Here is a 193931-nt window from a genome sequence, read left to right as displayed (position 1 = left end):
CAAAAGTGATAGAACTAGATATAAATATGGGTATGATTGTTTTTTTGATGTTTGCGGCATTTGTGGCAGGATTTATTGATGCCATAGCTGGAGGTGGAGGTATGATAACAATTCCAGCCTTGCTGTTTGCGGGTGTTCCTCCTCTTCAAGCTCTTGGCACAAATAAACTTCAAAGCTGTTTTGGGAGTTTTGGAGCAAGTTTTCATTTTTATATGAAAGGTTATATTCGCTTAAGAGAGCATTTGCCTTTTGTGGTTGTAGTATTCATATCTTCTTTACTAGGAACATTGTGTGTGCAGATATTTGAAGCAGATTTTTTGCGCAAATGTATCCCTTTTTTACTTATTATTTTTGCCTTTTATTTTCTTTTTTCGCCCAAGATCACAGAGGAATCCTCTCGCGCAATTCTTGGCTTTGGGCCTTTGGGTTTTGTACTTGGGGGTATTGGATTTTATGATGGTTTTTTTGGTCCGGGCACAGGTTCGTTTTTAATGTTAGCACTGATTTGTTTAGGTGGTTTTGGTTTGCTTGATGCGCTTGCTCATACCAAGCTTTTTAACTTTGCAACCAATTTTGCCTCAATGTTGGTTTTTGCTTTAAGCGGGAAGATTCTATGGATTGTGGGATTATGTATGGCTTTAGGGCAATTTATGGGTGCAAGTTTGGGTTCGCGTATAGCTATTGGCTATGGTATAAAAATCATTAAGCCTCTCGTTGTGTGTGTATCTTTGATAGCTTGTATGTATTTGCTTTATAAAGAATATATTTGATTTTACTTTGGTTTCACCTTATTATTATAAACTTTCTTTAGTCTATACAGACAATTATCACAATAAGGAGTTTTTATGAAAAGTGTAAAGGTGTATGTATTGAGCAGTGTTTTAGGTATGTTGCTTTGTAGTAATCTTAATGCGGCAGATTTTAGTTCAAAAAGTGATGGGGAACTTATTAAGCTTTCTGGCATTGTGAAGGTAGAGGAGTTTGTAGATTATGAACTTGAAGTAGCAAAACGACTTAAGGCAAAAACAGAAAAAGAAGCAAAAGAATTCAAAAGCAAACTTAAAGAGCAATATGAAAAGGCTACCGAAAAGTTAAGTGTTAAACAATATAGGGAATACAAAAAAGCTACGCGTGAGGCGATGAAAAAGCATATTGAGAAAATGAGTAGCAAGGAGCGCAAAGAAAGTGGTCTAATGGCGTGCGGAGATGTTAAAGATTCCAAGTGTAAAAAGGCTTCGTGCCATTGTAAAGATAAAAAATAAAGTCAATACTCCCTATGAATAGGGGGTTAGAATGAAAGTGAAGAGAGAAATAAAATGTCCGCAAAAATTTTATTGCTTGAAGATGATTTTGTGCTTTCAGAGATTCTATTGGAATTTTTGCAAGAGCAAGGTTATAATGTGCGATTATGCGACAATGCTAAAGATGCGCTAGATTGCGCTTATGAGCAATATTTTGATTTGTGGATTTTAGATGTGAAAGTGCCTCAAGGCAATGGATTTGATGTGCTTAAACAATTGCGGGAGTGCGGAAAAGATACGCCTGCTATTTTTATCACTTCACTTGATAGAATAGATGATTTGCACAATGGATATAAGGTAGGTTGTGATGATTATATCAAAAAGCCATTTGAACTCTTAGAGCTTCAATGTCGTATCAATACGCTGCTCAAGCGTCCATTTTCACACACTCATAAGGATTTTATTCTTTTACCTAATGGCTTTAAGTTTGGGATACTCACTCAATTACTTTATGATGAAAATGGCGTAGTTATTCCTCTTACACAAAAAGAAAGCTTACTTTTATCGCTTTTGCTTCAGCATAAAGGAAGTTATGTCTCTCAAGAGATAATTTTTGATACACTTTGGGAATATGAACAAGAACCAAGCGAAATGAGTTTGCGTGTGTATGTTAAGAATCTACGCAAAATTTTGGGCAAAGATAGCATTTTAAATCAGCGTGGGCGAGGGTATTGCTACAATGTGTGATTGGGAGGAGTGATGTCAGATAATTCAAGACGTGCAATTATTAAGGTGTTATGTTTGTATCTTGGCACGACAGGAGTTTTTTTATGCGTATTTTTTTGGTTTTTTTACACAAAAGAAAAACGTCATCTTATTGTTCAGCAAGTGAGCGAATTACGCGAGATTAGCCTTGAAGTATATGAAATTTTACATACGCATAAAGATGATATACCCTCTGGATTAAAACAAATCAGTACAGATATTCATTATCCTTTGCGCATTTATAATCATAAAAACAAAATCATTTATGATACACTTTATGTTGCATTGAATGAGAGTGAAATTGAGCAGGGCATTGCAATTCGCGATGGCAAAATTATTATGGAGCCATCAATGCACGAGCGACTACCAAAGTCTCCACTTTTGACTTCATATCTGAATAAAACATCTCAATCTCACGGGCAAGAAACACAAAAAAGTAAAAAGAAAAGTCCGCTTTCTAAGTTCCGCGAGAATCCTAGGTATAAAATTTTTATTCAAGATAATGCACTAGATTCCCAAATATTGCTTTTGCAAATAAAGCTTATTTTTTATTTTATTCTCTCACTTTTTATCGTGGGTATCGTAGCATATTTTTTGGTGCGACTTTTTTTGAAGCCTATACAGGAAAAAATTAATTCTCTTAATAATTTTATTAAAGACACTACTCACGAGATTAATACACCTTTGAGTATTATTTTAATGAGCATTGAGACACTTCAAACACAAAATCTTACACCAGCACAGATGCAAAAAATTGAGCGCATTAAGCTTGCCTCAAAGAGTCTAAGCCATTTATATAAAGATTTAGTAGCCTATAATTTTCCGCATAGCATTAATAATAAGTGTGAGAATCTCGCCTTAGAGAATCTCCTCCAAGAGAGATTGGATTATTTCTCACCATTTTTTGAGCAAAAATCCCTCCAAGTGCAAACTCATATAGAGCCAAGTATGATTGTTGCAAGTGCAGAAAAAATGAGTTGTATAATTGATAATTTATTGAGTAATGCGATTAAATACAATAAAAAAGGCGGACATATCAATATAGTGTTGCAAAAAGGACTTTTATCTATTAGCGATAGTGGCTGTGGTATGTCTCAAACACAAATAGATAAAATCTTTGAGCGATATGTGCGTTGTAATGATTTTCAAGGTGGATTTGGCATAGGCTTAACGCTTATTAAACGCATTTGTGCTGAATATAATATAAACATACAAGCACAAAGTGAGCTGGGAGAGGGCAGCACATTTACACTTTTGTGGCAGGCATAAATAAGCATATTTATTTAATACAAATTACTCTTTAAATAAAAAAAAGGTAAGCTTATAAATCCAAAAATCTTTCAGTAATAGGAGTAAGTATGCCGCAACAAGAACATATCATTAATATTGAAAAAATTGTCCTCTCATCAATTTTTTTCTCACCTGAAAAGTTTGAGGAAATCTCCACCGAACTCCAAGCCGATGATTTTCTATATCCTGCGCACCGCGATATTTTTGATATGTGCTTGTATTTAAATAAATGTAATCTCCCCATTGATATGGAGCTTATTTTGAGTAAAAAGCCCCCACATAAGAAAATTTCACAAGAGGAGATTCTTGAAATTACCGCTCTTAATCCTATTGCTAATATTGAAGCGTATGTGAGTGAAATTAAAGAGGCAAGTATTAAACGCGAACTGCATTCTTTGGCAAATTTTTTGCGTGAAAAATCACTTGATAATCAAGAGAGTATAGAGGACATTGTTGATGTAGTAGAGCGCAGGCTCAATGATATTGCTCAAGGTAAGCCACAAAATAATGTTAAAAATGCGCACGAAATGGCAACAGAATTCTTGGAACATCTCAAAGAGCTTAAAAATCGTGGTAATCAAGTTGTAGTGGGGCTTGATACAGGATTTAAAAGGCTTAATTTGCTGACAACAGGATTCAATAATGGAGATTTCATTATCATTGGCGCACGCCCTTCTATGGGAAAAACATCATTTGTGCTCAACCTTGCTCAACATATTTTAGATTCTCAAAAAGGTGTAGCTTTTTTTAGCCTTGAAATGCCTTTTATTCAACTTGTTACGCGTATGATAAGTGCAAAGGCTTCGCTTCATTTACAGAATCTACGCATAGGCAATCTTACCAATAATGAGTTATCTAACTTGAGTGAAACCATTGATACATTTGCAAAGCAGCCTATATGGGTTGTTGATAATTCAAATTTGAGTCTTGCACAATTAAAAGGATGTTTGCGCCGATTAAAAAAACAGCACCCAGAAATTAGCGTGGCTATTATTGATTATTTGCAGCTGATGAATGGCGGAAAAAATGAGGCAAGCAAACAGGCAGAAGTCTCTGAAATCTCGCGTGGGCTTAAAATGTTGGCGCGTGAGCTTGATATGCCAATTATTGCGCTCTCTCAGCTCAATCGTTTTGTGGAATCTCGCGATGATAAACGACCTATTTTGTCAGATTTGCGAGATTCGGGTGCGATAGAGCAAGATGCTGATATTATTTTGTTTTTATATCGTGAAGATGTGTATAAAAAACGTGCGGATAATGACCGATATGCGCGATTAAAAAAAGAGGGAAAGGAGAAAGACTTTAAGCCAGAATATCAAAAACGAGAAATTGAGGAGGCTGAAATCATTATTGCTAAAAATCGTAATGGTGAAACCGGCATTGTGAAGATTCAGTTTGATACGCGATTTACTCGTTTTGAAGATAAGCCCGAAGAGTATGAACACGAGATGACACATACGCGCATTGACGGAGAGGAATTTATGACGCAAGTAGAAAATCTCCCTCCGCAAGTCCAAATACCAAATATTTGATAAACTAAAGTGAAAGATTCCTATAAAATTACACTCTCACCTTTTGAAGTTGAACTTTTTGACACAAAGAGACAATGGGCAGTGTTTATATGTGTGTGCGTATTGGTTTTTGCTTTGCATTTATATCAAGAATATATGCAATATAGCGCTTATACTGCGCCTACACATACTCAAGAGCTGTATGCACAAGTTATTGCTCAATATACAAAGAGTAAGCAAAGTAGCAATGGCGCAAAAAGCACCTATAAGGTTTTAAAGCTTAAAACAAGTAATGGGGCAGTATTTTATACCACAAGCAAGGAAGATATTAAAGATATTTCACATCGCTTTGTGAGAATCTATGGCAAAAGGCTTGAATGCTCTTTTGCGCAATATTTGAAAAGCTGTTTTTTTATCTCTTATCGCATTTCACTTTTGCCTGAATATGATTATCGTCAAGGCGTGAGGGAATGGATAGATTCACAACATCAAGAATCTTTAGTGGCGGCTTTGTATAAAACGCTTTTTATGGCGGATTTCTTGCCACATATTTGGCGTGATTTGAGTAATAAACTTGGCGTTGCTCATTTGATTGCTATTAGCGGATTTCATTTGGGGATTTTAAGTTTTGTGATAGGAGGGCTTTTAAGCCTTATATATGGGAGATTCCATAGATTTGTCAGCTATCGGAATAAATATTTTGATATTGGATTTTTAGTGCTTGTGTGCCTCTTTGGCTATCTTATTGTGCTTGATTTTTCACCTTCATTTTTACGCTCTTTTGTAATGGCAATGTGTGGATTCTTTGTCGTATATAGTGGTATCAGATTGATAAGCTTCAAATTGTTATTTGTCGTTGTATGCGTGTGTTTAGCGCTTTTTCCGCGTTTAATTTTTAGTATAGGCTTTGCGCTATCAATAAGCGGTGTGTTTTTTATTTATCTTTTTGTGCGTTATTTTCATTTTTCTGGTGGATTATGGCATAAAATAGTGTTTATGCCTCTAAGTTTTAATACATTGATTTTTATAGATATGTTACCGCTCGTGCATTGGTTTTTCCCTTATTTTACGCCTTTAAGCCTACTTGCAATTCCCATTAGTCTTATTTTTGTGATATTTTTTCCCTTAATGCTTGTAGCGCATATATTTGGTTTTGGTTGGATATGCGATGAATTTTTCTTGTGGATAAAAGATAAGCAAATAAATGCTATTACATTTTATACGCCATTGTGGTTTATATGTGGGTATGGCATTTTATGTATGTGGGCGATATATTCTAAAAGGGCATATTATGTAATTTATTGTATGAGTATTGCATTTTTTGCTTATCTTATTGTGCAATTTTATGAATCTGGATTAAGTTTGTGGTGAGTGAGTGTGTAATAAATATGTTCTTTTTTGCCTAGATGTTGGTGAGAGAGAGACAAGAATGTATCGTGCGCTACTGCTAAAAAAATGGCATCAAAATATTCAGTAGGAAGTGAGGGCAAAAGGGTAATATTATATTGTCTTTGAACTTCTGCTACATTAGCAAGGGGGTCATAAATACTCACTTGTGCGCCAAAATCCTCTAATTCTTTTTTGACAAGGGGTACTTTAGAGTTGCGTATATCAGGACAATTTTGTTTAAAAGTTATGCCCAAAATAAGAATTTGACTTGAAAGCACTTCTATATGTTGGGCAATCATTAATTTAATAATTTTTTGTGCGACAAAATGTGGCATCATATCATTAATAAGTCGCCCTGAACTAATGACTTGCGGGATATAACCAATGGCATTCATTTTGTGTGTGAGATAATATGGATCAATACTAATGCAATGTCCGCCGACTAAGCCGGGGCTAAATGGGAGAAAATTCCATTTTGTTTTTGCTGCTTCAAGCACTTCAAGTGCATCTATATCTAAATAATCACAAATAATACACATTTCATTGACAAAGGCGATATTAAGGTCGCGCTGGGCATTTTCAATAATTTTTACCATTTCGGCAGTTTTGATTGAAGAGACACAATGTGTTCCTGCAGTAATAATTGACGCATAGAGCGAATCCACAAACTTTGCTGCCTCTAATGTGCTGCCTGAAGTGATTTTGTGAATCTGCGTGAGCGTATGTGAGCTATCACTGGGATTTATGCGCTCTGGTGAATACCCAAGATAAAAGTCTTTATTGAGAGATAAATGAGAGGTGGATTCAAGCATATTTTTGCATTCTGTTTCTGTGCAGGTAGGATAAGTCGTAGATTCATAAATGACAAGATTGCCCTTTTGGAGCACTTTACCCACAAGTTCGCTCGCATTAAGGAGTGGAGAAAGGTCTGGAACTTTGTTTTTATCAATGGGAGTTGGCACACATATAATATAAATATTTGCTGATGCAATATGTGTGAGCTGGTCGCAAAAATATAATTGTGAAGCCTGAAGAATATCCTCCTTGCTTACTTCTTGTGTGCTGTCAATGCCAATTTGTAACTCCTCTATGCGTTTGGAATCAATATCAAAACCTATTGTAGGATAAGCTTTGCCAAAAGCTACGGCAAGAGGCAATCCGACATAGCCTAAACCAATGACTGCAATGCGTGCAGATTCTAAACTTGGCAAAGTGCAAGTAGGTGAGGGTGAATTATTTATCATTATAGATTCTCGCTTATTATTTCAATGTGGTTATTGTGTAGGCGATACATTGTGTCATCATAACTATCATAAGCTATCATTTTTTCGTTAAATATGAGCCTTTGCCCAGCTTTATCTACCCAAGCAATGTGGCGCGCAGGATTCCCAACATAGAGTGCAAAATTAGGAATATTTTGAGTAACTACGCTTCCAGCCCCAACAAAAGCGTATTCACCAATTTCTACGCCGCATATAATTGTCGCATTTGCGCCAATAGAAGCACCATTTTTAATAAGAGTAGGGCGAAATTCACTTTTTTGCGAAATAAATGCACGAGGATTAATTACATTCGTAAAAACAACACTAGGACCCAAAAATACATCATCACAGATTCTCACACCTTCATAAATACTGATATTATTTTGAGCTTTGAGGTTATTGCCAATGATTACATTTGGACCCACCATACAATTTTGTCCAAAAGAGCAGTTTGTGCCTATCACACTGCCACTAAGAATATGGCAAAAATGCCATATTTTACTGCCTTCTCCTATACTCACATTTTCATCAATAATGCTCGTAGGGTGGATAAAGTATGTCATATTTGCACCTTTGTATTTAGAGGGTGATATTCGCCCTTAATGCCAATGGGTGTGCTATGGCGGATATGGTGGATAAGCTCAATAGCTCCTCGTGATTGAGTGCATTCAAATCCATTGCCACAGAGAATCTCTGCATAGCTTTTTGTATGTAAATCATTAAAGCCTTCACTGAATATAAACTCCTCATTTTCCAACATAAGGGTGCGATACACTCTTTTTCCTTGTATTTTGCATTCATCAGGCAAAAGCGCCTCATCAATAGACAAAAACCAACGCACTTGCGCGTGTTCTAATGTAAGATAACCGCTTACACTTTTTTCATTACGAATATGCACAATACTTTGTTTGAGTGAGCCAAAAATCCATAGTAGCATATCAAAAAAATGCACACCGATATTCGTTGCTACACCACCACTTTTGCTTTCATCACCTTTCCAAGAGTGAAAATACCATTTGCCTCTTGCAGTAATATAACTTAAATCAATATTGAATATTCTGTGGGGATTCTGTGCTAATAGAGCTTGAATGCGATTTTTAAGTGCAACAATGCTTGGGTGAAGCCGAAGCTGAAAAATCGTGTAGATTTTTTGCTTACTTTCTTGTTGGGCTTGTATAAGCGCATCAAGATTCCAAGGATTAAGCACAATGGGTTTTTCACAAATTGCCGATGCACCATTGCGTAAGGCAAGACGAATATGTGTATCGTGGAGATGATTAGGTGAGCAAATACTGATATAATCAAGAGGTGTGCCATTACGAAAAAGTTTGTCAAGATAACGTTCAAAACGTTCAGATTCGGTAAAAAAATCAGCATTTGGAAAATAATTATCCAAAATACCAACCGAATCGTGCTTATCAACTGCACAGAGTAATTGGGCATTATTATCTTTAATGGCTTGGAGATGTCTAGGGGCGACAAAGCCACCTACACCAATCAATCCAAAAGTTTTATTCATTATGGCTACTATTTTACCTCAAAATGCACCGGGTTAGAGACAAGGGTTGTAAATTTGGGCAAATCACGTCCTGCATCAGTGCGCGAATGATAGGGACCGATGAGATATTTTGTTGTTGGTTGTCCATTTGATGTGCCTGCATAGACGCGATAGCTGTAATTACTGATTTTCTTAAGAAAATCCGCACTTGGTTTATTGGCAAATGAACCTACTTGCACATAGAATCCTTTTTCTGCAACTTGCCCATTTTTAGAAGTATCCATACGAGTTACAGAAACATCTTCAAAAACATTTGCCACATTTTTTGGAGCAGGAGTTTGTGGTTGATTTTGTGCTGTCACAGGTTTAGTAGGAGCTGGATTTTGTTCAGGTTTTGTGGGTTCTGGTTTGTTTGTTTGGGTGGGTTGTGCTAAAACAGGTTGCGTAGGTTTTGCCGGCTCTCTTGTGGTAGCAGTATTTGCAGGTTTTTTTGGAGAATCTGATATTTTTTGAGCTGGTTGGGTAGTGCTTTTAGGTGGAAGCACAGGTTGTGTAGGCTTTTCTACCTCTTTTGATGGAGCAGGAGTTTGTGGTTGATTTTGTGCCACCTGTGTTTGCGTATTTTGCTGCGTATTTGCATTTTTCGGGTCGCGACTGCGAATATCATTAAGAATTTGTTGAAATGGATCTTCACTTGATTCACTATTGGCAAGCGGAATATCAACAAAACTATCTTGAGGATTTGAATGTAATGTATCATTTTGAGAATCTATAGGGGTTAAACCGCTATTACTTGCAGTATGTCTTTCATCAAGCTCTTCTTCATCGCGTGTAAGGACAAAAATTACCGCAATTAAAATACTTAAAAAAACTAATGCTGTGGCAATCATCATCATAAGTTTTTTTGTGCGGTTTTGTTTTTGTAATTCATCATCATTGATTAAGATATCATTGAGTTCTCGTTTTGTTTCCATTGGTTACTCCTTAATAATTTAAACTTATATGAGCTGGACTACATATGTCTTGCCCAAGATGCCCCACGCTCTTTAGCATAGATATCATAGGGCAAGGCTAATATGTTAAAATTTGAAGGCATTTCATCACTGGGAAATACCCTCCATTCTTTAGGACAGCGTTGAGCTAATTTGATAGAAAGTGTTTTGCCCAAACGTTTTCCCTCATTGAACTCTGTATGTCCTTTATGTATATAAAGGTGCAAGTGCCCGGGTGTTTTAGAGCAAAATGCCGTGAAGTTTAAAAAGCCTTCTTCGCGCAAAAGCAGTTGTGCGCGATGATAGAATTTTTCGGGATTGCGTCCATTATAATCAAAAACAATATTTTCTACTTTTGTTCCTTTAGCGAGCAAAAGTGAATGTGCAATTATAATTTCTTTACGAAAATGTTTGTTAATAAGTATAGAAGTAAGCATTGCATCTACTCTCTCATATTTGTCATAGAGAATCCGTCCCATATGGCTCACTTTTGTTCCTAATCCACTGACACGTTTGTAATAATGCGATGTATCCATTTTAATTAACTTTAAATCCATTTCCGTCACGACTCACCCCCTAAAAAATTGGTCGATCATAGATTCTGAAATCCTGATTAAAGTTTTTGATTTGTGTTTTAATATGTGCTTGTAAATTGGTATTGTTAATATCATCAAGAATGTCGGCAATTTTTTCTCCAATCCATTCAAACTCTTTTTCTTTCATACCTCGCGCAGTTAGAGCTGGTGAGCCAATCCTAATGCCACTTGTAACAAATGGAGAGCGGATTTCTCCCGGAATAGTATTTTTATTCACTGTTATACCTGCATTGCCAAGTGCTAAATCTGCATCCTTACCACTAAATTCCTTATTAAGGAAGCTCATTAAAATAAGGTGATTATCACTACCGCCGCTTACAAGCTCGTAATTGCGATTAATGAGCACTTTTGCAAGAGCTTGAATATTTGCTTTTACTTGTTTAGCGTAAGTTTTCCATTCGGGTTTGAGATTCTCTTTAAAACCTACTGCTTTACCTGCAATCACGTGCATAAGGGGTCCGCCTTGGATACCCGGGAATACAGCCTTATTGATTTTGGCATAGAATTCTTCATCATTTGTAAGAATCATTCCGCCTCGTGGTCCTCGTAAGGTTTTATGTGTTGTGGTGGTAACGATATGACAATGTGGAAAAGGATTTGGATATTCTCCTGCAACGACAAGTCCTGCTATGTGAGCAATATCACCCATAAGGTAAGCTCCTACAGAATCTGCAATTTCGCGTAATCTTTTAAAGTCAAGCTCACGAGTATAAGCAGAAAATCCGCATACAAGCACATTTGGCTTTACTACTTGAGCTTGAAGCGCAAGTTTGTCATAATCAATGCGTCCATCAAGCTCTACGCCATAGAAGAAGCTTTGATAAAGCTGCCCCGAAGTGCTGACTTTAGCTCCGTGCGTGAGATGTCCTCCGTGACTTAAATCCATACCTAAAATTTTATCATAAGGTTTTAAAATTGCCGCATATACTGCTGCATTAGCCTGTGAGCCTGAATGCGGTTGCACATTTACAAACTCTGCACCAAAGAGTTTTTTTGCACGTTCAATAGCAATTTCTTCAATTTTATCAACAAACTCACAACCTCCATAATAACGTTTAAATGGGTATCCTTCAGCATATTTATTTGTTAAAACACTTCCCATAGCTTCCATAACGCTAGGAAATGTAAAATTTTCACTCGCAATCATTTCTAAATGCTCATTTTGTCGTCCAAGCTCTTTTTCTATGAGTTCAAAGACTTCAAAGTCTTGCTCTTTGATTGAATAGTTCATTCGTTCTCCTTCCTTACTTGAGCATTAGATAATGCGTTTTCAGAAAGTATTATATCAAAATTTGATTTAGTTGGCTTTAATGCAGGAAAGAAAATTACATCTTTAATTGTTTTTGCATTGCTTAAAAGCATTGCTAATCTATCAATCCCTATACCCTCTCCAGCAGTAGGTGGCATACCATATGCAAGCGCCCATACATAATCTTCGTCCATATATTGCGCCTCTTCATCTCCTGCATCTTTTGCTTTGACTTGCTCTTTAAATCTCTCAAATTGGTCAAGCGGGTCATTAAGCTCGCTGAAGCCATTAGCGATTTCTTTACCACCAATAAAAAGCTCAAATCTATCGGCAATATTGGGATTGTCATCATTGCGCCGAGCTAGAGGGCTAATTTCAATGGGATACTGCGTGATAAAAGTGGGATTGATAAGTTTATGCTCAACAAACTCATCAAAAGCTTCACCCAAAAGCTTACCATAAGACATACTCTTATCTACTTTAAGATGTTTGCTTGTAAGAAAACTAAGGAGCGTATCTTGATTCTCAATAATATGTTCATCTAAGCCACCAATTTCAATTAATGCGTCTTTATAACCTATAATGCGCCATTGTGAAAAATCAATTTCTACTTCATCGTGCATTAAAATATGGGGCAAGTTGAGTTTCTGAAATAAGAAAGCAAAAAGCTCTTGAGTAAGTGTAATGAGGTCTTCATAAGTTTTGTATGCCCAATAAAATTCAATCATACTAAATTCTGGATTGTGCGAATGGTCCATACCTTCGTTACGAAAGTTACGATTGAGCTCAAAAATAGCTTCAAATCCCCCAACAATAAGACGCTTAAGGTAAAGTTCGGGTGCGATACGCAAGTATCTCTCTACATCAAGTGCATTGTGATGAGTAATAAAAGGACGTGCATTTGCTCCGCCCGGAATAGAATGAAGCATAGGCGTTTCTACTTCTAAGAATCCTTTTTGCTCAAAAAATTGTCGTATGCACGAGATGATTTGGCTGCGCAGTTTAAAAACCTCTTTGACTTTGTCATTTACGATTAAATCTACATAACGTTGGCGATAACGCAATTCAATGTCGTTTAATCCGTGGAATTTTTCTGGGAGTGGGACAATACTTTTGGTGAGTATTTGCAATGTAAGTGTGTGGATACTCAGTTCGCCCGTTTTGGTTACAAAGGCATAACCGCTTACATTGATAATATCTCCAACTTCAAGCACTTTTTTAATCAATAAAAAGTCTTCCCCAATATCATTTTTTGATACATAGGCTTGAAGGATACCGCTTTCATCTTGAATCTTAATAAAGCACGCTTTCCCCATAAGGCGGATAAAACGCACACGTCCTACAATGCTTTCAGTCTTTTTATTTTGTGCGCAATCTTGCATATCATCTAAAGATTGTGTTTTAAGATAGTTGTATTTGTTTAAAAAATCGTGATTATTAAGAGTGCGAGTGGTTTTGTTTGCGTAAGGATTAAAGCCCTCTTGTCGCATAAGTTCCATTTTTTTAATACGTTGTTGGACATAAAAATTTGAAAACATAATTTACCTTTGTCGCCAACTACGAGTATCTTGTTTGGACGAGATGGGGAGTTTATTTTGAAGTTGTTTTGTTGTATCATCAAGTTTTTTTTCAATCTCTTGGGCATTAAAATTATTGAGATTCTCTTTAACCTCTTGTATTTGTTCAAGATTCATAATATGCACAGCAAGATTTTTCATCATTGGGAATAAAGAGCTACTTTGCTCAATATTTTGTGAAAAATTCTTGAGCCACCCAATTTGTGAAACACCAAACACGATTATAGAAATAAATAAAAATGCTTTACAGAATCCAAACATCAAACCAAAAGCGCCATCAAGCACAGCAAGAGGTGTGAATTTTATTGCCCGATAGAGAATCTCACCAAGAAGTAAAAAACTCGCCCAAATGAGTGTAATAATGATAAGAAAACCTACAAGCGCATTGAGGTCAGGGGAATTAAAATCATAAATGTTGCTGGCGAACCATTCACCTGCGTCATTATAGAATCTTGAGGCAAAGAATATTCCGAGCAATATGCCCAAAAAGCTAGCTAATCCGCGGATAATCCCCTGCCAAATGCCTTTTAGGGAGAGTAAAATAAGTAATACTAAAATCCCTATGTCAATGTAATTTAAGTTGTCCATACGCCCTGTCCTTTAAAATTTTATGTTTTGTTAAGAGAAATAACCCCACCTTTAGAATGCGATATATTAAACGATTTTGCCTTATTTTGCAAGAGTTTTAGCTTATTTTTTGGTAAGGTATTTTAAAATCTTACATTATTTTACCTTAGCAAAATAAAGAATAACCAAATCAAGGAATGGATAAGAATGAACTTATTTCAAGCATTAGGTAAGCAAATAAAGAATTTTAGCGACCTTGTTGCCTTTGAGCATACAATTTTTTCAAGTAGTTTTATCCTTATTGCAATGGTTGTAGCAAGTATGCAAATGTATGGGATTCCGTGGTGTGGTTGGGAAACTTTTATTCTCTGTATATTCGCTCTTGTGAGTGCGAGAAATTTTGCTATGGGCTTTAATCGTCTTAAAGATAGAGACATTGATGCCCTTAATTTTCGCACAAATAAGCGTCCAAGTGTTGATGGGCGCATTAGTCTTAGTGGGCTTGTAGCCTTTAATGTTATCAATGCTTTGATTTTTATATGTGTTTCTTATTGCATTAACACTCTCGCATTTTATCTTTGTGCCCCATTTTTGGTTATTTTGGCATTTTATTCTTATACCAAACGTTTTAGTGCCATAGCGCATTGGGTGCTTGGCGTATGTTTGGGATTAGCGCCTATTGCAGGAGTTATTGCTGTTATGGGTGAGATTCCTTTATGGAGTATATTTTTATCTGTGGGCGTGTTATTTTGGGTGGCAGGATTTGATTTGTTGTATTCTATCCAAGATATAGAGTTTGACAAAGATAATCATCTTCACTCTATTCCTGCATATTTTGGAGTGAAAGCTACATTATGGATTTCGCGTTTATGTCATATTCTCGCAATAGGATTTTGGGCGAGCTTTGTATATGAAGCACAGCTTGGTAAAATCGCAGAATTAGGTGTAGTTTTATCTGCTCTTATGCTTTGTTATGAACAATATTTAGTCAGTGTGCATTTAAAAAATATCCCTAAAGCTTTCTTTGTTACTAATGGTTATTTGGGTATGATATTCTTTATTTGTATTTTAATAGATTCTATAAAGGCTGTATATGGATATTAAAGGCATACTTGAGCAGTGCGGTATTTACACGCGTATAGTGCCTTGCGAACTTGAAGTGGCATTTTCAAAGTTAGATGAGGAGAATCAGATAGTTTTCAACAAGGAGTTTGTTACTCTCGCTCAACATCGTTATGGTTCTATTACACAATGGCTTAATAAGCTTAAATCCAAAAAAGCCACAGAGGATACAGATGAGGTTTTGCTTGAGTTGCTTGTAGAGCTTTATCAAAAGGTGGAGAATATTGAACAAATACTTTTAAACAAAAGCACACAATATACTCCTTTGGCATTTGAGGGAGTCGCTCATTTTGTAGGACATAGTGTGTTATGTATGCCTTCAAATGTATTTGAAGAGGGAAAAGAGTATTATTTGCGCATTTTTTTACCTATATTTCCACAAAGATATATTGGTATTTTTGCATCTGCCATTCATCAGCAAATCGTCAAATTTGAGCGTATTCATCACAAAGATGCAGGAGATTTTGATAGCTTTGTGGTTCAAATGGAACGTTTAGCAATTTTAGATTCTAAAAGATTACAACAGACGGAGGAATAAGTATGTTTGGTGTTTCAATGAGCAGCATCAGTATGATTTTTGGGCTTGTCTCAATCGGTATTGTATGTTTAGTTGCGTTTTTTAATTATAGCCGTAATTTTGATTTAAACAAACGACTAAGACGCTTTGAAAAAGGTATGGAAGATATTAATAATGAAATTTTTAAGATTCATAAATGGATTAAAGATAATGAACTTGAAAATCAATTAAGCTCTACTGCTTTAAATACCAAAATCAAAACAGAGAGCATTGATGCAGTCAATAATGCTCTAGTGAATGTATATCGCCAAATAGAGATTCTTGAAGCACAAGTCAATAAAGAACGCGATTATATTGAAGAGAAAATTGTGAGTATTGAAGAGAAAATCCGCGAGTTTGGCTATTTTCCAACCTCTAGCACAAATATTGATGAAAAGCGTATTATTGGTATGTTTCGCGATGGTTGGAGTATTGATGCGATTGCAAAAGAAATGCGCTTAAGCAAGGGAGAGATAGAATTTACACTTAAGCTTGCGGATATTAAAGAATAATCTAAGCACAAGGAGAAAAGATGAAAAATACAACTTATGCAAAACGTGTGGAGCTTTTAGAAGAATCTACTACAATCGCTATTAGCACACTTGCACGAGAATTAAAAGCTGCGGGGCAGGATATACTTAGTTTTTCAGCAGGAGAGCCTGATTTTGATACACCTGAAATCATTAAAAACGAGGCAATTAGGGCATTAAAGAGTGGTTTTATTAAATATACCGCAGTGGCGGGGATTCCAGAATTACTTGATGCGATTAAAGATAAGCTTTTGCGTGAAAATACTCTTGCTTATGAACGCAATGAAATACTTGTGAGCAATGGTGCAAAACATTCACTTTTTAATGTGTTTCAAGCTTTGATTAATGAAGGCGATGAGGTGATTATCCCCTCTCCTTATTGGGTTACTTATCCCGAGCTTGTAACTTTTAGCGGGGGCAAATCTGTTATTGTGCAAACGACACAGGCGAATAATTTTAAAATCACACCAAAACAACTCCGTGAAGCCCTCACACCTAAGACAAAGATATTTGTGCTTAATACTCCATCTAATCCCACAGGTATGGTTTATACCAAAGAGGAATTAGAATCTCTTGCTGAAGTTTTAAAAGATACAGGTGTGTGGGTTGTGAGTGATGAAATGTATGAAAAACTCGTGTATGGGGTTAAATTTTTCTCTGCGGCGGCTGTAAATGAGGATATGTTGCAGCGCACTATCACAATTAATGGATTAAGTAAATCTGTGGCAATGACAGGGTGGCGCATAGGTTATCTTGCTTGTAAGGATAAAAAGCTTGTGAAATTAATGGATAATCTCCAAAGTCAATGCACTTCTAATATTAATTCTATCACACAAAAAGCTGCCATAGTGGCACTTAGGGGAGAAGCAAATAACGATGTTGAAGATATGAGAAAGGCATTTGAAGAGCGTATGCGTTTTGCCTGCGATGCGATTAATAATATCCAAAACCTGAATGTGTGTGAGCCTCAAGGTGCATTTTATCTCTTTGTCAATATTTCTACATTACCGCGTTATGGTGCGGATTCTATGGGATTTTGTCAAGCGTTGCTTAAAGAGCAAGGTGTAGCACTTGTGCCCGGGGTTGCTTTTGGTATGGAGGGATTTGTGCGCCTTTCCTTTGCGTGTTCTTTGGAGCAGCTTAAAGAAGGCATTGCACGCATTTCACAATTTGTAAAAACACTTTTTTAAGTGAATCTAAGGTGCGAAATCTCCATTTCTTGAAGTATTTGAAGCATAGCATATTTGTATTTTTGCTTTGTTTATGTGCTTGGTGGGTTTTTATAAATGATAAGACACCTAAGAACACGCTTGATTTTTCACAACAAACTTTAGTCCTGCCAGAGCAAAATCCTTTATCGCCCAAGTCCAATACGCTCTCTCAAGCTATTACTTATTTTGATATTCCTAACTCTCAAGCCTCTGCTCACGCAAGTGCGATTGTCAATGTTTCAAATGTAAGCGATAAGGATTTTATGCTTTTGTATTTTGCAGGAAGTAGGGAAGGTGCGAGAGATGTAGGGATTTATCAGAGTTTTTTTACTTTTAATAAAAATAGGATAGATTCAGAGATTGGGCAATGGAGTAAGCCCACACTTCTTTTAGATGCCCCCACACTCTCTGCTTTAAGTGGAAAATTCATTAAAAAGCTTGGGAATCCTATCACTTTTGTGGATACACAGGGTAGGGTGCATTTATTTGTCGTGGGTGTGAGTATGGGCGGTTGGGCGACAAGTAAAATCTATTGGCTTTTATTAGAATCCCCCAAGCAAGAAAATAAAGATTCAAAAGAAAGCACAAATATATACAAGCAGAATCTGCACACTTTGCATTATGTGCAAGAGCTGCATTTAAGCCCTTTGCTTAATCTCTCTTTTCTTGTGCGCACGCCCGCGATGCTTAAAAGTGATGGTGGATTTATCTTGCCTATTTATCACGAGCTTGCGCGCAAATATCCGCTTTTGCTTGAGTTTAGCTCTTCCTTAGAGATTACTTCTATTATGCGCCCTACACGCCTTCACTCTCAATTACAACCAAGCTTTGTGCCGCGTTCATCGCATTCAAGCATAGGAGTTTATCGCAATCATAAGGCTTATGAGCATACACTTTATGTGAGTGAGTGTAGCATTTCTTGTGCCTTGCCAAAGCCGAGTAATCTTAAGAATTATGATGCGTCCTCTGTGCTTTTTAATGCTTTGGATTCTATATTTTTATTGCATAATCAAGCACATTCTCCTCAAGGAAACAAACGCGAGGAGTTATGGATTTATACATTGCTCCAATCTAGCCTTGAAGATTCTCAAGTGATCTTTGAACCTCTTTTACGGCTTGATAGATTGCTTGGTAATGAAGTTTCTTATCCAAGCGTAGCTATGAACGAATCTTTTGTGTTTATTGCCTATACGCACGGGCGTACACATATTAAAACCGCGCTTGTGCCAAAATCGCTTCTTAAAGAATCTTTGAAGCAAGATTTGCAATTCCAACAATAAAGGCAGGAGTATGAGCATAGCTGTATGTATAGCGATTAATCTTATTACTTTGTGTGCGCTTGTGTTTTGTTTGCAATGTATGCGAAACAAGTGCATAGCCATTGTAGCCATAGTGTGGCTCATAGGTTTTAATATACCCATATATGGCTGGAGTGCGTGTGAATATGTGTATGCGCTTTTTGATGTGCCAAGTTTAATGCTTTGTTTTTTAAGCCTTTGGTGGTTTATTGCATTTGTATTTGCGCGCATTGCCTCCCCCCAAAATACGATATTAGCGCACATATCACATTTTGTGCGCTCTCATCAGTTTTTTCCACCAAGCATACAATATCTATGGATTGGATTAGGCGCATTACTTTATTGTGGGTTTTTGGGCTATGGTTTTATTGATATTTACCATTTAGAGTTTAAAATTCAACTTTGTTTTCTTTGTATTGTATCTCTTTTTTCTTATAGTCTATGTCCTTTGGCAGGCTATGGGTTGCTTTTGTCTATTCTAGGGTATGAATTAGGGATTCTAGGACAGATGAGTATTATAAATTATTGTATTGACCCATTTTTGTGGGTATGTTGTATTATTTCTTTGATATGGCGAGTAGGCAGAGCATTAGTGAGATTATATTATTATGGAGGGAGAGATGGAAAGAAAGTGGTTTGAAAAGCTACTTGTTAAGTCAATTACTTTTGCTTTATTTTTATTTATATTATTTTTTGTGATAAAGCTTTGTTTTGTGCTTTATAGTGGAGTATATTATGATGCCATAGGAGAAGTAAAAAGTTTTGGCGAATATATAAATGCCTTTATCAATGGAATGCGGTATGATTCTAGACATATAGCCGTTTTAAGTATTGTGTATTTTCTCATTGGTTTATTATTTTTTTGGAGTGAGCTGCGTTGCGTTGTTTTATGGATTTATGCGTTTATTGTGGTGCTTGTGAGTTTATTTATAGGTATTGCAGAGATTGCATTTTATGAAATTTATAGTGATGTTTTTAATGCAAATTTACTTGGGCTTATTTTTGATGACCAACAGGCGATTTTTCATACAGGCATAAGCGGACATTATGGTATTACAACTTTTTTGTTTATGTATGGTATTACAACTTTTTTGTTTATGTATGCTTATAGCAAAATTTTTACCAAAATCAGGCGTGAATATGGCTATGACCCATTAAGTTCTATTCGCTCACGTTCCACAAGTAAAGAATCTCTGATTACTTCAGCTATTTTATTTGTAATTTTTGCGCTTCTGATGATGTTTTCTATTAATTCTGCCTTGAGTTTTAAGGGTGTGAGTTTAGACCAAGTTATTAAGCCTGTGGAAAATACTTTTTTACGCAAAGCTTCACCGGGTGCATTTAGAGATTTATATCTTGTATATCGTGGTTATATGAGGATTTCAAATTCTCATTTTAGTGATTATGCTTCACAAACGCCTCTTGAAGTGGTAGAGGAATATTTTGAGCTAGATTCTAAGCAGACACATTATAATCTCAAAGATTTACTAGCAAAAAAAGTTACTTATAGCGGTGGAGAGAAAATTAATTATATTTTTTATATTGTAGCAGAGAGTTTAAGTGAATGGCATTTTGACAAAGAATTTGATGAGATTAATTTAACTTCAGGACTTAAATCTTTGCTCAATGATGCGCACGGGGTAAAAATAGGTGTATTTTTACAAAATGCAGGTTCAACGATTAAAAGTATAGATGTGCAACTTACAGGATTGTTTCAGACAGAGATACCTATAAATTCTATCATAGGAACATTGCAGCCTTTTATCACTGCACCGGGCGTGATTATGAAAGATTTAGGATATAAAACAAACTTTTATTATGGTGGCAGTGGTATTTGGCAAAGACTTGACCAATATAGCGCATCACAAGGTTTTGAAAAGATATATTATAGCACCCATATTATTGAAAATGCCAAATTGAATGGCTATGCTTCTCCTTATGAGGGTTTATGGGGAGCATATGACCATTATCTTTTTACTCTTATCAAAGATAATGTTTTTAAATACAGAAATACACCAAGTTTTAATATGATACTTACTACTTCCAATCACCCGCCTTATGATGTACCTTTAGAGCAGTTTAATGTGCCACTTGAAGACATACAGAGATTTCTTGCAAATCATTCTGAATACAAAAGGAAAGATGAGCGATTTTTTGGACATATTTGGTATCAAGATAAAATGATAACGCGCTTTATCCAAGAGGTTTCGCGTGTGTTGCCCGATTCGCTTTTTGTCATTACAGGAGACCATTATGATAGGGAATATCCCCATACACAGCCTTCTTTGAAAACAACAAATACAATTCCATTGATTCTGTATTCGCCTACACTTGAGATGAAAAAAAATACCAATATCGGCTCACATATTGATATTACGCCAAGTATTGTAGAGCTTGTTGCACCTGCAGATTACACCTATCATAGTTTTGGCTCACCGCTTGTAAGCAATGATAATGCAGCATTATCTGGAGATAATAGCGCACTTGGTTATTTTTCTATTGCCACAGATAGATTTATTTATAACAAAGAAAATGAGCAAATAGAATATTTTCACAAAGCTATGGAACGATATAATGACAAAGAACTTGCCCAATCGCTTTATAAGAGATTGCAACAAGCTACTGCTTTGAGTTGGTGGATTCTCAAAAATGGCTATGAAGTAAGGAATGATGAGGCACATTAAGAGTGTGGAGCAAAAGTATAAAAGTTGGATAAGACAGAGTAGTGATGGAAGTTTGAGTGCGTATAATGAAGTTTATGATGAATGTTATCATAGCCTCAAAGATGGCGCATTAAGCGAGAGCCTCCATAAACACATCTATCCTTCTTTGGCACATTTGCAATCCTATGGAGACTTCCCAAGTGAGATTTATGTGCTTGATATATGTTTTGGGCTAGGATACAACACCTTTGCACTTTTGAGCACACTTGTCCAAAAAGGTTATCGCGGTAAAGTGCGTATCTACTCCCCCGAACAAGATGAACATATCTTTAGTGCATTGCGCAAATGGGTGTATCCTCTGTATATGAGCGAGTATATAGAAAATATTGATGAGATTCTCTGTTGGTTTGCTTCCGCACAAGCTAAAAAAATGACTATGCACAGCGGTGTGTTGGCACAAAGTATATCTTTTGAGATAAATATATATAAAGGTGATGCGATTGAAGCTTGCACACTTTTACCAAAGCATACATTTGATATTGTCTATCAAGACGCTTTTAGTCCAAAGAAAAATCCAACTTTATGGAGCACAGAGTATTTCTCACTTCTCACCTCTCTTTTGCGCCCACAAGGCATTATCACGACTTATTCTCAAAGTGCCACTATTCGTAAAAATGCACTTAACGCTGGGCTTAGGGTATATAATTATGAAAGCGGCGTAGTGCGCGGAGGCAGTCTAATGAGCAAAACAGCCCTTAGTCTTGAAGGATTGAGAGCTATTGAATCTTAGGTGTATTAATGAGATTTTTTGCGTAATTTGGCAAGGTAAATGTTTATCATTTCCACGCCCAAAGAAAATGCAATCGCAAAGTAGATATATCCTTTAGGAATATGAAAGTGCAGACTATCTGCAACAAGCGTTACGCCCACGAGTATCAAAAATGCAAGGGCTAGAATCTTAATGCTTGGATTGGATTCTATAAAATGCGAAATGCCCTTAGAAGCAAAAAGCATAACAAACACACTTACAACAATGGCAATAATCATCACAGACAAAATATCTACCATACCCACAGCGGTGATAACAGAATCAAGTGAAAATACAATATCAAGCACCATAATTTGGAATAGCACCAAGCCAAAGGTCGCATATTTTGGGGTAGGGGTGTGTTCTTCTTGGGTTTGTGTCATTTGGTGAATTTCGCTTGTAGCCTTATAAATCAAAAACAATCCTCCCAAAAGCAATACAATATCTCGCCCACTTACTGCCAAATCCATAATATAAAAAAGCGGCTTTGTGAGTTTGCTCACCCAAAAGAGTGAGATTAAAAGCGCAATGCGTGAGAGCATAGCAAGCATTAAGCCAAAAACACGCGCCTTATCGCGTTGAGATGCCTCAAGGCGTGAAATAATAATGGATAAAAAAATGAGATTATCAATGCCAAGCACGATTTCTAAAAACACAAGTGTAACAAGTGCCACCCACGCATTCAAATCCCCTATCCAAGAAAAATCCATTAAATCCAACCTTTTTTCTTAAAATAAATAATAGGAAAAATCGTAGAGAGAATCATAATCACAAGTGCCACAGGATAGGAAAAATCCCAATGCAATTCAGGCATATTATCAAAGTTCATACCATAGATTGTGCCAATAAGCGTTGGAGGCATCATCGCCACGGTTACAACCGTGAAGAGTTTAATAGTTTTGTTTTGCTCAATATTGATTTGGTTTGTCAGAATCGTTTGGATATTATCCAATGCGTGCATATTCACAGCTGTAAATTCAACAAGCGAATTTAAGTCTTTTAAAACAATGGTGATATTTTTTTTCACATCAGCATCTGCTTTATCGCTTTTGAGCACGGCGGTTATAGCTCGTCTTTTATCAAAAAGAGAATCTCGCACACTCATATTTAATTCTTGTAAAGAGGAGAGTTCTTCTAGCATTTCATCATAGTTGATAACTTGAGAGTTAAACACTCTTTTGCGCAATGCACGAGTATTCTTTGCTGCAGATTCTAGCAAATCCGCATCTTTTTCTACACGTATTTCAAAGATTTTGCCAATGAGGTCAAAGCCATCTTCAAAAACTTTTGGTGTAGCAAGGACAATTTGCTGAATCTCATCAAAAACACGAAACTCACTATATCGGATTGTAAAGAGGATATTTTTACGCAACAAAAAAGTGATTGTTTCATTATGGAGTTCGGATTCAGAAGAGCGCACAAGAAAATAAGTATTTATCGTAATGCTCCCGCTATCTTCCCAGTATCTAGCTGATTGTTCAATCTCTTCTCTTTCTTCTTTAGTGGGCACTTCAAGATGATAAGTTTGTGAAATATAATTTACTTCATCACTTGAGGGGCGAAACAAATCAATCCATAGAATCTTGTCTTCTTCGTGGAAAACTTTAATTTGCTCATCACTTGAATACAAGCTTTCACGCACAATAAGCCCTCCGCGTCTTACAAAAATATTAATCATCTCCTACCTCCTTAATAATAAATATCCTGCGTGATTGTAGCAAAAACTCGTATAACTTTTGATACTTTTGTGTTAAGTTAAATAATCCATTGTAGAATCTACTTTCATTTTTAATTTATAGAGGTATTTGAAGGAAGAAGAGTGAAGCATTTACCCAATTTTTTAAGTATTTCACGAATATTTTTAGCGGTTTTATTGCTTTTTATAGCATTGCATTATGAGGCAGTATTCCCTGATTATATTGATAGGAGCTGGGTAAATTACCTTACTTGCCTTATTTTTTGCATAGCCTCGCTCACAGATTTTTTTGATGGCTATATTGCGCGTGAATATTGTGTGCGTTCGCGCTTTGGGGAAGTATTTGACCCATTAGCAGATAAAATGCTTATTCTTTCTGCTTTTATTGCTCTTTTAATTTTGGATAGAGCGTCTCCTTGGGCAGTATTTTTAATTTTATCACGAGAATTTTTTATCACTGGATTGCGCGTAATGGTGGCAGGAAGTGGCGCAAGTGTGGCAGCAAGTAGAAGTGGCAAATACAAAACAGGTGCGCAAATTGCGGCAATCGCATTTTTATTAGCAGACTTTTTCCCCGGTGGTGAGATATTATTATGGATTGCAGTAGCACTTACCCTCTATTCTGGGGCAGATTACACTTTAAAATATGTAAAAAGTTTGAGCGTATGAATCTCATTGTTGCTTTTTTCATTTTATCTTTTTTGGTTTTTTTTCACGAATTGGGACATTGTATTGTTGCAAGAATCTGTGGCGTGCGCGTAGAAGTGTTTAGCGTAGGTTTTGGCAAAAAAATTGCAAGTATGCAAATAGGGCAAACTCAATATGCCCTTTCACTTATTCCGCTTGGCGGCTATGTGAAACTAAAAGGACAAGATGATAGTAATCCAAAAGTTCGCAATTATGAGGCAGATTCATATATGAGTAAATCCCCGCTCCAACGTATAGCTATTTTATTGGCGGGTCCGCTTTTTAATCTTATCCTTGCCTTTATCCTTTATGTGGCAGTGGGTATGGGTGGAAAATTAAGCTTATTGCCCGTAGTTGGGGAAGTTAGAGAGGGCTATCCTGCTTATCAAGCGGGTATCAAAGCAGGAGATAGAATCTTAAGTATGAATCATAAGGAAATTAAAACTTGGGAAGAGTTAGATTCTATCATTCTGCGCTCACAAGGAGAGCTAGAAATGACAATCCAAAGGGGTGAGGAGACATTAAGCTTGAAACTAACGCCCATAGAACAAGAAGCGCAAAATATCTTTAAAGAATCTATTATGCGCAAGATTATTGGTATAAGCAGCGGTGGAGTGATGGGCGAAGTGCGTTATAAGGGGTTGGATTCTCTTATTTATGGATTAGATGAAAGCATAAAAGCAAGCACACTTATTGTGCAAGGAATTGTAAAGCTTATAAGTGGTGTCGTGCCTAGCAGTGAGTTGGGCGGAGTTGTGAGTATCGTATCTGTGATAGGTTCAGCCTCGCAAGAGGGCTGGGTGATACTTTTTTGGCTTACTGCGCTTATTTCTGTGAATCTTGGGATTTTGAATCTCCTCCCTATACCTGCGCTTGATGGAGGGCATATTATGTTTAATTGCTATGAACTCATTATGAAAAAGCCCCCAAGTGAAAATATCGCCTATTACCTTACGCTATGCGGCTGGGGAATACTTTTGGCTTTAATGTTGCTTGGATTGTATAATGATATTTTTCGTTTATTGTCATAAGGAGAGAGAATGTTGGCTTTGAATCTTGAAAGGGTTTTGCGCCGCATTGAACGCGCCCGATTAGCCTATGATGCTCATCAAATCATTTCTCTTGTGGCAGTGAGTAAATACCAAAGTGAAGCACATATTCGTGCTCTTTATGAATATGGGCAAAGAGCGTTTGGTGAAAACAAAGTGCAGGATTTACGCACTAAGAGTGAATCTTTAAGTGATTTGCCCATAGAGTGGCATTTTATCGGCTCATTGCAAGAAAATAAAATCAATACACTTCTTAACCTGCAACCTAGTCTTTTACATAGCCTAGATTCCCTTAAGCTTGCTAATGCTGTGCAAAAGCGACTAGGAGAGCGAAAGATTCGCGCATTGCTTCAAGTGAATGCGGCAAATGAGGCAAGCAAAAGTGGTGTAAGCATAGAATCTGCCAAAGATATATATGAGCAAATTTGCGCTACTTGTCCAAATGTCAAACTTGAGGGTATAATGAGTATTGGAGCGCATAGCGATGATAGAGCACTGATAGAGCGTAGCTTCAAATTAACGCGCGATGTGTTTGATTCTCTTAAGCCAAATGGTGCGAAGATTCTCTCTATGGGTATGAGTGGGGATTTTGAAATAGCGATTGCTTATGGAGCAAATCTTGTGCGGATTGGTTCAAAACTATTTGAGGAGGTAAGATGAGGGCTTTGTGGTTTGTAGGATTATGTGTGTGCAGTCTTTTGGCACAAAATCAACAGCTCACACAAATTATGCGAGATATGGAATATGCAATGGATAGAATGGAGAGGGGATTTTTATATAACAGAAAAGAATGGATTAATGAGGGACTCAAAGACTTTAAGGCACTCAATAAGAAATTGCTACATATTGACCCTAATACTTATCTTGGAGCACAAAGACGTAGGGACATAAATGTCGTAACAAGCGTTTTAAATAGAAATGAGGAAAATATTGAGGCAATGGAGCGATTTTTAAAACGTGATGAATTTGTTGAGAGTGCAGGCGCGTATGGACGAATTTTAAGAGGCTGTATGAGTTGCCATATCGTTTCACGCGGTTGGTAGCTATTTGAACCCAAAGAGGATACTATGAGATTTTTGATTGTCGTGCAGATTGTTTTAGGGATTTTTTTGCATTTAGCTTTGGTAGGTTGTGGGGATTCAAAAGATTCTCAAAGCATAGAATCTACTCAAGTAGAGCAAGATAAGGAGTTGGCACAAAAGAGTGAGATGACACAAACTAAAGATTTTGCCTCTGTGCGAGAGTTGCTAGGATTACAAGCAAATAGCAGTGCTTTTTATGTGCTTAAGGGCAAAGTAGGCGATAAGGAGCAAGTGGCATATTTCTCTCTTTTACATAGAGAAAGTGATACGGGAGATGAAATTTTTGGCGGGCAAGATTCGCAAGAGTCGCCTTTATATGCTTTTATAGAATTACCAAATGTGTGGAATGAAGCATTGGGTGTTGATGAATATATTTCATTTGCGCTTAACTCACAAAAGATGACTTTGAGTAAAGATGAGAGAGGGCTTTTGCATATAAGTGGTGTGTGGCAAAGCGACTTTGGAGATAAAGCACAACAAAGTGAAGAAAAACAATGGGAGCAAAAAAGTTATTTTAAAGACATGACTTTTGAGTTCATACAAGATAGCTCTTTGCCTTTGAGTGAAGTGGTTTTCACACAAGGAAAATATAGTGAATCTCTCAAAAGAGCCGATGAGGAAATAGTTTCTTTTGAATCTAGCTATATTAAACCTATTGTGTTGCCCTTGCATACTAAGCTTGAGAGCAAAATTATAGAGCGGCTTAATGCGCAGTTTGCACAAGGGGCAAAAGATGTGCCAGAATTACAACAGAAGCTTAAAGATTTAGCCAAGCAGGATTTTAGAACATATAGCCAAGAAGAGGAAAAGTTTAATGCAGAGTATCAGCAAAGTTACAGCGTGAGTTTTATAGATTCTTATATTCTCACATTTAATACATTTTCTTATGTGTATGCAGGCGGAGCACACGGAGTGTGGGGCAATGAAATGGAAAGCTATTCCTTGCACAATGGTGAGAGACTTTCAAACAAGATTGAGGATATATTTACTCTCAATGAGCAGAATAAAAACGCACTTTTGCGCACACTCACGCAAAAATTAGATAGCCCAAAGTATAAAGAGAGGCTTTTTGAGGGGAGCTTACCACTTAAAGCATTACCGCAAACCTTTTTTATTACATCTCAAGGCATAAATTTCGTGTGGCATACTTATGAGATTGCTCCTTATGTCCAAGGAGAGATAAGTGTAAGCATTACATATGAGGATTTGAAACCTTTTGCCAATCCTGCCTCACCTTATGCGTATTTGTTTGGTTTATAGAAAATGTGGTTTGCAGAATAAAAGATGAGTATAAAAATTCTCTTTAGCCCAAGTGAGGGTAAAAATAATCCACAAAACATACTCAAGCATAAAGATTATATGCCCTTAGAATCTAAGCTAGATTCTAAAGCAGTGCGTGAATATGTAGCCTTTTTGCAAACTGCAAGCGAACAAGAAATAGCTACACTTTTTGGTAGCAAAACACTTCATATTGAGGAGCTAAGCTTGGCGCAAAATCTCTTCAATGTGCCGTGTATAGAATCTATTAGGCTTTATAACGGCGTGGGTTATAAGGCACTTGATTTTGAAAGTTTGCCTCATCAGGCACAAGTGTATTTGTATCAGAATCTTTATATTTTTAGCAATCTTTTTGGCGCAGTGAGAGCAGATGAGAGGATTCCTTATTATAATTTACATCAAGGCAAGGGTAAAGGTGCATTTGCACTCAAAAATCTCTATAAGCACTTAAAACCTGTGATTGATGAGGTTTTAAGTGGGCAAGAAGTGCTTGATTTACGCGCAGAAGCATATATGAAGGTTTATGAATGTAAATGTGCAAAACATTATGCTCAAATTGTATTTTTAAAAGATAGCAAGAAGGTAAGCCATTATGCGAAGTTTTATCGTGGCATTTATGCGCGTGCAGTGGCACAAAATGGAATTTCTCATCTTGATGAATTAGTGAGATTAGAAATTGAAAATTTACATTTATGTGAGTGCTCTCACACACAAAATGCTACAATATTGACTTATGAGGTATCCTCTTAGTATATTTTTAGCATTTATAATGCTAAATGCGATAAAATCTATAATAATGAACAATCCAATGAGAAGGTGAGATTATGATAAAAATCACAGAAAATAGTTTGCGAGATGGACATCAGTCGCTTTTGGCTACTCGTATGCGCACACAAGACTTGCTTGAGGCAGCAAAGATTTTTGATTCTATTGGCTTTCATAGCGTGGAAGTATGGGGTGGAGCGACTTATGATACTTGTTTGCGCTATCTCAAAGAAGACCCGTTTGAGCGATTGAATGAATTTAAAAAAGTTTTTGTTAAAACACCATTGCAAATGCTTTTACGAGGACAGAATCTTATAGGTTATCGGCATTATGCTGATGATGTAGTTGAGGAATTTGTGAGGCTTTCAAGCGAAGCAGGTATGGATATTTTTAGAATCTTTGATGCTTTTAATGATGCGCGTAATCTTAAAACTTCTATTGAAAGTGTCAAAAAATATGGCAAACACGCACAAGGAGCGATTTGCTATACAACTTCACCGGTGCATACGATTACAAGTTTTGTAGAATATGCAAAAGAGCTTGTTGCAATGGGTTGTGATTCTATTGCTATTAAAGATATGGCAGGCTTGCTTACACCCTTTGCAGCGTATGACTTGGTAAAAGCACTTAAAGAAGAACTAGGTGTATATTTATGTTTGCATACGCATTCAACTGCTGGTTTTGCATTTGGCGCGCATTTAAAGGCAGTTGAAGCGGGGGTTGATGTGTTGGATTTAGCAAATTCGGCTTTGAGTGAAGGCACGAGCCACCCTTGCACACAATCTATGGTTGCCACACTTAAAGGCACAGAGTGGGATAGTGGGCTTGATATTGCACCTATGGAGGCGGCTGCAGAAATCTTGCGTAAAAACCGCCGCAAATATAAAAAGTTTGAATCTCAATATAATCAAATTGATACGCGTGTGCTTGTCAATCAGATTCCCGGTGGTATGATTTCAAATATGGCAAATCAGCTCAAAGAGCAAAATGCTCTTGATAGAATGGACGAAGTGATGAATGAAATTCCAAATGTAAGGGCAGATTTTGGCTATGTGCCTTTAGTTACACCATCAAGTCAGATTGTCGGTACTCAAGCTGTGCTTAATGTGCTTATGGGAGAACGATACAAGACAATCACGACTGAAACGCGCAATGTTGTTAAAGGCTTATATGGACGCACACCCGCACCCTTAAGTGAAATATTGGTCAAAAAAGTTTTAAGCGAGGGTGAGGAGATTGTTCAGGTGCGTCCTGCAGATTTACTTTCTCCTGAACTTAAAAGAGCACAAGAAGAAAGCGCAGAATTTGCTAAAAGTGCGCAAGATGTTATATCTTATGCAATGTTTGGGGCTATTGCGCAAACATTTTTGCAAGAACGCAATGCAAATGCACTTAACCCTGAACCTTTAGAATCTTATGAAGAAAGATGTGATGATAAACTGCCTAAAGAATTTGAGATTGTTGTCAATGGGGAGCATTATGCTATTAAAATTGAGGGCAGTGGGGAAAAAACTGATGAGGTGCGTCCATTTTTTATACGCGTTGATGGAGAGCTTAAAGAGGTATTTGTGGAGAGTGTTTGCACCTCTTTGGAAGGCAAGATTATCAAAGAGCAAAAAGTTGGAGCTTTGCCTCAAGCAACTGCACCGGGACACGCTAAATCTCCAATGCCCGGCACACTCACAAAGATTAAAGTGCAAGTAGGTGATAAAGTTAGACAAGGCGATACACTAGCGATTGTGGAAGCTATGAAAATGGAAAATGAAGTGCTTTCTCCCATTGATGGCGTAGTAAAAGAAATTTATGCCACTCAAGGTATGCAAGTAGGCAGTGATGTAGCGATTATGTTGCTAGGATAAAGCAATCATTTTGCAATGATTTACCTTGACAATGCCGCTACCTCCTTTCCTAAACCATCAAGCGTGGTTGAGGCGGTAAATGCTTATCTCACACATATTGGAGGCTCTCCTGCTCGGAGCGCACATTCTCTCTCCATAGAATCTGGGCGGATTCTCTATGAAGCGCGGGTAGGTTTGGCAGAATTGCTAGAACAAAAAAGTGAGGAGCGTATCATATTTGGTGCGAATGCAACTTTTATGCTTAATAGCGCACTATATGGCTTGCTTAAAAAAGGCGATAGAGTGCTTACTACGACATTAGAGCATAATAGTGTCTTGCGTCCGCTTGAAAATTTAAGGCAAAAATATGGTATTACGCTTGAGTTTATTCAGTGCTCGCAGACTTGTGAGCTTGATTTACACGACATAGAATCCAAACTCAAAGGCGCAAGAGCTTTTATATGCGTGTATGCAAATAATGTAAGCGGTGCAGTGTTGCCTATTGAGGAAATTTATAAACTTTGTATGAAACATAAAGTGATATTTATCCTTGATGCTTCTCAGGCTGTGGGCTCTTTGCCCCTAAAGGCTACAAATGCAGATATTATTTGCGCTTCTTGTCATAAAGGTTTATATGCACCAAGTGCGCTTGGGTTTATGAGTTTGAATCCTCATTTTGATGAGGAACTTTTGGAGAGTTTTATACAAGGGGGAAGTGGCTCATTAAGTGAGGAAATTGTGCAGCCTTGTATGCTACCTGATAAATATGAGAGTGGCACGCCCAATATGTGTGCGATTGCTGGGCTTAGGGCTGGGCTTGAATGGATAAAAGAGCAAGGTATGGAGCAAATCTATGCCCACAAAATGAAATTGCGGCAATATCTCTATGAGGGGCTAAAATCTATTGAGGGTATAAAGGTGTATGAGATAGAAAGCAAGCAGTGTGTTGGGAATCTTGCCTTTAATATTGAGGGTATGTATCCTTCAGAAGTGGGGTTAAGGCTTGATAGGGAATTTGGGATTCTCACACGCGTGGGATTACATTGCTCACCGCTTACACATAAGAGTATAGGGAGCTTTGCTTGTGGAGGGAGTATTCGTTTGAGTGTTGGCGCGTTTAATACAACTCAAGAGATTGAGCGCACCTTAGAGGCGATTAAAAACATTGCTAAGACTTAGTGCAAATAATCTTGTAAAGCATATGCTTCATTCATATTGCTATTTTGTATTTCTTTGATAGCCTCAATGGCTACACGCGCTGCTGATAGTGTAGTAAAATAGGGAATAGAGTTTTTAATAATATGTGTGCGGATAAGATGCGTGTCTTCTTTATGGGAATGCTGATCGCTTGTGTTGATAGCAAGGCTAATTTGGTTATTCATCATACTATCAATGATATTTGGACGCCCTTCACTTACTTTAAGAATATGCGTAGATTCAATATTGTTTTCGCGCAAAATGCGATATGTTCCTTCCGTTGCACAAATTGAGAATCCAAGCTTAATAAATCCGCGTGCAAGCGCAATACCTTCCTTTTTGTCAATATTTGCAAGTGATAAGAAAATCTCCCCTTGAGTAGGCAGTGTATTTTTGCACGCTAATTGACTTTTTGCAAAACTCAAGCCAAAGCTTTTGCCAATCCCCATAACTTCCCCTGTGCTTTTCATCTCTGGTCCGAGCGAAAGTTCTGCACCCACAAGTTTATTAAATGGAAAAACAGATTCTTTAAGGCAAACATAATGCAGGGCTTTGGGCTTAAAGATATGAGATGTGAAATCAATTTTATTGTATTTGTCATAAAAGCATAAAGCTTCATAAAGAATACTTTGCTGTGTATTTTGAGCAAAGGTGCTTGAATCTTGTGTAGAATCTATATTGTGTGATGTGTGTTGCACAAAGTGATTCCACATAACTCGCGTAGCAACTTTTGCTAGAGGGATACCTGTTGCCTTGCTCACAAATGGAACGGTGCGACTTGCGCGTGGATTGACTTCAATGAGATAGAGATTTTCATTATAAATAGCATATTGCACATTCATAAGCCCCACTACACCAAGCTTGAGGGCTATTTTTGCTGTTGTTTGTTCAATCTCATCTAATAAAGTTTTGCTGATATTCATAGTTGGTAATGAGCTTGCGCTATCGCCACTATGAATCCCCGCTTCCTCAATATGTTCCATAATCCCGCCAATATAGACACTCTTTCCATCACTGATACAATCTACATCAAGCTCAATAGCGTATTCAAGGAATTTGTCAATAAGCACAGGCGAACTATCGCTCACTGCTATCACTTCGTCCATATAATGTTTAAGCTCATCATCATCATATACGATACGCATTGCTCTCCCGCCAAGTACATAGCTAGGACGCACGAGCACGGGAAAACCAATTGTGTGAGCAACTAAATAGGCTTGTTCTTTTTCAAAAGCAATGCCATTTTGAGGTTGCTTTAAACCTAAATCATTCACAAATTTGGCAAATTTTTCCCTATCTTCTGCTATATCAATGACTTTCGCACTTGTACCGATAATGTGAGCATTGATTTTGGTAAGAGAATGGGCAAGTTTAAGTGGCGTTTGTCCTCCTAAATGCACAATAATACCATCGGGTTTTTCTCGTTCAATGACTGCTCTTACGCGCTCAAAATCAATAGGCTCAAAATAAAGCACATCACTTGTGTCATAATCTGTGCTCACGGTTTCTGGATTGCAATTATACATAATACTTTGCACATTGAGGTCGGCTAAAGCAAAACTTGAATGCACACAGCAATAATCAAACTCAATGCCTTGTCCAATGCGGTTAGGTCCTCCGCCAATAATCATTACTTTTTGCAATTTAGCTTTTGGCGATAAATGCGGAGGCTGCGAAAACTCGCTACGAGCTGAATGTTCCACGATAGATTCAAAGTTGCCGATTGTGGAATACAAATAAGGCGTAAGGCTAGGGAACTCCGCAGCACAAGTATCTACTTCATTATAACGAGGTATAATGCCTAGTCGCTCTCTTGCTTGATAAACTTCAGATTCACTAAGTTCTACATTTTCATTGACTTTAAGCCAATGAGCTATCATCTTATCACTAAAACCATAGCTTTTAATCTGTTTCATAAGGGAATTATCATTGAGAATCTCTGCGCTGATAAGCTTTTCCATTGCGACAATTTCATAAATTTGATGCAAAAACCATTTATCAATTTTGCATAGCTCATACACTTCATCAATACTCATATCTTTTCTAAAGCCATCTGCAATATAAAGTAAGCGGTTGGCATTAGGGCGGCGGATTTCTTTTTTGATGAGTTCTATATCAGTGCAAATATGATTAAAACCAGAAATACCTGTTTCAAGACTGCACAATGCTTTTTGCAGAGATTCTTTAAAAGTGCCACCAATAGCCATAACTTCTCCGATAGACTTCATACTTGTGGTAAGTGTGGAATCTGCTTTGGGAAATTTCTCAAAGGTAAAGCGCGGAATCTTAGTAACGATGTAGTCAATACTTGGCTCAAAGCTCGCTGGTGTACCTGTAATATCATTTTTAATCTCATCAAGTGAGAATCCAACTGCAAGCATTGTGGCGACTTTGGCAATAGGGTAACCTGTGGCTTTACTTGCAAGGGCAGAGGAGCGCGATACGCGTGGATTCATCTCAATAACGGTCATTCTGCCATTTTGAGGATTTATAGCAAATTGTACATTGCTGCCACCTGTATCTACACCAATTTCTCGTAAAATCTTAAAACTTGCATCACGCATTCGTTGGTATTCTTTATCTGTAAGCGTGAGAGCTGGAGCAATTGTGATAGAATCTCCTGTATGAACGCCCATAGGGTCAAGATTCTCAATGCTACAAACAATAATACAATTATCATTTTTATCGCGTATGACTTCCATTTCATACTCTTTCCACCCAAGTAGAGATTCCTCAATTAAAATTTCATTAATCGGGCTTGTCTCTAAACCATTTTTTGCCACTACTTTAAATTCATCAATATTATATGCCACACCGCTTCCACCACCAGCAAGAGTGTAGCTTGCACGAATAATAAGGGGGAATCCAATCTCTTTTGCTGCTTCAAATGCTTCTTCTTCTGTATAAGCATAGCGAGATTTAGGCAAATCCATACCAATTTTTAGCATCGCTTCTTTGAAAGCTTGCCTATCTTCTCCTTTTTTTATTGCCTCTGGATTTGCTCCTAAGAATTTTATGCCATCTAACATACCTTTTTCAAACATTTTCATAGCGACATTAAGCGCAGTTTGTCCCCCCATTGTAGGCAATATCGCATCAACCTTTTCTTTAGCGATAATATTTGCAATGATTTCTTCTGTGATAGGTTCTATATAGGTGCGGTCTGCGAAATCAGGGTCAGTCATAATAGTGGCTGGATTAGAATTAATAAGCACCACACGATAACCCAAACTTTTAAGTGTTTTTACTGCCTGTGTGCCCGAATAGTCAAATTCACAAGCTTGTCCTATAACAATAGGTCCTGAACCAATAAGTAAAATTGTCCGAATATCAGTGCGTTTGGGCATAAAAATCCTTCGTTTGTGCTTTAATGCGTGGGATTATACCTAAAAAGTGCTTAAAATTACTCGTGGCTTTGTGGTAAATGTGTATGAAGATTAAAGGTGGAAAGATTCTATAAAATTTATAAAAGAAGCAGGGAGCAATGGAAAAATATGTGTTTTAATATATATGCCAAACTCATTCCAAAGGAGTGTGATGAGCCATATCCATAAGGCAAAGCTCAGAATCCAAGAAATACTCCAAGATATAAAAAATATTATGTGCGACAAACCTTTATAGAGGCTATCAATGATTTTTGTAAATAATGATTTATGCTTTGATTGTCTGCGTTTTGGTCTATTAAGCAGGGCTTTTTTACGCAAAATAAATCGTTCTTTGAGACTTAAGGGTTGATGCGATGAGTGGGAATGACTCTTTGTTTTTTTAGCAATTTTAGTAGGACGGGGCATAATGCTCTCACAAAATAGGTTTAACAAGCCACACATAAAGAGCAAATGCCGCTAAAAGTCGTAGTGGTAGGGCAAGGCGGAGTGTGTAAAAATGCCGAGCAAAAAGAGCGTTTGTATGCTTAGGAGGCTTCAACCCAAAAAAAAGATAAATAATCCATTGCAACGCATAAAAAATCCCAATACACACATCAATAAGAACTTCAATGTATGTGCCTGAATTGTTCATTATTATGCCTAAAATATAATTGTTTTGTTGCCATAGACGAAGATTCTATCTTCTAAGGCAAGTGTAAGGGCACGAGAGAGGACGATTTTTTCAATATCGCGTCCTGCTTTTTGCATATCCTGCCACGAATGGCTGTGATTGATATGAATAATATCTTGTGTGATAATAGGTCCCTCATCAAGATTCTCATTGACAAAATGTGCAGTTGCACCAATGAGTTTTACACCGCGTTCATAGGCTTGTTTGTATGGATTTGCTCCGATGAATGCAGGAAGAAAGCTGTGATGAATATTGATAATTTTATTTTCAAAATGTTGGGTAAAATCACTAGTGAGAATCCGCATATATTTAGCGAGCACAAGATAAGCACTATCAAAATGAGAAATGACCTTTAAAAGCTGTGATTCGTGAGCTTTGCGACTTTGATTTTCTGCTGGGATATGAAAAAAGGGTATATAGAACTTATCTGCAAGTGGCTTTAGGGTTTCATAATTGCTAATAATTGCTTGGATATGTGCATTCAGTTCGCCACTATCATACTTTAAGAGCAAATCGCCAACGCAATGATTTTCTTTTGTGCAGAGAATAATAATATTTTTTTTGCAAACAGGCTGAATCTTAAGGGTGCTATCAGAGGGCAAGATTGCTTGAAGTTTGGCATTGAGCATTGCATCATCTACCTCGCCACATATATGTGTGCGCATAAAAAAATGTTCGTTTTCCTTATCTACATATTCATCATTGCGTTCAATATTGAGCCCAAGTTCATAGAGCACCGATGAGATATGATAAATAAGACCTTTTTTATCAGGTGCGCTAATGAGGATAATGCGCTGCGTATGAGGGATATGGAGAGTGTTCATAAAGATGTTTTGAGTTTAGGTGCGCTCAATGAGAGAATCTTTGAGCTTGCAGAATCTAAAAATTTATCCATATAGGCTTCAAATTTATCTTTTTTGAGCCATATCACTTCCTTTACACCTGTGCGCTGTTGTAAGGCAGCGACTGCCTCTTGCATTGAGCCAATCTTGTCAATTAATCCAAGTTGCAAAGCTTTTTGCGCAGAGAATATCTTGCCTTCAGCAAATTCGTGGTAATCTGTGCTTGTAAGTTGTGATGAACGCGCTTTGATAACATCTTGATAAAATAAAGTATATTGCTCTTGAATCAGATTTTCAAGAAATTGTTTTTCCTCCGCATTCCATTGACGCATCATTGTACCTACTTCTTTGTATGTTCCTGCTTTAATACCTTGTTCTTTAATACCAATTTTTCCCATAAGATCCTCTATATTGAATCCGCTAAAGATAACGCCAATAGAGCCAAGTAATGCTCCACGATTGGCATAAATTTCATTTGCATACATACCTGCATAGTAGCTTCCACTTGCCATTGAGCCTTGCACATAGGCAATAAGGGGCATTTTTTGAGCTAATGCTTTTATCATATCAGCGATTTCAATACTCGCACCTACTGCTCCACCAGGCGAGTCAATAATAAGAAGTACTCCTTTGATATTTTTATTTTTTGTAATTTTTTCAATTTGTGCCGCAAAACTTTCACTCTCATAAATAGGCATAGTAAGATAAAGTTTAGCAAGATTGGGAGAGTGAGAAGTATCTTCATCATTGCTAGGTGCAATAATAAGAAGCACAATAAATATAAACACCAATGCTTTAAAATATTTATTGATAAAATCAAGTGGAGCTGTAAAAATACGAGCGATGTTTCGCAAATCATTCATTGTGAATCCTTAAAGATTAGAGTATGGCTATACATTCAATTTCCACAAGTGCATTTTTTGGAAGACTTTTAACAGCAATCGTGCTTCGTGCAGGTTTATGCGAGCCAAAATATTGAGCATAGACTTCATTGAGTGCATTGAAGTGATTCATATCACTTAGAAAAACACTTGTTTTGATGACTTTTTGTAAACTGCTTCCTGCAGATTCTAAAATGGCTTTGAGATTTTCAAGCACCTGTGTGCTTTGAGCAGTAATATCACCATTTACAAAATCACCTTGTGGGGTGAGAGCTATTTGCCCTGAAGTGTAAATAATGCCATTATAAATTTGTGCTTGAGAGTAAGGACCAATAGCTTGTGGAGCATTTGGTGTGCTAACTGATGAACTTGTTTGCATAAAAATCCTTTAAAGAGTAAAAATTAGGCTATAATTCTATCATTAAAGTCTAAATCATAGGGGGCAAAAATGCATATAAAGGGTATATTAATAGCTATGGTTACAAGTGTGGCAGTAATATGGGCGGATAATATGATTCTTGATTTTGAGACAATCTCACGCATAGAGTTAAACCTCAAATCTAATCAAACATTAATGATTGACCATAAGCGAGGCGTGTTGTTAGGTATTATGGAAATAAGTCCTAGCGGAGCAGTGAAGCAATTACCAATTCCACCTGAATTGCTCGGTAAAAGTGAGGCTGATATAATGGGTGATGCAAAACCAAAATATGATAAAACAACAAGTCATTTTGGTGGCTCACCTACGACTTTTTATCACAAAAATATCAAGGGTAAAGCAAAAATACCAAGTGGTAATGAAAAAGGTGTAGAAGATCTCAAAAAGGGCACAAAGAAACGTGAAGGCAATATGGAATGGGATAAAAGCAAGATTATTTACGAACAGCAAGAACAAATTCTTGATGTTTTGCGCTGAAATTGAGAAAAGAATTTGCAAAAAGGTATTGTTTTTGCTTAAAATGCCGATGTAAAGAGATGAAACTAAAAGTAAGGAACAAAGATGAGGGTTACATTTGGCACAAAATATAACCAAATGAATTATTATCAAGGCACGATGCAAAGTAAGCTTATGGATATGAATACTAAAATTGCTTCGGGGCTCAAGATTCAATATGGCTACCAAGATAGTAGCGTGTTTAATCAGAATCTAAAACTTGAATATGAAAAAGTCAATCTTGACCAAGGTATTGATGTAGGTAATGATGCCTATACTTCTACGCTTAATACTGATAAAGCCCTTTCCGAGCTTTCCCAAACTGCCGAGCAATTCAATACTAAGCTTATTCAGGCTGCAAATGATATACATTCTCCAACTTCTCGCGAGGCAATCGCTAGAGACTTAGAAAAGCTCAAAGAGCATATGATTAATATCGCTAATACTTCTATTGGAGGCGAATTTCTTTTTGCAGGAAGTAATGTAAAGATTCGTCCTTTTGACCCTGATGGCACATATAAGGGCAATAATGAAACATTAGAGGCTTTGGTAAGCAATAATAACCCTATACCTTACAATATCACTGGAGGAGAGTTGTTTTTTGGGCGAGATTCTGACCATCATAAGAGTATTACGACTAATATTCGTAAATTCAACCAAACCAAGCTCAATAATGATATTATGGATAGAATCAAAAGGGGCGATATTCCAGAGGAAGTATATATCAAAGCGGGGGATACTTTGCGAGATTTGCTTGGAGATAATGATGATGATACGAGCAATAATGGTAAGGAATACTTTTATTTGCGCGGTGTTCGTCCAGATGGCACAAGTTTTAAGAGCAAGTTTGATTTTGATGTGGGTTATAAAAATGTTAAAAACGCTACAAAAGTGCAAGATTTGCTTGATAAGATTGGCAAAGAATTTGGCAATACAAGCAAAAATAAAGTAGTTGATGTGAATTTAAATTTTTGGGGAGAAATTGAAATTAAAAATTTACAGCCGGGCAATGCAAATTTAGATTTTCACCTTATCTCAAGCGATACAGATGTAGAGAATCTTGATGATTTGCCCTCACTTGGAGCAAGAGTTACAAGTTATCAAAAAAGTCCTTTTATGGGGCAATTTTCCCAAAGCCATCTTAAAGCCATTAAAGATAATTACGACCATCGTGATTTGAAATTTCCCTCTACATTACTTACAAAAGATAACTTTCCAGCGACTCTTAGGACAAAACTTAAAGATGTGCTTGCTGAAGATGTTAAAACACTTGTGATTGGAGGCACGCGTCCAAATAACGATGATGGCACAATCAATGAAGAATCTATTGAAGATTTAAATGTGAATATTGATGATGATATAGAAGTGCAAGATTTGCTTGCAATGATTAAAAAGCATTTTGGTGGCAAAATTGAGGGTGAGATTGTACGTGGAGAACTCATATTGCGAGATATGAATGTAACCCACAAAGATAAAGATATGATGGATTTACCATTTAATGGACCAAGCGGTTTTAGTCTTTCGCTTACTACGCTTAATGATATGGGAGTAGAGACAAAAGGCATTAGACGTGATTATCGCACCGAATATGACCAAGTAAGTTTTGATAATCAAGGTTCTAAACTTATTTCTAATGTATCGCAGATTCTTGCAAATGGTATGGGTTATGCCAATGATGAAACAAAGCTTTCTGAAGTAGCAGGAGGTAGCCTTGATGGACAGACTTATAATTTAGTATTTGATGACCATAATGGGATTCCTGTGAATGCACGCATTGAATTAAGCAATAAGGGCTCATATCTAGTGCTTCCAAATGCAGATTTTAATATGAATGACCCTAAATCTCAACAAGAATTTTTTATTCCGCTGTATAATCCACACGATGAGCCACCAGCGGTTAGTGTTACCAAAGCTGATGATGTTACCTATCGTCAGATTCTTGATGTAATCAGTGTTGCGCTTAATTATAGTAATCAGCCTATGGAACACTATCAGGCTTTACAAACACAAAATGGCGTGCCAACCCAAGATGGAAAAAATGCTTATGAAGCACTTTTAAAACAAACAAAGGGCAATGTAAGTGCGTATTTGAGCTATGATGGACGCATTGAAATTAGTGATGAAATGCGTTCTGTTTCGCGTATGAAATTTATGATGTATGATGCCTCAAGTAGTGATTTTAGTGAGCAAAGTATTCATAATCATCGTGCTTCACTTACCTTTAATGCTAATAATGCTCTTGTGATTGATCAGCCAGATGTAGATTTTTTTCGCTCACTTGATGGCATTATTGAAGCAGTCCGCGCAGGAGTATATCGCCCTGACGCCTATGGAGAAGAATACACAAGTGAAATGCGCAATAAGGGAATCCAAAATGGCATTGAACTTTTTGGACATTTAAGCGACCATATTGAAAAAATGATAGCGCTTAATGGAGCACATAGTCGCAGTTTTGAAAATACAATTAGGCGCAATGAAGTCTTGCGTGTGCAAATAGAATCTATTAAGAGCGATGTAATCGGCACAGACATTGCTCAAACCTATAATCATTTCTCTAATCTAACTACAAATTATAATGCAGTGCTTGCTTCAACAAGTAGAATCAATCAAATGTCGTTGGTAAATTATCTATGATGTGTATTCCCATACTCCGATATACCCATATTCGTGATATGCACGATTCTTATAGTGTATCTTTGGAAACTTTTGAAAAGCAGATTCAATATTTACACAAAAAGTCTTTTAGTTTTTTAAGCCTTGATGATATTATTGCCTTTAAACAAGACAATAGTCTTATTCCACGCCGATGTGTATTATTAAGCTTTGATGGAGCGTGGCGCGATGTGTATGAAAATGCTTATAAAATTATGAAACATTATTGGGTTAAAGCTGGATTATTTGTGGTAACAGAATGGGTTGATGAGGCTTCAAAGCTAACAAGCGAATATGTTGCCTTGCCTCACGAACAATGTAAAAATGCTATGTTGGATAATGCACGCAGTGTGATGTGTAATTGGGAAGAAATCCGCACAATGCAAGATGTTTTTAGTATAGGTTCAATGACGCATACCTATCAATTTTCAAACATCATTTCGCTTTCTTGGCACGAGGATTTTGAATTATCAAAGCGATTGATTAAGGAACAACTTGGTGTGCAAACAAAGCATCTTGCGTGGCCTGATGGGAATTATAATCAGGGACTACTCCGCACAGCAAAGAGTATGGGTTATGAGGCATTTTATACAATGGAAGAAGGTTTGAATCTAACCACAGAAAATAATGATGCGCTCAAACGTTATAATGCTAAAGATAGTCTTTTTTGGCTAAAAAAGGTGTTATTTGCCACTTCAAATACAAGAAATTTTAGAATTGGCAAAATATTTTTATAATCTGTGCTATAATTCAAGCTAAATTTAAGTATTGAGAGGAAGAGAAAATGAGAATCTTAGTCATAGAAGATGATCCTACCTTATGTAAAAATATTGCAGAAATGCTTAATGAGCGTAGTTATCAGACTGATATCGCAGAGAATCTTAAGGATGGTGAATATTTTATTAGCATTAGAAATTATGATTTAGTATTGGCTGATTGGGATTTACCCGATGGTTGTGGGATTGAAATTATTGCACAAGTTAAAGAAAAATCTCCAAGAACACCAGTTATTATCATATCGGCTAAAACTTCAGCAGAAAATGAAATACGCGCATTTAAAGAGGGTGCAGATGATTTTGTGCCTAAACCTTTTAACCTTGAAGTGCTTTTAATTAGAATCCAAGCGCGGTTGCGTTTTTGGGGTTCAAGTGTGATTGAGATTGAAGATTTAGTCATTAATCCTGATGAAGAAAAAATTACTTACAGAGGGCAAGAAATTGAGGTTAAAGGTAAGCCTTTTGAAGTGCTTACACACCTTGCGCGCCATCGCGACCAAATTGTTTCTAAAGAGCAGCTGCTTGATGCGATTTGGGAAGAGCCAGAGCTTGTAACGCCCAATGTCATTGAAGTAGCGATAAATCAAATTCGTCAAAAAATGGATAAACCTCTTAATATTGGCACAATTGAGACGGTTCGCCGCAGAGGCTATCGTTTTTGCTATCCTAAAAAACCAAGTGAAAGCTAATTATTTCAATCACTTTTAAGTCCTCAAACGATATAATCTTATGCTTCCTTATAGACTTATGCAATAGGTTTATAAGACAACGCTTCAGGGTGGGAACACAGCAGAGCATCTTATGGATTTGTGTGCCATAAGCACCTGTAAGGGAGTTTAAGTCTTAAGACTTACTCATTCTTCTAAAGATTTATACTAAGGTTTTTGATTATGTGGATTACTCGTGGGCTTACGCCAAATTTCCGACAAGAATACATTGTTGATACGAAAATTTTAGATGCTCGTAGCACACACATTGTGGAGATTTTTAAAAGTGCAGATTTTGAAGAAGTAGCAATGATTGATGAAAAATATCTCTTGTTAAAAAAATATATTTTTATAGAATCTGAATTACTTGCTCATATTCCGCTTTGTTCTATTCCTTATCCAAAAAATGTTTTGCTTTTTCATAGTTTCAATCTTGAAATTGCTTATGAATGTTTCAAACATAATGTGAGCGTAGATTGTGTGCAGGGTGATAAAAAGAGCTTGGATTCTCTTATGAGTTTTTTACCTCATTTTCAAGAGGTGATACACCATAAACATTTTACACTCGTCTCTCAAGCAATGGAATTGGATATTAAAAAGTATGATGTCATTATCGCAGATTCTTTGCTTGATAAACATCAGCTTGATGGTTTATCGCGTATGCTCACAAATGAAGGTATATTGATTGCCCGCGCTCCACACCCACTGCTTGAAGAAGAGGCATTTACACAAAAATTAAGTGAATACACATCTTTTTTCCATATTATAATGCCTTTTTTCCCTCATTTAAGTATTTTGAGTGATAAGAGTTATATTTTTGCTTCTAAACATTTTCACCCTTGTGCAGATATGTTGCTTCAAAAGATTGATTTGCTTCCTCATTTGGAATATTATAATGCCAAGATTCACGAAAGTGCATTCGTATTGCCAAATTTTTTATTTGAGAAAATACAAGATATTGCAAAGTTTTGATGTATGAGTGCGCAATTAACATACGCAATCGCACTCACAGGCTCAATAGGCAGTGGAAAAAGCACACTTGTAAGCTTTCTTTCTCTCTATGGATTTCAAAGCATTTGTGCAGATTCTATTGCCCATAAGGTGCTTGATGAGCATAGTGCGGAAGTAGTTGCACATTTTGGCAAAGAGATTTTGCACCCTGATAACAAGATTAATCGTAAGGCACTTGGCAATATTATTTTTGCTTCCTCATCTCAACGCGAGCAATTACAAGCAATCCTCCACCCGCATATCAAAGAGGCGATTCTCTCTCAAGCACGAGAGCTTGAGGAAAAAAAAATGTGGTATTTTATAGATATTCCTTTGTTTTTTGAGGTCGGAGGCAAGGAGGTTTATCCTGTGGCACGCTCACTTGTGGTTTATGCTTCAGCAGAAAAAGCCATTGAGCGCATTATGAAACGCAATAATTTTACCCTGCAAGAAGCCAAAGCGCGTTTAGACGCTCAAATGCCCATAGAAGAAAAATGTCATCTTGCCGATGATGTGATTAATAATGATGGTGATTTGCGCACTTTACAACAATATGTAGAATCATATTTGCAATCTTTGCCTCTGCCAACTGATAAGTAATAAAAGGAGGATTCTATGCGTTTTGTCAAATATAGCAGCAATGGCAATGATTTTCTTATTTGCCACTCCCACTCTCATAATGATGGTTCGCGTCCTGCCCTTGCTAGAAGTGTTTGTGAGCGACATAATGGTATAGGTGCTGATGGTATGGTAGTGCTTATCCCTGCTCCAAGAGGTGCAGAATATGCTTATGAATGGGAATTTTATAATGCTGATGGTTCTAGCGCAAAAATGTGTGGTAATGCAAGTCGTAGTGTAGGGCATTATGCGTATATAGAGGGCATAGCTCAAAAGCGACATCAATTTTTAAGCGAAGTTGGACTTATTGGCATTGAATTAGATGAGAATGATATGACTTTAGTCCAAAGTGATTTGGGCAAGTGCAAAATACTCAAACAAAACATAAGTGAATCTAACCCTTATGGTGTGAAATCGTGGGATTTGCTAGATTCTGGAGTGCCACATTTAGTTGGTTTTGTCTCACAAGAGAGTGCTTTACCTGATAAAAAAGATACATTACTTGAACATTTAAGACACAAATATGATGCAAATATAAGTCTTGGTTTCATACAAAAAGACGCTATTAAGTATAGCACTTACGAACGCGGTGTTGAGGATATTACTCAAGCGTGTGGCACAGGTGCGATTGCAGTGTTTGCTATGGCTTTAAAGTTTGGATTATGTGAGAAATCTGCTATTTTGATTCCTCCAAGTAAGGATATTTTGCACCTGCGTATGAATGAGGATTCTCATATTCTTTTTAAGGGTGCAGTCAAACGCATTGCGGTGTGCGAGTGGCTTTTAGAATCTTAAGTATAATTTATTCAAAGATTTCTTTGCAATACTCACTGCTTTGAGATTTTGGAATCGTTTTTGTTGTGGGGATAGCCAAAACTTGATATATCTTAGTGTATTCAAGGTAATGAAGTCGTATAATATCGCCTACACGCACTTCTTTGCTTGATTTTGCAATGATATTATTGAGTGTTACTACACCATTTTCGCACATATCTTGTGCAATTTTGCGGCGTTTGAGGATATTTACACTGCTTAGAAACTTATCAATGCGCATTATCGCTTCCTTTTGATTGTGTGGTGATTAATTGTATATATTTTTGAGGGGGATTTTTGGCTAAAACCTCGTTTATCTAGCACGATGACATCACATTTTTGCCGCGCCCATATTTCATTAAAATCTTCTTTGGTTGGATTCGCAGAAGTGGAATACAGAGTTTTAAATTGCTCAAGAAAATGCGAATGCAGCCCCTCACGCACAAGCCTTATTGCTTTTTTATTAGGATAAATAAAGGTTGTATATTTGGCTTTTCGGATACGATTTTTATGCCCTTTTGGCACACGCACAAGCGTTTTAAGGATATGCAGTGAGCTGGATTCTATAAGGAGAGGTTGCTCTTTTGGACGCGATTTGCAGAGATTTAGAATCTCCGCGTTATGACTTAAAAATCCCGTAGTTGTATCACATTGGGCAAGATAAATAAGCGAGTGCGTGTTCTCTTTCATATTTTACCTTTTAGATTCTATATAAGATGAGCAATACTAACATAAAATACTTTTTAAAGCAAAGTAAAATTGCTTGGGCAAAAAATAATTTTTGAGTATTTGCATAAAACTTATTAAAATTGGAATATCTATTGCTTGTAAGTGCGTTATAAATATCGTAGATTCTATCAGAAAGGATGTAATATGTTAAGGTCTTTATGGTCAGGAGTTAGTGGTATGCAGGCGCATCAAATCGCGCTTGATGTGGAGAGCAACAATATTGCAAATGTCAATACCGTTGGTTTTAAATACTCAAGAGCATCTTTTGTGGATATGCTTTCACAAATTAAACTTATTGCAACTTCGCCTTATAAAAATGGATTAGGGGGGCAAAACGATTTTTCGGTAGGACTAGGTGTTGGGATTGATGCGACAACAAAAGTGTTTTCGCAAGGAAACACGCAAAATACTGATGTGAAAACAGATGTTGCCATTGAGGGCGATGGTTTTTTCATTATTTCTCCTGATAGAGGCACAACGCATAATTATACTCGTAATGGTGAATTTCTTTTTGATGCAAATGGGAATCTTGTAACCACAGGTGGATATGTCGTGCAAGGTTGGGTGCGTCCGCCACTAGAAGCAGCAGAATCTGGCACAATGAGTGATTTTGATTTTTTTAGAGTAGATAATACAGGACCTGTGCGTAATATTCAAATTGACCCCGGTATGGTTATGCCAGCACGCGCAACAAAAACTATTACTTTACGCGCTAATTTAAATGCAGGAAGACATATTGACCAAATGCAAGATGTAGCGGCTTTAGATTCCACAGCGCAAACTGCAGCAGATGGTGTAGTGGCTATATATGATTCGCGTGGAGTGCTTACACAAGTAGGCGAGGATTTGGGAGTGCTCTTTAATGATGATGGTGATGCCTTTGCGTTAAATGAGAATCAAGGTATTTGGTTGAGCTATAAAACTGCCGCCATTCGCCACGAGACCGTTGTAACGAATGAAGTAAGCTCAATAGGTATCAATGGCGAAAAAGTCAGTTTTTCAAATAATTCTGCAATGACAGGCGTAAGCTCAATCATAGCTGCACAAAATGCTATTAATTCATTGCGTGATAAAACAGGTGTAAATGCCTATGTAGATGCAGGACAGCTAAGAATTGAGAATCGTAACCAAATGGACGGCGGGGAAAAGGTAAAAAATATTCGTATTACTTCTGGTGGCACAGGTGTGTTGCAAAATTTTGTTGAAGGCGAGGAAGATATTACTGCCTTTAGATACCGCTATACCAAATCTGAAGATGCAGATTCTACCACAGGACAATTTAGGACGACAGAGGATTTGCGCGCCCTTATACAATATGATGCAAATATGATTAAAAATCCTGAAAAAACTTATTATGAAAGCACTGCCACGGTGGGAGTAACAATCAATCGTTGGGGTATGTTTGAAATTGCTAATCACGATGATGCCGATGATGAGCAACGCAATCTTAGCCTCTATGTTACAAGCCATTTTTCTGATAATGTAACAAATAATGTGCTTTTTAAAGAAACAATGAAAGCTTTAAATACAGCCTCTTTGATTGAAGGTGGTGCAGCAGTAAATACAGGTAAAATTGTCAAAGCTACCCACGCTACAAGTGTAGATATTGTAGATAGTTTGGGAAGTAAGCATAATATCCGCTTTGAGTTTTGGAAAACAGGCGATGCAGTATGGAGTTTTCGTGCGATTGTGCCTGAACCTGCGCAATTCATCGGTGGCTCTGTAACTAAACCAAATGTTTTTGAGGGCGGACGAGCGAGTTTTAATAGTGATGGTTCGCTTTCGGGTATGAATCCACCTGTTTTACAATTTGACCCCAAAAATGGCTCAAAAGGACCACAAAGATTGGAGCTTAAATTTGGTGCGAATGAAACCTTTGGTGGGCTTACAAGCGTAGATAAGATTTCAGAAACCTATTCAATTAACCAAAATGGCTACCAAGCGGGAGACTTAATGGATATTCGTTTTGACTCTAATGGTTCTTTGCTTGGTGCATTTAGTAATGGACGCTCTATTGCCCTTGCTCAAGTGGCTCTTGCAAACTTTGCAAATAATGCCGGTTTGCAAGCAGAGGGAGGAAATGTTTTTTCACAAACAGGAAACTCGGGAGAGCCAATGGTTGGTGCAGCGAATACAGGGCGTAGAGGCGGAGTGTCAGGTAGTAAGCTAGAGATGAGTAATGTGGATTTAAGTCGCTCTTTAACGCAGCTTATTGTTGTGCAAAGAGGATTCCAAGCAAACTCAAAAGCTGTAACAACTTCAGACCAGATTCTAAACACTCTCCTTAACCTCAAACAATAATACCTTAAAAGCTAGTAGGGAAGCCTATTAGCTTTTACTCACTTCTTTTTTATCCTTGTTGCTTTTTATTTTACACTCTTCATTAGGCTTGTTGCGTTTTTTTTTTTTTTTGATAGTATTCATATTTTGTTTTTATCAAATAAGAGGGGATACTTATGTATAAAAAGTTTATTTTCTTAGGGATTTGCTTGAATCTTGTCTTTTCCCAAGAGAATAAAAATGGTTTTCAAGGTTCAGTTATGCTTGGAGCAGGAGTGAGAATCATCAATAGTCATTTGTTCCCCCAACCTAAACATCATTTAAAGAGCCTTGAGGGCAAAGCAGATGATTATTATCAACCTATCCCTTTAATAGGCTTAGACATTTCTTATAATGGCATTTGGGGAGAGGATAAGATTTTTCTAAAAGGCTTTAGCGGCAGAGAATTAGGAGGGCTCAAGCTCGGATATAGCACTTTAATTAAAAAAAGACTAAGAAGTGAATTTGCGCTCATTAGCTCTATATATGAAAGAGCCTATGCAAATCCTTACATTGAGGGAGCACGTGAAGAAAGAAGTCTAAGCAAAGTTGGTTTTAGCACTACGCAATCTTATTTGTTCTCTCCTTATCATTATTTTTTTGTGAGTTATGTGCTGCAACATCACGATTATAAAGGTGAAAGCATACCCTATGAAGCTTTGAAGCGCAATAAATTTTTACATCAAGGTGAAATTGGCTATTCATTTATGATTCTTAAGATTTTGGCACATTATGACTATATAGTCGCAGATGGCGAAGCAGAGAGTTATTCAAATATTGGTGGCAAAATAGATATTACTATTCCCTTGATGAAAGGCACACTTGTATTTAAGCCAAGTTTTGGGTATTTTGAATACCAAAGCCAAGCTATCAATCCTATTTTTGATAAACTTCGGAGCGGTTTTGTAGCACAAGCAAGCCTTTCAATGTATAAACTCAACTTTTTTCACCCTCGCGTCTTATTTTTTGCAAGTTATAAAAAAGAAAAGCGCAAAAATAATATCAGCTTTTATGATGAAGATTATCAATATATAATGAGCGGTTTAGGCTATCGCTTTTAGTAAATCTCTTAAGATTCTTTAGATTTAAGCTTTAGAATGAGGGGCAATAGGAGTGCTTCCGATAAAGCCTCTCCACAACGCAGATACACTTAAACCTACAAGCAGAATCTTAAATACAAGCTCACTTTGCTTGTGCATAGAATCAAATTCAGGTGTGGCGATATTGCCCAAGTTTTGAGCTTCCATAATATAAGGCGTATAATAAAGCGTGAAAAGAAAAATCATAATAACATTAATCCCGCCAATAAGCGTCCAAAAACGTCTTTGATTGCTTAATTCAAAGAGTTGTGCGCTCCAAAATGTAAGCAATTCATAAATGATAATCACTCCTGCAAGTATATTAAAAAATACATTACATTTGGTAAAAATTGTCCCCATAAGCAAGCCACTATCGCTTATGGAAAGCTGTGGGAGGAAACCTTGAGCTTTAAAAATTGTAGCTGCAGCAAAAACACAGGCTATGATAACGCCCACACCACTACCGAGCAAGAGGATATAAATAGAATCAAACACGCGAAAGATTTTAGGGAGATTCATTCTTATTCCTTTATTTTTGATTTTCATTATCATAATTTAAAGATACTTAATTAAGCCTTATATTACAAAAACGCGTTAGAATCACGCATTGATTTTACAAATATAAAATAAATAAAAGGGCAAAAATGAGCGTGGATTTAGGAGAGTATGATATAGCGATTATTGGGCTAGGTGTTGCAGGGAGCAATCTCGCCGCACTTTTGCAGTCTCATCTTAAAGTCATCGCCATTGATAAAAAAGATGCACAAGGGCATTGCAATGATGAGTATTTTCATAAGCCTTGTGGTGGGTTACTCTCTGAAGGTGGGCAAAAGGCTTTTGCCAAGCAAGGTTTGAATCTCCCGCATACGATTTTAGTCAAAGAGCAAATTTTTGCTATCAATACGATTGATTGGCATTATCCCTATGCTTCATATATCCAAAAAGCCTATATCAATATGGAGCGACATCGTTTTGATTTGTGGCTTAAATCGCTTATCCCCCCTCATATTCATACTTTTCATAAAGCTTACTTTAAGCGTATAGAACAAACAAGTAGTGGAGATTATGGCATTTATTTTACCCAAAGCGTGGATTCTCAAAATACATCTTATCATTGTCGCGCACGCTTTGTTGTAGGTGCAGATGGTGCGAAAAGTCATATTCGCCGTTGGCTTTATCCACAGCTTAAAACACCCTCTCTTGTGTGTATCCAAGAATGGTTTAAAGAATCTAACCCACCAATGCTTTCTTGCATATTTGATAAAGAGCTAACCCCAAGTTATAGTTGGAGTATGTCCAAAGATGAGTATTTTATCTTTGGTGGAGCATATCCTCATCAGCAATGTCAAAGAGCATTTACATTGCAAAAGCAGCGATTGCAAAGTTTAGGATTTGTTTTTGGACAACCTCTTAAGCGCGAAGCCTGTCTTGTGCTGCAACCAACGAGGTGGCGTGATTTTGTGCGAGGTAAAAATGGAGTATTTCTCATCGGAGAGGCAGCAGGATTTGTCAATGCAAGCACTTTGGAGGGTATTAGCGGAGCGATGAATAGCTCACGAATCTTAAGTGAGATTCTCAATACTTTGCAAGTAAATGCAACAAGTGCAAATCCTACATCACTTCATCGCACTTATGCAAAGCGCACGCGATTGCTTGTGTGCAAAACGCTTTTTAGAGCTTATGTGCGCTATCCCTTTATGTTCGTGCCATTTTTGAGGCGCTTTATTTTGCGATTTGGCATATTGCGTGTGCGATGTGGGCTTAAAAATAAACATATTATTTAAATGAAACACTCTGCTTTCACTCCGCATTTGCCCACAGCAGTTTTACATATCCTTGAAACTTTACAGGGTGCAGGATATGAAGCTTATATCGTTGGTGGTTGTGTGCGCGATATGATTCTTGCTCAAAGTACTCACACGCCTTATGTTGCAAATGATTATGACATCACAACTTCGGCACTGCCACAAGAAATAATGAGGCTTTTTGCACATACGATTTCCACAGGGCTCAAATATGGCACTATAAGTGTTTTGATAGAATCTCAAAGCTATGAGGTTACAACCTTTCGTATTGATGGTGTATATAGCAATGCGCGTTCTCCCAAAAATGTTACTTTCACGCGTTCTCTTGTGCAAGATTTGCAAAGGAGAGATTTTACTATCAATGCTCTTGCATATGCGCCACAATGCGGACTTATTGATGAAGTGGGAGGCTTGAGAGATTTATATCATAAGCGTATCGTGTGCGTGGGGAATCCTTTGAGCCGATTGAGTGAAGATGCTTTGAGGATTTTGCGTGCTTTGCGCTTTAGTGCTACACTTGGCTTTGAGATAGAATCCAACACAAAAGCGGCGATTTTTTCGCTTTGTCCCAAAGTGCGTCTTATCGCCAAAGAGCGCATAAAAGTAGAATTGACAAAGCTTTTGTGCGGAGCGTGGGCAAAAGCAGTGCTTCAAGAGTTTAAATCTGTGATAGGTGAAATCTGCCCACAAATGCGCGAGATAATCACACATAACACTTTATGGCAGCGCACACTTTGTATCTTAGATAATCTTACTTCTCCAAATCCAACTCTTGCGTGGGGAGCATTTTTGTATTATACAGATGAATTACAAGTGCGAGATATATTGAAATCACTCAAATTTGATACGCACAGCAAAGAATACACTTATTCCTTGCTTGAGTGGGCTAAAAAGCCTCTAAAAAATAACCCTATCGCACTTAAGAGTATGCTTGTGGATATGGGAGGGCGTGAAAAGGGCGTAGTAATGTTTAAAGATGTGTTAAAACTTAAAACTGCGCTCATAAACGCACAAGATTCGGAAGATAAAGCGCAGGAAAACGAAATGCTTGAACGCATATCCTCTCTTGTAGCACATATTCTTGCTTCCTCCACACCTTTAGAACGCAAAGAATTATGTCTTAATGGCAGAGATTTAATCCATATTGGAGTGAGTGAGGGCAAGAGAGTAGGGGAGATTCTGCATTTGTTGCATCAAGAAGTATTGCACGAACGAGTGAGCAATACAAAACAAGCGCTCTTATCAAAAGCACAAGAGATTTTAGAATCTAAAAAGTGTGAGCTTGAGCCTAAAGATTAAGAGCATAAATGCGTTTATTGATTGCGAGATTCTTTTAAAGAATCTCCCCGCCAATAAGTTTATATCGCTCCCAATAATGCTCTACAAATGCCCTCACTTGCGAATTTATAGGATAATAGCCTTTGGTATCTACAAAATGTTTGAGCCATTGCTTTGCAGGGAGCTTTTGCAGATAATGCTGTGCAAGAGAGGCATAAGTGCGCTGATACCATTGCATTAATGCTTTGTATTGCGTTGTATCAATGTGTAGTTTAGGATTCGCAGATTGATTGAAACTAAGTACGCCGCTTTCAAACATACCGCTTAAGTGGATTAATCCCTCACAATAATATGCTCGCACCTCAATGCTCTCTCGCCACGCCATAAGCTTTACTGCACGAGTAATTGTATCATTCAGGAGTGCGCAGAGGATTTTTTCTTTCCCGCCAAGTTGAGATTCATAGAGGGCTATATCTTTGTGTGCTGTGTGAGCAATTTTGCCCTCATAATGCAAAAAATACGCTACAAGCCCACCACAAGTGGCTTTAAACTCTTCAATATTTTTAAACTCTCCATCAACATTCATACATATTTCGCTTTCGCGCTCAATCCACAAAATATGCCCAAATTCGTGCCCATTTGTGCTTATATCATAAATGTAATGCCATAAGGTTTGTTTATCAAATAACACATCGCGCATTTCTTGCAAAAATGCAGCAGGGAAAAACTCGGCATTGATTTTCATTTGTGGCTTGGCTTGTTCTTGTGCGATGATTCTATCAGGGAATGCAAAAATTTTCTTGCCTTTTAAACGCGAGATATATTCATCATTTGGGATTACTTGAGCGGAGAATAAGCCATTATTTTCAGCACCATAGACAAGCACAGGGAGGGCAGTATAAAGTGTAGTTTGCTTCAATGCACTTCGCACATTATCCTTTAATGCCCCACTTGCATTGAGTTGCTCACTCATCATTTCAAACATCGCTTTTATATTCGCCTTTGTGTGTGAAGGCAGTGTGTTTTGAGGACTTTGTAGGCGCAAATCCCATTCGGGCGCGACACTATGACGATAAATATCTTCATAATACTCAAAAGGGTGCGCAATTTGCAAAGGTGTATCAATATGTAACCATTGTGAATCCACCTCCTGCCACCGCTCTATGAGATGAGTGCTATCACACTCTGCCCACGCGGCATAAAGTGCTTTAAAATATGCAATATAAGCTTGCTTGCGATTGTATATATCATCTTGTAAGCCCTCTAGTCGTTCAATGCTTATTTGTAAAGCTTCAAGTATGTGTGCTACTTCTTGAGGAAAGGCTTTTGCATAAGCACAAGAGACAAAAGAGTGAGTATCAGGCAGAAATTGCGGTACAGAGTAGCACCGCCCAGCGATTTGTCCTTCTTTATCGCACTCCAAAGTATGTTCAAGCAGTGTGAGGGCTTCCTCAAAGCCATAAGTGTGCTCTAAATCACGATTTATCCCATCAATGAGCTGTTTTTGCCATATCTTAAAAAACTCATTCATCGCAAGTCCAATGCGATGTGTGCTTTTCAAAATCTCGCGGTAAAACGCATTTAAAAGCTTTTGCTTGCAAATAGATTCTATAAATTCACTCTGAATGCGCTCATAATACTCCATTACAAAATCAAGCAGCAGTGCTCTACACGAATTGACATATTGCTCTTGGCTTTGCTGTGTCTCCAAAGAGGGTGTAGTGTGAGATTCTTGAGACTTGGCTTGGTTTTTGAGAATCTGCACGATTTTATCTTCGCGCAAACTAATAATGCGTTCCGCCAAAGCCATAAGCGTAGGCATTGTAGGCTCAAGTGAGCATTGCTTGGCAAGAGTGCAAAGGAGCTGATATTTTTCTGCTATTGCGGGAGAATGTGCGCTTGAGTGGGGTTTATCTTGTGCTTGTATCGCTTCAAAAAATTCGTATAAACGCGCATTTATCTCCTTGCTCATTGTATATATACGCGCTACATCTTGTGTAACTTTTTCGGACATATCATTCCTTTTTTAAAAATTAGTAAAACTTTGCCATAATATTGCTTATTAAAGAGTAAGGAGAAGAGAATGAATCCGCATTTTGAACGCATTATCGCTCAAAATAAGCTTAAAACTTATGCGGTTTTGGCTGTGTATATTGCTATTTTTACGCTTATTGGTTTGCTTGCAGATATTATTCGCATTGACGCTTCAAGTTTGCAAGAGGGATTTATAATGCTTCTTAGTTTTTATGAATTTCCTGTGATTACCTTTGGTATGGCAGTTGTGGCGGTGGGCATTATTCTCTTTAGTGTGCAGCGCTTTTCGCACATTATGTTAAGTGGCAACGAATACAAACGCATTAATCCTAATAATGTCCTCTCGCGTCAGGAATCTCGCCTTTATGGTGTATTTCAAGATGTGCTTAGGAGGGCAAATTGCTCTTTTGAACCTGCACTTTATATTATGGAAGCACCTTATATGAATGCTTTTGCAAGTGGTTGGAATGAGAAAAATTCTATGATTGCAGTTACTTCGGCACTTTTAGAGCGATTAGATGAGAGTGAGCTCAAAGCAGTAGTGGCACACGAGCTAAGCCATATTCGGCACGGAGATGTGCGATTAACGATGTGTGTAGGGATTTTAAGCAATATTATGCTCTTAGGCGTGAATATTTTTGCATTCTATTTTAGCTCTGCTCAATCTCAAGGAGCAAGAGCGGCACGAAGTATTTTGCTTATCTTGCAATTTGTTCTCCCGCTTCTTACACTTGTGCTTAGTCTTTTTATCTCTCGCTCTCGTGAGTATATGGCGGATTCGGGCGCGGCGTATTTGATGAAAGGGAGTGAGCCAATGGTTCGCGCATTGCAAAAAATCAGTCAAGATTATGTGCAAAATAACTATCAAGAGCCAAATCCTACACGAGCAAATGCCTATCTTTTTGGCATAGGTGAGATTCTAAGCACCCACCCAAGTATCCAAAATCGCATAAAAGCTCTGCTCGGACAACATTTTTAAAATGAAATTTATTTATCGCAAAAAAAGGTTTATCCTCTCCCGTTCGCAGTCGTGCCGCTCACCCCTTAGCCCCGAAAAAGTCGCCGCTTTTTCGGCAATCAAGGGGAGAGCCTCGCTTATCCACTTTTAGCTTCGCATTGGCAGAGGCACTCCTGCCTCTTTTTTCCAATGCTACGCACCACGAAGTGGGCGAGATTTGTTATAAATATAATTAGCTGTGAGGTAATCCTCACAGCGATAAAATAAAATCGTGCATTGCACAAACCTTAAAGCGTTGTCGGGGGTGAGCGGTATATCTGCGAACGCCACGCAGTGGCAGGGAAGCATAGCGGGGATAGATAAGGGGGAGGGAGCGACTTCGTGCTCTTGCGAAGCACTAGCCCACACTTGCACATTCAAGCCCCTTCCCCTTATCAAAAAAAATACTCAAAATAAAAAACCATAAGCAAAAATATTATACAATGCGCCCATAACGCAAAGTAATGCACCACAAACGCAATGAATGCAATTTGAATGCGTAAATTTACAAAGTGAGAACAATATGCAAAAATCTAGCCACGATTCCCTTTCAAATCAGCACTCTACAATCTTAGAGCGAAATGCTCAAAGCTTTTTTGAATCTCTATGCCAAAGCGTAGGCGAAAATCCTACACGAGAGGGGCTACTGCGCACGCCACAGCGCATAAGCCACGCATTTTCAGATATGCTCAGTGGCTATAATAAAAGCCCAAAAGAGGCACTCGGCAGTATTTTTGAAGATGGTGTGTGTGATGAAATGATAGTACTCAAAAAGTTACATTTTTACTCTATGTGCGAACATCATCTTTTGCCATTTTTTGGGCATATTTCTATTGGATATATCCCTGATAAAAGGCTTGTAGGTATTAGTGCCTTAGCGCGATTGGTAGAGATATACACGCATAGATTACAGATTCAAGAATGTCTCACAGCACAGATTGCAGACGCACTTATTGCCGAGATTAAGCCCAAAGGAGCGATGATAGTATGTGAGGCACGACATCTTTGCCTTGAGATGAGGGGCAAAGAGAGAGAATCTTTTATCATCACTTCTGCTTTGCGCGGACTTTTTCAAAAAGATTCCCGAACAAGAGCCGAATTTATGCAGCTTATCAAAGATTAGTATTTTAAAACTTCTTTTTTTTATTGACAAAAGTGTTTTTTTTGGTAACAATGTGCCCCTAATCTGTTTAGCAGATAATTACTTTTTGGAGGTTTCTAATGAAAAAAATTGTTGTAAGCAGTGCTTTGTCAGCTCTTCTTGTGTTGCCAGCGGCAGCTTTTGAAGTCTATAATGCTGATGATAAAAAGCTTGATGTGTATGGCTCTATTCGTGGTTTTGTTGGTATGGGTGAAAATACTCATAAGGACACAAGTACTAGAAACGCTGCACCATTTTTATTTGGTGTGCAAAACAACTCAAACTTTGGTGTGAAATTTCACGCAGATAAATTTAGCGCACAAGTTGAAATAGGTGCGGTTGAATCAGACCCAAGCCTTACAACCGTATCTCCTTTGCGTTTGTTTTGGGGTTCGTATGATACAGGTATGGGGACTATCCTTATAGGGAAAGCACAAACTCCCACAGCAGATACAAGCTTCTCAAATGACTTGTGGAACAACGATATGGGTTCTTGGGGCTTTGGTGGTGTAGCGACATCAGATAGAAAACTTCAAGCACAATATAGTGTCGCAGGATTGAGCCTTGCGCTTGTGAATGATTACTTAGCTTCAGGTTATGGTGTAAGTAATGAAATGCCTCGTATTGCAGTGAGCTACTCTGTGGGTGATAAGGCAAATCCTGTGTTTAAAATCGCTGGAGCTTACAAACACTATAATCCAACAGCTATGACAAGAGGTAGTTTAAACGCAGGTAATTTGGATAATAATACAGGCTCTAATGATGCGTGGCATATTTTTGTGGGTGCGAAACCTACATTTGGCAGTTCTTGGCTCTCTCTCGTAGCTCACTATGGTAAAAACGCACATATCTATGGGAATCAAGGCACTGCTACCAATGTTGGAGGTTGGGCGCACTCAAGTGTTAGTGATGGATTGACAGCCTTAACTGAAGGTATAAGCATCAAACGTTCAGGGGGTAAGGTTGAATTTGGGACAGCCCTTTCTAAAGAATTGTCATTTATCGTAGGTGCAGGGTATCAAGAAACATTTGGTAATGGCACAGCTGGTAAATTTAAGGGCTATACTGCATTTGTGCAACTCCCCTATAAAGTCAGTGCAAATTTGACACTCTCTCCTCAAGTAGGCTGGTATCAACAAGATAATGTAGCCACAGCAAATAAACCATTGACTAGAGAGCCAATCGCAAGTGTTAATGGTGCAGTGCGCGTAAAATGGGATTTCTAAGCGAAGAGTGAGCAAAAGCTTTAAGGCGGCACTTGTCGCTAACTCCTTTGAAAATCTAAGGTGAGACAATCTTGCCAATTCCTTTATTGAATCCTTAAAGCCTAGGGTATAACGCTTTAGGCTTTGGGTTTTATTAATCCTCTTATCTTTTATATGTGAATTTGGAAAGTGTATGTTTTGTGTGTAAAATGAGCCAATGTCCTTAAACTATGAGCAAATTTTATTTTTTTCAAGCATTTTTAAAATCATTATTCTAGTTTTTTTAGTAGCGTTATCTAGCATTGTAACAATCATTATGACAGAAGCCAAAAGTGTTAAGGCAGCCAATATGCTAACACATATCCCAATCATTCTGACTCCTCAATTTTATTTAAATCTCCAATGATTCTTTTACTAAGAACATAAATTCTTGGTTGTTTTATTTGGATTCCATTGATTTTATTAAAAACAAAGTGCAAAAAATTATCGTGGCTAGACTAAAACCAACTAGGATTAATCCATTAATCATTCCATATCCTCCAATTCTTTTAATTTCTTATTGTGTGCCATTAATATAAGCACGAATACCGAAGCTAGTGATATTAAAATCACTATCCCAATAAACACTTTTGAAAGAGTGAGATTTTCTAAGTTTGCTACTGCATACCCCAATACACCGAATATTGATGTAAGAAATAATATAGCAAACACTCTTAATGTGCCTATTTGTTCTTTTATGCTGTATTTTCTACTCATAGTGCCATTATATCACAAAAGCTTGAGGATATACGCTTAATCGGTTAAAGTTTTACCCAAAAACCAAGTGCAAAAGGCTATGGCTAAAAGACTTAAGCCGATTTCTACGATTTTTGTTTGTCCTTTGGAGATTCACTGCTTTTTTTATCATCAAGAGCGACTTTAATCGCCATTATGGGTATGAAAAATAAACCTAGAGCTATGATAGCAAGTGTAACATTTTCAATCATTTATAAGTCCTCCAAATTGTTGATGTGTTTATTAATGCGCTTATTAAGCAAAAAACCAGCAATAAACAAGCCTATGAGAGACAAAGAACCGCAGACAAGAAGCAAAGATTCTGTTTTATGGATATTTGTAGCTAACCAGCCGCCAATAGCTAAAAATGTAGCTACCACTATGCCAAGCCAAAATTTTAAAATGCCTATTTTTTCTTTTTCTTTGTCTAATTTACTCATAATAAAATTGTATCATATTTATTCCGCTTCTTAAGCAAAAATCGCTATTTACATATAGCCCTGACAGCATACAAGCATAAAGCACAAAAAGTAAATATTGTAAAGATTGCTACGAATAAGCCAATCATTCTAATTCCTCCAATTCATCAAGTTTTTTGACAAGATAGCGTATGAGAAAGTAAAAGAATATTGCAATTACCACAGCTCCCATTATAGAAGCTATTACTTGAAATGTGTTAATTGTTTCAATATTGATGACTACAAAGGTAAAGATACCAAACAATGCAGTCAATAAGGCAAATATAAAACCTTTAACAAATTCAAGTGTGAATTTTATACGCTCTTTTTACTCATAGCACAATTATATCACAAAAGCTTAGAATCTAATATTTTGAGGTTGCTTTTGTCTGAAATACAGCGCAGAATCATAACCTACGCTTTTAGCTAAGGCGCATAAATCCGCATATCTAAATCCGATATGCGCCACACTATGTGCGTCTGAACCAAAAGTGATAGGAATGCCTTTCTTGTAGGCTTTGTGCAAAATAGCAGGACTTGGATAAGCTTCGTTAATGGGCTTTCGCCACCCTGCAGGATTAAGCTCTAGGGCGAGATGATTATCGGCAATAGATTCCAAAGCTAAGTCTAAATAAGGCTCACACGAGGGAGGAATGCTATGTCCAAAAAGTTTAAGCAAATCAAAATGTCCTACAATCTGAAATAAGCCACTTTGCGCCATACTCTCAATGGACTTAAGATATTGCTTCCAGCACTCACACATATCTACTTTGGCATATTCACCAATAAATGCGGGATTATCAAACCCCCAAGTGCCTAAAAAATGCACTGAACCAATGAGATAATCAAAGGGATATGCGAATACACAAGATTCTAATAAATCCTCTCTATGGAGGATATAATCCACCTCTAGGGCGCAGAGAATCTCAATGTTATCTTTAAATTCTTCTTGCAAGGCACGCACTTCTGCGCAGTATAAAGGCAGCTCTTGCACATTCATACGATAGGCTTCATCAAAAGCCATAGGGGAATGGCAAGAGAATCCAAACACATTGATATTATGCGCAAGTGCTTCTTGGATATATTCCCTCATCGTGCCTGTGGCGTGATGACAAAGGCTTGTGTGATTGTGTAAATCAATGCGCATTTGCTCTCCTTGTGTTTTATGATATGCGTTTGTTTGCATTGAGATTCTATAATGGCACGCTTATAAATGGCTTATAAATAATGCTGAATCAATATAAATGGGGCGAAAATGACATATAAATCTTTTATCAAAATAGGGTTAGCTGCGTTTGTGGCACTCAATATGAGTGGGTGTTTTGTGAATCTTATCAAGCAAGAATATAAAGATTCGCTTTTAGAAGATGAAAAGCAATGGTATGTGTATAAATTTACGCTTAAAGATGGGCGGGAGTTTGAACCTATTTGGAAAGAGGCTCAATCAACTATGAGCTTTGATACCGAAGAAAATCGTATTTTTGGCGTGAGTGTGTGCAATAACTATTTCGCTACCTTTGCATTAAAGGGCAAAAAACTTAAACTAAGTGCCACAGGTGCGTCTCGCCGACTTTGCCACCCAAGTGAGAGTAGCGGATATGAATTTTGGTTTGTGCGTTCTTTGGAGGGGGAATTTGTCGTAGAAAAAGAGGGCAAGGAAATGCGTTTAAAGGGTGAGCACGCTACTTATTATTTACGCAAATGAAAACGCTTGCTATACAAGATTCAAAACAAGTCCCACTGCAAATACAGGGCAGTTTTGAGAGTAAAGGCTCAAAGTTTCTAAGCTTTCTTTTTCCTTTTGTGCAATTTGATGAGGGCTTACTTTGTTTAAAAAAGCAGCACTCAAAGGCAGTGCATTTTGTGAGTGCGAGTAGGCATTATAATGAATATGGGCAGATTCTAGAATCTTTTGATGATGACAAAGAGCCAAGAGGAAGTAGCGGCACACCAAGCCTCAATGTCTTGCGTGGCGAGGAACTTATTGAGGTAGGCGTGGTGATAGTGCGATATTTTGGTGGCACATTATTAGGTGTGGGTGGTTTAGTGAGGGCTTATACAAATGCGGTGCAAGAAGCCATAGAATCTGCTAAAGCACAAGGATTGCTCATTGATTACATACACGCGGAGACTTTTAGCCTACATATTGCTTACTCTGCGCTTAGTGTATGCGAATACGAGGCAAAAAAGCTAGGATTAGACTTTAAAAAAGAGGCGTTTTTGCCCTTTGGCGTGCAAGTGAGAGTGCAAGGAGAAAAGAAATGCCTTGAAATGTTTAAAACAATGTATAATAACAACTTTGTTTTTCACACTCAATCCCAAATGAACTAAAGGAGCAGAGCAATGGAGTATTTGTATATTAAAGTGTTACATATTGTAGCGCTTATTTCGTGGATGGCAATGTTTTTTTATCTTCCACGATTATTCGTTTATCACGCGCAGTATGCAGATAAAGCGGAGTTTGTAGAGATTGTCAAACTCCAAGAAATGAGGCTGTATAAATATATCGGTTTGCCTGCATTAGTGCTTACGCTCCTTAGCGGAGGGGTGATGATAGCACTTAATCCTACATTATTTAAGGTGGCAGATTCTGGCTTATGGCTGCACATTAAGCTTATATTCGTGCTTTTATTTGTGATATATCATTGTGTGTGCGGATATTTTATTAAGGCTTTGGGTAAAGGCACTTGCACCAAAAGCCATAGATTTTTTAGAATCTTTAATGAGATTCCCACACTTTTAGTCATTGTGATTGTATTTCTGGCAGTGTGTAAGCCATTTTAGGAGAGGATATGGCAAAATTATGGGGAGGACGCTTTGAATTGGATTCAAGTGCGCTTTTAGAGGAATTTAACGCTTCTATTTTCTTTGATAAGCAGCTATGGCGTGAGGATATACAAGGCTCAAAGGCACACGCAAAAATGCTACACAAAATCGGCATTTTGAGTGAAAAAGAATTACAAGATATTGTAAATGGACTTGATTGTATTGCACAGCGCATTGAGCGTGGTGAGTTTGTCTTTAGCGCAAGTGATGAAGATATACATATGGCAATAGAATCTGCTTTGACTGCCCTTATTGGCGATGTGGGCAAGAAGCTTCATACTGCACGTAGTCGTAATGACCAAGTGGCAGTAGATTTTCGCCTGTATGTGTTAAGATATAATAAAGAAATTACGAAGCTGCTTTTAGAACTTATGGAATCTATCCTTGCAATAGCCAAAACGCACACTCACACCATTATGCCGGGTATGACGCATCTCCAACACGCACAACCAATTAATTTTGGCTTTGCCCTTGTAGCGTGGGCGTGTAATTTTAAACGCGATGTGGAGCGATTATTCAGTGATTATACGCGCAATAATAAATGTCCGCTGGGCAGCGGCGCATTAGCTGGCACACCTTACAATAATGATAGAATCTTTCTTGCCAAAGAGTTGGGATTTGATGAACCTACGCTTAATGCGATGGATTCGGTAAGTGATAGGGATTTTGCCCTTGATATGTTGTATTCTCTCTCTATGGTGATGATGCACATTTCTCGCGTGGCAGAGGAGCTTGTGCTATGGAGTAGCTCGGAGTTTAAATTTATCTCTTTAAGTGATGAATACGCCACAGGAAGCTCTATAATGCCACAGAAAAAAAATCCTGATGTGCCTGAACTTTTGCGCGGAAAGAGTGGGCGCGTGTATGGGGCGCTTATGGGGCTGCTTTGTGTAATGAAAGGATTGCCTTTTGCCTACAATAAAGATACGCAAGAAGACAAAGAGGGCGTATTTGATGCAATTAAAAATGTGGTGCTTTGCCTTAGAATCTGCAAAGAATGCCTCAAAACGATGAGTATCCACACTGAAAATATGTATAAAATGGCGAAAATTGGGCATTTGAGTGCTACCGATTTGGCGGATTTTTTAGTGCGTGAGTGTAATGTAGCATTTCGCGATGCGCATCATATCACAGGGCAAGTTGTAGCGTATGCAGAAAGTAAAGGCGTAGATATAAGTGATTTGTCTGAAGAGGAGATTATGAGTGTGGATTCTCGGATTAGGCAAGGTGTAAAATCTGTGCTATGTTTAGAATCTTCTATGAATGCGCGCAATAGCCTTGGTGGCACAGCGATAATGCAAACTTCTGCTCAAATTGAAACGCTTACATCTTTTGTGCGTGAGCAAATGGTGCATTTAACAGGGGATAAAGATGAGTGAAAAACAAGAGCAAATTGTAAATATGTTTAATGATATTGCTCCAAGCTATGATAGGGCAAATCGTGTGATGAGTTTAGGCATTGATGTGAGGTGGCGTAAAGAGGCGTGTAAGAAAGCGTATGAGGCTTTAGGCAAAGATGAAATCTCGTGTGTGCTTGATGTGGCGTGTGGCACAGGTGATATGTTGTTGCATTGGTATAATGAAGCTCAAAAGGCGCATAAACATATCGCACAAATGCGCGGGATTGACCCCTCTCTTGGTATGCTTGATGTGGCTAGAGGGAAACTTGCGCCATTTTTTGTATCCGATACTTTAAGCTTGGATATTGGTGAAGCAAAGGCATTATGTATAGAATCTCAAAGTGTGGATATTCTCTCAATCGCCTATGGATTGCGCAATGTCGTAGAGCTGGATAAGGCACTTGATGAATTTGCGCGTGTGCTTAAAAGCGGGGGTGTTCTTGTGATTTTAGAATTTATGAATAACAAGCCTAGAGGACTCCTTGATATATTTATGCGCTTTTATACGCGCAAGATTCTCCCTGTGGTAGGGGGGATTATCTCTCATAATTATGGAGCTTATAAGTATTTGCCACATTCTATTGAGGGCTTTGTAAGCAGTGAGCAGCTGACACAAAAGCTTTTAGAGAGGGGAATAAAAAGTTATTTTATTAAGGGATATAGTGCGAATATTTCTACACTTTATGTAGGTGTGAAAGCATAAATATCCAAAAGCGATATAAAAAATTTATTTTAGTAACAAAGTTATTCTTTTGCTTTACTTTTTAAGGGGTTATTTACAAAAATATCTTACCATAAGAAAGACTAAATGAGAGTAAAAAGCATAATTCCCAATAGCGCACAGAGCATATTTAAGGTTTTTGAAAGCCTAGCCCAAAGCGTGGGTGTTAGGAAGGAGTGAGGAAATGAGTGAGGGTTCTGAAGTAGTCCTAGTAGGTGGAGGTATAATGAGTTTGACTTTGGCGGCAATGCTAAAGGAACTGAAACCCTCGTTGCATATTAGCGTATATGAAATGTTTGAGGATTTGGCTACGGAGAGCAGCTCCGTATGGAATAATGCTGGAACAGGACATCAAGCACTTTGTGAGTTAAACTATACACCACAAAAAGAAGATGGAAGTATTGATACTTCAAAAGCATTGAAAATCAATCAACAATATGAATTAAGTAAAGAATTTTGGGCATATTGTATCAGAAAGCAGATTCTTAAAGGTGCTCATACTTTTTTAAATCCTGTGCCACATTTAAGTTTTGTGGTTGATGATATCGTGCCTTATTTGAAAAAACGTTATGAAACCCTTAAAACTTCGCCACTTTTTAAAAATATGATTTATACTGAAGATAGGGAGCAGATTAAAGAATGGGCGCCACTTTTGCTAGAGGGACGAAATGATACGCAAAAAATGGCAGTTACTTATATGGCAGAGGGAAGTGATGTTGATTTTGGCGAAATCGCGCGGCAGTTTGGAGAGAAATTAAGCCAAGAAGATGGCTTTAATGTATATGTTCATCATAAAGTGCGTGATTTGACTAAAGAGGGCAATGAATGGAAATTAGATATTGTTGATACAAAAAGTGGCGAAAATAAGCAAGTAAAGGCAAAATTTGTATTTTTAGGTGCGGGGGGTGGCTCTTTTCCACTTTTGCAAAAAAGCGGCATACCTGAAGGGCGAGGTTATGGTGGATTCCCTGTGGGCGGATTGTGGCTTATATGCAATAATCGTGATATTATTGAAAAACATAATGCAAAAATTTATGGTAAAGCTTCTATCGGCGACCCGCCTATGTCAGTGCCACATTTAGATACGCGTATTATTAGGGGTAAAAAAGAGTTACTTTTTGGACCTTATGCAGGTTTTAATACTAAATTCCTTAAAAAAGGGAGTTTTTTTGATTTTCCCTCATCAATCCGCCTCAATAATTGTATTCCTATGATTCAAGCGGGTATAGATAATGTGCCTTTGACAATTTATCTCATTAAGCAGATTCTTTCAACTGATAGAATGCGTATGCGTAAGCTTAATGTGTTTTTTCCTGCAGCAGAGTTTTCGGACTGGAATGCGCAATTTGCAGGACAGAGGGTGCAGGTGATTAAAAAAGATAAAAATGGGAGGGGAAGTTTGCAATTTGGCACAGAAGTGATTACTTCTAGCGATGGTTCTCTTGCAGCATTGCTGGGAGCTTCACCGGGAGCTTCAACGGCGGTAGATATTATGATAGAAGTGCTTCAACGTTGTTTTGGTGATGAAATGAAAACAAGTGCTTGGCAAGATAAACTCGCTGAAATGGTGCCCTCTTATAATCGTTCTCTTGAGGAAAACATTACTCATTTCAATGAATGTCGTTTTAAAACTGCTCAAACGCTTCATATACCCTTTTGTGAGATTTAAGCCCTTTGATGAGATTCTATAAAGTTTAGGCTTTTAGAATCTAAAGTGTGCTTAGGTTTATAGCCTGTTTGTTTAGAGTTAATGTATATAATTCTCATTTATTTTTGATTATGGGGAAAGTAATGAAATATCTTGATGTGCGTTTGCCAGAGTTTGCAAATGAATTTCAACAAGTCTTAGCGCGTGGAAAAATGGATATGAAAGAAGTTTCATCTCTCGTGCAAGAATTACTTGATGAGATTCGCACAGAGGGCTTAGACGCGTTAAAAAAGCATATTTCTCGTTTTGATAAATGGGAAGTAAAAAATTTTACAGATTTGCGTATTTCACCCAAAGAATGTCTCAATGCCTATAATCAGCTTTCTTGCGAACTCAAATCTGCACTTCATCTCGCCTATGACAGAATCTATGCTTTTCATCGCAAACAAAAAATGCAGAGTTGGATTGATTGTGAGGAAAATGGCAGCATACTTGGCTCAAAATTCACTCCAATGGAACGTGCAGGATTGTATATTCCCGGTGGCAAAGCAGCTTATCCAAGTTCGCTTTTAATGAATGCTATTCCTGCGATTGTTGCCGGGGTTAAAGAGATTGTGGTATGTTCTCCTACGCCCCATAATCAAGCTAATCCTCTTGTGCTTGCAGCATTACATTTGTGTGGCATTACTGAAGCATATAAAGTTGGCGGTGCAAGTGCCATAGGGCTTATGGCTTATGGTTGCAAAGAGATTCCCAAAGTTGATGTTATTACTGGTCCGGGCAATATTTTTGTTGCTTGTGCTAAAAAACTTGTTTTTGGCGAAGTGAATATTGATATGATTGCAGGTCCAAGCGAGATAGCAATTATTGCAGATTCTCAAGCAAATCCACTTTATATTGCCTATGATTTGCTTTCTCAAGCTGAACACGATGAAATGGCAAGTTCTATACTTATAAGCGATAGTGCTTCTCTTATAGAATCTGTGCAAAAGCATATTGAACAGATTATGCCTTCAATGCCTCGTGCAGAGATTGCAGGAGCAAGTATTAAAAATCGTGCCGTGATGATACATACGCGGAATCTACAAGAAAGCATAGAGATTGCCAATGCCATTGCTCCCGAGCATTTGGAAGTCCTTACAGCTGCTCCATTTGACGCACTTGCTCATATTAAACACGCAGGAGCAATTTTCTTAGGTGAGCATTCAAGTGAGCCTATCGGTGATTATCTTGCAGGTCCTAATCATACGCTTCCCACAGGTGGGAGTGCGCGTTTCTTTTCGCCGCTTGGAGTGGAGCATTTTATGAAAAAAAGCTCAATTATTGCCTTTTCAGCTACTGCATTAGAAGAAGTCGGAGAATCTTGCGCACTTTTAGCCCAAAGCGAATCTTTATCTGCTCACGCTCAAGCAGTTTTGACACGATTAGATTCTATCAAAGTAAAGAGAGGGTGATTTATGGACGCATTTTTTGAGGGCACACCATTGCAAAAATGGCAAGAAATTATTCTTAATGCTTCACCTACGCTAGTAGGATTAGAGCTTGAGGCATTATTAGAGCGTATAGCTGTGTATGAAGCACTTTTAGAACATCAAGGTGTAGATATAGAATCTGCATTTGCTCATTATCGTTTTGATGAAGCGCATAAGGAGGAATTACGCGTGGCAAAAGATAACCTTGCGATAGAATCAATGGCAAAAATATTGGGTAATTATGAATAAAATCTTTTTATGTTTTACCCCTTTCTTGCTTTCTTGCACGATGTATGCTTTAGCTCCTGTTTGGGCGTGGGAAAAAGACTTATCTCTTGAAAAAGAGCAAATATATAAAGCTAATTTTAACGTGGGCGCAGTGCAAAAAGAGCTTGAATTTCGTTGGACGCTGTATAAGAACTATGGGCTCATACTGCATATTCGCTATGATAAATTTAATCATCAAGTGCTTTTATATACAGATTATCAACGTAATGCATATAAAATATCACTTGGAAGAGGCAATAGTACGCAAAAAGATGATCCACATTTAATTATGTATTTTAAGGAATTTGCTGATAAAGATAAAAAAGCACATTTAAAGCTCTATATTGAGGGGCAGGGTGCAGCAGTGCTTGATGAGAGTATTTCTCCAAGTAAAAATAAAAAAGAAGATGAGGAGCAAGAAACAGAAGAAAATGAAAATACGACTCAAGGACAAGCATCGTGAATATACAATTTGCACTTGAGCGTATTAAGGCGTATATTCACGCTTATATTCAAGAATGCAAAAATGAAGAAGTGAATGTTTTATATGGACACTTGAGTTATGGCAAAATGCTTCGTAGCAAACTTTTGCTTTCTATTAGCGATATAAATGAAGATGTTTTGAGAGTGTGCGCGCTCATTGAAATGATACAGAGTGCCTCGCTTCTACACGATGATGTGATTGATGAATCTCTTACAAGACGTGGTATGCCTTCTATTAATGCTACTTTTGGCAATAAAAACGCGATAATGCTTGGTGATGTGCTATATTCTAAGGCATTTTATGAGTTAAGTTGTCTTGATGTCAGATTGGCTCAAAGCGTTTCTTCTGCAGTTGTACGGCTTTCTGTGGGTGAAATTGAAGATGTAAAACTTTCACTTTCTTTTCATACAGATAAAGAACGATATATTCGTATGTGTGCGGATAAAACAGCTGCACTTATTGTCGCTGCTGCTGAATGTGGAGCGATTTTAAAGGGCTTAAACAAAAATATTTATAGAATCTATGGTGAAAATTTAGGCATTGCTTTTCAAATTATTGATGATATTTTAGATATTACTCAAGATTCTCAAACACTTGGCAAGCCTTCAATGAGTGATTTTAAAGAGGGCAAAACAACTCTTCCTTATATGTATTTATATGAACATTTCAATGCAGATGAGCGTTCAAAATTACTTGAATGCTATGGTGTAAATCTCAATGAGGAAAAACAAGCGTGGATAAGAATGCAAATGCAAAAGCATAATAGTATTGCTCAAAGTATTGCAGATGCTCAATATTATGCAAATAAAGCTCTTCAAGCGATTGCAAATGAGGGCAATGAAAAACTTAAGGATATTGTTACACAAATGGTTGAGAGGACATTTTAGGGAGGAAAGAATGCAAGAAAAAATGGAAGTGCAATATATGGTGGTGAGTTTTTCACATAAAAATGTAGATATTACTACGCGCGAGAAACTTAGTTTTAGCCAAGAAGAGATTGTGCCATTTTTGCAAGAGATTAATGTATGTGATAGCATTAGAGAGAGTGTTTTGCTTTGCACTTGTAATCGTGTGGAACTCTATGTAAGTATGATTGATAAAAAACGAGCAAAGCAACACATCTATGAGTGTTTTGCCACGCATAAAAATATAGCACTAGAGGATATAGAAAATATTGCGCTTGTGCGTTTGAATCAATATGCGATTTATCATATTTTTAGCGTAGCTTCAAGCCTTGATAGTTTGGTTATAGGGGAGACACAGATTACAGGACAGCTCAAACTTGCTTATAAACTTGCCTTTGATAATGCACTTTGTGCTAAAGATATGACTCGTCTTATGCACTTTGCCTTTAAATGTGCCGCGAGTGTGCGAAAAGAAACAGATATTTCAGCCCATAGTGTATCAGTAGCTTCTACGGCAGTGCGTATGGCAGAGCAAAAACTTGCTTTATGCAATAAAACTTTAGAGAATCTACCTATTTTGGTTATCGGTAGTGGTGAAATGGGACGCCTTGCGTGCAAACATCTCCATAATGCCAACGCACAAATCACACTTGTAAGTCGCACAAAAGAAAACGCACATAAACTTGCCTTAGAGTTTGACTCTTGCATAAATATAGAATCTTGGGAACATTTAGAGCAGCTTTTGGGAGAGTATGAAGTGCTTTTTAGTGCTACGAGTGCTCCAAATTGTATCATTCAATCTCATATGGTGCAAGCAAGTCCAAAGCAAAGGTGGTGGTTTGACTTAGCTCTGCCACGTGATATAGAAAATATACAAATGGACAACTTAGATATTTTTTGTGTTGATGATTTGGAAGAAATCGTGCAAGAACATAAAAATGCGCGTGAAGAGAGTGCAAAAAAGGCACAAAAGATTCTTGAGCAGTATAGTGTAGAGTTTTTTAGATGGCTTCAGACTTTGGGAATTGACCCTGTTATTAAACATATTCGCTACCTTGCTAAAGCTTCTGCTCTTAAAGAGCTTGATAGGGCAGTAAAAAAAGGATTTTTACCAGCGGAATATCAGCAAAATGTAGAGAAGATTCTGCACGGAGCTTTTAATACTTTTTTACATCAGCCTACTATACGACTTAAACAGGCAAGTGAGAATCCTCAAGGCGACCCGATTATTGAGGCAATGAAAAATGTGTTTGACATTAGCGATGATGTTGTTATGCTTCATAGCTACAAATGCGAGAAAGACACTATTTTTTAAAGGAATGCTATGAGATTTTCACAACTTTTTGTCAATACTCTTAAAGAATCTCCCAAAGATGCGGTGCTTAAAAGTCATCAATATCTTGTGCGTGGGGGGTTTATACAGCAAGTTGGTAGTGGTATTTATAATTTTTTGCCGCTTGGAAAAAAACTCCTTGATAAAGTGCGCTTTATTGTCAAAGAAGAAATGGACAAGAGTGGTGCGCAAGAGATTCTTATGGGTTTTGTTACTCCTGCAGAGCTATGGAGAGAATCTGGACGATATGAACAATATGGCAGGGAGCTTTTGCGCTTTGTGGATAGGAAAGAGAATGAATTTGTGCTTGGACCTACACACGAAGAAGTCATAACGTACATTGCGAAAAATACGATTAAAAGCTATAAGCAGCTCCCACTTCATCTCTATCAGATTCAGAGTAAATTTCGCGATGAACTGCGTCCGCGATTTGGGCTTATGCGTGGGCGCGAGTTTATTATGAAAGATGGATATAGCTTTCATAGTAGTTATGCAGATTTGGATAGAGAATTTGATGTTATGGAAGCGACATATAAAAAGATTCTACAAAGAATGGGTGTAGAGTTTAAGGTTGTGGAAGCAGATTCTGGAGCGATTGGCGGAAGTGGAAGCAAAGAATTTATGGTATTAGCACCTTGTGGGGAAGATACCATTGTTGTATGCAAGGGCTGTGAATATGGTGCAAATATTGAAGCGAGCAAGAGAGCACCACGCACTGCGCCACGTCCAAATGAGCTAAAATATGATAGCAATGCACCTCAAGCCGCTTTTGCACGATTCTTTACCCCTGATGTAAAAGATATAGAATCTTTAAGTGCATTTTTTAAAGTTGATGCCTTTTGGATAATCAAAGCAATAGTAAAAAAAGCCCTCAAGGCTAATAATGAAAGTGAATTGGTGTATTTTTTTGTACGTGGCGATGATGAGGGCGAAGAGACAAAAATGCTCAATGCAATCAATAAGCATACAAATTGTTATATTGCTTTAGAAGATGCGAGTGTGGAGGAGATTCAAGAGGCTGGATTGGAAGTAGGATTTATCGGTGCTTATGGATTGCGTCATATTACCCAAGCTACACATATTTATTTTGATGAGAGTTTGAAAGAAGCCTCAAATCTTATCTGTGGCGCAAATGAAAAGGATTATCATTTTGTGGGTGTGGATTTAAGCACATTTGAGGGTTTGGAATATGCAGATATAGCCCAAAGCAAAGAGGGAGATTTGTGCCCCAAGTGCGGCAAAGAGCTTTATTATACTAAGGGCATAGAAGTTGGGCATATTTTTAAATTAGGCGATAAATATTCGCGTGCGATGAATGCGCAGTTTTTGGATAAAGATGGTAAAGCACAACCACTTATTATGGGTTGCTATGGCTTTGGAATCTCGCGTATTTTGCCCGCAATCTTAGAGCAAAAAAGTGATGATTTGGGCTGCGTATGGAGCAAAGAAGTGGGTATATTTGATATAGCTATTATTATTTCAAATACCAAAGATTCTATGCAAAATGATTTTGGCAGTGCTTTATACGAAAAATTGGGTGCGCGCGGCATTGATGTGTTATTAGATGAACGAGATGAGCGATTTGGCGTGAAAATGAAAGATTTTGAATTGCTTGGCTTTACTTTTGCTTTGGTTGTAGGTAAGGGTTTAAATGAGGGCAAAGTAGAGCTCATTAAACGTGAGGGTTTAAAAAAATATGAGCTTTGTGCCAATGATAAAGAGATACTGCTTGATGAGATACTTAAAATCATAGCATAAGGAGCGGATATGGCAGAGCAAAGCAGGGCAGATAGGGAGCTAGTTATCGGCTCACGCGGAAGTGTATTGGCTTTATGGCAAGCTGAATATATTAAATCTCGTCTTCAAGCAGAGTGCGGTTTGCAATCTCGCATACAAATCATCAAAACTCGCGGTGATAAAATCCTTGATGTACCTTTGGCAAAAATCGGTGGAAAGGGGCTTTTCACAAAAGAGCTAGAAGAAATGCTTTTGAGCAAGGATATTGATTTGGCTGTGCATAGCCTCAAAGATGTGCCTGTGGAGTTTGTGCCAGAGCTTAATTTAGCAGCTATTACTCAACGCGAGAGTGCAAATGATTGTTTTTTAAGTGTAAAATATCCTAATCTTGATGCTTTACCACAAGGAGCAAAAGTAGGGACAACTTCCTTGCGCCGCTCAATGCAGGTTAAGAAATATCGTCCTGATTTAGATACATTAAGTTTGCGTGGTAATGTGCAAACACGATTAGAAAAGCTCCATAATGGTGCGTTTGATGCAATTATCCTCGCTCAAGCAGGAGTGAATCGGCTTAACATCAATACACAAAATGTGCCTTATATCACACCTTTAGATTTTATGATACCTGCGATGGGGCAGGGTGCGCTTGGGATAGAAATGCGTAAAGATTCTATATTTTTTGATAGGATTGCTGCACTCAATGATGTGCAGAGTGCGCTTTGTGTAAGCGCAGAGAGAGCGTTTGTGCGCACATTAGAGGGGGGCTGTCAAGTGCCAATAGGCGTGTATGCACAATTTAGCCACAACAAACTCACACTTCAAGCCATAGTAGGGCTGCCCGATGGAAGCGAAGTGTTGCAAGATAGTATAGAGGATTCTATACATATAGAAGATAGAGCTGCAAGTGAGAATCTAGGCATAGCATTCGCACAAAAATTTATAGATAAAGGCGCAAAAGAGCTTCTTGAACGAGCAGCAAAAATGGCATTTATATAATAAGGAGTTCAGCGATATTAAATCAGCTGGTGCAAGTCTTAAAAAAACAGGGCTTGATGTGGCTTTGAATCTTGGTTTGCGTAGCGTGGTAGATTCTAAGCATAGCTTAGAAGCCATAGTCCGAGTGCCTTTTGTTCCTATGATATTATTTGACGGGGATATACAAGGTAATCAAGTAAAACTTACAGCTACTCGTAACTACAATATTGGTGCGCGCTATATTTTAAGCTTTTAAGAATGTAAAGAGTCTTCGGTATTATCAGGGGGGGGGCTTGCCTCCACTTTTAAATCACTCCTATCACACTTCTGTGGTGCTAATGCCATATTTTTCTTCAAGCGTTTTGCCAAAATTCGTGCCAAAGCCCTCACAAAAGCGCATTCCATAAAGCAGCACAAACCACGATACATAAATCCATAACATCATAAAAAGAAAAATAGCAATGGGTCCATACACACTTTTATAAGTTTGATTATAAAATACATAATACACAAAAGCCCATTTTGTCAGTAACCATACACTTGTCGTTAAAAGACTTGAGCTAAAGAGTGCGAGGAGCTTGAGAGGCTTGTTTGCCGAGAGTTTGAAGAGTAAGAAAAACATCGCCCAAGTGAGCAAATAAGGTATCAAATCAAATAAAAGACTTAAATTTGCTGTGCCTTTGAGTGTTTTTTGCACTTCGCCGCTAAAATAAATTGAGAAAGCAAGCACCACAGGGAAAAGTGTAATCATTGTCCAATACATCACAAGAGAATCAAAAAACTTGCGAGGCGTTGAATTAAACATTTTTGCCGCAATGTATTCATAATTGCGAAAAAACATTACAGAGGCTACAAGTGTGTAGCCAAGCCCCATCATACCTAGTGCCGAGCTATTTTTCATAAAAGTATCAAGATAACTAGAAATCACATCAGTATGCGTGGGGAGAATATTAGAGAGTATGAGTTCTCGGATTTGCTCAATTTGAGATTGAAAGTTAGGGAGATTCATTACGATAGAAAAAACAATCATTAAAAGTGGGATAATTGCAAAAACGGTGTAAAAACTAAGCGAAGCCGCATAAAAACTCAACTCTTTATCAGCGACAAAATCCCAAATGCTTTTTAATTTAATCCACAATATATCAAAGAGGCTACGCGATTTGAGCCAAATTTTAGCAATACATTGTTCTTTTTGCATAGGCAACATTTTATTTTCCTTAGTGGCAATTTGTCGCGGCGACATAGCCATAAGATTCTATCATTGCTACATCATCTTTGGGCGCTTTGCCATCAGTAGTGAGATAATCACCTAACACCACACCATTAATTCCTGCTTCAAAGAGTGGCTTTTGATTATCTCCAAAAACTGCCTCTCGCCCTCCTGCAATCATTAATCGCGTATTTGGGAGATATTCACGCGCAAGAGTTACACATTCTAGCGCTTCTTGTGTGCTTAGGGTTTGCATAGGGAGAGGCAAGGCTTCATTAGCAATGTAAAAATTAAGAGGAGTTGTATGAGGAGAGAGAATCTGCAAATGTTTGAGTAGCTCAATTCTATCACTCCAGCTTTCACCTAAGCCAAAAATACCTCCGGATAACAATCCTAATTCGGCTTTAAGAGTGTTTTCGCAGGTTTCAAATCGCTCTTTCCAAGTGTGTGTCGTGCAAATATGTGGAAAAAATTCTTTAGAAGTCTCCAAATTGTGATTATAGCTATCCACGCCATTGGCTTTAAGGTATTTAAGAGAATCTACATCAGCACTGCCACAACACGCAATAATGTGCAAACCTAAATCTGCTTTTTTGATTGCATTTGCAGCTTGAGCGATGTATTCGCATTTTTGGGATTCCAAACTGCGTCCTGCGGTTACAAGACAAAATCCTAATGCGCCATATTCGCGTAGTGTTTTTGCTTCTTGCAATATTTTATCAATGCTTTTATTTTTGTATTTTTGAATCTGTGTGCCATAATGCGCACTTTGAGTGCAATATTTGCAATCTTCCGGGCAGTTTCCAGAGCTGACATTACAAATACTGCATAAGAATATTTCATTATTTACTTTTTGCATCATTTACCTTCATTGTGTTGAGATAATGCTATTGTAGCAAAAAGTCTTTAAAAGTTCTAATGTGATAGAATGATTTCATTGTTTCAAGGAGATGAAGTGAGAGCCTTAGGAGTAAGTGAGATTAATGCACAGATTAAAAGTATTTTAGAATCTACTTTTATGGATATTTGTGTGCGTGGCGAGATAAGTAGTGTAACAATCCATACAAGCGGACATATTTATCTTACTCTTAAAGATGAAAACTCAAGTGTGCGCTGTGTGATGTTTAAAGGCAATGCGCGTAGTTTAAAAATTAAGCTTGAAGTAGGACAATGTGTGTTGATAATGGGCTCACTTAGTGTCTATGTGCCCAAAGGAGAATATCAGATTCTATGCAAAAGTATTACACTTGCTGGTTTAGGGGAACTCTCTCAAGCGTATGAAGCGCTCAAAACAAAGCTTAGCGCAAAGGGTTATTTTGAATCTGCTCATAAAAAGTCTCTGCCAAAATTCCCTAAACGCATTGCTTTGCTCACTTCTGCCACAGGTGCAGCAAAGGAAGATATGCTCAAAGTCGCACATAAGCGTTGGAATCTTGTGCATATCACACTTTTTAATACACTTGTGCAAGGTGAGGGAGCAAAAGATTCCATAGTAGAGAATCTCAAACGCGCTGATAGTTTTTTTGGCACATCTGAAGGCTTTGATGTTATCGTGTTGGGAAGAGGTGGAGGCAGTATGGAGGATATGTGGGCATTTAATGAAGAATGTGTAGCAGATGCTATTTATTCTGCCCAAACACCTATTATTTCTGCTGTGGGACACGAGATTGATGTATTTATCAGTGATTTTGTTGCTGATGTGCGAGCACCTACTCCTTCGGCAGCTATGGAGATGCTTTTGCCTGATAAAAATGAATATTTGCGCATACTTGATGAAATGATGAATACTTATTTTTATGCCCTCAAGCAGCAGCTTGTGTTTAAAAGTGATGCATTAGAGCGGGTGAGGGAATATTTTAAACTTTATAATTTTGAGCAACGCTATTATGCGAAGATTGAGCAAATTCATATTTTAAAGCAGATGATGCAAGATTCTATGAATGCAGTGCTTGAGGATAAAATAATCAAATATGAGCATATACTTTCATCTCTCAAAATGCGGCGTGAAGAGAAAATTCAGCAGTGCCAATATGAATATGAGCGTATGCTGGAAGTATTTAATGCTTTGAATCCGCGCTCGCTCTGCACGCGTGGATATGCGCAGATAAGCAAAGATGGGAAAGCTTGTAAAATAAGTGATATTCATATCAATGAGGAATTTTATCTCAGTGATATAACACATTCCATTCTAGCAAAGCGTTTGCAATGAACTAAAACCTGTTAATGCACACTTCCTACGGAAGTAAAACGTGTTTTGCTTAAAAAGGTTGGAAGTGAGTTCCAAATAAAAACAAGCAAAAGGCGCTGAACATCTTCAGTGCGCATAAATTTGTGTTTTTCTAATACTTGACAGGTGAGAAAATCAAAATATGTTTTGCCCACACCTTTATCGCCAAGGTATGCTTTTTCAAAATCTCCACCAAAATATCGTGCTACATTGCTCAGACTAATTTCTTTGCGTGCAAGGGTTTGTGTGAAATTATCAGGTGAGATATTGCTAGGAAAATTATTTATGCGTGAGGTAAGGAAAGTTAAAAGTTTATCTTCAATACTGCGCATAAATTCTAAAAATATGATACTTGCCTTATCGGTATGTTCTCTTAGGCGAATGGCTTTTTCAAGTGCATCTGTTTGAGAACCTTTAAGTAAAACCGAAGCGATTTGGGTAATTTTGGGTTCAGATAAAATATTAATCACACATTGTTTTTTGGCATATCCAGCTGTATAGGAGTGTTTGACATTATCAATAGCTTTGTCAATACTATCTTGTTCAAACATTGTATTAAACATTGTAAATTCTTCTTCAGAGAGTATTTTTTGTAAATCTTCTTTATAGTTTGAGTTTGCTACAAATCCCTTTTCTTTTAACATATAAAATTTACGCACTAAAGCATCTATAGTATTAAATTGCATATAATATCCTCCCAAAGTATTTGAGAATTTTAGTTTTTACAATCGGTGGAAATATATTTTTTTCAAATGGAAAATATTTATCCTAAAATAATAGATATTTTTGTTTTAGGTATGATTTCACCAATAATATTCGCGTGTATAATACCTGCTTTATGTAATTGCTCAACAAATGATTTTGCTTGATTACAAGGAAGAGCAAAAAGGAGACCACCGGAAGTTTGCGCATCATAATAAAAAATGTCATCTTTAAGTGTGCATTGTATTTGAACTTGAGATTGCAAAGCTTTTTTGTTTTCATATGATCCACCCGGAATGATACCCATTTGAGAAAATGATTCTATATTGTCAAAAAGAGGGATTTCTTTGGTGTAAAAAAGTATGCTTTTTTCATTTTGATTTTTTATATTTCCACACATTTCAAAAGCGTGTCCAATAAGCCCAAATCCTGTAATATCTGTGCAAGCGTGAATCTCATAATTTTGTGCGATACGAGCAGCATAGAGGTTGAGCATAGCCATTGTTTGTGTTACTTCAGTTATTTGGGAGAGCATTTGAGCTTTTATGGCAGTGGTAAGAATCCCACTGCCAAGAGGCTTTGTTAATACAAGTATATCGCCTATATGTCCAGTGTGATTGCGCCATAAACGATTCTTATGCACTATACCATTTACTGCCAAGCCATATTTTTGCTCCTTGTCTTTTATAGTATGTCCGCCAAGAAGCAATGCACCAGATTCTGTAATTTTATCTAGTCCGCCTTTTAAAATAGTATTTGCCACTGCATTATCAAAATGTATATTATCCCACATAAGCAGGTTAAGCGCACTTTTGACTTCACCTCCCATTGCAAAAACATCACTTAGAGCATTAGCCGCTGCGATTTGTCCATAAAGGTAAGGGTCATCAACCACAGGCGTAATAAAATCTACACTTGAAAGCATAGCGTATTCATCATTTGGCGCATAGAGCATTGCGCCGCAATCTTCATTGCTCTCAAATCCTGTAATAAGTAGAGGATTTGGCTTTTGGGTGATACCGCTAAAGATTTGTGATAAGTCTGCCAGACCCACTTTAGCTGCTCAACCCGCACATTGAATATGCTGTGTAAGCTGGTAATCTACCATATAATTATCCTAAAGTGAAATAAGACTATCGGCAAGAAGCATATTTTGCACACCCTGAATAGCATTGCCTATCATACCAACCTTAAGTCGTTCCGTAAGTGAAAAATAACTCAAGCACGAACCACACGAATAAACTTCAACACCTTGTTTTTCAAGCTCTTTAAGTGCTTCTACAATTTCAGTATTATCTACTTCTTTATTATCAGTAGTAAGCAAAACCCCGCGATTAACAAAGAAAATCTTTTGTGGCAATATATCGGTTTGCAGAAGAGATTTAATAAAACCATTAATGAGCATACCTCCAAGTTCTCCTTCACCTACGCGATCATTTTTAATAAGCATCATTTTGGGGATTATTTTATCTTTATGCGCACTTTGTTTGCTTTTTTTGCCTTTAAGAATAATCATAAATTGCTCATCGCGTCCAAAACCTACTTCAAACTCAAAACCTTCGGTATTTAAAAAACGCATAAGATTTTCTTTGGAAGAGGGTGAGTTACCGATTATTTCATAGCTATGAAGCTTGAGAGTATGTTCATTAATACCTAAAAGTGCTTTTTTTGCCTTTAAAACTGGCTCTGGACAGGGTAAATCTCGTACATCAATTTGTATAGTGTTGTTCATCAGTAAATCCTTTAGAGTAAGCCTTGGATAGAATCATTAATGAATAATATATTTTTACGAATTAAAATCCCTTTAAAAGCCTAAATTCGCTTATTGATAACATAATACTTTGAATCATAAAGTAGTGGCAAGCCCCGCCTTAGAGGGCGAAGTCTTGCATAAGGTGGAAGTTGAGATAAGTGTAGATATTGTTTTTCTTACTATCAATCTTTTTGGGAGCAATTTCAAGGTATTCCTGTGCGCTTGGAAGTCTTCCAAGCATTGCGCATACACCACCAAGTTCAGCACTTCCTAGATAAACTTGTGCTCCTTTGCCCATACGATTATCAAAATTACGTGTTGAAGTAGAAAAGACCACTGCATTATCACGCACACGCGCTTGATTTCCCATACATAGGCTACAACCGGGCGCTTCTAGTCTCGCACCTGCTGCACCAAAAAGTGAGAAATACCCTTCTTTGGTAAGTTGTTTTTCATCCATTTTTGTAGGAGGTGCTATCCAAATCTGTGTCTTGCTTTGCCCTTCATTTTTAACAATCTCGCCAAATGCCCTAAAGTGTCCAATATTTGTCATACAGCTTCCAATAAATACTTCATCAATATTTTTTGGACGTTTGGAATCAGCGTGAATCTCGCTCAAAGTTGCCACATCATCAGGGTCATTAGGACAAGCTAAAATCGGCTCTTTGATTTCAGCAAGGTCAATCTCAATAATGGCAGCATATTCAGCATCGCTGTCTGGTTCTAAAAGCACAGGGTTTGCAATCCATTCTTTCATTTTATCAGCTCTACGTTGTAATGTTTTTGCATCTTGGTAGCCTTGAGCAATCATAGATTCTATAAGTTTAATATTTGAGCTTAGATATTCAATAATGGGTTCTTTATTGAGGCGCACACTACAAGCGGCTGCACTTCTTTCGGCACTTGCATCACTAAGTTCAAAGGCTTGTTCAACCTTTAAATCTCCTAAACCTTCAATTTCAAGAATTCGCCCACTAAAGATATTCTTTTTACCTTTTTTCTCAACGGTTAAAAGTCCTTGCTTAATTGCATAATAAGGAATTGCATTCACCAAATCGCGTAAGGTTATGCCCGGATTAAGTTTGCCTTTGAATCTTACAAGCACAGATTCTGGCATATCAAGAGGCATAGAGCCAGTAACTGCTGCAAAAGCAATTAAGCCACTTCCTGCAGGGAAACTAATACCAATAGGGAATCTTGTATGAGAGTCGCCACCTGTGCCAACCGTATCAGGTAGGCACATACGATTAAGCCACGAATGAATGACGCCATCTTTTGGTCGTAGGGCTACACCACCACGTTCAGAAATAAAGTTTGGTAAAGTTGCGTGTAAGCTAACATCTGCTGGTTTTGGATATGCTGCAGTATGACAAAAGCTTTGTAGCACAAAATCTGCACCAAAACTTAATGCGGCAAGTTCTTTGATTTCATCACGTGTCATTGCACCTGTGGTATCTTGGCTACCAACGGTTGTTGTTTTTGGCTCACAATAGCTTCCCGGACGCACCCCTTCTACACCACAAGCGCGTCCTACCATTTTTTGTGCTAGAGTATAGCCTTTTGTGCTTGGAGTAGGTTGTTTAGCTTCTTTGAAAACATCACTTTTGCCAAGTTTAAGATATTCTCTTGCCTTAGCACTTAATCCTCTACCAATAATAAGGGGGATTCTACCGCCAGAGCGAATTTCATCGGTTAAGGTTATAGGATTTAAATTAAAAGTTGCTACGACTTTTCCATCTTTGATGATTTCTCCTTTGAGTGTATCAATTTCAATAATATCGCCATCTTTAAGTTCGCTTACATCGGCAACAATGGGAAGTGCGCCGCTATCTTCGCAAGTGTTAAAGAATATGGGAGCGATGACATTTCCTATAACAATACCACCACTTTTTTTATTGGGTACAAATGGAATCTCTTTACCAAAATGCCACATAATAGAGTTGCACGCAGATTTACGACTACTTCCTGTACCAACAACATCGCCCACATACGCTACAACAGCGTCATTTTGCGCAGCTTTATTCTTTGCAGATTCTATACGTTGCTCAAAGTTTTCAATTCGGCTCTTGAGCATAGCTTTAGCGTGTAGAGGAATATCGCTTCGTGTGAAAGCATCACCTGCTGGGCTTAAATCATCTGTATTTGTCTCACCATCAACTTTAAATACACATACTTTAATTTTTTCCTTTAAGCCTTCTTTGCTTTTAAACCATTCTGCTTCAGCCCAAGAGTGAATAATTTCTTGAGTAAGAGGTGTGTTAAGTGCAGCAATTTTTTCAAAATTATCATAGATTAAAAGTGTATGTTTGAGAGCATCAGCACAAGCTTTTGCAAGTGTATTATCATTAAGAGAAAGTCCCTCAATAAGTGGTGCTACATTATAACCTCCGAGCATTGTGCCTAGATAAGTTACAGCCTCATTTGGAGTAAATCCCCAATCTTGTTTGTTTTTTAGGAGTATTTCTCCCAAAAACGCCGCTTTTAGTTTTGCAGAAGCATCTACGCCCGGACTTACTCTATGGATAAGCAATTCTTTAGCAAATGCTTTTTGTTCAGAGCTTATACTTGTGTCCTTACACATATCAATAGCACTTTGTGTTTGCGATATATTAAGGGGTAAGGGTGGAATACCCTGCGCATTACGCTCACTTACGTGTGTTTTGTAGTCCTTAATGAATTGTTCAAACTCTTCCCTCATTGTGTTCTCCTTACTACTTAAATTTTGTTATAGAAACCAAAACCCTGTATAATGGTTTGCTCTTAAATATTGTATAATAAAAATCCTAAATAATAAGGAAAGTAAAGTGAAAGTTATCCAAAAGATTATCCCAAAACTTCCCATTTATATGTTTTTTTATTTTCAAACTTTTTTATATTTATGCTTGCAATGCTTTTATGACAATGTCTTTGCAAGTGTAGATAAGAGATTGCATTTGCTCTATACTTATATGCACAAAAAGATACATAAAGTAACAGCTTGTAGAAGTTCGCATAAAAATGCAAAAATACAATTTATACAATTTCTTTGAGAGGAAAAGCAATGGCTCTTTTGCACACGCATTCAAAGATTGCTAAACTTATTCATCATTTTTTTGCACCTTTGCTTGATAGCCGTTATGACAAACTTTCACAACTTCGTTCAAATACCATTTTAGATTCTAAACATTATTATTTTGATTTCACAGCCTCTGGATTGGCTTATAAAGCAATCAATAAGCGTATAGAATCTATTTTGCCCTATTATGCTAATACACATTCTCATATAGCTTCTAATGCTACCTTAATGAGCGAACTTTATGCAGAGGCAAAGGAAAGTATCGCTGATGCGCTTGGGTTGAGTAAGGATTTTGTGCTTATTGCTGGAGGAAGTGGAGCAAGTTTTGGGATTAAAAAATTTCAAGAAATTATGGGGATTTATGTGCCTCCACGCAGTTTGTCGCATTTGCAACATTTAAACACAAATCTTTTTTTACCAAAGCCTACTTTTCTTCAGCAACTTAAAGATTATGACAAGCATACACGCACTCTTTGTTTGCCTCAAGTGATTATTAGTGGGTTTGAGCATCATTCTAATGAAATGAGTTATCGTGAAGGGCTTTGCCATCTACACAAAATTACCTTTAATAAAGAGGGATTGCCTGATATAAAGCATTTAGAAAAGATTTTAAAAAATATCAAAAAAGAAAATACGCACAGCGAAATTATAGCTTCTTTGAGTGTGGCATCTAATGTTACAGGGATTCTCACACCGCTAGAATCTTGTATTGGGTTACTTAGAGATTATAGGGCTATTATCTCGCTTGATATGGCAAGTTCATCACCTTATATGCAGGTAGATTCCACAAATTTTGATGCAGCATTTCTATCACCCCACAAGCTTTTAGGAGGTGTGGGAGCGTGTGGAATTTTGGCAATAAGAAAGTCTTTGCTTAACACAGATCTTCCTCCAACTTTTGCAGGTGGGGGCGTGATTCAATATGCTAATGATACGACACATTGTTTTATTGATGATATAGCCTTGCGTGAAGAGGCAGGCACTCCACCTATTTTAGGCTTGCTCTATGGCGCATTAGCTTATAAATTGCGCAATGAAGTTGGGTTAGAATGGATTAGGTGTAGAGAGAAGATTCTCACCCAAGCCTTTTTATATGAGCTTGAAAAAATACCTGCCATAAGTATTTATGGGGATTTATCGGCAGAGAGATTAGGTATAGTGAGTTTTAATATCGGCTCAATTTCACCCCTTGATTTATGCGCGCTTTTGAGTAAGAAATTTGGCATACAAACAAGAGCAGGGTGTAGTTGTGCGGGTCCTTATGGGCATTATCTTATACCTGATGGTAGTTATGAAAAAAAACCAATGTGGCTGCGAGTAAGTATCCACTATACACATACTATAAGAGATATAGAATATCTCATTGATTCCATTAAAACTTGTGTGAAAATATTAAGAGGCTCATTTTAGATTCTATGAGTTAAGCCTCAAATTAAGGTTGTTTTAGTCTTGAAACAAATCTTATTTATTCCTTTACTTTCATTTGAGTAACCCTCTTGCCTTATATTGTATTAATGTTTTATGAATGAGTTTTTAAGCTCAAAGCCTTAGAGGCTTTGGAGTAAAAGGGCATTCAGTTGTGTATTGAAGTCTTTAGCATTGTTAAGTGTGCTACCTTCAAGGATAAGGGCAGCCCCAAAAAGCAGTAATGCACTTTGTTTGATTTTGTCTTCTTGCGCGTTTTTGAGTTTTTCAAAAAGAGGATGTGTGATATTAAGTTGGAGTGCGGGTTTAGTTTCTGGCACTTTTTGCCCCATTTGTGCCATAAGATTTGCCATCATTGGATTAGCATCTTCTTTGATGAGTGTAAGTGGTGCATCACCAAGGCTTGAGAGTTTTATTTCAGCGATTTGGTCTCCTAGAGCATCTTGAAAGCTTTTTATGAGTGGCTCGTAAGCTTTTTGCGTTGCTTCATCAATCGCCTCCTCTCCCAATTCTTCTAGTGCCTCTTTGGAATTAATACTTTTAAGTGGCACTTTGTCATATTCGCCCACCATTGGCATTACTACCGCGTCAATTTCATCGCTTAAAAGCAACACATCAAAACCTTTTTGTGCGAATTTTTCAAGTAAAGGTGCATTTTTAAGTGCGTCTTTGTTTTCACCAAGCATATAATAAATGCTTTTTTGCTCACTTCCCATAGATTCTTTATAAGTTTTAAGCGAGATATGCTCTGACTTAAAGCTATCAAATCGTAATAATTCCAAAATCTTTTCTTTATTTTCATAATCGCTATATAAGCCCTCTTTAAGCACTTTACCAAATTGTTCATAAAAGGCTTTATAGTCTTCCTCATTTTTAGCAATATTTGCAATTTCGCTTAGAATTTTCTTTGTTGAGGCAGATTTGATATTGGCGAGAATCTTATTTTGCTGGAGGATTTCGCGACTGACATTAAGCGGTAAATCCTCGCTATCAATGACACCTCGTATAAAGCGCAAATATGGAGGTAGAAGTTCTTTATCATCATCGGTAATGAATACGCGCTTGACATAGAGTTTCACGCCTGATTGATAATCTACGCGGAAAAGGTCAAATGGAGCTTTTTGAGGGATATAAAAGAGTGTGGTATATTCTAAATTACCTTCAACTTTGGTATGAATCCAACGCATAGGTTCATTATTATCGTGGGAGAGCGTAGTGTAAAATTCTTTATAATCTGTATCCTTTAGCTCTGCTTTGGGGATTTTCCATAGAGCTTTAGCTGTATTAACTTGAGATTGTTTATTTTCTTTTGTTTCTTTTTTATTTTCGCCCTCACCCTCAAATTTTGATTCTGTGAATGCAAGATAAATAGGAAATGCAATATGTTCAGAATATTTATGAATAATACTCTCAATCTCCCATCGTGAAGCAAAATGAGCATCTTCATCGCGTAGATAAAGTGTGATTTGTGTGCCTTGAGATTCTTTCACACATTCGCCTACTTCATATTCACCTTTGCCCTCGCTCACCCACGCATAAGCTTTTTCCTCTCCTGCTTTTTTACTTTGCACCACAACACGATGAGCAACCATAAAGGCTGAATAAAAGCCCACACCAAATTGCCCAATAAGTGCAGAATCTTTCTTTTTGTCTCCACTTAGCTGTGAGAGAAAGCTTTTTGTGCCAGATTTGGCAATAATACCAAGATGTTCTTTCATATCACTTTCATTCATACCTACCCCATTATCCTCTATGGTAATGGTTTTTTTTTCCTCATCAAAAGAAATATCAATACGGGGCTCAAAAGAAAGGGATTTCAGATTCTCTTGTGTAAGCGTGAGATATGAGAGTTTATCAAGTGCATCAGATGCGTTACTGATGAGTTCTCGTAAAAAAATTTCTTTGTGAGAATACAAAGAATGTATCATTAAGTCTAAAAGTTGCGTAATTTCGGTTTCAAACTGGTGTTTTGTTGCCATAATGTCTCCTTAAAAATAATAAATAGAAAAACAATCATAACAAAAAAAGATTAAAATTTTATAAAGTTGATATAAATGGAATAAACTTTAATGAGTGTATATATATAAAAAAAATTGTGGTTTTACCTATAATATTCTATTGAGTGAGTTGAATTGAGCCTATTCTTTATATGGAATAAGTGAGAAAATAATATAATGTTATTTTATGATAAAGGTATATTATTAATGAAGTTGTTTGAAAAAGTTTATATTGAGCTAAGTGATTATTGTGCTCTCTCGTGTGGATTCTGTCCGAGCCATACGCTTTCCAAGAGGCGTGGAATAATGGATTTGGCACTTTTTGAATCTATATGTGCGCAGATTGAAGGTAAAACGCGAAGAGTGTGTTTGCATTTACTCGGCGACCCTTTAAGTGTGCAACATTTTGAAATGTATGTCAAAATACTTAAAAACTATCATCTCAAGGTGGATTTGGTAACCACAGGGTTATTTTTGCGTAAAAAACATTTTGAGCTGCTTACACAAGAGCCATTTGTGCAGGTTTCATTTTCATTAAGTGCATTTTTAGCAAATCCTCATCAACTCAAAAAGGCACATTTAAGGCGTATTTTAGATTTTTGTGCCTTTAATATACATCTTCAATCGCCTATTTTTGTGAATTTGCGATTCCATAGTAATGACATTTCACATCAAGAAAAATATTTTGTGCAAATGCTTAGTGAGATTGGAGCATATTTTGACCTTTCTGATATTACCTTGGGGCAAGAGCGTGTAAAACTTGGCAAAAAAGTATTTTTGAATCCCACGCATTCTTTTGATTGGGAGATTCAAAAAGATACATTTGCGCCACTTGCCACACTAGATAATACAAGCAGCCAATACTCCGCAAAACCATTGTGTTATGGAGCGCAAAAGCAAATTGGCATTTTAAGCAATGGGGAACTTGTGCCTTGTTGCATAGATTATAATGCGCAGGCGAGTTTTGGGAATCTCAAAGAACAGAGTTTGGTAGATATATTGGATTCTCAAGCATTTGTAGAGTTTGCACTGAGTTTGCAAAAAGGGCATATACCTTGTGAGCTATGCCGAAAATGTGGATACAGATTAATTTTGCAATAAAATGGAATTATTTTTGCTAGAAGCCCTTGAAGTTAGATTCTAAAAGGAATTAGAAGAGGCACTAAAGGGATTTTATGAAAAAAATAATAGCGATTATTGCGTGTTTGCTTGCTTTAAGCGAAATTGCAAATGCAAATAATCTAGCACATTTACTTCTCACAGGACGTCCAAGCGGACATATGGGTTTGTATTATCAATATATGACAGGGGGAGCACCTAGTTTTATTGATGCAAATGTTTCGCTTGCTTATCAAACGCAACGTTTTCGGGGTATAGGATTTGGCGGTTCTATGTGGGCTACAACAAAGCTTTTTCAAGTGCATAATGGGGATTTTTCAAAAGTAAAAGAGAATTATGTTCTTACAGAAGCCTATGCAAGTTTTGTGAATCCAAATCGCATAAGTATGTATGCGGGACGATTTAAAACTGATAGTGAGTGGATTAAGCATTATACACAAGGCGCAGCAGTAACTTATGAAGATATAGAAAATGTAAAATTTGATTTTATTTGGGCTTGGAGAAATGCCTATGTTACAGACTATCGTATGGATAGATTCAGGAATCCTTTTGGTGATATGGGGGCAATGTATTTTGGGGCAACAATTACTTTGCCAGAATCTCCATTACAAATTACCCCCTATATATACACTGCGCCGGGTGATTTTACCTCATTTGCCTTAAAAGTGCTTGTTGCAGTGCCTGCTGGTAATGCTACGCTTTATGGAAAGATGCACTTTTTATCTTTTGTGAGCAAAGATAAAACTAGGGTTATTGATACTCAAACTGCAGATGGTGATGGTGGTTTTGTATGGTTAGAGGGGGGAGCAAAATGGCTTGGGCTAAACACAGGAGGAGGGGTGATTTCAGTACATCAAAATGGTGCAAGAGGGATAGATTCTTTTGGACAGAGTAGCTATTTTGAACGAAGAGAAGGATTGTTTTATAATAATGCGACAACTTTGTATGCATTCGCAGAATATGATTTTAAGCAATATATGCAGCTTGATGGAGCAATTCGCCATACAACTATTGGTTCTAAAAATATTTTTAATTGGGAAGTGGGTCTTACTTCTCAACCTCAAAATAACATCAAGTTAGGAGCTAAGATTATAGGTATGATAAATAATGCCGATTTTACGCTGGATAATTCAATTTTTGCCGCTGATGGCGAGAATTATCTGCTTACTCGCGTTTTTGCACGAGTAAGTTTTTAATCTATTTAAGGAGAAAATAATGAACAAATATTATATATCTTTTGCTGTGGTAACAGCTATGGCAATAAGTGCAAATGCAGTAGAAGTCAATCCCTTTGGGCATTTGGGTGCTTTTTATCATCAAGGATTCGGTGGTTTGGGCATACAAAACAAAGATGGAAAAGAAGTGCAAAGAGCTTATGCAAATATAAGTGCAAGAGCAGGACTTGATATTGGGCTTAGCTCAAGTTTAAGTATTGGAATTGGTGCTTGGGGTGGTTATCCGGCTTATAGTACAGGTGTTGATGGTGCAGTAGGTGATATTGCATTCCCCAAAAATGGTGATGTATCTGATGCGTATTTGCGTTATGATGGTGGAAGATTAAGTTTTGCACTTGGACGTTTTGATATGGGTGAATTTTATCTTGGTAAAGATGGTAAAAATTATACAGGTGTAGATTGGATTTATGGTAATGTGCAAGGTGCTGCACTTAATATTGATGGTGGTGCAGTAAGTTTGTGGGCATATTGGAGAAACTCTCAACTTGGTGCAGGACAAGCTTACAATAGAATGGGTTATGAGCTTTCAAGCTTTGATACTTATCAACATCAAAAAGCCAATATGGGCGAGCTTTTTAGTGGCGGAATAGATATTGATTTTGGTGCGCTCAAAGTTTCTCCTTTTGTTTCATATTTAACAGACGAAAATACAAAAGTAGCTCAAAGAGACATTTTAAATGCTGGTGGAAAAGCTCTGCTTGATGTTGGTAGTGGTGCTTTAAGGTCATTTACTACATTGCGCGCAGTGTGGGGCATTGATAATATTGCAGGTAGCGCTTCAAGTGCAAGCGGACTTACATTATGGGTTGATGAAGAAGTGAGAATCAGTGATATTTTCAAAATTGGTCTTGGCTATATTAATCAAGGCAAAAATAATAACCTTCTTAACTATGGAGATAGGGCGAGATTCTATGGTTATCGTGGTGGTATGAGTGGAGCAGGTGTAGGAAATTTCCTTGGCTATGGCGATACTTATTATGTATTTGGTGGAGTAGAGACTCGGCGTGCGGCTATTGATTTGCTCTATGCCGGTGGTGATTATGAGGAAATTTCTGCGATTGGTTCGGTTAAAATCTGGCAAGGAAACGATAAAATGCATCTTAGCCTTGGAGCTGGATATGTCGGCACAGGTAAAGTAGATGCTAATAGCACACTTGGCAATTTTATCGGCAATGTTACTAATGGCGATAAATGGCAGCATTCAGCCCTTGCGTTTGCAAAATTTGGATTCTAATCCCTGAGTATTGTATTTAAGAATCCATAGGGGGCATTTGCTCTTTATGGATTCTTTCTTCGCTTCAAATTTATTCATTAAAGCAGGAATTAAAGCAGAGTTTGATAGAATCGCATTTTTATGCGCAAAAAATCTTAGCTGAAAAGGACATTTTATGAAAAAAGGTATCCACCCTGAATATATACCCTGCAAAGTAACTTGTGTAACAAGCGGCAAACAACTTGAAGTTTTAAGCACTAAAAGTGAGCTTCGTATTGATATTTCAAGCTTTTGCCACCCTTTTTATACAGGAAGCGATAAAATCACAGATATTACCGGACGCGTTGAAAAATTCCGACAAAAATATAATATGAAATAATCCTGTGCTCATACTTGTGCCAACTCCCATAGGGAATCTTGAAGATATTACTCTACGGGCATTGGAGGCGTTTAAACAAGCCGATATTATTTTATGCGAAGATACACGAGTTGCAAAAAAACTCTTAGAACTCCTTATCTCTCGTTCCTTGCTTCAAATACCCACTGATAAGGATTGCTCATCTTTTATAGAATCTAAGCAATTTAAATCTTTTCACTCTCATAACCAAAATGAATTTATAGATTCTTTACAAAAAGAAATGTTTGAATCTTGTGTGCTTTATTTGAGTGATGCAGGCACACCTTGTATTAGCGACCCGGGCGCAAAGCTTGTCTCTTATGCAATTGCACATAATATTGATTTTGATGTGTTGCCCGGAGCTTGTGCGCTTAATGTGGCATTTTGTGGGAGTGGTATAGAATCCACGCCTTTTGTATTTGCAGGATTTTTGCCACATAAAAAGACACAGAGGCATTCCAAACTGATACAGCTCTCTCATTTAGATTTGGGAGATTCTTATAGTGTTATTTGCTATGAAAGCCCCCATAGAATCTTAGAGACATTGCACGATATTGCCTTGCTTCTACCTCATACGCGCATTGTTGTGCAAAAAGAACTTACCAAACTTCATCAACAGAGATATTATGGCAATGCACAAGAAGTAATTGCTATGCTTAAAGATGTTGCAATGCGGGGCGAATGGGTAATTATATTTGATTTTAGCCACCCTCATATAAAACAAGAAAAAACTTTGAGCTATGCAGATATTTTTACGCTTGATATTCCACCTAAAATAAAGGCTAAAATCTTAAGCAAAATAAGCGGGCAAAGTATCAAACAATGCTATGAAAATATTTTAAGGTGAGCAAGTGATTATTTATGGAAAACAACCGATTTTTTATGCTTTAAATACCTGTGCAGAGTGTATTGAGGAAATATATCTTGCTAAAGAATTACCAAAGGATAAGTTTAAGCAACTTGCACGATTGGATAAACCTATAAAACGCGTGGATATGAAAAAGGCACAATCTCTCGCACACGGCGGAAATCATCAAGGTATTTTAGCTTCTATCACGCCACCAAGTCCGCTGAGTTTCAATGAGCTCAAAAGCAAAGATTCTCTCCTTGTACTTTGTAATATCACTGATGTTGGGAATATCGGCTCAATTTTTCGCACTGCTTATGCTTTGGGTGTGGGAGGGGTGGTAATTTGTTTATCACATCTCAACCAAAAAGCCATAGAAAGCATAGCTCGCCTTTCAAGTGGTGCTTTTTTGCATATGCCCTATGGTGTTTTTCCACATATCTTTGATATAATAAACGAGTTAAAAAATGCAGATTTTATGCTCATAGGTGCAGATATGCAAGGGCAGGAGAGTTGCAGTGTGAAAAAGAAATGGGTTTTATTTTTAGGGAGTGAATCTGAAGGTTTATCAGCGCGATTGAAGCACAAACTTGATACAATCCTCTCTATAAAAATGGAGCATCATTTTGATTCTCTCAATGTGGCTGTGGCTGCAGGAATTTTAATAGATAGGATAAACAATGCAAGGGAATAATAATAATATAAATACCACATTTCTTGATGAGGAACTTGCCAAATTAAAGGCTATTGGATTAAAAGAAATTAGCAAAAATACGAAGCTTGCAAGCTCAAAAATTGAAGATGTGCTTGAAAAACGTTTTGATAAGATTGATAGAGTCCGAGCAAAAGGTTTCATTGCAATCTTAGAGCGTGAATATGGTGTGGATTTGCGAGATTGGGTTACTTTACAACAACAAACGCAAAAAGAAGATATTAAAAGTGTTTCACAAGTTATTAGTAAGCAAGATGAAGAGCAACGCACTCAAAAATTGCTAGATTTAGTTGAAAAAGAAAACAAAGAGGAAGAAGAGAAGAAGCAAGAACAAAAAAAATATGAAAATCGTGTGCTTGATTTAGCACTTAAAACTAAGCCTACTACTAAATCCGACAATGAATCTTATACTTGGCTTTATGTTATTTTAGTGCTCATACTTCTTGCATTTATGGGATATTTTGCATATAAAGCATTTATGCAAGATTATCAGAATATGCCTTCACAAGCAACATATTCTAGTTCTAGCAAAGATTCTCATTCTAGCAGTGAGGGTGATGGGGTCTATGATGGTATGTTTTTTGATACTACAAAACCTCTTGAACAAACAGAATCTGGCACACAACCCGCCCAGCAATCTTTGCAAGAAGAAGCTTCAAATAAACAAGATATGCACGAATTGCAATCTCAAGATGTAGTTCAGCCACAAGTAGAGCAAGATTCCAATCAAATACACGAACAAACGAGCGAAAATAATCACCCAGAGCAAAATTTCTTTTTTACTTCACAAAGCACACAGCAAAACATAACGCAACAAAATGCAGAAAATAACGAAAATAATGTAAGCACATCGGCACAATTTTCAAACAATGATAATATTTTGCATATTCGGGCTGATAACGATTTATGGTTAGGTATAATTAATCTTGAGACAGGGAGCAAAGAGCAATTTGCTTATAAAAAAGAATATGATATTAAACTTAATCATAAAATGCTTTTTGTTATGGGGCATAGTGGCTTTACGCTCACACTTAATGGCAAGGATATTTCTCACGGAGCTAAACACCCTGTGAGAATGTATTATGATGGTGCAAATTTGAATGATGTAGGTTATACACGCTTTAAACAACTCAATGGCGGTTTGGAATGGTAAGATGGTTATTCATCGTAAGTTTGGCTGTTTGTGCGTGGGCTGACGCATTTGATGAGAAAATACAAAACTTAATGGGTGAGCAAAATTATCAGCTCAATGCACATTTTATAAACAGAATCTTTGCAAACAAAAATATGTATTACACAAGCGGACGCCTTGATATTGCTAAGATTGTTTATGCGCTTAAGAATAATGGTTTGCTTTCTTCGCGTTTTGGACAGCCAAGTGAAGTGAGGCTCAATTTTAGTGCGCGTACCAGCCCTATTTTACTTACAAAAATTGGCAATAATATTCTTACAACAATGGGCTATTCATATTTTGTTATTAGCAAAGCCGAGTTGAGTAATGGATTATCAAGCATACAATTTTCTTTTAATACCGAACATAGCCCAGATATGGGAATTATTATTGATGAGTTGGGAAGACGCGGTTTTATTTGCCTTGATATTAATCGTGTAAATGCGCAAAGTTGGGAGTATGTGCTTGAGGTCAATGAGCCGCGATTGCCCAATACAAAATTCCTTGCAAAGTCTGCAACATTGAATTTGCGCGAAGCTTCTGGAGAGTATTGGCTAGATGTGAATACGGCAGGGGATTTATATATCCAAGCTATTGACTTTCCTAAATGGAATCCAAGAGTGGTGCTTTATGATAAGAATCTTGGCATAGTGGATATGGTGAGCAATGTAGGCTCAAATGCTTCACTTAAAGTGAAGATTCCTCAAGGCGTAAAGTTTGTGATGATTACGGATTATGATAGTTCAGAAAGTCTTAAAGGTGGCATTTCTGCGAATCTCCGATAGAATCAATATATGAAATAACACAGAGGAGAGAATATGTTTGATGAAATTGAATTTGATAAAATAAAACGTTTGCCAAAATATGTTTTTGCTGCTATTAACGAGATTAAATTAGAAATGCGGCGCAATAATGAAGATGTGATTGATTTTTCTATGGGCAATCCTGATGGAAAAACACCAGAGCATATTATTCAAAAGCTTTGTGAAGCAGCACAAAAAGGTAAAAACCAAGGATATTCTGTCAGTCGCGGCATTTATAAATTGCGTTTGGCAATTTGTAAATGGTATAAGCGTACATATGGAGCAGAGCTAGATCCAGAGACTGAAGCGTGTGTAACAATGGGGAGTAAAGAGGGCTATGTGCATCTTGTGCAAGCTATTGCAAATCCCGGAGATAATGCAATCGTAGCCGAACCAGCTTATCCTATACATTATTATGCTTTTATTCTTAATGGCGCAAATGTTTCAACTTTTGGCTTAAAGTGGAATGAGCAAATGGAACTTGATGTAGAGGATTTTTTTATAAACATCAAACGTGTATTGAGAGAAGTGATGCCGCGTCCGAAATTTGTCGTAGTCAATTTTCCGCACAATCCCACAACTATTGTTGTATATAGGGAGTTTTATGAGCGTTTAGTGGCTTTTGCTAAACAAGAGAGATTCTATATTATTTCTGATATTGCTTATGCAGAGTTATGTTTTGATGGCTTTAAAACGCCAAGTATTCTTGAAATAGAGGGCGCTAAAGATGTGGCGGTGGAAAGTTATACTTTGAGCAAAACTTACAATATGGCAGGTTGGCGTGTAGGCTTTGTGGTGGGAAATAAAAAAATTATCCAAGCGTTGCAAAAGATTAAAAGCTGGATTGATTATGGCATTTATACACCCTTGCAGATTGCTGCTACCATTGCGCTTGATGGTGATCAATCTTGCGTGGAAGAGATTAAATCTCAATATGAAAAGCGTATGGAAGTATTGATTAAAAGCTTTGGTGAGGCAGGTTGGGTAATGCAAAAGCCTAAGGCGAGTATGTTTATTTGGGCAAAGTTACCCTCTTGTGTGGGAGATATGGGAAGTTTGGAGTTTTCAAAGAGATTGCTCCAAGAAGCAAAAATCGCTGTAAGTCCGGGTGTAGGATTTGGTGAATATGGTGAGGGCTATGTAAGAATCGCATTGATTGAGAATGAAAAGCGCATTCGTCAAGCCGCACGGAATCTTAAAGCATTTTTGAAACAATTTCAATAAGAGGTTTGTATGTCAAAACTTGTGGTGGGTATGGTTGGCTTTGGTGTCGTAGGAAGCAGCGTTTTGAAGGCACTTTTGGCAAATAAAAATATTATTAGTGCAAGGGCTGGAAAAGAGATTGAGATTAAGCATATCATAGTGCGCGATGAGGTAAAGGCTCACTCAAAGTTAAAAGAGTTTAATGCCTCCGTAAAAGTAAGCACTGATGTCAATGATATTTTACAAGATGAAGAGATTGAAGTTATTGTTGAACTTATGGGTGGCGTGGAGATTGCCTATGAGATTGCTCAAAAAGCGTTAAAAGCAAAAAAAGCCTTTGTTACTGCAAATAAAGCAATGCTTGCCTATCATCGTTGTGATATAGCACCGCTTGCAAATGGTGTCCCTGTGGGTTTTGAGGCGAGTGTGTGTGGTGGCATACCTATTATTCGTGTTTTAAAAGAGGGTTTGAGTGCGAATCATATTCTTGCTATTCGCGGGATACTTAATGGCACGAGTAATTATATTCTTACCCAAATGCAGCAGTATAATCAAGATTTTCACGCTGCACTTACTCAAGCACAGAATCTCGGCTATGCAGAGGCTGACCCAACGCTTGATATAAGTGGTGGTGATGCGGGACATAAGTTACTTATTCTTGCTTCTTTGGCGTATGGGATTAATGCACTGCCAGAGGAGATTCTCATAGAGGGCATAGAGGGCATTATGCCTGATGATATAGAGTTTGCGAATGAATTTGGTTATGTGATTAAACTTCTTGGTATTGCCAAAAAGCAAGGCAATGAAGTAGAGTTGCGTGTGCATCCGAGTATGATTCCTAAAGGTGCAATGTTAAGCAAGGTAGATAATGTAATGAATGGCATTAGCGTGATTGGGGATTATGTAGGGGAGAGTATGTATTATGGAGCAGGAGCAGGAGGTGATGCGACTGCAAGCTCTGTGGTGAGCGATCTTATTGCCATTGCACGAGGGGAAAGTGCTGCAATGCTTGGATTTAGCCAGCAGCTTGAAGGTAATGAGCATTTAAAGCTTAAGAGCATTGATGAGATTTACTCGCATTATTACATAAGGCTATATGTGTGCGATAAGCCGGGCGTATTGGGGCAAGTATCGCAGATTCTAGGGCAGCATAATATTTCTATCGGTGCGTTTTTGCAAAAAGAGACAAATGATAAAAATATCGCCAAAATGCTACTTTCTACACATCATTGCTATGAGAGGGATATTAACGCCGCACTCTTAGAACTAGAGAGATTAGATTCTATCTCGCAAAAGCCCTATAAAATGCGTATTGAATCTTAAAGTAGGGTAAAGAATAAAGCAAATGAATAGCAGACATAAAGGCAAACAAGCGGAGGATTTTGCCTGTGTATTTTTGCGCAAATGTGGTTTTGAGATTGTAGAGCGTAATTTTTTTGCTCGTTATGGCGAGATTGACATTGTTGCTTCAAAAGATAATATCTTGCATTTTGTTGAAGTTAAAAGTGGCGAGGGCTTTGAGCCAATTTATAATATTACGCCAAGCAAGATAAAAAAGCTCACAAAAGCGATTGGATTCTATTTGCTCGCACATAAGATTACCCAAGCTTACTGCCTTGATGCGTTGATTATCAAAAATAATGAATGCGAACTTATTGAGAATATTACTTTATGTTGAGCGCGTGAGAGCTATTCATTTTCTTTAGGATACTTTGGATTTGTGATACTAAAATAAGACCTTGTCTTTGCTGTTTTTGTATTTCTCTTTTAAAATCTTGCGGATTTTTAAAAGCCTTCACACTGAGAACTTGCCTGACTCTCGTGGATTACTCCATAGATTGCTTTACTTGTATCTTTTGCTTCTGGTGGGATATAAGCTACTTTTAGCCATTTGCGATTGGTAGGGTCTTGCCCGAGAGATAATAATATTCCTTGATTTTTAAGCTCATTTCCTCGTGTATCACAATTATTTAACATCGTATCTTTTTGTATTGCTTGCAGTATCTTACCATTTGGAGATTGGCGTAGATTGATGTAGGGGTCGTTGGAGGCATACAACAAAATATTATCACTTAAACCTATAGATTCTATAAGTTCTCTTTTATTTGGATATTTGAAGATTATATTACCCAACAATGAAATATCCTCCACATTGCCAAAAAAGTTCCATTCATCGCCATCGTGAGTAGTGATATTCAACTCTTTAAGTATGCCATTTGCCCTAACTCCGATAATTGCTAAAGGTTTAGATTTTGATATATTAAATAATTTTTGCAATTCTTGGTTGTTAAACTTTGTTATATTTATGTAGGCACTTTCTGGTATAAGCGATTCTTGAGTAGAATACAGCTTATTTTTAGGAACAAGTCCAGATTTATAATATACTTTATCAAAAAACAAAACCCATTCTTTATGGATTCCGCTCCAATCTGTCCTTATGGAGTATTGCAAAATTCCATTGACTTCTAAATTGCCCTCAAAGCGGTTATGGGTATGTCCTTGTGGTGTTTCTTTGTTTTGCAAAAGTGCTTGTGTGTCTTTGGTATGTTTAAGTGGTGTAGCATTTTTTGGCAAAGGAGTGTTTTGCTGCAGCTCTTTGAAGTAAAGATTTTTGGCATTAATTTGTATTGTATTATGACCATAAATCAAAGGTTTTTCTTTCGTCTCATCTTCTGGAGTAATATTGAATGCGTGAGCATACGATAGTGATAACACTAAAAGATATATAATGCTCTTTTGCATATAAAGCTTATGGTGTGGCATTATAGTCCTATCCATTTGATATTCCTTCGCTCACAAGATTCTAGCTTTTTTGCTAGGCTTTTATCAAATCTTAATGGTATTTCTAAGGTGCTATCTTGTAGTTTTTGTATTTGTCTATCATATTCTACAAAACCTATTGTTCCTGTGCCTTGAAATCCATCACTACTAGAATCTTGCCAATCAAAAAATAATCTCACAAGGATTGTATGCTTATCCCAAGTATCAAATTCAAATGAGGTATGCTCCTTCACCCATTCTATACTTTTATCTCCACGCCAAGATTTAAAATTAAAATCACTGCTTTTGACAAGATTGACAAAAACCTTTACGCATTGCAAATTGGTAAGATTTTCGTCAAAATATACTTGTGTTGTTTTGGCTTCTTGCGTGTATCCTAGGCTTATGAATAAAACAAAAAATATAAATAGTTTTTCATTCGCTACCTCCTTTATTTGATAGGTGAGACTTTCACAACCTATTTACCCTTTCTAGAATCTTTTGCATTTTTGGCTGATTATTATATTTTTCTTGCAAGATTTTGTAAGTTTGCGGGAGTGGCTTACAATATTGCTCTATTTTTTTATCAAGCTCTTTTTCTCTCGCTTTGTCATATCCATATTCACCACGAAAATAATTGCACTCACAAGCATTTTGTATGTATGTTTGCATATCTTGTGGATAAAGCATTTTGGATTCTATAATGCCTTGCACATTTGTATCTATTTGTTTTAAAGATATATCATAACTTCCATAAGTGCAAATTTTCTCTCCATTTTCAAAAGCTTCTAGGCTGATTTTCACCTCTTTTGTATTTTCCCACTGCACCTTGAGAGTTTTATAACCATAGATTTCACTTTCCTCATCATTAAGTGTTTGTGTGATATTTTCCATAGTCTTAATACTTTGTGGAAGATAATAGCCCTCTGAAAAACCAATTTTCATTTGCCTATAAGCTTGCGTGATATTTATATCTGTAAAAGTCTTTTCTTCTTCTATTTGCGCAAATAGACTATAACAACAAAATAGAATAATGAATATGTAACGCATTGTCTCCCCTTTTATAGAATTGATTAAAATCCAGCCAAAGAGCGCAAGAAAGTCTCACGCAAAGCAATAAGAGAGGTAGATTCTATACTCTCAAAGCCATTTTGCTCTATATATTGGCATAGCCATTGTATAAATTTTTCCTCAAGCTCGTAATACACACTATCTCCGTGCCATTTTTTACCTTTGCTTTTAGGCAGTTCCCGAGTGCGCACACATTGTTCAATTATTTCACGCACAGCTTTCCAAGCACGATAATACGCCCCTTTATATTTAAACATAAATCCTGCATTATCCTCAAATACATAACCCTCAATAAAGCCATTTTCCCGCTTTCCTTGAGAAAATAGAGACAGGGTTTCATCTCTTTGGAGAAACTCACTCACTTCTTCCCAGCAATGAAGCGTAGCTTTATACTCTTTGCACACAAAGCCAAATTTTTCCCCGAGTGCGCAGAGTTCATCAAAAGGCAGTTTTGCATAATCAAGTGTGTTATAAATCGCATCAAGCAAAATGACTTGTGGCTTTTCATAAGCAATGATATGTGGGTCATCTTGTGGGTGTATTATTTCAAATATAAGGCTAAGATTGCGCGTTTTAAGCTCCTCATAAAGTTGAGATTCTCTCTCACACATAGAATCTTGCAAATCTTGTGCCTCGCCCTGCAAAGTTTGCTCAATAAGATTTCGTGCTATATCCGCAAAAGGGCTTGTAGGGTCGGATTTTGATGTGATAAAAAGTTTGGATTCTGGCTTTAGAGAATCATTGGCACTTTTAGCACTCACAATGCCTAAGAAACCATTTTCTTTGATAAATACATTCACAGGATATTGCAGGGTTGCCTTTAAGCCCTCATCATTATATGGCTCTCGCTCTTTATAATTAAAAAATTTATCATAGGCTCTTGCGCAAATACGAAAATTATATGTATCAATAAATAAACCTCTAGCCTTGCAAGTAAGGCTATTCCATTGTTTAGAGAAAAAAGCTTCTTTAGTGAAGTTAAAGCTTGAAATGTGCCCAAATGCCTTTTCTTTAATAAGCGCACTTGCACGAAGTTTTTGCAAAAGCGAAAAGATTGAGCGTGATTGGTGCAAAATATTTAGCTCTTGTGAGCAGTGTTTATTTTGCATATAGATTTGCGTAAAGTTATCTTTTGAGGTATGCATACCCATAAGCGAATTGCGCATATAAAGTTGAGAGTGAGTGCGCAGAGTTTTTATAGCATTAAAAGGAGGCAAGGAGGTTTTTGTCAATACCACTGCGCGCAATGCACCGCCAAATTCCACACCACCCTCAAGTGCAAAATTTCGCTCATATACGCGTATAGAGTGTTTTTCTCTGTTTCTGTGTCCAAAAACTTGGTAAGTATCTTTAGTCGTGCTAAGAGTAAAACTTTTTGCGCATCCTTGCATATCTTCATAACCGCCACTACCATAAATCAGTTGCTTTGTGCTTACAAGCAAGAGATTAGGTGGCAAGGTTGGAAGCCCTCCGTGTGTGCATAAGACTATCTTATTGTCATAAGTATATAAGCAACATTGACGCAGTTTGGAATAAAGTCTATGTGCATCTTTGCTTCCTATGCCGCCTTGTTCTAAATCTTTTTTGGTAAATGTGCTAAATTCATTTGTGCCCAGCTCCTCTTTTCCCCATTTATAGAGCCAACGCTCGTGATTACCCTCAAGCAGACATACATTTGGTAAATCCATAATGCCTAATAAAAATCGCACAACTTGTGCATTTTGCACACCTCTATCAATATAATCGCCTAAGAAAATATAATAGTTTTGGGGATTTAGGAATAAAGCACATATTTGAGGAGTAAATTGCGACTGCTCCAAGATGTGCAGTGCGTCTTGGAGTGAGTGTGGCAAAGAATGAATAGAGATAAGATAGTTTAAAAGTGCATCAAAGCAGCCGTGAATATCGCCTATATGATGGATTTGAGTATAGACATTGAGATTAATAGGATTAAAATGTAGCATACTTTGGCAAGTTTTATCTTGCGGAGGTGCAATTTCATCAGATTTAAGGACAAGATAACGTGAGGGTAGGGATTGAAGTAGAGAATCTTGCAGAGTGGCATACATAGATTCTAAAATATTGCTAGGCACAGATTTATAACCCCTATGAGCATTGCGTTGCAAAGCTACTTCTAAGGGAATATGGCTAAAATCTACCACTATTAAGCGATAGCGATAAGTATTGGCAAGTGCCTCATAAGCACGCAAAGCTTTATGGCTTGTATGAGTGGCATCAATAATCGTAAAATCCCCTTGTTTAAGGCGCATTTCAAGGAGAGTAAAAAGTATTTTCCACACTTGTTTATCATTTTGTTGGTTAATCCCTATCAATGTGAGAGAATCAAGTGTGTGTGATTGTGCAATATCTGTGGATTCTGAAAATAATATTTTGCTTTTGGGTAAAAGGACAGGCGAGCTTGCCATAAGGCGCAAAGAATCTGGACTTAATGTATATTGCTCTAAGCCCATATTTGCAATCCAAGTGCTTTTCCCACTCGCAGGAATACCTCTCATAAGAACCAAAATGCGCATTTATGCCCTTTATGAATAAGCCTAAGGCATTTGTCTCTGTATGCCTACTTTTTCTTGTAGCACCTTGATTTCTTTACTCATCGCTGCTGTGGCACTGATTTGATTAATCAATATGTAAATATTAATAAGACTTAAAAGCAAAGTGATAAATACACAGAGCAAAGCGATTTTTATAGCTCTTTTTGCGATTTTTTGCGATTCTTCTTCTCTCATAGAATCCTCCTTGTAATTTTGTTTATTATCACAGCAGCAAACATACCAAGTGCAAGAAGCACAACAATGCACGCTCCTATGCTTATATTGCACCAATAGGCAATAAAAAATCCAGCCCACATAAAAATGAGTGAAAGCAACCACGAGGTTATCATCATCATTTTAAGCGAATGGCAAAAGAGATTGGCAATGTATGCAGGAATTGAAAGAATAGCTAATACCAAAATCAGCCCTGCAACACTCATTGAAATGACAACTCCTAGAGCTATAAGCACAAATATGATACTTGTCCAAACTCGCACATTCATACCTCTAAGCGTGCAAAACTCACTATCATAAAATAAACTGAGAATCTCATAATAATAGAGTATAACAAATGCGATGATAATTATATCAAAAATTGCCATAGCGAGCATTTCTTTTTGGCTTACTGCAAGGAGTGAGCCAAAAAGATAGCTTGAAATATCATTATTGTATCCGGGCGTCAAATCAATAAGAATCACACCTATTGCCATACCAAATGCCCAGCTAGCACCCACATATGCATCAAGTCGTTGTCTTTGGTATAAAAACGCATAGGCAAGAAAAAGTGCCATAACTACGCTAAAGAGCATTGCGCCAAGCATTGTGCTAAATCCACAAAAAAGTGCCAATCCTACACCCCCAAAAGCACTATGAGCTACACCTCCAGCAACAAAGACATTTTTATTTGCCACAATCATTGAGCCAATGATACCGCTGCAAATACTGACTAAAAATGACACAAAAAGCGCAATCCATACGAATTGATATGAAAATAAATCATTCATTGTGTTTTCCTTGTGAAGAGTGGGCAAAATATGTAAGAATATCTACTTCGCAAATATGCTCTTTCAAATCAAAATTGAGTTTTGGAATCTGATGAGCTAGGGCATATTTATTGATATAAAGCACTTCTTTTGCATAGCCAAGTGTAACAGAAATATCGTGGCTTATTACAAGAATGCTTAGGCTTTTATTAAGTGTTGCAAGAAGTTGGTAAATATCCTCTTGCGCCTTGACATCAACATTTGCTGTTGGTTCATCAAGGATAAGGAGTTGAGGTTTATTTACAATGGCACGCGCAATCAAAACTTTTTGCCGCTCGCCACCAGAGAGGCTATGAAGAGGTTTTTTTGCAAGGTGGGCGATATGAAGTTTTTCCATTATATCGGCTATATCTTGTATTTTTTTTGGTTTAAATCCCCAGATTTTAGGTTGAAATAAGCCCATTGCAACGACATCATACACACAGATAGGAAAATCCATATTAAAATGCGTAATTTGTGGCACATATCCAATATGTTTTATACTCATATTGTGAGCAAATTGAATCTTGCCGCTTTGAGGCTTTAAAAGTCCAAGTATAAGCTTTATAAAAGTTGTTTTACCTCCACCATTTGGTCCAATAATTGCCCAAAAATCTTTCTCTTGCAGCTTAAAAGAAACATTTTCAAGCACATTATGCTCTCCATAAGCAAAATAGAGTTCCTTAATATCCACAAGTGGTGTCATAGATTAGTCTTTAAAATATTCTTGCATACAAGGTTTGACTTCTTGTATAGAAAGTGAAAATGCAATTTGACACGCACTCTCTTGCAAAGACAAAAGCCAATCTTTGCGTAAAGGATCAAGCTCAATGATGCGCAAACCTAGCTCTTTAGCAAACATTTCTACTCGTGATTTTGCAAATTGTGGTTGAATAAAAACAGCTTTGAGATTGTGTCCTTTAGCTTGCGTGATAAGCGCAACTAATTCTTTGCCTTTGAGTTCTTTGCCATTATGTTCTAAGCTTAGCTCTTGCACACCAAACTCTGCACTCCAATAGGCAAATGTAGGGTGATAGGTAATAAAACTTTTTTGAGCTTTAGGTGAAGCTAAAAGTGTGGCAGTGCGTTTTTGTATGTTTTTAAGTTTTGCTATAAGTTCTTGAGCATTTTTTTGAAAAATATGTGAATGCGATGTATCAATCTTGCCCAAAATATCTGCTATAAGCAAAATGCGAGGCTGCAAGGTTTGGAGAGAAAGCCAAATATGAGGATTATGTGTGTGGGCGTGATGAGTTTGGGAAGATTGTTCATCTATAAGGCTATGATAAATAAGCGAGGGATTAGTATTTTTAAATCGCTTCAGCCAAGCAGATTCAAAGGGCATTCCAACGCCAAAAAAGACTTGTGCATTTTGGATATGTCTCATTTGTGTGAAGCTTGGCTCATACATTTCAGGTGATTTGCCCACACTTACAAGCACTTCTACTTTGACATATTCACCACCGATATATTCAAGCATTTCTTTTTGTGGCAACACACTCACAAGCACTTTGATGGGCGAAATTTCCTTGCCAAATATAGTGATAATGCACAAGCATAGGGCTATGATAATTTTCATTGACGCCCTTTTATCTTTTCTGCAAGCTGTGAAAGGTCAGACATAGCTTGGATTCTATCAATGAGTAAATCAGATTGTGCAAAAAATCCATTATGTTCATCTCCTGCATACAAGGAAGTAATGACAACTCCACCAAGCATATTTTCATATCTTTTGCCTGTGGTTACGCTCCACGCGCTATGTGCGACAATGGCTTTACCTTGATATGTTCCAATATAGAGCATAATATGTCCTTGTAGCCAAAGAATGCTTTGATAAGGTGTGGCATTGGCAATAATAAAGGCTTCTTTCTCCTTGCGATTAAATTTGCTTAAATCAATTTGATTTTTACCATAATAGACTTGAGCTTTAGAATTTCGCGGGAGATGTAAGCCAAATCGCGCAAAAATATCGCGGATAAAGGCTGAACAATCACGACTTTCTAAGAATCCACCCCAACCATATTTTTGTCCCATCATTGCATTAATTGTTGAAGCAATAGCTTGAGAATCTAGTTTTCTTGGGAAAGATTTAGCCTTTTCGGGTGAGATAAAGCTTTGCTCTCTTTGAGCTTTGCCATTGGGTAAGCGCGCATATATTGCAATACCAACGCTTTGCTTAAGCTGTGTGCCATATACAGGAAAAATCTGTCCAATACGCGCTTGAGTGATGAAGTTTTGATGAGAATCAACCAAGGGAATCTTATCAATAGTAGGGCTTACATAATGTGTGTAGTCTTGTATTTCTTTTACTTGCTCTTGAGTGAGTGTGGCGAGATGTTGAGATTCTATCCAGCCATAAACAAAGCTAGATTGAATATGCACCCATTGTTTATCTTTGCTTGTATGTGTAATAAGCACAGGTGTGTTGGCAAAGATAAGGGAATTTTGCCACCTATCAAATGGATAGCCATTTGGCTTATTAAATAAAGGCTTGTTTGTAGGCACTGCACGCACTGAAGTTGTAGTGGTGATAATGGCTTTTTGATTTTGGTTTGGGTAAGTGCTAAGATTCATAGAATCTATGAGTTCTTTTGCTTCTTGCGCACTTATTTCTTGGAGATTCTCACCATAGCTTTTTATTTTGCCTTTGTCTGTGGCGATATTTTGGAGTGAGGGAAGAATCCAAAACACTTCGTTTTTCTTTGGATTTGGCTTTTGCTGCCAAGGGGAAAAATATTTTTGCAAATAATCTTTTTTAAAGGACAAAAGAGCCTTATCATCGTATTTAGATTTTATCTCTTTATCTGTGGGGAGATAAAAAAGTGCATCTTGGGGAAAGCTTTGCAAATCTTTGACTTGAGCACTTGGGATAATTTTATCCGCACAAGCATTTAAACCCAAAGCAAAAAGAACAGCAAATATGATATGGCAGGATTTCATTTACAGCTTCCTCTGCTGAAAAATATGAATGAGATTTAAGATAGCACTCTCATCGTAGCCAATAATGAGACTTTCATCACTTGTAATAATGGGACGTTTAAGGAGCATAGGCACAGCAAAGAGCGTATCAATTTGTATTTGAAGTGTAGAATCTAATATCGTATCAGCAATTTTTCCATCTTTTTTGAGATTTTTATAGGTTGTGCCTTTGGTATTAAGCACGATTTTTATGCCTTTTTGTTCAATCCATAGGGCGAGTTGTTCTCTACTTGGCGTGTGAGTTTTTAAGTCTATAAATGTAAAGGGGATTGAGTGTTTTTCAAGGAGTATGATTGCTTTTTTGACACTTCCGCAAGTTTTGATTCCATAGAGTGTGATTGTCATATTTATCCTTTTATTCTTTTGTGGAGGGAGTATTATAGGGAGATTCTATCACAGGATAGTGTATAGAGAGTAGATTATGCACACAAAGATATATCATTTGATATATGCGTTCAAAACCCTCCATATCTTTATAAGTATAGGGGTCAGGAATATCTGCTCCTTTTAATCCAAATTCACCAAGCTTTTTGACCTTTGCCTTATCAAAGCCAAGTGCGAGTAAATCAGCATAATTACTCTTATCAAGGGCAATAATCAAATCAAATGTATCATCAGCATACACACTGACGCGTCTGCCTCGTAAATCATCAATGCTAAATCCGTGCTTTTTAGCTATATAACGCGAACCAGCACAGGGTTCTTCATCAATATGCCACCCGCTAGTCCCTGCAGAATCTAGCTCTATATTGAGATGATGTTGTTGTGTGATATGTCGTGCTATGCCTTGAGCCAAAGGAGAGCGGCAAATATTGCCTAAACACACAAAAAGTATGCTTTGGAGAGGTTTGGGAGATTTCATAGCACTGCCTTTGCGTTGATATAAAGATGAGAGGGCGTTTTGGCGTGGAGAATAAACTGCAAAGGTGATTGATTAGGGCGAGATTGGTTAGGATAAAATAAAGGTTGGCTAAATTCAAAAATAGCAAAATCCACATTTTTACCCTCACTTAGTGTGCCATTATTGAGTCCCAAAGCCTTTGCTCCATAGAGTGTGGCACTTAAAAGTAATGATTTGGCAAGAGCAAGTATATCCTCTTGAGGATACGCATAGAGGCTGACGCGTAATTCATCAAGAAGATTGACATTATTATTTGAGCTTTTGCCATCTGTGCCAAGCGCAAGAGGGATTTGTTTATTATGTAAATGAGAGCGCGAAAAAAAGGCATTGTTTAAAAGGCGATTACTACGAGGGCAAGTGATGATAGAGGCTTGTAACGATTCTATGCTTTTTGCTTCTTCTTCTTTTATATGTAAGCAATGCGTAAGTGAAAGTGGCGTATCTCTAAGGGGAGAGAGCATATCTAAAAAACTTTGAGGCGAGTAAAAGCTTTGTGGATTCTCAATATGAAAGAATCTTTGAAAAAATGTTTTAAAATATCCGCTATTTTGGGTAAGCCATTCTCGCTCGTGTGCGGATTCTAAAAAATGTGTTGAAAGTGGTAGTTTGTCTTTGGCGGCTATGTCTATGAGTTTTTGTGCCATTATCGGGTGAAGTGAATAGGGTGAATGCAATGCAATAGCAGGGGTAAAAGTAGGAGAGCTAAGGTTTTTGGCATTATTTAATCGCTCTAGCATATTGGCATAGAGAAAATCAATAGCACTTGGATTGCTTCCTATGGCTTCATTAAAATATACCACACGCAAGGGGCTTAGAGCAAGTGCAGACATATCATAGCCATAGCTGCTCACTGCCCCCACACTTCCTACACCTGCGTTTATTTGCTCGTTTATGCCTTGTGTCAGTATAGATTCAAAATAAGTATTTTGAATATGTAAAACCTCATCACGTGAATCCATTAGGCTATCAAGCCAAGTGCCAAAATCTCCATAACAAAATTGTGCAAAATGTGCGCCAAATTCAAAATGTATATGAGCATTAATGAGTGCGGGAAGAAGAACACCTTGAGGAAAAAACTGCATTTTTGCATTAGGAAATTGTGAGCATAATGTATCGTATTCGCCCACAGCCAATATTTTATCTACATTTTCTTCAAAGGCAATCCCACCATTATGCACAATAGAAAAATGTTCATCACAGATAAATGCTTCTCTCGCCCCCCAAATATGCAACATTAGTTAGCCTTAGGGGCTTGTGAGATATTTATATCAAGTTTATTATAGGGAATCTCAATGCCATTCTTATCAAGGTTTGTTTTGATAGATTCTAATACCTTGCTTTGTGTATTAATGATGCCATATTCAAGTTTTACCCAAAAACGAAGCGTAAAATTTAAAGAGCTTGAAGCAAGTTCGGTTAAGCCAATAAAATATGGCTGCTCTAAATCCACTTCAGGAGTAGATTGGAGGACTTCAATGATGATATTTTTTACAGATTCTATATCACTTTCATATCCCACGCCAATGATAAGCTCAATGCGTCTTTGGTCATTGTAGGTTGTGTTAATAATATTTGCAGTTGCCATATTGCTATTGGGGATAATGGCGAATTTGCCGTCATTTAAGCGGAGATTGGTTGTAAAAAGATTGATAGCTTCAACATTACCGATTAAACCACTCACTTCAATTAAATCACCTCGTTTAAAAGGACGAAGAATAATAAGTACAATACCGCTTGCAACTGACGAGAGAGAATCTTTAAGCCCAAGTGCAATCGCTACGCCCGCAGTGCCTAACACAGCGATAATAGAGTTTGTTTGCACACCCATAGTGCCAAGCGCTGCGATAATCATCACCACGAGTGAGAGAATAAAAATGATTTGCGCAATGAAACGCGCAAGTATTTCATCTTTTTTTGCAATAGCTTTACGGACTTTATTTCCTATAAAACGCGAGGCATAATAGCCCACGATAAGGATAAGTGTAGCTTTTAAAAGTCCGATGCCAAATTGTTCAAGTTGTGGGAGAAAGTTTATAAGATAATCTTTAATTTCTTGCATTATGATTCCTTAGTATGTGGAGTATAAAGCGTTTCATTGCTTAAAAATGCTTCAATTTTACCATAAAGTTTATGCTGATGATATGGCGAGAAAGTGTCATTTAATGTAAAATGTGCGTGAGGATTGACAATAAAGAGTTCAGCGATTTTACCCTTTTGCAATGCACCTTTATTAAGGCTAAGAATCTGTGCAGGAGTGTAACTTGTAAGCTGTGAAATAAGCGGTAGTGAAATATCATAGCTTTTATGCAAATAAGTATAAAGCAGTGAAAAATACACTTCAAGCGCATCTACCCCGAAGCTCGCTAACTCAAAAACTTGGTCTTTTTTGGAGTTAAAATCTGCACATTGAAGACTTGTGAGCGTGTCAATATGTCCATTTTGTAGCATTTCAATGAGTTGAGATTGAGCATTTTTATCCACAAGTGGCGGATTGAGCTTGGCTGCTGTATTGTAGTTTTCACATAAACCCTCATCTAAAATAAGGTGATGAATGGAAGTTTGAGTGAAAAATTGTGGATTTTCTGTAAATTGCATAGAATCTTTGTTGTAAGTAGCTTTAAAGGATTGGAGTATTTCAAAACTACGCGGATAAACTAAAGTATCAAAAATAAGCTTAATTGGCACATTTTTAAACATTTCAGCAATCTTAGCAACTTCTTTGGTTTGGCTATATGCAGGGATAGAAGGAAGCCCAAGCGAAGCACTTAAAATTCCCTCATTCATCACGCCATCAGCCACAGATTTATCCTGACAAAAGCATATGAGCGGTATATGAAGCATTTGTGCATATTGAGCAATACTCATAAGATTGTGTGCATCAATATCGCTTCGTGTGAAAATCGCTTTTCCACCATTGTTATGTAATGTGCTAATATCGCTTAATTTACCTTGAGAATCAAGCGGATTAATAGCAGGCAATAAATGAATAGGGGATTCTTTATTGAGGCTTTTAATGAGTTCAATAGAGCCATTTTCACTACAAGAAGGACTTGTATGGGGGTAGAGCAAAATGCTACCTACTCCTCCCTTTAAAGCTTTTTGTGCAAGTGCGAGGAGATTCTTGCGTGAGAGAGAAAGGCTCTTTGGTGCAATATTAAGATCAATCATTGCGGGGAATAAAAGTTTATCCTCCACATCGTATATGTTTTCATCTTTTAGGGCTTGGAGTGAGCCAATATCTGTGATAAAGCCATTTTGTGTGCGCAAATCAGCTTTTTTTATGCCTTGATAATCGCAAAGTGTCGCATTTTTAAAAAGCATTTCAGCCTCCTTAAGAAAATAAAAAGAGCAAAAAATCGGTTTTTTGCACAATAATGAGCATACCAATGAGTATAAGCAATAGCCCCGAAATAATTTCTATCACTCTTAAAAAGGGAGTAAGTTTTTTCAGGAGATTTAATCCCGCATCAACAAAAACTGCTACAAGCAAAAATGCTAAACCCAATCCTGCAGAATAGCATATCATAAGCCAAAGTGCATATGAGGGATTAAGAAGTGAGAGAGTAAGGATTGAGGTGAGGATAGGACCAACACACGGACTCCAACCGATACTAAAACCAACTCCAAGTACAAAAGGAGAAAGAAATCCAAAACGTGCAAAGTTCAAATCATATTGAATGCTTTTGTATAAAAAATGAAGCCTAAAGGGAAATAAAAAATGTATCCCAAAAATAATGATAATTCCTCCTGCAATATAATGCATCCACGATGAAATAAGAAAAGTGCCAAATGCTGTTGAGGCGAAAATTCCTAATGTGATAAATACAAAAGAAAATCCAGCAATAAAAAGTAATGAAGTAAAAACAATATGAGATTTGTGTGCAGTATTTTTGCTATGTAAATCACGGATACTTACGCCAGAGATATAAGAAATATAAGGGGGGATAAGGGGTAAAATACAAGGGCTTAAAAAGGTGAGGATTCCAGCGAGGAAACTCGCTCCAAAAGGCATATTATTATAGAGTATCATTAGGGCATTTTCAAGATTCACCTTTATCCTTTATCCTTTGAATGTGGTGTATTATATCTAAGTGCAATAATATTTTTGTAAATTTCAATTTTAAAAGAGCAAAAATCTGTTATAATCGGGCTTTAAAATTCCAAATCAATAAAAATTGGGATACTTCACTTATGCAAGGCAAAATGAATGGATAACGATTCTCGCACGCAACAATCAGAAGAGTCCCCAAGTGCAGTAGCGAAACAAGGGTTAAAATTAAAACATAAACAAAATGAACAAAGTTTTGATACATTTGGGCTTAAAGATTTTGTATTAAAGGGTATTAAAGAAGCAGGATTTAGTACACCTAGTCCAGTGCAAGCTCAAAGCATACCCATTATTTTACAAGGCAAAGACCTCATTGCACAGGCTCAAACAGGTACGGGCAAAACAGCTGCGTTTGCTATACCTATTCTTAATGCCTTAAATCGCAATAAAGACATTGAAGCACTTATTATCACTCCTACAAGAGAACTTGCTATGCAAATTAGCGAAGAGATTCTTAAATTAGGGCGGTTTGGGCGAATTAGGACGATTTGTATGTATGGAGGACAGAGTATTAAACGGCAATGTGATTTACTTGAAAAAAAACCTAAAGCAATGGTGGCTACACCCGGGAGGTTACTTGATCACTTGCAAAATGGTAGAATCGCGCATTTTTCACCTCAAATTGTTGTGCTTGATGAGAGTGATGAAATGCTTGATATGGGCTTTTTAGATGATATTGAGGAAATTTTCAAATTTTTGCCCAATACGCGTCAGACTTTACTTTTTTCAGCTACTATGCCAGAGCCTATTAAAGCTTTAGCAATGAAAATACTTAATGAACCTGCTTTTGTAAAAATTACTCCCACAGATGTTACAAATCAAGATATTGAACAGCAGTATTATATTATCAATGAGGGTGAACGTGATGAAGCGATCGTGCGCTTAATTGAAACACAAAACCCTACAAAAAGCATTATTTTTACGCGTATGAAAAAAGAGGCTGATGCGTTAGCTATAAGACTTGCAAATCGTGGATTTAAAGCCATAGCCTTGCACGGAGATATGGAGCAGTGGGATAGACGAGAAGCGATTAAAGCTTTTAGAGAAAATAAAATTGAAATTCTTGTTGCCACCGATGTTGCATCTCGTGGATTAGACATAAGTGATGTAAGTCACGTGTTTAATTATCATATACCGCTCAATCCAGAGAGCTATGTGCATCGCATAGGACGCACAGGACGCGCAGGTAAAAAGGGGGTGGCAGTTACCCTTGCCACACCGCTTGAATATAAAGATTTAAGTAAGATTAAGCAAATTACTAAAGCTAAACTCAAACTTTGTGAAATAGCGCAAGAATATAGTGATGACGCATTTTCACAAGAACTTTCACACATAAAGATTAACGATAAATCGGTGGCTATTTATGAAAAACTCAAAGACAAAATAGATACTACGCAGCTTTGCCTTAAACTTATTTCACTGCATTTAGAAAAAAACAGCACATTTAAAATTGGTTTGAGTAAAGAACAAATAGCTAAGCTAGAAGAAAGCTATGAAAGTGAGCAACCTAAAAAATCTAATAAAAAATTTACAGGGAATACACGCAATGTTACTAAAAACAATGCGCGGGGTAGTAAAGGGAATAAAAGTAATAGGCGATATGATAATATTGATAAAAGTCAACCCTACACAGATAGCATTTGGGGGTAAATATTGAAATTATTACAGAATCTCATTATTCTAAATGTCATCAATTTGAGTTTGGTATGGGGTATTGATTTTACTCCAGCACCTGTTTCCTCTCATAGTTTTGGAAGTCTCAATATTGGTTGGTTGCATTCTACTATCACAGGTGTGCAAAGCAATGAAGTGTTACAAGATTATAAAAGCACTCGCAATGCAATGCTTTTTGGCTTAAAACGAGGCTTGATACTCACAGAGCAAAAAAACTTGCTTCTTAATGCGTGGATTGATGGGAGCGCAGGTCGTGAAAATAAAAATGGATTATATAATTTTTCTTTAGGTGGGCAAATTGGGTATAGATTCTTTGGTGGGCGAGTAATTGCGTTTGTTGGCGGAGGATTTGAAATGGGTAATCTTGCTATGGCAGATCCTAAAGAACAATACAATATTTATGGTGGTATTGCGCGTGCGGAGATGTTTGTTGATATAGCGCAAGGCTATGGTTTAAGTGTGGGTTATACGCGTGGATTTAATGAAAAAAGTAAGAAGTTGCTTGGAGAACATTTTGATACACAATCATTTTATGTGAGTATAAGCTATTATGATTTTAGTCTTTAAGTTTATTTATATATGAACTAAAAGCGCATTGCAAAAACAATCTGTGCCCCTCCTCTCATATCTTTTAATGGCATAATAAAACTTTGAGTTTCATTTTTGTTTTTTATTCCTATTGCTTTTGCTAATCCTAAATCTTTCAAAATAAATCCAACAGGGTCCATAAGAAGTAAAACGCTTTTGCCAAGAAAGCGTGAGCCAAGAATCGTGTCGTGATTATTATGAATATGCAGTGAGGTTTGGTAAAATAATTCACCAAACATTGAACCAATAGCGGGAGTAACAATTAAATCTTGCCACGATGGTATTTCGGCAAATGCTTCAACACCATATTCCCAAAAAAGAGCAGAGGCAAGAACACTATAAAGTGCAGATACATTCCAGCTATATCCTGCAACACGAGGCTGCATATAATATACTGCGCCCCAATAAGGGTGTGTAACCCAATTTAAAAACCAATCATCAGCATCCACCACTGGTCCTTGTGATATTTTCCTTGTCCAATTCTTGCCAAGATTGTTGATTTCATCTTTGTTCCAATTTGTTACACTCTCGGGCATAAGATAAAGCACACCAGCACTTATGAGTGTTCCACCAAGTATAATGCCCGAACTTGTAGCCAAATATGCAAATTTATTTTGTGGCTCATAATATTGATATTGTTGCGAATCTAATAAGGTATTAGATTCTGTATATGATTCTAGTTTATCGTATTCTAAAGGAGGGATTTGTGTGCTCCAAGAATTACAAACCAAACATATATTTAAAAGTATAAATTTAAAATTAGAACCAAATGTAAAATTCATCTCTCTATCTTTATCATTTTGAATATTGAAATAATATTATATCTTAAGATTTTAAAGCTATAATCTTTTTAGATATTTCTTGCCTATAAAATTATAAGGAGAATGGTATGAAAAAAATGTTTTTAATCATTGGTGCGCCCGGTTCGGGAAAGACCACAGATGCACAGATTATTGCAAGAGATAATGCAGATTCTATCGTGCATTATTCTACGGGAGATTTATTACGCGAAGAAGTCGCAAGCGGGAGTGAATATGGCAAAACTATTGATAGTTTTATCAGCAAAGGCAATCTTGTTCCGCTTGATATTGTAGTTGGCACGATTATTAATGCCATAGCAAATGCGCCCAAAGATATTATCATCATTGATGGCTATCCTCGCAGTGTAGAGCAAATGGAAGCTCTTGATGAGAAGCTTAAGGCACAAAATCAGGTGCAATTAGTGAGTGTAATAGAAGTTGAAGTAAGCGAATCTGTCGCAAGAGAGAGGGTGTTAGGACGAGCAAGAGGTGCAGATGATAATGTAGAGGTATTTAATAATCGTATGCAAGTATATCTTAGCCCACTTAAGGATATTGAGACATTTTATAGTAAGCAGGGAGTGCTTCATAAAATTAATGGTGAGCGTATGATTGAGGAAATTGTAAGTGAAATGGAAAGCTTTATTAAAGGAAAAATGTAATACCTAAAATAATGTTTTAAAATTATATTTTTCATTTTTATTTTGTTTGAAACTTAAAAGAGATAGAATCCACACTTTAATTCTAAATGAAAGTAGAGAATCATTATCTATGCAAAATATACGGAATATCGCAGTTATAGCGCACGTTGATCACGGCAAAACGACTTTAGTAGATGGGCTACTCACTCAATCTGGCACTTTTGGGGAGAGGGAACAAATTGATGAACGCGTTATGGATTCTAATGATTTAGAAAGAGAGCGAGGCATTACGATTCTTTCAAAAAATACTGCTATCAATTACAAAGGCACAAAAATAAATATCATTGACACGCCCGGACACGCAGATTTTGGTGGAGAGGTAGAGCGGGTGCTTAAAATGGTTGATGGCGTGCTCCTGCTTGTAGATGCACAAGAAGGTGTTATGCCTCAAACAAAATTTGTTGTGAAAAAAGCACTTGGTTTTGGAATCCGCCCCATTGTGGTAGTGAATAAAATTGATAAACCTGCCGCCGAACCTCATAGGGTGATTGATGAAGTGTTTGATTTGTTTGTAGCAATGGGTGCGAGCGATGAACAGCTAGATTTTCCTGTGATTTATGCTGCTGCGCGAGATGGTTATGCAATTAAAGAATTAGAAGATGAAAAGAAAAACCTTGAACCTCTTTTTGAGGCAATTTTAGAATATGTGCCATTGCCAAGCGGTGCAAAAGAGAATCCTTTGCAAATGCAAGTATTCACACTTGATTATGATAACTATGTGGGAAAAATTGGCATTGCTCGTGTATTTAATGGTTGCATAAAAAAGGGTGAGAATGTAATGCTCGCTAAAAGCGATGGTGAGAAAGAAACCGGACGCATAAGTAAGCTCATTGGATTTATGGGATTGGCACGCACAGAGATAGAATCTGCCCAAGCAGGAGATATTGTTGCTATTGCTGGTTTTAATGCAGTTGATGTTGGAGATTCTATCGTATGTCCTAGCAATCCTATGCCACTTGATCCTATGCACCTTGAAGAGCCCACAATGAGTGTGTATTTTGCAGTTAATGATAGTCCTTTAGCGGGGTTAGAGGGCAAACACGTAACAGCAAATAAAATTAAAGATAGGCTCTTAAAAGAAATGCAAACTAACATTGCTATGCGCTGTGAGGAAATGGGTGAGGGAAAATTCAAGGTGAGTGGGCGAGGAGAGTTGCAAATCACCATTTTGGCAGAGAATCTACGCCGCGAGGGCTTTGAGTTTAGTATTTCGCGTCCTGAAGTGATTATCAAAGAAGAAAATGGAGTGAAATGCGAACCTTTTGAGCATTTAGTCATTGATACGCCACAAGATTGTAGTGGAAGTATTATTGAAAAACTTGGCAAACGCAAAGCTGAAATGAAAGCTATGAATCCTATGGGCGATGGCTATACAAGATTAGAGTTTGAGATTCCAGCGCGTGGGCTTATTGGTTATCGTAGTGAGTTTTTGACAGATACAAAGGGTGAGGGGATTATGAATCATAGTTTTTTAGAATTTCGTCCCTTTAGCGGTAGTGTAGAATCTCGTAAAAATGGCGCACTTGTGAGTATGGAAAATGGAGAAGCAACAGGTTTTTCACTTTTTAATATCCAAGAGCGCGGAGTGCTTTTTGTAACGCCGCAAACTAAAGTATATGTAGGAATGGTTATTGGTGAGCATAGTAGGGATAATGATTTAGATGTCAATCCCATTAAGGCAAAACATTTAACAAATATGCGCAGTAGTGGGGCTGATGAAGCGATTAAGCTTGTGCCACCAAGAGATTTAACACTAGAGAGAGCATTAGAATGGATAGAAGATGATGAAATACTTGAAGTAACGCCGCAAACTATTAGAATCCGCAAAAAGATTCTAGAGCCAAATATGCGCAAAAGAGCAAAAGCGAAATAAGTTGGTTTATCAAGGGGTGCTTATCACCCTTTTATTAAGCCAATGGCTTAAAACAAAACAAATGAGGAAAAGCTATGAATCCTTTTTTAGAATCAATTTATTTCCGTCATTCTTGCAAGCTTTTTGATGAGAATAAAAAAATCCCAAAAGAAATCTTTGAGGAAATTTTAGAAGTAGGGCGACTTGCTCCTAGTTCATTTGGTATGGAGCCTACAAGGCTGTTAGTTTTGCGCAGCGATGAAGCAAAAAAAGCATTGCGTCCGCTATGTTGGGACCAACCACAAATTACAAGTGCAAGTGAAGTAGTAGTGTTTAAAAGCTTGCAAAGCGATTTAGTGCCACCAAGTGAATATACTAAAGCTAATACTTTTAGACGCAAAATGGATTTAAGTGGATATGAGACTTTTTGCAATCGGTTAGGGAACTATCTTGTAGCGCGTGGATTTACTGATGAGAAAATTGCATATTGGAGTGCTTTGCAAGCCTATATTATGGCAACTTATATGGTGAGTTATGCAAGTTATCTTAAAATTGATACTTGCTATATTGAGGGCTTTGAGAAACGCAAAGTAGAGGAGCTTTATGGATTAGATTCTTTCAAAGAGCAAGTGAGTTTGATTGTATGTTTTGGTTATCGTGGCAAAGCACAGCAGCCGCGTTATAGAATCACACTTGATGAATTGGTTGAATACAAATAAGGGGGATAAATGCTAGACACAATCACGGTTACAAAGAGAAATGGGCGCATTGAGCCGCTCAATATTGCAAAGATTCAAAAACATACACAAGCGGCAGTAGAGGGATTAGAGGGAGTGAGTCAAAGTGAGCTAGAGGTTGATGCAAAGATTTTATTTAAAGATAAAATCACCACCGAAGAAATCCAACAAACGCTCATCAAAACAGCAGTAGATAAGATTGATGTAGATACACCAAATTGGAGTTTTGTCGCAGCACGATTATTTCTATATGATTTATACCATAAAGTAACAGGTTGGACAGGCTATAAAAAGCTTGAAGAATATTTTGAACAGGGAGAAAAAGAGGGTAAGCTCATCTCTGGTATTAAAGAAAAATATGATTTGACATTCTTAGATTCTCATATTAAGCCTGAACGTGATTTGCAATTTAATTATTTGGGCATTAAGACGCTTTATGATAGGTATTTATTAAAAGATAGCAATAATCGTCCCATTGAATTGCCCCAACATATGTTTATGGCAATTGCTATGTTTTTAGCACAAAATGAAAAAGATTGTAATGCTTGGGCAGTAAAATTTTATGATATGATTTCTTCGTTTGAGGTTATTTGTGCAACACCTACCCTTGCAAATGCTCGGACTACGCGTCATCAATTAAGTTCTTGTTTTGTAGGAAGCACACCTGATAATATTGAGGGAATCTTTGACGCTTATAAGGAAATGGCACTTTTGAGTAAATATGGAGGCGGTATAGGTTGGGATTTTAGCAGAGTGCGTGGGCTTGGAAGTTTCATTGATGGGCATAAAAATGCTGCTGGTGGTGTCGTGCCATTTTTAAAAATTGCTAATGATGTAGCAATTGCTGTTGATCAATTAGGCACACGAAAAGGCGCAATAGCTACTTATTTGGAGATTTGGCATAATGATATTCACGATTTTATTGACTTACGCAAAAATAGCGGTGAGGAACGCAGACGCACGCACGATTTATTTCCAGCTATTTGGATTTGTGATTTATTTATGAAGCGAGTAGAATCAAATGATTTTTGGACACTTTTTGACCCTTATGAATGCCCTGAACTCACTGAACTTTATGGAGAAGCCTTTGAAGCAAAATATCTTGAATATGAGAGCTCTGATAAGGTGCTTAAATCTCGCATTTTAGCTAAAGATTTATGGAAAAAGATTCTCACAAATTATTTTGAATCAGGCTTACCTTTTTTATGCTTTAAAGACAATGCAAATCGTGTAAATCCTAATGCTCACGCGGGAATTATCAGAAGTTCAAATCTATGCACAGAGATTTTTCAAAATACTAATCCTAATCATTATGTGGTGGAAGTGGAATTTGAAGATGGTTCAAAAGTGTTGTATGAAGAAAAAGAAGTAGTAAAACTTGATAATGGTATGTGTAAGAGGGCAAATAAAATTACAAGTGTGGATTGCATAAAGGGCAAGAAAGTGTTTATTACCTCGCGTATAGCACAAGGGGGAGCAACAGCAGTATGCAATCTTGCAAGCGTGAATCTAAGCAAAATAAACACCAAAGAAGATATTGAACGCGTCTTGCCTATTGCTATTAGAATGCTTGATAATGTGATTGATTTAAATTTTTATCCTAATCGTAAGGTTAAAGTTACAAATATGCAAAATCGTGCTATCGGGCTTGGAGTTATGGGTGAAGCAGAAATGCTTGCGCGCTCTCATATTGAATGGGGGAGTGAAGAGCATCTGATAAAGATTGATGAGATTATGGAGCTTGTGAGTTTTTATGCGATTGAATCAAGTGCAAATCTTGCGCAAGAAAAGGGTAAATATCCCCAATTTGAGGGCAGTAATTGGAGTAAGGGTATATTTCCTATTGATATGGCAAACAAAGAAGCTCTTAAGATTGTTGATAGAGGGGGGCTTTTTTCACAGCAATGCGATTGGGAATCTTTGAGGACAAAAGTAAAAGCACAAGGTATGCGTAATGGCTATTTGATGGCGATTGCACCCACAAGCTCAATTAGTATTTTGGTGGGCACGACTCAAACGATTGAGCCTGTGTATAGAAAAAAATGGTATGAGGAGAATCTAAGTGGGCTTATTCCTGTGGTTGTGCCTCACTTGAACCTTGATACTTGGAATTATTATGTTTCAGCGTATGATATTGAGCAAACTCATATTATCAAAGCAGCGGCTGTAAGGCAAAAATGGATAGACCAAGGGCAAAGCACAAATATTTTTGTGCGCCTTGATAAAGCAAGTGGCAAAATGCTTAATGATATTTATACGCTTGCGTGGAAATTGGGATTAAAAAGCACATATTATTTACGCTCTCAAAGTCCAGAAGCACAAGAGCAGATTATGGATAGAAGCGTAGAATGCGTGAATTGCCAATGACTTAGAATAAAAAGTAAAAGTGGTCTTAAGGAAGAGGATTCTAAGTTGTTTTGGTAACAAGTAGTATTTTATTTACTTGTGCGTTTTTTGGTGAATGGGACAAAACTTTTTGAAGTTATGGATAGATAAGCAGAAAAAAGATATTGTTTCAGAATGCGCAGAGGTATTTGGACAATATTTACAAAAGTATTAGCGATTTGACGCACTTTTTGGGCTTTAATGTAACGTTTTTCTATGTTGTAGCGCCATTGCCCAAATCCTCTACGATACGCTTTTTCCAATGGCTGATTAAAGATATAAAGTAAAAATTTTTCAAGTTTTTCATCAAATAAATGTTGATGATTTGTGTCCAAAAACGCAGATTCGCTTAACATTGCCAAATAAGCCTCATCGTTAGTATCAAGATAAGTAATAACCTCCAAAACTTCTTTAAAATCTTTATACTGATGGATATTGATAAAAGATTTTGGATTTACCCCCCCCCCGCTACATCTAAAGGCAAACTTACGCGTTTATCACCCCAATAAATGGGAATCGTGTGTGCAGCAAAAGCTTGGATAAGCTTTTCTGTCGTGTAGCCATTTGTGCTTGAATTTTCAAAAGCAATATTGAATTTTCCCTCTTGCAAAAATGTGTGTTTGTCTGCCACAGGTGTGCCAATATTGTTTTTATATTGCCCCCCGCTATGTATATGTTTGTATTGATTGAGAAAATCAAAAAATTGTGTACGTGTTTCATCTGCTTTGCCATTGCTCACGACAAAAGTGCAAAAGCGTGTTTTGCTTCCAATCGTTTCTGGCGTGATATGCAAATGTTTATTCATAGCTTTTTGCATATCAGATTCATAGTGGAGATAAAGTGGATAGCGCAAATATCGGTCTTCAAAGTGGATATAATCATACCCAATAGCATAATCACAAAAATTAAAATCAGCCCTTACATTCTCACCTGTGGCAAAGATTCTCACTCCATCGTAATGAATATGCTCAAATCCCATACAAGAGTAAAAAATATAATCTGGGTTTTCATCGGTAAAAATAAGTTCATAATGTTGCTTTAATAAAGTAACAATTTTCCCTCTCACCGCTCCATCACAAAAATATACTTTTTTTGTGGGTTTGGGTGCTTTTGTGCAATTTTGGCTCATTGCTCTATATTCCCCATAGCTTCACTTTGAGCGTGGGCAATAAGAGGATTGATAAATTCATCAAGTAGCCCACCTAACATAATTTCTTCAAGGCTATAAAGTGTTAAACCTATGCGATGGTCTGTGAGACGATTTTGTGGATAGTTGTAAGTGCGGATTCTCTCGCTTCTATCACCACTTCCTACTTGAGTCTTGCGCGCTTCTTTGTTTTGTGTATTTTGGGCTTCCATCTCTGCCTCATAAAGTCTTGCTTTAAGTATCTTCAATGCTTTATCTTTATTTTTATGTTGAGATTTTTCATCTTGCATAGAAACGCTAATGCCTGTGGGAATATGCGTGATTCTCACTGCTGAATCTGTGGTATTTACGCTTTGTCCTCCGTGTCCGCTGCTACGAAAAACATCAATTTTTAAATCATTAGGATTGATATTAATTTCCACATCATCAACTTCAGGCATAATCGCCACCGTGATAGCTGAAGTATGAATGCGTCCTTGAGATTCTGTCTCTGGCACGCGTTGCACCCGATGAGTGCCACCTTCAAATTTAAGCTTGGAATACGCACCATTTCCTTTGACAAGCGCAATCACTTCCTTATAGCCACCGACATTATTTTCACTTGAGCTTATAATTTCAACTTTCCATTTTTGCAAATCTGCATAGCGACAATACGCCTTAAATAAATCTCCTACAAAAATCCCCGCCTCATCACCACCTGTCCCAGCGCGAATCTCAAGGTAAATATTTTTGCTATCATTTGGGTCTTTAGGAATAAGGAGGAGTTTGATTTCTTCTTCTAGTGTAGCTTTAGCAGATTCTAAATCTTTGAGTTCTTCTTTGGCAAGTTCGCCAAGCTCTTTATCTTCAAGCAAGGCTTTATTTTGTGTAATATTTTCAAGGAGGGAAAAATATGTTTTGGCATTTTGTGCGATAGATTCTATATCGCTTTGCTCTTTACTAAGCTGGGTAAGCTGTTTGATATTTGAAAGAACAGATTCTGAACTAAGGAGGCTTGAAATTTCATCATAACGCGCCACAATGGGTTTAAGTTTGTCAGTAAGCATTTCAGCCTCTTAAAGAAAATAATTTAAGCAGATTGAGCGATTTTTTTCACACTTGCATTAAGCCGCGATACTTTGCGCGCAGCAGTATTTTTTTTCAAAATCCCTTTACTGACATATTTATGGAGCTCTTTGTTGGCAATTTTAAGTGCTTCTTGTGCTTTTGCTACATCTTTACTTGAGACAGCCTCACGAATGTCTCGCACAATATTTTTAATACGCGTCTTGTAGTATCGGTTGCGTTCAGTTCTTGTTTTGGTTTGCCGAATGCGTTTTTGAGCAGATTTATGATTTGCCATTTTTATTAGTCCTTTTTTTAAAAAATTAGGGCAAGATTCTGCCAAAAGTTTAATTAAATGCAGTTTAAAAGTCTGTAAGGGGATTGATGATGAAAACAAAAGAAAAAGATATAAAGGTAAAACTATTTGGCACTGATGGTGTGCGAGGACGCGCAGGAGAGGTGATTACTCCCTCAAGTGTGATAGCATTAGGAACAAGCGCGGGGATACACTTTCGTCAGCATTCATTAACAAATAAGATTCTCGTAGGTAAAGATACGCGCCGTAGTGGCTATATGATAGAAAATGCTCTTGTTTCAGCTCTCACTTCTGTGGGTTATGATGTAATACAAATTGGTCCTATGCCTACTCCTGCAGTTGCTTTTTTGACAGAGGATATGCGTTGTGATGCGGGCATTATGATAAGCGCGAGTCATAATCCTTATGATGATAATGGCATAAAATTTTTTAATCATTTTGGCTATAAACTTGCTCAAGAGGAAGAAGAGAGTATAGAATCTTATTATCACAATCCTGCTTCACTCCAAAGCGCACTCAAAAGTGGGTTAGAAATTGGGAGTTCAAAACGCATTGATGATGTGGTGGGACGTTATATTGTGCATATTAAAAATTCCTTTCCTAAGAATCTGACTTTGCGTGGATTGCGCATTGTGTGTGATTGTGCCAATGGTGCGGCATATCGTGTTGCACCCATTGTTTTAAGGGAGTTAGGAGCTGATGTAATTGCTATCAATGATGAACCCAATGGTTATAATATCAACAAGCAATGTGGGGCTATGCACCCTGAAGGTTTGGCTCAAGAAGTGATGACTTATCGTGCTGATATAGGTTTTGCGCTTGATGGTGATGCAGATAGATTAGTAGTGGTGGATAATCAAGGAAATATTGTCAATGGTGATAAACTCATTGGCGCACTTGCGCTTTATCAAAAGCAAATCGGCGCACTTGAAAACAACGCTATTGTGGCAACCCTGATGAGTAATCTCGCACTTGAGGAATTTCTCAAATCTCATAAAATAGGGCTTCATCGTTGTAATGTGGGAGATAAATATGTATGGGATACAATGCGTGAGCATAATCTTAATTTTGGAGGAGAGAGTAGCGGGCATATTATTTTTAGTGATTATGCTAAAACAGGCGATGGCTTGGTAAGTGCATTGCAAGTTTTAGCACTTTTAATCCAAAGCGCTAAAAGTGCGAAGGAAATACTCAATCCATTTGAACTTTATCCAAGTGAATTATACAATCTTAAAGTTGCTCACAAAAAGCCCCTTGAAAGCATTAATGGTTTGCAAGAGAGGTTAGATTCTATTACCCAAAGTGGGAATCGCCATCTTGTGCGCTACTCTGGCACAGAAAATAAGCTTAGAATCTTGGTAGAAGGCAAAGATTCTAAGCTTGTGAGTGAGCAGGTGAAAATGCTCATTGATTTTTGTCAAAAGCAGCTTAATGCGTAATATTTTTTCATTCACGCATTTAAGGCAGATTACGACAAGGCAAATGTGCATTTTTATCGCACTTTTTGCTCTAAGCATTTTGCTTGACCAATGGGTAAAGCTTATTATGCTTGAGGGTTTTGTGTGGGAGAATGAGGCAATCACTATTGGCGGTAGGGCTCTTGTGTATAACAAAGGCGTGGCATTTTCAATGTTTAGCTTTTTAGAAGAGTATTTAAAATATATTCAGATTCTCTTTTTGTTTCTTTTGTTGCTTGGTGCGCTATGGAGTGATTTTTTTGTCAAACATTATGTGCCACTTGGGATACTCATTGGTGCTGGCTTATCAAATATCATTGATAGGTTTATGTATGGGGGAGTTGTAGATTATGTGTATTGGCATTATTGGTTTGATTTTGCGATTTTTAATCTTGCCGATGTGCTTATTGATATAAGTGTGGCATTGATGATACTTCAAATGCTACGCGAGAAAAAATTGTAAAAGTAAGAGAATCCTAAAAATAAAGTAAAATAAAGAAACGATATTGGAGCGAAATGATTGCAAAATGGTGGCCACGACTGGACTTGAACCAGCGACCACTACCATGTCAAGGTAGTGCTCTACCAACTGAGCTACGCGACCTTCAATTATAGAAACTTATACATAGAATCTAAAAGCTATTGCTAATGCAAGATATGCAGCTAAAAAGAGCGGATTCTATCTCAAGCTTGATTTAAACTTTCTTAAAATCATTTTTGATTTTTCTGTATAATGATTTTATTTTTTAAATAAGGAGACACAATGCAGATAAAACCCTCTCATATTTTGAATCAAATTGTATATTTTGCCCCCCCCCCACTGACTTAGAAAGCAATTCTTCTCACCCCTTATCTCACACCCAATGTCATTTTTCACAAGGAGAATCTTCCTTTCCCAAAGAAGGTATGGATATGTTGTATTTGGCTGAAAATAAGCATTTTTGGCATATTGCACGCCGCGAGTTTATTTTCCAAGAAGTTTCCAAAGCTCTTATGCGCTCTTTTGGATTGGAGGCGAAGATTCTTGATGTGGGTGCTGGGACAGGAAGCATTACGCGGCATTTTCTTCATTGTGGTTATAAAAATATGGCTGTGGGCGAAATACACCCTCAAGGCTTAGAATATGCCAAAAGCTATGGCATTACACAGCTTTATTGTATGGATTTGCTTGATGTGCCTTTTGAAGATGAGTTTGATTGTATTTTTGCTTTTGATGTGCTTGAGCATATTGATGATGATAAAAGCGCACTTTTGAATATGAAGCGTATGCTTAAAAATAATCCTGCCAGCTTGGTTTGTTTGAGTGTCCCTGCGCACCAGTGGCTATGGAATGCTCACGATGTGAGCGTGCATCATAAACGCCGCTATACCAAAGCCACGCTTACAAATCTTATGTGTGAGTGTGGATTCCATATAGAATCTGCACAATATTTTTTTATTGCACTCACGCCACTTTTGTTCGCACGCGCTTTGCTCAATCCTGCTTCAAAGGCAAAACAATTAGAATCCCAAGAATTGCGTGATGTCCCACCGCCTAAGATTCTCAATCGCGCACTGCTTAGTATGTGTCGCTTGGAAAATAAATGTATATCTTTTTTACCAAATTGCTTTGGAGGCTCATTGCTTGTGATTGCGCATAATTAATCATTAATTGAAAAAATCTTGCTATACTACGCATTTTATCGTGTCTTAAAGATTGAAGAGGCTTAAAGGATTGAATGTGAAAGAATATGTTGTGGGCGTAGTTGGCGCAAGTGGTGCTGTGGGGGAAGAGATTTTTAGAGTGCTAGAGGAGCATAAGTTTCCTGTATCAAGGGTTGTGCCATTAGCAAGTGAGCGCAGTGTAGGTAAGGAGATAGAATTTGATTCTCAAACTTATAAGATTTTAGAAACTACCGATGAAATTTTTGCAAAAGAAGGCATAGAAATTGCGTTTTTTTCTGCGGGTGGGGCAGTGAGCGAGCGATTTGCACTAAGTGCTGCTAAAGCCGGGGCAGTGGTGATTGATAACACAAGCTATTTTCGTATGGATAAAGATGTGCCTTTAGTCGTGCCTGATGTAAATCCACAAGATATAGCATTTTGGGATAAAAAGGGCATTATTGCCAATCCTAATTGCTCTACGATTCAAATGGTGCAGGTGCTAGCACCTTTGCATAAAGCTTTTGGTATCAAACGCGTAGATGTGAGCACCTATCAAGCCGCAAGTGGCGCAGGAAAACGCGGTATGGAGGAGCTTGTTATGCAAATGCAAGCGTTTTTTGCCTTTAAGCTTGATGAGGCGCAAACACAGGTATTCCCTCATCGCCTTGCTTTAAATGTGATTCCACATATTGATGTATTTATGCCTAATGATTACACAAAAGAAGAGATGAAAATGATTAATGAAACCCATAAAATTATGCACACAGATTTTCCTGTGAGTGCGACTTGTGTGCGCGTGCCTGTATTAAGAAGCCATAGTGAATCTATAAGCATTACTTTTGCATCTGAAGTGAGTGCAAAGCAAGTGCGTGAGATTCTCTTAGAATCTCCTTATCTTGTGCTGTGTGATAATCCACAAGAAAAACTCTATCCTATGCCTATCACAGCGACTGAAACTGACCAAACTTATGTAGGGCGAGTGCGTGAGGATAATTTTGATAAACATATTATTCATTTATGGTGTGTGGCTGACCAGATTCGTGTAGGTGCAGCCACAAATGCTGTGAGAATTGCGCAAAAGTGGATTGAAATGCAAAAGTAAAGAGGGAGGCACAAATGATTTTTATTGATGCGTGTTTGAGGAAACCCACGCCTTATACACCTATATGGATTATGCGCCAAGCTGGGCGATATTTGAGTGAATATAAAGAGAGCAGAGCTAAGGCTGGAAGTTTTTTACATTTGTGTAAGAATGTAGAGCTTGCCACTGAAGTAACATTGCAGCCTGTGGAGATTCTTGATGTTGATGCAGCTATTTTATTTAGCGACATTTTAGTTGTGCCTTTGGAAATGGGATTGCCCCTTGAATTTCTCGCAGGTGAAGGTCCTAAATTTAATCGCACAATCAGTAATATGAATGATATTGCAACTCTACAAAAGGGTGCGCATAAACGCCTTACTTATGTCTATGACACGCTAAGCTCTATCCGCACCAAACTGCCAAAAGACAAAGCTTTGATTGGATTTTGTGGTTCGCCTTGGACTTTGGCAACTTATATGATTGAGGGGCAAGGAAGCAAGAGCTATGCTAAAAGCAAAGCAATGCTGTATAGACAGCCACAGATTCTTAAAGCTTTGCTTGAATCTTTAAGTGAAGAATTAAAGCTCTATCTTGAGGAGCAAATCCGCGCAGGTGCAAATGCAGTGCAGATTTTTGATAGCTGGGCAAGTGCGCTTGAATGTGAGGCGTATTTGGAATTTAGTTGGCAGTATATGAAAGATATTGCTCAATATATCAAAGATAAATACCCACATATTCCTGTTATGCTTTTTCCTAAAGGAATTGCTGGATATTTGGATAGAATAGATGGGTATTTTGATGTTTTTGGTGTGGATTGGAGCACGCCTATGGCATTAGCAAAATCACATCTTGGCAAAAAATATGTTTTGCAAGGTAATCTTGAGCCTTCAAGGCTCTATGATAGAGAATCTATGGAACGTGGCATTGACGAGATTCTTAAAATTATGGGGAAAAAAGAGGGGCATATTTTTAATTTAGGACACGGAATGCTTCCAGATTTACCGCGCGAGAATGCTATTGCCCTTGTGCAAATGGTGAGAGAAAAATCAAAGCGATGATGTCATCTTTGGTGTGTAGGTAACTTTTAATTTTTTAATCCTCGCACCTTCCATTTCAAGCACTTCAAAAATACAATGTTCATCGGTAATTTTATCTTTCATCATAGGCAATCGCCCAAAAAGCCCAAATACATAACCCCCGATAGTGATATGGTCATTTGTATTTTTAAAAGTAATGCCGAGCATTTCTTCAATATCGCTTATTTCAAGTTTGCCATCAAATTCATAAGTTTGCGCGTCAATTTGCCTCATATCTTCAATTTTCAAATCGTGCTCATCAGAAATATCCCCCATAATTTCCTCAATAATATCTTCCATTGTTAAAAGCCCAGAAGTGCCACCATATTCATCAACAACAAGTGCGGTATGGACTTGCTGACGATTCATTGTATTTAAAATTTCAGAGATATGCGCACTTTCTGGCACGATAATCATATTGCGGACAAGCTTAGAGAGATTGCGTTCCTTGCCTTTTATCGCGTTTTCAAATAAATCGCGGATATGTATCATACCTAGGATATTGTCTTTAGAATCTTGATAGTAAGGATAACGCGTGTGATTTGTTTGCAAAATAATATCAATATTTTTTTCATATCCATCTTGCGCATTTAAACATATCATATCTTTTCTAGGTGTCATAATCTCCCGAGCAAGGGTATCAGAGAAATCAACTGCATTTTTGATGATTTCACCCTCTATGGAATCTATATAACCCTCTTTAAGACTTTCGCCTATAATGATTTTAAGTTCCTCATCAGAATGCGCGACTTCATTTTCCCGCGCAGGTGAGATGTTAATGAATTTAAGAAAAAATGCTGCAAGCAAATCAAAAAGCTTAATCAGTGGAGAAAAGATAATCCGAAATGTATAAAGCGGCTTGGCAATCAAAAGCACAATAGATTCTGTTTTGGCAATAGCAACTGACTTTGGCACGAGCTCTCCAAGCACAACGTGAAGAAGTGTTACAAAAACAAAAGCAATCACTGATGCAATAGAATGCACTAAAAAGGGTGAAGATTCTAAGAAGTATTCAAATGGGATACTCATAAGCTTAACAAAAGCATTTTCACTAATCCAACCTAATGCAAGAGAGGCTAGGGTGATACCAAGCTGTGTTGCGCTCAAATATGTATCAAGCGAATGAGTAATTTTCAAAGCCAAAGAAGCATTTTTGACATCATTTTTCACAAGCTCCTCTAGCTTTGATTTTCGTATCTTAACAATAGCAAATTCTGAAAGCACAAAAAAAGCATTGAGAAACACTAAAAGCAATGCCAAAATAAGCATCAAAATGGACGAATATGGGTCCAAAAAGTCTCCTTCTCAAAATAAAGTTTTAATTGTAATCAATCAAATCTTTTAAAAAACTAAATGCTAAAGCCAAGACTTGTGATTACATAATAAGTAGCACCACCAAGCACAGCAGATACGGGTACTGTGATAAGCCACGAGGCAACAATTTTATTGATTGCACTACGTTTTACAAGCTCTTGTTTGTAGGCTTTTTTAAGCGATTTGCGTTCTTTCCTGTCAAAATATGGTATATCTTTAAGCTGTCTATTATTCTTAATAGATTCCAACATTAAACCTTTTTTCTTGATGCTTGCTTTATTGAAACGTTCTAAAAATGCTTCCACTTCTTGTGCGTCCTTACCTTTATGAGCTTTTATGATAATTTGTTGCATTTCATAATAGCGCTTTTTGAGATACTCACGCAAGAAACCCACACCAAATATCGCTCCAATAGCAATATGGGTTGAGCTTACAGGCAATCCTAGTTGAGAGGCTAAAAGGACGGTTAGAGCTGCACTCATAGCGATACAAAATGCCCTCATTTTATCTAATTCAGTGATTTCACTCCCCACCGTGCGAATAAGACGCGGTCCATAGAGTGCAAGTCCCAAAGAAATACCCAAGCCCCCTACAAGCATAATCCATAGTGGCACATTTGCTTTACCTGTGGGGAGAGATTGGCTAAGATTTTCAAGTGCTTCACTAATCGCTGCGAGTGGTCCAATGGCATTTGCCACATCATTTGCTCCGTGGGCAAAGCTCAAAAGTGCTGCTGAAAAAACAAGTGGAATAGTAAAGAGTGAATTAATATCTTCTTTAGTATTAAGAAGAGAATCTGCCTTCTTGGCTATGATAGGACGCACTATAAAATAAACGCCAACAGCAATAATAAGGCTAATACACACGGATATGCCTAAATTAAGCGATGGCAATATTTTTCTTAATCCTTTGAGTATGAGATAAAGACTAAAAGCCCAAGTCATTACAAAAACAAGAATAGGCACTACTTTTTTGGCTGCCTCACGCTTATCTTCTTTATAGGTAATGCTTTTTTTAATGATGATAAGAAAAATGACTGCGATTAAGCCACCAAGCACAGGTGAGATAATCCAACTTGATACAATGCGTAAGCATTCTCCCCAATTTACAATATCAAAGCCTACTGCAACAATTCCAGCACCTAATATTCCGCCTACAAGTGAGTGTGTCGTTGAAACAGGAGCTCCAATAGCCGTGGCAAGATGTAACCACACTGCACCTGAAGCGAGAGCTGCAAGCATAAGAGCAATAAATACACTTGGGTCAGTAATGTTTTGAGAATCTATAATACCAGATTTAATTGTTTCTACAACCTCTCCACCAGCTATAACTGCCCCCATAGCTTCACAAATTGCAGCAATTATAATTGCTCCTACAAGGGTAATCGCGTGAGAACCAACAGCAGGACCAACATTGTTTGCCACATCATTTGCCCCAATACTCATTGCCATATAACCACCAATGATAGTCGCAAAAACAAGCAAAAGCGTGTTATGACCTGTATGAATGAAAATCGCTAGCAGTGAAATCACTAAGAAAAAGATAAGCACAATAAAAAGCTTTATGCCATCTTTTTGGCTAAAACTCTGCGCCTTTTCAATTTGTTTGATATTTTTAAACTCCATAAATCCTCCTTTTTAATTGAGTTTATTTGGTAACCAAAGTGAAATATCAGGAATATAAGTTATCAACAATAAACCCAATAACATTATTCCAAGCCAAGGAAGCACTGAAGCCGTTACATCTTTAAGACTAAGTCCTGTGAGCGAACTTGCTACAAAAAGATTCAATCCCACAGGTGGTGTAAGCATACCGAGTTCCATATTTACAACCATCACGACACCAAAATGTATAGGATCTATACCAAGAGCTAATGCAATGGGTAAAAGCAGTGGTGTCATTATCATAATAACAGAGCTAGGTTCCATAAATTGCCCCATAATAAAGAGCATAATATTTACAAGGATAAGAAATACCCACCAGCTCATTTGCTGCGCGACAAGAAATTCTGCTATGAGGTGGGGGATTCTTTCATTGGTTAAAAAATGTGCAAACACGACTGCAAAACCTATAATAAAAAATATCATAGCTGTGGTGATAGCCGCGTCTAAAAATACTGAATGGAGGTCTTTGAGCTTAATATCTTTATAAACAAACACAGAGATAATAAATGCATATACTGCACTAATGCCAGCCGCTTCTGTGGCAGTAAATATACCCCCATAAATCCCACCAATAATAACAAAGATAATGAGTAACGCCCAAAATGCTTCACGAAATTTTTGAAAGCGCACTTTGAAACTTTCAGGCTTTGTAGCTTTAAAGCCCAGCCGTTTTGCCCCCACATACGCATAAAGCATCATCATAATACCAATCATTAAGCCCGGAATCACTCCTGCCATAAAGAGTTTTTCAATAGAAACTTCAGCAGTTACACCATAAACAATCATTACAACCGAAGGAGGAATAAGTATCCCTAGACTTCCAGCTGATGTAATAGCACCTACTGCATAACTTTTGGGGTAACCAGCACTTTTAATGGCTAAAAACATTACTGAACCAACAGCAACAACAGTGGCAGGAGAACTACCACTTACTGCAGCGAAAATGATACAAGCTAGAATTGCACTTATGGGTAATCCACCCGGTAAATGCCCTACAAGGGAGGTTGCGAAATTAATAATGCGTTTGGCTGAACTCCCCTTGCTCATAAGAGAACCTGCAAGGATAAACATAGGAATCGCCATAAGAGCAGGCTTTAAGCCATTAAACATAATTTCAGCTGAACCAATAATATTATATGAAGTAAAAAAATAAAGTGTGCTAATTGCACTTATACCCAAAGCAATAGAAACAGGAACACCTAAAAGCAATAAGCCAAATAAAGTAATCATTAGATATGCAACACTCATTAATACTCCATTAATCTTTCGTTACACTATCGTGTATCATTTCATTTTCTGCATTTTTAATGACCTTGTCTGCTTCCATCCAAGAAACTTCATAGATTTTTTCAATGGAGCGATAAGTCGCACCAAAAAATGCTAAAGGCAAACAAAGCAAAAAAATCCACAAAGGGACATTATGCAATGCTTCACTCATATAACCAAGAATATAGTTATCATAACATACCATAACTCCAGCATATGTCATAAAAGCAAGAAAAATTGCATTAAGTGTATGTATGCCAAGCACACAAGCTTTAGCATATGGGGGAGGGAAACGTTCAAGTAGCATAGTAACGCTAATATGCACACCTTTTCTGAATCCATACGCCGCTCCAAAAAGAGCTGACCACAAAAAACAATATCGTGCTATTTCTTCCGCCCAAGTAAGTGAGAGGTGGATAAAATCTGGAAATAATCCAGTAAGATAACGACAAAATACATTTAAAGCAGTGATAAGCACACCTACCCCTAAGCCAATTACAGCAATATTTTTATTAATGGAAGCAATAATTTTATCTAAAATGGCAAAAATCTTAAGAATGCGTGGGTTATGATGTGCCCACACAAATGGTTTAGTAATCCAAGAAAACATCAAATTTTCTCCGCAAATTATTGCACTTGTATAACTTTTTCAATTAAATCCTGCCCCACTATATTATAAAATTTAGGATAGATAGCTCGCATAGTATCTTCCCACAATGCTTTTTGTTCATCATTTATTGTGATGATTTGTGTTTTTGTTGTGTCATCTTTCTCAAGTTTTTTGAGGAATACTTTTTCTTCTTTGGCGCTTTCTTCGCGTTCAAACTCTGTGGCTTCGTGTAGAGCCTGTTTAAAGATTTCCCTTAAGTCATCAGGAAGCTGTTTCCAAAACTTATCACTTACTATAACAAGATAGCCTAAATAGCCGTGATTTGAGAGTGTAACAGAGCTTTGCACTTCATAAAATTTAGAATTATAAAAATTAGAAAGAGGGTTTTCAGCTGCATCAACTACACCTGTGGAGAGGGAAGAATATACTTCGCCAAAAGGTATGACTTGCGGAATAGCACCAATGACTTTTGTTTGTTCCTCTAATACTTTAGAGCTCATAATTCTCATTTTTTGTCCTTTGGCATCTTCAGGCACAATAATGGGCTTTTTATTCGTGCTAAATTGTTTAAAACCTGCGTCCCAATAATCAAGAGCAACAACACCTTTTTGTGAGATAATATCTTTTAGAATCTGACCTACTTCGCCGTCCATTACCTTGTGTAAATGGTTTGTATCACGGAATAAAAATGGAATATCCCATATATTAAATTCTTTAGCAATAGGGGTGAATTTTGAAAAACTCGGTGCTGCCATTTGAATGTTATTGCGTGCAAGCTCTTGAAATACTTTATCATCATCAACAAGTTGCGCACTTGGAAATACTTCCACCTTGATTTTACCGCCACTTAACTCATTTACGCGTTTAGCAAAAAAATCAGCAGCTTTACCTTTGGGGGTATTTGCACTCACAACGTGAGCAAACTTAACTTTATAGCTCTCTTGCGTTTTATTTTCGCCGCAACCTAAAAATCCAAAACCTATTATGCAGCTTAAGATGAGTGCCGACATTTTGTTATTCATAATTTTACTCCTTTAGTTAATATGTCGTTATATTCTGATTATTTATTCTATAAGGATTTATTATAAAATAAAGAGAGGGCTTTGTGGATTTTGCCTTAAAATGATTATTGTGTGTCATTTATAAACAATTCTTTGATTTTCTAGTATTTGAAAAAATACGTTAGAATTATATATCAAAATACAAAATCATAAGGGGGTTGAGTGTTTCCTTTTAGCGATGAAGATCTTAAAATGCCTGTTGAAATGGTTATTCAAAAAGTGCGCCCTACACTTACGCTTGATGGTGGTGATATTACTTTACTTGGCATTAAAGATGCAAAAGTATATGTGCGCCTTGAAGGTGCGTGCAAAGGCTGTCCAAGTTCAGCAAATACGCTTAAATATGCTATTGAAAATCGTCTCAAGGAGGAAATCCACCCTGATATAACTATTGTTAATGTCCAACACGGAAAAGAAGCAGACTTTCAAATAGGATAGAATATATGGAATCAATCAAACTAACTGACACACGCACGCGTCAAGTTATTAATAGAAATAATAAAAAAGCTTTTGGATTTTTTACTGCTAAGCAATATAAAAAAGCTTTTGATTTTTTTGCATATAATTTAAGTCTTGAACCCAATAATACAGAATCTACTATTGGCGTGCTTCTTTCAGATATGGCTCAAGATTTTGAAGAGCAAGCTCTTGGTTTGTATGAGTATTACCAGATTCTACTCTCACAAGAAATTACTAAAAGCAAGGCAAGGGAACAAATGCTTAAAACCATTCGTAGTTTTGATAAAAGCACGAATAAGATTTTCAATATGATAAAACATATTGAAAATTTGCGTGCTGATGCGATTAATGGCATCTTGTATCAGGATTTTAAACAAATTGTCCAAGATAAACAGAGCTTTAAAGAAGCTTTTGAAGATTTAATCTTTAGCACGAAAATTATTTTTACTAATAAAAATGAGTTTTATGAATTTCTTAATCAACTTGTAGAGAATAATTATCAAGATATGTCAATGGAATATATTGAATATATGGAATCTTTAAGAAAAAGTGTTATCTACGATAAAGAGATTGAGAAGATTCTCCAAAAGGTAGCCGATGATAATCAAAAAAAACGTAAGATATAAGGACAAAGACTTTATAGCCCTAACAGATGATACACGAGTAATAGAATCTTTTCTAAAAGGTGAGGGGGATACATTTGAGCTACAAAAAGATATAAATGTAGATAAGATTTTATTTGTCAGAAATAAACAAAACAAAGATTTTATCACGCCTCACATAGCGCAATCTTGCTCTATTATAGAATCTTATGAGCTTAAAGATATTCTTATGAAAGATTTTTCCCACAATCCACCAAATATTGTAGGTATCACTGGCACAAATGGAAAAACAACCACTGCAGCTATAATTTACTCTATCTTGCTTGATTTGGGGTTTAATGTTGCATTGCTCGGCACAAGAGGGTTTTTTATTAATGAGCGAAACATTAAAGCTAAGGGCTTAACAACTCCAAGTATGCTTGAGTTATACGAAAATCTTTATATTGCTATGGAAAAAAAGTGTGATTTTTTGATTATGGAAGTAAGCTCTCACGCTATTGAACAAGAGCGTATAGCTGGACTTGATTTTGCACTTAAGATTCTTACAAATATTACGAGCGACCATTTGGATTATCACAAGAGCGTAGAGGAATATCGGCACATCAAAAATAGCTTTTTTGAAAGCGAGGGTAAAAAACTGCTCAATGCTGATGAACCTTATGTGCATTGTGTTGATAAAGCAGCCTATTTTTATGGTATAGAAAAAAAAGGGAATTTAAGTGTTGATGTATATGCACTTGAAAATGGAATTGATGGCTATATTTCTTGGAGAGAGCGAGATAGTAAAAAAAATGAACAAAGCTCAATACAAGCCCATTTATATGGGAAACACAACTTATACAACGCCCTTGCTGCAATCGCTGCGGTAAAGATTCTCACTCAAGAGCCACTACACAGCATTACAGAGGCACTAGAGCATTTTGGTGGTGTGAGTGGGCGTATGGAAGTAGTGCATAATACACCACTTGTTATTGTGGATTTTGCACATACGCACGATGGTATGTATCAAATTTTTGAAAGTTTTAGACATTGTAAAGTAGTCGTTGTTTTTGGAGCAGGTGGCGATAGAGATAAATCTAAACGCCCTAAAATGGGAGCTTGTGCGCAGCAATTTGCACATAAAATTTATATCACAAGCGATAATCCACGCACAGAATCTCCACAAAGTATCATTGAGGATATTTTGAGCGGTATGCAAGATAAAAAAAATATATTTGTTGAAATAGATCGTAAAAAAGCAATTCATATGGCTTTAGATTCTCTAGAATCTGATGAAGTGCTTTTGATTTTGGGTAAAGGCGATGAAGATTATCAAATTATTGGCAAGCAAAAAATACATTTTGATGATAGGGAAGTAGTGCGCGATTATTTTATAAATCGCACATAGTTTTATTGTTCAATCCACTCTTGTATTTTTTTGTATAACTGCACACCTATGCGTTTGGCTGTAAAACTAAGCGAGTCATCAATGCTATTGCCTTTATGAGTGTTGCTCACACTCGTGGTAAAAACAGGATTGTTACGGCAATCATAAATTGTCATAATCGCATCTGCTTTGATTGTCGCTCCACCGATGAGAGCAAGTTTAAGTTTCACATTAATGAGATTGTGCGCTTGTGAATCAAAACTATAAAATTCTCCCAACTCTTTTGCAAGTTCGCTTTCAATCACTTCTGCTCGTGCATTGCTTTGGATATTAAGACGCGCCGTAGGAAGAGGTGAGTTCATTGAGAGCAATTTTTCAAGCTGTCTCATATCTTTGGCATTTGAGCCAAGTGAATGTAAAAGCAGTGTATAAAGATTAAGCTTGTTAAGAGCATACTCTAAACGCATTTTATCTTTAATTGAAATGCTACTGCATTGAGACATTCTATTAAAATTCAAAGTGTTATATTCTGTATTAAAGGAGCTTTGAAACTGCCTAACTAAGGAACTTTTTGGGATTTGAGCTTTGATAAAAAACTGATTGTCTTTAAATTCATCTTTTACATAACTTACATCACTAAGCTCAATAGCCGCAACATCAAGTTTAATTTCATTACTTGTTTTGTGCGTAAGAGAAGAATCTTGCCTTTGTGTATGCGATTTAAATTGAGAACTTACTTGCACACTAAGCTGAGAACTTATATCATTCAAAGCCCTAGCTTTAGCAGAATCAAGACTTGTCGCATTGCCAAAACCAATAAGGTGTGTATCATTATGTGCATCTTTCCCATACCAAGATGGTGGCTTAGGTGAATTACCACCACAGCCTCCCAATAAAAAAATTGTTCCGATTGCTAAAACACTTACTAGTCGCATATAAATTACCACATTTTAACGGGTAGTATTTATTGCATTAAAATTTGTGCTAAAATCTCTCATCACTTCTTGTTTTATATCAGTAGGAAGAAGCTTGTTTTGGTTAATTTGCCTTTTGACATTCGCTTCAAGCTTTGCTTTATTTTCCGGGCTAATCTTTGCAAGAACAAAGATACGTGTGCCATCTTCAGTTATCCAAGTATCTGTTTGTTTTGTGCCACTTAGAATTGTAGAAACACTTTGTTTCGTAATTTGTTGTGTAGCAGTTTGCATACTTGCATCACCCAAATCACTTTTAGCCTTTTCTTTAGCATTTGTGAGCATACCCTCAACTTTGACTTCAACTTGTCGCGCTATCTCATCTCTAGCAAGTGCAAGAGCTTCATTGCGTGCAAAGCCCAAATCTCCACCTACAATCTCTGCATCTCCTATGGCACTCATATCACCTTGTCCAGCATTAAGCACCCAATTTGGCGCACCTTTAAGATTGAGAGCTTTAAGAGCTTTTTTACTAATGCTCTTGCCACCAACGCCAAGGCTGTCATCTTTTGCACAACCAACCATAAGTAATGCTAACACTATGCTTCCTGCTAACAATTTTGCCTTTGTATTCATTTTGTCTCCTTTTGTTATGTTTTAAAGTTTGCTTACCAACTTACAGATGAGTTTGAGCCTAGTTTGATGATATTAACCTCATCGTCCCATATGACCGTGCCATCTTTGAGATTGGTAAGAGTAAGCAAGAAATAATAATCCGTGCGTTGTTTTGAGCCGACTCTTGTATTTTTCTGCACGATTTTTCCAGAAAGTGAAAGTTCAGCAGCCTTGAGCGTCCCTTTTTCTATTGTTGTGCGTTGATCAAACTCATCATCATCACGTGCTGTTCTTGCCATTTTGATACCTTTTTCTGTTTTTGCACCTTGAGCAAGTGTAAGGACAAATTTGCCACTATTTCTCATATCACGAGTAATTTTGCGGCTAAGTTGGTCAGTATCAATGGTTTGCATAGTGTCATTTACAACACCAGATATCATCAGCACTTTAGGTTTTCCTCCACTCATACTCCTTACTTGGCTACTCTTAAGAAGAGAGCGCACACTATCACTTGCTGCCTTTTCAATATCGTGATAATCCAAACCCATACTTGCATATGCCTTAGAGTTTGATGGGTCAATATACTGCGGTCCATTGTTGCAACCAGAGATTAAGAGTGTGCTTAGAGCCACCCCACACAATGCTAATTTTTTATTCATCAGTATTCTCCTTTCAGAATTTGATAAGTTGGAAATCTACCCTTTAAACGTAGGTAAAGAATATTATCATTTTTATCACACAAAACAATAACATTTTTTGATTTTTTATCTTCTTCATTACTTTTTGTGCAAGAAAAATTTATCTCATAAAGTGTATTACTATCTGCTTGTAAAGTAAAGTTTGAAATCTTATTTGGCACTTGCAAGGCAAGAACTCGCTTTGGTAAGGCAGTGGTAATGCGTATATCAGCACTATTAGTGGCGGCTGAATATGCTGCACCAATCAAAGATCCCAAGAGAGCACCAGTATCGCCAAATTGTTTCTCTCCCACACTGCTCAAAGTAGCCTGGCTTGCAGCCTTTAAGAGAGATGAAGTAACTGCTCTTGATAAAATAAAAGGAAGTTTTTTGCTAAATTCATTTGCTACCACAGCATCTACATTACTTACCTCAAAAGCTTTAAATGCCTGCTGATTCTGATGGCTTACTGCTTGATATACATTTGCACTTGATATTCCTTCTTTCATCTGCGGAATAGACACGCCCACGTGCAAAACATTAGAGCTTACAAAGTAGGCTGGTAAGTCAATAGAAAACTCCTCAAGTGATGCACCTTGCCCATCTTCTATAATAAACCAAGTGTATGTAGATTTATCACCCATTTTACGATTATTGATTACTGCCAAATCTTGATTAATAACTTGAGAATGTGTGATTCCATATGCTTCTTTATATAAATCAATTGCTTTTGTATAATCATTCTCGCTCATAAAAAATAAAGCTGATACATAGCTTATGGCAGGATTGATAAAACCATTATAGATATTAAAATTTTTAAGATTGCTATATTGGAAATCAAGAATTGAAGTTATATTTGCACTTGACTGGCTCATATCAATATTGCGTAACTTTTCGTTTGAAGCATTTTCTTTTTCACTATCTCTCAAGGCTTTTTGAATATCTTTATTGAAATAGTCTTTAGCACGTCTTTGTCTATCATTCGCCCTGTTAAACTCTACCCTAGCAAGAGCATAATCTCCTAAAGACATAGCATTAAGGGCTTTATAATAGTTAAACATAACACCCTCATAAATATTACCACGATAAGTTTTAAGATTTTCATTCACAAGCACCGAACCAACATTGCCAAATATACCACCCATCAATCCCTCTGATTCATATTGGCTAAAGAGTATTTCACCCTGTTCTAAAAGACTTAGCGTATCTTCTTGATGTGAGGTAAATGCACTAATACCTGCTTGAAGATTCCATAATACATCTCCAGATGTTCCAGCCTCTTCTTTAGCGTATTTATAGGCTTTTTCGTCATTGCCTCCGTAATAATATGTGTTAAATGATTGTAACGAATCGTGATGTGAGCAAGCATTCATAAAAATTATAGTAAGCCATAGCATACTCACAAATATAACTTGTCTCAAATGATTACTCCAATGTTAAATAGCGCGGTTTGGGATTTTATCTTTTCATACTTTAAGATTCACTTTAATTTCACATTTTTTTCATATCATATTAAGGATAATTTTATACTAAGGAATAAACGAAGTGAGGTATTTATGGTTATTTGTCGGTATGATATATATGGGGTGTGGCACACAGATTCCCACACTTGAACAAAGTGCTCAACAAACACATATTCCCTCTGCTTTTTCCAATGCTAAAGACTTACTTATACCTCAAAATACGACAAAAATAAAACAATCCACAGATTCTGTAAATATAGAATCTTTACAAGAGCAACCTTTTAGATTACAACAATTTATGGCTCTTATTGATGATAAGCAGCTGCATCAAATCCTTCATCTTGCTCTCAAAAACAATACAAATGTGCTTACAATGATTTCACGCATTAAACAAGCTAAGTCTCAAATGAAAATCAATACTGCAAATATGCTTCCCATACTTAATGCAGGGCTAAACTCAAGCTATATTGATAGGCGCACTCTTTCTCAAACTGCAACTATTCGTCCGGGTGCAAATTCAATCAATGCAAATATCAGTATGAGTTGGGAACTTGATTTATTTGGTAAGCTCAATGCCTTGACTCAATCAAGCAAAAAAGCGTATCTACAAGCACAAAGTAATCTTGCTTTTGCACAAATTTCTTTAATTGCAGAAGTAGCAACTTTATATTTTACTTTGCGGGATAATGCTTATTCGCTTACTCTTGCAAAATCTACTCTGAAAAATTTAGAGCAGATTCAAGCTATTAACACAGATAAACACAAGCTTGGTTTAATTGATATTCATACATACCAAAGCTTTGTGGCAAATACCACCGCGCAAAAAAATACTTATGAAAGCCTCTCTTACACTTTTGAACAAAACAAAAATGCCTTACTTGTGCTTTTAAATATTAATGCCGATGAACTCGCCCAAAATATTGATTTTTTAGATTCTCTACATTATACATTTCCGCATATTGCAAATTTTTATATAGATAAAATGCCAAGTGATATTTTACTTTCACGCCCAGATATTCAAGCAAGTCTTTATGCCTTGCATTCCCAGCTTTATAAACAAAGTAATGCAAATGCTGCAAGATTACCAAATATCTCACTTAGTGGCTCAATCGGTGAGATTCTATATAGCACAAATGGAGCAGGCTCACTTGTGTTTCAAATTGCAAATTCTATCACTGCGCCACTGCTTAATCGCACATCTTTAAAGCAAAATTATCTTATTCAAAAAGAATTGAGCAATGAAGCCTATTATACATTGCAAAATAATGTCAATACAGCTCTAAGTGAGGTTGAAAATGCACTTTTTGATATGCAATCTAAAAAAAATCAAGTGCAAAACACGCAAAATGTATATGACATCGGTGCGAAAGCTTATGAAAGTAATAGTGCAAAAAATAAACGCGGATTGCTTGATAAAAATGATTTTTTAAGCAACGAAAATACATATTTTAATTTGCAAACACAACTTCATAATGCTAAAACAAGCGAGATTCTCTCACTCATTACGCTTTTTAAAGCTTTGGGTGGGAATCTTGCTTTAGAGCAAATAGAGAATCTACAAAAAGAAAAATCTCCATTAAGGAAGTAAATAATGAATGTATATCAAACCCTTCATACAAAAAAATATAGAGGCAAAAAAATTCCTCCTATGGTGTGGTTTATCGTACTTGGCATTCTTGTGCTTTGTGTGCTTGGTATTATTTTATGGAATCTTTTTGCTTCCAAAATTGAATATGAAACAATAAAACCCACACGTGGCGATATTAAGTCAAGCATTTCGGCTTCAGGCTCTCTTTCTCCTGTGAATGAAGTAGAAATTGGCAGCGTGATTTCCGGACTTGTGCTTGAAGTACTTGTAGATGAAAACGATGAAGTGAAACAAGGACAAGTGCTTGCTCGCATTAATCCAGAGAGTATTAATCAACAAATTGCTAAATTTGAAGCCCAACTTCATTCTGCACAAGCTCAACTTAGGGCAAGTGAGCAAACCCTAGCAGATAAAAAATGGAATTATGATAGATTAAAAGAGCTTTACAAGGCAACAAATGGAGCTTCACCCTCTTTGCTTGAACTGCAAACTGCTAAAACGAATTATACTTCTGCGCGTTCTGATGTGGATATTAAACGCGCTAGTATTATTGAGATTCAAACAAGCATTGAGAGTGCTAAGATTGATTTAAAAAATTCTGAAATCATTTCACCTGTTGATGGCATTGTGCTTACGCGTAGTGTGGAAGTAGGGCAAAGTGTGGCAGCAAGTTTTCAAGCACCTACACTTTTTAAAGTTGCAGAGAATCTTGAAGAAATGCAGCTTTATGCAAGCATTTCAGAGGCAGATATTGGCAAGGTGAAAGAGGGACAAGAAGTCATTTTCACCGTTGATGCTTACCCGGATAAGAACTTTCACGCAAAGGTAAATCGTGTGAATTTTGGCTCGGGCGATGGCAGCAATTCTTCTTCAAATACTTCCTCAAACACCTCTACTATCATCACTTATCGTGCAAAAATTGAAGTAGATAATAAATCTCTTCTTTTGCGCCCTGATATGAGTGCCACAGCGGATATTATCATTGCAAAAGCTCAAAATGCACTTCTTGTGCCAAGCTCTGCTTTATATTTTGATTTAAATAAGGCATTGCAAAAGGCAGGTATAAAAAAGAACGATTCTGCGCTTAATCCTATGGTTGCCCCCTCTCGTCCTCGCCCTCCTAAAGCACAAATTAATATCAAACAAAAGCACCAAAGCAAAAGTGGCACATTATGGATTCTCAAAAATGGCACACCTGAATCCGTGGAGGTGGAAATAGGCATTACTGATGGTGCTCATACACAGATTCTAAGTGGTATTGATGAGCAAACGCAAGTCATTACAAAAATAAAAGCACAATAGGGCAAGTGAATATGGAAGATTTTATCAAATTACACGATGTGCGAAAAACCTATGGCAAAGGAGAAAGTGCTTTTGAAGCACTCAAAGGTGTAGATTTAGTCATTGATAAAGGTGAGTTTGTGGCACTAATGGGACCAAGTGGCTCGGGCAAATCAAGTCTTGCAAACATACTTGGCACACTTGATATTGGGAGTAGCGGGGAATATTGGTTTTATGATGCGAATGTATTTGAACTCACGCATAATCAGCGCGCACTTTTGCGCCGCAATTATATTGGTTTTATTTTTCAAGGTTTTAATCTTTTAGCACGTACAACCGCATTAGAAAATGTGGAATTACCCCTTATGTATCGTGGCATTAAAAAGGCGGAGCGCGAAGAAATTGCACTCAAAGCACTTGATAAGGTTGGCTTAAAAAATTGGGCTTCACATACAAGTGCAAAATTGAGCGGTGGGCAGCAGCAACGCGTAGCTATTGCGCGTGCGATCGCTTCAGAACCGCTCTTTTTACTTGCTGATGAGCCAACAGGGAATCTTGACACAAAGCGAAGCATAGAAATTATGCAAATACTCCAGGAACTCAATCAAAGTTTGGGTATTACTATCCTTATGGTAACGCACGAGCCAGATATGGCAAAGTATGCGAGTAGGGAACTGCATTTTTTAGATGGACGATTAATGAGTGATTTCAAAGGATAGTCAATGATTTTTAATGCTTTTATTCTCGCACTGCGGCAAATTAAGCGCAATTTTTTACGCGCATTTCTTACAATGCTTGGCGTTATTATTGGTGTGGGTGCAGTTGTGGTAATGATTAGTCTAGGAAACGGCACGACTAAAATGATAAGCGATAGAATCTCCTCGCTTGGCAGCAATCTTTTGCTTGTGTTTCCTGCGCGTATAATGAATCCAAGTGGAGCAAATCTACGCCGAAATTTTAGTTTGCAAGAAGCGCAAAATCTCACTGCGCTTACACACGAATATATACAAGCTCTCGCACCTATTTCTCAAAGCTCGGTTACACTACAATATCAAGCCCAAAATACAGCCACTCAAGCACAAGGCATCAATGCAGCATTCTTTGAGGTAACACAATGGGACACAAGCGAGGGAAGAAGTTTTGAGGAAAACGAATATCGTGTAGGGAGTAATGTGTGTATGATAGGGCAATCCGTGCGCAAGAATCTCTTTAATGAAAGTAATCCATTGGGGCAGAGGATTCGCTTAAATACAATTGTGTGTGAATGTATCGGAGTGTTAGAATCTAAGGGGCAAGGAGGTATGGGAAATGACCAAGATGATGTGATTTTGCTTCCTTTAAAAACATTTTTGCGCTCTGTATCTGGGAGCAATACGCTTTTTTTTGTTAATCGGCTTATGCTGCGCGCAAAAGATGGGGTAGATTCTGAACAAATGCTTCCTGCCCTTACGACTGCGCTGCGTCAAGTGCGCAATGTGCGCTCGGGTGATAGGGATTCTTTTGAGATTATGGATACAAAACAGATTGCAGAAACACTTACTTCAGCTACAAAAAGACTTACTGCATTTTTAGGCTTGATTGCTGGAGTAAGCTTGGTTGTGGGGGGAATTGGCATTATGAATATTATGCTCGTTTCTGTAACAGAGCGCACCAAAGAAATCGGCACGCGTATGGCTATTGGAGCACTGCAGAGTGAGGTGCTTTTGCAATTTTTAATAGAATCTATCACTCTAAGCTCGTTTGGTGGGATAATCGGTATTATTTGGGCATTTTTTGCTTCATTGAGTTTAAGTTATTATATGGAGATTCCCTTTATTTTTGATATTCCAACAGCCATTATTGCTTTTTTATTTTCGGCTTTTATTGGTGTGCTCTTTGGGTATCTCCCCGCTAGACGCGCCTCAAGGCTTAATCCCATTGACGCATTGCGCCACGAATAATGAAGTAGATTCTATGGCAATTTGAGAATCTTTACCTTGCGTAAAGCTGCATAATAACAAAAATAATATCATTTTGACAAAACGTGAGTCTAGCAGCTTTTGCCATTTTGCCCCTTATGCAAGCCAAGAAATATCATTTTTTGGCAATCAAAGTGCCAAAATTCACCCACTTAAAAAGCACTTCAATCCCACTAAAACCTATGTCTTTAAGCATTGCAATATTTTCTTCAAGACTAAAAGGCACAAGCACATTTTCTAATGCTTCGCGTTTTTTACTGATTTCACTTTTGGTGTAGCCTTGCTCTTTTTTATAGCGCACATATCGCTCTATCATTTGTCTATCAAGGATTCTATGAGAAGAAGTCATCTTTTCGCTCACAATCAAAATCCCATCATTAGAAAGCGTGTTATAAATTTTTTGCAAAAGAGCAGGGCGCTGCATTGGACGAATAAATTGCAAACTATAATTAGCAATCACTATATCAGAGTGCAAAAAATCATACTCAAGCAAGTCTGTGCAGACAAAATTAATCTTTGCATTATAGGCTTGAGCCTTAAGTGAGGCTTTATCAATCATCGCTTGAGAACTATCAATACCTATAAATTGCGTGTGTGGCGGTAAGGCTTGAGAGAGGGTTAAAAGTGTCGTTCCCGTAGAGCTTCCCAAATCATATACAAGAGGATTAGTGCTTTTAGAAGATTCTAAAGCATAGGAGCAAAAATCCACTATCAAACCCAAAACCTCCTTATAATGCGGAATTGAACGCTCAAGCATATCATCAAAGACACTTGCGACTTGTGCATCAAATTCAAATTGTTTGCCTATATCTTGTTTAAAGATTCTATCTTTCATTCAATATTCACTCTCGCCACAGCTTAGAATCTAGCTTAGTTGTGCCATTCCCTCAATCGGAGAGCTTGCACTTGCATAGGCTTTGCGTGGTATGCGTCCAGCCAGATAACTCAATCTCCCAGCTTTTACAGCATATTTCATTGCCTCTGCCATTACCACAGGGTTTTGCGCTTGAGCGATTGCCGTATTTGTTAAAACTGCATCAGCTCCTAGCTCCATAGCAATACTTGCATCGCTCGCACAGCCTACGCCTGCATCAACAATCACAGGCACTTTTACCGCTTCTTTGATAAAAGCAATATTATAGCGGTTTTGGATTCCAAGTCCGCTCCCAATAGGCGCGGCAAGAGGCATAATCGCACTTGCTCCTGCATTTTCAAGTCGCTTTGCCATAATAGGGTCATCATTAGTATAGGCTAACACACAAAAGCCCTCTTTTGCAAGAATCTCTGTGGCTTCTAAACTCTCCATAACATCAGGGTAGAGTGTTTTATCTGTATCGCCTATGATTTCAAGTTTTATAAAATCAATGCCTGTGGCTTCTTTGACAAGGCGAAAAAGCGTGATTGCTTCTTTGGCATTTACACACCCAGCAGAATTGGGCAAAAACTCAATCTTTGTGTCTTTAAAAGTTTCAAGAAGATTCTCACTTTTGTTATCCATAATATTTACACGCCGAACAGCAACGGTGATGATTTCTGCGCCACTTGCTAGAGTCGCTTCTTTGGTGATAGCAAAGTCTTTGTATTTCCCACTCCCAACAATGAGGCGCGATGTAAAAGTATGTGAGCCAATCTTGAGAGTATCATTACTATGATTCATTTCTGTATCCTTTTATGAGATTGCAAGGTTGTAATGCCTTCAAGAAGTGCGCTTGGTATCAATGCGTAATTTGCAATGTGTTTTATAACTTCCCTTGCTGCAAGTGTATGGGCAAGTGAGCCTTGCAATGCAGAATCTAAACCGCTATATCCTTGTGCTAAAAGCGCACCAATAAGTCCGCTTAAAACATCGCCACTCCCGCCCTTTGCAAGTGCATTGATACCAAGCGGATTAATATAAACCTCTTGTGCCTTTGCTATGAAAACATTTGCACCCTTTAGCACAAGGGTAGTATGTGGATATTTTTGAGTGAAATTCAGCATAGATTCAATGCGTTTTTGAGGGTTATATTCACCCAAATCACAATATTTAAGCAATGCTCCAAATTCTTTTGGGTGTGGCGTTAAGATAATCTCACGCGAAAAATCTAAAGTTTGTTGGTTTAAACTTTTATCAAGAAAAGTCTTAATCATCGGCGTATGAAAGCAATCCGCGTCAATCACGCAGGGTAGGGGGCTTTCACATAAAGTTTCTAAAACTTTTGCGCTTTTATCTATGCCTAACCCCATACCTAGAGCGATAGCACTTGCCTTTGCAGGTAGATTCTGCTCTTGCATAATTTCTGGAGGCACGAATCTTTCCTCATCTACAATAAGGCTCACAAGCCCTACACCAAAGCTTAAAGCGCTCTGTGCGCTCAGGATACTCGCACCTACTTTTTCTCCGCTAAAAACTGCTAAAAATCCATAATCCCCTTTATGCACATTTGCTCTCACGCGTTGTGGTAATGCTAAATCAGAAGATTCTAGCATTTTAAGATTAGAACTTACTTCATAATGGCTCGCACTTAAACCGAGCTTACCAATACGCAATTCTCCCACATAATCTTTTGCTCTATCACTAAGACATACAAGGTTTATCGCTCCCATACATAGGGTGTAATCTGCTTTGAAAACAAAACCCTCATCTTTATCACTTAGCCCACTTGGCACATCACAAGCAATACTTAAACGAGCATTTTTGTTTGCTAAAGAGAGAATCTCACTTACTTCACGCTCTAAGTTACCCTTTAAGCCACTGCCCACAACGCAATCTACCATTACATCGCAAGGCAGGATTTTTTTCACAAACTTCACTCCACACTCACAAGCACGTTCATATGCTTGAATACAAAGAGGTGATTTTGGTTCTTTTATTTGGTAAATTCTTACAGAATAATCCCCACTTAAACGCCTAGCGAGCGCATATCCATCGCCCCCATTATCACCACCACCACACAAAATAGTTATCACACTTCCCTTATGTGTTACAGAATCAATAAGAGATTCTAATGCACAAGCTGCATTTTCCATAAGGATTTCAGATGTGAGATGATATTTTTCACACGCTCTTTTATCCAAAAATGTTGTGCTTTGATAGATATTTTTCATAGGCTCACTCCTGCTTATGCTCCGTAGCGCGCACTTAAGGCAGCAACAATGACGCTTACCATATCATCTTCGGGTTTAGATTGAGGCGTGGGCATAAGCTCCTTAATTTTGTTTTCAATATAAGAAGTATCAAAATATCCGCGCCTAAAGTCTTTGTCATTGCAAATATTTATCAAAAATGGAATTGTTGTTTTCACGCCTTTAATTGTAAATTCATTCAAGGCGCGTGAGAGTTTATTTACAGCAAGATTATAGCTTGATGCTTTCACAATGAGCTTTGCCACCATAGAATCGTAAAAAGGTGGAATCACATAATCTTTGTAAATACAACTATCTATGCGCACAAAAGGTCCTAGAGCAGGGTAGTAGGTGGTGATTTTACCCGGATTTGGCACAAAATCATTCGCCACATCTTCGGCATTGATTCTTGCCTCAATGGCAAAACCTTGTGCGCGAATATCGTGCTGTGTGAGGTCTAAAATTTCCCCTTGTGCAATGCGAATTTGTCTCCCTATAAGGTCATAGCCTGTAATTTCTTCTGTAACGCCGTGTTCAACCTGTATGCGCGTATTCATCTCCATAAAGTAAAAAGTGTTATTTTCATCAAGCAAAAACTCAACCGTCCCAGCATTAGTATATTTTGCAGCTTTGGCTGCAGCTACTGCAGTCGCCCCCATTCTTCGGCGTAAATCTTCACTAATAAGCGGACTAGGAGCGATTTCAATAAGTTTTTGATGTCGTCTTTGTATGGAGCAATCACGCTCAAGCAAATGAATCACATTGCCATAATTATCTGCTAAGATTTGAAATTCAATATGTCTAGGATTGACAATATATTTTTCCATAAAAACATCATCATTTTTAAAAAACGCCATAGCCTCGCGTTTGCACGCATCAAAAGATTCTATTAAATCTTCTTTTCTCTCTACCACGCGTATGCCACGCCCACCTCCGCCACTACTTGCTTTGAGTATCACAGGATAGCCGATTTTTTGCGCAAGTTTAGCAATCTCACTCATAGAGTGCTTATTCAGTGGTTGAGTACCCGGTACAATGGGGATTCCATTCTTCTCCATAATGGCTCTTGCAGCATTTTTATCGCCCATTTTGGCAATAGTTACATCATCTGGTCCTATCCAAGTAATGCCTGCTTCTTTTACCTTTTTAGCAAATGCAGCATTTTCGCTTAAAAATCCATATCCGGGGTGAATTGCATCAACTTCTGCGCGCAATGCTACCTCAATAATCAAATCTGCATCAAGATAGCCTTTAAGCGGGTCATCGCTTATTTCATAAGATTCATCAGCCATTTTCACGTGCAAACAATCTCTATCAGCTCTAGCGTATATAGCTACACTTTTGATATGCAAATCTCTGCAAGCACGAATAATGCGCACTGCAATTTCACCACGATTAGCAATGAGAATCTTCTGAAACATCACGACCTCCTTTAGGTATAACTTTATAAATCCTACTCGCTCTTATAAGCTTTGATTGATTTATCTAAAATTGCTTGTGCAGCGGCTTTATCTTTATATTCTTTGACTTTTACCCATTTGTTTGGTTCTAATGTTTTGTAAGTTTCAAAGAAATTTTTAATTCGTTCAAGCGTGATTTGGGGCAAATCTGCTAAACTTTGAATCCCTTCAAATGAGGGGTCAATTTTAGAAATTGGCACGGCAATCAGTTTTTCGTCCATTCCGCTTTCATCTTCCATAATCAGCACTCCAATGAGCCGAGAGGCAATCATACTTCCTGCTTGAAGTGGATAAGTGTTGAGCACAAGCACATCAACAGGGTCGCCATCATCTGCAAGCGTATTGGGCACAAAGCCATAGTTTGCAGGATAAAACATCGCACCATACATTACTCTATCTACGACAACTAAACCGCTGTCCTTATCAACTTCATATTTGATATTTGAACCATAGGGAATCTCAATAATGACATTGATTTTATTTGGATTTTCACCCACTGATACTTTTGAAAGATTCATAATCACTCCTTTTTGCGCTTAAAAATTGTTAAATGAAGCGATTATACCAAAAGATTCTATTTTTCTAAAACGAAAGTGCAATTTGGAATTTTGTGCTAAAACCGGGTTCATAAAGAGGTGTATTGCCCGAATCCATTGAATAAAGCTCATTAAGTGGGGTGTAGGGATTAGCATAGGTTTTGTTTGTAATATTTAAAAATGCCAAGCGCAAACTCAAATACGATTTCACATCATAAGTAAAGTAAATATTATGCACATTGTAAGCCTTTTTGTTAATAGAGGCTAACTCCCCGCGATACATATTGTAGCCTTGATAGTCTATGCCTTCACTAAAGCGACTAAGCCATAGAATCTGAAATTGTGGTAATGCACTAAAAGGTCGTAATCCTGCACTTAGATAGTAACTCCTTCCACTCACTGCCATAAGCTCAAAGGTATCGGTAATCGTTTTATTGTTGTATGTGGGGAAGTTTTGTGCGACACCTAGATGCACATCAACAAAGCTAAAATCTAGCCCTATATTCGCCTCATAGCCGAGTATTCGGATAGCACTATCCATATTTTGACGCGAGAAGTTCTCGCTTCCGTGAACGGCGGTATTACTTGCATTATTGACATAAGTATTAATAAAGTTTTTAAGATATTGGTGATAAAGTGCAATATGTGCGCTAAAAAGGCTATTATCATAGTCCATATCAAATTCTGTATTGTGCATACCCTCTGCCTTGAGAGGCTTAATAGTTACGCTAGGGTCGGCAAGAATTGAGGCGTCCATAGGCATAACTCCTCGCGTGTTATAGTTTTGTGTGATTTTAAGGCTTAATTCATTTATAGGTGTATAAAGAAGTGAGACATAGGGACTAAATCCTTGTGTATTATGCGTTTTACTAACTTTATCTTCATATACAAAGCTATCATAACGCGAGCCTAGCTCAAGGCTTAAAGATTCTAAAAGATTGAAATTCGCACCGATAAAGCCCCCATAAATAGCAGTCTTTTCATATGCCCGATTGTTGTTTTTGAGACTTTCAGTAGTGAGATAGCGCTCCTTTGTGCTTATAAGCTGATAGTTTAGTCCATATTTGAGGGAATGCCTACTCTCACCAAAATAATGCTTCAAACTAATATCACTGCCTAAATTTGATAAAAGCAAATCTCTTGGGTCTTCGTGATCTCGAGATGAGTATATCCCTGTGGGAGAAAGCGATAAATTTTTGCGTGAATAAAAAGCATTCCAATGTAGATGAAAAGATTTGTTAAACAAATAGTCATACTGCGTGCTTACAGAATGGGCGAAAAGTTTGCTTGCGTAGAGTTGGGGTGAAGCGCCAAGTGTGAGGATATTTGCGGCATAGGGTGATACAGAATTGACATTATTAAAGTGATAATTCACATTGAATGAGTGATTTTCTTTTGGCAGAAATGTAAGCTTGAAAAGTGCGTTATGTGCCTTTGCAGGAGATGATGAGACTTTATTTCCATCACCCGAACGATAATAGGGCACATCATCAAAATTATAACTTGCTACTAACCCAAAATTCTCTTTTATCTTGCCATAGGTAGCAAGTGAAGTATCTACACCTTTATTTGTCTGCCCTCCAATATTAAAATGTGCTCCGTAGTTGCGATTTGCACCGAGCAAATCAAAGGCATTTTTTGTTGTGATATTTATCCCTCCTGCAAGCGCACCTGCACCATATTCTACATTTGCTAAACCTTTTTCTATCTCAATATTTTTTACAAGGAATGGGTCAAAGAAGAGATTGCCCTGATGATGAAGTAGATTCCCACTTTGTGTAATACCATCTATGCGCACACGAAACATTCTATCCTCAAAGCCACGAATATACAGCTTTTGTGCGATTTGTGAGCTACCGCCAACTTGAATCTCTGCATTTTTATTGAAAACCTCACGCAAATCCCTTGCTTGAGTATTGGCGATAAACTTGCTGTCAATGACGCTTACATTTGTGTGGCTGACTGCTTGGGCTGTAGTAACCAAAGGTGAGAGATTAACAGATTTTGAGGTATTGTATTCATCTGCTCGTGTCATATTTGTGAAAGTCATACTTGTAAGTGCAGGGATTAGGATTGTATGTGAGATACTTTTCATCATATAAGCCTTTTTGTATCGGGTTATGTGGATAAATATAACCCTTTATTTACATAATGATAACGATACTTATCTTACAATAAGTTTAAATATGTAAGGCTTAGTAGAATATAGTCCTATTGAGAATATTAAAACGAAAGTGCAATTTGGAATTTTGTGCTAAAACCGGGTTCATAAAGTGGCGTGTTGCCATTACCATTTGAATAAAGCTCATTAAGTGGGGTGTAGGGATTAGCATAGGTTTTGTTTGTAATATTTAAAAATGCCAAGCGCAAACTCAAATACGATTTCACATCATAAGTAAAGTAAATATTATGCACATTGTAAGCCTTTTTGTTAATAGAGGCTAACTCCCCGCGATACATATTGTAGCCTTGATAGTCTATGCCTTCACTAAAGCGACTAAGCCATAGAATCTGAAATTGTGGTAATGCACTAAAAGGTCGTAATCCTGCACTTAGATAGTAACTCCTTCCACTCACTGCCATAAGCTCAAAGGTATCGGTAATCGTTTTATTGTTGTATGTGGGGAAGTTTTGTGCGACACCTAGATGCACATCAACAAAGCTAAAATCTAGCCCTATATTCGCCTCATAGCCGAGTATTCGGATAGCACTATCCATATTTTGACGCGAGAAGTTCTCGCTTCCGTGAACGGCGGTATTACTTGCATTATTGACATAAGTATTAATAAAGTTTTTAAGATATTGGTGATAAAGTGCAATATGTGCGCTAAAAAGGCTATTATCATAGTCCATATCAAATTCTGTATTGTGCATACCCTCTGCTTTTAAGCGAGCAATCTTAACGTGAGGGTCATAAAGCAATGAAGCATCAAGTGGCATAACTCCTCGCGTGTTATAGTTTTGCGTGATTTTAAAGCTAAGCTCATTTGTAGGCGTGTAAAGAAGCGAAATATAAGGGCTTAATCCTTGCGTATTATGTTTGGCATTATATTTATCGCGGTAGGTAAAGACATCATAGCGCGAACCCACATCAAGGCTTAGAGATTCTAAAAAGTTAAAATTTGCTCCAATAAATCCGCCATAAATAGCGCCCAATTCGTGTCCTTGATTGTTTCTTCCTCTATCGTGTCCATCATTAAGATTATGTTCTTTGGTAGTGAGAAATTGATAGTTTAAGCCGTATTTAATATAATGTCTAGAGGGGCTAAAGTAATGTTTCAACATTATATCACTTCCGAAATTGTGTAGGCTCAAATTATGTGCTTTTTCGTGGTCGTGGGTGGTGCTAGCTGCTCCAATGGGGGAAAGTTTAAGATTCTTATAGGAATAAAAAGTATTCCACGATAAAGCAAAGTTATCAGCAGGTGCGTAGGCATATTGCGTACTTAGAGAATGTGAGAAGAGTGCATTATCATAAAGTTTGGGAGATTGCTCAAGAATCACATTTGCGCCATAGGGCGCTATGGCATTGACATTATTAAAATGATAGTTAAGATTAAGTGAGTGATTGGCATTAGGGAGGAAACTTAGTTTGAAAAGTGCGTTGTGTGAGCGCGTTTTAGAGGAGGGTACTTTATCACCATTACCCGCACGATAATAGGGCATATCATCAAAGCCATAGCTTACAAGCAACCCAAGATTCTCTGTAAGCTTACCATACGCAGCAAGGGCAGTATCTACGCCTTTGTTGCTTTGCCCTCCTAGCACAAAATGTGCTCCATAATTGCGCTTTTGTGAGAGTAAATCAAAGGCATTTTTTGTCGTGATATTTATCCCTCCTGCCAATGCTCCTGCACCATCTTCTGGCTTTGCCAAACCTTTTTCTATCTCAATGCTTTTAATCAAAAATGGGTCAATGAGGAGATTACCCTGATGATGAAAGAGATTCCCTCCTTGCGTAATTCCATCAAGTCTCACGCGAAACATTCTATCCTCAAAACCTCTTATGTAAAGTTTTTGAGCAATATTTGCGCCACCACCAACTTGTATTTCAGCATCTTTGGCAAAAATTTCGCGCAAATTGCTTGCTTGTGTATGGTTGAGAAAGGTATCGTCTATTACACTTACATTTGCATTGCTTATAGGGTGGGCTGCGGAAATAATGGGAGAGAGTTTCGTATGCGAGAAGCTTTCATCAGCAAAAAGTCCGATACCACACATTGATACAAAGCTAAAGCTCAAGAGAGGTGAGTTTTTAAAAATAGGAATTGTCATAGAAAAACCTTTATGGAAAATTAAAGTATGAAGCATATCACATTTTGTAAAATGTAGCAACACGTTTTATAAAATGTGATAGAATCTTTTTGAAATTATTGTTATACAATAAAATATCATTATGAGGAGTCTCTATGGAATGTCCTTATTGTAAGCATTCACTCACACAAAGCGAGGTTGTATCATTGCTCAAAAGCCTTGACAAAGCAAAAAAAGACTGCGAAGTGTGTCATAAGTCGTTTATTGGAAGTAAAAGTGCGAAAACTTGCTCAAGTGCTTGTCGTTCAAAAGCATATAGAATCCGCAAAACAGCACAGATTCATTAATATCAATAGAATGAAGTTTAAAATTTTGCACTATGGTGGAGCTGTGGGGAGTTGAACCCCAGTCCAAAAACTTGAGCCTCTTAGGCATCTACATGTTTAGTAGGCATTGCTTTCTTTTTGTGGCTATCCAACACCCCAAGATAGAATCCACAAGCAACCTTATTCTTTTCTTATGCTTTAGGTAAGCGCACAAGAGCATCTAGCAAAGATGACAGCTTAAGATTCTAGCTAGAATAGGGATTCTTAAGCCGACTCCAAAAGTGTGATAAACTTACGCCACTTTTGCGTAAGCTGGAGCGTAATTTACGTTGTTTGCGTTTATTGATTGTGGCAGTTTTAGAGCTTACCAGCTCACATGCACCTAAGTCTCTTTGCTCCTGTCGAAAGCCAATCAGCCCCGTAAAATTCTGTATAGAGTTACATCTAACAGGGCGTGGATTATAATCTTTTTCATTATGTTTGTCAATGTTCTCATTGAGGCTTTTTATTAATAAAATGTATAAGCACTAAACTTCCTATAAAGCCAAAAATCGCACCTGCACATACTTGGGTTGGCGTGTGCCATAGGCTTAAAACACGAGCATAACCCACCATAGAGGCTAAAACTATAACAAATATGCCCCACTTTTTGCCCATATATCGCAATGCAAATGCTGCTGCAATAAATGCTGCTGTCGTATGCCCACTAGGAAATCCTTTAAACTCACCATTAATAGGGCGTTTTGCAATTTGGATAATATGCTCTACCCATAGAGAATCGGCATAATGATTTGCCATAAAAGAAAAAGTATATTTACACATAAATGCAATGCCTAAAATCACAACACTAATGAATATAAAGTGTTTTAAAAGTGTATATCGCTTTTGCACAAGCCATAAAAGCCCAAGAGGAAGAAGCATAAGACGAAAGACATCACTATACAATCTTGGTTCATACAGCCATAATCCCACAGCACACACAGCTATAATGCACATTGCAGCAAGATTGACTTTAGGGCTAGGGTGATGTAAAAGATTCATAAATTTTCCTGTTTGGTTATATTGTCCATAACGCTTACCACTTCTTGCAAACGCTCCTTGTCAAAATGCGTATAAATGCGACTTGTATTTAAATCAGCGTGTCCAAGTGCTTCTTGCACCATCACCAAATCGTGTTTTTGCTGATAGAGTAGAGTGGCAAAAGAATGCCTTAGCATATGTGCGCCATTTTTTTCTTTGCGGATTCCCGCTTGAGTAAGGATATTTTCTACATTTCTATAAATATAACTTTGTGTGAGAGGGTTTCCTTTTGTATTGCAAAAAAGCAAATCATTCTTAGGAGAAAAGCTCAAACGTTGTGTCAGCCAAGCATTGAGGAGGCTTTGGATATGAGATTGACGTATCATTACTACGCGGGGCTTATTGCCCTTACCCCGAATCTGCACAAGATAACAATCTTGAGTAGGAAAAATATCTTTACATCGCAGAGCAAGTGCCTCACTCACGCGTATGCCTGTATAAACAATAAGTTTGATGATAAGCTTATTACGCGCAGCGACTTTTTCACCAAGTTGAGCTTGTTCAATAGCTTGTAAAAATTGCTCTAATTCTTTTTGATTCAAAAATGCAGGAAGTTTTTGTCCGCTTTTACCCTGCAATGAACTCATTTTAAGTGTAATATCATATACATAAGATGTACCCTCGTTTTCATTTTGCTTATCAATATAGCCAAAAAAGCCTATAAGAGCAATGCGATAGTTTTTTTTGCTTGCAGTAGAAAGCGTGCTTGTTTCCACGCTTAGAAAATCGCTCAATATTTCCTCATCAATATCTTCCATTGAATGCAAAGTGCTTTGTGTAAGAAATGTATAAAGCTTAAGAAGTGGGGTAGCGTAGGTATTGATTCCTATCATACCTGCTTTTCGTGCTTTTTTGCAAATACTTTCTAATTCCTCTATGCTGCTTACCTTATCGTTGCTCAACATATCTATTGCCTCAAGAATCTTTACCTTATCATACACCTGATGATTAGATAAAGTCGTAAGTTTATAACGCACAAACCGCACCAACCAAAAAAGCAAAGAATATGAAAACTCATCTTTATAATTAAGGGGATATTTCATTTTATTTTCCTCTGTATCATTATCAATACTATACACTCTATAAGCAAATATAGGAGATATTGCTAAACAAACTTAAGAAAAGTTGCTTCATTAAGTTATGAAAATTGTAGTTTTCATACTTTTTATATTACTTCTTGTATTGTCCCCCTATTTGATATTAAAAGAGACTTTAAAGATATTTATGTTATAAATATTTGAAACATCAAGGAGGATTTTTTAAAAATGAAAAATATTTTACTTCCCCTTGCAAAGGGCTTTGAAGAAATTGAGTTAGTATCTGTGGCAGATATTTTGAGACGCGCAGGAGTGCGAGTGGTGATTGCTAGTCTTGACGCTCATAAACGCGTTTTGGGAGCGCATCATATTGTGATAGAAGCAGATTCTGCTTTGCCCGAGCTTGAAATGGATCATTTTGATGGTATTGTCCTTGCAGGAGGCTATAATGGTATGCAAAATCTCGCCAATAACGAGCTTATTAAATTATGGCTTACAACTTTCAAGCAAGAGCAAAAACTCATAGCGGCTATTTGCGCCTCCCCTATTGTGCTTGATAAGGCAGGAGTACTTGAGGGTGAATTTACCTGCTATCCGGGCTGTGAGAATGAAATGAGTATGCAAAATAAAACCAGAGCTGAAAGTGCAGTTATTAAAAATGGGAATATTATCACTTCAACTGGTCCTGCTACGGCAAATGTATTTGCCCTTGCTCTTGTGAAAGAGCTGTGCGGTCAAGCGCAAGCGCAAAAACTTTATGAAGAATTGCAAATGCCCTCTTTGAAAGCATATTTATAAAAGGAGTTATTCTATGTTTTATCTTTTGCAATTAAACGGGGGGGGGGCATATAATAGTCTTTTAAAATCTCTTTCTTCTTGCTTTTATCCTTATTATTTTTTGCTTTCTTTTCTTATATTTGCTTTTACTCTTTATATATGTTGTGAATCTACTTTTATCATTAAAGTCTCCTTATGAGAGGCTCTAAGACAATACGGATTCTAAAAAGAAAAGGTATAAGATTCGCTCTTGCTTATAGAATAAGAAAAGAAAAATATCAGACGAATTTATTAATACTCTACTCTTTGTTTTTTCAACTTAATAGTCCTCATAAATTACACATTTATAAGATTCTCAAAAGATTCCATATTCTAAACATTTATACCCCAACCCTAATTTTTATTGCCAAATATTATGAAGAGATTATTTCTTGGACAGAATCCATTGAATTTAAAACAAAATACTTAGATACTCACCACCCTTATCCCCCAATGCTAAATCCAAAACGACTAAACAGAGATTCTAACTCTCCCTATCCTAGCCTAAGCTATGAAAGTATCTCACCAAAGATTGCTTGGGATTTGAATCTACCACTGCCAAGGGAATATGATAGCATTTGGCTCTATAATAGCGGTTCGGGTGGCGAAGCAGTCCAAACTTTCTTTCATCTATGTGGCGTGGAGTTTTACACGATTTGTTGGAGAGTTAATGAATATAAAAGTGCTTTTTTATATTTATACAAAAGCTATTTGCAAGGCAAAAAGGTTATTTTCTCGCTCAATAATTGGCAAGAGGGGGCAGAAAAATTTGCTTCTCTTTTAGACAAGAAAGTGCCGATTTTTTGTATCGCTAGAGATCCTATTAGTCGCCTAAAAACAGGAGTAAATCATTTGACAGGTGAAAGTTGGAATGTGGATTCTTTTAGACATTTGACTTTAAAAAGTAAGATTTGCTTTCCTCCAATGTATTATCGTGGGGCATTAAACACAAAGCCCGATATAAATATCATCACTGAATCTAGTCATTTTACGCTTATGCCAAATGAATTTGGAAGCATTACCACAAGGCTAAATTGGCTCAAAAATGCTACTTCTGAAGTGATTTTTCTCCCCATAGATGAAATCAGTGGCAAAAAGACCTTTGAAACTTTTGTCAAATTATCCCATAAATTGCATTTTAATCCCCCTACAAATCCGCAAATATTTGAGGGAAAAATTAATAGATATGAGGGTTTATTAATGCTTCCTTGCGTATTGAGTGCCGATACAAAAGAAAACAATGAAAATGTGCTAGAAGCAGAGGTGAAAGTCATCATTACGACACAACAACTTACCCCAAATACTGATAAAGCCCTAGTAGATGTTACTTTATTTTTTAACATCAAAATGCCACAGGATAATGTAATACTTTATTCCAGCAAAGAGGATTTTGCGATTTTAAAAGCGAATGCACTTTTATGCTCTCACACAAAGACTTATTTGCAAGGATATATGAATGCACTAGAAAAATATATGCACAATATCAAGGCACATTTAATCAGCGAAAAGGATATATTGGCATATTTTGTAGAGAATCCAAGCATAGCGTTTGCCTTTGCAAAACAAATCCAAAAGGATATGACTTATATCAAACAACATCGCCCCGACATTATAGAATCGTGGAAGTATTTTAAGGAGTTTGAGAGATTGAACATTTTTTTGAGATTAAACCTCTCATAGATTCGTGGAATCTCGGCTATACTTTTCATATCCATAAACCTATTGATATGAATATCTCGGTAGAAACAGGATTATTCTGCGAAATATTATGACAAAACATTATGAGATGTAAAGCTGCATACTCACACAATGCAAACTTCCGTGCCATAAAATCAATGAGCGACAATCCACGCCTACTACCCTATGCTTTGGCAATGCTTTGCTTAGTATTTCAAGTGCCTTTTTGTCATTTTTATCCCCATAAGTTGGCACGAGCAGACCTCCATTGACAAAAAGGAAATTTGCATAACTTGCAGGTAGTCTCTGTCCTTGCTCATCATAGATAGCTTGAGTAAAAGGCAGAGCAATAAGCTTATAAGGCTCACCGCTAGGCTGTCTTAACGCACGCAACTCTTCTTGCATACGCGTTAAAGCCTCAAAATGCTCATCTTCTTTGTCTTCACATACAATATACGCGATACTATCAGGTGCAATAAAACGCGCAAGTGTATCAATATGGCTATCTGTATCATCTCCAGCAAGATAGCCTTGCGTAAGCCATAATACAGAATCTAGTCCAAAATATTCTTTCAGCCTAGATTCTATCTCTTGTTGGTTTAGGTGTGGATTGCGATGAGATTCTAGCAAACATTGCGTATTTGTGAGCAGCACCCCTGCCCCATTGCTCTCTATACTGCCTCCCTCAAGCACCATATCAGCTTTTATAATACGATGAGGTGCAAAGATAGATTCAACAAGTGGCGATAAAATGCTCTTATGCACTTGTTGTACGATATTTTGCGTAATATGATTATCATAATTCGCAGGATATTTGAGCCCCCAACCATTAAAAATAAAATCAAAGAGGACAATGCCCTCGCCCCCCTCTGCTTCCACACTAATACCTCCAAAATCCCTTGCCCAAGTATCATTGAGTGGCACACGCACAATATGAAGTCCATATTGTTGATGTGATTGGGAATCCTTATTTTGTGCCAATGCGATATGCTCTTTAAAATGCGCGCTTAGAAGTGCTATTCCCTCCTCATCATCGGTATCCACACAAAGTATCACCGCTTCAAAAGATAGAATCTGCTCAATGAGGCACATAAAACATTCTCGTGCTTCCTCAATATGCGCTGCCCAATCACTATTTTTATGCGGAAAAGCCATCAATATGGCTATTTGCTCCTCCCACTCTGCCTTAAGCCTATATCTAGTTTTTTTCATAGATAATCCTTAAACTTCTTAATGTATAATCTTAGCATACTTTGGCATTTGAAGGAATTAGTGTATGATTTTGAGTATAGAATCAAGCTGCGATGATAGCTCACTCGCCTTAACAAGCATTGATGACGCCACGCTTATTTATCATATCAAGCTCTCTCAAGATGAGGAACATAGCACTTATGGAGGTATTGTGCCAGAAATCGCTTCAAGACTTCACGCTCAAAGACTTCCAGAGATTCTAAAAAAGCTTAAAGTATTTTTAAACAATGATTTATCAGCGATTAAAGCCATTGCAGTAACTACTCGTCCCGGACTAAGCGTAACGCTCATTGAAGGCTTAATGATGGCAAAAGCACTCTGTCTTGGCTTACAAGTGCCACTGATTTGTGTCAATCACCTTAAGGGGCATATCTATTCGCTTTGTATTCGCAATGCTACTTCAGATAGCCAATCCACCCTCTCTAAACCCCTCTCTCTACCCCAACCTCTTGGTATTTTGCTTGTATCTGGCGGACATACGCAGATTCTCCAAATGCACAATTTTAACACTATAAGTCTTGTCGCACAAAGCCTTGATGATAGCTTTGGTGAAAGTTTTGACAAGGTTGCTAAATATTTGGGATTAGGCTATCCGGGCGGTCCTCTTATAGAATCTTATGCTAAAGAATTTATACAAAATTATCCACATATTACATCTCATAGTTTCCCTGTGCCACTTTTACATAATCAAAAGCTACAATTTAGCTTTTCAGGCTTAAAAAATGCGGTAAGACTTGCTATTGAGGCTCTGTCTCAACCTCTTAGCCCTAAAGATTTAGGAAGTATCTGTGCGGGATTCCAACAAAGTGCGTGCGAACATATCGTGCGAAAAGTAAGATTATATTTTCAAAACCCACAAACACAGGATTTAGCGGATTTTGCCATTGTGGGGGGAGCGAGTGCAAATACATATTTGCGCACTGCCCTAAGTGAGCTTTGTGCAGAGTATAAGAAGCAATTACATCTTGCTGAACTTGCCTTTTGTGCTGATAACGCAGCGATGATTGGGGCTGTGGCAATAGAGCACTACAAAAGGCAGGATTTCACGCCCATAGATGAGGCGCAAATCTCGCCTAAAAGCCTACCAAGTGATTTTTTATGAATCCATTAAAACTCAAGTCCAACTTCTGCCAAAACCTGAAAGTTTTGTGTAGTGGGATAATTAAGGTTATTTGTCATCTTTGAAGCAGCAAAATTTTGATATTTGTAAATGCCCCTTACATAATAGCCCACACTTTGATTTAAATCAGCCACATAAGCCAAACTTGCCTTAATCATATAGTTTGTGCCTGCAAAATCCGAAATTACTCTTGCGTCTCTAAATCTATAATTACTTTTTTGGTTGATGATATAGTAATATCCAAGCAAATACTCTATCTTTGACGAGGATTGCAAAGTTGTTGAGCCATTTATCTCTGCACCTGCATAATGCCAAGACATTGCCAAACCTTTTTTATCATCTTTTTTATAGTTTGAGAAAATACCACCTGTGTAGAGAGAGAAATTTTCAAACCCATATACTCCTGCGATAAAAATAGGCAATGATACGCTAGAGACATTCACACCAAGCTTTATATCGCCTGCAAGTGTGCTAGAAGTCGTTTTGCCTTTGTAGTTTGTATTTTCAAAATATGATTCTTTTGAATCTGCTCTCCCTATGCCGATTTGCCCATTGGCTTCAGCTAAGATTCTATGAGTAATCAATCTGCCACCTAGAGTAAAATAACCTCCAGAATTGCCTATATGTGCGTCTTTGGCAACAAATGTTTGGTAAAGTGGTATGCCCACACCTACGCGCAATGACTTGCATAATGTCTCCTCACAGCTCAAAGCAAAAACTTGACTTGCACTAAAGATTCCTGCATAAAGCATTAAGAATCTAAAAATGAAATTACGGCATTTCAACATAATTCCCTCCTTTTAAGACATACAATGTAAGTTATACTTCTAATCTATTAAAGTATAACGGCTTAGATTTTAAAAAATTTTTTTAATCTCATAGCTTAAATAGCGTTTTTTTTTTTTTTGTAAATTTTGAGAAAATGTTACAAAAGGTAAAGAAAGAATTGCCTTTGAGGGGCACTCCCCAAAAGCAAGAAAAGTTTGATTTTTGTAATAAAGGAGATTCTATAATTCTATGCCGAGTTCTATCATACCTGTATAATTAGTGCTTGCAGGGTAATTCACACCTGTGGCTGTGAGTTTTGAAGCACTCATATTTTCATATTTGCCAATGGCTTTAATATAAAATCCTAGATTTGGGGTAATATCACTCGCATAGCCTAAACTCGCTTTAATCATATAATCTGAACCCCCAAGTTTTGAGCTTACATCATTTTGCAAAAGGTAATTTCCTGCAAAAAAGCGATAATAGCCCACAAGATATTCTATTTTTGAAGTATTACTCGTAGGGAGAAATCCTTCAAGTTCTACGCCACCAAGTTCGCGTGAAAGCCCTATACCCTTATCTTTTGTATTTGTAGAGAAATTATCCCAACCATATACAGCATTGACAAATAAGGGTAGTTGTTTGCTTGCAATATTTAAACCAATCTTAAAAGAAGCTTCTGTGAAAACTGAAAGTGGCTTTTCATCAAGGGTTGCAAAATAGCTTCCACTCGCCTTTGCACTGCCTACACCGACTTTTCCGCTAATCTCGCTCATAAGCCTTTGCTTCAAAGTCCCACGCGCAGCAAAAGAGAGGTAACCACCTGTGCTACTTATATCTGCTCCTGTGGCACTAAGGCTATGGTAAGCTCCTCCTGCCCCTATACGAAAGTGTGCGCAGTTACTTTCCTCGCAATTGAGAGCAAGGCTAGAAGAAGCCATTGCCCCTAAAAATCCAAGAGAAAGTAACGAAGCTTTAAGGAATCTAAACTGCATAAATCCTCCTTAATTTAAGATTTTGGCTGGTGGAATTACCACCAACCCTTTTTTTGACCATATTTATCAACAGCCAAAACAAGCAAACCAGCACCTAAACCAGAGAAAAATTCCCCTTTAGTTTCTTTCATTTCTTTTTCAGAAAGGAGAGCAACATTATTGTTTTCTTGCTTACCAAAGAGAAATTCGCTCTCACTAGCTTGTAGCTTATTTACATCTTTTGATGTTGGCTCAACTGCCACCAAGCTACTTGCACCAAATAAAGCTGACACCAATAAAACTGAAACAAGTTTTTTCATAGGAAGTCCCTCCTAAAGTAAGATTTATTGTTCCACTTGATATACAAAAATATAAAAAGTGGAACAGAATATTTTTAATAAAAATTATTTAATGAATAACTTTATTTTTTTTTTTTTTGTAAATTTAAAAAAGTGTGTTACAAAAGGTAAAATTACTTTTATCTTTTAAGAGAGCTCAAGCATTCTATCAAGGGCAATTTTTGCCCATTTTTGAATCTCATTATCTAAAAATACTTCATTGATAGGCTTATCATCTTCAAAAGCAAGGAGCACATCGCGCACATCTTCAAGGGTTGTTTCATTCATCGTGGGGCATTGAGGCTTACTTGAGCTCAACACAAAAGTAGTTTGTTTGCCATTATGTTTTGGGCGCAACCGATTGACAAGATTAAACTCTGTGCCCACAGCGACTTTTTGCTCCAAAGGCAAAGACCGCACATAAGCAATAATCTGGCTTGTAGAGCCGACAAAATCAGCAAGTTCCACGACATTTGGGTCGCATTCGGGATGCACTACGATTTTTATATCAGCAAATTTGTTACGATAAAAAGCAATATCTTCGGGAGTAAAAAGCTGATGCACGGAACAAAATCCATCATAGCAAATCACATCAGCATCAAGCACTTTTTCTTTGCTATCTGTGCGTAATATTGCGGATTTTTTGTGATTCAAACGAGCGAGATTCTCTCCTAGACATTTATCGGGGAGAAAAAATATCTTTTTGCCCTGCTCTTTTGCAAAGGCAAAGATTTTATCAGCATTCGCACTTGTGCAGACAAGCCCTCCCATTTGCGCGACTTTTGCTTTGACATCAGCATTTGAGTTGATATAAGTAATAGGAAAAATAGAATCTTTACTCAAACCATACGATTGCAAAAGTGCAATACTCTCATCATAATAATCACTATCAATCATTCTTGCCATTGAACAACACGCTAAACGCGGCATTATCACACGCTTTTGTGGAGCAAGCACTTTGACACTTTGCCCCATAAATGCCACGCCACAAAAGACAATGAGATTCTTTTCACTCTGTGAGGCTTTACGAGAAAGCTCTAAACTATCGCCACATAAATCCGCTAAGGCGACAATCTCATCTTTTTGATAATAATGTGCTACCAAAAGCCCATCAAGCTTATGAAGTAAATCTTTAATTTCATCGGTGATTGTTGCTGACATAAGTTATTCCTTATTTTTATTAGATTTATGTATGAGTGCCTATGTCTTGGGCAAATTTAACTTTTTCATTCATATGGACATCTGGAATCATCTGCTCCATCAAAAGCACAATGGTTGAACCCATTTTAAACATTCCCAACTCCTCTCCCTTTTTTATGGCAATAGGTGTGCGGTAAGTATAGCAAATATCGTGTGCCTTAGCATTACTCTCAATCCTACTTTCAAAGTGCATTACCATACTCCCTACATTTAACGCACCTATGGCGACAAAATACAGCCATTTATTGCTTGATGTTTTACCCACCACGACTACGCGTTCATTGCGAACAAAAAGACTTTGATTTTTATTCAAAGAGCGGAGATTCACAGGTAGCAGTTCTCCACCAAAATACCGCACCTCATAAATCTCCATATCACAAGGCGCGTGATAGCGATGATAGTCTTTTGGTGAAAGATAAAAATTTATATAATAAAATTCCCTATCAAGCTTCTGTCCCAAAAGTTCTTCAATAGAATATTCCATACCCTTGATTTGGAGGGCATTTTTTTCTGTGCTTTTGCCTATTTGCGTTATCAGAGAATCACAAGGCGCGATAAGCACAATAGGATTAGGATTAATCACTCTCTGGCTTGTAAGTGCTCGTGTAAAAAGTGCATTGAGCGAAGCATAACTAGAAACAGGTGCAAACTCATTCAGCTCAATATCAAAGATTTTTACATACAGAGCATTAATGAGATTTTGCAATGGAGAGGGAAACTCATATGATGCAAAACGCCCAAAGAGCCGTGAGATTTTATTAGAAAGATTCATACTTCACCTCGTTTTTGAGTTATTTTAGGTTGCTTACGCTCGCGTATAGCAAGGGCATAAAAAAATGGCGTATCGCACAGAGCAAGAAAAGCTTTGATGCAAAAATCTGCAAAAACCATAGCCATAACTTGCTCCCACGGATACGCAAATAAAAAGGCAATATGAAAGAAAATCATTGTGTCAATAAATTGTGCAATAATTGTGCTTGCGTTATTACGAAGCCACCATAAGCGCGGAAAACGATTTTTAAGATAAAAAAATATATACACATCAAGATTCTGTGAGACAAAAAAAGCACATACACTCGCAATGGCTATACTCAACTCACTTGCCAAAAGTGATGGGATAAAAGCAAGTATAAGCCCACACCAAAGGACTTTTAATACTTGAGGTTTGCTATATTTTTCGCTTAATACATCTATGAGTAAAAAACTAAGAGGATAGCTCAAAGCTCCATAAGTGAGTGGTGTGTCAAGCACAGGATATTGCACACTATAATTTGCTAAAACAATAATGCAAGCAAAAAGTAATGAGCTACCTACAAAAACCCAAATACTCATCTCTCTCACCCTTATCTCCTCTTGAGCTGCTTTCATTCTTTGCTCTCTTTGGGAGCAGATTCCCTATAAGAATCATCTTGTAATGAAAGTTTCTCTAATATCTGTTTTGAAAGTTGCGAATTATAACTAATGAGGCTGTTTTTTAGCTGAAGCTCCCACAAATCAAATCCCTCACGCATTTGTCGCTTAAATTCATCTTGATTGAGTGCTTCATCAATAGTATTAATCGCATAATCACTAGCGACAAAAAACCCAATCGCGCATAAAGGTGCGAACATTCCACATACTATTGAACCACCTGCTCCAACTGCCCCAGATAAACCTTTTTTTGCCACACTCTTGCTCACAGCTTTGGCAGTAGATTTAGCAACTGCCTTGCCCGAAGATTTAAGAATCATCGCTCCCACTACGCTCGCTCCCAAAAGGGCTGCTACGCCATCAGTAGCGCGTGGAGAGAGTGAGTTAATTTGTGCATTTATATCCTCAAGTGAGAGAGTAAGAGAAATAGCGGCATTAGAGGGTTTTTTATGTGTTGTAAAAAAGCCAAAACTCTGCTTTAGGCGAGATTTAAGATTCTCAATATGCGTATCATACATATTATTTAAATGCTCTTGTAAATCATAAGGCGTATGGGCTTTAAGCAAAAAAATAAATTGCTCTTGAGCAATATCCTCTCCTTTACCAATGGCTGCATAAAAAAGCCTTGTGTATTCGCCACGCACACTAAAATACCATTTGGAATATTCATCAATAATGCGCTCTTTGTGAGCAAGATATTCATTTACAATCTTTTCTGTATCGGTATTAAGATGAGATTCAAAAAAGGCAAGATTCTCTTTGATTTTATACTCCAATGAAGGTAAATCATTAGAGCGTATAAGGCTTTGTGCGCCCTGCATACTGATTTGAATATAACTTTCATTTTCTTTTAGAATCTGCTCACTTAAAAGTGGTGGGAGATGATGATGCTTAGCTAAAGGCTGCAAATGAATGCTCACATTAAAGGCAATGTAAATAAAGATAAGAAAAAATACCATAGCAAAAAATTGTTTAAATGCGCGAGATTCTATGATTGTAGGAGTATCTTGCTCGTTTTTGCTCTTTTGTTCTAAGTGAGTTTTAGGCACTATGCCCCCTACACACATAAGAGAGAAACTCGCAAATGAAGCAAAATGCCCACAAGCAAAAAGTAAAATAAGTGCAAAATGCAAATAACTATCGGCAATACTAAAATAAAGCACATCAAGTAATGCTTTTTTTAGCAAGATAAAGCCAAAGAGTTCTTGCCAAAAATGTGAGTGCATTTGGGCAATGTTATAATTCTCCATAAGCACAAGATAATGAGCGTGTATATCGTTAGATTCTAAAACAATGGGTGCAAAATTATTGAGCGCAACCTCACACATAAGTGCAAGAAAAGCGGTTATAAGTGCGGTATATTTTTTTGCCAAAATAGGGGCAAAATCAGGGCTTAAATTTGCATTACAAATAAGATATACAAGTCTAAATCCATATACACTACAAGGTACAAGCAAACAAAAAATAAGAATCTCGCTTCCACTAGGAAATACAAGCATAAAAAAAAGCGACACACTCCCCACAAGCGCAATGACAAGACTTACAATTTTAGTAAGAAAGAAATGTCCAAAATAGCGATATAAAAAGGAATCTCTTTTGTAGTAAGCCTTAATTGTGGCTTGTTTTCTTACTTTTAAAACTTCATAGCTATATGCAAATAAAACCACAAAGATTCCAAAAAAAGCAGGATAGAACAAAAGAGATAGATATGGATAGAATCCCACACACAAGATAGATATGATACTGCAAATAAAAAGTAGAGGAAGAAATAGATGTTTCATTATTTCAAATTCCTTTTACCTAAAGGGGTAAAAGGAAAGAAAAAAGCATTATTTTGTAATCGCAGTAAGTGAGATTTCAACACGGCGATTTTGCGCTCGCCCTTCAGGCGTTTTATTTGAAGCAATAGGCTCATCTTGTCCCATTCCCTCAATCACAAATCGTTCTGGTTTGACTTTTTGATTCTGTAAATATGTCGCTACGCTTTGTGCGCGTTGTTGCGAAAGGGTAAGATTTTTTGCTGCGCTGCCTGTATTATCTGTGTAGCCTACGATAGAAACGATAGTTTTATCATATTTGTTAAGCACTTTTGCCACAGAATTAAGCACTTTATAAAAATCTGCACTTAAGTCCGCACTACCTGACTTGAATGTAATATCACCGGGCATATTGAGGATAATTTCATCACCATTTTTTGTAACACTCACTCCCGTGCCTTGAAGTTCTTCACGAAGTTTTTTGTTTTGTATATCCATATATCCACCTACTGCTCCACCCGCTAATGCACCTACACCCGCGCCAATAGCAGCACCTTTTGCCCTATTCTTTTTGTTAGCCAATGCGCCAATCCCAGCACCCACTGCTGCTGCGCCCACTGCACCAATAGCTGCTCTACTTATTTGCGATTCGCCTGTGTAAGGATTGGTCGTGCAAGCTGACATAAGAAGTGTGCCACAAAGTGCTATGGAAATTTTTGAAGTTGTTGTTTTGAACATAAATAATCCTTTGAATTAATTTTAAGCCCGCATTGTAATCTGAAAGATATTACTTTTGGCTTAATAACACTTATTTATCTATTCAGTCGCTCAACACAAAGAGATATGGCTTTTTTGCGATGTGAGAGCATATTTTTAGCACTTGGTTCTAATTGTGCTAAAGTTTTTTGTAAAGGATTATCTTTATTTGGCACAAATAAAGGATCATAACCAAACCCTTGATTGCCTCTTTTTTCACCTATAACTATACCATCTAGCTTTCCCTCAAAATGCTCTATCTTGCATTTATCTAAAGGTAATAATGTGGATTCCATATAAATAAGCGCGATATGTGCGATAAAAAACGCAGGAGTTGGTGCAAATGGTGTGATTTGCTCTAAAAGACAATGGAGATTCTCAATATCGGTGCTATTGTGCGTAATATGCAAATCGCTTTGCGTTCTTTGCGTATATAAAGCTCGTGAATCTTGTCTAAATCCCTTATATTGTGCATATCTCGCACTATAAATACCCGGCTCTCCACCAAGAGCTGGAATACATATCCCACTATCTTCTGCAATAAGAGCAAGAGGAAATGCTAATACATCACTCTGTCCTTTTTCTTGCATATATTGCATATAGAGAGCATTATAAATTGCTTTTGCTTTAAGTGCAGCATTTTCTGCAAAACTCGCACCATTTTCTATAATATGTAAAGGCTTTAGAATCTCCTCATACGCATATACTTTCGCGTCTTTATCCCCTAGCATAGCCTGAAATTCACGGATTTTATGCGTATTGCTTGTCGCAAGTATGATAGTCATTAAATACTCCTTATGCTTAATGCCAATACTTTATTGGTGGTAGAATATATTTTTTACGCGTAAATTGACCTATTTTGCATACTTTAATCCTATGCCTTAGAGCTATTCTTTTAAGCTTGAGGCTATCCTTTGGTGCAATGGCTATAAGCATTTCATAAGATTCTCCGCTATAAAGCAAAGGTTTTAAATGTGGTGCAAAAAGTGGCATATTTGATTTAAAATGAAGCTTATTTATTGCACTAAGCTTAGAAATATCGCTTAAAATACCATCAGAAATATCCATACCTCCTTTTAAAAATCGCGCACAATCGGCTATAAATCGCGCCCTAATACGAGGAGATAAGAATCTGCCTTTTGCTCTTAAATGTTTATTTTTAGGTGGATGGAGCAATGTTTTTAGCACTTTATAGCTTTGAGTGATAGTATGCTGCGGATATTTATCGCAAGTATAAAAAAGTACCGAACCAGCAGGAATCTTATCACGATAAAGCGTATGTTTATGAATTAAACCAAAAAAAGTAATATGAATCTGCAAATCTTTGGTGCTAATAGTATCGCCCCCGATAAGTTTTACATTATATTTGCGACAAAAATCTCCTATGCCACGAATACAATCTTTAATCTCTGCTTTAGCCCAATATCGGGGCAAACCAATGCTTAACATTGCATAAGCAGGAGTAGCATTCATCGCTACAATATCGGAATAATTAACCAAAAAAGCCTTAAAAGCAAGTTCATAAGGCGAAAACCAATGAGCGAGAAAATGCACTCCCTCACAAAAACTATCCATACCAACAACAAAAGGTGAGACATTTGCTTTTTGTTGTGCTTTAGGATTGATGTGTGCCTTAATATGTGCTTTGCGTGGGTGATGAGAGTTGTTATCTTGTGGAAAGAATACACAACAATCATCGCCTATTCCCTCTGTGATTCCCTCTGATTGCAATGTATGAATAAAAAATGATTCTCTATCAAATCCTATCACAACCTAGCCTTCAATTTTTAGGCTGAAATCAAGCCACTTTGCTTGATGAATAAGTGAGCCCACACTAATAGCATCTACACCACTAAAAGCATAATCACGGATATTCTCAAACGTTATATTACCACTTGCTTCAAGGTAAATATGAGGTGCATTTGCATTGCGATATGCTACTACTTCTTGAATTGCCTCTACACTCATATTATCGCACATAATCACATCTACTTTGGCGTGTATCGCCTCTTTAGCTTGTTCAAAATTTTCACATTCTATTTCAATAGGACACATAAATGGCAATCTTTTCCTTGCAGTGCTAATAATCTCTGCAAGATTCCGAGCATAAGCTAAATGCGTATCTTTTAACATAAGCATACTATCTAACCCAAAACGATGATTATGTCCTCCACCATTGATGATAGAATATTTTTCAAGTTGGCGCAATAATGGGCGTGTCTTGCGCGTATCAAGAAGTTTAACGCGTGTGTCTTTTATCAATCTCACATAAGAAGCAGTAAGAGTAGCTATGCCACTACTATGAGCAAGAATATTGAGCAATACGCGTTCTAACTGCAAAATATGAATATGACTTCCTTTTATACGACATAAAATCGCACCTTTTGCAAACAATTCACCATCTGAATATGATGATATAAGGCTAAGCCCAAAATACTCAAGCATTGCTCTAAGGTATATTTCCCCAGAGAATACACCCTCTTGCTTAGCAATGATATAAGCTTGGACTTCCTTATCTGTTGCAAAAAGAGCATATAAATCTCCTCTGCCTAAATCTTCATCAAGAGCTTTTTTGATAAAGTCTTTAATGTGATGTTGTAACATTGTGCGCCTTTGGCTTTTAGGTAAATGAAAGTTAAGATAATAACATAATTGAAGCAACATTCGCACAGAGGCTTATAAAGCCGCACGAATGTAAAATATCAAAGGAATTATTTTTTGTGAATCCCATTAATGTAGAATTTAAATGATTGTAAGCCCTCTTTGAGTGCCCATTCATAAGCTCTTGAGACAAAAGCCCAATTAATGTGCTTCCAAAATGCTTCCAAATAAGCAGGACGAGCATTTCTATGGTCAATATAATAGGCGTGCTCCCATACATCAACAACCAAAAGTGGCACTTTAGAATCTGTCGCAGGTGTAGCAGCATTGCTTGTTTGGACAATTTCAAGCTTGTTGGTTTGTGTATTATACACGAGCCAATTCCAACCTGAACCAAAAAGAGTTGTGCTTGAAGTAAGGAATTTTTCTTTAAGAGTGTCTATTGAGCCAAATTCAGCATTAATAGCAGCACTTAATTCCGCGCTCATTGCACTTTCTTTAGGGCTTAAGCAGTCCCAATAAAAATCGTGATTATACACTTGTGCCGCATTATTGAAAATACCACCATTTGATTTGAGGATAATATCGCCAAGCTCTGCATTTTCAAACTCTGTCCCTTTAATGAGATTATTCAAGTTATTCACATAGGTTTGGTGATGTTTCCCATAATGATACTCAAAAGTTTGCTCACTGATAAAACCATTAAACTCATTTTTACCATAAGGTAATTTACGCAATTCAAACATTTACTTTCTCCTTAAATTTTGTTGTTTGCCTGTTGATTTCAGATTCTTTAACTTTAATGATATTTTAAAGAATCTAAACACCGACAAAGTAAATAATTATAGCCCAAATCTTTTAACCTTTAATCCACAACTTGATAAAATTCATTTTCTCCTACTCTACACTGCTTTATCGTCCCTTTTTGGCATAGCTGATATAAGAGTGCTAAAGTTTGAGAATCTAGCATTTTTTGTGCATCTATTACGCTTAGAGGACGTCGCTTAATCAACCCCAATAGTTCATCTGTATCATAAGATTGCAAAATAGAATCTTGCTGTATTTTAGAGCGTTTTGGCAGCGAAACATTTAAATGCGGATAAGCATAAAAATGTGCAGCAAGAGATTCTAAGCTTTCCTCACTTATAGCTTCTACCTTATAAGCCGGTGGGCGGTCAATACTGCCTATATCTACACGATGAATAGGCAATGCAGCAAGAAAGGCTGCAATGGCTTGAGCTTGAGCGTGTGTATCATTTATGCCTTTGACAAAAAGCACTTCAGCAATAATTTCACCTTGAAATTCTTCACAAAAGCGTATGATTCCCTCTTTGATTTGTTCCAACGAAAGGCTAGAATGCGGGCGGTCAATATGCTTAAATGCTTTTTCTTCAAGCGCATCACAAGAAAATTTAACAATATCAAGCTTTTTCAAACACTCACGCACATCATCTCGCCACAATAATGAACCATTAGTCAGCAAAAGCAATTTTATAGAATCTGGCACAATTATTTTAAGAGTGCTAATAAGTTCTTTTAAATGAGGATATAGCGTAGGCTCACCATTTGCAGTAAGCGTTAAAACATCACATTTATGGACAACAATAGCCTTTTGAACGGCATTTACCACTTCATCAACAGGCACTATTGTTTTCATAGATTCTACACTTTTTGCCCTTTGTAATTCGCAATATACACAATCAAAATTGCACTGCTTTGCATAAGGAGATAAATCAACGCCAAGTGAGCGTCCAAATCGCCGCGAATGCACAGGACCAAATATGATTTCCATAACATTCCTTATTGAAAATAAAGTGCAAAGTATATCACATTTTGTGTTGCTTCTTGATTGGCAAATCTGAATTTTTACGCTACAATCCCCACTTGAAAACACATCTCAACAAAGGCATTATGTGAAAACTCTTTGTTCTTTACAGATTCTATATAAAATTATTTGTGTATTTGGAATGATAGTGCTAATGGAAAATTTTTGGGGTTGCTCTACCCTTAATAATGCTCAAATTAGTATTACCGAAGATCCTTATTATGCAATAAAACAAGTGGCAGGCAATCAACTCAGAATCTCCACCGACCAAAGAGCCTTATTGCGCGATATAAAAGAAGTTAAGCGTCAATATACTCAAGTCGCCAATGCCCTTAGTGGCAATGTCGCAAAACAATGGAGTGAGGAAGACATAAGTTTGCCAAGCACACAAACTTATGTGAGATATTCCAACCATTATATGTCTAAAGCAAGTATCAACTTTAGCACAGGTGCTATTCGCATTGAAACCATTGACACGCAAAATCCCACACAATCTTTAGAAAGAGCCATTACACACACTCTTTTACTCCCTCAAGACCCAAGCAAGATAGATTTGTATTCTGATGAAGATTTTGTCTTTGATGGAAAGCCATTCCTTGCAGGACTCATCAAGGACAATGAGGGAGAGGATATTTTAACACAATGGCGCGCCCAGAGATATGCAAAATATCTCATTGAAAATGCCATAAAAACACGCAAAGATAGCAAGGGCAAACAAGTAAGCTATGTAGATTTGCAAATGGTGGGAGATTATCAAAGCAAAAGTGAGCACAGATATGAAGCACTTGTGCAAAAATATGCGCGCAAATATAATATTTCTCCCGCACTTGTGCTAGGCATTATCCAAACAGAATCTAATTTCAATCCCTATGCTGTGAGTGGCGCTCCTGCGTATGGGCTTATGCAGGTTGTCCCAAGCACGGCAGGAGCTGATGCGTATGAACTTATTAATGGCAAAAAAGGTATGCCCACAAAAAAAATGCTCTTTAACCCTGAAACAAACATTGAGTATGGCGTAGCGTATTTAAGCATACTTTTTAATCGTTATCTGCCTGATATTAAAGATAAGCAAAGCCAAGAATATTGTGTAATTACCGCATATAATGCAGGTGCTGGAAGTGTGTTGAGGACATTTCACAATGATAAAAATCAAGCTTTCAAGCGTATTAATGCGCTTTCATCATCTAAAGTCTATGATACATTGCGCTCCAAGCTCCCATCTGATGAGGGAAAACGCTATCTCCTCAAAGTGAGCACATTCAAAAAAAATTACGAACATATCAAATGAATGTTGCCAAATGAGATTAGTTGAATTTTACTCTGAAGAAAAAACTTGTAGCTACATAGATTCCAAACGAAGTATTTTTAGATATTTTCATATTCAAAATGTAACACCGACATTCTACTATGGACTGCTTGAACGCGGTTGGAGACGCTTTGGAAATTATTTTTTCACACCAATGTGTGAGGGTTGCACAGATTGCATTTCCATACGCACCTTGATTGATGACTTTACTTTTAGCAAAAATCATAAAAGAGTGCTAAAAAAAGCTCAAAACATTGATATTTACATACAAAAGCCTACGATAACCCAAGCACACATAGAGCTTTATAATCGTTATCATCGGGTTATGCACGATAAAAAAGGTTGGGAATACACACCCACTACGCCAGAATCGTATATGGATATGTTTGTTGAGGGACATCAGGACTTTGGCTATGAACTCCTCTATCTTATAGATTCTCAACTTATAGGCGTAGGGCTTGTTGATGCGCTTTTTGATAGTATTACAGCAGTGTATTTTTACTATGACCACGCATTTGCACATCATAGCTTAGGCACACTTAATATTTTAAAACAAATCCAAATCGGCAAAGAAAATGGACTCAAATACTTCTATCCGGGCTATTGGATAAAAGATCATTATTGTATGGGCTATAAAGAACGATTTACGCCTTTTGAAGCACTCAAAAATATCCCCGATGTCTTTGAAACACCCATTTGGGAACTCTATACTAAGGAATAAAATATCTCAATGAAATCTAATGATAAAAAAACAATCTTGCAAGGCATTTATGCCATAAGTGATGAGATTCTCACTCCTTATGAGATTTTGCCCCAATGTATAGAATCTGCCCTCAAAGCAGGCGTGAGAATATTCCAGCTACGCGATAAAAGCCATAGTGATGCGTGGCTTAAGCCCTACGCGCTTCAGGCTATGGCACTATGTGAGCGTTATGACGCCCTCTTTGTGCTCAATGACAGACTAGAACTCGCATTAGAGATAAACGCTCCTGCACTTCATTTAGGCAAAGATGATAACGAGTTTATGGAGGCAAGGGCACGATTTAGTGGAATCTTGGGTGCTTCAAGCTATGGGGATTTGGAGCGGGCACAAAGCTTGGAGAGGCTCGGGGCAGATTATGTGGCATTTGGTGCATTTTTTGCCTCTCCTACAAAACCAAATGCCCCGCTTGCACCTTTAGAGATTCTAGAATCTGCCAAGGCTACATTAAGCATTCCTATTTGCGCTATCGGAGGTATTAACACTACTAATATACATTTGCTAAAAAATGCCAATATGTGCGCTGTCATCAGTGCTTTGTGGCAGCATAAAATACAAGATTCACCCTTAGAGATAAAGTATCAAAATATCCATCGCAATGCCCTTGCTTTGATACAATCTTTAGAATAAGATAAGACAAATACCAGTAGAATCTAAATTTCAGCATTTATTTAAAATTATGGGGGAAATTATGCATTTTCTAGTTTTATTTGTCTATGCTTTATGGTTTATTGGTTGCGCTCATTTAGGCGTAGATTCTAAAGTAGCTTGCGCTAATGCAGAGGATTGTATGGCAAAAGGCTTTGAATTTTTTGATGAAGCAAACTACACTCAAGCAGCACGATATTTTACCAAAGGTTGTGATTTAGATAGCAGAGGTTGCTTTATTTTGGGTGTTCTATATTATGAGGGTAAAGGTGTAAGACAAGACTACAATAAAGCTAGAGAATTTTATACTAAAAGTTGTCAATATGGTGCAGCTAAAGCCTGTACAAATTTAGGTATCTTGTATGATAAAGGATATGGTTAAAGCAAGATTCTACAAAGGCACGACATTTTGCCAATAAGAGCTGTGATTTAGAGAATGGGAAAGGCTGTTACAATCTAGGTTTGCATTATTATCAAGGCAAAGGCATTAAACAGGACTATACAAAGGCAATAGAGCTTTTTACCCAAAGTTGCGATTTATACGAATCTAAGGGTTGTTATCTATTAGGCACTATGTATTATCGTGGTGAGGGTGTTTTACAAGATGATAGAATGGCATATGAATTTTTGAATAAAGCTTATGAAATTGATAAGAGCTTAGATTATAATGAATTGGGTTTGTTGTTGGTATGGAGTGAAAATATCAAGCGCGACTATACAAAAGCACGAGCAATTTTTAGCAAATCTTGTGATGAGGGTAATAGTATAGGTTGTGTAAATTTGGGCGTTTTATATGCGTATGGCAGAGGTGTTATGACAGATAATCTTAAAGTTGCGGAACTTTATTTGAGAGCTTGTAATATGAATAATCGTGTTGGTTGTTATAATTTAGGATTGCTTTATAGCGAGGGTAAAGGCGTAAGACAAGATTATGTTAAAGCAAGAGAATTTTATGCTAAAGCTTGCAATATGGGTGAAGCAGGGGCTTGTAATAATTTGGGAGTTTTTTATACTTATGGAAAAGGTGTGAGACAAGATAAACACAAGGCAAAAGAGCTTTTTGGCAAAGCCTGTGATATGGGAAACCAAAAAGGTTGTGATAATTATAAAGAATAAAACGCATTAGTTTTAATAGAATCCTACCACTCCTCGCCAATGCCAAGCATAATGCACTTATCAAATCGTGGCAGCACACAATAAGCAAAAATCTTGCGCCCTATGCCAAAAGCCCCCATATCTGTCAAATATCGTCCATCAAAATTAAGATAAAATGTATGTTCATCATTTGGCTTAAGCTTCGCTCCAATGCCTACCCCTCCAAAATTGCTATATCTAATAAATTCACTGATAAAAGCCCCAACAAGCACGAGAGCGCCACGCAAAGATGTTTTATCTTTTTGCGAGAGCGTGCGATAAGCACTATATTCTACAATAGGACGCGCGGGCTTTGATGAGTAAAGTGGATAATTTTGCTCTAAAGTTTGCTTTTTGACTTGCTCAAGGTAAGCTTCCAAAAGATCTGTGTTGCGTTCAAGGTAATATGAGCCATCTTTAGGAAAGCTAAAGGGATTTGGTTCTTGGTTTATCGCAGCATTCCCACCTGCAAGGGCTAGATTAAAAGTAACACACAAAAAAAATATAATAAATACAAATTTAAAAGCACAACATTGCAATTTTACTTCCTTTAAAATCACAAATCTTGGCAAATCACTTTTTCAAAGCTCTCAAAATAAAGCTTACTCATCTCTTCAAGACTTATATTAATCTCATCAACGCAAAAAATATCGCCACCCACACAACCAATCTCTGTAAAGGCAACCTTATGTTTTTTTGCCATTTGGGTAAATGTATTGAAGTTATTTGCTGTAATTTCTACGACAACGCAACTCTGTGAGGGAGCAAAAAGTAGCTGGGAGGGCAAGCTTGTATGGACATTACAACCTATGGGTTGATGTTCGCCATTGCCCAATGCCATTTTTGCAAGAGTGATTGCCAATCCCCCCTCACCTATATCTTTTGCACTCTCAAGCAAACGCGCATCACTTGCCTCAAGTATGAGATGCCATAAAGTAAGCTCGCGTGCCAAATCAATACTTGGAATCTGTCCATAAATATGCCCTTCCAGAATCTTTTGTGCTAAAGAACCACCAAATTCAGCTTTGATTTCACCAAGTAGGACAAGCATATTACCTTGTGTTTGGAATGTTGAGCGCACTACCTTACTTACATCATCTATCAAGCCCACACTTACAATGGAAGGCGTGGGATAAATATCTACGCCATCACTTTGATTATGCAAAGAAACATTGCCGCTTACCACAGGAGTATTTAAGACTTTGCAAGATTCCTTAATGCCCTCACACACTTCTTTAAATGCCCACATTACTTCAGGATTATGTGGTGAGCCAAAATTGAGACAATCACTAATCGCTAAAGGCTTTGCCCCATTGACAATGGAATTTCTCCCAGAAGTAGCTACCGCAATCTTTGCCCCCTCTCTTGGGTCAAGGTAACAATAACGCATATTGCAATCTACACTCATACTCAATGCACTCTTTGTGCCCTTTATGCGTATCATACTTGCATCGCCACTCCCTGCAGGAGTAATAGTGTTGCTTTGCACACTACTATCATATTGGCTATACACCCACTTTTTATTTGCAACCTCTACGCTTTCAAGCAAGGTTATAAAAATTTCTTGCACACCTAGAGATGTTTTGAGCTGATTAGCCTTATGAGTTTGGAGCACTAGAGGGCGCACAGGCATATCAAGCATAGGAGTCTTTTCACTTAGTTCCTTGATAGGAATCTCCGCACACTTCTCTCCGTCCCAAAAAAGTTCCATAACGCCACTTTTTGTAACTTCTCCAATAATTGCTGCATCTACTTCCCATTTAGCAAATATATCTAATATCTGCTGCTCACAGCCTTTTTTCGCACAAATGAGCATTCTCTCTTGAGATTCGCTTAGCATTAATTCGTAGGGATTCATTCCCTCTTCACGCATAGGCACTTTATCAAGGTGCATAATCATACCACTGCCACTGCGTCCTGCCATCTCAAAACTTGAGCTTGTGAGCCCAGCTGCACCCATATCTTGAATGCCGACAATTAAATCTTGCCTAAAAAGCTCCAAACACGCTTCAAGCAAGAGTTTTTCTGCAAATGGGTCGCCTATTTGCACTGCAGAGCGCATAGCCTTTGAAGTGGAGCTAAAACTATCACTGCTCATCACTGCCCCACCTAAGCCATCGCGTCCTGTTTTACTTCCCACATAAATAACAGGATTCCCCACGCCTTCAGCCTTGCCATAAAAAATCTCATCTTTTTTGACCAATCCTAGACAAAACGCATTGACTAAAATATTGCCATTATAGCAAGATTCAAAGCTCATTTCACCCCCGATAGTCGGCACTCCCATACAATTTCCATAGCTCCCTATGCCCTCTACCACACCTCGTAGCAAATAGCGATGTTTTTTGCCAAGTGCTCCTTGGTCATTCACATCGCCAAAACGAATAGAATTAAGCAAAGCTATCGGACGCGCTCCCATTGTGAAAATATCGCGCATAATCCCACCTACGCCAGTAGCAGCCCCCGCGTGAGGCTCAATGAAACTCGGGTGATTATGGGATTCTATCTTAAAAACTGCACAAAGATTATCTCCAATATCTATTATGCCTGCATTTTCACCCGGTCCTTGCACAACCCAAGGAGCTTTCGTAGGGAATCCATTAAGATACTTTTTGCTTGATTTGTAACTACAATGCTCACTCCACATTGCCGAAAAAATCCCTAACTCTATAAGATTTGGGGGACGCTGTAAAATCTTAAGAATCTCCTCATAATCTTGTTTTGAAAGCTTATGAACTCTTAAAGCCTCATCAATATCTTGAATCTCGCTCAAAAGATGTGTAATACTTGTCATTGCCACCTCAATCATTGCTAAAATTAAAAAGTGTAGATTTTATCACAACTTATGCTTTTTTTCGCTTTTGTTTGAGAATTACACTTTTTAAGTTTGGGATAAACTTTGATTAACTACAATATTCGCTCTAGTTATAAAATAACAATGTAAGGTACAGCGTATGAAATATATTAAGTTTTTTAAAGAACTCAACAATAAAGATGTGCCGATTGTAGGCGGTAAAAATGCAAGTATAGGTGAAATGTTTCAAGAACTTGTGAGCGAGGGTATTAAAGTCCCTAATGGTTTTGCTATCACAAGTGAAGCATATTGGTATCTGTTAGATTCTGGTGGTATTAGACAGACAATTATTAATTTGCTTGATGGTGTTGATGTAACTGAAATAGATGTGCTTAAAACACGTTCTAAAAAAATCCGCGAACTTATCTTTGGCACACCCTTTCCTGATGATTTGCGCAAAGAGATTTTTCAAGCATATGAGATTTTAAGTGCTGAATATGGTATGAAAGAGGCTGATGTAGCTGTACGTAGCTCTGCAACAGCCGAAGATTTGCCCGATGCGAGTTTTGCTGGACAACAAGATACTTATCTCAATGTAAAAGGCAAAACAGAGCTTATACATTACATCAAATCTTGCCTTGCTTCGCTCTTTACTGATAGAGCTGTAAGCTATCGTGCTTCAAGAGGATTTGACCATTTTAAAGTTGCTCTTTCTGTGGGAGTGCAAAAAATGGTGCGTGCAGACAAAGGAAGTGCAGGGGTAATGTTTAGTATTGATACAGAAACAGGTTTTAAAGATGCTGTCTTTATCACTTCATCTTGGGGACTTGGCGAAAATGTCGTAGGCGGCACGGTCAATCCTGATGAATTTTATGTGTTTAAGCCCACACTCAAAGAGGGAAAACGTCCTATTATTAAACGTCAGCTTGGACACAAACATCAAAAAATGGTTTATGCACCACGTGGAAGCGAACACCCTACCAAAAATATCAAAACAACTCAACGCGAGATGAAAACTTTTTCTATTAGCGATACAGATATTCTTACACTTGCGCGTTATGCGATAAAAATTGAGGAGCATTATACAAAAGAGGCAGGAGAATATCGCCCTATGGATATGGAATGGGCAAAAGATGGCGATAGTGGCGAAATTTTCATCGTTCAAGCCCGCCCAGAAACAGTGCAAAGTCAAAAAAATAAAAAAGGTAATGGGCAAAAGCTAGAAAAGTTTAAATTTGTCAATCCCGAAGTCAAAAAAGAAATTATCCTCGTAGGAAAAGCCATAGGGGGTAAAATCGGTTCAGGAAAAGTGCGTATTATCAACGACATAGAACATATGGATAGCTTCAAAGAAGGTGAGATTCTTGTAACCGATAATACTGACCCAGATTGGGAGCCAGCGATGAAAAAAGCTGCAGCAGTTATCACTAATCGTGGTGGGCGCACTTGCCACGCGGCGATTGTTGCTAGAGAAATAGGTGTGCCTGCGATTGTAGGAGCTATTGGAGCAACAGATAGACTATATAGCGGTATGGAGGTTACAATCTCTTGTGCAGAAGGCGAAGAGGGCTATATCTATGATGGCATTCACGAATATGAAATTGAGAGCATTGAGCTTGATAATCTTGGAAATCCAAAAACTAAAATTTATATGAATGTAGGCAACCCTGAAAAAGCATTTGGTTTCTCGCAGATTCCAAATCACGGCGTAGGCTTAGCGCGTATGGAACTTATCGTGCTTAATCAAATCAAGGCACACCCTCTTGCCCTCCTTGATATTCAAAATGGTAACACCAAAGGCTTGAAAGAAAAATCAGAAATTGAGAAAATAATATCTGGTTATGAAAATCCAAAAGATTTTTTTACAAAGAAAATTGCTGAAGGTATCGGTATGATTTGTTCGGCTTTCTATCCTAATCCTGTTATAGTGCGCACAAGTGATTTTAAATCAAATGAATATCGTGGTATGCTAGGTGGAATGGCGTATGAACCACACGAAGAGAATCCAATGCTTGGCTATCGCGGGGCAAGCAGATATTATTCTGACCAATATCGTATAGCTTTTGAATGGGAATGTCAGGCTCTTGCAATGGTGCGCAATGAAATGGGGCTTACGAATATGAAAGTGATGATTCCATTTTTGCGCACACCAGAGGAAGGAAAAAAGGTGCTTGAAATTATGCGGCGTAACGGATTAGAATCTGGCAAAAATGATTTAGAAATTTATGTTATGTGCGAATTGCCTGTGAATGTGATTTTGGCTGATGAATTTTTAAATATGTTTGATGGATTCTCAATTGGCTCAAATGACTTAACCCAACTCACGCTCGGTGTAGATAGAGATGGACAACTCGTAAGCCATATCTTTGATGAGCGCAATCCTGCAATGTTTGCAATGTTTAAAAAAGCCATAGAATCGTGTAAGCGTCATAACAAATATGTTGGTATTTGTGGGCAAGCTCCGAGTGATTACCCTGAAGTTACTGAATTTCTTGTCAAAGAAGGTATTAGCTCTATTTCACTTAATCCTGATTCTGTTATTGCCACTTGGCAAAAAGTCGTAGAAGTAGAAAAATCACTCAACAAATAACATTCATAAAGGGTGCTTATTGCCCCTTATGAGAGAATCTAACCCTTAAGAGCAATCCATTATCCAAATATCACAGGAATATCTGGGTAATGTGGAATATTAGGATAATCCAAATTTGGAAGTGTCGCGCTTCCTATTAATGGCTCTGCATTATTTGGTATTAAATCTTTGCGCAAATAAGATACTTCAAGCAAGGAAGAAAAAAGTAGATTTTGAGCAAACAAAAGCCCCCCATTATGATTAAAATGTGTATGAATAGGGCAATAGTATTCATTTAATTTTGCCAATACAGCTAAACGTCTTTGCGTCAATGCTTCATCATCTGGGTTACAATTATGAAATTCAAAAAGTATTTGAGGGAAATATTTTGCAAGAAGGCTTATATCAATGTTTTCAAGTAGTTCCCATTCAGCATCTTCAATATCACATTGCAATATATTATGTGCTCTTTCATCAAATTTATTTTCATTAATAATTTGTATAAGCGTAGTGGTATTGTGAGATTCCACAGCGCCTACGAATTTCTTAAAAAATTTTATCCTTGGATGATTGGGATAAGGAGAAGATTTTATACTCGCATCATATTCAAGTACTTCATAACCCATATCTGCCATTTCTAAATCAAAGGGAGAATAATCAGATACGCCTAATGAAACACATTTTGGGAGAGAATCGCTTTTAATGGGGGGGGGGGCATAATAAACAATATCCACCATCGGCAGTTCCACCTATACGCACAAATTTAAAAGAATGGTGGCGGAATGGTCTTACAAGGGAAAGATATTTTAAAGCATTGTCTGTATTGTGTATCATTTTTGGAGTAATAAAAGCCCTTGAGAGCTCTAGCACTACATCTAAATTATTTCTATGTGCTGCCATTTGAGCAGAAAGTAAAGTGCTCAAAGAGCTAAAATTTCTATCTTGGGCATTGAGTTTGTCATAAACTTTCTTAAGTTTTTTGGGCATCATAACAGCATATTCAAAGTAGCGAAGAAATTTCATTTTGACTCCTTTTTGTAAAACCCGCATAATAACATAAATTGATAAATATCAATTTAAAAATAGCTCCTTGCACCTTTATAGGCTTTAGTCCAATAAGTAGAATCTAAACGCGCCTTACTCACTACTTTTCCTTTACTCGGAGCGTGGATAAACTCATCATTGCCGATATAAATACCCACGTGATTCACCCTCTTACCCCTATTGGTAATGAAAAATACCAAATCGCCTTTTTTGAGTTTGCTCTTGCTGATAGAATCTCCCTCATTATATTGTTCATACGATGAACGAGGGAGTGAAATACCATTGAGACGATATACAGAATGTGTTAGCCCACTGCAGTCAAAACCAGATTCTGAAGTGCCGCCCCATTTATATGGCACACCAAGATACTGATGAGCACTCTCTACAATATCATCTCTTATATTCTTTGATTTTTTATATTTTGTATCATTTTTGTGTGCATATTTTTGAGGAGAGAGGACAAAAAACTCGCCTATAAGCCCTTGTTCTTTATATATTTGTGCCTGTGTTTTTGCGTGATCAAAATTTTTGTAATTCCCAAAGCGCACTTTATACATATTATCTTCTTTGAACAAAAATGCATCAAGTCCTTTCTGATTAAGAGAATCTACTAATTGTCCAGCATTCTCTACATTACTAAAGCTTCCTACCTGCACATTATATACAAGAGGTTTTTGCACTCCCAAAGACGCACAAGCTTGTATAAAAATTGCCATAACTAGCCATAATAAATACATCAATATATAATTTTTCATCTTTATCCTTGTGTTTGAATATACAATTAAAATATTGGTGGAGACAAGAATCGCAATCCTAAAGATACCCAGCTCTCTCTCCCTGAAAAGGCATTACCATAAGTGCCATCAAGTTGAATTCTATCTTGGATAAGCCAGATTCTAAGCCCCAACTGGTATTTGAGTGTATCAAACCGCTCATAAAAAAATTCCCCAAGAATCCATAGTCTTTGGCTCACTTCCTGCTCTAATCCTAAGCCAACATTATAAATTTGTCTATCTCCATTATCACGCTTAAGCTTGTAGCCAATATTGGAATGCAAAAGCAAAGTATTATCAAAAAAAGCTGCACTTATAGGAGCATATATATAATATTCATTTCTGTATTTAGAACGTTTAAAATTATAAACATTGCCTAATGCCAAACCAAAACTATATCCATCAGATTCTACATCTTTGAAAATCTTTTTTACTCCTGTTACAAGCTGTCTTCCGCCAAATCTTTCATCAGCTAACCCCTGCTGAATGGGCGCATTACTCATCATTCCACCCAAACTTATTTCCATATCAAGAAACAAATTACAACCGGGCACTATCCAATATTCAGCTATATCGCCATTATATAATCCCCAAGTTTCAAGTTGGCAGGAGTGTCTATCTACCACGCGTGCATCATCATTAATCATAGGGCGCGCACCATACATCGTGATACTTGATATAAGCAAAATAAAACAGATTCTAAATAATGACTTTTTCAAAAATTCTCCCCAAACCAGCTTGCCACATCACTTCGTATAGTTTGATGTAAGTGAATCCCGGCGATAAAATCATCTCTAAGTGCCTTAGTGAGCAAGCTTAATGCACCATTACGAAACTTGCTCAAATATGGGTGGTCAATCTGCGCCCAATCTCCCAAAAATACAATCTTACTCCCCTCACCTATACGCGTGCCAATAAGTTTAATCGTAGCATTTGAAGCATTTTGCACTTCATCAAAAATAACAAATTTATTACCAATACTAATCCCTCGTGCGTGAGCAATATCCACTATTTCAATTTTATGCTTTTGGAGGAAATATTCAGTTGCATCTTGCTTTTGTATGCCATTAACCTCGCCACGATATTCAATGCGTTTGGCAAGTGAGCTTTCTTGAAGTTTATCAATAGTAAAATTTATAGCACCATAAAGCGGATACATAAAATATCCCAATTTTTGATTCTCATCTCCCTTACGATAACCAAGCTCCGCTTCTTTATCATTTGCAGTAATTGTATTACGCATATAGATAATACCATCAACTACACCATTTTTGACAAGAGTAATACCTGCTTGAAGTGCTATAAGCGTTTTACCACTTCCTGTTGAACCTGTGGCAATAGTGAGATTATTTTGTGCGTGTGTGAGGAGTGCATAAAACATTTTTTGCTCTAAGTTAATAGGCATAATATAAGGTTGGTGATTTTTAAGAATCTCATCAAGATTGAGTTCCTCAAATGCCTCACCTATCTTAAGTCCAAAGATTCTCTTACCTGTTTTATACAATGAATTATCTGTATTATCCATTTCATCAATTTGGATAAGACTCCATTGTGTAAGATTCTGAAATTTTGTATTATCTTTTAAATGCTCCAAAGGCGTATCTTTATGCACCTCAAAAGATGTCCAAAAATCAATATCACTTGGATTCTCAACCCTATCACGAAAAAGTGATTGGGCACAAACACCTTGTGCTTGAGCGCGCACTTTGAGCGAAATATCATTGCTTAAAAGCACGAGTTTATAATCTCGCGCAATTTCAATGAGTTTAGAATCATTATAACTATGCTCTTGTGGTAAAAGTTTATATTTTGGACGATAAATAAGTGTAAAAGGAATAGCAAAATTCTCATATTTAAAAAGGAGAGTTTGAATAAAGTCATTGTTATCTTTAGCAATGCGCATTAGCACTTCATTGCTTGAGCTATTCTGTGCAATCTTTTCATTCTCTACACTTTCACTATTAATGCAGCGAAAAAACTCACGTGCAAAGAAACCTGTTTCATTTTGTAAATCTTTCTTTTTATCAAGCTCTTCAATAACAACATCAGATATAAAAAGCTCATTTTGTGCGTTTTGCCACAAAAAGATAATATTTTGTGTATCATCAAGAATAATAGAGGTATCAAGTAAGTAACATTTAGTAATCAATTAACTCCCTTTGGTTAGAATACTTGATTGTATCAAAAGATACATTAAATAAATAAAAAGGACTAAAATGGAAGTAAAATTTAAAGGCACTCCAGCGCAATTAAGTGCAAATACAATTAAAGTTGGCGATAACGCTCCTCAAGTCAAACTTACTGCAAAAGACCTATCACAGGTGCAAATAGGTGGGGCAAGCGGAAAGTATCAAATCATTAATGTCGTGCCAAGCCTTGATACAGGTGTATGTGCAACACAAACAAGACGTTTCAATCAAGAAGCCGCTACATTGCAAAATGCAAATGTATATGTGGTTTCAATGGATTTACCTTTTGCACAAGGGAGATTTTGTAGCACCGAAAGTATAGAGAATCTCTCTACTTTGAGTGATTTTGTAACAAAAGATTTTGGCAAGGCTTATGGCTTACTCTTACAATCTTCTCCGCTTGTGGGGCTACTTACGCGTGCAGTGCTTATAATTGACCCTCAAGGAAAAGTGATTTATACAGAGATTTGTGAGGAAATCACGCAAGAACCAAATTATGAAAAAGCTCTAGCAGCAATAAAATAGACGCAAAATGGAAAGTCTTACGCTCACAGAAATTGGCAAGATTTTGGATTTAGGTGTCCTGTATCTTGCTACTAAGGGCACTTGTGGGAATCCACGAGTGCGTCCGATAATCTCCCATATTCTCCATAATGGTAAGATTTATTTTGGGACTTCTAAAAACAAAAATCTTTGCAAACATATTGAGCAACACGCAGGAGTAGAAATATGTATCAGCACAGCGGATATTCTTTCATTGCGCATTAGAGGCGAGGCACGTATTGTTAATCATCTTGATGCAAAAGAAGCATTAATGGCAAAATACGAGCGAGTAGCCCAAATCTTTGATAATAATCCTGCCCACCCTCATTTTGCAATTTTTTATCTTGAAAACATAAGTGCGCGACTACAAGATTTTAGTGGCAACACTCTCCTTTATAGAGATTAGAAAATTCCACCATTGACATTATCAACAAATTTCATCTTATTCAGCACAGAATCTATCAATCCTTGCATTTCTTTGCTGTGATTATCATTTGCGGCAATTTTATCAAATTCATCAAAGCTTACTTTTGATGAATGATTTTTTAAATACTCCATTGCTACTCTTTCATTGCTATTAATCAAACCTTCTTTTTTGAGCGTATCGGAGAGATTCTCAAATGAAGTTTTATCTCTAAAACCTCCCTCAAGCTCTCCGCCAATCTCACGAGCTTTTTTAAGCTCTTGGGAAGGAGAGAATCTATCTTCTATGCGTCTAGAAATATCTGCAGATTGCAAAGATTGTATGCTTTTATCTTTATTATGCACACTATCTACGCCATTAAGCTTTTGTTCGCTTTCCTTACTTTCATTTGCATTTCTTGGCTGATTTTCTACATTATAAATATTAGCAAGCATACCTTGCACACCACCATTGTGGTTAATTTTTGTAATATCCATATTGAATCCTCCATCAAGGTTACAACATCAAAGCAAACTCTATTCCTAAAAATCCCAACCTTTGTCCGCCTTATCCTCTTTTTTCGTAACTTTTTCTTTATTTCTTTCTTTGGAATCTTCTGCTGAAGAGCTGCTATCGGCGAAAGATTCTAAAAGCAATGTATAAGCTCTATCAATCTCCTTAATCTGTATAAGCGAAGTATTATGAAAGCTTTTATTGATATTTTTATTGTCAAAAATATTTTGTTTGGCACTTTTGATAAGCTCATTATATTTGCGTGCTAAACTTTCCTTTGTTATATCTTCATCTTTTATATCAAAAATTTCTTTTGCCCTTTCTTTATTCATTGATATTTCTTTAGCATACTCTTGCTCAAATTGCTCAAAAAGAGTATTAAAATCCTCATTGGAGATTTCAAACAATGCCGCAATATCAATAATGCAATCACGCTCACTTTCTGCAAGCGAACCATCAGCATAAGCGATGACAAATAAAAACTCTACAACTTTTAAACGTTTTTTATACTCACCTTTTGTAAGCATTACATATTCATCACACAACTCTTCAAGGGTAATATTTGAAGATTTTTGTTCTATGAGTATATCTTTGAGCTCTTCCTTGCTCATTTTTGGATTCTTTGCCTCTTGCGCCATATCTGTAAGCATTTCATCAACAAGCTGTTCTTCAAGTGGGCACATTTTCTCATCACTCCACACTACGCGTCCTAAAATCGCAGCTAACACACCAAATTCGCTTGATTTTACTTTGTCAATTTGTGTCATTTCTTGATAAGGATTTTTAAAATCTATCGGCGTATTGTCTATGCGACTTGTATTAAATTGTGGATTCTGATGAAGAGGGTTTTTAAGGTATTCTTGTAAAGTATTGTAAAGAAAATACACTACCACGCCAGCGATAAGTAATAACACGATTTCCATTGTGAATCTGTCCCTTTTTATTGATTTAAACACTATTGTAGCAAAAATTTAATTTAACGTTTATTAATTCGTTGTTCAAAATCCTTTTTAAGCTTTTCTTCTTGCTCAAGCGCATTCTTTTTAAGACGCTTTAATTCCTCTAAGCGCTCATTTTCAAGCGCAATTTTACGCTCTCTACTATCACGTATTCTTTGCATATATTCCTCTCGCCTCTTAGGGTCTTGATAGCGAATAGGCTTCATAAATAACACACCTAAAATGACAAAGAAAAATATCAATGCCATTGCCGAATCTCCTCCGCCAAAATGATACCAAGTTGAACCAACAATCGCCGCAAGAAGAAATTTAAGAAATATTTGCATTTATATCAACTCCACCTTTTGTTTATGATATGCAAAGCCAAGCTTAGTTTTATCCTTTTCACCAAATGCTAAAAGCAAAATTTGAGGCAAAAAGAGAATGGGTAAGGCGATATTATCACGATTATATGCTTTACAAAGCTGCGCACGCTGTGCATCAAGCATATTAAATTGACTAAGTGAATGACTCAAAATAAAATCTATGCCCAAATCTGCTAAATCAAAAAAAAGCTTCGCGCCATTATAAAATGCACTCTGTGGATTGACATTGAGCAAATGTGCATAATATTGATAAGAAATGGGTGTGTCAATACATTTTAAATCAATTTGCTCATAAATTCTATGATTGGTGCTTTTGGACAAATGTGCTTGATATGCGCCACGAAGTATTACAGATGAAAATGTCGTAAATTTTTTACAAATTAACGCATTCACATCGCACCCATTAAGCAAATCAGGCAAATAACTCATTTGCACTTTACTATCATAAAGTAAATTGAACTTATGAAGATATTCTGTCTCAATTTGACGCATAAGTTTCAAATCAGATTCTATGATTGTTTTAACATATAGAGCGTTTGCGTAAGCATCTTCTTCTAAAAATACAAGCGTAGCATTTTGGGCATTTGCAAGAGCAAGATTATAGGCAACATTGCGTATCAAATCATCTTTTTGCACTAATCGTGCCCAATATCCCCCACAATCAGCCAATGACACTGGAGGAGTGAGCACTTCTAGTTTAAGTTGTGCAAAAAGCTCCTTAACGCTACAAAGTAATGCCTGTGCATTTTCATATTTATCATAAATAATATATTTCATTACTCCACCTCTATCTTTTATTTTTGAACTTTAAGTGTGTATAGATGCTTCCATTGTTGAGATTCTGAAGAAAATACAATATCTCTCATAAACTCCCATATCTCCTCATCAATCGCATTGGCACGTGGATATACCATATCTGCAAGACTCACAAAATTCAATATGCCACTTTGCGTATCAAGAATCCATTCGCGAATGGCTTTGATTCTATCTGGGTGGCGAGAGAGAATCCATTTAAGATACAGGAAAAAGCCATCGCCTAAATATATGTCATTTTTCATAGGGGTAATCAAATTAAGAGCAAGATATTTTTCAAACTCTTCTCTCTCTTCCACACTCAAAAAATCTGCCCATACGAAAAATGATTCGTATCGTTTCCATAACATTTGCCTATCAAAAAGCAAGTCTTTAGAAGCATAATAAGTGCTAAGAGGTTCAATCTGCCATTGCTCACCAAATTGTTGTATAAGCTCAATAATATCAATGTCTTCAAAAACTGCTATGCCATTAATACGCAACGCCAAAGCATTTGTATCGCAGCCATAGCCCTCTATTTCGCTTTTAAGAAAGTGGAGTATATCTTTAAGTGTTTGGTTTTGATTAAAGCGAAATACAAATTTTTTATAATAAGGCAAATAATCTACACCTGCCTCAAAAGTAAAAGCTTCAAGATGCACTTTGTCCATAGCACCCCCTTTTTCTAAAGTTTTTAAAATGTGGGTTAGCAATCTTAACATATTTCATTTATACTCTCCCTTAAAAGGTTAATTATTTTTTAAAAAATCTGCTATTTTGCAAGCTAGAAGCAAATGCAAGACTTGATTGTTCTAAGCCTTCTTGCTGCACAAAAGTAATTTGTTCTATCTCTTCTGGAGAAAGATTATAAAAGCAAGGGTGGCTTACATTGGTAAATAATGGAATCTCACGTAATAAATCGTTATCGTGAAGTAATATTTGCACAATGCCCCCATAAGGAATACTTACCAAGCTTCCAATATTTTCGTTACCAAAACCTGCCTCAAAAGTAATATCTTCATTCCTTAGCTCAATGCTCTCAAAGGTATAGCCAGCAAGCACAAAAAGTGTAATGTCATTAAAGGTGCTACTAATCTCATCTGGTAGCGATGGTGAAAAACTTATGCGCTTTATATCGCATAAAAGATTAAAATTTATGCCCTCTTGCACAAGAAACATTAAAGTGTCTTTAGCATAAGTATCCACGATTAATTTAAAATGTGGGTGAAAGAGAATTTTGTGCATTAACCAACTCCTTAAACTCATCAAGCATTTTTTGCACTTCAGCCATACCTATAAGCCAAAATTTATCACTCTCAAGGTTAAAGCCAAATGAAGCAATTAAATCTTTAGGACTTTTGCTTCCACCAAGGGAAAGAAAATCTGTATATTTTTGAATAAATTTTGCCCTCATACGAGGTGTTTTTTGAGATTTATACAAACCAAAAAGCGCTAATACAAGTAATTGTCCATAACTATAAGCATAACAATAAAAGGGTGAATGCACAAAATGAGGAATATAACACCACCAAGAATCATAATTTTTGGTTAATTTCAGGCTGTCTCCAAACATACGTTCATTTTCTTCACGCCATATTTTATCAAATACTTCAGGTTTAAGCTCTTCGGTTTGAGCGTGGATTCTGCGTTCAAAATGCGTCATTACAATCTGACGAAAAAGCGTAGAAAAAATATCCTCTAACTTTCCTGCATATAAGCTTATAAGCTCTTGTTTATTTAATGTTGTTTTAAGCATATCAAAAAGTAACATTTCGGCAAACACAGATGCAGTCTCTGCTGTTGTAAGTGGCGTATCCATATTAAGATAACCTTGCGTTTTGGAAAGCTCCTGATGTATCATATGTCCAAATTCGTGCGCAATCGTAAAGGCATCACGGCGTGAATTTGTATAATTAAGCAATACATAAGGGTGCGCACTCGGCACACTTCCGTGACTAAAAGCTCCACCGCGTTTATTAGGTGTAGGGTGAGAATCTACCCACCCTTTTTTCAATGCCTTTAAAGCAATATCCTTAAATTCCTTGCTAAAATCCCCAAATGCTTTCAAAACAAGCTTAATAGCTTCATCATAAGATATTTCAGATGTATGGGTATCAAGAGGTGCATAACGATCATAATCTTGCAGCTCACTTATGCCAAGCAAAGAGGCTTTGATACGATAATACTCGCCTACGATACCATAATGCGCACTCACAATATCAATGAGCTTATCTACGCTCTTTTGCGTTGCACCATTATGAATATGGCGAAAAGATTCGGGTAATTTATAACCACGCAATATTGTTGTAATACTCAAGTCTTTACGCACCATATTAAAGATATAGCTTAAAAGATGACGGGACCTTTTGAGTTTTTTACTAAAAACCTTTTGAGCATCTTTGCGCACACTACGTTTTGAGTGATGAAGCAAACTCAAAATCTCCTCTTCACTCAATTTTTGCGATTTTTTACCTTTGGAGGATTTCTTATTCTCTTTTTTAACTGGCACAAAACGAAGCTGTGCTAAATGTTCGTCAAAAAGCCTTGAAAATGCACCTACACCCACAGGCGAAGTTGCTAAAAGCACTTTTTCCTCCGCTAAAGAAAGCTGGTAAGCATCTTGTTCAATGAGTTTTTCTAAAAAATATGCATATCGCGGTGTATGTTGGACTATTTCCTCTCTTTGTGATGCAGGAATCTTACAAAATTCAATTTCAAAAAAAAGCACAAGATTCTGTATTTGTGTCGTTTGCATTTCATACTTAGCGTATAAATCGCCTTGTGTGGTATCTTTGGCAAAGTGCAAAAAAACATAAGTCATTATGCGTCCAAGCCCTTCAAGAATCTGCTCATACTCTTGGATAAGAGATTCAAATTCATTTGGCTTAACACATTGAAGTTGTCCCTCATAGTTTTTTGCAAATTTCTTAGCACGGCGCGTATGACTTGACATAAATCGCTCAAGTTGCTCCCTTGTCCTAAAAAGTGCGTTTAAATCCCATTGGCTAGATTCTAGAACTCCTCTCATAGAGCGATTCTTTGTATTTTTGGTTTTTTTCACTTGGGTTTTTCCATTCATATCTTTTCCTCCTGAATGAGCGTAAGGGCTTTAAGAAAGCTTATGCCATCTATTTGCATACCTGAAGTCATATTTTTAAGCGTAAGTGTCTTTGTGCCAAACTCACTCTCACCAATGACAATGACAAACTCATATCCTTTTAAATGAGCATAAGTAAATTGTTTTTTGAGTTTAGAAATCTCTGGATATACCTCAATGGGTATTTCACTACAACGAAAAGATTCTGCAAGTAAATGCGCATATCCAAAATAAGCACTATCCATACACACAATAAGCACACGAGCAGATGTCGCTCTCTTTTGCAGCAAATCAAGCTCCTCAAGAGCTGCCAAAAGTCTATCTATACCGATACTCGCACCCACACCACTCATTTTTTCCTTAGAAAAAGTGCGTGTAAGGTTATCATATCTTCCTCCGGAACATACACTTCCGATGCTTTTTAAAGCATTCAAAGTAGTTTCATATACAATACCCGTATAATAGCCCAACCCACGAGCGATTGAAAAATTTATACGATAAGTATCTCTATCCATTTGTAAAGATGAAAGCACCTTATACAGGGCTTTTAAATCCTTAATACCTTTTTGGATAGAATCATTCCATTCCTCCATAAACGAAATTTGCTTAAAAAATATTTCACTATCGCCTTGCTGCTTGATTGAAGTATATTCTAAGAGATTCTCTACTTGAGTGGAATTTAAATGTAATTCTTTTTGCAATTCTACGCTCACATTATCTTTGCCAATTTTATCAAGCTTATCAATAATACGCAAAGCTATATTGACATCATTTTCTTGTGTAATGCCACAATACTCACAAATACCATTTAAAATACCGCGATGATTAAGCCAAATGGTAAATTCTTCAATACCAAGCGCCATAAGTGAAGCATAAATCACTTGTAAAATTTCTGCATCACACGAAATACTATCACTGCCGATAAAGTCAAAATCACATTGTGTAAATTCTCTATACCTTCCTCTTTGCGCTCTTTCTCCACGAAATACATTTCCAATTGCATATCGCTTAAAAGGTAAGCCTATATCATTTTTATACTGCGATACAAATCGCGCTAAAGGCACGGTTAAATCAAATCTCAATGCTACATCGCGTCCCCCGTGGTCCTTAAAACGATAGAGCTCTTTTTGTATTTCATCACTACCCTGCTTAATAAGCACATCGGCATATTCTAAATGTGGCGTTTCAATAGGTACGAAACCAAAATTCATAAATACATTACTGACCTTGTTGAGTAAATGTGCTTTTGCAAGCGCCTCTTTTGGCAACCTATCTTTAAAACCACTTAATGCGCGGGGAGTAACCAACGCCATCTGAAAACCTCCTTAAAATCTCACAAACTGAATATATTGATTTTATCTTAAAAATGTTTTATTTCGGCTATATTATGAAGTAATTTGGCAAATTTTTCACACTTTATAGTTAAATTTTAGCTTTTTAGGCTTACAATATCGGTTTGATTGCATTCTACACAGGAGAATTATTGTGTTATCATTGAGCCCCACAAATATTGCTACTCAAGAAATCAAAAAGATTCTATTGCGATTACCAAATTGGCTAGGCGATAGTGTGATGATTTCTCCTGCATTTGAATGGCTCAAATGCAGTTTTGATAAAGCAGATTTTACCCTTGTAGGAAGTAAAGCAAGTTGTGGTATTTATGAGCGCGACACGCGCGTAAAACATATTTTTATTGATGAGAGCAAAAAAGCGCCTTCTCGTATTCTTGCTACAAAAAAACTTGCCAAGCAAATAGGAACGCACGATATAGCCATAACTTTTAGTAATACTTTTTTTTCAGCACTTTTACTTTATTTGAGCAAAAGTGCTGTGCGCATAGGCTATGCAAAAAATGCACGAGGTTTCCTGCTCACACACGCTTTTCCCTTAGAAAAATATGATTCCCAAGGACAAAAATATCATCAAGTGCTTTTATATCTCCTACTGATTGCACCACTTGCACAAGTGCAAAAACAAGCTATTGCATATTATACAAAAGTATTTACTGCACATACAGAATCCTCACATTTAACACACAATGAGCATTTCGCGCCAAAAGATATACTCTCTATCCTTTCTACGCAGCCACTCACACTCATATCTCAAGTTAAAAAATCTCCTCAATCTCATACCTATGCAATAGGGATTAATCCGGGTGCAGCTTTTGGGAGTGCTAAACGTTGGGAACAAGCATATTTTATCACTATAATAGAGCATTTTCTTACTCAAGGCTATGAAGTCTATCTTTTTGGTTCAAGCGCAGAATCAGACGCAAATATATCCATTGCAAATGCTCTTACTTCACATTCTCAAATGCAGCACTTTCATAATCTCACAGATAAAACAAATTTAAGTGAGCTCATTGATTATATCGCCATAATGGATATTTTTATTACCAATGATAGCGGACCTATGCACATTGCCGCTGCTTTAAAAGTGCCTATGATAGCAATTTTTGGACCAACAGACATCAACGAAACTGCACCATACATACCTAGTGTGCCTTGCGTGAGTAAAGATTGTGTATCTTTTTGTAAAAACCAACACATACAATCTCTTTATACCCTTATTTGCAAATCCCTCCCTTGTGCGCCTTGCAAAAAACGCGAATGCCCTTTAAAACATCATCATTGTATGAAATTTATCACCCCAACAGAAGTGATTGCCCACACGCAAAATCTCCTAACACTCCATTACAAAAGGCTCAATAATGATACTTGATTCTTGCACTCCTTTGCAACATTACAAAATTTTAAGCAATACGATTACACCGCGTCCTATTGCTTGGATAAGCAGTATTTTCCCAAATGGTGGGGTTAATCTTGCGCCTTTTAGTTTTTTTGCTCCATTAAGCGTCAATCCACCTATTTTTTCAATCTGTATGATGCAAAAAAGCGATGGTTTAGACAAGGATAGCTTTAAAAATATCCATAATACACGCAAAGCCACAATTAGTATGTGTGATGTTGCCCATATTCAAGCCTTACAAGAGAGTAGCACAGAGCTTGAGTATGGCGTAAGCGAAGCAAATGAGTTTCATATACCGCTTGAACTTTTACAATCTGGTTATCCACCTGCACCTCAAGGTGTGAAAGTCGCCTTTATGTGTGACTTATATGATGTGCTTGAAATCGGCGAAGATAAAAGTGTGCTTTTAGAAGTCAAATTTTTCTACATAGATGATAGTATTTATAGTGAAGATTTGCACTTTTTGCCGCATTTTGTTGGGCGAGTAGGACGCATATATAAATCTTTAGGTGCAGAAATTATGCTTAATGCCCAAAATAAACCCAAAAAAGCCCCTCATAATACCCAAGAATCTCCCAAAATCAATCAAGGCAAACAAGATGAGTGATACTCCGCTTTTTTCTATTAT

General features: G+C 37.2%; 196 protein-coding genes, 1 tRNA gene and 1 other RNA gene (1 of these 198 only partly in view). 97 read left to right on the top strand and 101 right to left on the bottom strand.

The annotated features are described in order from the left end of the window. Positions 1-47: 47 nt before the first annotated feature. The 6 genes from OQH61_RS03475 (at position 48) to OQH61_RS03450 (ending at position 6178) form a co-directional block, all read left to right on the top strand. Positions 48-770, top strand: a complete 723-nt coding sequence (locus OQH61_RS03475; RefSeq protein ID WP_416232489.1) for a TSUP family transporter — start codon at positions 48-50, stop codon at positions 768-770. A 75-nt stretch (positions 771-845) separates the two neighbouring features. Further along, positions 846-1262, top strand: a complete 417-nt coding sequence (locus OQH61_RS03470) for a DUF1104 domain-containing protein (protein WP_266025891.1) — start codon at positions 846-848, stop codon at positions 1260-1262. 54 nt (positions 1263-1316) lie between these two features. Beyond that, entirely contained in the window at positions 1317-1988 is a 672-nt protein-coding gene (locus tag OQH61_RS03465) for a response regulator transcription factor (RefSeq protein ID WP_266025890.1), read from the top strand. 12 nt (positions 1989-2000) lie between these two features. Further along, the gene (locus OQH61_RS03460; protein WP_266025889.1) at positions 2001-3275 is read left to right on the top strand and encodes a sensor histidine kinase; all 1275 of its coding nucleotides are present in this window, start codon (positions 2001-2003) and stop codon (positions 3273-3275) included. Positions 3276-3364: 89 nt separating this feature from the next. Further along, the gene (locus OQH61_RS03455) at positions 3365-4828 is read left to right on the top strand and encodes a replicative DNA helicase (RefSeq protein ID WP_266025888.1); all 1464 of its coding nucleotides are present in this window, start codon (positions 3365-3367) and stop codon (positions 4826-4828) included. A gap of 9 nt (positions 4829-4837) precedes the next feature. Continuing rightward, positions 4838-6178, top strand: a complete 1341-nt coding sequence (locus tag OQH61_RS03450) for a ComEC/Rec2 family competence protein (protein WP_266025887.1) — start codon at positions 4838-4840, stop codon at positions 6176-6178. Here the strand turns inward: OQH61_RS03450 and OQH61_RS03445 are convergent. Genes OQH61_RS03445 through OQH61_RS03410 form a run of 8 tightly spaced genes read right to left on the bottom strand, consistent with a single transcriptional unit; the run spans position 6151 to position 13958 of the window. After that, entirely contained in the window at positions 6151-7440 is a 1290-nt protein-coding gene (locus OQH61_RS03445) for a nucleotide sugar dehydrogenase (RefSeq protein ID WP_266025886.1), read from the bottom strand. The genes OQH61_RS03450 and OQH61_RS03445 overlap by 28 nt on opposite strands. After that, positions 7440-8021: an acyltransferase gene (locus OQH61_RS03440; RefSeq protein ID WP_266025884.1), complete on the bottom strand. Its 582-nt coding sequence runs from the start codon at positions 8019-8021 to the stop codon at positions 7440-7442. Before OQH61_RS03440 ends, OQH61_RS03445 begins: the two co-directional genes overlap by 1 nt. Next, a complete protein-coding gene (locus OQH61_RS03435) occupies positions 8018-8977 on the bottom strand; it encodes a Gfo/Idh/MocA family oxidoreductase (RefSeq protein WP_266025883.1) in 960 nt (319 codons plus the stop codon). Before OQH61_RS03435 ends, OQH61_RS03440 begins: the two co-directional genes overlap by 4 nt. 8 nt (positions 8978-8985) lie before the next feature. After that, a complete protein-coding gene (locus OQH61_RS03430; protein WP_266025882.1) occupies positions 8986-9930 on the bottom strand; it encodes an SPOR domain-containing protein in 945 nt (314 codons plus the stop codon). Between the two features lie 38 nt (positions 9931-9968). Continuing rightward, a complete protein-coding gene (locus OQH61_RS03425) occupies positions 9969-10514 on the bottom strand; it encodes a DUF1882 domain-containing protein (RefSeq protein ID WP_266025881.1) in 546 nt (181 codons plus the stop codon). A 10-nt stretch (positions 10515-10524) separates the two neighbouring features. Then, complete coding sequence (locus OQH61_RS03420; protein WP_266025880.1) at positions 10525-11775, bottom strand: serine hydroxymethyltransferase; 1251 nt, start codon at positions 11773-11775, stop codon at positions 10525-10527. Further along, entirely contained in the window at positions 11772-13331 is a 1560-nt protein-coding gene (gene lysS, locus OQH61_RS03415) for a lysine--tRNA ligase (RefSeq protein WP_266025879.1), read from the bottom strand. The genes OQH61_RS03420 and lysS overlap by 4 nt, the downstream gene beginning before the upstream one ends. Positions 13332-13334: 3 nt before the next feature. After that, positions 13335-13958, bottom strand: coding sequence for a CvpA family protein (locus OQH61_RS03410; RefSeq protein ID WP_266025878.1), 624 nt, complete (start codon positions 13956-13958; stop codon positions 13335-13337). A 186-nt stretch (positions 13959-14144) separates the two neighbouring features. On the opposite strand from OQH61_RS03410, the gene mqnP reads away from it, so the two are divergent. Genes mqnP through OQH61_RS03370 form a run of 8 tightly spaced genes read left to right on the top strand, consistent with a single transcriptional unit; the run spans position 14145 to position 22107 of the window. Next, entirely contained in the window at positions 14145-15041 is an 897-nt protein-coding gene (mqnP, locus tag OQH61_RS03405) for a menaquinone biosynthesis prenyltransferase MqnP (protein ID WP_266025877.1), read from the top strand. Beyond that, complete coding sequence (locus OQH61_RS03400) at positions 15031-15597, top strand: hypothetical protein (RefSeq protein WP_266025876.1); 567 nt, start codon at positions 15031-15033, stop codon at positions 15595-15597. Before mqnP ends, OQH61_RS03400 begins: the two co-directional genes overlap by 11 nt. A gap of 2 nt (positions 15598-15599) precedes the next feature. Then, entirely contained in the window at positions 15600-16127 is a 528-nt protein-coding gene (locus tag OQH61_RS03395) for a hypothetical protein (protein ID WP_266025875.1), read from the top strand. 20 nt (positions 16128-16147) lie between these two features. Next, on the top strand, positions 16148-17335 hold the full coding sequence (locus OQH61_RS03390; RefSeq protein WP_266025874.1) for a pyridoxal phosphate-dependent aminotransferase: 1188 nt from the start codon (positions 16148-16150) through the stop codon (positions 17333-17335). 11 nt (positions 17336-17346) lie between these two features. Beyond that, entirely contained in the window at positions 17347-18636 is a 1290-nt protein-coding gene (locus OQH61_RS03385) for a sialidase family protein (protein ID WP_266025873.1), read from the top strand. Between the two features lie 10 nt (positions 18637-18646). Then, positions 18647-19294, top strand: a complete 648-nt coding sequence (locus tag OQH61_RS03380; protein WP_266025872.1) for a hypothetical protein — start codon at positions 18647-18649, stop codon at positions 19292-19294. Continuing rightward, positions 19275-21338: an LTA synthase family protein gene (locus OQH61_RS03375; protein WP_266025871.1), complete on the top strand. Its 2064-nt coding sequence runs from the start codon at positions 19275-19277 to the stop codon at positions 21336-21338. The genes OQH61_RS03380 and OQH61_RS03375 overlap by 20 nt, the downstream gene beginning before the upstream one ends. Next, positions 21325-22107 (top strand): MnmC family methyltransferase, encoded by a 783-nt coding sequence (locus OQH61_RS03370; RefSeq protein WP_266025870.1) that lies wholly within the window; start codon positions 21325-21327, stop codon positions 22105-22107. The genes OQH61_RS03375 and OQH61_RS03370 overlap by 14 nt, the downstream gene beginning before the upstream one ends. A 5-nt stretch (positions 22108-22112) precedes the next feature. On the opposite strand, the gene OQH61_RS03365 is transcribed toward OQH61_RS03370, so the two are convergent. Further along, the gene (locus OQH61_RS03365) at positions 22113-22835 is read right to left on the bottom strand and encodes a TerC family protein (RefSeq protein ID WP_266025869.1); all 723 of its coding nucleotides are present in this window, start codon (positions 22833-22835) and stop codon (positions 22113-22115) included. Continuing rightward, a complete protein-coding gene (gene corA / locus OQH61_RS03360; protein WP_266025868.1) occupies positions 22835-23803 on the bottom strand; it encodes a magnesium/cobalt transporter CorA in 969 nt (322 codons plus the stop codon). Before corA ends, OQH61_RS03365 begins: the two co-directional genes overlap by 1 nt. A 141-nt stretch (positions 23804-23944) precedes the next feature. On the opposite strand from corA, the gene pgsA reads away from it, so the two are divergent. The 8 genes from pgsA to OQH61_RS03320 all read left to right on the top strand — a co-directional run bounded on the left by pgsA (position 23945) and on the right by OQH61_RS03320 (position 31699). Beyond that, complete coding sequence (gene pgsA, locus OQH61_RS03355; protein WP_266025867.1) at positions 23945-24490, top strand: CDP-diacylglycerol--glycerol-3-phosphate 3-phosphatidyltransferase; 546 nt, start codon at positions 23945-23947, stop codon at positions 24488-24490. Further along, a complete protein-coding gene (gene rseP, locus OQH61_RS03350; protein WP_266025866.1) occupies positions 24487-25539 on the top strand; it encodes an RIP metalloprotease RseP in 1053 nt (350 codons plus the stop codon). The genes pgsA and rseP overlap by 4 nt, the downstream gene beginning before the upstream one ends. Before the next feature lie 9 nt (positions 25540-25548). Then, a complete protein-coding gene (locus OQH61_RS03345; RefSeq protein ID WP_266025865.1) occupies positions 25549-26217 on the top strand; it encodes a YggS family pyridoxal phosphate-dependent enzyme in 669 nt (222 codons plus the stop codon). Beyond that, on the top strand, positions 26214-26600 hold the full coding sequence (locus OQH61_RS03340; protein WP_266025864.1) for a hypothetical protein: 387 nt from the start codon (positions 26214-26216) through the stop codon (positions 26598-26600). The genes OQH61_RS03345 and OQH61_RS03340 overlap by 4 nt, the downstream gene beginning before the upstream one ends. Before the next feature lie 24 nt (positions 26601-26624). Then, positions 26625-27899: a DUF3298 and DUF4163 domain-containing protein gene (locus OQH61_RS03335; RefSeq protein ID WP_266025863.1), complete on the top strand. Its 1275-nt coding sequence runs from the start codon at positions 26625-26627 to the stop codon at positions 27897-27899. A 24-nt stretch (positions 27900-27923) separates the two neighbouring features. Further along, positions 27924-28667, top strand: a complete 744-nt coding sequence (locus OQH61_RS03330; protein ID WP_266025862.1) for a YaaA family protein — start codon at positions 27924-27926, stop codon at positions 28665-28667. Between the two features lie 74 nt (positions 28668-28741). Further along, the gene (oadA, locus tag OQH61_RS03325) at positions 28742-30541 is read left to right on the top strand and encodes a sodium-extruding oxaloacetate decarboxylase subunit alpha (protein ID WP_266025861.1); all 1800 of its coding nucleotides are present in this window, start codon (positions 28742-28744) and stop codon (positions 30539-30541) included. Positions 30542-30556: 15 nt separating this feature from the next. Continuing rightward, positions 30557-31699: an aminotransferase class V-fold PLP-dependent enzyme gene (locus tag OQH61_RS03320; protein WP_266025860.1), complete on the top strand. Its 1143-nt coding sequence runs from the start codon at positions 30557-30559 to the stop codon at positions 31697-31699. On the opposite strand, the gene carB is transcribed toward OQH61_RS03320, so the two are convergent. The 6 genes from carB to OQH61_RS03290 form a co-directional block, all read right to left on the bottom strand. Beyond that, a complete protein-coding gene (gene carB, locus OQH61_RS03315; protein WP_266025859.1) occupies positions 31696-35064 on the bottom strand; it encodes a carbamoyl-phosphate synthase large subunit in 3369 nt (1122 codons plus the stop codon). The genes OQH61_RS03320 and carB overlap by 4 nt on opposite strands. Positions 35065-35154: 90 nt before the next feature. Beyond that, positions 35155-35508: a hypothetical protein gene (locus OQH61_RS03310; RefSeq protein WP_266025858.1), complete on the bottom strand. Its 354-nt coding sequence runs from the start codon at positions 35506-35508 to the stop codon at positions 35155-35157. Between the two features lie 7 nt (positions 35509-35515). Continuing rightward, a complete protein-coding gene (locus OQH61_RS03305; protein ID WP_266025857.1) occupies positions 35516-35734 on the bottom strand; it encodes a hypothetical protein in 219 nt (72 codons plus the stop codon). Positions 35735-35742: 8 nt separating this feature from the next. Continuing rightward, a complete protein-coding gene (gene purU, locus OQH61_RS03300) occupies positions 35743-36597 on the bottom strand; it encodes a formyltetrahydrofolate deformylase (protein ID WP_266025856.1) in 855 nt (284 codons plus the stop codon). Further along, positions 36594-37478, bottom strand: a complete 885-nt coding sequence (sppA, locus tag OQH61_RS03295; RefSeq protein ID WP_266025855.1) for a signal peptide peptidase SppA — start codon at positions 37476-37478, stop codon at positions 36594-36596. Before sppA ends, purU begins: the two co-directional genes overlap by 4 nt. A gap of 16 nt (positions 37479-37494) precedes the next feature. After that, positions 37495-37875, bottom strand: coding sequence for a RidA family protein (locus OQH61_RS03290; protein WP_266025854.1), 381 nt, complete (start codon positions 37873-37875; stop codon positions 37495-37497). A gap of 69 nt (positions 37876-37944) precedes the next feature. On the opposite strand from OQH61_RS03290, the gene OQH61_RS03285 reads away from it, so the two are divergent. From OQH61_RS03285 to dapF, 7 genes are all read left to right on the top strand, one after another. Then, positions 37945-38412 carry a hypothetical protein gene (locus OQH61_RS03285; RefSeq protein WP_266025853.1) on the top strand — a complete coding sequence of 156 codons (468 nt, stop codon included), beginning with the start codon at positions 37945-37947 and terminating at the stop codon, positions 38410-38412. An 84-nt stretch (positions 38413-38496) separates the two neighbouring features. Continuing rightward, positions 38497-41064, top strand: a complete 2568-nt coding sequence (flgL, locus tag OQH61_RS03280) for a flagellar hook-associated protein FlgL (RefSeq protein WP_266025852.1) — start codon at positions 38497-38499, stop codon at positions 41062-41064. Beyond that, positions 41061-41819, top strand: a complete 759-nt coding sequence (locus tag OQH61_RS03275) for a polysaccharide deacetylase family protein (protein WP_266025851.1) — start codon at positions 41061-41063, stop codon at positions 41817-41819. Before flgL ends, OQH61_RS03275 begins: the two co-directional genes overlap by 4 nt. A gap of 47 nt (positions 41820-41866) precedes the next feature. Next, positions 41867-42547: a homeostatic response regulator transcription factor HsrA gene (hsrA, locus tag OQH61_RS03270; protein ID WP_266025850.1), complete on the top strand. Its 681-nt coding sequence runs from the start codon at positions 41867-41869 to the stop codon at positions 42545-42547. 201 nt (positions 42548-42748) lie between these two features. Next, positions 42749-43537: a spermidine synthase gene (locus OQH61_RS03265; RefSeq protein WP_266025848.1), complete on the top strand. Its 789-nt coding sequence runs from the start codon at positions 42749-42751 to the stop codon at positions 43535-43537. Positions 43538-43540: 3 nt separating this feature from the next. After that, positions 43541-44155, top strand: a complete 615-nt coding sequence (gene coaE / locus OQH61_RS03260) for a dephospho-CoA kinase (RefSeq protein WP_266025846.1) — start codon at positions 43541-43543, stop codon at positions 44153-44155. Positions 44156-44170: 15 nt separating this feature from the next. After that, positions 44171-44968: a diaminopimelate epimerase gene (gene dapF / locus OQH61_RS03255; protein ID WP_266025845.1), complete on the top strand. Its 798-nt coding sequence runs from the start codon at positions 44171-44173 to the stop codon at positions 44966-44968. 7 nt (positions 44969-44975) lie between these two features. On the opposite strand, the gene OQH61_RS03250 is transcribed toward dapF, so the two are convergent. Both OQH61_RS03250 and OQH61_RS03245 read right to left on the bottom strand, forming a co-directional pair. Further along, on the bottom strand, positions 44976-45227 hold the full coding sequence (locus OQH61_RS03250) for an RNA-binding S4 domain-containing protein (RefSeq protein ID WP_266025844.1): 252 nt from the start codon (positions 45225-45227) through the stop codon (positions 44976-44978). Beyond that, positions 45227-45676 carry a Sua5 YciO YrdC YwlC family protein gene (locus tag OQH61_RS03245; RefSeq protein ID WP_266025843.1) on the bottom strand — a complete coding sequence of 150 codons (450 nt, stop codon included), beginning with the start codon at positions 45674-45676 and terminating at the stop codon, positions 45227-45229. Before OQH61_RS03245 ends, OQH61_RS03250 begins: the two co-directional genes overlap by 1 nt. A 183-nt stretch (positions 45677-45859) precedes the next feature. Between OQH61_RS03245 and flgE the strand changes: the two genes are divergently transcribed. Both flgE and OQH61_RS03235 read left to right on the top strand, forming a co-directional pair. Next, positions 45860-48016, top strand: a complete 2157-nt coding sequence (gene flgE, locus OQH61_RS03240; protein WP_266025842.1) for a flagellar hook protein FlgE — start codon at positions 45860-45862, stop codon at positions 48014-48016. A gap of 155 nt (positions 48017-48171) precedes the next feature. Next, on the top strand, positions 48172-49095 hold the full coding sequence (locus tag OQH61_RS03235) for a DUF2860 family protein (RefSeq protein WP_266025841.1): 924 nt from the start codon (positions 48172-48174) through the stop codon (positions 49093-49095). A 24-nt stretch (positions 49096-49119) separates the two neighbouring features. Here the strand turns inward: OQH61_RS03235 and OQH61_RS03230 are convergent, their stop codons facing one another. Continuing rightward, on the bottom strand, positions 49120-49632 hold the full coding sequence (locus OQH61_RS03230; RefSeq protein WP_266025840.1) for a DUF4149 domain-containing protein: 513 nt from the start codon (positions 49630-49632) through the stop codon (positions 49120-49122). 125 nt (positions 49633-49757) lie between these two features. Between OQH61_RS03230 and OQH61_RS03225 the strand changes: the two genes are divergently transcribed. Together OQH61_RS03225 and OQH61_RS03220 are read left to right on the top strand one after the other, a co-directional pair. Beyond that, positions 49758-50897, top strand: a complete 1140-nt coding sequence (locus OQH61_RS03225; RefSeq protein WP_266025839.1) for an FAD-binding protein — start codon at positions 49758-49760, stop codon at positions 50895-50897. Next, positions 50898-52217, top strand: a complete 1320-nt coding sequence (locus tag OQH61_RS03220; protein ID WP_266025838.1) for a CCA tRNA nucleotidyltransferase — start codon at positions 50898-50900, stop codon at positions 52215-52217. A 34-nt stretch (positions 52218-52251) separates the two neighbouring features. Here the strand turns inward: OQH61_RS03220 and ciaB are convergent, their stop codons facing one another. Continuing rightward, complete coding sequence (ciaB, locus tag OQH61_RS03215) at positions 52252-54210, bottom strand: invasion protein CiaB (RefSeq protein ID WP_266025837.1); 1959 nt, start codon at positions 54208-54210, stop codon at positions 52252-52254. Positions 54211-54279: 69 nt separating this feature from the next. Here ciaB and htpX point away from each other — a divergent pair, with 69 nt between their 5' ends. Beyond that, on the top strand, positions 54280-55209 hold the full coding sequence (gene htpX / locus OQH61_RS03210) for a zinc metalloprotease HtpX (RefSeq protein ID WP_266025835.1): 930 nt from the start codon (positions 54280-54282) through the stop codon (positions 55207-55209). Between the two features lie 171 nt (positions 55210-55380). On the opposite strand, the gene OQH61_RS03205 is transcribed toward htpX, so the two are convergent. After that, a complete protein-coding gene (locus OQH61_RS03205; RefSeq protein WP_266025834.1) occupies positions 55381-55602 on the bottom strand; it encodes a hypothetical protein in 222 nt (73 codons plus the stop codon). A gap of 148 nt (positions 55603-55750) precedes the next feature. On the opposite strand from OQH61_RS03205, the gene folE reads away from it, so the two are divergent. Together folE and OQH61_RS03195 are read left to right on the top strand one after the other, a co-directional pair. After that, positions 55751-56350 carry a GTP cyclohydrolase I FolE gene (folE, locus tag OQH61_RS03200; RefSeq protein ID WP_266025833.1) on the top strand — a complete coding sequence of 200 codons (600 nt, stop codon included), beginning with the start codon at positions 55751-55753 and terminating at the stop codon, positions 56348-56350. 98 nt (positions 56351-56448) lie between these two features. Continuing rightward, on the top strand, positions 56449-57594 hold the full coding sequence (locus OQH61_RS03195; protein WP_266025832.1) for a hypothetical protein: 1146 nt from the start codon (positions 56449-56451) through the stop codon (positions 57592-57594). A 207-nt stretch (positions 57595-57801) separates the two neighbouring features. Here OQH61_RS03195 and OQH61_RS03190 read toward each other — a convergent pair whose 3' ends face one another. The 4 genes from OQH61_RS03190 to OQH61_RS03175 form a co-directional block, all read right to left on the bottom strand. Continuing rightward, complete coding sequence (locus OQH61_RS03190) at positions 57802-57945, bottom strand: hypothetical protein (protein ID WP_266025831.1); 144 nt, start codon at positions 57943-57945, stop codon at positions 57802-57804. Positions 57946-58433: 488 nt separating this feature from the next. After that, positions 58434-58559: a hypothetical protein gene (locus OQH61_RS03185; RefSeq protein ID WP_266025830.1), complete on the bottom strand. Its 126-nt coding sequence runs from the start codon at positions 58557-58559 to the stop codon at positions 58434-58436. After that, positions 58560-58787, bottom strand: a complete 228-nt coding sequence (locus OQH61_RS03180; RefSeq protein WP_266025829.1) for a hypothetical protein — start codon at positions 58785-58787, stop codon at positions 58560-58562. 376 nt (positions 58788-59163) lie between these two features. Then, positions 59164-59952 (bottom strand): histidinol-phosphatase, encoded by a 789-nt coding sequence (locus tag OQH61_RS03175; RefSeq protein ID WP_266025828.1) that lies wholly within the window; start codon positions 59950-59952, stop codon positions 59164-59166. Positions 59953-60060: 108 nt separating this feature from the next. Here OQH61_RS03175 and OQH61_RS03170 point away from each other — a divergent pair, with 108 nt between their 5' ends. The 14 genes from OQH61_RS03170 (at position 60061) to OQH61_RS03105 (ending at position 72829) form a co-directional block, all read left to right on the top strand. Continuing rightward, entirely contained in the window at positions 60061-60510 is a 450-nt protein-coding gene (locus OQH61_RS03170) for an META domain-containing protein (protein ID WP_266025827.1), read from the top strand. After that, positions 60507-61136 carry a YigZ family protein gene (locus tag OQH61_RS03165; protein ID WP_266025826.1) on the top strand — a complete coding sequence of 210 codons (630 nt, stop codon included), beginning with the start codon at positions 60507-60509 and terminating at the stop codon, positions 61134-61136. Before OQH61_RS03170 ends, OQH61_RS03165 begins: the two co-directional genes overlap by 4 nt. A 12-nt stretch (positions 61137-61148) precedes the next feature. Then, positions 61149-61589, top strand: a complete 441-nt coding sequence (hemJ, locus tag OQH61_RS03160) for a protoporphyrinogen oxidase HemJ (protein WP_266025825.1) — start codon at positions 61149-61151, stop codon at positions 61587-61589. Positions 61590-61597: 8 nt separating this feature from the next. Then, entirely contained in the window at positions 61598-63010 is a 1413-nt protein-coding gene (gene argH / locus OQH61_RS03155; RefSeq protein WP_266025824.1) for an argininosuccinate lyase, read from the top strand. Then, positions 63003-63734: a bifunctional demethylmenaquinone methyltransferase/2-methoxy-6-polyprenyl-1,4-benzoquinol methylase UbiE gene (gene ubiE / locus OQH61_RS03150; protein ID WP_266025823.1), complete on the top strand. Its 732-nt coding sequence runs from the start codon at positions 63003-63005 to the stop codon at positions 63732-63734. The genes argH and ubiE overlap by 8 nt, the downstream gene beginning before the upstream one ends. Before the next feature lie 202 nt (positions 63735-63936). Beyond that, a complete protein-coding gene (gene mqo / locus OQH61_RS03145) occupies positions 63937-65421 on the top strand; it encodes a malate dehydrogenase (quinone) (protein ID WP_266025822.1) in 1485 nt (494 codons plus the stop codon). A gap of 122 nt (positions 65422-65543) precedes the next feature. Further along, positions 65544-66854: a histidinol dehydrogenase gene (hisD, locus tag OQH61_RS03140; RefSeq protein ID WP_266025821.1), complete on the top strand. Its 1311-nt coding sequence runs from the start codon at positions 65544-65546 to the stop codon at positions 66852-66854. 3 nt (positions 66855-66857) lie between these two features. Further along, complete coding sequence (locus tag OQH61_RS03135; RefSeq protein WP_266025820.1) at positions 66858-67121, top strand: DUF2018 family protein; 264 nt, start codon at positions 66858-66860, stop codon at positions 67119-67121. After that, on the top strand, positions 67114-67602 hold the full coding sequence (locus OQH61_RS03130; protein ID WP_266025819.1) for a hypothetical protein: 489 nt from the start codon (positions 67114-67116) through the stop codon (positions 67600-67602). The genes OQH61_RS03135 and OQH61_RS03130 overlap by 8 nt, the downstream gene beginning before the upstream one ends. After that, positions 67599-68510: a polyprenyl synthetase family protein gene (locus OQH61_RS03125; protein WP_266025818.1), complete on the top strand. Its 912-nt coding sequence runs from the start codon at positions 67599-67601 to the stop codon at positions 68508-68510. Before OQH61_RS03130 ends, OQH61_RS03125 begins: the two co-directional genes overlap by 4 nt. A gap of 10 nt (positions 68511-68520) precedes the next feature. Next, the gene (hemA, locus tag OQH61_RS03120; protein ID WP_266025817.1) at positions 68521-69843 is read left to right on the top strand and encodes a glutamyl-tRNA reductase; all 1323 of its coding nucleotides are present in this window, start codon (positions 68521-68523) and stop codon (positions 69841-69843) included. 9 nt (positions 69844-69852) lie between these two features. Further along, the gene (locus OQH61_RS03115) at positions 69853-71619 is read left to right on the top strand and encodes a proline--tRNA ligase (protein ID WP_266025816.1); all 1767 of its coding nucleotides are present in this window, start codon (positions 69853-69855) and stop codon (positions 71617-71619) included. A 9-nt stretch (positions 71620-71628) separates the two neighbouring features. After that, a complete protein-coding gene (hemC, locus tag OQH61_RS03110; RefSeq protein WP_266025815.1) occupies positions 71629-72594 on the top strand; it encodes a hydroxymethylbilane synthase in 966 nt (321 codons plus the stop codon). Continuing rightward, a complete protein-coding gene (locus tag OQH61_RS03105) occupies positions 72563-72829 on the top strand; it encodes an outer membrane beta-barrel protein (RefSeq protein WP_266025814.1) in 267 nt (88 codons plus the stop codon). The genes hemC and OQH61_RS03105 overlap by 32 nt, the downstream gene beginning before the upstream one ends. A gap of 63 nt (positions 72830-72892) precedes the next feature. Here OQH61_RS03105 and OQH61_RS03100 read toward each other — a convergent pair whose 3' ends face one another. Together OQH61_RS03100 and OQH61_RS03095 are read right to left on the bottom strand one after the other, a co-directional pair. Continuing rightward, positions 72893-73780 (bottom strand): YihY family inner membrane protein, encoded by an 888-nt coding sequence (locus tag OQH61_RS03100; protein WP_266025813.1) that lies wholly within the window; start codon positions 73778-73780, stop codon positions 72893-72895. A 10-nt stretch (positions 73781-73790) separates the two neighbouring features. After that, on the bottom strand, positions 73791-74642 hold the full coding sequence (locus OQH61_RS03095) for a biotin synthase (RefSeq protein WP_266025812.1): 852 nt from the start codon (positions 74640-74642) through the stop codon (positions 73791-73793). Positions 74643-74738: 96 nt separating this feature from the next. On the opposite strand from OQH61_RS03095, the gene xseA reads away from it, so the two are divergent. Beyond that, on the top strand, positions 74739-75992 hold the full coding sequence (xseA, locus tag OQH61_RS03090; protein WP_266025811.1) for an exodeoxyribonuclease VII large subunit: 1254 nt from the start codon (positions 74739-74741) through the stop codon (positions 75990-75992). A gap of 11 nt (positions 75993-76003) precedes the next feature. Here the strand turns inward: xseA and OQH61_RS03085 are convergent, their stop codons facing one another. From OQH61_RS03085 to acnB, 4 genes are all read right to left on the bottom strand, one after another. Beyond that, the gene (locus OQH61_RS03085) at positions 76004-76696 is read right to left on the bottom strand and encodes a hypothetical protein (protein ID WP_266025810.1); all 693 of its coding nucleotides are present in this window, start codon (positions 76694-76696) and stop codon (positions 76004-76006) included. Between the two features lie 77 nt (positions 76697-76773). Continuing rightward, positions 76774-77766 (bottom strand): selenide, water dikinase SelD, encoded by a 993-nt coding sequence (selD, locus tag OQH61_RS03080; RefSeq protein ID WP_266025809.1) that lies wholly within the window; start codon positions 77764-77766, stop codon positions 76774-76776. A 63-nt stretch (positions 77767-77829) separates the two neighbouring features. Beyond that, positions 77830-78444: a sulfurtransferase-like selenium metabolism protein YedF gene (yedF, locus tag OQH61_RS03075; protein ID WP_266025808.1), complete on the bottom strand. Its 615-nt coding sequence runs from the start codon at positions 78442-78444 to the stop codon at positions 77830-77832. A 139-nt stretch (positions 78445-78583) separates the two neighbouring features. Next, entirely contained in the window at positions 78584-81163 is a 2580-nt protein-coding gene (gene acnB / locus OQH61_RS03070; RefSeq protein ID WP_266025807.1) for a bifunctional aconitate hydratase 2/2-methylisocitrate dehydratase, read from the bottom strand. 106 nt (positions 81164-81269) lie between these two features. Here acnB and OQH61_RS03065 point away from each other — a divergent pair, with 106 nt between their 5' ends. Together OQH61_RS03065 and OQH61_RS03060 are read left to right on the top strand one after the other, a co-directional pair. Then, complete coding sequence (locus tag OQH61_RS03065) at positions 81270-81494, top strand: hypothetical protein (RefSeq protein WP_266025806.1); 225 nt, start codon at positions 81270-81272, stop codon at positions 81492-81494. An 11-nt stretch (positions 81495-81505) separates the two neighbouring features. Then, a complete protein-coding gene (locus OQH61_RS03060) occupies positions 81506-82930 on the top strand; it encodes an aminotransferase class V-fold PLP-dependent enzyme (protein ID WP_266025805.1) in 1425 nt (474 codons plus the stop codon). Positions 82931-83067: 137 nt separating this feature from the next. Here OQH61_RS03060 and htpG read toward each other — a convergent pair whose 3' ends face one another. Beyond that, positions 83068-84927: a molecular chaperone HtpG gene (gene htpG / locus OQH61_RS03055; protein WP_266025901.1), complete on the bottom strand. Its 1860-nt coding sequence runs from the start codon at positions 84925-84927 to the stop codon at positions 83068-83070. Positions 84928-85149: 222 nt separating this feature from the next. Between htpG and OQH61_RS03050 the strand changes: the two genes are divergently transcribed. The 11 genes from OQH61_RS03050 to OQH61_RS03000 all read left to right on the top strand — a co-directional run bounded on the left by OQH61_RS03050 (position 85150) and on the right by OQH61_RS03000 (position 95320). Then, on the top strand, positions 85150-86043 hold the full coding sequence (locus tag OQH61_RS03050) for a radical SAM/SPASM domain-containing protein (RefSeq protein WP_266025803.1): 894 nt from the start codon (positions 85150-85152) through the stop codon (positions 86041-86043). A gap of 74 nt (positions 86044-86117) precedes the next feature. Then, on the top strand, positions 86118-87257 hold the full coding sequence (locus OQH61_RS03045) for an Opr family porin (RefSeq protein WP_266025802.1): 1140 nt from the start codon (positions 86118-86120) through the stop codon (positions 87255-87257). Positions 87258-87276: 19 nt separating this feature from the next. Continuing rightward, positions 87277-88530, top strand: a complete 1254-nt coding sequence (locus tag OQH61_RS03040; RefSeq protein ID WP_266025801.1) for a hypothetical protein — start codon at positions 87277-87279, stop codon at positions 88528-88530. A gap of 154 nt (positions 88531-88684) precedes the next feature. Next, entirely contained in the window at positions 88685-88888 is a 204-nt protein-coding gene (rpmE, locus tag OQH61_RS03035; protein WP_011116583.1) for a 50S ribosomal protein L31, read from the top strand. A 4-nt stretch (positions 88889-88892) separates the two neighbouring features. Then, the gene (gene rsmI / locus OQH61_RS03030) at positions 88893-89753 is read left to right on the top strand and encodes a 16S rRNA (cytidine(1402)-2'-O)-methyltransferase (protein ID WP_266025800.1); all 861 of its coding nucleotides are present in this window, start codon (positions 88893-88895) and stop codon (positions 89751-89753) included. Between the two features lie 4 nt (positions 89754-89757). Next, positions 89758-90447, top strand: a complete 690-nt coding sequence (gene rlmB / locus OQH61_RS03025) for a 23S rRNA (guanosine(2251)-2'-O)-methyltransferase RlmB (protein WP_266025799.1) — start codon at positions 89758-89760, stop codon at positions 90445-90447. After that, positions 90434-91618: a hypothetical protein gene (locus OQH61_RS03020; protein WP_266025798.1), complete on the top strand. Its 1185-nt coding sequence runs from the start codon at positions 90434-90436 to the stop codon at positions 91616-91618. Before rlmB ends, OQH61_RS03020 begins: the two co-directional genes overlap by 14 nt. Then, positions 91612-92421 carry a hypothetical protein gene (locus OQH61_RS03015; protein WP_266025797.1) on the top strand — a complete coding sequence of 270 codons (810 nt, stop codon included), beginning with the start codon at positions 91612-91614 and terminating at the stop codon, positions 92419-92421. The genes OQH61_RS03020 and OQH61_RS03015 overlap by 7 nt, the downstream gene beginning before the upstream one ends. Positions 92422-92454: 33 nt before the next feature. Next, positions 92455-93663: an LL-diaminopimelate aminotransferase gene (locus tag OQH61_RS03010; RefSeq protein ID WP_266025796.1), complete on the top strand. Its 1209-nt coding sequence runs from the start codon at positions 92455-92457 to the stop codon at positions 93661-93663. Between the two features lie 9 nt (positions 93664-93672). Next, complete coding sequence (locus OQH61_RS03005) at positions 93673-94965, top strand: homoserine dehydrogenase (protein ID WP_266025795.1); 1293 nt, start codon at positions 93673-93675, stop codon at positions 94963-94965. Positions 94966-94978: 13 nt separating this feature from the next. After that, positions 94979-95320, top strand: a complete 342-nt coding sequence (locus tag OQH61_RS03000; RefSeq protein WP_266025900.1) for a YraN family protein — start codon at positions 94979-94981, stop codon at positions 95318-95320. A 107-nt stretch (positions 95321-95427) separates the two neighbouring features. Here OQH61_RS03000 and OQH61_RS02995 read toward each other — a convergent pair whose 3' ends face one another. The 15 genes from OQH61_RS02995 to OQH61_RS02925 form a co-directional block, all read right to left on the bottom strand. Further along, the gene (locus OQH61_RS02995) at positions 95428-96420 is read right to left on the bottom strand and encodes a hypothetical protein (protein WP_266025794.1); all 993 of its coding nucleotides are present in this window, start codon (positions 96418-96420) and stop codon (positions 95428-95430) included. Beyond that, entirely contained in the window at positions 96405-96743 is a 339-nt protein-coding gene (locus tag OQH61_RS02990) for a hypothetical protein (protein WP_266025793.1), read from the bottom strand. Before OQH61_RS02990 ends, OQH61_RS02995 begins: the two co-directional genes overlap by 16 nt. Positions 96744-96873: 130 nt before the next feature. After that, positions 96874-97452 (bottom strand): hypothetical protein, encoded by a 579-nt coding sequence (locus OQH61_RS02985; protein WP_266025792.1) that lies wholly within the window; start codon positions 97450-97452, stop codon positions 96874-96876. A 23-nt stretch (positions 97453-97475) separates the two neighbouring features. Further along, positions 97476-100007 carry an RNA ligase gene (locus tag OQH61_RS02980; protein WP_266025791.1) on the bottom strand — a complete coding sequence of 844 codons (2532 nt, stop codon included), beginning with the start codon at positions 100005-100007 and terminating at the stop codon, positions 97476-97478. 21 nt (positions 100008-100028) lie between these two features. After that, entirely contained in the window at positions 100029-100220 is a 192-nt protein-coding gene (locus OQH61_RS02975; RefSeq protein WP_266025790.1) for a DUF5408 family protein, read from the bottom strand. Continuing rightward, positions 100217-101029 (bottom strand): metal ABC transporter permease, encoded by an 813-nt coding sequence (locus OQH61_RS02970; protein WP_266025789.1) that lies wholly within the window; start codon positions 101027-101029, stop codon positions 100217-100219. The genes OQH61_RS02975 and OQH61_RS02970 overlap by 4 nt, the downstream gene beginning before the upstream one ends. Next, positions 101022-101753 (bottom strand): metal ABC transporter ATP-binding protein, encoded by a 732-nt coding sequence (locus OQH61_RS02965; protein WP_266025788.1) that lies wholly within the window; start codon positions 101751-101753, stop codon positions 101022-101024. Before OQH61_RS02965 ends, OQH61_RS02970 begins: the two co-directional genes overlap by 8 nt. Before the next feature lie 3 nt (positions 101754-101756). After that, positions 101757-102626: a metal ABC transporter solute-binding protein, Zn/Mn family gene (locus OQH61_RS02960; protein WP_266025787.1), complete on the bottom strand. Its 870-nt coding sequence runs from the start codon at positions 102624-102626 to the stop codon at positions 101757-101759. Beyond that, positions 102623-103987 (bottom strand): NlpC/P60 family N-terminal domain-containing protein, encoded by a 1365-nt coding sequence (locus OQH61_RS02955; RefSeq protein WP_266025786.1) that lies wholly within the window; start codon positions 103985-103987, stop codon positions 102623-102625. The genes OQH61_RS02960 and OQH61_RS02955 overlap by 4 nt, the downstream gene beginning before the upstream one ends. After that, positions 103988-104371 (bottom strand): arsenate reductase family protein, encoded by a 384-nt coding sequence (locus OQH61_RS02950; RefSeq protein WP_266025785.1) that lies wholly within the window; start codon positions 104369-104371, stop codon positions 103988-103990. 10 nt (positions 104372-104381) lie between these two features. Continuing rightward, positions 104382-104888: a low molecular weight protein-tyrosine-phosphatase gene (locus tag OQH61_RS02945; RefSeq protein WP_266025784.1), complete on the bottom strand. Its 507-nt coding sequence runs from the start codon at positions 104886-104888 to the stop codon at positions 104382-104384. Next, positions 104885-106162, bottom strand: a complete 1278-nt coding sequence (locus tag OQH61_RS02940; RefSeq protein WP_266025783.1) for a metal-dependent hydrolase — start codon at positions 106160-106162, stop codon at positions 104885-104887. The genes OQH61_RS02945 and OQH61_RS02940 overlap by 4 nt, the downstream gene beginning before the upstream one ends. Continuing rightward, a complete protein-coding gene (mscS, locus tag OQH61_RS02935) occupies positions 106162-106986 on the bottom strand; it encodes a small-conductance mechanosensitive channel MscS (RefSeq protein WP_266025782.1) in 825 nt (274 codons plus the stop codon). The genes OQH61_RS02940 and mscS overlap by 1 nt, the downstream gene beginning before the upstream one ends. Continuing rightward, entirely contained in the window at positions 106986-108248 is a 1263-nt protein-coding gene (locus tag OQH61_RS02930; protein ID WP_266025781.1) for a metal-dependent hydrolase, read from the bottom strand. Before OQH61_RS02930 ends, mscS begins: the two co-directional genes overlap by 1 nt. A gap of 10 nt (positions 108249-108258) precedes the next feature. Continuing rightward, complete coding sequence (locus OQH61_RS02925) at positions 108259-108978, bottom strand: cytochrome c biogenesis CcdA family protein (protein WP_266025780.1); 720 nt, start codon at positions 108976-108978, stop codon at positions 108259-108261. Between the two features lie 156 nt (positions 108979-109134). On the opposite strand from OQH61_RS02925, the gene OQH61_RS02920 reads away from it, so the two are divergent. Next, the gene (locus tag OQH61_RS02920) at positions 109135-110685 is read left to right on the top strand and encodes a DEAD/DEAH box helicase (RefSeq protein ID WP_266025779.1); all 1551 of its coding nucleotides are present in this window, start codon (positions 109135-109137) and stop codon (positions 110683-110685) included. A 3-nt stretch (positions 110686-110688) separates the two neighbouring features. Beyond that, positions 110689-111276 carry a hypothetical protein gene (locus OQH61_RS02915; protein WP_266025778.1) on the top strand — a complete coding sequence of 196 codons (588 nt, stop codon included), beginning with the start codon at positions 110689-110691 and terminating at the stop codon, positions 111274-111276. A gap of 17 nt (positions 111277-111293) precedes the next feature. Here the strand turns inward: OQH61_RS02915 and OQH61_RS02910 are convergent, their stop codons facing one another. Next, positions 111294-112079, bottom strand: a complete 786-nt coding sequence (locus tag OQH61_RS02910; protein WP_266025777.1) for a DUF3943 domain-containing protein — start codon at positions 112077-112079, stop codon at positions 111294-111296. A gap of 107 nt (positions 112080-112186) precedes the next feature. Here OQH61_RS02910 and OQH61_RS02905 point away from each other — a divergent pair, with 107 nt between their 5' ends. From OQH61_RS02905 to OQH61_RS02890, 4 genes are all read left to right on the top strand, one after another. After that, on the top strand, positions 112187-112759 hold the full coding sequence (locus OQH61_RS02905) for an adenylate kinase (protein ID WP_266025776.1): 573 nt from the start codon (positions 112187-112189) through the stop codon (positions 112757-112759). 109 nt (positions 112760-112868) lie between these two features. Continuing rightward, the gene (gene typA, locus OQH61_RS02900) at positions 112869-114671 is read left to right on the top strand and encodes a translational GTPase TypA (RefSeq protein WP_266025775.1); all 1803 of its coding nucleotides are present in this window, start codon (positions 112869-112871) and stop codon (positions 114669-114671) included. 74 nt (positions 114672-114745) lie between these two features. After that, positions 114746-115369: an NAD(P)H-dependent oxidoreductase gene (locus tag OQH61_RS02895; protein WP_266025774.1), complete on the top strand. Its 624-nt coding sequence runs from the start codon at positions 114746-114748 to the stop codon at positions 115367-115369. 9 nt (positions 115370-115378) lie between these two features. Continuing rightward, positions 115379-117754 (top strand): ribonucleoside-diphosphate reductase subunit alpha, encoded by a 2376-nt coding sequence (locus tag OQH61_RS02890; protein ID WP_266025773.1) that lies wholly within the window; start codon positions 115379-115381, stop codon positions 117752-117754. A 68-nt stretch (positions 117755-117822) separates the two neighbouring features. On the opposite strand, the gene OQH61_RS02885 is transcribed toward OQH61_RS02890, so the two are convergent. Genes OQH61_RS02885 through rpsT form a run of 4 tightly spaced genes read right to left on the bottom strand, consistent with a single transcriptional unit; the run spans position 117823 to position 120261 of the window. Further along, the gene (locus tag OQH61_RS02885; RefSeq protein ID WP_266025772.1) at positions 117823-118176 is read right to left on the bottom strand and encodes a hypothetical protein; all 354 of its coding nucleotides are present in this window, start codon (positions 118174-118176) and stop codon (positions 117823-117825) included. Between the two features lie 50 nt (positions 118177-118226). Continuing rightward, the gene (locus tag OQH61_RS02880; protein ID WP_266025771.1) at positions 118227-118901 is read right to left on the bottom strand and encodes a glycosyltransferase family 10 domain-containing protein; all 675 of its coding nucleotides are present in this window, start codon (positions 118899-118901) and stop codon (positions 118227-118229) included. Next, on the bottom strand, positions 118898-119965 hold the full coding sequence (gene prfA, locus OQH61_RS02875; protein WP_266025770.1) for a peptide chain release factor 1: 1068 nt from the start codon (positions 119963-119965) through the stop codon (positions 118898-118900). Before prfA ends, OQH61_RS02880 begins: the two co-directional genes overlap by 4 nt. A 23-nt stretch (positions 119966-119988) precedes the next feature. After that, the gene (rpsT, locus tag OQH61_RS02870) at positions 119989-120261 is read right to left on the bottom strand and encodes a 30S ribosomal protein S20 (protein ID WP_266025768.1); all 273 of its coding nucleotides are present in this window, start codon (positions 120259-120261) and stop codon (positions 119989-119991) included. An 89-nt stretch (positions 120262-120350) separates the two neighbouring features. Between rpsT and glmM the strand changes: the two genes are divergently transcribed. Together glmM and lspA are read left to right on the top strand one after the other, a co-directional pair. Further along, complete coding sequence (gene glmM / locus OQH61_RS02865; RefSeq protein WP_266025766.1) at positions 120351-121718, top strand: phosphoglucosamine mutase; 1368 nt, start codon at positions 120351-120353, stop codon at positions 121716-121718. After that, positions 121711-122199 carry a signal peptidase II gene (gene lspA / locus OQH61_RS02860; RefSeq protein ID WP_266025764.1) on the top strand — a complete coding sequence of 163 codons (489 nt, stop codon included), beginning with the start codon at positions 121711-121713 and terminating at the stop codon, positions 122197-122199. The genes glmM and lspA overlap by 8 nt, the downstream gene beginning before the upstream one ends. A 65-nt stretch (positions 122200-122264) precedes the next feature. Here the strand turns inward: lspA and OQH61_RS02855 are convergent. Then, positions 122265-122340 (bottom strand) — tRNA-Val (locus tag OQH61_RS02855). A gap of 308 nt (positions 122341-122648) precedes the next feature. Between OQH61_RS02855 and OQH61_RS02850 the strand changes: the two genes are divergently transcribed. The 3 genes from OQH61_RS02850 (at position 122649) to hemE (ending at position 125519) form a co-directional block, all read left to right on the top strand. Next, the gene (locus OQH61_RS02850) at positions 122649-123380 is read left to right on the top strand and encodes a class I SAM-dependent methyltransferase (RefSeq protein WP_266025763.1); all 732 of its coding nucleotides are present in this window, start codon (positions 122649-122651) and stop codon (positions 123378-123380) included. Positions 123381-123456: 76 nt separating this feature from the next. Further along, positions 123457-124482: an aspartate-semialdehyde dehydrogenase gene (locus OQH61_RS02845; protein WP_266025761.1), complete on the top strand. Its 1026-nt coding sequence runs from the start codon at positions 123457-123459 to the stop codon at positions 124480-124482. A 14-nt stretch (positions 124483-124496) separates the two neighbouring features. Further along, entirely contained in the window at positions 124497-125519 is a 1023-nt protein-coding gene (gene hemE, locus OQH61_RS02840; RefSeq protein ID WP_266025758.1) for a uroporphyrinogen decarboxylase, read from the top strand. On the opposite strand, the gene OQH61_RS02835 is transcribed toward hemE, so the two are convergent. The 5 genes from OQH61_RS02835 to OQH61_RS02815 are packed head-to-tail and all read right to left on the bottom strand — an operon-like array spanning position 125508 to position 131413. Then, positions 125508-126830 (bottom strand): hemolysin family protein, encoded by a 1323-nt coding sequence (locus OQH61_RS02835; RefSeq protein WP_266025755.1) that lies wholly within the window; start codon positions 126828-126830, stop codon positions 125508-125510. The genes hemE and OQH61_RS02835 overlap by 12 nt on opposite strands. A 56-nt stretch (positions 126831-126886) precedes the next feature. Then, entirely contained in the window at positions 126887-128476 is a 1590-nt protein-coding gene (locus OQH61_RS02830; RefSeq protein ID WP_266025754.1) for an inorganic phosphate transporter, read from the bottom strand. A 12-nt stretch (positions 128477-128488) separates the two neighbouring features. Next, entirely contained in the window at positions 128489-129763 is a 1275-nt protein-coding gene (locus tag OQH61_RS02825; RefSeq protein WP_266025752.1) for a TRAP transporter large permease, read from the bottom strand. Between the two features lie 10 nt (positions 129764-129773). Beyond that, on the bottom strand, positions 129774-130391 hold the full coding sequence (locus OQH61_RS02820) for a TRAP transporter small permease (RefSeq protein WP_266025899.1): 618 nt from the start codon (positions 130389-130391) through the stop codon (positions 129774-129776). A gap of 17 nt (positions 130392-130408) precedes the next feature. Continuing rightward, positions 130409-131413 carry a DctP family TRAP transporter solute-binding subunit gene (locus OQH61_RS02815; protein WP_266025750.1) on the bottom strand — a complete coding sequence of 335 codons (1005 nt, stop codon included), beginning with the start codon at positions 131411-131413 and terminating at the stop codon, positions 130409-130411. Positions 131414-131614: 201 nt separating this feature from the next. On the opposite strand from OQH61_RS02815, the gene OQH61_RS02810 reads away from it, so the two are divergent. From OQH61_RS02810 to OQH61_RS02800, 3 genes are read left to right on the top strand one after another with little or no spacing between them, the layout of a single operon-like run. Then, positions 131615-131890, top strand: coding sequence for a NifU family protein (locus tag OQH61_RS02810; RefSeq protein WP_266025748.1), 276 nt, complete (start codon positions 131615-131617; stop codon positions 131888-131890). A gap of 5 nt (positions 131891-131895) precedes the next feature. Beyond that, positions 131896-132537 (top strand): hypothetical protein, encoded by a 642-nt coding sequence (locus tag OQH61_RS02805; protein ID WP_266025746.1) that lies wholly within the window; start codon positions 131896-131898, stop codon positions 132535-132537. Further along, positions 132509-133900, top strand: coding sequence for a UDP-N-acetylmuramoyl-L-alanyl-D-glutamate--2,6-diaminopimelate ligase (locus OQH61_RS02800; protein ID WP_266025744.1), 1392 nt, complete (start codon positions 132509-132511; stop codon positions 133898-133900). The genes OQH61_RS02805 and OQH61_RS02800 overlap by 29 nt, the downstream gene beginning before the upstream one ends. Positions 133901-133902: 2 nt before the next feature. Here OQH61_RS02800 and OQH61_RS02795 read toward each other — a convergent pair whose 3' ends face one another. From OQH61_RS02795 to OQH61_RS02780, 4 genes are read right to left on the bottom strand one after another with little or no spacing between them, the layout of a single operon-like run. Further along, positions 133903-134814, bottom strand: coding sequence for an LPP20 family lipoprotein (locus tag OQH61_RS02795; protein WP_266025742.1), 912 nt, complete (start codon positions 134812-134814; stop codon positions 133903-133905). Positions 134815-134829: 15 nt separating this feature from the next. Further along, positions 134830-135429, bottom strand: a complete 600-nt coding sequence (locus OQH61_RS02790; protein WP_266025740.1) for an LPP20 family lipoprotein — start codon at positions 135427-135429, stop codon at positions 134830-134832. 32 nt (positions 135430-135461) lie between these two features. Beyond that, positions 135462-136067 carry a penicillin-binding protein activator LpoB gene (lpoB, locus tag OQH61_RS02785; RefSeq protein WP_266025738.1) on the bottom strand — a complete coding sequence of 202 codons (606 nt, stop codon included), beginning with the start codon at positions 136065-136067 and terminating at the stop codon, positions 135462-135464. Continuing rightward, positions 136067-137506 carry a hypothetical protein gene (locus tag OQH61_RS02780; protein WP_266025737.1) on the bottom strand — a complete coding sequence of 480 codons (1440 nt, stop codon included), beginning with the start codon at positions 137504-137506 and terminating at the stop codon, positions 136067-136069. The genes lpoB and OQH61_RS02780 overlap by 1 nt, the downstream gene beginning before the upstream one ends. A 124-nt stretch (positions 137507-137630) precedes the next feature. On the opposite strand from OQH61_RS02780, the gene OQH61_RS02775 reads away from it, so the two are divergent. From OQH61_RS02775 to OQH61_RS02760, 4 genes are read left to right on the top strand one after another with little or no spacing between them, the layout of a single operon-like run. Beyond that, positions 137631-139136 (top strand): TolC family protein, encoded by a 1506-nt coding sequence (locus OQH61_RS02775; protein WP_266025736.1) that lies wholly within the window; start codon positions 137631-137633, stop codon positions 139134-139136. Between the two features lie 3 nt (positions 139137-139139). Beyond that, positions 139140-140438 carry an efflux RND transporter periplasmic adaptor subunit gene (locus OQH61_RS02770; RefSeq protein ID WP_266025735.1) on the top strand — a complete coding sequence of 433 codons (1299 nt, stop codon included), beginning with the start codon at positions 139140-139142 and terminating at the stop codon, positions 140436-140438. An 11-nt stretch (positions 140439-140449) separates the two neighbouring features. After that, positions 140450-141136 carry an ABC transporter ATP-binding protein gene (locus OQH61_RS02765; protein ID WP_266025734.1) on the top strand — a complete coding sequence of 229 codons (687 nt, stop codon included), beginning with the start codon at positions 140450-140452 and terminating at the stop codon, positions 141134-141136. Between the two features lie 3 nt (positions 141137-141139). After that, positions 141140-142357 (top strand): ABC transporter permease, encoded by a 1218-nt coding sequence (locus OQH61_RS02760; RefSeq protein ID WP_266025733.1) that lies wholly within the window; start codon positions 141140-141142, stop codon positions 142355-142357. A 133-nt stretch (positions 142358-142490) separates the two neighbouring features. Here the strand turns inward: OQH61_RS02760 and cmoA are convergent, their stop codons facing one another. The 7 genes from cmoA to OQH61_RS02725 all read right to left on the bottom strand — a co-directional run bounded on the left by cmoA (position 142491) and on the right by OQH61_RS02725 (position 151751). Beyond that, on the bottom strand, positions 142491-143210 hold the full coding sequence (gene cmoA, locus OQH61_RS02755; RefSeq protein ID WP_266025732.1) for a carboxy-S-adenosyl-L-methionine synthase CmoA: 720 nt from the start codon (positions 143208-143210) through the stop codon (positions 142491-142493). Between the two features lie 30 nt (positions 143211-143240). Continuing rightward, positions 143241-144032 carry a thiazole synthase gene (locus OQH61_RS02750; RefSeq protein WP_266025731.1) on the bottom strand — a complete coding sequence of 264 codons (792 nt, stop codon included), beginning with the start codon at positions 144030-144032 and terminating at the stop codon, positions 143241-143243. Beyond that, positions 144029-145462 carry an NAD(P)H-hydrate dehydratase gene (locus OQH61_RS02745; protein WP_266025730.1) on the bottom strand — a complete coding sequence of 478 codons (1434 nt, stop codon included), beginning with the start codon at positions 145460-145462 and terminating at the stop codon, positions 144029-144031. The genes OQH61_RS02750 and OQH61_RS02745 overlap by 4 nt, the downstream gene beginning before the upstream one ends. 14 nt (positions 145463-145476) lie before the next feature. Beyond that, complete coding sequence (locus OQH61_RS02740; RefSeq protein ID WP_266025729.1) at positions 145477-146901, bottom strand: acetyl-CoA carboxylase subunit A; 1425 nt, start codon at positions 146899-146901, stop codon at positions 145477-145479. Between the two features lie 32 nt (positions 146902-146933). Next, complete coding sequence (gene ppa / locus OQH61_RS02735; RefSeq protein WP_266025728.1) at positions 146934-147458, bottom strand: inorganic diphosphatase; 525 nt, start codon at positions 147456-147458, stop codon at positions 146934-146936. A 64-nt stretch (positions 147459-147522) separates the two neighbouring features. Beyond that, complete coding sequence (locus OQH61_RS02730; protein ID WP_266025726.1) at positions 147523-149571, bottom strand: TonB-dependent receptor plug domain-containing protein; 2049 nt, start codon at positions 149569-149571, stop codon at positions 147523-147525. Between the two features lie 128 nt (positions 149572-149699). Continuing rightward, positions 149700-151751, bottom strand: coding sequence for a TonB-dependent receptor plug domain-containing protein (locus tag OQH61_RS02725; protein ID WP_266025724.1), 2052 nt, complete (start codon positions 151749-151751; stop codon positions 149700-149702). Between the two features lie 134 nt (positions 151752-151885). Here OQH61_RS02725 and OQH61_RS02720 point away from each other — a divergent pair, with 134 nt between their 5' ends. Then, complete coding sequence (locus tag OQH61_RS02720; RefSeq protein WP_266025723.1) at positions 151886-152077, top strand: hypothetical protein; 192 nt, start codon at positions 151886-151888, stop codon at positions 152075-152077. A 33-nt stretch (positions 152078-152110) separates the two neighbouring features. Here OQH61_RS02720 and ssrA read toward each other — a convergent pair. The 3 genes from ssrA to OQH61_RS02705 all read right to left on the bottom strand — a co-directional run bounded on the left by ssrA (position 152111) and on the right by OQH61_RS02705 (position 154179). Next, positions 152111-152476: a transfer-messenger RNA gene (ssrA, locus tag OQH61_RS02715) on the bottom strand. Between the two features lie 72 nt (positions 152477-152548). Beyond that, on the bottom strand, positions 152549-153097 hold the full coding sequence (locus OQH61_RS02710) for a phosphatase PAP2 family protein (RefSeq protein ID WP_266025722.1): 549 nt from the start codon (positions 153095-153097) through the stop codon (positions 152549-152551). Beyond that, positions 153094-154179, bottom strand: coding sequence for a tyrosine-type recombinase/integrase (locus OQH61_RS02705; RefSeq protein ID WP_266025721.1), 1086 nt, complete (start codon positions 154177-154179; stop codon positions 153094-153096). Before OQH61_RS02705 ends, OQH61_RS02710 begins: the two co-directional genes overlap by 4 nt. A gap of 222 nt (positions 154180-154401) precedes the next feature. Here OQH61_RS02705 and OQH61_RS02700 point away from each other — a divergent pair, with 222 nt between their 5' ends. Together OQH61_RS02700 and OQH61_RS02695 are read left to right on the top strand one after the other, a co-directional pair. Beyond that, a complete protein-coding gene (locus OQH61_RS02700; RefSeq protein WP_266025718.1) occupies positions 154402-154971 on the top strand; it encodes a DJ-1 family glyoxalase III in 570 nt (189 codons plus the stop codon). Between the two features lie 174 nt (positions 154972-155145). Next, positions 155146-156669: a DUF2972 domain-containing protein gene (locus tag OQH61_RS02695; RefSeq protein WP_266025716.1), complete on the top strand. Its 1524-nt coding sequence runs from the start codon at positions 155146-155148 to the stop codon at positions 156667-156669. A 99-nt stretch (positions 156670-156768) separates the two neighbouring features. On the opposite strand, the gene OQH61_RS02690 is transcribed toward OQH61_RS02695, so the two are convergent. Continuing rightward, complete coding sequence (locus OQH61_RS02690; RefSeq protein WP_266025715.1) at positions 156769-157878, bottom strand: agmatine deiminase family protein; 1110 nt, start codon at positions 157876-157878, stop codon at positions 156769-156771. A 64-nt stretch (positions 157879-157942) separates the two neighbouring features. Here OQH61_RS02690 and tsaD point away from each other — a divergent pair, with 64 nt between their 5' ends. Further along, a complete protein-coding gene (gene tsaD / locus OQH61_RS02685; protein ID WP_266025714.1) occupies positions 157943-159019 on the top strand; it encodes a tRNA (adenosine(37)-N6)-threonylcarbamoyltransferase complex transferase subunit TsaD in 1077 nt (358 codons plus the stop codon). A gap of 5 nt (positions 159020-159024) precedes the next feature. Here the strand turns inward: tsaD and OQH61_RS02680 are convergent, their stop codons facing one another. The 13 genes from OQH61_RS02680 to OQH61_RS02620 form a co-directional block, all read right to left on the bottom strand. Further along, entirely contained in the window at positions 159025-159825 is an 801-nt protein-coding gene (locus OQH61_RS02680) for a hypothetical protein (protein ID WP_266025713.1), read from the bottom strand. Positions 159826-160044: 219 nt separating this feature from the next. After that, positions 160045-160800 (bottom strand): hypothetical protein, encoded by a 756-nt coding sequence (locus OQH61_RS02675; RefSeq protein ID WP_266025712.1) that lies wholly within the window; start codon positions 160798-160800, stop codon positions 160045-160047. Positions 160801-160835: 35 nt separating this feature from the next. Further along, the gene (locus OQH61_RS02670) at positions 160836-161099 is read right to left on the bottom strand and encodes a hypothetical protein (RefSeq protein ID WP_266025711.1); all 264 of its coding nucleotides are present in this window, start codon (positions 161097-161099) and stop codon (positions 160836-160838) included. A gap of 165 nt (positions 161100-161264) precedes the next feature. Further along, complete coding sequence (nadA, locus tag OQH61_RS02665) at positions 161265-162278, bottom strand: quinolinate synthase NadA (RefSeq protein ID WP_266025710.1); 1014 nt, start codon at positions 162276-162278, stop codon at positions 161265-161267. A gap of 25 nt (positions 162279-162303) precedes the next feature. Beyond that, entirely contained in the window at positions 162304-163089 is a 786-nt protein-coding gene (locus OQH61_RS02660; RefSeq protein ID WP_266025709.1) for a phosphatidylserine decarboxylase, read from the bottom strand. Continuing rightward, a complete protein-coding gene (locus tag OQH61_RS02655) occupies positions 163086-163685 on the bottom strand; it encodes a queuosine precursor transporter (protein ID WP_266025708.1) in 600 nt (199 codons plus the stop codon). Before OQH61_RS02655 ends, OQH61_RS02660 begins: the two co-directional genes overlap by 4 nt. Further along, entirely contained in the window at positions 163682-165508 is a 1827-nt protein-coding gene (locus tag OQH61_RS02650) for a hypothetical protein (RefSeq protein ID WP_266025707.1), read from the bottom strand. Before OQH61_RS02650 ends, OQH61_RS02655 begins: the two co-directional genes overlap by 4 nt. Before the next feature lie 48 nt (positions 165509-165556). Then, positions 165557-166222, bottom strand: coding sequence for an OmpA family protein (locus OQH61_RS02645; RefSeq protein ID WP_266025706.1), 666 nt, complete (start codon positions 166220-166222; stop codon positions 165557-165559). Between the two features lie 74 nt (positions 166223-166296). Continuing rightward, the gene (locus tag OQH61_RS02640) at positions 166297-167025 is read right to left on the bottom strand and encodes a non-canonical purine NTP pyrophosphatase (RefSeq protein WP_266025705.1); all 729 of its coding nucleotides are present in this window, start codon (positions 167023-167025) and stop codon (positions 166297-166299) included. Between the two features lie 16 nt (positions 167026-167041). Continuing rightward, complete coding sequence (locus OQH61_RS02635) at positions 167042-168010, bottom strand: thiamine-phosphate kinase (protein ID WP_266025704.1); 969 nt, start codon at positions 168008-168010, stop codon at positions 167042-167044. 3 nt (positions 168011-168013) lie between these two features. Then, a complete protein-coding gene (nadC, locus tag OQH61_RS02630) occupies positions 168014-168844 on the bottom strand; it encodes a carboxylating nicotinate-nucleotide diphosphorylase (RefSeq protein WP_266025703.1) in 831 nt (276 codons plus the stop codon). A gap of 107 nt (positions 168845-168951) precedes the next feature. After that, positions 168952-169587 (bottom strand): superoxide dismutase, encoded by a 636-nt coding sequence (locus OQH61_RS02625; protein WP_266025702.1) that lies wholly within the window; start codon positions 169585-169587, stop codon positions 168952-168954. Positions 169588-169706: 119 nt separating this feature from the next. After that, on the bottom strand, positions 169707-170633 hold the full coding sequence (locus OQH61_RS02620) for a radical SAM protein (RefSeq protein ID WP_266025701.1): 927 nt from the start codon (positions 170631-170633) through the stop codon (positions 169707-169709). Between the two features lie 121 nt (positions 170634-170754). On the opposite strand from OQH61_RS02620, the gene OQH61_RS02615 reads away from it, so the two are divergent. The 5 genes from OQH61_RS02615 (at position 170755) to OQH61_RS02595 (ending at position 174496) form a co-directional block, all read left to right on the top strand. Then, complete coding sequence (locus tag OQH61_RS02615; protein WP_266025700.1) at positions 170755-171954, top strand: murein transglycosylase domain-containing protein; 1200 nt, start codon at positions 170755-170757, stop codon at positions 171952-171954. Positions 171955-171964: 10 nt separating this feature from the next. After that, the gene (locus OQH61_RS02610; RefSeq protein ID WP_266025699.1) at positions 171965-172693 is read left to right on the top strand and encodes an arginyltransferase; all 729 of its coding nucleotides are present in this window, start codon (positions 171965-171967) and stop codon (positions 172691-172693) included. Positions 172694-172702: 9 nt separating this feature from the next. Then, the gene (gene thiE, locus OQH61_RS02605; protein ID WP_266025698.1) at positions 172703-173362 is read left to right on the top strand and encodes a thiamine phosphate synthase; all 660 of its coding nucleotides are present in this window, start codon (positions 172703-172705) and stop codon (positions 173360-173362) included. Positions 173363-173423: 61 nt separating this feature from the next. Further along, positions 173424-173762, top strand: a complete 339-nt coding sequence (locus OQH61_RS02600; protein ID WP_266025697.1) for a tetratricopeptide repeat protein — start codon at positions 173424-173426, stop codon at positions 173760-173762. Continuing rightward, positions 173753-174496: a tetratricopeptide repeat protein gene (locus OQH61_RS02595; protein ID WP_266025898.1), complete on the top strand. Its 744-nt coding sequence runs from the start codon at positions 173753-173755 to the stop codon at positions 174494-174496. Before OQH61_RS02600 ends, OQH61_RS02595 begins: the two co-directional genes overlap by 10 nt. A gap of 23 nt (positions 174497-174519) precedes the next feature. Here OQH61_RS02595 and OQH61_RS02590 read toward each other — a convergent pair whose 3' ends face one another. Both OQH61_RS02590 and purL read right to left on the bottom strand, forming a co-directional pair. Beyond that, a complete protein-coding gene (locus OQH61_RS02590; protein ID WP_266025696.1) occupies positions 174520-175053 on the bottom strand; it encodes a hypothetical protein in 534 nt (177 codons plus the stop codon). Between the two features lie 17 nt (positions 175054-175070). Then, complete coding sequence (gene purL, locus OQH61_RS02585; RefSeq protein ID WP_266025695.1) at positions 175071-177308, bottom strand: phosphoribosylformylglycinamidine synthase subunit PurL; 2238 nt, start codon at positions 177306-177308, stop codon at positions 175071-175073. 160 nt (positions 177309-177468) lie between these two features. Here purL and ppsA point away from each other — a divergent pair, with 160 nt between their 5' ends. After that, positions 177469-179898, top strand: coding sequence for a pyruvate, water dikinase (gene ppsA, locus OQH61_RS02580; RefSeq protein WP_266025694.1), 2430 nt, complete (start codon positions 177469-177471; stop codon positions 179896-179898). Positions 179899-179957: 59 nt separating this feature from the next. Here the strand turns inward: ppsA and OQH61_RS02575 are convergent, their stop codons facing one another. From OQH61_RS02575 to OQH61_RS02555, 5 genes are read right to left on the bottom strand one after another with little or no spacing between them, the layout of a single operon-like run. Then, on the bottom strand, positions 179958-180614 hold the full coding sequence (locus tag OQH61_RS02575; protein WP_266025693.1) for a hypothetical protein: 657 nt from the start codon (positions 180612-180614) through the stop codon (positions 179958-179960). Further along, positions 180577-180900 (bottom strand): hypothetical protein, encoded by a 324-nt coding sequence (locus OQH61_RS02570; RefSeq protein WP_266025691.1) that lies wholly within the window; start codon positions 180898-180900, stop codon positions 180577-180579. The genes OQH61_RS02575 and OQH61_RS02570 overlap by 38 nt, the downstream gene beginning before the upstream one ends. Before the next feature lie 53 nt (positions 180901-180953). Next, positions 180954-181676 (bottom strand): NlpC/P60 family protein, encoded by a 723-nt coding sequence (locus OQH61_RS02565; protein WP_266025690.1) that lies wholly within the window; start codon positions 181674-181676, stop codon positions 180954-180956. Between the two features lie 26 nt (positions 181677-181702). Beyond that, the gene (locus tag OQH61_RS02560) at positions 181703-182413 is read right to left on the bottom strand and encodes a hypothetical protein (protein ID WP_266025689.1); all 711 of its coding nucleotides are present in this window, start codon (positions 182411-182413) and stop codon (positions 181703-181705) included. Next, the gene (locus OQH61_RS02555; RefSeq protein WP_266025688.1) at positions 182410-183843 is read right to left on the bottom strand and encodes a PhoH family protein; all 1434 of its coding nucleotides are present in this window, start codon (positions 183841-183843) and stop codon (positions 182410-182412) included. Before OQH61_RS02555 ends, OQH61_RS02560 begins: the two co-directional genes overlap by 4 nt. Positions 183844-183910: 67 nt before the next feature. Here OQH61_RS02555 and tpx point away from each other — a divergent pair, with 67 nt between their 5' ends. Continuing rightward, entirely contained in the window at positions 183911-184408 is a 498-nt protein-coding gene (gene tpx / locus OQH61_RS02550; protein WP_266025686.1) for a thiol peroxidase, read from the top strand. A 7-nt stretch (positions 184409-184415) separates the two neighbouring features. After that, positions 184416-184832 carry a hypothetical protein gene (locus tag OQH61_RS02545; protein ID WP_266025685.1) on the top strand — a complete coding sequence of 139 codons (417 nt, stop codon included), beginning with the start codon at positions 184416-184418 and terminating at the stop codon, positions 184830-184832. On the opposite strand, the gene OQH61_RS02540 is transcribed toward OQH61_RS02545, so the two are convergent. The 8 genes from OQH61_RS02540 to hisS form a co-directional block, all read right to left on the bottom strand. After that, the gene (locus OQH61_RS02540) at positions 184829-185326 is read right to left on the bottom strand and encodes a hypothetical protein (protein WP_266025684.1); all 498 of its coding nucleotides are present in this window, start codon (positions 185324-185326) and stop codon (positions 184829-184831) included. The two genes, OQH61_RS02545 and OQH61_RS02540, sit on opposite strands and share 4 nt — an antisense overlap. A 45-nt stretch (positions 185327-185371) precedes the next feature. Further along, the gene (locus OQH61_RS02535; RefSeq protein WP_266025683.1) at positions 185372-186265 is read right to left on the bottom strand and encodes a TerB family tellurite resistance protein; all 894 of its coding nucleotides are present in this window, start codon (positions 186263-186265) and stop codon (positions 185372-185374) included. Between the two features lie 53 nt (positions 186266-186318). Then, positions 186319-186627 (bottom strand): hypothetical protein, encoded by a 309-nt coding sequence (locus OQH61_RS02530; protein ID WP_266025682.1) that lies wholly within the window; start codon positions 186625-186627, stop codon positions 186319-186321. Beyond that, a complete protein-coding gene (locus tag OQH61_RS02525; RefSeq protein WP_266025681.1) occupies positions 186628-187443 on the bottom strand; it encodes a hypothetical protein in 816 nt (271 codons plus the stop codon). A 17-nt stretch (positions 187444-187460) separates the two neighbouring features. Further along, the gene (locus tag OQH61_RS02520; protein WP_266025680.1) at positions 187461-188129 is read right to left on the bottom strand and encodes a DUF5644 domain-containing protein; all 669 of its coding nucleotides are present in this window, start codon (positions 188127-188129) and stop codon (positions 187461-187463) included. Between the two features lie 82 nt (positions 188130-188211). Further along, a complete protein-coding gene (locus OQH61_RS02515) occupies positions 188212-188703 on the bottom strand; it encodes a hypothetical protein (protein WP_266025679.1) in 492 nt (163 codons plus the stop codon). After that, positions 188672-190486, bottom strand: a complete 1815-nt coding sequence (locus OQH61_RS02510; protein ID WP_266025897.1) for a M3 family oligoendopeptidase — start codon at positions 190484-190486, stop codon at positions 188672-188674. Before OQH61_RS02510 ends, OQH61_RS02515 begins: the two co-directional genes overlap by 32 nt. A gap of 47 nt (positions 190487-190533) precedes the next feature. Further along, positions 190534-191862, bottom strand: a complete 1329-nt coding sequence (gene hisS / locus OQH61_RS02505; RefSeq protein ID WP_266025896.1) for a histidine--tRNA ligase — start codon at positions 191860-191862, stop codon at positions 190534-190536. A 178-nt stretch (positions 191863-192040) separates the two neighbouring features. On the opposite strand from hisS, the gene waaF reads away from it, so the two are divergent. The 3 genes in view from waaF to OQH61_RS02490 are tightly spaced (each overlapping or abutting the next) and all read left to right on the top strand, a layout consistent with a single transcriptional unit that may run on beyond the window. After that, on the top strand, positions 192041-193276 hold the full coding sequence (waaF, locus tag OQH61_RS02500) for a lipopolysaccharide heptosyltransferase II (protein WP_266025678.1): 1236 nt from the start codon (positions 192041-192043) through the stop codon (positions 193274-193276). Continuing rightward, positions 193266-193910, top strand: a complete 645-nt coding sequence (locus OQH61_RS02495; protein WP_266025677.1) for a flavin reductase family protein — start codon at positions 193266-193268, stop codon at positions 193908-193910. Before waaF ends, OQH61_RS02495 begins: the two co-directional genes overlap by 11 nt. Further along, a protein-coding gene (locus OQH61_RS02490; protein WP_266025676.1) for a glycosyltransferase crosses the window boundary here: on the top strand, positions 193903-193931 show its beginning. Its footprint extends 670 nt past the window's final position; only the first 29 of its 699 coding nucleotides appear in the window; it begins with the start codon at positions 193903-193905; its stop codon lies beyond the right edge, outside the window. Before OQH61_RS02495 ends, OQH61_RS02490 begins: the two co-directional genes overlap by 8 nt.

It is taken from the genome of Helicobacter sp. MIT 21-1697 (genome assembly GCF_026241255.1).
GTDB lineage: Bacteria > Campylobacterota > Campylobacteria > Campylobacterales > Helicobacteraceae > Helicobacter_C.
The sequence above is the reverse complement of the archived record's forward strand: the minus strand, read 5'-3'. Positions and strand labels throughout refer to the sequence as shown.

Excerpts from the sequence above, each read along its gene's own strand:
- OQH61_RS03475 (WP_416232489.1), top strand. The coding sequence starts at position 48 with ATGTTTGCGGCATTTGTGGCAGGATTTATTGATGCCATAGCTGGAGGT.
- OQH61_RS03470 (WP_266025891.1), top strand. The coding sequence starts at position 846 with ATGAAAAGTGTAAAGGTGTATGTATTGAGCAGTGTTTTAGGTATGTTG.
- OQH61_RS03465 (WP_266025890.1), top strand. The coding sequence starts at position 1,317 with ATGTCCGCAAAAATTTTATTGCTTGAAGATGATTTTGTGCTTTCAGAG.
- OQH61_RS03460 (WP_266025889.1), top strand. The coding sequence starts at position 2,001 with ATGTCAGATAATTCAAGACGTGCAATTATTAAGGTGTTATGTTTGTAT.
- OQH61_RS03455 (WP_266025888.1), top strand. The coding sequence starts at position 3,365 with ATGCCGCAACAAGAACATATCATTAATATTGAAAAAATTGTCCTCTCA.
- OQH61_RS03445 (WP_266025886.1), bottom strand. The coding sequence starts at position 7,440 with ATGATAAATAATTCACCCTCACCTACTTGCACTTTGCCAAGTTTAGAA.
- OQH61_RS03440 (WP_266025884.1), bottom strand. The coding sequence starts at position 8,021 with ATGACATACTTTATCCACCCTACGAGCATTATTGATGAAAATGTGAGT.
- OQH61_RS03435 (WP_266025883.1), bottom strand. The coding sequence starts at position 8,977 with ATGAATAAAACTTTTGGATTGATTGGTGTAGGTGGCTTTGTCGCCCCT.
- OQH61_RS03430 (WP_266025882.1), bottom strand. The coding sequence starts at position 9,930 with ATGGAAACAAAACGAGAACTCAATGATATCTTAATCAATGATGATGAA.
- OQH61_RS03420 (WP_266025880.1), bottom strand. The coding sequence starts at position 11,775 with ATGAACTATTCAATCAAAGAGCAAGACTTTGAAGTCTTTGAACTCATA.
- lysS (WP_266025879.1), bottom strand. The coding sequence starts at position 13,331 with ATGTTTTCAAATTTTTATGTCCAACAACGTATTAAAAAAATGGAACTT.
- OQH61_RS03410 (WP_266025878.1), bottom strand. The coding sequence starts at position 13,958 with ATGGACAACTTAAATTACATTGACATAGGGATTTTAGTATTACTTATT.
- mqnP (WP_266025877.1), top strand. The coding sequence starts at position 14,145 with ATGAACTTATTTCAAGCATTAGGTAAGCAAATAAAGAATTTTAGCGAC.
- OQH61_RS03400 (WP_266025876.1), top strand. The coding sequence starts at position 15,031 with ATGGATATTAAAGGCATACTTGAGCAGTGCGGTATTTACACGCGTATA.
- OQH61_RS03395 (WP_266025875.1), top strand. The coding sequence starts at position 15,600 with ATGTTTGGTGTTTCAATGAGCAGCATCAGTATGATTTTTGGGCTTGTC.
- OQH61_RS03390 (WP_266025874.1), top strand. The coding sequence starts at position 16,148 with ATGAAAAATACAACTTATGCAAAACGTGTGGAGCTTTTAGAAGAATCT.
- OQH61_RS03380 (WP_266025872.1), top strand. The coding sequence starts at position 18,647 with ATGAGCATAGCTGTATGTATAGCGATTAATCTTATTACTTTGTGTGCG.
- OQH61_RS03375 (WP_266025871.1), top strand. The coding sequence starts at position 19,275 with ATGGAAAGAAAGTGGTTTGAAAAGCTACTTGTTAAGTCAATTACTTTT.
- OQH61_RS03370 (WP_266025870.1), top strand. The coding sequence starts at position 21,325 with ATGAGGCACATTAAGAGTGTGGAGCAAAAGTATAAAAGTTGGATAAGA.
- OQH61_RS03365 (WP_266025869.1), bottom strand. The coding sequence starts at position 22,835 with ATGGATTTTTCTTGGATAGGGGATTTGAATGCGTGGGTGGCACTTGTT.
- corA (WP_266025868.1), bottom strand. The coding sequence starts at position 23,803 with ATGATTAATATTTTTGTAAGACGCGGAGGGCTTATTGTGCGTGAAAGC.
- rseP (WP_266025866.1), top strand. The coding sequence starts at position 24,487 with ATGAATCTCATTGTTGCTTTTTTCATTTTATCTTTTTTGGTTTTTTTT.
- OQH61_RS03345 (WP_266025865.1), top strand. The coding sequence starts at position 25,549 with ATGTTGGCTTTGAATCTTGAAAGGGTTTTGCGCCGCATTGAACGCGCC.
- OQH61_RS03340 (WP_266025864.1), top strand. The coding sequence starts at position 26,214 with ATGAGGGCTTTGTGGTTTGTAGGATTATGTGTGTGCAGTCTTTTGGCA.
- OQH61_RS03335 (WP_266025863.1), top strand. The coding sequence starts at position 26,625 with ATGAGATTTTTGATTGTCGTGCAGATTGTTTTAGGGATTTTTTTGCAT.
- OQH61_RS03330 (WP_266025862.1), top strand. The coding sequence starts at position 27,924 with ATGAGTATAAAAATTCTCTTTAGCCCAAGTGAGGGTAAAAATAATCCA.
- oadA (WP_266025861.1), top strand. The coding sequence starts at position 28,742 with ATGATAAAAATCACAGAAAATAGTTTGCGAGATGGACATCAGTCGCTT.
- OQH61_RS03320 (WP_266025860.1), top strand. The coding sequence starts at position 30,557 with ATGATTTACCTTGACAATGCCGCTACCTCCTTTCCTAAACCATCAAGC.
- carB (WP_266025859.1), bottom strand. The coding sequence starts at position 35,064 with ATGCCCAAACGCACTGATATTCGGACAATTTTACTTATTGGTTCAGGA.
- OQH61_RS03310 (WP_266025858.1), bottom strand. The coding sequence starts at position 35,508 with ATGCCCCGTCCTACTAAAATTGCTAAAAAAACAAAGAGTCATTCCCAC.
- OQH61_RS03305 (WP_266025857.1), bottom strand. The coding sequence starts at position 35,734 with ATGAACAATTCAGGCACATACATTGAAGTTCTTATTGATGTGTGTATT.
- purU (WP_266025856.1), bottom strand. The coding sequence starts at position 36,597 with ATGAACACTCTCCATATCCCTCATACGCAGCGCATTATCCTCATTAGC.
- sppA (WP_266025855.1), bottom strand. The coding sequence starts at position 37,478 with ATGAATGATTTGCGAAACATCGCTCGTATTTTTACAGCTCCACTTGAT.
- OQH61_RS03290 (WP_266025854.1), bottom strand. The coding sequence starts at position 37,875 with ATGCAAACAAGTTCATCAGTTAGCACACCAAATGCTCCACAAGCTATT.
- OQH61_RS03285 (WP_266025853.1), top strand. The coding sequence starts at position 37,945 with ATGCATATAAAGGGTATATTAATAGCTATGGTTACAAGTGTGGCAGTA.
- flgL (WP_266025852.1), top strand. The coding sequence starts at position 38,497 with ATGAGGGTTACATTTGGCACAAAATATAACCAAATGAATTATTATCAA.
- OQH61_RS03275 (WP_266025851.1), top strand. The coding sequence starts at position 41,061 with ATGATGTGTATTCCCATACTCCGATATACCCATATTCGTGATATGCAC.
- hsrA (WP_266025850.1), top strand. The coding sequence starts at position 41,867 with ATGAGAATCTTAGTCATAGAAGATGATCCTACCTTATGTAAAAATATT.
- OQH61_RS03265 (WP_266025848.1), top strand. The coding sequence starts at position 42,749 with ATGTGGATTACTCGTGGGCTTACGCCAAATTTCCGACAAGAATACATT.
- coaE (WP_266025846.1), top strand. The coding sequence starts at position 43,541 with ATGAGTGCGCAATTAACATACGCAATCGCACTCACAGGCTCAATAGGC.
- dapF (WP_266025845.1), top strand. The coding sequence starts at position 44,171 with ATGCGTTTTGTCAAATATAGCAGCAATGGCAATGATTTTCTTATTTGC.
- OQH61_RS03250 (WP_266025844.1), bottom strand. The coding sequence starts at position 45,227 with ATGCGCATTGATAAGTTTCTAAGCAGTGTAAATATCCTCAAACGCCGC.
- OQH61_RS03245 (WP_266025843.1), bottom strand. The coding sequence starts at position 45,676 with ATGAAAGAGAACACGCACTCGCTTATTTATCTTGCCCAATGTGATACA.
- flgE (WP_266025842.1), top strand. The coding sequence starts at position 45,860 with ATGTTAAGGTCTTTATGGTCAGGAGTTAGTGGTATGCAGGCGCATCAA.
- OQH61_RS03235 (WP_266025841.1), top strand. The coding sequence starts at position 48,172 with ATGTATAAAAAGTTTATTTTCTTAGGGATTTGCTTGAATCTTGTCTTT.
- OQH61_RS03230 (WP_266025840.1), bottom strand. The coding sequence starts at position 49,632 with ATGAATCTCCCTAAAATCTTTCGCGTGTTTGATTCTATTTATATCCTC.
- OQH61_RS03225 (WP_266025839.1), top strand. The coding sequence starts at position 49,758 with ATGAGCGTGGATTTAGGAGAGTATGATATAGCGATTATTGGGCTAGGT.
- OQH61_RS03220 (WP_266025838.1), top strand. The coding sequence starts at position 50,898 with ATGAAACACTCTGCTTTCACTCCGCATTTGCCCACAGCAGTTTTACAT.
- ciaB (WP_266025837.1), bottom strand. The coding sequence starts at position 54,210 with ATGTCCGAAAAAGTTACACAAGATGTAGCGCGTATATATACAATGAGC.
- htpX (WP_266025835.1), top strand. The coding sequence starts at position 54,280 with ATGAATCCGCATTTTGAACGCATTATCGCTCAAAATAAGCTTAAAACT.
- folE (WP_266025833.1), top strand. The coding sequence starts at position 55,751 with ATGCAAAAATCTAGCCACGATTCCCTTTCAAATCAGCACTCTACAATC.
- OQH61_RS03195 (WP_266025832.1), top strand. The coding sequence starts at position 56,449 with ATGAAAAAAATTGTTGTAAGCAGTGCTTTGTCAGCTCTTCTTGTGTTG.
- OQH61_RS03190 (WP_266025831.1), bottom strand. The coding sequence starts at position 57,945 with ATGATTGGGATATGTGTTAGCATATTGGCTGCCTTAACACTTTTGGCT.
- OQH61_RS03185 (WP_266025830.1), bottom strand. The coding sequence starts at position 58,559 with ATGATTGAAAATGTTACACTTGCTATCATAGCTCTAGGTTTATTTTTC.
- OQH61_RS03180 (WP_266025829.1), bottom strand. The coding sequence starts at position 58,787 with ATGAGTAAATTAGACAAAGAAAAAGAAAAAATAGGCATTTTAAAATTT.
- OQH61_RS03175 (WP_266025828.1), bottom strand. The coding sequence starts at position 59,952 with ATGCGCATTGATTTACACAATCACACAAGCCTTTGTCATCACGCCACA.
- OQH61_RS03170 (WP_266025827.1), top strand. The coding sequence starts at position 60,061 with ATGACATATAAATCTTTTATCAAAATAGGGTTAGCTGCGTTTGTGGCA.
- OQH61_RS03165 (WP_266025826.1), top strand. The coding sequence starts at position 60,507 with ATGAAAACGCTTGCTATACAAGATTCAAAACAAGTCCCACTGCAAATA.
- hemJ (WP_266025825.1), top strand. The coding sequence starts at position 61,149 with ATGGAGTATTTGTATATTAAAGTGTTACATATTGTAGCGCTTATTTCG.
- argH (WP_266025824.1), top strand. The coding sequence starts at position 61,598 with ATGGCAAAATTATGGGGAGGACGCTTTGAATTGGATTCAAGTGCGCTT.
- ubiE (WP_266025823.1), top strand. The coding sequence starts at position 63,003 with ATGAGTGAAAAACAAGAGCAAATTGTAAATATGTTTAATGATATTGCT.
- mqo (WP_266025822.1), top strand. The coding sequence starts at position 63,937 with ATGAGTGAGGGTTCTGAAGTAGTCCTAGTAGGTGGAGGTATAATGAGT.
- hisD (WP_266025821.1), top strand. The coding sequence starts at position 65,544 with ATGAAATATCTTGATGTGCGTTTGCCAGAGTTTGCAAATGAATTTCAA.
- OQH61_RS03135 (WP_266025820.1), top strand. The coding sequence starts at position 66,858 with ATGGACGCATTTTTTGAGGGCACACCATTGCAAAAATGGCAAGAAATT.
- OQH61_RS03130 (WP_266025819.1), top strand. The coding sequence starts at position 67,114 with ATGAATAAAATCTTTTTATGTTTTACCCCTTTCTTGCTTTCTTGCACG.
- hemA (WP_266025817.1), top strand. The coding sequence starts at position 68,521 with ATGCAAGAAAAAATGGAAGTGCAATATATGGTGGTGAGTTTTTCACAT.
- OQH61_RS03115 (WP_266025816.1), top strand. The coding sequence starts at position 69,853 with ATGAGATTTTCACAACTTTTTGTCAATACTCTTAAAGAATCTCCCAAA.
- hemC (WP_266025815.1), top strand. The coding sequence starts at position 71,629 with ATGGCAGAGCAAAGCAGGGCAGATAGGGAGCTAGTTATCGGCTCACGC.
- OQH61_RS03100 (WP_266025813.1), bottom strand. The coding sequence starts at position 73,780 with ATGTTGCCTATGCAAAAAGAACAATGTATTGCTAAAATTTGGCTCAAA.
- OQH61_RS03095 (WP_266025812.1), bottom strand. The coding sequence starts at position 74,642 with ATGCAAAAAGTAAATAATGAAATATTCTTATGCAGTATTTGTAATGTC.
- OQH61_RS03085 (WP_266025810.1), bottom strand. The coding sequence starts at position 76,696 with ATGCAATTTAATACTATAGATGCTTTAGTGCGTAAATTTTATATGTTA.
- yedF (WP_266025808.1), bottom strand. The coding sequence starts at position 78,444 with ATGAACAACACTATACAAATTGATGTACGAGATTTACCCTGTCCAGAG.
- acnB (WP_266025807.1), bottom strand. The coding sequence starts at position 81,163 with ATGAGGGAAGAGTTTGAACAATTCATTAAGGACTACAAAACACACGTA.
- OQH61_RS03060 (WP_266025805.1), top strand. The coding sequence starts at position 81,506 with ATGGCTCTTTTGCACACGCATTCAAAGATTGCTAAACTTATTCATCAT.
- OQH61_RS03050 (WP_266025803.1), top strand. The coding sequence starts at position 85,150 with ATGAAGTTGTTTGAAAAAGTTTATATTGAGCTAAGTGATTATTGTGCT.
- OQH61_RS03045 (WP_266025802.1), top strand. The coding sequence starts at position 86,118 with ATGAAAAAAATAATAGCGATTATTGCGTGTTTGCTTGCTTTAAGCGAA.
- OQH61_RS03040 (WP_266025801.1), top strand. The coding sequence starts at position 87,277 with ATGAACAAATATTATATATCTTTTGCTGTGGTAACAGCTATGGCAATA.
- rpmE (WP_011116583.1), top strand. The coding sequence starts at position 88,685 with ATGAAAAAAGGTATCCACCCTGAATATATACCCTGCAAAGTAACTTGT.
- OQH61_RS03020 (WP_266025798.1), top strand. The coding sequence starts at position 90,434 with ATGCAAGGGAATAATAATAATATAAATACCACATTTCTTGATGAGGAA.
- OQH61_RS03015 (WP_266025797.1), top strand. The coding sequence starts at position 91,612 with ATGGTAAGATGGTTATTCATCGTAAGTTTGGCTGTTTGTGCGTGGGCT.
- OQH61_RS03010 (WP_266025796.1), top strand. The coding sequence starts at position 92,455 with ATGTTTGATGAAATTGAATTTGATAAAATAAAACGTTTGCCAAAATAT.
- OQH61_RS03005 (WP_266025795.1), top strand. The coding sequence starts at position 93,673 with ATGTCAAAACTTGTGGTGGGTATGGTTGGCTTTGGTGTCGTAGGAAGC.
- OQH61_RS02995 (WP_266025794.1), bottom strand. The coding sequence starts at position 96,420 with ATGGATAGGACTATAATGCCACACCATAAGCTTTATATGCAAAAGAGC.
- OQH61_RS02985 (WP_266025792.1), bottom strand. The coding sequence starts at position 97,452 with ATGCGTTACATATTCATTATTCTATTTTGTTGTTATAGTCTATTTGCG.
- OQH61_RS02980 (WP_266025791.1), bottom strand. The coding sequence starts at position 100,007 with ATGCGCATTTTGGTTCTTATGAGAGGTATTCCTGCGAGTGGGAAAAGC.
- OQH61_RS02975 (WP_266025790.1), bottom strand. The coding sequence starts at position 100,220 with ATGAGAGAAGAAGAATCGCAAAAAATCGCAAAAAGAGCTATAAAAATC.
- OQH61_RS02970 (WP_266025789.1), bottom strand. The coding sequence starts at position 101,029 with ATGAATGATTTATTTTCATATCAATTCGTATGGATTGCGCTTTTTGTG.
- OQH61_RS02965 (WP_266025788.1), bottom strand. The coding sequence starts at position 101,753 with ATGACACCACTTGTGGATATTAAGGAACTCTATTTTGCTTATGGAGAG.
- OQH61_RS02960 (WP_266025787.1), bottom strand. The coding sequence starts at position 102,626 with ATGAAAATTATCATAGCCCTATGCTTGTGCATTATCACTATATTTGGC.
- OQH61_RS02955 (WP_266025786.1), bottom strand. The coding sequence starts at position 103,987 with ATGAAATCCTGCCATATCATATTTGCTGTTCTTTTTGCTTTGGGTTTA.
- OQH61_RS02950 (WP_266025785.1), bottom strand. The coding sequence starts at position 104,371 with ATGACAATCACACTCTATGGAATCAAAACTTGCGGAAGTGTCAAAAAA.
- OQH61_RS02945 (WP_266025784.1), bottom strand. The coding sequence starts at position 104,888 with ATGAAATCTCCCAAACCTCTCCAAAGCATACTTTTTGTGTGTTTAGGC.
- OQH61_RS02940 (WP_266025783.1), bottom strand. The coding sequence starts at position 106,162 with ATGTTGCATATTTGGGGGGCGAGAGAAGCATTTATCTGTGATGAACAT.
- mscS (WP_266025782.1), bottom strand. The coding sequence starts at position 106,986 with ATGCAAGAAATTAAAGATTATCTTATAAACTTTCTCCCACAACTTGAA.
- OQH61_RS02930 (WP_266025781.1), bottom strand. The coding sequence starts at position 108,248 with ATGCTTTTTAAAAATGCGACACTTTGCGATTATCAAGGCATAAAAAAA.
- OQH61_RS02920 (WP_266025779.1), top strand. The coding sequence starts at position 109,135 with ATGGATAACGATTCTCGCACGCAACAATCAGAAGAGTCCCCAAGTGCA.
- OQH61_RS02910 (WP_266025777.1), bottom strand. The coding sequence starts at position 112,079 with ATGAATTTTACATTTGGTTCTAATTTTAAATTTATACTTTTAAATATA.
- OQH61_RS02905 (WP_266025776.1), top strand. The coding sequence starts at position 112,187 with ATGAAAAAAATGTTTTTAATCATTGGTGCGCCCGGTTCGGGAAAGACC.
- typA (WP_266025775.1), top strand. The coding sequence starts at position 112,869 with ATGCAAAATATACGGAATATCGCAGTTATAGCGCACGTTGATCACGGC.
- OQH61_RS02895 (WP_266025774.1), top strand. The coding sequence starts at position 114,746 with ATGAATCCTTTTTTAGAATCAATTTATTTCCGTCATTCTTGCAAGCTT.
- OQH61_RS02890 (WP_266025773.1), top strand. The coding sequence starts at position 115,379 with ATGCTAGACACAATCACGGTTACAAAGAGAAATGGGCGCATTGAGCCG.
- OQH61_RS02880 (WP_266025771.1), bottom strand. The coding sequence starts at position 118,901 with ATGAGCCAAAATTGCACAAAAGCACCCAAACCCACAAAAAAAGTATAT.
- prfA (WP_266025770.1), bottom strand. The coding sequence starts at position 119,965 with ATGCTTACTGACAAACTTAAACCCATTGTGGCGCGTTATGATGAAATT.
- rpsT (WP_266025768.1), bottom strand. The coding sequence starts at position 120,261 with ATGGCAAATCATAAATCTGCTCAAAAACGCATTCGGCAAACCAAAACA.
- glmM (WP_266025766.1), top strand. The coding sequence starts at position 120,351 with ATGAAAACAAAAGAAAAAGATATAAAGGTAAAACTATTTGGCACTGAT.
- lspA (WP_266025764.1), top strand. The coding sequence starts at position 121,711 with ATGCGTAATATTTTTTCATTCACGCATTTAAGGCAGATTACGACAAGG.
- OQH61_RS02850 (WP_266025763.1), top strand. The coding sequence starts at position 122,649 with ATGTTGTATTTGGCTGAAAATAAGCATTTTTGGCATATTGCACGCCGC.
- hemE (WP_266025758.1), top strand. The coding sequence starts at position 124,497 with ATGATTTTTATTGATGCGTGTTTGAGGAAACCCACGCCTTATACACCT.
- OQH61_RS02830 (WP_266025754.1), bottom strand. The coding sequence starts at position 128,476 with ATGGAGTTTAAAAATATCAAACAAATTGAAAAGGCGCAGAGTTTTAGC.
- OQH61_RS02825 (WP_266025752.1), bottom strand. The coding sequence starts at position 129,763 with ATGAGTGTTGCATATCTAATGATTACTTTATTTGGCTTATTGCTTTTA.
- OQH61_RS02820 (WP_266025899.1), bottom strand. The coding sequence starts at position 130,391 with ATGTTTTCTTGGATTACTAAACCATTTGTGTGGGCACATCATAACCCA.
- OQH61_RS02815 (WP_266025750.1), bottom strand. The coding sequence starts at position 131,413 with ATGAATAACAAAATGTCGGCACTCATCTTAAGCTGCATAATAGGTTTT.
- OQH61_RS02805 (WP_266025746.1), top strand. The coding sequence starts at position 131,896 with ATGGAATCAATCAAACTAACTGACACACGCACGCGTCAAGTTATTAAT.
- OQH61_RS02800 (WP_266025744.1), top strand. The coding sequence starts at position 132,509 with ATGATAATCAAAAAAAACGTAAGATATAAGGACAAAGACTTTATAGCC.
- OQH61_RS02795 (WP_266025742.1), bottom strand. The coding sequence starts at position 134,814 with ATGCGACTAGTAAGTGTTTTAGCAATCGGAACAATTTTTTTATTGGGA.
- OQH61_RS02790 (WP_266025740.1), bottom strand. The coding sequence starts at position 135,429 with ATGAATACAAAGGCAAAATTGTTAGCAGGAAGCATAGTGTTAGCATTA.
- lpoB (WP_266025738.1), bottom strand. The coding sequence starts at position 136,067 with ATGAATAAAAAATTAGCATTGTGTGGGGTGGCTCTAAGCACACTCTTA.
- OQH61_RS02770 (WP_266025735.1), top strand. The coding sequence starts at position 139,140 with ATGAATGTATATCAAACCCTTCATACAAAAAAATATAGAGGCAAAAAA.
- OQH61_RS02765 (WP_266025734.1), top strand. The coding sequence starts at position 140,450 with ATGGAAGATTTTATCAAATTACACGATGTGCGAAAAACCTATGGCAAA.
- OQH61_RS02760 (WP_266025733.1), top strand. The coding sequence starts at position 141,140 with ATGATTTTTAATGCTTTTATTCTCGCACTGCGGCAAATTAAGCGCAAT.
- cmoA (WP_266025732.1), bottom strand. The coding sequence starts at position 143,210 with ATGAAAGATAGAATCTTTAAACAAGATATAGGCAAACAATTTGAATTT.
- OQH61_RS02750 (WP_266025731.1), bottom strand. The coding sequence starts at position 144,032 with ATGAATCATAGTAATGATACTCTCAAGATTGGCTCACATACTTTTACA.
- OQH61_RS02745 (WP_266025730.1), bottom strand. The coding sequence starts at position 145,462 with ATGAAAAATATCTATCAAAGCACAACATTTTTGGATAAAAGAGCGTGT.
- OQH61_RS02740 (WP_266025729.1), bottom strand. The coding sequence starts at position 146,901 with ATGTTTCAGAAGATTCTCATTGCTAATCGTGGTGAAATTGCAGTGCGC.
- ppa (WP_266025728.1), bottom strand. The coding sequence starts at position 147,458 with ATGAATCTTTCAAAAGTATCAGTGGGTGAAAATCCAAATAAAATCAAT.
- OQH61_RS02730 (WP_266025726.1), bottom strand. The coding sequence starts at position 149,571 with ATGAAAAGTATCTCACATACAATCCTAATCCCTGCACTTACAAGTATG.
- OQH61_RS02725 (WP_266025724.1), bottom strand. The coding sequence starts at position 151,751 with ATGACAATTCCTATTTTTAAAAACTCACCTCTCTTGAGCTTTAGCTTT.
- OQH61_RS02720 (WP_266025723.1), top strand. The coding sequence starts at position 151,886 with ATGGAATGTCCTTATTGTAAGCATTCACTCACACAAAGCGAGGTTGTA.
- OQH61_RS02710 (WP_266025722.1), bottom strand. The coding sequence starts at position 153,097 with ATGAATCTTTTACATCACCCTAGCCCTAAAGTCAATCTTGCTGCAATG.
- OQH61_RS02705 (WP_266025721.1), bottom strand. The coding sequence starts at position 154,179 with ATGAAATATCCCCTTAATTATAAAGATGAGTTTTCATATTCTTTGCTT.
- OQH61_RS02700 (WP_266025718.1), top strand. The coding sequence starts at position 154,402 with ATGAAAAATATTTTACTTCCCCTTGCAAAGGGCTTTGAAGAAATTGAG.
- OQH61_RS02695 (WP_266025716.1), top strand. The coding sequence starts at position 155,146 with ATGAGAGGCTCTAAGACAATACGGATTCTAAAAAGAAAAGGTATAAGA.
- OQH61_RS02690 (WP_266025715.1), bottom strand. The coding sequence starts at position 157,878 with ATGAAAAAAACTAGATATAGGCTTAAGGCAGAGTGGGAGGAGCAAATA.
- tsaD (WP_266025714.1), top strand. The coding sequence starts at position 157,943 with ATGATTTTGAGTATAGAATCAAGCTGCGATGATAGCTCACTCGCCTTA.
- OQH61_RS02680 (WP_266025713.1), bottom strand. The coding sequence starts at position 159,825 with ATGTTGAAATGCCGTAATTTCATTTTTAGATTCTTAATGCTTTATGCA.
- OQH61_RS02675 (WP_266025712.1), bottom strand. The coding sequence starts at position 160,800 with ATGCAGTTTAGATTCCTTAAAGCTTCGTTACTTTCTCTTGGATTTTTA.
- OQH61_RS02670 (WP_266025711.1), bottom strand. The coding sequence starts at position 161,099 with ATGAAAAAACTTGTTTCAGTTTTATTGGTGTCAGCTTTATTTGGTGCA.
- nadA (WP_266025710.1), bottom strand. The coding sequence starts at position 162,278 with ATGTCAGCAACAATCACCGATGAAATTAAAGATTTACTTCATAAGCTT.
- OQH61_RS02660 (WP_266025709.1), bottom strand. The coding sequence starts at position 163,089 with ATGAATCTTTCTAATAAAATCTCACGGCTCTTTGGGCGTTTTGCATCA.
- OQH61_RS02655 (WP_266025708.1), bottom strand. The coding sequence starts at position 163,685 with ATGAAAGCAGCTCAAGAGGAGATAAGGGTGAGAGAGATGAGTATTTGG.
- OQH61_RS02650 (WP_266025707.1), bottom strand. The coding sequence starts at position 165,508 with ATGAAACATCTATTTCTTCCTCTACTTTTTATTTGCAGTATCATATCT.
- OQH61_RS02645 (WP_266025706.1), bottom strand. The coding sequence starts at position 166,222 with ATGTTCAAAACAACAACTTCAAAAATTTCCATAGCACTTTGTGGCACA.
- OQH61_RS02640 (WP_266025705.1), bottom strand. The coding sequence starts at position 167,025 with ATGACTATCATACTTGCGACAAGCAATACGCATAAAATCCGTGAATTT.
- nadC (WP_266025703.1), bottom strand. The coding sequence starts at position 168,844 with ATGTTACAACATCACATTAAAGACTTTATCAAAAAAGCTCTTGATGAA.
- OQH61_RS02625 (WP_266025702.1), bottom strand. The coding sequence starts at position 169,587 with ATGTTTGAATTGCGTAAATTACCTTATGGTAAAAATGAGTTTAATGGT.
- OQH61_RS02620 (WP_266025701.1), bottom strand. The coding sequence starts at position 170,633 with ATGGAAATCATATTTGGTCCTGTGCATTCGCGGCGATTTGGACGCTCA.
- OQH61_RS02610 (WP_266025699.1), top strand. The coding sequence starts at position 171,965 with ATGAGATTAGTTGAATTTTACTCTGAAGAAAAAACTTGTAGCTACATA.
- thiE (WP_266025698.1), top strand. The coding sequence starts at position 172,703 with ATGAAATCTAATGATAAAAAAACAATCTTGCAAGGCATTTATGCCATA.
- OQH61_RS02600 (WP_266025697.1), top strand. The coding sequence starts at position 173,424 with ATGCATTTTCTAGTTTTATTTGTCTATGCTTTATGGTTTATTGGTTGC.
- purL (WP_266025695.1), bottom strand. The coding sequence starts at position 177,308 with ATGACAAGTATTACACATCTTTTGAGCGAGATTCAAGATATTGATGAG.
- ppsA (WP_266025694.1), top strand. The coding sequence starts at position 177,469 with ATGAAATATATTAAGTTTTTTAAAGAACTCAACAATAAAGATGTGCCG.
- OQH61_RS02575 (WP_266025693.1), bottom strand. The coding sequence starts at position 180,614 with ATGGTGGATATTGTTTATTATGCCCCCCCCCCCATTAAAAGCGATTCT.
- OQH61_RS02570 (WP_266025691.1), bottom strand. The coding sequence starts at position 180,900 with ATGAAATTTCTTCGCTACTTTGAATATGCTGTTATGATGCCCAAAAAA.
- OQH61_RS02565 (WP_266025690.1), bottom strand. The coding sequence starts at position 181,676 with ATGAAAAATTATATATTGATGTATTTATTATGGCTAGTTATGGCAATT.
- tpx (WP_266025686.1), top strand. The coding sequence starts at position 183,911 with ATGGAAGTAAAATTTAAAGGCACTCCAGCGCAATTAAGTGCAAATACA.
- OQH61_RS02545 (WP_266025685.1), top strand. The coding sequence starts at position 184,416 with ATGGAAAGTCTTACGCTCACAGAAATTGGCAAGATTTTGGATTTAGGT.
- OQH61_RS02540 (WP_266025684.1), bottom strand. The coding sequence starts at position 185,326 with ATGGATATTACAAAAATTAACCACAATGGTGGTGTGCAAGGTATGCTT.
- OQH61_RS02535 (WP_266025683.1), bottom strand. The coding sequence starts at position 186,265 with ATGGAAATCGTGTTATTACTTATCGCTGGCGTGGTAGTGTATTTTCTT.
- OQH61_RS02530 (WP_266025682.1), bottom strand. The coding sequence starts at position 186,627 with ATGCAAATATTTCTTAAATTTCTTCTTGCGGCGATTGTTGGTTCAACT.
- OQH61_RS02525 (WP_266025681.1), bottom strand. The coding sequence starts at position 187,443 with ATGAAATATATTATTTATGATAAATATGAAAATGCACAGGCATTACTT.
- OQH61_RS02520 (WP_266025680.1), bottom strand. The coding sequence starts at position 188,129 with ATGGACAAAGTGCATCTTGAAGCTTTTACTTTTGAGGCAGGTGTAGAT.
- OQH61_RS02515 (WP_266025679.1), bottom strand. The coding sequence starts at position 188,703 with ATGCACAAAATTCTCTTTCACCCACATTTTAAATTAATCGTGGATACT.
- OQH61_RS02510 (WP_266025897.1), bottom strand. The coding sequence starts at position 190,486 with ATGAGAGGAGTTCTAGAATCTAGCCAATGGGATTTAAACGCACTTTTT.
- OQH61_RS02495 (WP_266025677.1), top strand. The coding sequence starts at position 193,266 with ATGATACTTGATTCTTGCACTCCTTTGCAACATTACAAAATTTTAAGC.